The following is a 230,686-nucleotide window of genomic DNA, read 5'->3' as shown; positions in this document are numbered from 1 at the left end:
TTAGCATTAGCTACCGGACCAAATATAACCCTTTTATACATCCACAACGTGTATGAAGCTCCCAGAATCAGGGTTAACGCAGCAAAGAAGGCGTACCAGAAATTGACTTCAATGCTGCCCATGATAACCATAAATTCCCCAACAAAACCGCTCGTACCTGGCAAGCCAGCGTTGGCCATCGCGAATAACATAAAAAAAGCAGAAAAAATGGGCATCTTGTTGACGACACCGCCATAGTCAGCAATTTGACGGGAATGCAGGCGGTCATACAATACGCCCACACACAGAAACATCGCACCCGAAATAAAACCGTGTGAAATCATCTGTACCATGGCGCCTTCCAATCCGTAGCTATTGAAAAGAAAAAAACCCAGCGTTACAAAACCCATATGAGAAACCGAAGAGTAGGCAATCAATTTCTTCATATCCTGCTGCATTAATGCGACCAGGCCGATATACACAACTGCAATCAGGGACAAGATGATCATCAATGTGGCAAGCTCGTGACTGGCATCAGGAGCAATTGGCAAGGAAAAACGTAAAAATCCATACCCCCCGAGTTTCAGCAAAATAGCTGCCAAAATAACTGATCCTCCGGTTGGAGCTTCAACGTGTGCATCTGGCAACCAAGTATGCACCGGCCACATTGGTACTTTGACGGCAAAAGCAATCAGAAATGCCAGGAAAATTAAAATCTGAGCCGTCATTGGCAATGGTAAACGGTGGTAATCCTCGATTGAGAAACTTCCGCCAGATGTCTGAAAGAGGTAAATCAGGGCAACCAACATCAGCAGAGATCCCATCAGCGTATACAGGAAAAATTTTATCGCTGCATAGACACGATTAGGACCGCCCCAGACACCGATAATGATGAACATTGGAATCAGCGATGCTTCCCAGAAAGTATAGAATAGAACGGCATCCAGAGAGGCGAACACGCCATTGACAATACCAGACATAATCAAGAATGCCCCCATGTACTGGGAAACGCGCTGCTGTATCACTTGCCAGCCGGCAATGATAACCAATGGCGTCGTAAAGCAATTCAGAAGAATTAATGGCATTGAAATACCGTCGATACCAATATGGTAAAAAACATTGAGTCTTTCAAACCATGCGACATGTTCAACAAACTGCATCGAGCTTATAGTTGCATCAAATCCACTCAAAAGTGGTAATGCGACCAGAAAGCTGACAACTGCACCCATCAAAGCAAACCAGCGCGTTACTTTCAGATCACGATCACCCATAATCAGAACGACCAGACCAAAAATAATAGGTAACCAGATAATCAGACTTATTAGTGGAAATCCAAACAACATGATTATTTCTTCTCGAATTGCATATTAATGCGTATTAGTATTCCAAGGATGAAACTGAAGACATCGCGATATGCTTGTCCCGTCCCTGGTACTCAGTAATAAAAGAGCCAGAGGCTCATCAACATAAAAACACCCATAATCATGCTGAAAGCATAATGATAAATGTAGCCAGTTTGAAAACGACGAACAATAGTTGCAAACCAGGCAATCATTCGTGCTGTTCCATTGACAAAAAATCCATCGATAATTTTGATATCACCATATTTCCATAAGATGGTGCTCAACCCACGAGAACCACGTGCAAACAACCAGGAATACAATTCATCGATAAAGTATTTTCGATCCAACAAGGTATAGATTGGTCCAGATAGTAAACGAATTTTTTCAGGGAGATCAGTTTTGACTCGATATAAAAACCATGCAGTAAAAATCCCTGCCACTGAGAACCAGAATGGAAGCGTCGATAACGCATGTAACATCATGCCAAATATACCCACATAAGCCTCACCCATACGAGCGACCACATCATGCTGATCATGTACCTGGATAGAACTGGTCAGAAAATCACCAAATAATATTGGTCCAATCACCCAGCCAGCAATCACTGTAGGTATTGCCAGAATAATCAATGGCAAGGTCACCACCCACGGAGATTCATGTAAATGATCTCGAGTATGGGCATCCATTCGCGATTCACCGTAAAAAGTCATGAATATCAGCCTAAAAGTATAAAGTGCAGTAACAAACACTGTTGACAATACACAAAAATAAGCAAATCCGGCGCCGGGTATGTCGGAAAAATGAACCGCTTCGATGATAGCGTCTTTGGAAAAAAATCCAGAAAATCCTGGAACACCGGCACTTGCCAATGCAGCAATAAACATTGTTGCAAATGTGACAGGCATATACCGTTTAAGACCACCCATCTTCCTCATATCCTGCTCGTGGTGCATTGCAATGATCACCGATCCAGCCCCTAGAAACAACAATGCTTTAAAAAAAGCGTGGGTCATCAAATGGAAAATTGCCACTGAATATGCTGAAGCACCTAACGCAACCGTCATATAGCCCAATTGCGATAAAGTCGAAAAAGCAACGACTCGTTTAATATCATTTTGCACGACCGCCACCAATGCCATGAACAAAGTCGTAATACCACCAATAACCAGAATGGTTGATAGTGCTGTTTCTGAATACTCGAACAGAGGCGACATCCGTGCCACCATGAAAATACCCGCAGTTACCATGGTAGCCGCATGAATCAAGGCAGAAATTGGTGTTGGACCTTCCATTGAATCTGGTAACCAGACATGTAAGGGAAATTGCGCAGATTTACCCATCGCACCGACGAATAGCAGTAAGCTAATCACTGTCAACAGCATCCAGGATTGACCTGGAATGATCTCTATAGTTTTAGATGACATGTAGCCTGCGTGCGAAAACACATGTTCATAATCAAGGCTACCAAATGATGCTAATACCAATCCAATACCTAGCAGAAAGCCAAAATCACCTACCCGATTGACAAGAAACGCTTTCATATTGGCATAAATTGCTGTCGGGCGCGTATACCAGAAACCGATCAACAGGTACGAAACCAATCCAACCGCTTCCCAGCCAAAAAAAAGCTGTAGGAAATTGTTAGACATTACCAACATCAGCATCGAAAAAGTAAACAGCGATATATAACTAAAAAAACGTTGGTAACCAGGATCACTCTGCATATATCCAATCGTGTAGATGTGCACCATCAGCGACACGCCTGTTACAACCAGCATCATTAGAGCTGACAGGGTGTCAATCAGGAAGCCGACCTCAAACGAGGTTTCTCCCGAGATCATCCACGTATAGACCGTACCGTTGTAGGTATTACCTTCAAGAACATCCATGAAGATAATGAGCGATACAACAAACGATACGGCTACCAGTAAAATCGTTACACGGTGACTCCATTCCGGACCAATTTGCTTGCCAAATAGCCCAGCCATAATCGATCCCAACAATGGCGCCAAGGGCACCAATAAATAAAGGTTTTCCATCTAATTTGATAGGCAGTTAAAAGAACTGTGTTTTGATCCGGCCAACCGACGTCTAGCCCTTGAGTTCATCCAGATCATCCACATTGATCGATCGTAAATTTCTGAAAAGTGCAACCAGAATCGCCAGACCAATAGCTGCCTCGGCAGCAGCCACAGTCAAAATGAAGAAAACGAATATCTGTCCAGCGGTATCCTGCAAATAGTGCGAGAACGCTACAAAATTCATGTTGACTGCCAGTAGCATCAGTTCTATCGACATCAATAGAATAATAATATTTTTTCGATTCAAAAAAATACCTACCACACCTATGGCAAACAGGACAGCACCAAGTACAAGATAATGTGACAATGAAACCAAGATATACCTCTTAACTAGAGTGATCTGTTTGAGAAATACGCCAAAATCTATTCTTTCTTTTCAGAGGATACTGATATGATCTTAAGCCGATCATTACGTTTAACAGCAATCTGTCGACCAGCATCAGTCAGTTTCTTGTCTGTACGGTGTCTTAAGGTTAATGCGATAGCAGCAACCATAGCAACCAACAAAATCACAGCTGCCAGTTCAAAAGCATATACATACTCGGTATAGATTAATCGACCTAATTCTTTTGTATTGCTGAATTCGATACTTTTTGGAGTTGGTACGGGTAGCGACTCAAGATCGAATTGTCTACTCATTAACACCATACCCATTTCAACCGCCATAACCAACGCAATAATTGCACCAAACGGAAACCATTTCCAGAAACCCTCACGGAGGCGATCCAGGTTAATGTCCAACATCATTACCACAAACAAGAACAACACCATTACGGCACCAACATATACCAGAACCAAGGTAATAGCCAAGAATTCAGCCTCCAGCAATAACCACAAACCCGATGAAGTGACAAATGCGAGCACAAGCAACAGTGCGGCATATACCGGATTCCTGAAAGTTACTACGCCTAAGGCAGATATTACGAGTACGCTGGCAAAGGTAAAAAAAACTAAATCCTGAAAATTCATGAATAAATTATCTTGAGTTATCGATAAGGTGCATCAGCTGCTTTATCCTTGGCAATTTGCTCTTCATGGCGATCACCCACTGCAAGCAACATTTCCTTGGTATAGGTTAAATCGCCCCGAATCTCACCATGATATTCAAGCACCCGCGTTTCAATGATGGCATCAACTGGACAAGCCTCTTCACAAAAACCACAAAAGATGCACTTAATCATATCGATATCATAACGAGTTGTCCGACGCGTGCCATCTTCCCGTTGATCTGATTCAATTGTAATTGCCATTGCGGGACAAACTGCCTCACACAACTTACAAGCAATACACCGCTCCTCTCCATTCGGATAGCGTCGTAGTGCATGCAAACCCCTGAATCGAGGAGATTGCGGTGTTTTTTCTTCCGGGTAATGCACCGTAATCTTCGGTGAAAACAGATAGCGTCCAGTTACCTTCATCCCCTGCAATAGTTCAAACAGCAGGAAAGATTTAAAGAATTGTCTAATTCGATCCATTATTGCTTCTCACTTTTAACCAAACCAGAGATTAAGCGGAAAACTTTGCTGCACGGATTCCGGTAATTGCATGACGGCACCCAGCAAAACTATCCACACTAAGGTAATCGGGATAAAAATCTTCCAGCCAAGCCGCATGATCTGATCATAACGGTAACGTGGAAAAGTTGCACGAAACCACAAGAAGAAAAATAGCATCAAGACTATTTTGAGCAGTAGCCATACCAATCCCGGAACAAGATTAAATGGTGTTACATCTACCGGAGGCAACCAGCCACCAAGAAACATAATACTCGCCAAAGTTGCTACCAGAATCATATTGGCGTACTCCGCCAGAAAAAATACGGTAAAAGCCATACCAGAATAATCTACGTGGAATCCTGCCACGATCTCGGACTCACCTTCAGCTACGTCAAAAGGAGCGCGATTGGTCTCGGCAACTCCCGATATGAAATAAACCAAAAACATCGGAAATAGCGGTATCAGATACCAATTGAGAAAGCTGCCACCCTGCTGACCAGCAACAATATCACCCAGATTAAGGCTTGCTGACATCATTAGCACACAAACCAATGCGAATCCCATTGCCAGTTCATAAGAGACCACCTGGGCTGCCGAACGCATGGCTCCCAGAAATGCATACTTGGAATTGGATGCCCAGCCAGCAATAATCACTCCATAGACTCCAAGTGAAGTCATCGCCAGGATGTAAAGTAAGCCAGCGTTAATATCTGCCAGAACAAGTTCCGGCGAAAAAGGAACCACTGCCCAGGCTGCCAACGCTGGCGCCAACGAAAGTATAGGTGCGATGATGAACAGGAATTTGTTAGCTCCAGTCGGTACGATAATTTCCTTCATTATCGCTTTGACGGCATCAGCGATAGGTTGCGCCCACCCTTTCAACCAGGAGATGCCAAAAAAAGTTACCCGATTAGGGCCTACTCGAACCTGCATATAGGCAATAATCTTGCGCTCGGCAAATGTCAGATATGCCACACCCAATAACAGCGGGACAATAATTGCCAAAATAAGCAAGAGATTTTTTATCAACAGAAAAAGGGAAATACCCCAGTTATACCCAAAAGTCTGCTCAAATAGTTGTTGCAAGTCATCCATTATCTGATCCTGATTTTAGATCTTATAATTTTTCAAGGGTAATCTCGTCAAACATTCCACCTAGCGATGAGGTTGCTGAACATCCGCTAACCACACGCAGACAGTTTTCCGGCAAACTATCATCAACTGACATTTCTAGAATCACCGTACCATTACCTTGGATAATTTTAACGCTTTCACCAGCATTAATACTTACTTTATCCAGCAAAACAGACGAAGCAAATACCAATGGTCGTTTGGCATCCTGCGTCGCCTGTAAGGCGGGTGCCCGCCTTACAATTGGATCAGTTTGATAAATAGGTAATTCACCGATCCTTTCTATGCCATTAAAAGGCGATTGAACATTAATGGCATATGTATTTAATTTATTGATCAAGTCTTCAGAAACTTGCTCTTCGGATGGAATAGCCTCCCTCAATACTTCTTCAGAAGAATTAAACCCAAAACCATCAAGTTGAAGAAGATTTCCTAAAACTCGCAATATTTTCCAGGCAGGCCGAGTCTCTCCCAATGGAGAGACCACACCCTTGAAAGACTGTATCCGTCCCTCCGTATTAATAAAGGTACCTGAAGTTTCTGTAAATGGTGCAATCGGTAATACCACATCTGCATAATCTGTAACATTACCCTTGTAACTGCTCAGTGAAACCACGAACGCAGTCTTATCCAATGCTTTTCTAGCCTGATACCCGTTGTAGCAATCAAGTTCCGGCTCGATATTTAGTAGAAGCAATGCCGCACAGGCAGTGTCACTACTAGTTGAGTCTAAGCCCAGCATTTGTGCCGCATTCAAACCAATATTATCTGATTCTTTTGATGTCGCTGATCTGGTTTTTCTATCCCACGGTAACGCATTTGCTACATATCCACCAACGCTATTAGCTGCTTCGCCTAAAAAACCTAATCTGGCGCCCGTCACTTCGGCTATCGCTTGGGAAATACTGAACAGATCGGTATAAAGCGGATGATGCTGCGCCATGTTCCCTAGAAAAATTGCTGCTGGTGCTTTTTCAATAAGACTGACCGCGATAGCTCTGGCCATATCTGTTACCTTGACCTGCTCACATGCCTGTCTATGATTTTCACTGACTGATTCACCCTTGATTTCCGAAGCCACTCTCAGTATTTGTACGAGTATTTCCAACATTCTACTCGGCGCTACAACAGCACGATTCTCAGTTTTTGTTAATAAATCATCATCAACCGGATTCACAAGATTAAGCTGTGCGCCCTTATGCACTGCCTGACGCACGCGCTGAGCAAGCAATGGGTGATCTTTCCGAAGCGTACTACCGATAATCAAAATAGACTGTAAGTTGGATATTTCTGCTATAGACATTCCAAGCCAGGGAACACCTTGCAGTAGAGGATCCGCACGAAAATCTGATTGACGTATACGGTGATCAATATTTTGACTACCGAGTCCACGTAGTAATTTCTGCAGCAGATATAACTCCTCCAGAGTACTGTGCGGAGAAGCCAGCGCGCCAAGTTTTGACTTGCCATACCTGTCAATCGCACCTCGAAACCCCTCTGCCACCTGTGTCAAGGCATCCTCCCAGCTACAGTTTTGCCATTGACCGTTTTTCTTTACCATTGGTACTGTCATGCGGTCTTCGGAATTAAGTCCTTCATAAGAAAAACGATCTTTATCGGAAAGCCAACACTCATTGATCCCTTCATTTTCCCGTGGCAAGACCCGCATTACACGATCATTTTTAACCTGCACAACCAGATTGCTGCCCAATCCACAATGTGGACTGATAGATTTTCGACGCGACAACTCCCATGTGCGAGCTGAATAACGGAAAGGCTTGCTGACTAGCGCCCCAACTGGGCAAAGATCAATAACGTTACCAGATAATTCGGAATCGACAGTTTTACCGACAAACGCTAGAATTTCAGAGTGTTCTCCTCTTCCTGCCATACCAAGTTCCATGATGCCGGCAATCTCCTGACCAAAGCGTACGCAACGAGTGCAATGAATACAGCGTGTCATATCGGTAGCAATCAGGGGGCCAAGATTCTTATTAGCAACCGCACGTTTGGCTTCCTGATAACGGGATTCACTAGCGCCATATCCCACTGCCAGATCCTGAAGCTGGCATTCTCCTCCCTGATCACAAATTGGGCAGTCCAAGGGGTGATTAATCAACAAAAATTCCATCACCCCTTTTTGAGCCTTAATTGCCTGCTGCGAATGAGTTGAAACCTTCATACCTTCTATTGCTGGCGTAGCACAGGCAGGTAAAGGCTTCGGTGCCTTTTCTACTTCAACTAAACACATCCGGCAATTTGCGGCAATCGACAATTTTTTGTGGTAGCAAAAATGGGGAATATAGACCCCGATCTGCTTGGCGGCATCCATTACCGAACTACCTTTAGGTACCACAACTTCTTTCCCGTCTATTTCTATTTTAATCATCAACCGAATACTCTCGGATTAGTGAACATCGAGGCCAAATAAAAAATCAGACACCTACACCATGCATTTTTTATGCTCAATGTGGTAGATAAATTCTTCCCGAAAATGCTGCAACATCGCACGTACTGGCATAGCAGCAGCATCACCCAGCGCACAAATCGTGCGTCCTTGTATGTTATCTGCCAAATTATCCAGCAGGTCAATATCCTCACTACGGCCTTTGCCATGCTCAATACGATGAACAATTCGGTACAACCAACCTGTTCCTTCTCTGCATGGTGTGCACTGCCCGCAGGATTCCTCAAAATAAAAGTAGGAAAGCCGTTCCAGAGCACGTACCATGCAAGTGGTTTCATCCATGACGATAACCGCGCCAGAGCCAAGCATTGACCCGGCCTTCGCAATGGAGTCGTAATCCATATCAGTTTCCATCATGACATTCCCAGGCAAAATCGGCATGGACGATCCACCGGGAATGCATCCCTTTAGTTTCCTGCCGTCACGCATGCCACCCGCCATTTCCAGCAATTTTGCAAATGGCGTACCCATGGGAACTTCATAATTTCCGGGCTTATTAATATGCCCAGAAACAGAAAATAACTTGGTTCCACCATTATTGGGCTTACCTAATTGCAAATATTGTTCACCCCCATGGCGAATAATCCAGGGAACTGCTGCGAATGTTTCCGTATTGTTAATCGTCGTTGGCTTACCATATAACCCAAAATTTGCAGGAAATGGCGGTTTAAATCTGGGCTGTCCTTTTTTACCTTCGATTGACTCCAGCAATGCTGTTTCTTCTCCGCAAATATACGCGCCATAACCATGATGATTGTAAAGATAAAAGCTGAAGCCAGACCCCAGTATATTATCGCCCAGAAAACCAGCCTCATAGGCTTCACCGACAGCCTCCTCCATACGCTCATAGGTATCCCATATCTCACCATGAACATAGTTATATCCTCGACGAACCCCCATCGCATAAGCTGCAATTAACATGCCCTCGATTAGAACATGAGGATTGAATCGCATGATGTCACGATCCTTGAATGTCCCCGGCTCACCTTCATCAGAGTTACAAACCAGATATTTCTCGCCATCATAGTTACGTGGCATGAAACTCCATTTCAACCCTGTTGGAAAACCTGCACCTCCTCGTCCGCGTAAAGCAGATTTCTTAACTTCCTCGATCACCATCTCGGGTGATATCTTCTGGGAGAGAATTTTTTTTAATGCAACGTAGCCATCGCGACGAAGATAGTTCGCTAATTTCCAATTTTCAGGATCGTTAGTATCAACACCTGCCAAAATTACCTGAACAGATTCGCTCATTTGCTTAATTCCTCAATTAGCTGATCTATCTGCTCATTGGTCATAAAACTACACATACGTTTGTTATTAACCAGCAAAACCGGAGCATCTCCACAAGCACCCATGCACTCACCTTCTTTCAGGGTAAACAAACCATCAGCAGATGTTTCATTAAAATCAATTCCGAGTTTTTGTTTTAAGTATGCGGCAGCCTGATTGGCACCACTCAATGCACAGGGAAGATTGGTACAGACCGTCAGTTTATATTGCCCGGCAGGCTGCAAATTATACATATTATAGAACGTTGCCACCTCGTACACAGCAATAGGTGGCATACCCAGATAGTTAGCAACATAGTCCATAGTCTCTGTTGCCAACCATCCCTTTTCATCCTGTGCGATAGCCAATGCAGACATTACTGCCGATTGCTTTCGATCCTCAGGATATTTAGCAATTTCTCGGTCAATCTTTTTTAGTGATTCAATACTTAACATGAGCGAATTTCTTCTTATCTGTCAATTTCACCAAACACGATATCCTGCGTACCAATCACCGCCACAAGGTCGGCAATCATATGGCCTCGTGTCATTTCATCCATTGCCGCCAGATGCGCAAAACCAGGCGCTCGTATTTTTAGGCGATAGGGCTTATTGGCGCCATCTGAAATGATATAAATACCAAACTCACCCTTAGGGTGCTCCACTGCCGCGTAGATTTCTCCCCGCGGAACATGCATACCCTCGGTGAACAGCTTGAAATGATGAATCATTTCCTCCATATTCTGCTTCATATCAAGCCGTGATGGCGGAGCAACCTTATGATTATCAGTTATTACCGGTCCAGGGTGCTTTCTCAGCCAATCAACACACTGTTTGATGATGCGGTTAGATTGCCTGAATTCCTCGATTCTAACCAGATAACGGTCATAGCAATCACCATTGGTACCAACCGGGATATCAAAATCAACCTGATCATAAACTTCGTATGGCTGCTTCTTACGCAAATCCCACGCCACTCCAGACCCCCGCAACATCGGGCCACTGAACCCCAGCGCCTTGGCACGCTCTGGAGATACCACTCCAATATCAACCAAGCGCTGCTTCCAGATACGATTATCCGTCAACAAGGTCTCGTACTCATCAACATATCTGGGAAAGCGTTGGGTAAAATCCTCTATGAAGTCTAGCAATGAACCCTGACGATTTTCATTACGCGCAGCTGTTGTCTTTTCATCATGTATTTTAGAGGACTGATATCGTGGCATAGTATCTGGCAAATCACGATACACCCCCCCCGGCCGATAGTACGCCGCATGCAATCTGGCACCGGAAACTGCTTCATAACAATCCATCAAGTCTTCCCGCTCACGAAAAGCATAGAGAAAAACTGTCATTGCGCCCACATCCAGCGCATGCGCACCCAACCATAACAAATGGTTGAGAATGCGCGTAATTTCATCAAACATAACACGAATGTATTGTGCGCGAATCGGCACTTCAATTTGAAGCAGTCTTTCAATCGCCATTACATAGGCATGTTCGTTGACCATCATAGAAACATAATCAAGTCGATCCATGTAAGGAACTGACTGAATATAAGTTTTATTTTCAGCTAACTTCTCGGTTGCGCGATGCAATAAACCGATATGCGGATCCGCGCGACGAATTACTTCGCCGTCCAGCTCCATGACTAATCGCAACACGCCATGCGCGGCGGGATGTTGCGGCCCAAAATTCATGGTGTAATTACGAATTTCAGCCATTTAAGTTATTTCTCCCTCAGCCATATCAAAATCTGACCCAGTTTTTGAATCGATCATTCCTCGCTGCCGCCATATTGTTCCTCACGAATTATATAAGGTGTAATTTCACGAGGCTCGATAGAGACTGGCTGATAAATGACTCGCTTCTGCCCCTCGTCATAACGCATTTCAACATGACCAGATAATGGAAAATCTTTACGGAACGGGTTACCAATAAAACCATAGTCAGTCAGAATACGTCGCAAATCAGGATGATGATTGAAAACAATACCATAAAGATCAAATGCCTCGCGTTCAAACCAGTTGGCAACCGGCCAAACTGACATCACGGAATCGACTACCGGAAATTCATTGTCATCTGCAAATATTCGCAAACGTAATCTGTGATTATACTGAACTGACAGCAGATGATATACCACCGCAAAACGTCTACCCCTGCGGCCTCGACCAGCATGAGTATCAGTTGAATACTCGCTAAAATCTACCCCACAGATATCAACAAGGGTATCAAATCCAAATTCAGGATGGTTTTTTAATAACCCCGCAACTTCCAACAATTTTGCCGAGTCCACTACAGCAGTGGCTTCCCCCAAAGCCTGATTTATATCTACCAGTTGATCGCTCAGGATATTTTGGAGTGCCGCAGTCAGTTTCTCAAAACGTATATTTGTCATTTACCAGAAATTAGCGTGCAATTGTATTGGTGCGCAAAATTTTGTTCTGCAACTGAATGATTCCATAGAGCAATGCTTCGGCTGTAGGCGGGCACCCCGGAACATAGATATCCACAGGAACAATCCGATCACATCCTCGCACAACCGAATAAGAGTAATGATAATATCCGCCGCCATTGGCACAGGAACCCATCGAAATGACCCAACGCGGCTCGGCCATCTGGTCATAAACTTTGCGTAGCGCAGGTGCCATTTTATTACACAGCGTTCCCGCAACTATCATTACATCCGACTGACGCGGACTGGGCCGAAACACAATTCCAAATCGATCCAAATCATAGCGCGAAGCTCCTGTCTGCATCATCTCAACTGCGCAACAAGCCAGACCAAACGTCATTGGCCACATTGATCCGGTTCGCCCCCAATTAATCAAGGAATCCAGACTGGTTGTCACGAACCCTTTATCTAACGTTCCTTCAATACCCATGGCTTAATCCCACTCCAAAGCGCCCTTCTTCCACTCATAAATAAAACCGACCACAAGAATACCAAGAAAAACCAGCATAGCAACAAAACCAAACCAGCCTATTTCGTTCAATACTACTGCCCAAGGAAATAAAAAGGCAATCTCAAGGTCAAACAGAATAAACAAGATAGCTATTAAATAATAGCGCACGTCAAACTTTATACGCGCATCTTCGAACGCACCAAATCCACACTCGTACGAAGATAGTTTTGCTTCATCCGGCCTGTTAGGTGCAAGCAGCCAACCAGCAAGCATCGATAAAATCCCAACGAATAACCCCACGAGAATAAAGAGTAAAATTGGAAAGTAGCTACCAAGCATTGTGTCAATCATGATTAACTTTTACTTAAATAAAATATTTACAGAAATAAACAAATTTCTTATTAAGTTTCTTGTCGTTACAATACCCGCAGAACCAAGAAATAATTATATTTTATTATATTCCTTTAGAAGTTCTGCTTTATATGGTGTCAGAATTGTATCACTCCATATCCCTTTGAGGCCACCGGATTATCAGCACAGTCATTAACCAGCTACCACAATCGGAGATTGCAGGCGTAAATAGTGCCAATTAATCCTGTAAGAAATAAAAGCGGAAAGAGATTATAAAAAAACCATAAAATCTTGAATACTCAGATTTAACACCCGTATACAACCACACACACGACTTGCTAATTAACGACAAGATGCCTTATAATTCCGCCTTTAAGCAATCAAAAATTGAAAAGTATTTAAATTTTGGCTTGCTTGTGTCTGTCGTATCGTTAAGAAGGTCGATATGCAGCAATCTTTACGAGCAAAGAAAAAATCTCTCTTTTAAGAAATGTTCTCAAACCCAAACCAACAAGGAGCAATATGGTAGTAGTCAGGTTAGCGAGAGGTGGCGCTAAAAAACGCCCTTTTTATAATATGGTAGTGGCGGATTCTCGTTTTAGGCGAGACGGCAGGTTTATTGAGCGTGTTGGGTTTTATAACCCAAGGGCAACAGGAGGCGAGGAAAATTTAAGGATTAAGCTCGATCGGCTAACTTATTGGCAATCTCAGGGTGCACAGCTATCTGATACCGTTTCCAGACTTCTCAAACAATTTGGCAAACAGCAAAATATCCAATCCCAAAGTTGATCCAGGATCAATCTTAACCAAAAATCCCCATGAAGAAATGGTGGTAATGGGTTACGTAAGCGGGCCTCATGGAATTCGGGGACAAATTAAAGTAGTCAGCTGCACCGAAAAGAGCGATGGTTTGTTGGGCTATCCAGTTTGGTGGTTTGGCAAACAAAATGCGCACTGGGCTGCGCATCGTCCAGAAGATTGTCTTGTATCCGGCAAACACATCATTGTAAAACTAAAAGAATACAATGACCGTTTGAGCGTGATGGCATTAAGAGGACAACAAATAGCTGTACCACGTAGCCACTTACCGCCACTACCGGAAAATGGTGAGAATGGTTACTATTGGTCTGATTTAATTGGGTCTAATGTATTTGATCTCAATGGCGATCTTTTAGGTCGAGTCACCGGGTTACTTAAAACGGGGGCGAATGATGCACTACAGATACAAGGACCAGAAGGTAAGCAGGAATTATTGATTCCATTTATAGATTCGGTCATTACCAGGGTGAATTTGTCCTCCAAGGAAATCACTGTAGACTGGGGCATTGACTATTGAAGACAATGTACTTTGACTTTTGAATTTGATGTTATCACCTTGCTACCTGGCATGCTGGATGCTGTAACGCAATTTGGCATAACAGGCAAGGCGTATAAAAAAAACCTCTACCGATTGCGCACTTGGAATCCGCGCGATTACACCAACAATTGTTACCGAAAGGTAGATGATGCGCCCTATGGTGGGGGAGCAGGCATGGTTATGATGGCGGCGCCACTAGATCTGGCTATTTCCGGCGCACAGAAATGGCAAAAAGAAAATGTTGCCGATAAAACCTGGGTTATTTATTTATCACCACAGGGAAAACGTATTGATCACGCGAGGGTTTCACAGCTGACTTCCATGAATGGGGTTACTCTGATTTGCGGGCGCTACGAAGGCATAGACGAACGCCTCATAGCGCAACATGTTGATGAAGAACTCTCGATTGGTGATTACGTCATCTCTGGAGGTGAACTTGCTGCCATGGTACTAATAGATGCAATAGTCAGACAATTACCAGGGGCGCTAGGGGATGCAGAATCTGCTAATAATGATTCTCTAGTTGATGGCTTACTTAAGTATCCACAATACACGCGCCCCCAAATTTATCGAGAACAACCCGTTCCGGAGGCGTTGCTCACGGGTGATCACTCTAGAATTAATCGCTGGAGATTACAACAATCACTAGGCAGAACCTGGCTAAGACGACCTGATTTACTAATAAAAAAATACCCAAATGGATTGCCAGACCAAGAAAAATTATTATTGGAAGAATTTAAACTTACAGAGAAAAATACAAAATCCGGATAATATGGATTTATAGTAACCATCTGTTATAAAATCGGGCAGAAATTACTATCACACTTGAATCATGATTATAAACAGGAGTAGAACGACATGAATCTAATCGCACAACTAGAACTTGAAGAAATAGAAAGGCTAGGTAAGGTCATTCCAGATTTTTCCCCGGGCGATACAATCAACGTCAGTGTCAACGTAGTAGAAGGCGATCGTAAACGCATCCAGGCTTTTGAAGGGGTTGTAATTGCCAAGCGAAACCGGGGGCTGAATTCTTCCTTTATTGTTAGAAAAATTTCCAGCGGCGAAGCGGTAGAACGCACCTTTCAAACTTACTCACCGTTGATTGCCAGCATGGAAGTTAAACGGAGAGGTGCAGTAAGGCGCGCAAAACTTTACTACCTAAGAGACAGATCAGGAAGATCTGCCAGAATTAGAGAAAAACTACCCGCGCGCAGCACAAACAAAGTTTCTGCTGAGTAAATTCTATGACCTCGTCAGGTAACCGTGCTTCCGCTTTGCTACCTGACTTGTTCTAATCAAGCAACTGCTTGATATTCTCCGGCGGGCGTCCCAGTGCGCCCTGGGTGCCGCGCACGACAATTGGCCTCTGAATTAGATCGGGGTGACGCACCATTAATTGTAATAACACATCATCATCCATGGATTCGGTACCCCGAGCTAATGGCTCGTCCTGACGCAACAATCCCCTGACAGAAATTGCCAACTTTTGCGCCAACTCACGCAGCAGTGTTACTGTTAGTGGCGACTGATAATAGTCGACACGCTCAAACTCCAGACCACTTTCTTCTAGAATCTCTAGTGCAGCCCGACATTTACTACATGTCGGTTTGTAGTAAATCGTCAGCTTGTCGTCTGTCATATCTCACTCCAAAGACTACTTGATACCACATTCTTTGCTGATTGCTGCGTACGCGCCCGACGAGCCTTTCAACCCGAAGGTATCAGTCGTCTGCGTTCCTTTGGCTGATGTACCTTTAACGATCATGCTGCTGCCATTACGAATCGCCGTAGCCAGACGGTTATCCGTTGCTGCATCTGCAGCCCAAGCCGTTTCGTTCTGGGTAAACAGTTTGAAATTTTGCTGACCAATAATAATACTTGCTTCACTGTCTGTTTTATAAGGATAACCGGCGACAAAGCTAAATACATTACTGCTCTTCTCAGAAGGACGGTGCGTGATTAGCGCAAAAACATCACCTCGTTTTACGTAATCACCTTCCTGTTTTTTGGGCTTACTGACCATATAGCAGACCTTGTTACTACCTTCCATGAACAAATAGGCTGTCCAGTCATCAAATTCACCAATATTTTTAGGCTCATCCGCATAGACCAGTGCGGTGGGTATTGCAAAAGTAAAAAAGGTTAATGCACAAATTAGTTTTTTTCTCATAGTCTGACACCTCATAATTATTAGCGGCAACCTTCCATTTTATAAATGTAATAACCATTCTGCCTGATTGCCTCGGTTACCTCCTCAGGAGCAGCCTGGCTATGACAAAAGCGGCATTCCTCACTGGTAACGGTCGCGTCTTGCTCTCCGATTGAGGCAAGCCATTGCTTGGCGTACTCTACAGCTTTTTCTTCATCTTTTACATCAGTAAATACATCAAAATGCATAGTATGGCCATCACTGGCCTTGACATAGGTGTCATAAACATGAATTTGCATATTTCTTCCTTTTAAATGAAATTACTATTAGCAGGGTGTCATTATGCCATTTTTCTTCGTGCAACGATAACGCCGTCACGGATTGGATTAATAAAGGCATCAAATTCTGGATCATTGAAAATCAGGTGGTTATGCTCTCTAATCGCCTCAGTCCAGCCAGATTTGACATCGGTAAAACTACCAGGAGCAAGCACCACACGGCCATGCCACAATACATTGTCTGCAATATATAACCCACCTGGGCGTATCTGTTTTTTTGCCAGCGCCCAGATTTCGGGGTAACCTCCCTTATCAGCATCGTTATAACAAATATCAAAATCCCCCTGGGTTTTCATAAAAATATCCTGCGCGAATCCTATTTGAAAATCAATACGCTCCCATAAACCGAGATCCGTCAAATACTGCTTGGCTGGTTCAAGATTGCGTGGATTTCCATCCGTACAGATGACCTGTCCACCCTCACCGACTGCTCGCGCAAACCAGTAAGCCGAATAACCGTAGCCACTACCAAACTCAAAAATCCTCCTGGCATTGATCATTCTCGCTTGTATCTCCAGAAAAACACCTACCAATCTATTCACAATGGGAAACCCATTTTGTTTAGCATAAGACTCCATCTGCAACAACGTAGGATGATTGGTTCGTGTGATCAGATTTAGCAAATAAGTCTCTATTTCAGGATGAACCGGATCGATACTGTTCAGGTTTTCGGCTGTTGGAGACAACAAATCACGCATGCAACGTACCCTCTACGTTAAGGTTGTTTTCTTTCTGACAATAGACAACCGTTATTCCGGTTATGATTAGTAAAAGAACGGGAATACGATAAAAAATCATAAACACTTCAGTCAACCCTGATAACAATATAAAACAGACTACGCTTGTTCCCAGTAAAACCATTCCACATCGCTTGAAAGTTACGTACCACGCCCAAAACAAATACATTAAAGCAAAGATACCCAGCAACCCCACATGCATACCGATCTCGATCCAATCATTGTGATAATGCGCATAAGGATGGAAATCAAGCAAATCCTTATACACTCCACCCTTATAGTTCGTGATTGTCTGGTTAAAATAATGCTCCGGTGAACCCGTACCATGTCCCCAGAAAGGTTGCTGCAAAATACCATGCAACCCCACATCCCACATCGCTAGCCGATAGCCAATGCTACTACTGTAATCAGCCTGCTGCAGTTTCACAAAATCTTGCTGCGCCTGTACCCAACGATCCTGTATGACGGGACTCGTATAGGCAAAAACTCCAACAAATATGATTAACGCTAGCAGTAAAGCGGCAAAACGACGCATATTCGTCCAAAAATGATTCCATATCAGCACCAGTAGTGTAAGTAGAGTCGCCAATAGAAAGCCACGTGCATTTTGCTGAAATTGCAGAAAAAGCAATATCAAACCAAATACAAGTAAAGAGATTTGAACCACGCAATTACGACTATAGCAAACAAAATAAACTGAAAAAATTGCAGCGACACCCAGAATTGCAGAAAACCGTAAATAAGACATATCGAGAGCAGGTATTCCCTGTTCCCCATTAGCGATCCACTGGTACACTCCGACCGACAAAATTAATCCATATCCAGCAAGCAAACCGCCGATTGCATAGAGAAGCCGGTCTCGGTTTAGCAATGAGAGGAATGGTAAATAAAGTAGAAGTAAAAAATATTTTATCCATTTTTTGCGACCAGCCAGTGGCGCTTCACCCCATAGCGTCCCTATCAGCAAAACCGCACACAAAATCAATATGGCTTGAACCAGCGGCTCTTTAATTAAAGATTTAAATTTCACAACTCCGTCATCTATCAGCCATGCCAGTAGCAACAGCGGTACCGTATATTTATATAGCGAACCAAACCAAAAGGTAGCGCAAAACAAAACGAGAATGACTTTGACTATGAATTCACGCTGAAATGAGTTGATTGGGACGGGAATTGAAAAATTCATTTTTTTAATCCAGTCTGCAGATCATTCAAGAAAGACGCTTTAAACAGAGCAAAACAGGGATTTGAAGCTTGATTTTAATTTTGGTTTAACCCAATCAAAGGTAAGTCAACTGAACTGCTCCTTAGAAAATCTACCACCACCATTTATTTTCCATGCATGGTTTTTATAGTGATAAACATAGCATTTTGGAACAATGACAGCCCTATTATGGGCATCCAGTGAGCTCAACAGTTTCTTATTTTTTGTATTGTTCTTGGTTGGCTCAAGATTAAACAGCCTGAGCTGAAACTCGGTTTCATTTCCACCAAAAGGAAAGTCTGGATCAAAATAATGTTTCTCATCGTACATATGATTTGTAAATGTTCTTACCGTACATCCAAAGCAAAAACCATTGACAAATCCTACATGCGTGACATCCTCATTTCTACCTTTTCCGTTACCGGAATATTGCTTTTTCTTGTTATGACCAAACAAATGCTTAAACATCCAACGCTCATGCTGATCAACCCAGGCATGTCCGGGGTTATTAGTTACGGGGCCATACACGACGCCATCATCAGTTATGGATTGCACAAAAAAACGCCAGGTATCATTGATTAAAATATCGTCATTTATGATAAAAATCATTTCACATCCGTGCTGAATGCATAGGTCAACACCGGCATTCCAGGTAGCCGTCAGCCCACCATTCTTATTCTGATCTTCAATCCTGGTATAAAAAAAATCCTTGTTTGCATGGCAAAAATCTACGACTTTATAGTTATCCTCATGTTTGGACTCATTATCAAAAACACATACAAATTTTGAACAACCTATATTCCTGCTTAAAGAATCCAGACAAGGCAAGATAAATTTATTTACAAAATTATGATAAGTTACGACGATGCCAATCCTGATCATAGCCTGCTACCCGTTTTTTCAATTAACTCCACATAGCGCGGTAATACATCGACTCCACCCACATCCAGCATCTCAGTCAAGAATCGCTCCCGGTGTGCCGGCACGTAAAAATTCCGGCAGCCATGCGAGAGAAAATGGTTTATTTTTTCGTAAATATCATCACGACAGCGCAATTCGGTTTCCGGCATATAGACGGCTACCGCAGAACGCCCCGCGTGCAGGTAGTCCGCCGCCAGCACGGGTTTTTCGCGCCTGATTGCCTCGAATACCACTGAAGTTGCCAAGTCAATACAAACATCCGCCCAATTCATTAAATGGATAGAATGCATCTCATCATTTGCCACCCTGACATGGGTCAATTTTTTCAGTGAGCGACTGCGAGTGAGGGACTGCTTCCAGCCGCTGCGGGTATGGGGTTTAATGATAAGTTCAATTTCTGGAAATGCTGCCAGCAGATGCACCACTTCGCTGACTTCTTCCCAGAAAGTCGTAAAATTGGCTTTACGCAAAAATATGACGATCTTTAGTTTGTCCGGATTTGGCGTTAATGGTGAAGGCGGCAACAGTACCAATAGTTTTGCCAGCCACGCTTCGCAGTAGCGTGGCGAACCAAGAATCGCAATCGCACCAGGTTGCAGAAAAGGCAAAAAACGCTGTGCGCACAGTTGATTCGGGACTACCACATGATCGAAGATCTTTGCGGCGGCAAAAGTTGTATCCGGTCCGAGCTTCCACTCTCCGCGCCGAATCAGTTGATTGGCATGGGGGCTGTCTCCATGTGGTAAAGAAACACTGCCCACCCCTCGCGCACGCGCCATCACAATAACTGTTTCCACCCACTCCAGTGCAATCACGGAATTGCGTTCAATCCAGTCAAAAACTACCGTACCCCACTCTTCATTGGGAAAAGTACGATCCAGTAGAAATTGCACGGTCTTACACCACAAACGAGCTCGTCGTTTCTCGTCATGAATTTTTGCGAGATAGGCAATGATTGGTCCCACGAAGAGCTTTCGTAGATTGCCGGTTAATAGCAGCATCTGCAGCCGCCAGGCCAGGTAAAGCCATGCAGGAAAAAGTTCACGCATATGTGCAACCCGAACTCCCTGCAGCGACGCCAGATAATTTACGCGATAGTCATGCCGGAATCTGAATCCACCAATTAAAACCACGTCACAATGATGTCCAGCTGCAACCCATTGGGCAATTACCGGCGTGATATGGTCAATGTCGTTATAATGGCGCAGGAAAAAGAGGGCTTTCATCGGTGATAATAGGTCTGATCAAGGATAGGGGCATGAACCAACAATCCCATCGTTAAGAACTATGAATTGTATGATCCCTGCGGGAAAATCCGACATTATATACCGAGCAACCCTGCACCTGACTTCCAGGTGCATTTAACCGAACCGCCTCATCCACTACCCTAATTCATACACCTACTCAAGCATCATGCAAACTATTGCCATTATCCCTGCACGCATGGGTTCTACCCGATTCCCGGGCAAACCGCTTGCACCACTACTGTCCCGCACTATGCTGGAGCATGTCTACAAACGTGTCGCCATGAGCCACTCGCTGGCAGCCACCTACATCGCCACCTGCGATGAAGCCATTCAGCAGGCGGCAACAGCATTTGGTGCACGTGTCATCATGACATCGGATCGTCACGAACGTGCCAGCGACCGCGTGGCGGAAGCCGCAGCGCAGGTCGATGGTGATCTGATCGTCATGGTACAGGGTGATGAACCGATGGTGCATCCGGAAATGATCAATGCCGCCGTCGCACCCTTTCATCATGACCTTCAACTGGCCTGCGTCAATCTTGTGCGCCGTATCGACAACAAAGATGATTTCCACAGTCCCAACACTATCAAGGTCGTTATGGATCGCCAAGGTAATGCGCTCTACATGACTCGCCAACCCATTCCAACACTCTCTCAAGAAGGTTTTGCGGCAACCGCAACTTTTAAACAGGTCTGTATCATCCCATTTACCCGGGCCTGCCTGAAAACATACAGTCAACTATCGCCCACTCCGCTGGAACAGCTCGAATCCATCGACATGCTACGCTTGATGGAACACGGCTATCCGGTCAGGATGGTTGAAACCAGTCATGACACGCAAGCAGTCGATACCGAAGCGGATCTGGCGCGTGTCGCCACCTTGCTGGCAAATGACCCGCTTCTCAAACAATACTGAAAACACCATGTCGCTCAAAAAACGTCTTGCTCAATGTGAAGTAACTATTGGTTCATGGATTACCCTAGGGCACCCTTCCATTGCTGAAATTATGGCTTGTGCCGGCTTTGACTGGCTGGTACTCGATGCCGAACATAGCGTATTGGAGCTAAATGAAATTCAAACCCTGATTCAGGTGCTGGATGGACGGCAATGCCCGGCAATTGTGCGTCTCACCTCCAACCATCCTGACCAGATCAAGCGCGTCATGGATGCTGGCGCAACCGGCGTCATGGTGCCGATGATCAGGTCTGCCGCAGATGCCATTGCCGCAGTCAGTTCGGTTTACTATCCGCCCCTAGGCAATCGTGGTGTTGGCCTGGCGCGAGCCCAGGGTTATGGCGCAGGTTTTCCGGCCTACCAGCAATGGCTGAAGGACAACGCAATCGTCGTTGTCATGATCGAACATATCGAGGCAGTAAAAAATATCGATACCATTTTATCGGTAGAAAATGTCGATGCCTATATCATCGGTCCATATGACTTATCGGGTTCGATGGGTCGTCCCGGTGAGCTCAATCACCCGGATGTGCAAGCCGCAATCAAGCAAGTATTACAAGCAGGTCTGCGTCACCGCAAAGCAGGCGGCGTGCATGTAATTGAACCCGATCCCGCCATGCTGAAACAGCGTATCCAGGAGGGATTCACCTTTCTCGGCTACAGTCTGGATATCCGCATGCTTGATTCCCTTTGTCGCTCTCATATGCAAATTATCAAAGCCGCTCATGAATAAAATCGTTATTTCTACCTCCTCCTTTGACCTTGATGGCAATCCAATCATCAAGCGGCTGCTGTCACACGGCATCCACATCACCTCCAATCCTTACCAGCGCAAGTTGACGGAAGACGAAATCATGACACTGCTTGGAGTGGATACTGTCGGATTGATTGCGGGTATTGAGCCGCTTACCAATCGGGTTCTGTCCGCAGCAACCGGTTTGCGCGTCATCGCACGCTGTGGAACCGGACTGGATAATGTAGCTATGGAAACGGCCAGGCAGCGGGACATCAGCGTATTCAACACACCAGAAGCCCCAGCACAGGCGGTTGCTGAGTTGACATTGGGATTGATGCTCGCCTGCCTGCGCCAGATCACGCAAACTGATCGCCTGGTGCGCCAGGGCCAGTGGCCGCGAACCCAGGGACACCTGCTGGCGGCACAAACGGTAGGCATTATCGGAATGGGGCATATCGGCCGACGTGTTGCGCGGCTCTGCCAGGCATTTGGCGCCAATGTCATCGCCCACGATCCCCATCTGCAGCATCTTTCCGAAACGACCCTTAAAACCATTCCATTTATTCCGCTGGAAAACCTGCTGATGCAATCCAATGTGGTCACGCTTCATCTACCCTATTCCGATAAAACCCATCATTTGTTGAATGCAAACAATATCATCCAGATGAAACCTGGTGCCATTCTAATCAATGCCGCACGTGGTGGACTGGTGGATGAAACCGCACTGGATGCGGCACTTTCGTCTGGCCATCTCGGTGCTGCCGCTCTGGACAGCTTTGAGCAGGAACCTTACCACGGCGTACTGTGCAATCAGGACAAGATCCTGTTGACTTCCCATATGGGTTCTCTGGCCAAAGAATCCCGGCAACGCATGGAAATTGAAGCTGCGGAGAACTTATGGGCAGGGCTGATTCAGGCAGGGGTCATCGATGCAGCACTCTGATCAATCACAGGCGAAAATTGCGGTCGTGCTGGGTGCCGGTGGTTTTCTCGGTAGCCATGTAGCCGATGCTTTGTCTGCTGCAGGCTTTCAGGTACGCTTATTCGATCGGCAGCCTTCACCGCATCGACGTGCTGATCAGGAAATGATCGTTGGTGACTTGATGGATCTCGATCAGGTAATTCAAGCTACCCAAAATGCTTCAATCGTGTATAACTTTGCTGCTATTGCCGATATCGATGAAGCGCACAATCATCCACTTGCTACCGCCAATATCAATGTCATTGGTAACATGCACGCGCTGGAAGCTTCGCGCGTTACCGGGGTACAACGTTTTGTCTTTGCCAGCAGTGTTTATGTATTTTCTGAATCAGGCAGTTTCTACCGCGCCAGTAAGCAGGCAGCAGAACGTTTTACTGAAACCTACCACGAACGTTACGGACTGGATTACACCATCTTACGTTATGGTTCGCTGTATGGCCGTCGCGCAGACAGGCGCAATGGTATTTACCGCATGCTATACGAAGCTTTGCAGGAAAAGACTATCACGTATCACGGCAGTGGCGATGCCCTCCGGGAATATATCCATGTTGAGGATGCCGCACGCATGAGTGTACAGATTCTCGCTCCTGAATTTGCTAACCGCCATCTCGTGCTCACGGGGCAGGAAAAGCTGCGGATACGCGATGTCATGACCATGATTGCAGAAATTATGCCCGACCAGATTGAATTGCATTTTGATGAAGCCAATCCCGTGCATCATTACCAGGTTACACCCTACGCCTTCCAACCGCGTATTGGCCGCAAACTGGTATTGAATGAACATGTCGATCTCGGACAGGGGTTAATTGATTGCATCCGTGAAATTCATCAGCAACAGGAAACAAACGAAATATCATCGGCCACTCCCGATAATCGCGCATGAAGCTGACTGCCCGACCAATTGACTATTGGCAGGCCATCATTTTTGATTTCGATGGTGTCATCGTCGAATCCGGTGATATCAAAACTGCGGCCTTTGCGGAACTCTATCGCCAATATGGCGAGCGAATCATGCAGGCAGCGGTCGCTTATCATCGTGCCAATGGTGGCATGTCTCGTTACCTCAAGTTCCGATACTTCCAGCAATATTTGCTGAACAAACCTCCCTTGACTGAGGAGGAGGAATGCTTGCTCGACCAGCAATTTTCCAGACTGGTCATGCAGGCAGTCATTAAAAGCACGTCCGTGGCAGGTGCGGAAGCATTGATTCACACTGCATCACAATTTATACCGCTATTTATCGCATCTGGAACCCCAGAAAAAGAATTACGCAATATTGTCGAGCAACGCAACCTTGCTCCTTTTTTTGCTGCAGTAAGAGGAGCTCCCGACCTCAAACAGACTATCATTGCCGAGATACTGGCTGCGCATGGCTTTGATGAGCAGCGTGTGCTGATGATTGGTGATGCCTTGATCGATTATGAAAGCGCGCAACAAAACGGCATCGCCTTTCTTGGCCGTGTGCGCCCACAGGATGCGAATCCCTTTCCGACCAAAATTGAAATTGTTACGGATTTATGCTTTCTGACAAGCTGATCCATCGCTATTACTTTGATGATCTTGGCAAACTGGCCGATGGCGTAGCACAGTTTACCGCAACCTGTTTACTCGACACACTATCCAGAAGAAAATCCGTAAGTTTAGTGCTTCCCGGTGGAAAAACACCCTGCATTTTTTTACCGGCACTTGGCGCTTTGCACCTGCCCTGGCAGCAGATCTACCTCACACTGAGTGATGAGCGCTGGGTGGGTACTACTGATGCCAACTCGAATGAAAAACAGCTGCGTGAAATTTTCCTGAGGCACATGCCTATCGTGCCATGTTTCATCTCACTCAAAACGGATCACACCCATCCAGAAGAAGCCATGAACACTATTGAAGCGCACCTGGCAGCCATGCCATTACCATTTGATCTCGTTATTCTCGGGATGGGTAAGGATGGCCATATTGCATCCCTTTTCTCCGGCATGCGGCTTGATCCGCACGACACCCATCTCTGTCAGGTTGCCTCGCCACCCGCAGCACCTTCGCAGCGGATCAGTCTGAGTTTCCATGCCCTGATCAAGGCAAAGAAAATAGTATTTGTTATTCTCGGAGAGCACAAACGCCAACTACTCGACCATTTACTAACAGCGACGGATGAAACTGTACCCTTTGTCAAACTCCTGAAGCATCAATCCGTTACCGTATTCGAATCAGATGCAGAACCAATCAACTGATCAGGGATAAAATCATGAACCCTTCCCGCATCGATCACGACCGGCGCAAACTATGCAGGCTTGGCCTGCAGGGGTTGAGTACATTATTTATCGCGCCGCTTACTTTCACCTCACACAGCATTGCCGCCACCCCACTCCGGCTGGCAACTGCTGGCGCGCTGCAGGCACCGGATGAGAATGGAATACGCTTACCAAATGGCCTTGTTTCCCGCATCGTGGCACACTCCGGGCAAAACCTGTTCAGCTACCAATGGCACGCCGCACCAGATGGTGGCGCAACTTTCAGCACGCCCGATGGTGGCTGGATTTATGTTTCCAACAGTGAACGCAAAAATGGGAAAGGTGGTGTGGGTGCGCTACGTTTCAGCCGACAGGGGATGCTGGTTGATGCTTATTCAATATTGCAAGAGACCGACAACAATTGTGCCGGCGGCGCTACGCCCTGGCAGACCTGGCTATCCTGCGAGGAAACTGAGCGGGGAGCTGTCTGGGAGTGTGATCCTTTTGGTAAGCGAGAACCCATGGTACGCGAAGCGCTGGGCCGGTTCAAGCATGAAGCCGTTGCCGTTGATACGCGCACCATGCAGCTCTATCTGACTGAAGATGAACCAGACGGCTGTCTGTATCGCTATACCGCCCTCCAGCTTGACTCTACCGGATTCCCCAATCTTACGACCGGCCAACTGGAAGTCATGCAGATAATCAGGAACGAGAATAACCGAGTCATCTGGCATCCTGTGCGCAACCCCGCTGCCAATTTCCAGCCTACCCGCAAACAATCGTCACTTGCCACCCATTTTAATGGCGGTGAAGGTATCTGGTATCACCATGGTTTCATCTATTTCACGACCAAGGGCGATAACCGCGTCTGGGAACTGGATACATCCCGGCAAATATTAAAAATCATTTATGATGCATCACAGCATCCAGATCCTGTCCTAACAGGTGTGGACAACATCACCGCCAATGCTACGGGTGAATTGCTGATCGCGGAGGACGGCGGTAATATGGAAATTGTGATTCTAGCCGCCGGTATGATTAAACCATTACTACAGATCATCGGCCAGGATCACTCCGAAATTACCGGCCCCGCATTTAGTCCGGATGGCTCAAGACTCTATTTCAGCTCGCAGCGCGGTATAAGCAGGCGTGATCAGAATGGAATTACATATGAAATCAGCGGGTTCTGATAACATACCTAGCCTAACTTACTCCATATGACCATCTCGTATCAATTTCCTGGCTGTACAGATAAGAGATCTTCTGCCTTAAGACGCTTTTGCCAATCAACAAGCCACGCTTCAAATGCATCCGCAGGCATGGCGCGGGCAATAAAATTGCCCTGCGCCAGATTACAATCAGTTCGCCGTAGCAAATTCCAGTCCTGCCGGTCCTGAACGCCCTCCGCTACCGCTTCCATATTCAATTGCTTCGCCAGTGCAAGGCTTGTGTCATAAATGGCGCGTAACGTCCCATTTTCCCAGGCACGATGCACGAATCCCTGATCAATCTTGAGTTCATCGAAAGGAATATCGCGCAACTGTGAAAGAGAGGAATGCCCGGTACCGAAATCATCGATAGATAAATGGAAGCGCTTCAACCGCAGCCGGGTCAGTATTTCCAGCGAAACCCGCATGTCGCCCATTAACTGACTTTCGGTAATTTCCAGCACAATTTTATTAGGTGCAATGCCCGCTTTGGCCGCCAGCGCAACCACTACATCCTGAAAATCGAGTGAAGCCAGATTATCCATGGAAACATTGACCGCCACTTTTAACTCATGCCCGGCCTGTTGCCAGATTTTTGCCTGAACGCAAGCCTGTTCAAGCACTTTACTGGTAAGCGCATTAATCATGCCATACTTTTCAGCAAGTCCGATAAACTGATCGGGATAAACCAGGCCATCGACCGGATGCCGCCAGCGTACCAGCGTCTCCACTCCCGCTACTTTCCCGGTATTCACTCGTACTTTTGGCTGATAATAATTTACGATGGCGCCGGACTGAATGGCAGTGCCGATGGCTTGCGCATCATAAGTTTTATCTGAACCCGCAAGCTTGGCCGCCACTGTATTTGAGGGTGTCAAGTGCGACAGCAAAATTAGCAGAGCATCAGGTTGCACTGGTTTTTGCAGATAACCCAGAATCTGAATTTTATGCGCCTGCACCAGTTTTTCGGCAGTTCTGAGCATGCGTTCACCTTCACCACTCACCAGAATCAAACTACCCGTAAAATTTCGATCAACCAGATGACGGACGAATTCAATGCCATCCATACCCGGCATGTTTAAATCCAGCATGATTAGAGACGGCCGGGTAGTTACGTCATCTACCAACCGTAACGCATCTTCGCCTTTCTCACAACAGGTTACTAATGGAAAACCGTGATTCACCAGCATACGCGCCAGCAGCTTCAGCATAAAAGGTTCATCATCCAGGATCAGAATCCTGGGGTCAGCAGACGACTTTGACATAATTCTCTTTCATAAAAACTCCACACCTTTCAGTCAATTCTGAACACAATCTGAGTATAGTCGATACGATCCATAACAGGAAATGATGCAACCTGGCAAAACCGCAAGAAAACCCGGCTGCTACTGGATGTAGTCACGCCTGCTTAATCCGGCAGGCAGACAGAATAGATGGTTTGAGAGCATCTTCGGATACCTATTATTCTCAAACACTTTTAATAAGATTTCTCGCCAAGAGTAAAATCACTCTTTTATGAGAATTTATTGAAATTTAAAATTAATATGAATGATATGGAAAAAAAGTACGAGCAAAGTAACGCCAAGAGAATCTCTACCATGGCTAATTTTCTCTTTCTGACCCGCTGGTTACAATTACCTTTGTATTTGGGGCTAGTACTGGCGCAGTGCGTCTATGTGTTTCACTTCTGGGTTGAATTGTCAGATTTAATCGGTGCCGTTATGGGAAATCAGAATGCATTACAGCATATTCTTGATACAGTTACGATTAAAGGTGCGGAAAAACCCGTTAAACTCACTGAAACAGCTATCATGTTAGTCGTCTTGGGATTGATCGATGTGGTGATGATTTCAAATCTGCTGATTATGGTAATAATTGGCGGTTACGAAACCTTTGTTTCTCGTATGAATTTAGAAGGACATCCTGACCAACCCGAATGGTTATCGCATGTGAATGCTTCGGTCTTGAAGGTTAAACTGGCAACAGCTATCATTGGAATTTCTTCAATCCACTTGCTGAAAACCTTTATCAATGCAAGTGCCTACGACGAAAAGACGCTGCTTGCACAAACAGGTATTCACATGACTTTCCTGTTTTCAGCCATTGCGATTGCTTACTGTGATCGTATTATTACTCAAACCAGCCAGCAATCAGTCAATCACTAGCGCATCAAAGTAAAACCAATTGGAAATACCGGATGCTATTTAAAGGCACATTCCGGTATTTCCAAGTCAAGCAGTCAGGCTGTGTATCAGATAAAAATTATTTAACAATAGCCTTTAATTCGCCACGAAGATAGCGATTAGCCATTTCTTCCAGCATGATTGGTTTGATTTTACTGGCTTGCCCGGCACATCCAAATGCTTCAAAACGTGCTTTACATATATCCTTGGCAGCTACTGTTGCATCTTTAAGTAATTTACGCGGATCAAATTCGCTTTTATTTTTTGCCAGATGGCGGCGAATTGCCCCTGTCATTGCCAGGCGAATGTCAGTGTCGATATTCACCTTACGGACACCATACTTGATGCCTTCCTGGATTTCTTCGACGGGTACGCCATAAGTTTCTTTCATCTCTCCACCAAACTCACGGATAATATCCAGCCATTCCTGTGGAACTGAGCTTGAACCGTGCATTACCAGGTGTGTATTGGGAATACGCTGATGAATCTCTTTGATACGCTTTATTGCCAGAATATCTCCAGTAGGTTTGCGTGTAAATTTATACGCTCCGTGTGATGTGCCAATGGCGATTGCTAACGCATCCACTCCGGTTTTCTTGACAAAATCGGCAGCCTGTTCAGGATCGGTCAATAGTTGATCATGCGATAGTTTGCCTTCAGCGCCATGCCCATCTTCGGCTTCACCCATGCCGGATTCAAGCGAACCCAGACAACCCAATTCGCCTTCAACCGAAACACCGACTGCATGAGCCATATCCACCACGGTGGAAGTTACCTGTACGTTGTATTCGTAAGAAGAAGGTGTCTTGGCATCAGCTTCCAATGAACCATCCATCATCACACTGGAAAAGCCACTGCGAATAGCATTGATACAGACTGATGGAGATGCGCCATGATCCTGGTGCATAACAATTGGAATATGTGGGTAGGCCTCAACAGCGCCGGCAATCAAATGCCGCAGAAAAGCCTCTCCCGCGTATTTGCGGGCACCTGCCGATCCCTGCATGATGACTGGGCTGTTACACTCATCTGCAGCTTGCATGATCGCCTGAATTTGTTCAAGATTATTAACATTAAAAGCTGGAAGTCCATAACCATTTTCAGCAGCATGGTCCAGTAGTTGACGCAAGGATACGAGTGCCATTCAAATCTCCTTTAGTTTAGAATTAAATTTCGGTATTTCGATTATGTACTGATAGACGTACAAAAATTGTAACTATAAAATAATTCGATTAAGTATTATCTGTTTTTGTCTGAGCAGGAAGTTTACAATCGCCTACCTTAACTATTTTCATGGTATTAGTTCCGCCCGCTTTACCAACCGGCTCTCCAATTGTCATCACAATTAGATCACCAACTCGTACCGCTCCTCGTTTTAGTAATTCATCTTCTGCCTGATCCAAAATAAGTTCAGGATCAGTCAAGCCGTGACCGAACTCAATTGGATAAACTCCACGAAACAAAGTCATTTTACCTAATGTATCTTCTTGCGGACTCAGCGCAAAAATGGGTACCTTGGAACTCCTGCGAGACATAAACAGTGCTGTCACACCACTCTGAGTCAACGCAGCGATAGCACGAATCTTCAGGCTGGTTGCGGTATACATCGTTGCACGCGCAATCGCATCTTCTACACTAACTGCATCCGTTTCAGGTGATCGACGAAAATTCAGGTTAACGGTATATTCCTTTTCTGCTTCCAGGCAAACCCTGGCCATAGCTGCCACAGACTCAACCGGATATTGACCCGCAGCAGACTCAGCCGATAACATCACGGCATCTGTGCCATCGAGGACAGCATTGGCCACGTCAGAAACTTCGGCACGTGTTGGAATCGGACTGTAAATCATCGATTCCATCATTTGTGTTGCCGTCACCACCAATTTGTTTGCGGCACGTGCGGCACGTATCATTTTTTTCTGTAATGCAGGGACTGCGGCATCGCCCACTTCCACAGCCAGATCACCACGAGCAACCATAATGGCGTCAGATGCATCGAGAATATCGTCCAGCGCAAGAATAGCTTCCGACCGTTCTATTTTTGCCATCAGCAGGCTTGTGCAGTTAGCCTCCTGCATCAGGATACGTGCCTTCCTCATGTCATCACCGGAACGCGGGAAAGATACTGCCAAATAGTCCGCTTTCATTAAAGCAGCTGTTTTGATATCCTCAAGATCCTTCTGCGTTAATGCCGGAGCACTTAGTCCACCACCTTTGCGGTTGATGCCCTTGTTATTGGACAATATTCCACCCTGAAGCACTTCGCAGAACACTGCGCTACCCACGACCCTGATTACTTTGAGAACGATTCGCCCATCATCCAGCAGCAATGTCGCGCCCGCCTCAACATCACCTGGCAAGGCTTGATAGTCCAGCCCTACCTTTAACTGATCTCCCAATTCACACTGGGCGTCCAGGATAAATTCATCACCCGTTCTCAGTACAATCTGTCCCTGATGAAATTTTCCAATACGAATTTTTGGACCTTGCAGATCGGCCAGAACGCCTACCGTTCTACCAATTGAACGAGCAAGAGAACGAACTTGCTCAACATGGGCAATATGCTGGTCTCGTGTACCGTGCGAGAAATTGATACGAACTACATCCACCCCTGCTTCCAGCATATGCGCAAGTGTTGCTGGATTACTGGATGCCGGCCCTAAGGTTGCAACTATTTTGGTTCTGCGCATCACATCAAGAGTTTGATTTAATAGAAAAATACCACATCGACTAAAACCAGAGTAACGGGTAATACTGGTTAAATTTAATCGGTGTTCCTGTTGTTTTCAACGTGCTCGTGACTCAAGAATCTCTACTGCAGGCAACGTCTTACCTTCCAAGAATTCAAGAAAAGCCCCTCCAGCTGTCGATATATAGGATACCTTGTCATAGATACCGTATTTTTGTATGGCTGCGATCGTATCTCCACCACCTGCCAAGGTAAATGCCTTCGTTTCTGCAATAGCCATCGCGATTGCACGCGTGCCCTCGCCAAATTGATCAAATTCAAATACCCCTACCGGACCATTCCAGACAACCGTTCCCGCTTCTTTGATAATTTTAACCAGCATATCAGCACTTTTTGGACCAATATCGAAGATCATATCGTCATCAAGGACAGCATCCGCACTCTTCAAAACAGCGGGCTCATCTGCGGCAAATTTTTTCCCTACCACGACATCCACTGCAATTGGAATAGAAGCGTTACGCTCTGTCATTTTTGACATCAAGGCTTTGGCCACCGGTACCAAATCATTTTCACACAGCGATCCGCCTACATTATTCCCTGCAGCTTTCAGAAAGGTATTCGCGATACCGCCTCCGACCACTAACTGATCAACTTTCTCAGCAAGAGATTCCAGTACTGTCAGTTTGGTGGAAACTTTAGATCCACCAACAATAGCAACCATTGGCCTTGCAGGTTCATGCAGCGCTTTGGTCAATGCCTCCAGCTCTTCTGTGAGCAAAATTCCAGCACAAGCAATAGGTGCAAACTTGGCGATTCCATGAGTGGATGCCTCTGCACGATGCGCTGTGCCAAACGCATCCATCACGAAAACATCACACAAAGCGGCATATTTTTGTGCAGTTTCATCCTCATTGCTTTTTTCACCTACATTGACCCGGCAATTTTCCAGCACAACCAATTCACCAGGTGCAACATCAAATCCACCCGCCACCCAGTCACGAATCAGCCGTACCGGTTTACCCAGACGGTTACTGATATCATCCGCTACCGGACGCAGTGAATTTTCCGCTGACCAAACTCCCTCTTCAGGTCGGCCAAGATGCGACGTAACCATTACTCTTGCACCCTGCTTTAAACAATGATTAATCGTCGCCATGGAAGCAGCAATACGCGCGTCCGAAGTTACCTTACCATCCTTGATTGGTACATTGAGATCAGCCCGAACAAAAACACGTTTATTTTTCAGATCCAGATCGACAAGCTTGATAACAGACACATTTACTCCACAAATATAAAAATTGCAAGAAACAGTCGGCAAGTAAATGAAACTGGTGTTAACCCACCGCTGTTTTTCTAAGGCTACTCATGTAGTGCTTTATGTATGATACAGATCAATGATGGCCAGCGATCACCCTAACCATTTCCAGAACTTTGCAGGAATAACCCCACTCGTTATCGTACCAGGCAACCACCTTTACAAAACTTTTATCCAACTGTATTCCCGCTTCGGCATCAAAAACCGAAGTACAACTTTCCCCACGGAAGTCTGTAGAAACGACCTTTTGATCCGTATAGCCCAAAACACCTTTCATAGCGCCTGTTGAGGCAGATTTCATCGCTTTGCAAATATCTTCATAAGAGGCATCTTTATCCAGCTCAACCGTCAGATCTACTACGGAAACGTCCGAGGTTGGAACCCGGAAAGCCATACCAGTTAATTTTTTATTTAACTCTGGAATCACCACCCCTACCGCTTTAGCAGCACCAGTCGAAGACGGGATAATATTCTCCAATATACCGCGTCCACCGCGCCAATCCTTGTTAGAAGGACCATCAACCGTTTTCTGGGTAGCAGTAGCAGCATGGACAGTTGTCATCAATCCACGTTTGATTCCCCAAGTATCATTCAGTACCTTGGCAATTGGCGCAAGACAATTGGTCGTACACGATGCATTGGAAATAATGGCTTCACCATGGTAGGTTTTATCATTTACACCGTACACATACATCGGAGTATCGTCTTTCGAGGGGGCTGACATCACAACTTTTTTGGCGCCGGCCTGAAGGTGTTTCTCACACTCATCCTTAGTCAGAAAGAGTCCGGTTGACTCAACGACAACCTCCGCACCTACCTCTCCCCATTTTAGCTCAGTAGGATTTTTGATGGCAGTCAACCGAATCTTTTTGCCATTGACTACCAAATAGTTACCCTCGACTGACACCTCTCCACGAAAACGGCCATGCACAGAATCATGTGTCAACATATAAGCGAGATAATCTGGCTCTAACAAATCGTTAATCGCAACCACATCAATATCACTAAATTTTTCAACCGATGCTCTGAAAACCATGCGACCAATGCGACCAAAACCATTGATACCAACTTTAATTGTCATGCTACCGCCTCCTTAAGCAAACACCATTTGTATTTGTAATTGATAAAAATATTGCTGCCTGTTGTTACAAAATCTTTTTTACCGCATTGACGACGTTATTGATTGTGAATCCGAAGTGCTCGAACAGTTTATTCGCTGGCGCAGATTCACCAAATGTATTCATGCCGACAATTTCACCATCAGAGCCAACATATTTATACCAGCCATCTGTCACTCCCGCCTCAACTGCAACACACCGGATTCCTTTTGGCAGCACACTCTCTCGATAAGTGCGATCCTGCCGATCGAAAACATTGGTACAAGGCATGGAGACAACTCGAACCATAATATTTTCTTTTGTCAGCTCTTTTTGAGCAGCCCTGGCCAACCCGATTTCAGAACCCGTAGCAATAATAATGGCCTGCGGTTTACCGTTCGCAGCTTCTGACAGAATATATCCTCCCTTGGAAATCAGGCCGATCGTCATGGCATCGCGCTCCTGAAAAGCCAGATTCTGTCGACTGAAAATAAGGGAACTGGGCCCCTCACGCCGTTCTATGGCCCGTATCCACGCGACTGTTGATTCAACCGTGTCACAGGGACGCCATACGTCCATATTAGGAATCAGGCGCAAAGTTGCGGTTTGCTCTACGGGTTGATGTGTGGGTCCGTCTTCTCCCAGTCCAATAGAATCATGCGTATATACAAAAATATTACGAATCTTCATCAATGCGGCCATACGCAGGGCATTACGCGCATATTCGGAGAACATCAAAAATGTTCCACCATAAGGAATGACCCCGCCGTGCAGCGACAAACCATTCATGATGGCACTCATACCAAATTCACGAACCCCGTAATAAATATAGTTTCCGGCAGCAGAATCTCCGGCGATACCTTTTGAACCTGACCATTTGGTCAGATTCGAGCCTGCCAAATCGGCTGATCCACCAGCAAGTTCTGGCAAGATCGGTGCCAATGCCTCAATTGCATTTTGTGATGCTTTGCGTGTGGCGATCGTTTCTGCTTTGGCATTGATCTGACTAATAACGCTGTCCGCGTGATCTACCCATTCAGCAGGCAAATCTCCGCGCATACGGCGATTAAATTCAGCTGCTTCTTTAGGATATTTCTGAGTATATTCGGCAAAACGCTCATTCCAGGCGTTCTCCAGCACCTGACCCTTTTCACGTGCACTCCAAGCATCATAAACATCCTGTGGAATTTCAAAAGGCAGATGATGCCAACCAATGTGCGGACGCGCCGCAGCAATTTCGGCGTCGCCCAATGCTGCGCCATGCACATCATGTGTATTAGCCTTATTCGGAGAACCCAGACCAATGACTGTTTTACAACAAATCATAGTTGGTTTATCTTGCACTTTTTTGGCTGCTTCTATTGCCGCTTCAATTGCTACTGCATTATGCCCGTCTACATTTGGCACAACGTGCCAGCCATATGCTTCAAATCGCTTGGGAGTATCATCGGTAAACCATCCTTCGACGTGGCCGTCAATGGAAATACCATTATCATCATAGAAACAAATTAATTTACCCAGCTTTAACGTACCCGCCAAAGAACATGCTTCATGTGAAATACCCTCCATCAAGCATCCATCGCCCAAGAACACATAAGTGTGGTGATTAACGATTTCGAAACCCGGGCGATTAAACTCTGCGGCCAGTATTTTCTCAGCTAACGCCATGCCTACCGCATTGGTAATTCCCTGGCCGAGCGGCCCGGTAGTAGTTTCTACGCCTGGTGTGTAGCCATATTCAGGATGGCCAGGCGTTTTAGAATGCAGTTGACGAAAATTTTTAATATCTTCGATGGAAACATCATAACCCGTGAGGTGCAATAAAGCATATAGCAGCATCGAGCCGTGACCGTTGGATAAAACAAATCGATCACGATCGTACCAATCAGGATTGACAGGGTTATGCCGTAAGTGATGAATCCACAGCACTTCGGCAATCTCTGCCATGCCCATCGGCATACCGGGATGACCAGAATTGGCTTTTTGTACTGCATCCATAGCAAGCGCACGAATGGCGCTTGTTAAATTCTTGAATACTGGCGGATTAAAATCCCTAAATGCTTCACTCATTTACCCTCACCCCTCGTCCTTAAATTTTCCTGAAAACAGCCAGGCAACACAATCATCAAAAAGTCGGAAACCTATAAGCTCAAAAAAGTGATCATTATCGCTTAAGTCCCCTCACTTCACAACCACATGTATCAACCTCTGCAGGGAACAAAGAAAGGGTATGAGGACAATAGAAAAAAGAGGGTGCCGTGTTTTGGTGTAGCGCACCAGCGTATAAGGGAAATTAAGCAGTAGAAATTTTTACTAAGATGTATGGTGTGGTTGCTTACAATGGGCAAGGTAGTTTTCAGCTCAACATTACACATTTAGTAGCACGAGGTTACACTCTGCGTCCCAAGCTTGAATCTTTCCAATCCATTTTTGTAGCAGCAGATGGAAACTCGACCTTGCGTAGGGGTCCACCGATTTCTTCGGCCATACGGTGAAACTCAGCCACATGGGTCTCCTGAGGCACAATAAATACCTGGTTTGCTCCTGATTTATAATGAACCAATACCTTCATAGCGCCCGTCTCAGTTGGTTATTTTGGAATAAAAACACTTTGGATCCCGTTAGACTTATTCACGTCGCCTGATATTCACTTCACATTAACTAAAATAAAATACCAAGCAATGTAAAATTGTGTGCACGATTGTTATGCAACGATCATTACCAGCATTCTAGTGCGCCGAAACTAATTCAAATATTGGAGTAAACAAGTATTTATGGCTCAATACGTTCTCATCATGAATCGTGTCAGCAAAATGGTTCCGCCCAAACACACTATTCTCAAGGATATTTCCTTGAGTTTTTTTCCGGGCGCAAAAATAGGTTTACTCGGCTTGAATGGTTCAGGTAAATCCACTTTGCTAAAAATAATGGCTGGTGTGGATAAGGAAATTGATGGGGAATGCACACCGATGCCAGAGCTTAAAATAGGATACTTGCCACAAGAGCCAAAGCTTGATCCTGAGTTGACGGTACGAGAGGCGGTTCAAACTGGGCTTGGGGAGGCGTTTAATGCTCAGCAGCAGCTTGATGCTGTCTATGCTGCTTATGCTGAACCAGATGCCGATTTTGAATCACTGGCTGCCGAGCAATCACGGCTGGAAGCTATCTTGATCGCGCAGGAGGGGGGAGACAATCTGGCACAGCACATGGAAATTGCTGCAGATGCATTGCGCCTGCCACCCTGGGATGCAATCATCCAGACCCTATCGGGCGGTGAGAAACGACGAGTTGCGTTGTGCAGACTGTTGCTATCCAGACCGGATATGCTGCTTCTGGATGAACCCACCAATCACCTGGATGCGGAATCGGTCGAATGGTTGGAACAATTTTTGGCGCGTTTCCCTGGAACGGTAGTTGCTGTCACACATGACCGCTATTTTCTCGATAATGCCGCTGAATGGATTCTTGAGCTAGATCGTGGCCATGGAATTCCCTGGAAAGGCAACTACTCTACCTGGCTGGAGCAAAAACAGAATCGCCTGAAACAGGAAGAAAATACAGAATCCGCTCATCAGAAATCGCTCAAGAAAGAGCTTGAATGGATCAGGCAAAATCCAAAAGGAAGACAATCCAAATCTAAGGCACGGCTGGCACGATTTGAAGAACTCAATTCACAGGACTATCAAAAACGTAACGAGACACAGGAAATTTTTATTCCTGTAGCTGATAGACTAGGGAATGAAGTAATTGAATTTATAGATGTTTCCAAGGGATTTGGTGATCAGCTACTAATTGATAGTTTGAATTTTAAAATACCACCAGGTGCTATTATTGGCATTATTGGACCCAATGGGGCAGGTAAATCGACACTCTTTCGTATGATTATCGGCAAGGACCAGCCAGATACTGGAAAGATAAAAATAGGTGATACTGTCAAGTTTGCTTATGTGGATCAATCCCGTGACGCGCTAGCCGCCAATCAGACCGCATTTGAAATGATTTCAGATGGTCTCGATATATTAACGGTTGGCAAATACGAAATTCCCGCACGTGCCTATTACGCTTGACCGACTGTTTCGTGCTTAACAACCATGCGTGGGTTGTTGCTCAAAGCTTTATCAAACTCTTGTTGTGTGATTTGTTTCATTTTAATATCCTTATTTATTTATTTAAAAAATCTGAAATACCAGTGTACCAACTGTAAAGAATATATCCTACTCCCCAAACTAACACTCCTCCTAATACTACATTAAATGCTTCATTAGGTAAAATCATGTGTAACACTGTCAACAGTATCGCATATGGCAACAGTTTGATTCTATCGTAAATCATAATCTCTCCTAGTTTATAAGTTTGTTCCCTGTTTCTACTATTGTAACGGCTATCTCATGTGAAACTTTAGCAGTTGTTGAGAATATTATTATTGCTACCATCCAACCGAACACTGCACTGTTTAATATCTTAATAGGCAGATTCAACTTCAAGGGACCCGATCAGCAGAAACGGGTCGGCACACTCTCCGGTGGTGAACGAGGCAGGCTACATTTGGCCAAGACATTGATATCCGGCGGGAATGTATTGCTGCTTGACGAGCCTTCTAATGACCTGGATGTCGAGACACTGCGTGCACTTGAAAATGCGTTATTGGAATTTGCCGGTTGTGTACTGGTCATCTCCCATGATCGCTGGTTTCTCGACCGTATTGCAACGCATATCCTCGCTTTTGAAGGTAATTCACAAGTCACACTTTTTGCCGGAAACTATTCTGAATATGAAGCTGACAAACGCACACGACTTGGTGAAGAAGGCGCCAAACCCAAGCGTATCCGTTACAAACCGATTACTCGTTAAAAGAAGATAACGCTAGTAAATGGGCGCTGGCAAATGAATAGCGGCAATAAGTTTCAATGATGGTGTCCGTGTGGCCCATGTACATGACCATGCGTCAATTCTTCTGGGGTTGCAGAACGGACATCGACCACGGTACATTCAAACTGCAATGCCATACCAGCGAAAGGATGATTACCATCTACCACAACGATATCTTCAGTGACGTCTGTCACCGTATAGATTATCAAATCATCCGATCCTTCTTCACCACCTTCAAATTGCATACCAATTTTTACACCTTCTGGAAAAGCAGATTTGGGCTCAATTTGCATCAGTCCAGCATCATATTCACCAAAAGCATCTTCAGGTTCCATTAAAATGGAAAAACTGTGCCCAACTTCCTTTTCGTGGAGCGCCAATTCAACCGCTGGAAATATCCCGTCATAACCTCCGTGCAGATAACTAATGGGAGCCTCAGTTTCTTCCATAATCCGACCATCCCGATCAAGCATTTTGTAATTAATTGATACAACCGTATTTTTTTCTATTCTCACATTATCTCCATTTATCAAAAATGAGGGTCAGGTCAAAACATTTTTCTGTTTAAGATGCATTGAATTTTCAGATTACGCCTACAATCTGGCGCAAGGCGCAAAGCTGCGTCGATGCATACTACAAATACCATGCCGGTGGATTGCCGCCAAATGCATTTTGGTAGGGTAGCCTTTATGGCGATCAAAACCATACATCGGGTAACATGCATGCAAACGCAGCATTTCTGCATCCCGTGTCGTTTTAGCCAGAATGGATGCAGCAGAGATTTCCGCTATCCTCTCATCACCTCTAATGATAGTTTGCACTTCCACTTCATGGCTCAATTGAGGTTTATGTATTCCATCAATCAATACTAAGGCATTTTCAGATAGAGAAATCTTTTCGATGGCTCGTCTCATAGCGAGCAAACTGGCTTGCAGAATATTCAGCCGATCAATTTCTATTACTGAAGCACTGGCGACTGACCAGGCCATAGCATGTTGCTTAATTTCCCTGGTTAGGGTTTGACGTTTTTGTGCAGTCAGCTTCTTTGAATCAGCCAATCCTGCTATTACATAATCAGAATCCAGCACCACACAAGCCGCATACACCGCACCAGCCAATGGTCCCCTGCCAGCCTCGTCCACACCATAAATTGTTTTTTCCAAATACATGGCTAGTTGGTTAATCTGTATCTATCCATGCAGAAGGCGGTTTTAGAGAGTACGCGCCGTACACATCAACTGTGCTTCAGTCACAATTTGACCGTCGACTTCGGCGATAGCAGCATACTTCCATATCCCTCTGATCTGCCGGCTGATACTCACTTTTAGAACCAGCTGATCTCCTGCTATCACCGGTTTTTTAAAACGTACCGCATCGATTCCAACAAAATAATAAACTCTATTCGAGTCAAGGCTGCTGCCTGCACTTCGGATAGTTAAAATTGCCGCTGCCTGTGCCAGTGCCTCAACAATCAACACGCCCGGCATGACCGGATGATGGGGGAAATGCCCGCTAAAGTAAGGCTCATTGATCGATACATTCTTATAGGCATGAATATGTTTATCTATTTCGAGTTCGACCACCCTATCCACCAGGATAAAAGGGTAACGGTGTGGCAGATACTTGAGGATTTCATGGATATCCATAGTCATGGTTGTCATTGTTGTTCCCTTTCTTCATTTTTTGGGTATTTCGGCTGCTTAGTCATTTTTCCCTGTCCATCTAATAGGGACATTATCTGATCAGTAATATCAATACGTACACTGCGGTACACCGAATCCTGCAATTGAAGAATCAGATCATAACCTTGGTCTGAAGCTAGTTTATCAATTGTCTGATTTATCTGATCCAGAATCCGACCATACTCCTCGTTCTGGCGCAGACTCAAGTCTTCCCGCATTTGTTGCTGCTCACGCTGATGTTGTCGACTGAGACTAGCAAGCTCGCGCTCTTTCGCGCGTCGATCAGGTGAACCTGCTACCTGGTTATCCGACTGTTGCTCCAGCTGTTGCTGAAGTCGCTTAATCTGCGAGGAAAGTTCCTTGATCCGGCTATCGCGTAACTTAAATTCCTGCTCAATTTTTTTTTGGGCCTTGATGGCAAGTATGGACTCCCTAAGAATTTTTTCAGTATTGACGACGCCAATCCTGATCTCCGTGGCACGAATACTCACAGCTTGCAGTAGAAGTGGCAACGCCATAGCAAGAATCAGCATACTGACAATCTTTCTCGATAGCCACCTATTCAACACAAGCCTCATCTATGCCCCATTATCACTAATTAGAAAGTTTGTCCTAACTGAAACTGGAAGCGTTGTGTATTGTCCCCCGGCTGTTCATTAAAAGGCTGTGCAATACTGAATTTCAGAGGACCCATTGGCGATACCCAAGTCACAGCCAGGCCGGCAGCATAACGAAAATCTTTTGAATTAAGTCCGGAGAAAGAGTTGACAATTGTTCCACCATCAAGGAATGCACTCAACCGAACCTTTTTATCTTCCAGCATAAATGGCACAGGGAATAACACTTCAATATTACCAACAATCCGTTTACTGCCACCTATCACGCGACCATCTTCTCGTGGCCCCAGGGTATTAATATTGTAGCCGCGCACAGAGTTAAATCCACCCGCAAAAAAATTCTTGAAAAAGGGGAGCGGTTTGCCGGAATAACCATCACCAATACCGGCCTCCCCATTAAGCATCAACGTGAAGTGCTTTGTCAGGGGATAAAACCAGCGTTGCTCGAAGCTGACTTTGTAGTATCGGAGATCGGCAATGGGTGCACTGAATTCACCAAATACACGTTGCGTTAAGCCGGAGGTTGTCCAGATCGCACTATCCCGCCGGTCACGTGCCCAACTTAACGTCAACGGAAAGCTGGTAGAGCTCTTGCCAAATTGATCGACAAAATCGACAAAACGTTTCGGGCTATCATCGCGCAGTTTGATCTTGGTCTGCTCAAACCCGAATCCAAGTGAAATAGCATCATTTTCTGCGACAGGAATCCCAAAACGGATATTGGCTCCAGTAGTATCCGTATTGAAAACACCAACACTATTGAGAGAACGGGTATTGATCGCTCGTCTGAATGCTTCCAGTCCTAAACTCACGCCATTGATGGTGTAATAAGGATTGGTAAATGAGGCTGAAATTATCTTATTAACACTACCGGTATTGACCTGCAAACTAAGAAAATTACCCGTACCAAAAATATTATTCTGTGCAACAGATCCATTCAGGATAATCCCTTCCCGATCAGAAAAGCCGGCACCAAACATAATTGCCCCGGTTGGTTTTTCAACAACACTCACATTAATATCTACCTGATCCGGCACGTCCGCTACGGGCGGCGTCTCGACATTGACGCCAGTAAAAAAATCAAGTCGATCAATACGTCGTTTGGAGGTGTTGATCTGGCTGGTAGAATGCCACCCTCCCTCCATTTGGCGAAATTCACGCCGGATTACTTCATCACGGGTACGTTCATTGCCACTAATATTGATTCGTCTGACATAAACCCGGCGTCCCGGATCAATGAAAAAAGTGAACGCGGTCTGGCGTGTTTCTTTATCAAGTTCTGGCGCAGCATTGACATTGGCAAACGCATAACCATCATCCCCCAGTCTGTCACTGATCAGCTTGATAGACTCGGTTAATTTTTCACGAACAAACACGCCACCGACCTCAAGCTTGATCAGTTTGCGCAATTCTTCCTCAGGTACAATTAACTCACCGGCAAGCTTGATGTCAGAGACCGTATACTGCGGCCCCTCTGTCATATTGAGGGTGATATAGATATCTCTCATATCCGGCGTAATAGAAACTTGAGTGGAATCAATATTAAACTCAAGATAACCATGATCAAGATAATATGAACGCAAGGCCTCGATATCCGCTGATAATTTCTGTTTGGAATATTGGTCTTCCTTAGTAAACCAAGTCAATAGGCCAGGAGTTTGTAAACTGAATAGTTTTAATAATCTTTTTTCTTTATAGACCTGATTGCCAATAATATTAATTTGCTTGATTCGAGCGGTTCTACCCTCCTTGATATCAAAATTGATACCAATACGATTGCGCTCCATTGGGGTCGTGGTAGTAGTAATTTTTACGGCATACTTGCCACGACTGATATATTGGCGCTTTAGCTCCTGTTCCGCCTTCTCCAGCAGGGAACGATTAAAAATCCGTGATTCGGATAACCCTGCCTGCTTCAGCCCCTCTTTCAATTTATCCTTGTCAAATTCCTTGGCACCATTGATTGTAATTTGTGCAATTGCTGGCCGCTCCTCTACCTGCACAATCAATAGCGATCCTTCCGCCTTGAGCTTGACATCCCTAAAAAATCCGGTTGCGTATAAAGCCTTGATCGCCGCGCTCGCCCTGGCCTTATCGAGCACATCCCCCACTTTGACCGGCAAGTAACTGAATACAGTACCGGCTTCAGTACGTTGTATGCCTTCCACCCGAATATCCTGAATGACAAATGCCTCTTCTGCTGCGCATACGCTGGCGCAGCACAACGCCAACACCAATAGACAGTTTTGAAAGCTCATAGCTATCCTGAAATCAGGCGTAACAGATCATTGTGCAATGCAAACAACATCAACGTTATCAACAATCCCATTCCAATCTGATGTCCAATCTCCATCACTCTTTCAGAAAGAGGGGCGCCACGAATCATCTCAATGATGTAATACATCAAATGCCCTCCATCCAGCACGGGAATCGGCAGCAAATTCAATACCCCCAGGCTGATACTGACCAGCGCCAGAAAACCAAGATAAGCCACCATTCCCATCTGAGCAGATTGGCCAGCATAGTCCGCAATAGTAATCGGACCACTTACATTTTTTAAAGATACGTCCCCTGTCACCATCTTGCCGAGCATCCGTAAGGTAAAATAGGTCATATCCCACGTTTTGAGAACCGCTTTAACCAACGCGACAAAAGGTGAATAGCTGGTTGTAACCAGCAAATCTTCCAGCACGGCATGCTCAATCTTCGGGGCAATGCCTGCCTTGCCTATCTCAGATTGATTTTCGCGAGTTTTTTCGGGAACTAATACTAACTTGATGACAGATTTATCACGCAGGATTTCAATTTCAAGTTCTCGCTCAGGGTGGGTACGTACTTCACTTACTACCTCATCCCAGTAGAGAATTTCTTTACCATCAATCGCAAGTATCTCATCCTCCGCCTGTAATCCTGCTTTATCTGCTGCGCTGCCAGCAATTACCTGACCAATTACAGAATTTAATACGGGTTTATAAATGCTCAATCCAATCTTAGTTAGAAAATCTGCATTTAACTCATCAGGATGAAACGTACTGAAATCGAGCATTCGTTTATGTATGATGTTATCTTCTGCCATGACTTCCAGTTCAACTGTCGCATCACGATCGACAGCACGATCCAGCAAAGCCAGACGAACATCCTGCCAGGTCGCAACGACTTGGTTATCAACCTTGACAATAGTCTCACCAGCATGGAGCCCGGCCGAGGCAGCCAGTGTCATAGGTTCGATATCACCTAACACCGGTTTTATACCCGTTACACCGGCTACAAAAAGTAGCCAATAAAGCACGATTGCCAATAGAAAATTGGCTAACGGGCCTGCCGCAACGATGGCAAAGCGTTTTAAAACTGGCTGACGATTAAATGCGCGCGTCAGTTCATGTGCCGAAACTGATCCTTCGCGCTCATCCAGCATTTTCACGTAACCACCTAATGGAATAGCCGCCACAACCCACTCAGTTTGATCCTGCCCCATCACTTTTTTATACAAAGGACGACCGAAACCAATGGAAAAACGCAGTACTTTGACGCCACTCCAGCGCGCCACCAGATAATGACCAAATTCGTGAAAAGTAATCAATAAACCCAATGCAATTACAAAGGCCAGCAGAGTAGATAGGAGTGTCATAGTTGATTGGGGTTGCAGGCGAGATACGAGATGATTAAATAATTGTAATGAAACATTTTTCTATTAATTATTATGTACTAACCTACAAATGGCGCAAATTTGCACGGCTAACCGATTGCAACTGAACGTAAGCCATTTGCTCCATAATTACTTGCCAGCCATTCCCCGGCTGTCGCCCGCGCGAGCGCATCCGTTGTCAGAACTTCGTCCAGAGTCGTAATTTCCTTCCATGGCGATGATTGCATAACCTGTTCAATCATTTCAGGAATAGCCAGAAATGGCATTCTGCCATCCAGAAAAGACTCAACTGCAATTTCGTTGGCTGCATTCATAATGGTCGGCATGTTACCTTTTCTTGCCAAAGCTTCATAAGCCAATCCCAAACAAGGAAAACGTTCAAAATCAGGGGGTTCAAATTCAAGTCGAGCAATATCAAATAAATTTAGTGATGGCACGCCACTTTCCATTCTCTCTGGATAACAAAGTGCATGCGCAATCGGCGTACGCATATCAGGATTACCCAGCTGCGCAAGCACAGAACCATCTACATACTCAACCATGGAGTGGATAACGCTCTGGGGATGCACCACCACCTGGATTTTGCTGGGGTGGGCGTTAAACAGCCAATGTGCTTCAATTACCTCGAGTCCCTTATTCATCATAGTAGCGGAATCAACCGATATTTTTCTTCCCATTACCCAGTTGGGATGAGCACATGCCTGCTCAGGCGTTACACCAGCCAGCTCCACCAATTTGGCCTGGCGAAAAGGTCCGCCCGAAGCCGTGAGCAAAATACGACGAACACCAGATAAAGCGAGATCTGCGTTGAAGTGATGCGGCAGTGACTGGAATATGGCGTTGTGTTCGCTGTCGATCGGCAATAAGGTCGCATGATGCTCTTTTACGATATCCATGAAAATACTACCAGCCATCACCAATGTTTCTTTATTGGCCAACAGAATTTGCTTACCCGCACGGGCGGCAGCGAGTGTTGGCCGAATACCGGCTGCTCCGACAATTGCCGCCATCACCGTATCCACTTCCGGCAAGGAAGCAACATGCTCCAGTGACTCGATGCCTGCCAATACAATAGTATCAAGCCCAGCTGCATGAATTTTTTCATCCAGCTCACTTGCACAATTTGGATTGAGCATAACCGCATAACGGGGCAGGAACTGCAAACATTGTGTAAACAGTTTTTCGCTATTTTGATTGGCGGTCAGAGCGAAAACAGAGAATTTATCTGCATGTCTTGCTACCACATCCAGAGTGCTCTCCCCTATACTGCCAGTCGAGCCGAGTATGGTCAGATGACGTTTTGTAGTCATGTTACTTTTGAATAGAATAAAATCACCACCAAGGTTGCAATCGGTAATGTCGAGGTCAACGCATCAATCCGATCCAGTATACCACCGTGACCAGGCAATATTTTTCCACTATCCTTGACACCTGCCTGCCGCTTTAGTAGCGATTCAAACAAATCACCTACAATGCCCAGCACCGTTAGCATCAGTAAAAAAGGCACCAGCCATAAAATCGGCTTGTCTTCACCATCCGCCCAGCATAACCAGATAACGGCATAGATAAATACACCGCCCAGAGCAGCAAATACGCCTTCCCAGGTTTTTCCGGGACTGATCTGTGGTGCAAGTTTATGTTTGCCGAAAGCGCGGCCTGCAAAATAGGCAACGCTATCTGCTACCCAGATTACACCCATAAAACCCAGTAGTAATACAGGCCCGACTGCACGCAGCTGATATAAAGCCAGGCAGGTAGGCAGCAATATCAACCAACCCAGTATCATAACAATCCATCCAGTTTTAAATACCTGACCTGTTTTCAGCATGGCAGGAGCAATCAGCAGCCAGAATCCTGCTGAAGCGCCGTATAGCCAGATAAAAGATGTGCTCATGGTATCTACATTAACTGCCTCGCCAAGTAGAAACAAAAGCTCCCCTCCCAGTAAAGTAGTAGCAATCAAGTAGAAAATAGTCTGATTTACCGAGAAATTGCCAAGACGGCACCATTCCCTGGCAGCAGTTACTGTTAAACCGAGGAGCAGCATCGACCAGAAAATAGACGGCAAATAAAATAATGCCACCAAAAAGGTGGTTAATAAAACTAATGCAGTGAGAATTCGGGTGGCGGGCATAAAAGTAAACTGGTTCAGGCAGGCAGAATAACGAGGCTAGTCAGATCGGTCTTTGTTCATCCCCTGTATTTCCTGTTGTGACACAGAAGCAGCCAGTTGCTCGCTAGTTCGTCCAAAGCGACGCTCCCGCTGTTGATAAGAAATGATTGCCTGATCTAACGAAGCAGCATCAAAATCCGGCCATAATGTTTTAGTAAAATATAGTTCCGTATACGCCAATTGCCACAGTAAAAAATTACTGATGCGGCATTCTCCACCAGTGCGAATAAACATATCCGGCTCAGGTGCATCCGCCAAAGCTAAATGCCGGGATAAATCTATTTCAGTAAAGTTAGTCTGCAAGTGCGGGGTTTGGATCATCATCTTCCGAACCGCCTGCATAATATCCCAGCGTCCACCATAATTAGCTGCAACGGTAAAAAACAGGCGGTTATTATTTGCTGTCAACACCTCTCCTTGGCGAATGCAGTCAACAATCCGACCGTCTAACTTACTAATATCTCCTATCACTCTGAAGCAAATGCCATTTTCATGCAATTTACTCACTTCTCGCTCAAGTGCAATAAGAAAAAGCTGCATCAGGAATTTTATTTCATCTTCTGGCCTGCGCCAGTTTTCGCTGCTAAAAGCAAAAATTGTCAGATATTTTATTTCGCGATCAACACAAGCTTTGATTATTGTTCGCACAGATTCCAATCCCTGCTTGTGTCCAGCAACACGGGGAAGTCGCCGTTGCTTTGCCCAGCGACCATTTCCATCCATGATAATAGCAATATGTCTTGGGATATCGCTGGCATCAGGAAGCTGAACAGTCGAACTGATTAACTCATCCGGCATGTATTTTCTTAAACTGCCATGAGTTCAGATTCTTTGGATTGCAGTAGTTTATCCACTTCGGAAATATAATGATTGATCAATTTCTGGATGTCTTCCTGGCCACGTCGGTCGTCATCTTCCGCAATCAATTTATCTCTAAGCAATTCTTTTAGCTGCGCGTTGCTGTCCCTGCGTATGTTCCTCATGGCAACACGCGCATTTTCTGCCTCGGCTTTAACAATCTTGGTTAGATCACGACGTCTTTCCTCGGTAAGTGCTGGCATAGGTACCCGCACCATCTCACCAACGGATGAAGGATTTAAACCCAAATCAGAATCTCGTATGGCCTTTTCTATTACGGCCATCAGTTTTTTTTCCCAGGGTACGACACCAATTGTGCGAGCGTCAGCCAGAATTACATTGGCCAACTGTTTGATCGGAGTTGGCACACCGTAGTAATCCACTACAATGTGGTCAAGCAATCCCGTATGGGGGCGACCACTTCTGACTTTACTGAAATCAAGCTTGAGTGCTTCCAGGCTTTTCTGCATTTTTTGTTCCGCAGAATTTTTTATCTCGATAATCATGAGTTATTAGGAAGATTATTTTTATAAAAACAACCACTTGACATCATAAGCCATCTTATGGGTCTTACGAGAGATAGATATATTTAAACAATAAATCAAACGGTTACTAATGTACCTTCATTCTCACCCATAACAACTCGTTTTAATGCGCCAGCCTTGAAGATACTGAATACATTAATAGCAAGCTTTTGATCTCGACACAACGTCAGTGCAGTTGCATCCATTACCTGCAGATTCTGGTTAATTGCATCATCGAAACTCAATTGCTGGTATCGCTTGGCATCACGGTGAACAATAGGATCGCTGGTGTAGATACCATCAACTTTTGTTGCCTTTAGTACAATATTCGCATTCATTTCCATACCACGCAACGCAGCGGCAGTATCCGTCGTGAAAAATGGATTTCCGGTACCCGCAGCAAAGACAACCACCTTGCCCTCCTCCAGATAGCGCAATGCTTTGCCACGAATATAAGGCTCCACAACCTGATCTATCCGCAAAGCGGACTGCACGCGTGAAACCAGGCCACCATGCTTCATTGCATCGTGCAGTGCCAGTGCATTCATGGTGGTAGCCAGCATACCCATGTAATCAGCAGTTACACGATCCATTCCGTCACCAGACGACTTCATACCACGAAAAATATTTCCGCCACCAACCACAACTGCGACCTCTACACCCATTTGGAGGACACTGGCAATTTCTATTACTATTCGTTCAACAATCATCCGATCGATACCATACTGCGCATCACCCATCAGCGCCTCACCGGAAAGTTTCAATAGGATACGTTTATATATCAATGCCATGTCACCAAATTAAGCTTTATTTCGACTGACTCACCTGCGCCATCACCTCTGCGGCAAAATCCTCAGATTTTTTCTCAATACCTTCGCCAACCACAAACACAGAGAAACGTATCACTTTGGCTGATTTTGCAGCCAGTAACGCTTCTACTGTTTGATCGGGGTTCTTGACAAAGGGCTGGCCCAGTAAAGTTACCTCAGCCAGGTATTTAACAATCCGACCATCGACCATCTTCTCTACAATATTGGCAGGTTTGCCACTTTCAGCAGCCTGTGCTTCAAATATCTGGCGTTCTCGTGCCAGCAATTCCGCAGGCACCTGGTCACTGGATACGCAAACTGGTTTGCTTGCAGCGATATGCATAGCAATATCCTTACCCAGTGCATCATCACCCCCTGCAAAATCCAGCATCACCCCAATCCTGCTACCATGCAGATACATCGCCAGTCGATCGCGAGTTTCGTAGCTGATGATACGCCGCACACTGATATTCTCACCCAATTTCATCACCAGTTCCTGTCGTCGTGCTTCTACGGTGCCGCCATGAGAAAGAGTTAATTCGGACAATACCGCCACATCGACAACTTGTTGCTCTGCAGCCAACTGCGACAGTTGGCTGGCAAACTCGACAAAATCTTCATTTTTGGCAACAAAATCAGTTTCACAATTAATTTCTGCCAGTGCTCCCCGCTGACCATCGGTAGAAATAAACCCGCTGACCACGCCTTCTGCAGCAATGCGTCCAGCCGTCTTGCTTGCTTTCGCACCACTACGAATCCTCAGAAGATCTTCTGCCGCTTTCAGATCGCCATCGGTCTCGGTCAATGCTTTTTTACACTCCATCATCCCAAGACCCGTGCGTTCACGTAATTCTTTGACAATACTCGCGGTAATTTCCGCCATGTTTACTCCAAGTACAAGGTGTTTAGTTTATCGAAATACCTGGTCATGCTTTGGCCAGGTATTCGTAGAAAGAAATTATCAACGTATGAACCCATGCCCATTTTTGAATCAGACTTCAGTAGATTTAATCGGCCTCCGGAGAAGATGCCAGCAACTCCTCATCTGATTTTTGGAGATCAATAATTTCCTGAATAGATTGGTTGCGACCTTCCAGGATGGCATCTGCCATTGCGCGAGCATACAGCCGAATCGCCTGACTGGAATCGTCATTGCCGGGAATCACATATTTAGCACCTGCTGGATTATGATTGGTATCAACAATACCAATCACAGGGATTCCCAATTTCTCAGCCTCGATAATTGCGCCTTTCTGATAACCAACATCTATTACGAACATGGCGTCTGGCAAACCGTTCAAGTCTTTTATCCCACCCAGGCTACTGTTCAGTTTTTCTATCTCACGCTGAAAATCCAATGCTTCTTTCTTAATCAGCTTAGCCATGGTTCCGTCTTGCTCCATCTTTTCCATCTCATGCAACCGTTTAATCGATTGCTGGATAGTTTTAAAGTTGGTCAGCATTCCACCCAACCAGCGCTGAGCAACATAGGGCGCCCCACAACGAACAGCTTCTTCTTTTACGATATCCCTGGCTTGGCGTTTTGTACCCACAAACAAAATTTTGCCTTTATTTGCAGCAGTTCTACGCGTAAATTTTAGCGCGTCATTAAACATAACCAGCGTTTTTTCAAGATTGATTATATGGATTTTGTTACGTTGCCCATAAATAAACGGCGCCATTTTGGGATTCCAAAAACGAGTCTGATGTCCAAAATGCACTCCCGCTTCAATCATTTGCCGCATTGTAACTGTCATGAAATTTCCTTAGGGTTAACCGCTACCTGCCAACATGCTTCCTTGATGAACAAGGCACCCTTTACCAGCAGGCGCGCGCAATGTAAAGTAAAAATTATTGAAAAAATACAGCGGCACAATTCAGCCATACCACTGTATCCGTCAGGCAAAACTCAAACTAAGATTCGCTTGGCGCCGGATTATAACACGCAAGCTCTTTGACTCAATACCAGACAATTTAGAGTAAATCATGTATCGAGCAGTTAAACTCAATCACCAGTCTTGCGATACAACTCCGCAACATTTAGCAACTTCACCCGCTTGTTGCTAATCTGAATTAGCCCTTCTTCCTGTAATTTCGAGAAAGATCGGCTGACTGTCTCCAGCTTAAGCCCCAGATAACTGCCAATTTCGCTCCGGGTCATTTTAAGATTGAATTCACTGGATGAGTAACCCCGCCGGCTCAGGCGAGTCGACAAATTAAGCAAAAATGTGATCAAGCGCTCCTCAGCCTTCATGCTACCTAACAGCATCATGACATCATGGTCGTGCAGAATTTCACGACTCATAATCTTATGAAACTGGTTAATCAGGGGCGGAATGGTTCGCCCAATTTCTTCAAGCCTGGCAAAAGGCACCTCACAAACTTCGCTATCTTCCAGTGCCACTGTGTCACAACTGTATTTTTCAAGACTGATCGCATCTAAACCGAGCAGTTCACCAGTCATATAAAAGCCCGTCACCTGCGTACGGCCATCAATTTTTAATATGGCGGTTTTGAAAAAACCATTTTTTACAGCATATAACGATTTGAAATCAGCACCTGCATGAAACAAATATTCACCACGCCGCACCCTGAATTTATGCTTGATCAGATTGCTCAAATGTTGTATCTCAGTATCATCAAGTCCAACTGGCAGGCAAATCTCACGCAAACTGCACGTGGTACAGCTGGATTTTTGCTGCACTGCAGTCACAGAATGCTCTGCCACAAGTTTATTCAACAAGGTATCCACCCAATTCCGATTGAAAATTCCCGAGAGAAATCACGAATGAATCGTCAAGCTTCACAGCTACTCGACCTTATCAGGTAACGTGCCCGCATTTTCAAGCAGATAATCAGCCAGCATCTGCACAGAATCCCCCGTCAGGTTAGGGAAAGCAGGCATACCGAACCCCTTTCCATTTTTGATTCTCTCTATAAGTGCTTCCGAGTTAGCCATTTCAGGGCGCAGCAACATCACTCTGCCATTAACAGGCGAATGGCAGTTGACACAAGCCTCTTTGAATATACTTTCACCGGTTGCACCGGCAGAAGGCATGTAGTCACTATTTTTGGAACAACCACTTAATACAATCAGCACACAACCTGTTAAAGCCAAAGATAACGCAGCTATTTTTTTCATTTTAGATTTTCTCTTGATAATTAGATTTCTCCGCCCGGCATGTTGCGCGCTCAAGAACGCTCCACAACTTATCTTTCACAAATGGGAAAGTTTAGCATACAAGCCACTCTGGAAGAATGACTGTCAAAGTGGTCATCAGGGCAATCGATTGCCCTGCATGCTGAGTGGCTTCCTATCGACAATACTGCCGCAACGTTCCGGGAACTATTCAGTCCTGCTCCAAGATTGTCAATAATCTCAAGAGCCAGCTCATCCGGTTCGGGTAAATTGTCCAGATCGGCCAGACTCTTATCCTTCAACCAAGAAATATCCAGACTGGTTTTGTCGCGTACCATGATTTGATCAAAGCTGTATTTACGCCAGCGGCCCTCAAGATTGCTCTGTTCGTTCCAGGTTTCCTTACGCTGATGACGATTGAACGAGTTATGGCAGGTAATGAATTCCTGCAAATTCGGCAAAGTGGGCGACTTCTGAGACCACCGTGAGAAACTTCTCTGAGGTGACGCCAGCACCCAATGAGGAATAAAAATTCCTTTATTGACCGCTTCTTTGATGCTGAATGTCTAAAACTGGGCAGGTTGTTACACAACCACACCAAATAAATTTCCCGCTACTGCAGTCAGGCTCATTGCAAGGGTTCCCCAGAATGTGACCCTGATGACGCCAGTCGATATCGCTGCTCCTCCTGCGTGTGCGGCCAGACCTCCCAGAGTCGCCAGAAATATCAGTGATGAAGCCGCAACGATAGGAATGAGTTGGGTGACGGGCACATTCCATGCGATCAATAAGGGCAATGCGGCACCAATAGTAAATGCGCCCGCAGAAAAAAATGCTGCCTGAATAGGACGAGCTCTAATACTTTCTGTCAAACCCAGTTCATCCCTGGCATGCGCTCCCAGTGCATCATGCGCCATAAGCTGTTCTGCTACTTGTTTTGCCAAATTGGTATCGAGTCCTCTTCCTTTATAGATATCCGTAAGCTCCTGCAATTCAAATTCATAATTGTCGCTTAATGATTTTCTCTCAAGTTCGAGATCGGCCTTTTCCGTATCCGATTGCGAGCTTACTGATACATATTCGCCTGCAGCCATAGACATAGCACCAGCAACCAAGCCAGCCACTCCAGCAAGAAGAATGTCCGTGTGTGCGGCATGAGCTGCTGCAACACCGATGACGAGGCTTGCTGTTGAAACAATACCATCGTTCGCCCCAAGAACGGCAGCACGCAACCATCCTATACGATGTGATCTATGCATTTCGTGTTGACTCATATTTTCCTCCGCAACGGTCTTCAGCACACTCTTGAATAAAGTATTTCTTATCTTAACTCTGGCTCTGGCATGTGTAATTCAATAGTAATCGACGACCTTTTTAGACACTCGCGCCAAGTTGCGCCATCCCCACACAGCTTTCCATCAATCCGCTGCAACCGGGGTATGAGCGCCATCATGCCAAAAGCGATGTCGAAGCTTCCTTGCGGTGTCAATGGCCATGCCATGACGGGTCAAACGTAGCATGATGGCGCCATCGTGGTCACTGCGCAGGAGGCGGGTGCCGTGTTTACGGTAACGGTCGACAATTTCCGGATGAGGATGATTGAAGGAATTACGGTAGCCAACCGTGAAAATGACATATTTCGGGTTGACTTGCCGTATAAATGCCGCAGAGGAAGATGATTTGCTGCCATGATGTGGCGCGATCAGCACGGTAGCGGGTAAAGCATCTCGCGCACGGTGCAACAATTCCTGCTCGGAAGTCTGGCCAATATCCGCTGGCAAGAGTACGCTGCCGTGGCGAGTTGTGATTTTTAACACACAACTGGATTCATTGCGATTACGTTTATTGTTTGAAGTTTTGTTCTGGTCTGGATGCAGAATGGCAAAGTGAATGCCATCCCACCACCAGTCATCACCCGCACGACAGTGTTGATGATCAGCGATCGCCTGTTTAACAGGATGACTGGCTTCCAGTGACCCAAGCAGTGATTGAGTGGGCAGGCTGGTTAATACTGACAGTGCCCCGCCACTATGATCGCTGTCTGCATGTGAGACGATTATGCGGTCAAGTGCCGTTATTCCCTCAGCACGTAAATAGGGCACGATAATCTGCTTGCCGCTATCGGTTTCACCATAACCTGGCCCAGCATCAAACAGCAGGTTGTGCTGCCGAGTACGCGCCATCACCGCCAAGCCCTGGCCGACATCGAGGACAGTCAGCCAGATTTCTCCTTCCGCAGGTCGATCTATTGAATTCAGGAACAATGGCAAAACAGCCAAGATTCCCAACCAGCGCGCCGGAAATCCTGAGATTACACCCAATCCCGGCCCGCCTGGCAGCAACAACCAGATCATCCCGATAATGGCCGTAACCACGGCCCAGAAGTCGGGTGCAGGCTGCTGCCACACTGCCAGCGGCATTTCCGCCAACCATTGCAGGACGATCATCAAGACCTGCATGGCAGCGTGTGCAACCGACAGCAGGAATTCCAGTCCGGGAATGAGTGCGAGCAAGGCAAAGGGCACGATAGCAAACGTCATCCAGGGGATGGCGAGTGCATTGGCAATTGGTGAAACCAGTGAAACCTGGCCAAATAGAAACAGCAGTAACGGCAGCAGTCCAAGCGTGATTGCCCACTGAATACGAATCCAGCTGACCACGACACCGGATTGACCAATACGGCCGGAGACCGTCAGACCAATCAGTCCCACGGCAGCGAATGATAACCAGAACCCCGGTGTAATCACCGCCCAGGGATCCCATATCGTTACCACCAGCAATACCCAGCCGAGCACCGTTAGCATCGAAACGCGTCTGTCTTGCCACAAAGCAACTGACATAATAACCAGCATCAAAAAAGCGCGCCTGGCTGGTATAGCAAATCCTGATAACAGCGCATAGACCAAAGCAGCAGCAAGACCAGCCAGGATTGCGATTTTACTGGCTGGCAACCACAAGGCCAAACTGGAATAGCGTCGCCATAACCAGTAAACCAGGCTGAATATCAACCCGGAGACCAGGGTAATATGCAGCCCCGAGATTGCCATCAGATGATTGGTACCGGTGCGGGTAAACGTATCCCATTGTACTGATGGGATGGCGCGTTGATCACCCACTGCCAGTGCAATAAGCGGCCCGGTATAGGCGTGTTCCTTCAGGAAGACCTGCATACTGTCACGAATCTCGGCACGCTTGCGTTCAAAAAAGTAACGCGGATCATTCACCAATACTTCAATGCGCTGGTTAGCATCCGCAACCCGCACATAGCCAGTCGCACGAATATTGCGCTCGAATAGTTTTGCTGAATAATCGGCAACATGTGGATTGAGATTGCCATGTGGACGCTTGAGTCTGACAACCAGTTGCCAACGCTCCCCTGCGGCTATATCGGGTGGCGCCAGGGCAGTCTGTTGATCATTTTTATACCAGGAGAGCAATAAATGATCGGGCACGATTGCTGCGGGTGTCAGGATCTGCTCGACACGAAACCGGAAACGTATGCTTCGTGAACCAGGCTGCGGCATCTCTGTTATCACACCGATAACCTTAATATCTTGACCTTCCCAGGTGGGTGGCAAGCTATCCGCCAGCCTGATACTCGCCCAAAGCGCAGCCCAAAAAAATCCTGCCCCGAATATAATCACCAGTATCAGCAACCTGCCGGCCCACTGCATTCTTCCGGATATCCTCAGCGTAAGCATTCCCGCTGGCAGTCCAAGCAAAAGTAATCCAGCACTCCAGTACATTTCTGGCAACAGCGGTTGCTGCAGCAGCAAGGCAACGCCTAGAACAAAAGCAACGCTGTAGATTCCGATCGGCACGACTTGGGAGTAATAGTTGAAGCATCAATGAAAGAAAGGCTCTAACGGTTATAGAGCGCCTCTAAAAATACCCTCTACACAGTTTTCTATAGCGGGCGGACAATATGTTAAACCATACCCCTCGCAACCTCGATGTCAAACGCGCACGCCAGGAAAATACACGAAATTCAAGATACCGGCGAACGGTCTGAAACTTTTCTCGGGCCGACCCTGATTAACAACGATTACACACCACTACCATCGTCGTTGCTAAAGCCTGTTTGTCTCCAGGCTTCATACACGACGATGGCAGCCGCATTGGAAAGATTCAGACTGCGGCTTGCAGGTAACATCGGGATGCGGATTTTTCGGGTAGCAGCAAAACTTTGCAAAATTTCAACCGTCAAGCCCCGACTCTCCGAGCCAAACAAAAATACATCTTCCCTGTTATAAGCCACTTCGCTGTAGGACTGGCTGGCTTTGGTGGTTACTGCAAAAATACGCCGATTCCCCATTTTATCCAGACAAGCAGCAAGATTGTCATGAACCACCATACAGGTCTGTTCATGGTAATCCAGGCCAGCACGCTTTAATTGCTTGTCTTCCAGCGTAAAGCCCAGCGGCTTGATCAAGTGCAGGCGCGTACCACTATTGGCACACAGACGAATGATATTGCCGGTATTGGGCGGGATTTCGGGATGGTACAGAATGATTTCAATCATGGCAGCATCAAAAATTTCAGATCAATCGCCGTGGAATGGCTCTGGCAATCAACCAGATACTGATCGTAGCCGCTCCCTGCCGCCGTAATACTTTCGACAATTCATTCAAGGTCGCACCGCTGGTCATCACATCATCCACGATCGCGACATGCTTGCCAGCCAGATCCTGGCGACAGGCAAACGCACCGCGCACATTTTTCTGTCTTTCTTTCCACGGTAACTCGGTTTGCGATACCGTGTCGCGACTGCGTGAACACGCCTCCATCAGCAGCCTGATACCCGTTTGATTGCACAGGTAACGACTAATCTCAAGCGCCTGATTGAATCCTCTTTGGCGTAATCTGGTTCCATGTATAGGAACCGGGATAACACAATCCGGCAAATCGGCCAGAGGAGAAAGAGCGGAAAGCAGACAATCAGCCAGGATGGGTGTCAAAGTCAGATCGGGACGGTATTTCAATGCTTGAATCATGGCATCAACTGGAAAAGTGTAGCGAAGCGCGGCAGTGGCATTTGTCCAGGCGGGTGGATTGGCCAAGCAACTACCACAAACACGTGCCGGAGTGATCGGCAACAAACACGAGGGGCAATGTTGCGCAGGCAGCTTCGGCAAACTCACTTTACAAGTCTCGCATAGTCCACTACGACCAGGGGCAAGACATAGCACACATTGCCTGAACCGGAAATTGCGCTTAAACTCAAGGCACTTGTTTATTATTTTATAGAAATTATTTGACAACCTGGGTGCTATCCATGATGATCCTCGGGTTAACAAATTATAACCCGTCAATTTAAATAACATGCTTATGGAAACCGGCGCAAATTCAACCATTACAAACCTATCCGAACAATCCGGCCATCATCAATCAAACGCCATGCCATCTTCCCCTGCTGTTCAATGGCAGGTTGAGGATATTCGGAATTTACTGGATCTTCCCTTTGCAGACCTACTCTTTCAGGCGCAGACCGTGCATCGCACGTATCACGATGCCAACGCGGTGCAGCGCTCGACCCTGATATCAGTCAAAACCGGCGGATGCCCGGAAGATTGCGCCTACTGTCCACAAGCGGCACGTTACCATACTGGCGTAGAAAATCAGGCAATGCTATCGTGCGATGAAGTCGTCGCAGCCGCAACAGCAGCCAAGGCAAGCGGTGCCACGCGCTTTTGCATGGGCGCAGCCTGGCGGGGACCCAAACAACGCGATATCGAACAGGTAACCGCCATGATCGCGGCTGTCAAAGCCCTGAATATGGAAACCTGCGCCACCCTGGGTATTCTCAAACCCGGTCAGGCGGAGCAGCTCAAACAGGCCGGTCTCGATTACTACAATCACAATCTCGACACTTCACCTGAATTTTATACAGAAATTATTTCCACGCGTGATTATCAGGACCGTCTCAATACTCTGGCGGCAGTTCGCCAGGCAGATATTCATGTTTGCTGTGGCGGAATCGTCGGCATGGGCGAGTCCCGTACCGCTCGTGCGGGATTGATCGCGCAGCTGGCCAATCTTGATCCTTACCCGGAATCCGTGCCCATCAACAATCTGGTTCAAGTGGAAGGTACACCATTACATGGAACGGCAGAACTTGATCCACTGGAATTTGTGCGAACCGTTGCGGCAGCTCGCATCACCATGCCCAAAGCAATGGTCCGGCTCTCCGCTGGTCGACAGCAGATGTCAGAAGCCGTGCAGGCGCTCTGTTTTCTCGCCGGAGCAAACTCGATTTTTTATGGTGAAAAACTACTGACAACCCATAATCCGGATACCACAAAAGATCAGGCCCTATTTGATAAATTGGGACTTCGCGCATTGTAGCCACAGTAATATCCTCATGCTGGTTGATCTGAATGAATCGCTGCTGCAGCGCCGTGCGGCAGGATTGTATCGTACCCGTGCCATATCGGACGGTCCCCACCAATCCACGCGGATGAGAATCGACGGGAAAACCTTTCTTGCATTCTGTAGCAATGATTACCTGGCGCTGGCAAATGATTCAGAATTGCTCACAGCGGCATCCCAGGGACTAAACCGCTATGGCATCGGTGCTGGTGCCTCACATCTGATCAATGGACACAACCAGGCGCATCATGAACTCGAAAAAGCGCTGGCAGATTTCACCGGATTCCCGCGTTCGCTGCTTTTTTCCACTGGGTACATGGCAAACATAGCGGTTGCTACCGCGTTGCTCGGGCGGCATGACGCCATTTTTGCCGATCGATTCAACCATGCCTCCCTCAACGATGCCGCATTACTCTCGCAGGCAAAATTGAGACGTTATGCCCATCTCGATCTGGATCATCTCGAAAGCCAGCTGGCGCAAACGCCGGCTAAACGCAAGCTGATCATGACTGATGCCGTATTCAGCATGGATGGGGATTGTGCCCCCATCGAGGATCTACTCGTCTTGTGTCAACGTTTTGATGCCTGGCTACTGGTTGATGATGCGCATGGGTTTGGGGTGCTGGGTGAACAAGGGCGTGGCAGTCTTTTTCAGGCGCATTCTCCAGAAAACCATGTGCCACACCTAATCTACATGGCGACACTCGGCAAGGCTGCGGGTGTCGCCGGTGCGTTTGTCGCCGCACAGACAGAAGTAATTGAAACCTTGATTCAGCAGGGTCGCACATACGGCTACACCACGGCTTCGCCACCTTTGCTGGCCCATACCTTGCTCACCAGTTTGCAGATCATCGCGCAGCAATCGTGGCGTCGAGAACAGCTTGTTCGGTTAATTGAACGGCTACAACAAGGATTAACATCACTGCCATGGCAATTACTGCCATCAACAACGGCGATTCAGCCATTACTGGTTGGTGATAACGAACAAGCGGTGCAATTGAGCGTGGCATTGCGCGAACGAGGCATCTGGGTGCCGGCGATCCGGCCACCGACTGTTCCCAAGGGTACTGCGCGACTGCGGATTACTTTGTCCGCCGCGCACACTTTAGCGGAAGTCGACCAGCTGACGCTTACGCTGCGTGAATTGGCGAGCACGCTATGAGCACGCAATTTCAACCGGCAGACGAGCAAAGATTGTTCGTTCAGAGTGAAGGTAATGGCCCGGATCTGGTCTTGCTGCATGGCTGGGGCATGCATGGCGGAATCTGGGATGGCGTTGCACCACAATTGGCGCAGCGTTTCCGTCTCCATCGTATCGATCTGCCTGGCCACGGTTTTAGTTCAGCACTGCCACTGCATTCGCTGGAAAAACTGACCGCCAGTATTGCTTCTTATGTACCTGCCAACTCGATTGTCTGCGGTTGGTCACTGGGTGGACAAATTGCACTTACGCTGGCACGACGCTGGCCCGAGCGTGTCAGCCAATTAGTACTGGTTGCAACCACGCCTTGTTTTACCCGGAAAACAGATTGGTCCTGGGGAATGGAGGCCACCACTTTGCGGCTTTTCAAGGAAAACCTCGACCGCCAGTATCTGTTAACACTACATCGCTTTCTCACCTTGCAAGTCCGTGGGGGAGTGGACCAGGCTACGGTTCTGACACAGCTGCATGAACGCCTCTTGCAGCGTGGACAGCCCGCACCACAAGCCCTGCAGGCTGGACTGCACATTCTGCTGACAAGTGATTTAAGAGCAGCATTACCATATATTACCCAGCCCACCACATTGATTCATGGCGAAAATGATGCGATTACGCCCGTGAATGCAGCGCACTGGATGCAACAGCATTTACCCCTCGCCCAATTCCAGCCATGGGCACATTGTGGTCATGCTCCGTTTCTCTCCCACCCGGAAACTTTTGTGGAATGCTTCAATGATTTATGATCACGCACTTGACAAACGCTTGCTTCGCCATGCGTTTGAGCGAGCCGCAACCAGCTATGATAGCTGCGCCGTTCTGCAGCGAGAAGTATGCGAGCGCATGCTGTCACGCCTGATTTATATTAAACATAATCCTGCCCTCATACTCGATGCAGGAAGCGGCACCGGCTTGGGTACCCGCAAATTACAGACACATTATCCGCAGGCTACTCTGGTTCCGCTTGACATCGCTTTGCCGATGCATAGTCAGGCACGCACCCATCAACCTGAATCCGCAGGGTTATCTGGGTGGCTCCGTTGGTTACCTTTCAGCAAACATCCACAAAACTTTTTTGTTTGCGGGGATATGGAACACATCCCGTTTCGCGATGCTTGCGTAGATATGATCTGGTCAAACCTGGCGTTGCAGTGGTGCAATGACCCCAAACAGACCTTTTCGCAAGCATATCGCATACTCAATCCAGGTGGACTGCTGATGTTCAGCACCTTTGGTCCGGATACGCTCAAGGAAATGCGCCAGGCATTCAAGGCTGCTGACCGATACAATCATGTCAACCGTTTTATCGATATGCATGATATAGGCGATCTGTTGGTACATTGCGGTTTCTCGCTGCCGGTCATGGATATGGAATACATTACCCTAACCTACGATGATATCAAAAGTATCATGCATGATCTCAAAGCAATCGGCGCACATAACGTCACCCATGGCCGACCCCGTGGATTGACGGGAAAAGGGGTCTGGCAACGAGTAACCACCCATTACGATACTCTGCGCCGACAAGGAAAACTACCTGCCACTTATGAAATCATCTATGGGCACGCGTGGAAACCAGATTCTCGCCCACTCGCACTGAAAGCCGCTACCCGGAAAAAACTGGGTCTACCGTAACGTGCCGTGCGTGCTGTGACAACGAGCCAGATAACCGGATATTTTGTGACCGGCACAGATACGAATGTAGGCAAGACCACGGTAAGCTGCGCATTACTGCACGAATTTGCCAGACGGGGCCATACCACAGTTGGCATGAAACCGGTTGCCGCAGGAAGGGAAAATGGCGTCTGGCAAGATGTAATCAATCTGCAGCAGGCCAGTAACATTACCCCCCCCCAGGCACTCGTCAATCCTTATGCACTGACAGCACCCATAGCACCGCACCTATCAGCCAGCCAGGATGGTGTCCATATAGAATTGGCCGTGATTCGCCAAGCATATGATGGACTGCGGGCACAGGCGCAAATCGTCATTGTAGAGGGCGCGGGAGGTTTTCTGGTGCCGTTAAATGATGAACACGATACCGGTGATCTTGCAAAGCTGCTGGAGCTACCGGTTATTTTGGTGATAGGTATGCGACTCGGTTGTCTCAACCATGCATTACTGAGCACACACGCCATTCGCGCCAAAGGTCTGGTTCTGGCAGGTTGGGTAGCAAACCAGCTTGAACCGGACATGCTCTGTCTGGCAGAAAATATCGACACCCTGCGTATGCGCATACCCGCTCCGCTGCTTGGCGTACTGCCCTTTCTGCCATCGGCCGGAGTCGAAAAATTTGCCGGCTTGCTCAGACTTCCCTGAATTTGATTTTGAATGCCTCCGTCGCCTCAATCAGCGCAGCCCGAATACCGGGTTCCCAGGCAGAATGCCCCGCATCGGCAATAATTCTAAATTCTGCCTGGGGCCAGGCTTCATGCAGATCATACGCACTGAGAATCGGACAAACGGCATCGTAGCGACCCTGCACGATCACTGCTGGCAGATCATGCAGCTTATAAATATTCTCCAACAGGCTGTCTTTTGGCAGGAAGATATTATTCTTGAAGTAATGGGCTTCCATTCTGGCAAGCCCTAAGGCAACCGTATCATTGGTGAAATATTCCACGGTTTCCGCGCTGGGCAACAAAGTGGAGCAGCTACCCTCATATCGCCCCCATGATCGGGCCGCAGGCATATGGATAGCGGGATCCGGATGCAGCAGCCGCCGGTAATAAATGGACAGGATATCCGCACGTTCTATTGGTGAGAGTGCATCGACAAACTCATGCCAGGCTTCTGGAAAGAAATTGCGTAGACCATACAGAAACCAGTTGATTTCGCTTTGTCGGCAAAGGAAAATACCGCGTAGTATAAAACCCAAACAACGATCCGGATGTGCTTCGCCATATGCCAGTGCAAGGGTACTGCCCCACGAGCCACCAAAGATCAGCCATTTGTCTATGCCCAGATGCTCACGCAAGGTTTCAATATCTTCGATCAACAGTGGTGTCGTATTCTCGCGAATTTCCCCCAGCGGTACAGATCGCCCTGCGCCACGCTGATCAAAAATGACGATACGATAATGTGCCGGATCAAAGAAACGACGATGCGCTGGTGACGATCCCGAACCCGGTCCACCGTGAAGAAACAGAACTGGCAAGCCATCAGGCCGACCGGATTGCTCCCAGTACATGGTGTGGAGGTAATCGAGTGGCAGCATGCCTTGAGCAAAGGGTTCAATAGGCGGGAAAAGCTCGTTTTTTGTCATCATCTTGAGTTTGATTCGGTGTAACGAAATAGGGGTACCAGCGAATACCCTGAAAATAGAATGGCAATTATACGCTGTCGGATCGGATACTTTTTGCCGGATCATATCCGGGCGGTCTTCTGAAATGCAGCACAAATGGCGGTGAGTTTTATTGTATGCCGCTCGGTGAATATTGCTATAGTCCCTATGCACATAACGGATACGGCGAGATTAGCGTTTTCTCGAGGTGCCCGCACTAACTTCAGACATAGAGGAGAAATCATGCCGCATACAGCAATGGGAAAACAGGAAATTTCAATGCTACGCACAGAAGTTGAAATATTGATGAGAGAACGCCACCATCTTCTAAAGACCGTAGGGGCAACGGCATCTTTTGTATCCAGCCTGAATTTTGGCAATCTTCCTGGTCATATTCGCGAGACCGCCAGCCAACTATCAGCCTGCCTGAATGCACTTCCTGAAGAAACGTTACGCGATGCCCTGGAAAGTCAGAGAAAAAAAATCCATTTGTGAGCGAACTGATTCATAAGTATTCACAAAAACCCAGACTGGGTCTGGTGTTAACGGGCGGAGGAGCTCGTGCGGCTTACCAGGTAGGGACATTACGCGCCATAGCAGAAATGTTGCCGACACATGCTTACAGCCCCTTTCCAGTTATCTGCGGGACTTCTGCCGGCGCAATTAATGCTGCGGGTATCGCCATGTCCGCAACCCATTTTTCAGAGGGGATCAGACAGCTCGAAACCGTGTGGGGGAACCTGCATACTGACCAGGTCTATCGTTCCGATCTGTTGGGCGTACTCCAGAATACCCTGCGCAGCTTAGGTTCACTGACCTTCAAGCACATGGCAGGCAAACCGGTATCACTTCTGGATAACCTGCCACTCAAGCGGCTGCTGGGATGCCGCCTTCCATTCCGTGGCATTCGTAGAAGTATTCATGCCGGTGCACTACATGCACTGGGTATTACTGCCTGGGGATACGCCTCTGGTCAATCCGTTACGTTTTATCAGGGTTGCCCGGAAGTCACTCCCTGGAAGCGCGCACAACGAGTTGGTGTGCCGGTTCGAATCGGGCTGCAGCATCTGGTAGCTTCCGCATCCATCCCTTTCGTTTTTCCGGCTATTCGCGTCAATCGTGAATATTTTGGGGATGGCTCGATGCGGCAGCTCGCACCGCTGAGTCCAGCGTTACACCTGGGTGCGGAACGGGTGCTGGTCATCGGAGTAAATGGAAAAGAAGATCAACCATGCGATCGTCAAAAAGTAACCAGCTATCCGCCATTAGCGCAGATAGCCGGGCATGTGCTGAACAGCATTTTCGTGGATAGCCTTGATGTGGATATGGAACGTTTGCAGCGCATCAATCAGACCATTAATCTGATTCCCCCTGCCCACAAGGAGAGCGTACCCTCGCTGCGCGAGGTACATTCCATGATCGTTCGCCCCAGCCAGGATGTTGCCGAGTTTGCGCAACTTCATGCCAGCAGCCTGCCGCGCACCATACGTTACCTTTATCATGCCGTTGGCGCAATGGGGCCCAATGGGGCTGCCATGCTGAGTTACCTCTTGTTTGAAGCACCCTACTGCCAGGCCCTGATTGATATGGGATACCAGGACACACTGCGCCAGCGCGATGAAATACGGGCATTCCTGTTTAACGAATAACCGTGCGACGTATCTATCGCTGACTGTCTCTTTTTAGAGATCCCCTGAAAAGAATTGTGGTCAGAATGTCCTGTGCGCTGTGAGTAAACTCACTTTAAAAGTAAGTATTTCATGTTAAAAGTATCGTGTCGGTTGATGGTGCCGACACCAGCAGGAAGATACTGATTCAAATGCACTCGGTTTATCAATACCACGTTACCACAGAGTATCTGGTCGGCATAATTGAGCCGCACATTGCAACAAATGCTGCTCGGTTTCATTGTCTATCAACTGTTGCAACAGAACATCTTACCGGTGCCGTTATCTGAATGGCAGAAAACACCCCGAAATCCCTCGCTGTTTCAGCTCAAACACGCTGGTTATTCAGGTTAAATTGACCTAACAAGGAGGCAGAATCTTGAAATTAAGAGTGCTCGGATGTAATGGCGGAATAGGAGGAGGTGCCCACACTACGGCTATGTTGCTGGATGAAGACATTCTGATTGATGCGGGTACAGGCGTAGGCAATCTGTCGCTGGAAGCGTTGCTGAAAATAGACCACGTATTTGTGACACATGCCCATCTGGATCACATCGCCTTCATCCCGTTTCTGGTGGATACCGTTGGTTGCCAGCGTGAGCAGCCACTGGTTGTGCATGCCCTGCCAGCCACGCTGGATAGCCTGCAGCAACATATCTTCAACTGGCATATCTGGCCGGATTTCACAAAAATACCCGATACCACCCGTCCTTATATGCGTCTGGAACCTTTCAGTGTGGGTAAGGCCATCGTTCTGAACGGTCGCCGCATTACCCCCCTGCCGGCCAATCACACTGTACCATCGGTTGGTTTCTGGCTCGATTCCGGTCAGGCCAGCCTGGCTTTCACGGGCGACACGACGTCACACGATCCTTTTTGGGAAACGATTAATCAGATCGATAACCTTCATTACCTGATTATCGAATCCGCTTTTAGCAATGCCAAGCAGGATATAGCGATACGCTCTAAGCATTTTTGCCCGGCCTTACTGATCGAAGAATTTAAAAAATTGCAGCGGGATGTCGATATTTATATTACCCATCTGCGACAGGAAGACGCCGAGCAGACTATGCGAGAAATTACAGCCGGTGTCAGTGGGTTACACCCGAAAAGACTGCTCTGTCAGCAGCTATTTGAATTTTAGTTTCAGGACAGTCCAAAATGAATACACCCCTGGCTTTAGAGCCACGCGAGAAAGAGCCAATACGTGATGATAGTTCCCTTGGTTTCGCCGGTAATTTGCGAGCAGTTATTAATAAAATTCATGCGGCAGTCCATATTGATGAAATTCTTCCCGATATCAGCCGAGATATCTGCACGCTGTTTAATGCCGATCGCCTGACCATTTATACCACCAGCGAAGATAAATCAGCGATCACTGCGCGGATCAAAACGGGACTGGATACTTTCCAGGACCTACGATTGCCAATCAATGAACACAGCGTCGCCGGTTATGTCAGCTTACATAAAAAAACAGTCAATTTACACGATGTTTATGACCGGAGCGAACTGAACGTACTCGGTGAACATTTGCGTTTTCTGCAGGAAGTGGATAAACGAACCGGTTACCGCACCAAGCAGATGATGGTAGCGCCCATCCTGCACGCAGGTGAACATGAATTATTTGGGGTTGTGCAGGTAATCAATAGCAAGGATGATCAACCCTTTTCGCTCACAGTTGTGGAGAGCCTGGAAGAAATCTGCCAGACACTGGCTGTGGCTTTTAAACAGCGCCAGAAACAGCAGTTACTCGGCAAAACCCGTTACGACCACCTGATTATCGAAGATGCCATCAATGCCGCAGAATTTGCGCTGGCAACACGGCAGGCACGGGAAACCGGTCGCAATCTCGAAGACGTGCTGATCGATCCATTTGGTATTAAGCCCACGCAGATTGGAAACGCACTGGCGAAATTTTTTGGAGTTCATTACGAACCCTTTCGCGCCGACCGGGTCAAGCCTCTTGATTTATTGAAAAATATTAAACGAGAATTTGCAGAAAGCAATAACTGGCTGCCAATCGACGATGGTGCAGAAGGACTGACTGTGCTGACACTTGATCCCGACAGAATCAAGGCGTTACGTATCGTCAACCAGATTTTTCCCAAACGAAATATTATCTATAGCGTTTGCACACAGCGTGAATTCTACGCCACTCTTGATTTATTTTATGGCAGCAGCGATGCGCCTGTTGAGGGTGACTGTATCAATACCATGCTTTCTGGCTTATCCGATGAAGCTGAAGATACGGTCGAGAAAGAAGCCGATGAAGTTTCCGCTGCCGCAGATAACGAGCTGGTCAAACTGGTGAACCGAATCATCATGGATGCGCATAAGCGCGGAGTGTCGGACATTCACATTGAGCCCATGCCAGGCAAGGAAAAAACCGGCATTCGTTTTCGCAAGGATGGTTCCCTGATGCCCTATATTGAAGTTCCTGCCAGCTACCGCAATCCACTGGTCACCCGGATCAAGATCATGTGTGACCTCGATATTTCCGAAAAACGCAAACCGCAGGATGGCAAAATCAAGTTTCGCAAATTTGCGCCACTTGATATCGAATTACGGGTAGCGACTATCCCCTCGGCTGGTGGCGTGGAAGATGTTGTAATGCGGATTCTCGCCGCAGGTGAGCCCATCCCGCTCGACAAAATGGGGTTCACTGCTCACAACCTGAACACACTCAAATCTATTGTGGCGAAACCGTATGGCCTGTTTTTTGTATGTGGCCCGACCGGTTCCGGTAAAACCACTACGCTGCATTCCATTCTTAAATATTTGAACACGCCGGAAACCAAAATCTGGACGGCGGAAGATCCGGTCGAGATCACGCAAAAGGGACTGCGGCAGGTTCAGATCAACGCCAAGGCAGGGCTGACATTTGCCTCCATCATGAAATCCTTTCTGCGCGCGGATCCAGACATTATCATGGTGGGGGAAATGCGTGACAAGGAAACCACCAGCATTGGCATCGAAGCGTCACTCACCGGCCATCTGGTCTTTGCGACGCTGCACACCAACAGTGCGCCCGAATCCATCATTCGCCTGCTGGACATGGGCATGGACCCGTTCAATTTTGCCGATGCCCTGCTGGGTATTCTCGCGCAGCGTCTGGCAAAACGCCTGTGTAAATGCAAACAAGGGCACATCGCCAGCGACGAAGAAATTCAAACATTACTGACTGAATATTGCGAAGAACTGAGAAATACCGATCACTTCAAAACCAACCCCGAAGCAGCCACGCATGAAATCAGATCGCGCTGGGTTGAACAATATGGCGATGAGAATGGAAAAATTACCCTGTTTGAAGCCGTCGGCTGTGACCATTGCACTGGCACCGGCTACGCTGGCCGCGTTGGCCTGCATGAGCTGCTGACCGCAACGGATGCCCTGAAAAAAAATATCCAGGAACATGCCAGGGTGGCGGAAATGCTGGCCACCGCATTGCAGGAAGGCATGCGCACCCTGAAGCAGGATGGTATCGAGAAAGTCCTGCAGGGCATCACCGATATTCATCAGGTCCGTGCCGTCTGTGTAAAATAATTTCTGAATACCGTCTTCAAATTGACCGGGCTACAATCCAGGCCGCCAGCAAATCTTTTACTGGCGGCCTGTGAATCTAGTCAGGTAAATTATTGTCGCTCTTTAGTTCAAAACTACCCGTCACTTTTTCATTGACCGTATATTCATAATTCCCAGCAGATAAACCATATACAGGCAAAGGAATAATTTTTTCAAAAGGCACCAGTGCAGTCGTACAGACTTGTGGAGGATCATTGTCTGAAACCAGATTTGCGGTACTGATTACAATTTCAAAACGATTATCCTTCAAACGATGATCAACTCTTCCAGGCGCGTGACAGCCATTGGAAAAATTCCCTTTTACTTTCAAGAATACCTGTACCGGAAAAGTTTCCGTAACGATTAACTCCACCCCGTCACTTTCTATCAGAAAAATATCAACTACAGGCGCCACCCGGTGACTCTGCAACCGCCAGGCATTGGTTGACGAATCATACTGAAAAACGCCCCCTTGAAATATTCCTGCCTGTTGATCAGTATCAACCCGTGGGATGGTCAGCGTATTATCACGATATACCGGATAGTCGTCTGGATCATTTCCAGTTTCTGGCCATGCGCCTTCCATTGAAGGCTCAACACTTATAACACGTCCATCATCACGCCATTTTTGAGCTTCCTGTTCATTCATTTTCACAACGATGCCATTGCTGGTTTCAAGAATCGCAACAATTTCACCATTCAATTCCAGTGTGGCAGCAAGCGCTTCTTTATTTTGACCGGAAGTTGGCTGACCCACCGGAACCTTACCTGCATTATCGGGGTTAGGCGGATCAATCAACCCTGCATCCTTTTGAAAAAGGATAATATAACTATCCTTAATAACTTCTTGTGCGAACACGAAATTTCCATATAAGCATGCAGCCAGAAAACCAACACACAAAGTTTTTGATATCGACATTTTATTATCTCCAGTAAAAATTATATTCGGAGAATTTATCTTCTACCATTGCTGACGAATGAAACGTGAAGTTGCCCCAATCAATCTACATCAAAAACCGATCCTGTCAATGTGACAAATTGTCGCACGTGCGTTACGGTGGCGTTACGGTGACAGCGCGTAGGTAGGGGTGAGGTACGAACCCCAACACGACAACCATTCAGCCCCCAGTAAGCCACAAAAGCAAGGTAATGGGCCAGCAAAACAGTTAATGATCGACAACGACAAAGGCCAATTCGGTTAAAAATGCTGGAGGGCGTGATTCTCCATGTTGGGGTTCCTGTCGTCACCCCAACCTACGGTCTGTTAAGGAGCCTCTGATCAATAACCGATCACCGATATAATTCTGCATCAAATTGGCCCGGAGGATTAGGTCGAAAAATTAACGGCAATGACTGGTCGTGAACTTAAGACGAAGAAACGCGGCCCCCAAAAAAAGTAAAGGGTGGGAGTTAAGTATATTTAGTAAACTGTTACCGGAATCAAGGAATCCAAGAGAGTCAGTCGATGCGGTTTGGCTCAAGGCAAATAGTCTCCGGAAAAACCGGGGCGATTCAGATATCGACACCCGCCGCTATCGTTTTTTGTACCACCTCAGACCAATTAACACTGCAAATGACGGCTTCCGGCAAAACCGCTTCCACTTGATTATTTCCCGGTTCATTTTGCAAAAAACTCAGCAAAGCCGATGCATCAAGAATAACCGTCATTCCTTAATTTCCCGTTTTGCTTCCTCCCGCCGCTCTGCAATCAATTCTTCAGCCAGGCTGGCGCCTGGCGGCAACTGGGCGAAACGATTCTTGAGACGCCGCTTGATTGTCTCCGCTTTTTCCAAAATCAAGCGGCCATCTTCCATACGAGCAATCAGACTATCCCCGGATTCAAATCCGAGCGAATGCCTGAGCGGCGCAGGAATGACCAACCGGCCCTGAGGATCAAGTCGCACTTCGGTTTGTGTTATCAATTTTGGCATAATTGAAAACATTGTGGCACGATTCCAATTGACGTGCCAAGGAGAATCACCACACCTGCAAACCGGTGTCAGAATTGTACTCTGGCGGCGCTTCGTGCCCTGATCGACTTTTCGTACATAAGCGCTTGCACCAGTCCCAATACGGGACTATCATTGGCGCTATGAGAGTCATCGCGCTGTCCACGTTAAAGGCATTCTGGGAAAGCAATCCCGCTTATAGCGATGCCATGCAACCGGTTCTTGCCTGGTATCGGCATACGCTGAAGGCCGATTGGGCATCCCCGTCTGCGGTCAAACAGGATTTTAAGAACGCCAGCATTATCAAAGACGGTAGAGTCATATTCAACATCGCTGGCAATAAGTATCGGCTGGTAGTCTGGATTAACTATGCCTATCGCGTGGTGTACATTCGTTTTATTGGCACACACGCGCAATACGACCTGATTGATGCGCAGCTTGTCTAATAAGAGTTAGGAATTAAGGAAATCAAAGTCAATGGATATTAAACCTGTTAGAACCGATACCGATTACCGAGCGGCGCTGAAAGAGATTGAAGCGCTGATGAAAGCCGCTCCCGATACGCCGGAGGGTGAAAAGCTGGATGTGCTGGTCACTCTGGTGGAGGCCTATGAGGCCAGGCACTATCCGTTGGATTTACCCGATCCAGTCGAAGCGATCAAGTTTGAGATGGAGCAAAAAGGGCTTACCGTGAAGGATCTTGAACCCATGATCGGCAAAAGCAATCGGGTTTACGAAATACTGAACTACAAACGCGCGCTGACTTTGAAAATGATCTGGAAACTGAACCGGGAACTGGGTATCCCCGCCGAGTCGCTGATCAAGCCGTCACGGATTCATGCTTGAACCTAGAAACCTCAGTTGACCGTTATCCGCGATAACTAACGGCATGAATAAATGGAACAACCTGAACAATATCAGTTTACCCAAATGGTGAATTACACGATGGTATTTATAGCACGCTGCTTTTTAATTCCGAGTTACGGTGGTTACGGTGGTTACGGTGACAGTTTACTAAATACACTAACTATGCCATGCTAGCAATGTTGCATAATCGGTATATTTAGTAAACTGTCACCGTAACCCTTTAATTCCGGCCACGTTGCAATTCAATTACGGTGACAGTTTACCAAATATACTAATTATTCAATGCTGTCAGCATGGCTCGCTTACCTCGTATTGCAATACCCGACCATTTGGCCCGGAGGATTAGGTCGAAAAATTAACAGCAATGACTGGTCGTGAACTTAAGACGAAGAAACGCGGCCCTCCAAAAAAAGTAAAGGGTGAGAGTTAAATGTATTTAGCAAACTGTCACTGCAATTCAGCATGTTCAGCCTGTTGGTGCTCATACTCGTCCGTATCATAGGACTCATCTTTCTCTAAGAAGAAGCTCGAACCAGATTTTTAATCTCATATAACACCTTGAAAATTAGATTAAATTAGTTAATAATTAAAACATGGGTGAATCTAATTTCACAAAAGTTTATTTTAAATACAAATTATTCTGACAATTTATATGGTGTGATGATAGTTTAGTCGCATGACCAGCAGCCCAGATAAGCGAAACGCAACCCAGTATCAAGGCGGAATACAAAAGACTGATTAAGCGTGAAAATTCTTGCTAGACTGAACCGTTAGGTTTAGTATTTTCCCGGGTGCCATAGAGTAGTGGCCTCAAAAAAATGATCGCTGATCCGTAAGTCCGGGTTACGCGGGAACTGTTAATCAGAGGAATAACATGCCACAAAAAATAGCGCACATTGATGATGATCCTGATATTCGTGATACCGTCAGGCGGATTCTGACGATGAGTGGGTATGAAGTCGATAGTTATCACACATCAGCCAGTTTCATTGATGCATTGAATAATAAGGAGTCTGTTCCTGATTTGGCGATTCTGGATGTTATGGTCGAGTCTATGGATGCCGGTCTGAAAACCTACATGGAATTGCATGAACGGTTCCCCGGTATGCAGGCTATTTTCATGACTTCACTGGGCGATATGATCCTGCCCTACTTTGCAGATAAATCACAGGAATGGGTTTGTATCATCGAAAAACCGGTAGAACCTGCTGTATTGCTATCGATTATTCGTGACCGGCTCGATCGCGACCCCAGCAAACTGCCTGGCTCTGCCTAGCGTGACTGGCGATGGCTGAAATCAATTTTTCCTGGGGCGATCGTAATCATCAGTTCGATATTACTGCCGCCAGGGAAAAAGGTCACAAACTCAGTAATGAGATACTGGTCGAAAACATTCGGTGGTTTATCATTTTCAGGTGGGCGGTGGTTGCCGGGCTTATTCTGCTGCAGATATTCTTTCTGACCGCATCAGAAACGCTTGCCTGGCTGGGAGTAAAGGAAAATCAGACCTGGCCACTCGCTATCAGCATTATTTTGAGTGGTGCAAATTTTGTCTATATTTATGCACTTGACTTCGGCGAACCTTCCCGTTACAACTCTCCATCAGTCAATCTGTGGGCGCAGATTATTGTTGACCTGATTTGTCTGTCGATTGTCGTGCACTATGTTGGCAGTACGGCCACTCCAGCACCATTTTTCTATATCCTGCATATTGCACTGGCATGTATCTTTTTTTCCGCGATCGAGAGTCTGATTGTTCTGGTGATTGTCGTGATGATGTACACCACCCTGCTCATCTCGGAAAGCGGCATGTTTATTTATGTTTATCAGTCCATCATGGTCGGTGCACAGGCAGTTCCGGATGAAAGCCTGAATAAGGGAAGAGTTCTACTATGGATGGCATCGCTGAATTCACTGTTTCTGATTGTCTGGTATGTGGTGTCACGTTTGTCGATTGTGGTACGTGCGCATGAACAGCATCTCAAGGAAGCGATGGAACAGGTGAAACAAGCGCAATTTAACAAGGACCAGTACGGCATGCTGGTAACGCATCAGCTCAAGGCGCCATTGGATGCCATCCGCAGCAAGATTAATCTGATCAATGGCGGCTACTGCGGAGAGGTGTCTGCAGATATTAAGGAAGTGCTGGCAAGAATCGATAAACGTGGGGCCAGCATGTCAAGACTGATCCTGGATATGCTCCGGTTAGAGCGATTAAAAGCATCTGTGCATACTCAGGAAAGGATGGAACAGATCAGCATGGCAGCAGTAATCACAAAAGCTATCGACAAGCTAGAACCAGTTGCAAGTACCAGAAATATCAAACTTAATCACGTCACTCAGGATTTTCTGGTAGCCGGCATCCCGGATCAGATCGAAATTATTCTGGAAAATATTATTTCAAATGCGGTTACCTATTCTCTTGACCATTCTTCTGTGGAAGTCATTTCGACAGTCAATTTTGAGGATAACGAGGGGAGTATCGCCATCACAGATCATGGTATTGGTATTGAAGAGAAAGACCTTCCCAATATTTTTAATGAATATTTTTATTCATCCAGAGCAGTGGTGCATAACAGTTCATCCAGCGGTATCGGACTGTCTCTGGTCAAGATAGCCGCCAGAAACAACAATATCAAGATACGAGCACTCAGTGTGCCCAATACAGGCACGACTTTCACCATTGTATTCCACAACATACTGCCTTGCAGTGGGCAGGCAGATTAACAGTCAGGACAGATTTTGCAGAACGTCAGGATGCTTCATCCGGTTCCGGATCTTCGGTCAGGATGGGTTGCTGATGGTCTCTGGCGACTGGATGGTGGTCGGCGATACTCGCCGGCACACGCGGGGTTTGACAAACAACATCCCTATTCTGTGCGCGATGTCGTAATGCATGATCCATCAATACCAGCGCGAGCATGGCTTCCACGATTGGTGTAGCACGAATACCAACACAGGGATCGTGACGGCCATGGGTCTGCACAATGGCAGGATGTCCATTCTTGTCGATGGAGCGTCGTTCCAGGCGAATGCTGGAAGTAGGTTTAACGGCGACATTGACGATGATTGATTGCCCGGTAGAAATACCGCCTAAAATACCGCCTGCATGATTGCTCACAAATCCGTCCGGGGTGATTTCATCGGAATGCTCAGTACCTTTCTGCGTAACGCACTCAAATCCTGCCCCAATTTCAACACCCTTGACAGCATTGATGCTCATCATGGCATGAGCAATTTCGGCGTCAAGTCGGTCGTATACCGGCTCACCCCAACCAACGGGTACCCCTTCAGCTACAGCCGTAATTCTGGCGCCAATCGAATCTCCCGATTTGCGCAGATCATCCATGAATACTTCCAGCTCTGCTACGCGCGAATTATCTGCTGCAAAAAAAGGATTCTGACTCACATCTTCCCAATCTTTAAAAGGTAAGCAAATGGGACCAAGTTGTGCCATGTAACCACGAATATTTACGCCATGGTGCTGGTTCAGCCATTTTTTTGCTATGGCCCCGGCGGCGACACGTACGGCAGTTTCACGCGCTGAAGCGCGACCACCGCCACGGTAATCGCGAATACCATACTTTTGCCAGTAGGTGTAGTCCGCATGACCAGGGCGGAAAACATCCATGATTTTGCTGTAATCCTTGCTGCGTTGATCAATGTTGCGAATCAGCAGGGCGATAGGCGTGCCCGTGGTGTGTCCTTCAAATACTCCAGAGAGAATCTCCACCTGATCGGTTTCATGGCGCTGTGTCACATGACGCGATGTGCCGGGTTTGCGCCGATCAAGCTCCAGTTGTATATCTTGCTCTGACAAGGCAAGCCCTGGCGGACATCCATCGACGACACAGCCAATTGCCGGTCCGTGGGATTCACCAAAAGATGTGACGCTGAAAAGTTTTCCAATCGAATTGCCTGACATTGTTTTTTCCTCAAAAGGTAACTTCAGAGTTTATCATGGGTATGAAAATCGCAGGTTGCGCCAATCGTGCGTAGAGTAGGACAAGATCATTCAGAATAACAAGGCTCGCAGGTAAAATGGCGAAGAATTTCATCAAGGAGAGAATATGAACAGCGGGGAAGTAAAAGCATATTTACTGGATTTGCAAAACCGGATCGTATCCGGACTGGAGGAAATGGATGGCAAAAAATTCCGGCGCGATAGCTGGGAGCGACCACAGGGTGGCGGCGGTACCAGTTGCGTAATCGAAGAAGGCAACATACTGGAACGTGGCGGTGTAAATTTTTCGCATGTTTATGGAAGCGGTCTTCCCGCTTCTGCAACGGCTGCGCGTCCGGAGCTGGCTGGCAGGGCATTTGAGGCTACAGGTGTTTCGCTTGTACTGCATCCACGCAATCCTTATGCACCTACCGTGCACATGAATGTACGCTTTTTCGAAGCAATTAAGGAAGGTGCTGAGCCGGTGTGGTGGTTCGGTGGGGGCATGGATTTGACCCCTTATTATGGTTTTGAGGAAGATGCCATACATTTTCATCAGACCTGCCAGCGTGCGCTCGATCCTACGGGTAGCGATTATTACCCGCGCTTCAAAAAATGGTGCGATGACTATTTTTACTTAAAACATCGCCAGGAGCCGCGTGGGATCGGTGGAATCTTTTTTGATGATTTTAACCAGCCGGATTTTACAACTTGCTTTCATCTCACCCAGAACGTCGGTGATCATTTTTTGGCCGCTTATGTGCCCATTGTACAGAAGCGTTGTGATATTACTTATGGCGAGCGCGAACGGGATTTCCAGGCATATCGTCGTGGACGCTACGTTGAATTTAACCTGGTATGGGATCGTGGTACGTTGTTCGGATTGCAGACCGGAGGGCGCACTGAATCCATCCTGATGTCACTGCCACCAATTGTCAAATGGCGCTACAACTGGTCACCCGAAGCAGGTACTCCCGAAGCCAGATTGTACAGCGACTTTCTAATTGGCAAGGATTGGCTGCAGACAACCTGATACCCCTCTAAAGAAACGATTTTTTGCGCCTACTTGAAAATAGCCTGGCCAGCCTTATATTCTTACTGAAGTTGATAGAACATCCTGATTGAAATACTGACTGTCCTGTAGAGATCAAGGAATTCGTTCCGTCAATATTCAGGTTCAGGTTGGCTGGGTATGTGGTTTCGCGGCAACCTGTTAGTGGATATTTTTTTCGATATGGAGGCTAACATGGCAATGACAAAATACGAACCCTGGGGTTTGTTGACACAGTTACAACGTGAATTGGAGCGGGTGCGCGATGATGCTGGCGGAGATGGTTCCTCGGCAACCGCAGAATGGGCGCCAGCTGTAGATATCAAGGAAGAAGCAGGCAAATTTGTACTGCATGCTGATTTACCGGGCGTTAAACCGGAGGAAATAGATGTCAGCATGGAAAACGGCGTATTGACTATTAAAGGTGAAAAACAAACAGAAGCAAAAACAGAGAAGGAAGGTTATAAACGCGTAGAACGAACTTATGGCTCATTCTATCGCCGCTTCAGCCTACCGGATACCGCCAACCCTGACGCTATCTCGGCAGCATCCAAACACGGTGTGCTGGAGATTACTATCCCCAAACGGGAATCCGTGCAACCTAAAAAGATTAGCGTGACTGCTTCTGAATAAACCAACGAAATCGGCATAGGGAGCCTCCATTCTTAGGAGGCACCCCTGCCACACCACCCGGTATGCGGGTCCGCACCGGGCGATCTCTGACGCACCCAGCACTTTCAATTCCCGATACATCGTCGCCTTGATCACGAGAGCTTCGTGGTCTCTTACTCGGTCGCCCTCACGCAGTTGCGCTTCACTTCGTTCGTTGTGATCAACTTACGGCGGGACTTACACCCGCAGAAGCGCGCCCATGCTGGGCACACAATAAAAACAGCCTGTTACTTTATTCAAATAACAGGCTGTGTACAAATAACAGCGATCTGATCGATGACCCGGTCGCCAACAACGCCAGAGAATATATCAGCGACTGAGCATCATTAAATTACACCATCCAGAGATGCGTGTTAACTACTTCCGCCTGCACAGTATCACCCAAAAGATCAAGCATGCTTGATGTCTGAACACCGGCATCAGTCGCATCTTCCAGAGACACATTGAAGTAAACATCTGTCATATCTACTGACTGGCCGTTTTGCAAGATAGCCTCGCTTCTCTCCAGATGAAGATTACCTTGTGCATCGACAAACGGCAATTCACTGAAGCTGGTGCTGAGGCTGGCGATGCCAGCGTTATTTAAACTGATCAATTCACCTTGATCGGTTTGATGGTCGCCATTCTTATCTTGCCAGACAAGCAGCCTGGCAAAGTCGGCATCGTTTGTATCTACCCAGCCATCGCCATTGGTATCGAATTCAGCCAGCCTGGCAAAGCCTTCACCCTGAGTCGTGCCACCAAACAACTCGGAAATATCATCGATTACACCATTGCCATTTCTGTCGATCGCAAGCAAACCATCCTCACCGGACACCCAACCGGAGTGAACACTTTTACCGTTACCAAACAAATCGAATACACCCTGTGAATCCGCACGCGCAATAGTTTTGATGCCATCACCGTTCAAATCGATCACGATTGGTGTGATAGCGGCATCCCAACGCATGTCATTCTCGCCAGATTCCAGGAATGTTTTCGCGGTGTAGGCGTAACGTGTGTAACTACCTGAATTATTGACATCCGAGTCTTTATTGTCGTCACTGCCGACATCTTTGGCACCCCATTTCCAGTTGTTCATATTGGCCCAACTGTTCCAGTAGCTATAATGCTTCACATCCGCTTTATCAAATCTCAGACTATAGGTACCTGGATCCAGATTACTGAACAAATAATTACCGGATGAATTGGTGGTGGTATTCGCAATAATGTTGCCATTGGCATCGAGGAGCGAAACTCTTATCCCCTTGATGTTGAATTCACCTTTGTCCTGAATACCATTGTGGTTGGAATCTTCCCATACTCGATCACCAATACTGGCCTTGCGATAAAGCCCTGCATCGACCGTCAGATTTTCCTGTCCGGCGGCAAGTGTATAAACACCCGTCATTCCACCGCTATTGACGTCAGAATCAAGCGCATCATTGCCGCCCTTATCCTGCTTGGTATAGTAGTACCCGGAAGGCGCGACTACCTGAACCTTATAGTCTCCCGCATCCAGACCATCAAAACGATACTGACCATCGTTACCGGTAGTGGTGGTAGCAATGACATTTCCCGCAGTATTCAGCAACTTGACCGCAACATTCTTGATCCCGCTTTCACCGGCATCCTGAATACCATTGAAGTTTTTGTCTTCCCAGACTCGATCACCAATACTCGCTTTTTCTGCGGGCGGATGACCACCTTCCGTACATACCACGAGCTGTTGAATCTTGAAGTAATCTTCAGGAGATGTATCCGTGGTGTCAGCCGCGATCACCAACACATTACCGGATAAATTTCCGGCATTAATATCGGCCCAACGTGCCGATGAAGATGTCGTGGTATTAACCTCTGTAAATCCAAGATTACTCAATACGGCATTACTCATATTGGTAAGTGGTGTTGCAGAAGATCCAATCCAGACCTGGATGTCGCTATCCCCGCTAACATAGCCCAGAAAAGCTTTATCAACGACGACATTCTCTGAAAACTGGTACACAACGAAGTTGTCACGGCCACCGACATTATCAACCGTATGTTTATTGCCGGACCCATCTCCTTCACTATTATCGGTCACACCATGACCACCATTGTATGCACCCAGATAGGCTTTACTCCAGGCGTCATTAGCTTTATCACGACTCCATGCAGTCGCCGTCACAGTCACGCCTTCCACGGTATAACTGCGACTGTTACCGTCAGACCCATCTGTCGGTGAACTGCCATTGAAGTTTTAGGTAAGACAGACTGAATGAGGAACCGCCTTGAGTCCCGCGTCAACGGTGCGGTTGTCATCGCCGGATTGCAGGGTGTAGGTGCCCGTTTTACCCGTGGCCGGATCAGCATCGCTGTCGCTGGCGTCCGCGCCACTGTCCTTGACGGTGAATTCAAAGCCCGATGGCGCAACAAATTCTACCGAATAGGTGCCCGGTATCAGATCGGTAAACAGGTAGTTGCCGTTGCTGTCCGTCGTTTGGGTGGCAACAATTGCGCCCGCATTGTTCAGCAGGTTAACGGTGACGCCGGATTTACCCGCTTCGCCGCCATCCTGCTGACCATTGCCGTTTTCATCCAGCCAGACACGGTCGCCCAGTTGAGCCAGGCGATACAGTCCCGCATCCAGCGTGTTGTTGGTCTCGCCTGCCGCTACCGTGACATTCGCGCTCATGTTCGTCGCAGGATCAATGTCGCTGTCAGCCGCATCATTACTGCCCTGGTCAAGCGGGGAAACAACATAGCCTGCAGGTGGTGTGATACCAATCGAGTAGGTGCCCGCCGTCACTTCAAAACTGTAGTTGCCGCTGCTGTCCGTGGTGGTGGTGCCGATGACGTTGCCTCCTGCATCTTTCAGCTGGATTGTGACGCCACTTATGCCGTCTTCTCCACTGTCCTGAATGCCATTGGCGTTCTTGTCTTCCCATACCCGGTCACCAATAAAAGCAGGTTGCGGAATCAGTTTGAGTCCCGCGTCAACGGTGCGGTTGTCATCGCCGGATTGCAGGGTGTAGGTGCCCGTTTTACCCGTGGCCGGATCAGCATCGCTGTCGCTGGCGTCCGCGCCACTGTCCTTGACGGTGAATTCAAAGCCCGATGGCGCAACAAATTCTACCGAATAGGTGCCCGGCACCAGATCGGTAAACAGGTAGTTGCCGTTGCTGTCCGTCGTTTGGGTGGCAACAATTGCGCCCGCATTGTTCAGCAGGTTAACGGTGACGCCGGATTTACCCGCTTCGCCGCCATCCTGCTGACCATTGCCGTTTTCATCCAGCCAGACACGGTCGCCCAGTTGAGCCAGGCGATACAGTCCCGCATCCAGCGTGTTGTTGGTCTCGCCTGCCGCTACCGTGACATTCGCGCTCATGTTCGTCGCAGGATCAATGTCGCTGTCAGCCGCATCATTACTGCCCTGGTCAAGCGGGGAAACAACATAGCCTGCAGGTGGTGTGATACCAATCGAGTAGGTGCCCGCCGTCACTTCAAAACTGTAGTTGCCGCTGCTGTCCGTGGTGGTGGTGCCGATGACGTTGCCTCCTGCATCTTTCAGCTGGATTGTGACGCCACTTATGCCGTCTTCCCCACTGTCCTGAATACCATTGGCGTTCTTGTCTTCCCATACCCGGTCACCAATAAAAGCAGGTTGCGGAATCAGTTTGAGTCCCGCGTCAACGGTGCGGTTGTCATCGCCGGATTGCAGGGTGTAGGTGCCCGTTTTACCCGTGGCCGGATCAGCATCGCTGTCGCTGGCGTCCGCGCCACTGTCCTTGACGGTGAATTCAAAGCCCGATGGCGCAACAAATTCTACCGAATAGGTGCCCGGCACCAGATCGGTAAACAGGTAGTTGCCGTTGCTGTCCGTCGTTTGGGTGGCAACAATTGCGCCCGCATTGTTCAGCAGGTTAACGGTGACGCCGGATTTACCCGCTTCGCCGCCATCCTGCTGACCATTGCCGTTTTCATCCAGCCAGACACGGTCGCCCAGTTGAGCCAGGCGATACAGTCCCGCATCCAGCGTGTTGTTGGTCTCGCCTGCCGCTACCGTGACATTCGCGCTCATGTTCGTCGCAGGATCAATGTCGCTGTCAGCCGCATCATTACTGCCCTGGTCAAGCGGGGAAACAACATAGCCTGCAGGTGGTGTGATACCAATCGAGTAGGTGCCCGCCGTCACTTCAAAACTGTAGTTGCCGCTGCTGTCCGTGGTGGTGGTGCCGATGACGTTGCCTCCTGCATCTTTCAGCTGGATTGTGACGCCACTTATGCCGTCTTCCCCACTGTCCTGAATACCATTGGCGTTCTTGTCTTCCCATACCCGGTCACCAATAAAAGCAGGTTGCGGAATCAGTTTGAGTCCCGCGTCAACGGTGCGGTTGTCATCGCCGGATTGCAGGGTGTAGGTGCCCGTTTTACCCGTGGCCGGATCAGCATCGCTGTCGCTGGCGTCCGCGCCACTGTCCTTGACGGTGAATTCAAAGCCCGATGGCGCAACAAATTCTACCGAATAGGTGCCCGGTATCAGATCGGTAAACAGGTAGTTGCCGTTGCTGTCCGTCGTTTGGGTGGCAACAATTGCGCCCGCATTGTTCAGCAGGTTAACGGTGACGCCGGATTTACCCGCTTCGCCGCCATCCTGCTGACCATTGCCGTTTTCATCCAGCCAGACACGGTCGCCCAGTTGAGCCAGGCGATACAGTCCCGCATCCAGCGTGTTGTTGGTCTCGCCTGCCGCTACCGTGACATTCGCGCTCATGTTCGTCGCAGGATCAATGTCGCTGTCAGCCGCATCATTACTGCCCTGGTCAAGCGGGGAAACAACATAGCCTGCAGGTGGTGTGATACCAATCGAGTAGGTGCCCGCCGTCACTTCAAAACTGTAGTTGCCGCTGCTGTCCGTGGTGGTGGTGCCGATGACGTTGCCTCCTGCATCTTTCAGCTGGATTGTGACGCCACTTATGCCGTCTTCCCCACTGTCCTGAATACCATTGGCGTTCTTGTCTTCCCATACCCGGTCACCAATAAAAGCAGGTTGCGGAATCAGTTTGAGTCCCGCGTCAACGGTGCGGTTGTCATCGCCGGATTGCAGGGTGTAGGTGCCCGTTTTACCCGTGGCCGGATCAGCATCGCTGTCGCTGGCGTCCGCGCCACTGTCCTTGACGGTGAATTCAAAGCCCGATGGCGCAACAAATTCTACCGAATAGGTGCCCGGTATCAGATCGGTAAACAGGTAGTTGCCGTTGCTGTCCGTCGTTTGGGTGGCAACAATTGCGCCCGCATTGTTCAGCAGGTTAACGGTGACGCCGGATTTACCCGCTTCGCCGCCATCCTGCTGACCATTGCCGTTTTCATCCAGCCAGACACGGTCGCCCAGTTGAGCCAGGCGATACAGTCCCGCATCCAGCGTGTTGTTGGTCTCGCCTGCCGCTACCGTGACATTCGCGCTCATGTTCGTCGCAGGATCAATGTCGCTGTCAGCCGCATCATTACTGCCCTGGTCAAGCGGGGAAACAACATAGCCTGCAGGTGGTGTGATACCAATCGAGTAGGTGCCCGCCGTCACTTCAAAACTGTAGTTGCCGCTGCTGTCCGTGGTGGTGGTGCCGATGACGTTGCCTCCTGCATCTTTCAGCTGGATTGTGACGCCACTTATGCCGTCTTCCCCACTGTCCTGAATACCATTGGCGTTCTTGTCTTCCCATACCCGGTCACCAATAAAAGCAGGTTGCGGAATCAGTTTGAGTCCCGCGTCAACGGTGCGGTTGTCATCGCCGGATTGCAGGGTGTAGGTGCCCGTTTTACCCGTGGCCGGATCAGCATCGCTGTCGCTGGCGTCCGCGCCACTGTCCTTGACGGTGAATTCAAAGCCCGATGGCGCAACAAATTCTACCGAATAGGTGCCCGGCACCAGATTGGTAAACAGGTAGTTGCCGTTGCTGTCCGTCGTTTGGGTGGCAACAATTGCGCCCGCATTGTTCAGCAGGTTAACGGTGACGCCGGATTTACCCGCTTCGCCGCCATCCTGCTGACCATTGCCGTTTTCATCCAGCCAGACACGGTCGCCCAGTTGAGCCAGGCGATACAGTCCCGCATCCAGCGTGTTGTTGGTCTCGCCTGCCGCTACCGTGACATTCGCGCTCATGTTCGTCGCAGGATCAATGTCGCTGTCAGCCGCATCATTACTGCCCTGGTCAAGCGGGAAACAACATAGCCTGCAGGTGGTGTGATACCAATCGAGTAGGTGCCCGCCGTCACTTCAAAACTGTAGTTGCCACTGCTGTCCGTGGTGGTGGTGCCGATGACGTTGCCTCCTGCATCTTTCAGCTGGATTGTGACGCCACTTATGCCGTCTTCCCCACTGTCCTGAATGCCATTGGCGTTCTTGTCTTCCCATACCCGGTCACCAATAATCGCTTTGTCATTGGGTGGTACGGCAGGATCATAAAATCCATAGTCTACCGTCAGATTCGAGTCACCAGAATTTAAACTAATTGCCTGGGTTGGATCATTACTATCCAGCGTAATATCATTGCCCTGGTTTACTCCTGTTGCAACGAATCCTTCCAGCGCCCCATCTGCTGCAAAGTTGCTTGCATCCACGCTAACCTGGTAGGAACCAGGAGCTAATCCGGAAAACAGATAACTGCCATCTGAATTGGTTGTGGTTGTCAGCGTCACCGCCTGACCACCGTTAGTTGTCCCCGTCAATGTTAATTTAACGCCACCGATACCCACTTCATTATTATTCTGGATGCCATCCTGGTTACCGTCAAACCAGATGAAATTACCTAACGATGCCTGTTTATAAAATCCGGAGTCAATCGATTTATTCCACTCTCCAGCAGACAGAACGACGATATCAGACAAAGCACCATCACTATCCAGGCTGGTATCTGCACCCTGTTGACGAGGGCTTGCAGCGTCAAAACCGGCAGGCGTAAAAAACTGCACCTGATAGTTCAGGCCCGGAGTCAAGCCAGTGAATTTATATTGCCCATTCGAGTCTGTTGTCGTGGTTTGCAATACCTCATCATCCGTGATAGTGCCGTCATTATTATGATCACGCGCCAATCGAACGATCGCACCGGCTATACCCACTTCATTTGTATCCTGGATACCATCGCCATCCGTGTCGTGCCACACATAATCACCGAGTGCAGCAGATTTAACCTGAACAACAGTAGGCTGCTGCGGTGTCCCGTCGGCTTTAAATGGCGCAATCATTAACAACGTAAAATCGTTGGTATTGTCGTTATCGGTAATATCCGGTTTGAATCCGCTGCCATTGGTGTTAGCCAGATTGATCAGTTCCTGTATCTTGACAGGATCAACCGTTCCGATAGACGTACTGCCCACATAGGAATCGCCCACCAGCTCCCATATTGCCGCCTGAACTTCACCAAAGGTATAGCCTTGCGTGCTGAAATGCTGATTCAACAGCCAGTTGACCTTATCAAGGTTTTGTGGAATCTCAAGAGTAGGAAAAGCCGATATACCGGAACCAAGCTCGTAAATAGAATACACGCTGGCCTTAAGCGTAGCAGTGCCTCCCTGTGTATCCAGACTGATGTCACGATCAATACACCAGCCATCATATGAACTGGCGCCAAAAACATCTTGAAAAAAAGTATCCAGAAAATTGATATCGAAGTAACTCGGAATATTGGCAGGACCCGTGTATTGAAACTTGATGTCGGCTATCGGTGCGGGATTAGTAGTCATGATTGATCTCCAGAAAATGAAAGTTTTGTTTGACGTTACAGGCGGCTAAATTCTGTAATACGGGTGGCATACTAATTTTTCTCCCGCACTCATATTTTTTATTAGTTCTATCCTCGATACCTATACAGATACCAAAGTATCCAGTTTCAGGAGCAGTATCCAAATACCACCCTGAAAACGATCACAGCGTAAGTTTTCAGACAAAAACACGCAAGAAGACCGCAAAACCAGAAATCGAGTACATTGGGGATAGGCCGGTGCGCGGAAGCGCACCGGTAGCAGATTATTATTTTCTACGTTTAGCCATGACCAGACCAGCAACACCAGCAGCCAACAACGCCATGATTCCTGGTTCTGGAATTTCATTAACTTCGGCAAAGGCAGGAGCAGCAGCTAAAGCAAGGATCAGAAAAGAAAGCAATTTACGCATATTTTTACCCTATTAGGATTATTTTTGTTGATAAAAAAACCGAATACAAATTTTGATATTGCAATCTGCCCAGGAAAGAAACTGGTCAAGCAGCTACTTTAACCATTTTCCATGCCAGCAACCCATCATTGGCGAATAATAAAACCACCGCTAATTTTAGAGTTTTCTGAACAGAATATGGACAAAAGCGGAATACCCTCATCCACGGGGAAGAAATGTACTAGAAGCGGAAATAACTGTCAAACACCCCGATACTCAACTCATCACCTTACTCATATCGGGTGTAATGATATTTTGTAATCCGGCAAATCTGACTATCAAATTACGTAAGGAATGGCGCGAGAAGCAGCAATTGCTGATATAAAATTTATGCTATCGGAGAGCTGTGATTTATTGCCAGTAAAAACTGGCAATAATCAAACCAAAGAAGGGAGAAAGAGAATTTTGAGAGACTTGGCAACTTTTGACCGGGAAAATTTTTTGTCAGCGTTGCCAACAATCCGCAACCGTACCCCCTGCGCTTTTCACTCCAGTGTGGGTCAATGTCAGAGTGCCGCACGCATCACCTGTCATCGTACCAGCTGGCACCGCGCCCAGGGTGTAAGTGGTTTGCGTGGGACCCGCTGAAAACTGAATCGTATATTTAGCCGCGCCCGTTCTGGGAGATTGCGCCACGGGCAATGTAAACGCATTACCTGCACTATTCTGGTCATAGCGGTTGGCTTCGGTAAAATTACGCTCTAGCGATTGCGCTATTTCCAGCAGGATGCCACGTGCTTCCGCCCGGTTACCGCGCTGCACGCTATCAACATAGGACGGATAAGCAACCGAAGCCAGAATGCCGGCAATCGCCACGACAATCATCAGTTCAACCAGCGTAAAACCACGAGTATTGATTAGTAATTGCTTCATTTTAAATCCTCTTTTTCGAATAAACAGGTCGATACTTTACTGAATCTGTTTCCACGAACGGCGTGGTGGTGGCGCATCATTTTTGATAGTAATATTTTCCACTGCACCAGTGGTCGTAGCTGCAATCAAATGAATCAGGCTGCCGGCACTGATCGCCACCGATTCACTGCGAATCCCGTCTGAATTGATGCCAGCGATGATACGATCCTGGCTATTGATTTTGCCATCGCCGTTGGTATCAAACTCCGCGCCCGTCATCATGCCACCTGTCTGCGCATCCAACAGCATCAGCCAGTTGCGTCCACCCGCCTCACAGGGATCATTCGAAGGAATCAGCGTGGTGAAGATAATCCGTCCGAAACTGAGCATCGGCGTAACTACCGAACGCTCTCCTTGTGCGACTCCTGGTGTGGGCGGCTGCAGCAGGTCGATATACCAGCCACGTTTGCTTGCCCAGTTGATCGAATTAGTGCTGACCGTGCGTTCAAACGGCGGCAATAGCGTTTCGCTCACAATGGTTTGTTGCTGCAGCACGCTGCGATCCGTGGCGGTAATGTGACTACTGCCGTTATCCCAGATACCATAGAAACTCTGTACCCTGGTATCGGTATTGTCGCCCGAGGCGATGAATTGGCCCGTACCGAAGAAAATCACATGACCCCCGTTTTTATGAAAACCGATTTCCAATGGAGAGGTGATCGGTTGCACCTGGTTACTGGCATTTCTGGCGGTAAACAGGGGCATGTTATTACTGCCGGTTTTATAGGCCACTCCCCATTGGGAGGTATTCGAGTGGGAGAGGTCAAACTTCCAGACATTACCCTGTAAATCACCGGCATAAACCGTATCGATCATTTTATCGTTGTCGGTATCGACCAGCGCAGGGCTGGATAACCCGTTACTGGTGCTGTTATTGGTCGCAATTTTCTTGATGAGTGCACCAGTCTGCAAATTGACGATAAACAGATACGCCTTGTCGCTGCCGCTGTTATAACCATTACTGATGATGGCCGCCCAATCACCACTTTTCAGACGCGCAATTTTGGCCTGTCCATGTACAAATCCGAGATCAGGATCGGTAAATTCCCACAAGATATCCGGGGCCGAGAAGTTGACTGGATCGGTAATATCGAGTGCAAAAATACTTTTTCCACCCCCGCCAAGCGCGCCCAGCAAAACTGTCTTCCACGAGGAATCAATATAAGCATCGCCCGCATAAGTATTCCCATCGACAAAATAACGATGCGCATAATCGGCTGCCGTCAGCTTGCTCAGATTGGGATAAACCGCAGCAGGAACATAGGCAAACAACTCCTGACCGGTATCTGCATTCAGCGCATGCAGCATACCGTCGTTGGCGCCGGTGTAGACAACCGGCAAGCGATTTTTGTTGGCGAGCACATAGGCTTGGTAACTCTCCTGGCCTGGTGTACCCACAGGCATGGAATTATAATTAAAATTCAATGCCTTGACGTACAACAAATCTGAATTAATGATATCGCCGAGCAATCCGCTGTTGCGGTTGCGGAAGGTGCCGCCCATTGCCATTTCGCTGCTTCTGTCCCCACGCAGCCAGTTGAGCCGCAACATCCCCTTGCCGTCATCGACACCGAGGATATTCCTGTTTAACGCCGTTTGCTGCGCCGTGGACAATGATGAAAAACTGGCAGCAGTAAGCGCCAGCCCGGTTGAGCCGTTATGCGTAAAAATCTTGCGACTGGCGTGCCCCGGCAACTGGCTGGAAGCTTCCCATTGCACTGCGCCGAGTGATCCGTCCGGTTGCAGATTAAATGCAAACAATTGTCCGCTCCAGTCGGCGCTGTTAAATTTGGCCTGATAAATCTGCGCGCCGGTGTTCAGCCGGCTGGTATTGGTCGTGACTGCCGCCGCCGAGCTGGTTCTTGAAGTAATGTTTACCAGTACATTGCTCAATCCGCTGGCAAAAGCAGCGGGCTCCTGCGCGCTGAAGAATTCTCCCCGGCTGTTGACCGCCGCATGCCATAAGTCATCAATTTTATGAAGGGAACTCACTGCGGGGTCTGGCCAGCCACTTGCGCTGGCAGGCAGTTCGCTTAACGAGCCGCTCACGCCCAATCCAACGGTAAAATTCACCATGTGTTGCCAGAAAGCAGGGTCTTTAGCATTGGTCGGCACTTTGTTGTTCAAATCGGGCCGCAGATCATTTTTCCAGTAATGCATTGCCACATCCGCCAGGGTGTTGCTGTGGTTATCCGCATAAGGTGGCGCCGGTGAATATTGGTAGCTGGCCGGAGAGGCATTCGGAAAATGGTTAACGTGCGTGCTGCCCGCAGTATTATCCGAATTATCTATGCCGGAAGGATCCGATCCGCTCCAGGTGCCATCGGTCATTAGAATATGGTAGTTTTGCCGACAAACCGGCTGGGTGCCGCCATTTTCTCCGGGAGTCGTGCTCCACGGCCCCTTCTCATCGGTACGTTTCAGATAGTCACCGATACTTTGCGTGGCCTTGCGCAATGGCGTACCCGCTGCTGGAATGGTATGTCCGTAGAGCTTTGCGAAAAAATCATCCCGGTTCGCACCCGCAAACTGCCTGACTCCGGTAATCAGGGTGGGGGTCGAGATGCCATCTATGGTGCTGCTGTTTTTGTTGATCGCGCCAAACCCCACCCGCATATTGTTGCCCTGCAGGGTAAAGGCGCGCCCCACTCCCGCACGTGAAAGCAATATCCGGGAACGGTAGTAACTATACCAGTTGGCGAAATTCTGGATTTCTTCCGCGTAAGTACAAATTGGCGCGGCAGTGCAATCGGTACGCTCCGCGCTGCCATCATAACTGCTGACGCTGGATTTGATTTCGATCCGGGTATAACTGCTGGTGGAGTTGACTGCGCCGCTGTTGTAGCGGAAATAGACGGCGGGATAAAATGTTCTGTCCTCAAAATCAGTTACTACTCCCTCCTTCTGTAACCAGCGTGCATTCTGGGTATTGTTCAGCGTCAGATCACGACAACCTTTGGCAGTGTTGAACGGATTATGGGGCGCGCAAGTCGGCGAAACATTCGCCATCAAGGTGCCATCCGCATTGCTCCACGGCAGATAACGCACCGCCGGGTTGTAATAAATTTTGTTGACATCGCTGGAGCGTAATGATGCGCTGCGCCAGTTATCGGCATCAAATCCCACTACCCGATTCTGATAGTCAGTGCTGCCGTAAATACCATCAGCACGGGGAAAAACATATCTTGTATCACTGATTATCAGCTCATCCGGCATGATTTCGAACTGCATCGAGCCGGAATCGTCCAGCGTGAAAATCACGTTGGGATCAACCGCCGTCGTTAGAAAAAGGGGCACATCCGACAAAGCCAGGGCTGCCTGCGCCCGTATCGGCGCCCAAACCAGCGCCAGCAGACATAACAAAACACTGATTCCTGGCAGGGAGTAAATCGTTCTCATCTTGCGCTCCTTGTTGTTCATTAACGGCGATACGTGCTTTGCAGGATCACGACTGCGCTTGCCGTCCCTCCCACGCCGCGTGCAATAATGCGAAACATCTCGTCATCGGGGGATGTTCCGGATTGCTGCGCGCTTCCTTTGTTGCCTTGCTGCGGAACATTCGCCAGTTGCTCAATAATGTAGCGTGGCTGGCTGGCAACGCCATCCATGCTGCTGCCCGCCGCAAGCCCAATGGATTCCCAGCTACTCCAGTTTTTGGGATCTGGCGCAGCCGTGGCGTCACTGGCATAGTGATAAAGCCCATCTGAACCTGCAAATACTGGAAGCGTGACCTGCTCCAGAAAAATTTCGCCTGAACGTAACGCCGCTTCCGCTGCCTGCAGGGCGAGCGTCTCGTCGCGCAGATTGCCGGCCATTTTCTCTTCCAGCACGGTGCCCTGCAGCGCAGTCGTCCCCAATAACGTCAGAATGACGAGAAAAATCAGCCCGGTGACGAGTACCACGCCACGCTGCTGTTTTGTTGATGTCGGCATTTTTTGGTCTCCAGTGATCAAGAAGTACGATTACGCAATGCAATAACCGTCGAATAGGTTTTTCGCAGGCGGCGATCAGCCGGTGTGGTCACGGTGCCATTAAAGGTATACGTCTGGGGCTGGCTGGTAATGTTGTCTTCCGTTGATTGCATCAGCAGATTGATGCGGACACTGACAACATTTTCCCAGTCAACCACCAGGTCAGCGGTTTGGTAGACATCAGCCGCCCGGTTACCATCCGTATCCACGCCATAATCAATCTGCATCTCTTCGACACCTTCCACCAACTCTTCGGCGGCGGTATTTCCCTGCCTCCAGTAAAGCGCAGCATTGCCGTTGGGATTGGTGCGCACGTAGTAGCTGCGCGTGGATATTCTGACGACCTCCCCGCCCTCAAAGGATTGCCCCAGATTTTTGGTTGCATTCCCTGGCACGCCAGTACCGGTGTCATGCACGATGTTATCCTGCACGGCGGACGTGCTGATATTCGTAATCTGGAAAACGGCCGCTGCCAGGCAATCCGTTACCAGCACGATGTCATTATCTTGCAGGCCACTGCCAGCCGTTACCTTGAGATTAGCCGAGCCCGGCCCGTCAACACCGCCTCCTGGATGCGAAATGACACGGGTATCCGACCCATCCACCCCGCGCAGTATCAGAATATCGCGCCCACTCAGCGGGCTGGTAATTTCTGTTGGCAGTGCGGGCATCCAGCTACTGTCAGTGGCTTCATATCCCTGGATCGGCTGACCGAAATTCCATAAATAATCGGTTGAATTGTTCAGAGTGTTAACCGGCACGGTACCCTCGCCCACGCACCCCATGTAGCCCGCCATTCGGATATCCCGGCTCAGCAACTGAAAAGCAAAGCGTGAGTTTTCCTGGATGCGCGCCAGCGCTTCGTTGACCCGGTAGGTTTGCTGGCTGGATACCAGAATGGTGATGACACCACCCAGCAAGACCATACCGATTGTCAGCGCCACCATAATTTCCACCAGCGTCAGGCCCTGCTGCTGGCGGGGATAAGCCATTTTTGCCGATAGGGTTATCATGATGCTTACAGTTGGGTAGTCATGACAAACTGTTGCGCGGGCAAGACGCCCCGGCTGTCATCCCACTGAATGGTGATAGTTACTTTGCCGCTGGCATCGGTGACGATCGCCCCGGTTCCATCGGGCAAGGCCATTGCCAGTTCATTCAGCCAGTTGTTTACGTCCTGACTGGTGTCCTGACTGGTCATGGTGCTTCCTCCAGCCGGCGTGACGCCCAGCCCAATATCGTAGGCACCCCCTTCAGCGACCACCTTGTTTGCCCGCATACTGTCCAGCAGGCCATAAGCAAGCATTGAAGCAGAGGAACGGGAGTTAGCACTCTGATTGTGCGTGAGTCCGGCTGATTGCAGCCCGGCCAGCCCCAGTAGACCAACTGACAAAATCATGATCGCAACCAGTACTTCAATCATGCTGACACCGGTTTGTTGATGGCAGTGACTGCTTTTTTTCGTGATTAACATGTAGACACCTTTTGTACGCTTGGACGGCCCGCATTATTCAGCGTGATCGTGCGGCCCTGGTTATGATTACAAAGACTGAAGGTTCCATTGGACAGACCGCCGCTTCCCTGGCTGCGTCCATTTGATTGATAAGAAAGCCAGTTACTATAGTTTCCCCCGCCTCCCAGCGTACTGCCAGCCAGCGCAGGGAAAACCCGTAATATTTCATCCGTTCCGTCGATGGATCCGGCCACGCCGCCATCGCTGAAGATCAGCCAGCCATTCTGCCATCCGCTGCCATTGGTGCAATTCGTCCCGCTACTGCTGGTGCAGATGGTGACGCGCGCTCCACGTTTTACTGCTTCGGAGCGGGCATAATAAAGTGACGTGACCAATTCATTTGCCTGCGCGGTCAAGCGGGATTGCGCCATTGTTGACTGATAGCTGGGCACCGCCACGGATGCCAGAATGGCGGCAATGCTGAGTGTGATCATCAGCTCCAGCAGGGTAAACCCTTTGTGAGTCGCTATTTTCTTCACTCTCTCCATTCCTGTGATTAACGGACTATTCAAGCTCGTCTGTACGAATGCGCTAACGGCTGATATGTCCACAAACTTTAGAGGTGCCCTTTAGTTTTTTGAAGGGAGTGAAAAACAGATGTGAGTGAGTGAGCCAGTCAATCCTGACTCACAGGAGATGATACGAAGCGGTAATACTGCACTACATGGGGGATTGACATCAACGACGCATGGCGCGCCGCTTTTCCAGTTGCTCAAAAATGGCCATGCCAGCCAGCATGGCCATCACAAAAATGATTCCTTCCGTATATCCTGACCCAGCAAGCACCAGCGCAGGCCCAGGGCAGATGCCAGCGACCCCCCAACCCACGCCAAACAGTACGCTGCCCAAGATCAAACGTACATCGATCGCGTTGTTGTCCGGCAGATAAAGGGGCGTTGCCAGCCATGTTTTTCCACGTTTTTTTGCCATCCTGAATGCGAAAAATCCGATACTGATCGCACCTGCCATCACAAAAATCAGCGAGGGATCCCATTGCCCGGCAATATCCAGAAACCCCAGTACCTTGGCCGGGTTGAACATACCGGATACGATCAGTCCGATACCAAAAATGATGCCCGAGATGAGTGCGGTTGCGAGCTGAATAATCATGATTTTTGCTTTCTCAAAATGTGACATGACGGATAACGTAGGTCGTTGCCATCGCAGTAGTAATAAAAATAATGGTGGCCACGATTGAACGCGGCGACAGACGCGAAAGTCCACACACGCCATGTCCGCTGGTACACCCCGAACCATAACGGGTACCTATTCCCACGATCAAACCTGCCAGCACAAGCAGACCATAGCTGGTACGGATTTCAACGGGTGGCAGCACCGCTATCCAACGATAAATCCATGGGGCCATTAATAACCCGGCAATAAAAGCAATGCGCCAACCCCTGTCTCCTTGCGACAATCTGAACAACCCGCCAACTATCCCGGAAATACCGGCAACACGGCCCGTTACGATCAGCAGCGCAGTGGTCGCCAGACCAATGATCACCCCGCCAAGCATGGCGCTAAGTGGTGTAAAAGCTGGCCAGTCAATTATCAGCATATTGGTCATAACAATTTAACAGAAAATGAAATATTAAATTATATATTATTGTGATTTGATATTTCAATGTATAAAGTTAGATCGCGCGAGGAACGAGTGGCGATTGAATTGTTCGTTGGACGAGCCCGGTAGTTCATCTGACCCTGGTTTTCCCCTTGTAGAAGGGTTGGGGCAAATTCAGGTGATCCTGGCATTGTTATGTTTTTCACATTTGTGCCACTGGCGGGCTATATCTTTTGGTGTAAGCATGTGTTTAATTTTGCGCCGGACATGTTGGCAGCAGGTACGGCAGAAAGGAAGTCATCAACAATTTCACCATCCCATCAAATCAGGTATGGTCACAGTTGCTGGAAAGCCCAGCGCGGATGTCCCGCCTGGAACGCTTATCAATGTTTTAAAACAAGCGGAGTTTAAGCAGTAGAGGTTTATATGCGTTATATGGTTATTATCGAAGAAGGCCCCACAGGTTTCGGTGCCTATGTACCTGACCTTCCGGGCTGCATAGCTGTGGGCGAATCATCACAAGAAGCCCTGCAACTTATTCAGGAAGCTATCGAGTTCCACATTGAAGGGCTTAAAGAAGAAGGTCAACATATCCCGATGCCCCATTCCTCAACCTCGTTTGTTGAGGTTAATACCTGAAACAAATCCGATTAGATCGCGCGAGGAGAGAGCCGCGATCCAATCGTTTGCCGGATGAATCCAGCCACTGAAATCAAGGCATATTCAGCGCGGACCGCAACAGGCCGGCTGCCGCTGAGCCTCCGGTAGATTCAAGGGAACGAGTGATGATCGGAATGAATTGTCCAATCATATCCGGCGACAGGTTTAACTGTTGAAAAGCAGACGCCAGCCCCGCCACACTTCCTAATTGACTGTTACTCCCCAGTATCGAGGAGACGCCTCCCGGAAGACCCGTAGCAGGCAACGCTGGAGCCGCTGCCAATAAATCATCCATACCGGGAATCGATTGCGCCACCGTTTCAAATGCTTGTGGTGTCATATTCTCACGGGCCGTTCGGAATATCGAACCCGCACCACCGGCTGCCTGATTTGGCGAGATGCCTAACTGGTTTGCCAAAAGCTGGACGATTCCACCTTGTCCACCAGTAATCGTATTCACGGCTCCCATTCCGCCACCAAGCGATTGACCGGCACCCTGAATTACCTGATTGGTCTGATTTGCGGATGCGATACTTTCGTTCAGCGGATTATGAATGATTCCACCACCTCCGTTAGACGCACAGCCTGCAATCATCAATGTACACAACATAACCGGTATGTTCATTTTTTGAAAATTTTTCATAGAATCTCCTTTGTTTGCAGAATATTGCTGTTGCATGATAAACCAGAACGACTCCACTGATTACAAGTAAAATGAGCACCCTCTCGACAAATCATTACCTGTAGACAAAGGTATCATCAGTCAGGCCTTGCCGATAGGTTGGACGCTATTTAATGAAAAGACTGCTAAAAACAATTAATTTCATTCCGACTCCGGCAACCGGAATTCGCTACCATCTGCTCTGACTTTGCCAAAATCAACTCAACCAGGACCTTCATGCCAAAACAAATCCACTTGATTGCCGGGGCACGCCCCAATTTCATGAAAATTGCGCCGATCGTGCGTGCTTTGCAGCATCAAGACAAACTATCCTACAAAATTGTGCATACCGGTCAGCACTATGACAAGGAAATGAATGATGTTTTTTTTGATGAGCTGGGTATTCCCACGCCCGACATTTTTATGGCGGCCGGTGGCGGCAGTCATTCGCAACAAACAGCCAAAATCATGCTGGCATTTGAGGAGTACTGCCTGGATAGCCGCCCGGATGCTGTGCTGGTCGTGGGTGACGTTAATTCAACTCTGGCATGTTCGATCGTTGCCCAGAAACTGCACATTCCAGTTGCGCATGTTGAAGCGGGATTACGAAGCGGCGATATGCGCATGCCGGAAGAAATTAACCGTTTAGTCACCGATAGCATCACCAACTGGTTTTTTGTAACGGAGCCCAGCGGGCTGGAAAATCTTTTGCGGGAAGGCAAGCCAGCCTCCGCGATTCATCATGTCGGACACGTCATGGTCGATAATCTGCTTTACCAGGCCGACAAGCTCGCCCGTGCCGATACCAGCCACTTTGAAACGCATGGCATCAAACATGCGTTATCAGGGCAGGCTTATGGTGTCATCACGCTGCATCGACCCAGTAACGTGGATGATGCGGAGATTTTTATCCGTCTTGGCAAGGCGCTCAAAGAAATTGCCGAAAGCCTGCCACTGGTTTTTCCGGTCCATCCGCGCACCCGCGCCAATCTACAGAAATTTGCGATTGATTTGGGTCCGAACATTACGCTCATTGGCCCACAGGCCTATATGTCTTTTCTCCATCTGTGGAAAGATGCGGCGGTCGTCCTCACCGACAGTGGCGGGCTTCAGGAGGAAACGACTGCGCTGGGCATTCCGTGCATCACCCTCCGCGAAAATACTGAACGCCCTGTCACGGTGGAGGAAGGCACCAACACTCTGGTGGGTACTGACCCCGCGCAAATCGTGGCGGAAGTCAATAAAATCCGGCAAGGTCAGGGCAAAACCGGACGCAGACCGCATCTATGGGATGGCAGAGCGGCCGAACGCATTGTCGATATTCTGACTGACGAGCTGAAAGATATTTAAATTTTAAGTAAACACCGCTTCCTTTATCAGTAAATAAGATTAGACATGAAACCATCACTCGTTCCCGTCATTCTCTCCGGTGGCTCCGGTACTCGTCTGTGGCCGTTATCACGCGAACAATATCCCAAACAGCTGCTGCCGCTGACTAATGAGGAATCATTGCTGCAGGCGACCTCGCGTCGTCTGGATGGGCTGGAAAATATTGCGGTGCAATCACCTATCATCATCAGCAACGAAGAATACCGATTTGTCATCGCAGAACAATTGCGCGTTATCCATAAAAAAAGCACCATCATCCTGGAACCATGCGGACGAAATACGGCCCCGGCTTTAACCATCGCAGCGCTGGCCGCCAGCAGCGACGAACGTGATCCGATTTTGCTGGTCATGCCTTCCGATCACACAATTACCGATATCACAGCCTTCCAATCCGCTGTCAGCAAGGGCATATCATTAGCTGACAGCAATATGCTGGTTACCTTTGGCGTTCACCCAGACACCCCTGAAACCGGTTTTGGCTATATTCAAACAGGTGCGGCACTCGCGGAATTGAATGCTTTACAACTGATTCGCTTCGTGGAGAAACCAGATCAGGCAACTGCGCAGACTTATCTGCAGGCAGGGAATTATTTATGGAATAGCGGCATGTTCATGATGCGTGCTTCTGTCTGGTTATCCGCTATCGGCCAATGTCATCCTGACATGCTTGAAGCCTGCCGTGCCGCCTGGGAGCATGCCACCATTGACGGGGATTTTCATCGGCTGGACGCATCCGATTTCGCCGCCTGCCCGAGTGATTCCATAGATTATGCGGTGATGGAGCGGTTTGCAGCCGATAATCCTGCTCTGCCTTCTGGTGCAATCGTTCCGCTGTCTGCCGGCTGGTCGGACATTGGCGCATGGGATGCATTGTGGCGCACGCTTCCCAAAAATGAATCCGGTAATGTCGTGCGTGGTGATGCGCTGTTGCATTCCTGCCGCAATACGCTGGCATTTTCCGAACACCGGCTGGTTGCCTGCGTGGGAATTGATGATATGGTGATCGTTGAGACATCGGATGCCATTCTGGTAGTGCATCAGAAAAATACTCAGGACGTCAAGAAAATTGTCGATCTGCTCAAACTCCGGTCACGCCCTGAGATTCGGTCGCATCGCAAAATCTATCGCCCCTGGGGCTGGTACGATGCCATTGACGCAGGCGAGCGTTTCCAGGTCAAACGTATTGTGGTCAATCCCGGAGCGGCATTGTCGCTGCAAATGCACCACCATCGGGCGGAACACTGGATCGTGGTGCGTGGTACCGCTCAGGTTACACGTGCTGATAAAACCTACCTGGTCAGTGAGAACGAATCCACCTACATTCCATTGGGTACATCACATCGCCTGGAAAACCCGGGCCGGGTACCGCTGGAAATCATCGAGGTGCAGTCTGGCACTTATCTTGGCGAAGATGATATTGTTCGTTTTGAAGACAGATATGGCAGAAAGCAGGATGCCGCATCGGTTGCCAAAGATTCGTGAACTCACTCACCCAACCCTGTTTTCCGGGTAGTTTTAATTTGTGGCAACCGCGTATAGCCACCATTACTATCATCGTGCGCACAAGCAGGTACGCTGATGGTTCAGTATAATGCCTGTTTGTTTCTGTGAATTTAATTACTGGAGTAAGAATGCCAATTTACGAATATGTTTGCCATGCTTGCGGATTCGCAAAAGAGCATTTCCAAAAAATGAGTGATGCGCCGGTGCCGTATTGCCCGGCGTGTAACAGTAGCGAGTACATCAAAAAAGTCTCTGCAGCAGGGTTCAGGCTAAAAGGAAGTGGCTGGTATGCCACTGATTTTAAAGATAAAAAAGTAAACAAACCGGATTCAGCCAGCCAGAATGAAAAAAAAGCTGAAACAGTTCAAACAGATGCGGGAACAAAGGTAAGCAGCGCTGAATCAACACCTGCGTCAACCGCCACTACCGCCACTCCTGCTGAAAGCTGACGCTTGACCCTGACATTGTCAAGAAATACACCATTTTTCTATTCCTAAAAATTACTTCTTATGCGTACTGATTATTGCGGCGCCATCAACAAAAGTTTTCTGGATAAAACCGTAACCTTATACGGATGGGTGCATCGTCGGCGTGATCATGGTGGAGTCATTTTTATCGACCTGCGTGATCGTGCTGGTATCGTGCAGATCGTATTTGATCCTGATAATAAAACTGCTTTCCATATTGCCGAAATTATTCGCAGCGAATTTGTTATTAAAGTAAACGGCCGCGTACGTCATCGTCCAGAAGGCACTATCAATACGGGAATTTTTTCTGGTGATATAGAAGTGCTGGCGGATCAGGTAGAGATTCTCAATGCCTCTCTCACGCCCCCTTTCCAGATCGATGATGAACATCTGAGTGAAGCGATACGGCTTGAATACCGCTATCTTGATCTGCGTCGTCCGGCAATGCAGCGTAATCTGCTGCTACGACACAAAGTCAGTATGGCGGCACGAGTTTTTCTGGACCAGCACGGTTTTATCGATATCGAAACACCGATGTTGACCAAATCCACTCCAGAGGGTGCACGCGATTATCTCGTTCCTTCACGCGTCAATGCCTGCCATTTCTTTGCGCTGCCACAATCCCCCCAGTTGTTCAAGCAACTGCTGATGGTGTCCGGGTTTGATCGCTACTATCAGATCACGCGATGTTTCCGTGACGAAGACTTACGCGCGGATCGCCAGCCGGAATTTACGCAGATCGATATTGAGACGTCCTTTCTGTCGGAAGATGAAATCACGGAGCTGATGGAACACATGATGCGGCAATTGTTTGCTGACGTCATGGCTGTGACGCTGGCAGACCCCTTCCCCAGAATCACTTACGCTGATGCCATGTTCTATTACGGCTCGGACAAGCCGGATTTACGTATCCCGCTGGTGTTGACCGAATTGACCGATCTGATGCAGACCGTTACCTTCAAGGTTTTTCTTGACGCCGCACAAACTCCCGGTGGCCGGGTAGCTGCATTATGTATTCCTAATGGCGCGGAATTATCCCGCAAGGAAATTGAAGATTACACTCGATTTGTCGCAATTTATGGTGCGGGAGGGCTGGCCTATATCAAGGTCAATGATTTAGAAAAAGGGCTGGAAGGACTGCAATCGCCCATTCTGAAATTTCTGCCTGAGCAGATCATTCAGGAAATTCTCAAACGTACCAGTGCAAAATCGGGAGATCTGATCTTCTTTGGCGCGGACAAAGCCAAAATTGTCAATGATGCGCTAGGCGCACTACGTATCAAAATCGGCCATGAACGCGGTTTTGCGGAAAATACCTGGAAACCATTATGGGTAGTGGATTTCCCGATGTTTGAGTGGAACGAGGAAGAAAACCGCTGGCAGGCATTGCACCACCCCTTCACTTCTCCCAAACCAGGCCATGAAGATCTTCTGACTTCCGATCCGGGCAAGGCGTTGTCGCGCGCCTATGATATGGTGCTAAATGGCGTAGAAATCGGAGGAGGCTCTGTGCGGATTCATCAACAAACCGTGCAAAGCAAAGTATTTCAAGCATTGAATATCTCAGATGAAGAAGCGCAGGAAAAGTTTGGTTTTCTGCTTGACGCTCTTCAGTACGGCGCGCCGCCGCATGGTGGCATTGCCTTTGGTCTGGATCGTATCGTGGCAATGATGACGGGTACGGACTCGATACGCGATGTTATCGCCTTCCCCAAAACGCAGCGCGCCCAGTGCATGCTGACTCACGCACCCAGCACTGTTGCAGAAAAACAGCTACAGGAATTACACATAAGACTGCGGAAAAGCGATCAAACTACCAGCTAGCTACTTTCGATGATGATCCAGTTGCCCATCTGTACGCGATATGCCTCCATCGTCGACTGAAGGGTCACATTTCAAGCACCCTGTATCCGTACTGGTGGTCATTCACACGCTTGATTTGCAAATACTGCTCCTGGAACGCGCAGACCACCCCGGCTACTGGCAATCCGTTACCGGCAGCCAGGAACCGGGTGAAACCTTATTAGAAACAGCCGCCCGGGAAATCAAGGAAGAAACAGGGCTGAACAGTAATGACTACCCGCTAACTGATTGGCAAACGAGCAATCGGTATGCAATTTATCCCGAGTGGCGATGGCGCTACGCCCCGGGCATCACCCACAACACCGAACATGTTTTTAGCCTGATTTTGCCGGGAATCTGTCCAATCGATATTTCCACACGGGAACATCTGGGTTATTGCTGGCTTCCCTGGCAAGAAGCAGAATCCAAGGTATTTTCACCGAGTAATGCACAAGCAATACGATTGACTGCTTGCCAGGAAACGTCGTGAAACAAGAATTAAAGTAGTCAATGGGACGTTATCGCATGCGAAACAACATGCTGAAATTCCGTAGCGTGCGGTTTGACCGTGCAAGACGGTCACCATGACTCTTTTAGCGTAACGACGTACCCTCAATATTTAAAAAACCTGATATATTTTTGGTTTGGGTAAGTCTGTTTTATCCTTACCTGCTGGCTTACCGGGCGCATAAAAAAGCCATATCATGATGGGGTTATCATAACAGCCCATTAACATCAACGCAGTGAATCCAGATAAAATTTCGGTAGAGGTGAAACGGTTGTTTACAGGCAGGCTTTGATCATCCTGGCGCTAAATGCAAATTGCCTTCTACAAGACAGAGGATCATGAGTAGTCAAGTTTCAACCAGGTTTTTGCCGGTTCAAGATTACCCTGTCAAACCGGAAAACTCTGGTAGGCGCGATTGGACTCGAACCAACGACCCCCACCATGTCAAGGTGGTGCTCTAACCAGCTGAGCTACGCGCCTATTACTACGACTACAACAGAGCCGAGATTCTAACTGAAATATAACACTGCTTCAAATTAATCTTGACTATTACCGGGCAACTCAATGTTCACTTCCCCTACCCTGGTCAATTTCATCGGGGCTGACCAGGCTGCCAAAATTTCCCCAAGCGTTACGAATATAGGAAATTACCTGTGAAATCTCGATGTCACGAATGATGTGCTGGTAGGGTGGCATGCCATACGGTCTTGGATTTCCAGCGGTAACGGGTGCGTATCCGCCATATAACACACTGCGTATCACATTTCGTGGAGAGCTCATCATGACAGCACGATTTCCCGCAAGTGGTGGATAAATACCTGGCGCACCTTGCCCAAATTTTCCATGACAATCCTGGCAATGTTTCTCATAAATACTCTCGCCCCGCGCCAGATATTGGCGGACAACCTCGGGCATCGGTGGAATTTTGTGTTTGGGCTGTGGATTCTTATCCTGCTCTCCAAGCGACTTAAGATAAACTGCCATAGCACGCTGATCCTCAGCTGTCAGGTATTGCAGGCTCTGCCGGACGATAGTCGCCATAGGGCCAGATGTGACTGCGTGCTGATTGATGCCAGTGGATAACAACTCGACGATGTCCTCTATTGACCAGTGGCCCACACCGGCTTGCTGTATTGAAATCAGAGAAGGCGCATACCAGCGTGAACCAATGATTTCACCACCAAGTGGTTGATTATCCTTGCTGGCACCCCAGACATTGCGTGCGGTATGACAGGCATTGCAGTGCCCCAGTCCTTCAACCAGATAAGCACCACGATTCCATTCCTGGCTTTTAGTGCTATCCGGCTGATAGACACCCTCCTTGAAATACCAGGCACGCCACAAAAATAACAAAAACTGCTTATCGTAAGGTGCGTGGATATTGTGCTCAGGATTTATCTGCCTGACTGGCGCCACTGATTGCAAATAGCTGAAAATGGCATCTGCATCCTGCCGCGAAATCCTGGTGTACTCGGTATAGGGAAAAGCAGGATATAAATAACGCCCATCCTTCGATTTACCATGATGCAGTGCCTGCCAGAAATCTTCCTCACTCCATCGCCCTAATCCAGTTTCGGCATCCGGTGTAATATTTGACGTTACAAACTCCCCAAAGGGGGTGTTCAGTATGCGCCCACCTGCGTAGGCCGCTCCGCCCCGGGCAGTATGACAACCCGCACAATTAGCCACTCGCGTCAAATAAGCACCTCGCTGCTGTTTTGTTTCCATCACATTTGCAGTCGCCCCAACCGTAGCAAAGAACAGAATACCGAACAGCCAGCCAGAGAATAACCACACAAGCTGCAATCGGTTAACGCATCGAACAGAGGTAAGTTCAATCATGGTGTAATTATTCTTCCCATTGAAAAAATCGATTTGCAACGTTCAGCTGCTCCCTCTACAAGCGCATCCTGTTCAGCCGGTTCTCCACTTACTGCCTGCGCCGGTAGCCACAAAGTCAATGCATTTACCTCCTCCTGCGATAATTTTTTAGCAATTTCTGACATGCAATCTGGAGTCTGACCACGCATGATACCGCCATTGCGCCAGCCGCCGAACTGCGCCGCCAGATAAGCAGAAGGCAATCCCAGCAATCCGGGAATAAAAGGCTTGATTCCCATCAAATCAGCTCCATGGCATGCACTGCATGCTGGAAGATCACGTGTAGCATCACCAGAATCAATGAGTACCTGTATTTCCTGTACGGTTGTCGGCAGCAAGGCATGTGACCGGGGTAACGGATAATCGTATGGCTGAGCAGCAAAATATTCTGCCATCTCCTGCAAGTATTCATCCGTCAGATTTTCCAGCAATATGGCCATGGGTTGATAGTAACGTTTACCATCACGAAAATTAACCAGTTGATTAAGAAGATAACCTGCTGGTTTACCGGTGATACGTGGGTAATAGGCGTCCAGGCCGGTTTTGTCCTGATCACCATGACACAGCATGCAGGATTTAACCCGTTCTGCCATCGTGTCAGCCACCTCTACAGGCGCATCGGCAGCCACTACCGATGTAAAAAACAGCATTCCAGAAACTATCAGTAATCGCATAGGGTTATGTATGTAAAAGAGTAGCGCTCAAGCCTCATCCGCAACAATTATCTTTTTCAGTTTCAATAATTCCGGCTGGTTCAGCGTTTCGGTTTTCAGTAATTTTTCCGCAGCCTGTTCAAGCTGTGCTCGGTTTCTGTTCAATATGTTGATTGCGCGTTCAAGGGCACCATCAACCAGGGCACGCACTGCGTGATCCACCTTGTTGGCGGTATCTTCGCTGTATTCACGACTCTGCGGCATGGGGATCCCAGGTTCCAGAAATGCGGAACGCTCACGATCATAGGTAACATTCCCCAAGGCATCGCTCATACCGTAACGCAAAACCATCGCGCGCGCCATATCGGTTGCGCGAGCCAGATCATCCGATGCACCAGTCGAAACCTCCCCAAAAATAACCTGCTCGGCTGCACGTCCGCCCAATAATACCGCCATTTTATTTTCCAGCTCCTTACGCGTCATCAGAAACCGATCTTCCGTTGGACGCTGGATGGTATAACCCAACGCTCCTACCCCTCGTGGAATAATCGAAACCTTGTGCACTTCATCACTCCCCGGCAACGATAACGCAACGATTGCATGCCCCAGTTCATGATAAGCCACCGTTTTTCTCTCCACCGGGTTCAGCAAACGATTACGCTTCTCCAATCCAGCGACAATACGCTCGACAGCATTATTGAAATCATCCATCGATACCGCAGTCGCTTTGCGGCGTGTAGCCAGCAGCGCGGCTTCATTGATCAGATTCGCCAAATCAGCTCCCGTGAAACCAGGCGTCAAGGCCGCGATTTTTTCAACTTCTACATCTTGATCCAGCTTGATCTTGGGAATATGCACCGCAAGAATTTGCTCACGACCTTTTTTATCCGGACGATCCACCAAAACCTGCCGATCAAAACGTCCGGCGCGTAGCAGCGCCGCATCAAGAATCTCCGGCCGGTTTGTTGCCGCCAGCAACACAATCCCGCCGGAAGGATCAAAACCATCGAGTTCCGCCAGCAATTGATTCAGCGTTTGCTCTTTTTCATCATGACCACCCAACCCGGTTGCACCACGTGCGCGCCCAAGCGAATCCAGTTCATCAATAAAAATAATGGCTGGCGCCATCTGCCGTGCCTGCTCAAACAAATCCCGCACCCGTGCTGCCCCCACACCGACAAACATTTCCACAAATTCAGAACCGGAAATTGAGAAAAATGGGACACCCGCTTCTCCGGCAACCGCTCTTGCCAGCAATGTTTTACCTGTTCCCGGCGGCCCCACCAGCAAAATCCCTTTGGGCGCGCGTCCGCCCAGTCGGCTGTAATCTACCGGATTTTTCAGAAAATTGACAATCTCGATCAACTCATCCTTCGCTTCATCCACACCGGCCACATCAGCAAAGGTCACCTTGGTTTCTTTTTCCACATAAACCTTGGCGCGGCTTTTGCCAATCGACATCATGCCACCGCCACCCATCATGCTTTGACTCATGCGCCGGATAATAAACAACCAGATGCCAATAAAAATCGCCACCGGTAAAATCCATGAAAGAATGTCACGAAACCAGGTGCTGCGAATAATGCCCGTATAAACCACGCCATGCCTGTCCAGCATCTCAGCCAGATCAGGCTCCACCCGGGTAGTGACAAACTCCGCGAAGCCCTCACTGGCAGTTGACCGCAGTTTGCCATAAATATGGTTCTCGCTGATCGCCACCTCCTCAATCTGTCCCTTGTCCAGCAATATCTGGAAACGGCTATAAGGAATGGGCTCAACGCGTGTATATTCGTTATAGAGATTCTGAATAAACAGGATCGCCAGTATTGCGGTCAGGATATACCAGAAATTAATCTGGGCTTTTTTGTCTATGGGTGGATTGCTCATATTGATTGATTCCAGCTATATTCACATCGGCATGCATTATGGTACGACAAAACCATCAGACAAAAATGATAAAAATTTGGTAAAAAATTCGCTAAGAACCCATATACATCCCTCCTGATTTGCATCAGCACATCCCTGAATACAAGCTTGACGAACCCGTCATATTCCTAATTACCATTAAAAATATAATTAATTATCAATTAGCTACAACAATTTTACTAAAAAATAGCAATAAATAGATACCAACCGGAACAGGATTAACAGACAGGCAATCCAACCTTCTTTACAGACTATAAAAAATGCCATTTTTCATAATAATGATACCGATGCAGTTCAGGCTAAACCCAACGATCCGCCCGCCGTTATCACACCATGCAATCAAGGAAAGTGATATGAGTGCCGATCAAAAATATGGCTTAAAATCATTAGCTCGCTGGTTACTGACTACTTTGGTGACAATCTCCTCACCTATGGTTACAGCGCAGTCAGCAGTGGTGACCAGATCAGATCATCTTGGCGAGCAGAACAAGTCTTACCGCAATATTGGTAATGCCGGATTATCAGATCCCCTTTCCAGGTTTATGACGCTGCCAGTTGATACCTGCGCGATTGTTGACCACATTGAGCGAATTAGCATAACCAATGAAGTTAACAGCAATCCGGATGCTCGCATCATGGGAACGATTGTTCAGCCGACGGGACGCCATGCCAATAAGGCGTTTTATACCAGTGTCGATATTCCGGCAAATCAGGGATATTACCCACCGCAGCGCAACATTGCCAAAACCGACCATTTCCGCATTTCCCTCACCACGCTCGACGGCGATTTACATATCGTTACCCAGCCGACCTCGCCTCGGTTCATGCCCGGAGATACTGTTTTGTTCCGAAATTCAGGGACACTCGAAACAGCAGATTGCGCGCGCCAACCCTCATCAAAATAAATCTTTCTAAATCAGCTAATTACATTGTTTGTAGGAATTCTTCCTACAGCAATTCCCGTCTTATACTTACGCCGCCTATGGCAAGCCAGCTCTTTACTCTTCAGCTACTAAAGTTAAAAATGCACCTATCTTGTTAATCAACAAGCGGGACTCAACTTTGAATAGGGAGTATCAGCATGGAAAAAAATCAAATTCTGGATGAAATTAGAGAACTTAATTTGAGTTATCTGTTACTGGCGCAACAAATGTTGCGTGAAGATAAAATTGCTGCAATGTACCGCCTGGGTATTGATGAAGATATTGCTAATATTCTGGAAAAACTATCAAATAGCCAATTACTGAAAATGGCCGGCTCCAACATGCTGCTTTGCCGTTTCCGCTTTGATGACAGTCTGATCGCAGAAATTCTTACCAGCCATAAACAGGATCGCTCACTGACACAATCGCATGCAGCCATTTTGATGGCTGGACAACCTGCAGAATCCATATCCTGATCTTAAAATTTATTTCCAAAGGGGAACATCATGAAAATTAAAAGCATTTTATCTGAAGGAAAACAGATTCAACTGGCAACCGAGCTAGTGGGTCTGGGTGCCAGATTACAGGTTCTAGAAGCCTCAACCACACTTAGTCGCGAGCGGCTCGTAAAATTATATAAAGAAGTGAAAGGCGTTTCCCCTCCCAAAGGGATGTTGCCTTACTCAGAGGACTGGTTTATGGGATGGCAACCCAATATGCACGCATCACTTTTTATCAATATATTTAAATATCTTACTGAATACACGAGTATTCGCGGCATAGATGCGACTATTAAAAGTTATCAGCTCTATCTTGAGCATGTCGAAGCCAATAATCTACAGCGTATTTTAAGCTTCACACGTGCATGGACATTGAATCGCTTTATCGACAGCAAGGTATTAACCATGACTTCCTGCGTGGAATGCAAGGGGAATTACATTGCACATAGCCTTGATATCCAGTCCAACCATGTTTGTGGACTTTGTCACGTTCCTTCACGCGCAGGCAAAACCAAGCAGGCTGCAATCGAGGCCAAAGCCAGAGTACAATGCGCAGCATAAAATACAGGAACACATTCAAAACTTGGGCCAGCAAAGATATTGGCGATTATTTTGCCACGGCAGAAACAGACACCCCGCTTACCCAAGTTTGAATTTACAAAAACCCGGCTACATTACCCGCGAGAATACCAGACAGCTCTTCAGCAGCAGCATCAAGTCGGTCGTTTCCCTATCCTTACCTTGATTTTCTGCTCCATACCATTACGCAGAATGGTGAGTCTCGCGACTTCTCCGGGCGGCAATCCTGCAACAAGATTCAACATTTCGGATGAGTTCGTTACTTTTCCATCATTCACCGCAAGCAGAACATCCCCTGGTTTAATGCCAGCCTCATCAGCAGGTCCATTTTTCAGCACTCCTGCAATCAAAGCACCTGACAGATTTTTTAATCCAAAGGACTCGGCCAGTTCGGGTGTCATATCCTGCATACTGACACCTAACCATCCACGTGTAACCGAACCTGTTTCAATTATTTGCTGCATGATCTGCTTCGCTACACTGATCGGAATAGCAAAACCAATTCCGAGCGAACCCCCTGTGCGTGAATAGATTGCCGTATTGATACCAATTATATTGCCTGCAGTATCGGTCAAGGCACCACCTGAGTTTCCCGGGTTAATAGCGGCATCAGTCTGAATAAAATTTTCGAAAGTATTAATCCCCACTTGCGAACGTCCCAATGCACCAATAATTCCCATAGTGACAGTTTGTCCTACGCCAAAGGGATTACCGATAGCCAGTACAATATCGCCTACCTGCGCCTTATCAGATTCTCCAAATCTGATGCTGGGCAGTTGATCCATATCGATCTTAAGCACCGCGATATCGCTCTCGGGATCAGAGCCGATGATTCGCGCACGCGCATTCCTTCCATCTATCAACGCCACCTGGATTTCGCTGGCAGCTTCCACCACATGGTGGTTTGTGAGAATATAGCCTTCCGGGCTGACGATGACCCCGGAACCCAGGCTGGAAGTCCGCTGTGTTCTGGGATTAAACCGTTCACCAAAAAATTTCTGAAAAAAAGGATCATCCATCAAAGGGTGTGATGGCACGTTAACTTCTTTGCTGGTAAATATATTGACCACGGAAGGCATGGCCTGTTTCGCAGCTCCATGAAAACTACCCATATTCAGCCCAGTCTGCGCACCACTCGCGTCTGGACTGACCACTTCCTTGATTGTTGCCACCTTGCCGCGCGGGGTCCATGGCAACAGCTCCGGGCGTAATGTAGAAACAACAAAAAAAATAGCAAGCAATATAGTTGCGGTTTGTGCAAAAATTAACCAGAGTCTGTACATGGTAAGAGTCAATTTAATGTGTTTCAAAGAATTATCGTAAGTACTGATAGCAGTTGATATCCAACATTTCATGCAATCCCGGACAATTATGCATCAAAAAACCCTGGAAGATTATCTGAATACCATGCTCGAGATTGCTCGCTTCCGAGACTATTGCCCCAACGGATTGCAGGTTGAAGGACGCGCGCAAATCCAAACTATCGTAACCGGTGTGACAGCTTCCCAGGCATTGATATCACGCGCCATCGAGCTCCAGGCAGATGCCATTATCGTGCATCATGGCTATTTCTGGCGAGGGGAAAATGCCTGTCTGCGCGGAATAAAACGTCAGCGAATTGCCGCGCTGATCAAGCATGATATCAATCTGTTTGCTTATCACTTACCGCTCGATGCTCACATCGAGTTAGGCAATAATGCGCAATTAGCCAAGAAACTGAATATTGCTGTCGAAGGTAGTTTTGGCGAGCAGGCGCTCGCCCTGCAAGGGTCTTTTGAAACACCCCTTACTTTGGGCGAGTTAAACACCGAGCTGACTCAGTTGCTTGCTCGTCAGCCACTCATTATTGGCGATTTATCCAAATCGATTCGCCGAATTGCCTGGTGTAGCGGCGCCGCTCAGGATATGTTTGAGGCAGCCACTAATCTGGAAATTGATGCCTATCTTACTGGAGAAATTTCGGAGCAAAACGTTCACACTGCCCGAGAAACAGGTATTGCCTTCATCTCTGCCGGTCATCATGCCACCGAACGCTACGGAATTCAGGCGCTCGGCAAGCATATTGCAGAGCAGTTTAACCTCTGTCACTATTTTGTTGATGTGGAAAATCCGGTTTAGAGCGCTACCTATTTACATTAACAGCTTACTCAGACTCCCTGTCCTTATTAATTTCTTCAACTGAATGATCATTTTTTTTCTTTTTTGGCAGCGTCCACCAAATAATGAACAGAAGTAATCCCAACGCCAGTCCTGCTTCCAGAGCCAATACCCACATAGTAGTTTGTATTCAGAATTAATAACCAAGAATGCCTCACTTTAACTGAATTTTTATGAAAACCCAATCGATATTGTTGCTGACCGTCTTGATTACTGGACTCATCAGTTGCAAATCAGACGCGCCCAATCGTAAGGAAACCCATGACAAAGAACAACAGGCAGAAGCAGCACAAATACAGGTTCTTCCTGAAAAACCCTTGTCATCCTCCCAGGAATCAATGCCCGTCATATCCACAACCCCGGATAAGGAGCAATCAGCATCTGTCTGGACTAATTTACCTGAATGGCAGCATCAGCCACTATTACCTGCCTGGCATGCATTTCTCAAAAGCTGCAAACCTCTGCAACAAAAACCCGACTGGCAAATCATCTGTGATCGCGCCTTACGTTTGATGCACCCTGATGAAACCATCATTAGAGAATTCCTCGAAATTCACTTCACCCCACAGCAGGTAACTACCAGGGACGGCAACGACATTGGCCTGATTACGGGATACTACGAACCTTTACTCAAAGGCAGCCGTCAACCTTCTGAACGTTTTCGTTACCCTATTTATGCACAACCCGATAATTTATTGAAAATTGATCTGGGTATTTTGCCATCGGAGAACAAATTTCCACCAGATCGTGGCCGACTGGAAGGAAGAAAAGTCGTCCCCTACTATACCCGTGCAGAAATTGAAAACAATCAACATCTGCTTCGGAACCATGCGTTTCTATGGGTGGAAGACAAGGTTGAATTATTCTTTCTGCAAATCCAGGGATCGGGCAGAATTATGCTGGACAACGGTGAGATAGTAAAAATCGGGTTTGCTGATCATAACGGCTATCCCTATCATTCAATTGGAAAACTTTTAATCGAACAACGTGAGCTCAATCCCCAGCAGGCTTCCATGCAACACATCAAGCAATGGGGCAAAAAAAATCCTCATAAGCTGGATAACCTGCTGCAGCAAAATACGCGTTTTATTTTTTTTCGTGAACTGCCCGCAAACATATCCGGACCCATTGGCGCCATGGGTATACCTCTGACAGCAGGAATAAGTATTGCCATTGATCCAGAAAGTATCCCGCTAGGAGCGCCGGTTTATTTATCCACCACCTGGCCAAATACCGAAAAACCGCTAAACCGACTCATGGTGGCGCAAGACACAGGCAACGCCATCAAAGGTAAAATTCGAGCTGATTTTTTTTGGGGCTATGGTGAAGAAGCCACGCTACAGGCTGGAAAAATGAAACAGCCCGTCAGAATGTGGGTATTGTTACCCAAAAAGGATTAGATGAATCTGCCTGAGCCGTGGGTGTTACACAAGGCAAAGCAAGAACAAAAAATATTGACGCAGCATGGGATCGTTCTGTCAGCGCATAGTAGAGCTATAATCTGTCACGGCATGCCACTGTGATGCTGAAAAAATGATGAATAGTTAATAATGTATTACTACAAGGAGTAGCTTAGTAATGAAAAAAAATAACACACTCAATCTGTCGTGCCTGATAGCGATTTTGGTTTTGCTGTTATCAGCCTGCTCAACCACACAAAAAGTCACCCATTCCGCCAGAACGGCAACGGAACAATTGCTAATCAGTGAAGCAGTGGCGCGCAGTCTTCCCAAGCAGATTGATCTGCCTTTTCCAATCCCGCGAGGTGCCGTCGTTCAACTCGATGTCACTGGATTAACTGCGGATAAGGATATGGCCAAAGGCGTGATTGCAGGCTGGCTAGGCATGCTCGGATACACGACCCAGGATGGACCGGAAAATGCCACTCACCGCATTAATATCGTATTAGATTCTCTGGGAACAGAAGCGGGCGGAACTTTCTTTGGCATTCCTCCCGTCCAGGCTTCTCTGATACCGATTTCCTTACCTGAGTTAGCATTTTTCAAAGCGGAGTATCAAAGTGGTTATGCGAGATTCCATCTGGATGTATTTGAAATGCCATCCGGTCGATTTGTAGGATCATCCTCACCATTTATTGCCGATACTTTTTATAATGGCTATACCGTGCTGTTTTTATTTAATTTCAACAGAACTGATTTGACTTCCCCGCCACAGATAGGGACATTTCGCAAACCGTTGATGTAAGCATATCCATTTAGCGCCTGAAGCTATACGGGTTACGCAAGTACACCCAAATATCCTGGCATGACTCCAGTCGCATCAAGCGTCTTCTTGCGGCTGGATCACCTTTATTTCAGAAAACGCTTACTTCCCCCACACAAGTTCTATGCGCGAATGCCGCGCAAATTAGACGGTAACTGTTTGCTATCCGTCACCAGCAGATCCCACTCAAAATGAAAAACGCAGCTCAGTATATACGCGATCGTTATTCGCAAAACGTCCAAACAAGCCAGTAGCCGGTCCCTCAAATATATCAGCACCCATTGCCAGTCTCCAGTCTCGCGTAAAATTCCAGGTAATACGGGGGCGCAGCATCCACTCACTTCGGTTAAGACTGTGGATGAGCAGCACCTGCGCTTCAATATTCCGCCAGAGACCACTCTGTAAAAAAATACTGCCACCACTTTCGCGTCGGTCTGCAAAAATATCCCGATCATAATTCAGAAATACTCGCTGAAAGAATTGCAAATTAAGGCGAATATCGCGTGGCAGGGTAAAATCCAGCCCTAGTGCGTAGTCAATGACATCCTGTCTCGTCAGACCGTTTGGTGCCGTTGGGCGAGTTACATTGAAGCGCCGGCCATCGGTATAAACCAGCTCACCTTTGAGTACGGCATACCCCAGGTCTTTGGTAAGCGTGCTGCCGACCTGGTCAATGATTTCGTGACGCGCCTGAAAGGTTAGCGGCTCACTCTGCTGACTAACAAGATGAAAGGTTGGTGCGGCGTCACGACTATGGTAATAGAACGCGGCCAAGTCCCACCCGCCAATCAATTGGGATAAACGTAAGCCATAATTGCTGTTATGTGGATTCAAGCCAGATCGATCCTCGCGCAAAAAATTTACGGGTTGATTGCCTGGTAGTGCAAATGGATAGAATTCCGCACCGGGACGACCGCTCTTGTCCAGACTGGCAAAGGGAATCCAGATAAAATCTGCGTGAAAGTCATTTTTCGAGTATTCAGTGCGAATGGCCCATTGCGGAATACGCAGCAAGTCAAAATCCTGTAACACGAATTCACGCATATCCTTTGCAGAAACCACATCCGCAAAAAACAGGCCGACCATTTCCCCCCAGATAATGTGTTGACGGCCAATACGCACATCAAAATCTCCGGCTGATACATCCAGGTAGTTCTCCCGCAAAAGAAACTCGAAACGCTGATCCCGGCGCACATCACGTGGATAGAAATTTGAAATATCATGGATAGCATCATAGTCAAGGCGCGCACTCAACTTCCATTTTATGTTAGGACTTAACTGGCCAAGGTTAGCCAGTTCAGAGCGTAACCGTAATTTTGAAGCATGTTCAGGGTTAGCATAAGTGTGGGCAAACTCCAGCTGGGAAAATCCACGCCAGGTAGCAGTGGGCCGAAACATACGGTCAGACGGGTTTGCAACCGCTGGAGCGCTGTCATTAAATAAACCCTCCAGCGTAGGATTTTGTGCTAATCGAACCGGGCTATCTTTTTTCTGGCTCAGGCCGTCAGGCTGAGCATGCAATCCTTCCCAACTGGATAACCATAATGACAACAACAGAATCAGATAGCCGAATAAACTATAGGAAAATCTCATACCTTCTTTAAAAGCAGATTGATCAATCATCAAGCATGCACAGCGGCATTTTCATGGATAAGTTGACCATCTTCGATTCGTATCAATCGTTCAGCCATGGCCATCACCTTGGCATCATGCGTTGAAAAGACGAAAGTAGTACCGTTATCCTCGTTGATCTCTTTCATCAACTGCAATATACCTTCTCCGGTTTTATGATCAAGATTGGCGGTCGGTTCATCTGCCAGTATTACGCTTGGGTGTGTGGCCAGTGCGCGGGCAATCGCCACACGCTGGCGTTGACCACCGCTGAGCTGATTGGGGCGATGACGCGCAAATTTGGATAAACCAACGATCTCCAGAAACCTGGAGACTCGCTCACCACGCTGGGCAGCAGTGAGTTCCTTGAACTGCAGCAGCGGGTATTCCACATTTTCTTCTGCTGACAATACGGAGAAAAGATTAAATGTCTGAAAGATAAAGCCGATAGTTCTAGCTCTAAGCGCCGATAACTGATTGGGTGTTTGCCCGCTGGTATCCATATTATTAATATAGATTTTGCCGGAAGAAGGAATGTCGATACAACCAATCAAATTCAACAGTGTGGATTTTCCACTGCCAGAGGGTCCGGCAATTGCCAGAAATTCGCCCTCTTTGATTTGCAAATCAATATCCTTAAGTGCCTGGATATGATCCGCACCCAGCATATATTCTTTGCAGACTTTTTCAAAACGGACAATATACATTTGTTTTATCCTGTACAACTGTTTCAGGGATTAATGAGCCAGACAGGCTAAACTCAGGAGATTAAACATGATATTACGAATAGGCTTACTGCCAATCATAGCGGTATTATTGTTGTTATTTCAGACACAGGCACGATCAACAGCGTCAACAGAACCTGCCAGCCAGGAAGCAACGGCAAAAAGTATACTGGAAAAAGCAGATGAAATTCGCTTCCCGCGTGAGAGTTTTCAGGTAGAAGTCGCTATCCGTACTACTTCACCCGGCCAGACTGACGAGGTGCGTCAATACCGGGTGCTCTCCAAAGGCAATGAAAATAGCATCGTTCTCACTACTGAACCAGCTGCTGAACGCGGACAGGCTATTTTGATGAAAGGACGTGATCTTTGGGTCTTCATGCCAAGCGTTTCGCAGCCGATCCGGCTGTCACTCTCACAACGGTTGACTGGTCAGGTTGCCAATGGCGATATTGCCCGCGCTAATTTCTCCGGTGATTATTATCCAAAGCTGTTGCGCAGCGAAACAATAGATGGTGAAAATTATCATGTGCTTGAACTGACCGGTGTTGATCGTTCGGTGACGTATCAGCGGGTATTGTTGTGGGTCAATCAGGCAAATGACCAGCCGTACCAGGCTGAGTTTTATTCGCTTTCCGGTCGCCTGCTCAAAACCAGCCATTATGCAAACTTTGAGATGATTCTTGGCAAATTACGCCCAACCCAAATGATCATGGAAGATGCGCTCAAACAGGGTGAGATTTCGGTATTGGACTATTCCGGAATGCAGCTGCGCGACTTGCCTGACAAGCTGTTTACCAAAAATTACTTGAAAAGACTTGAATAATTGATTTGTCACTGGACCAGGACTAATCCAGACAGACATGCTCGACCCAGATGAGGTAACACTATGTTTTCGAAGGAACAGAATCTAGGCACATCTTTCAAACAATACTTTGAGATTGTACCGGCACTCAACGAATTACTTAAAGCGGAAGCATACCGTGTACGTCATGCTGTTTATTGTGAGGATCTGGGATTCGAACCGGCGCGAACCGATAAACTGGAAACCGACCAATATGATCACAGTGCGATCCATTTGCTGATCCGTGATGTTCGAAAACATACGTTTATCGGCTGCACTCGCATCATTCGTCCCACTCTGGATACCGATCATGGTTTGTTGCCATTTGAACGCACTTGCGCCAACACGCTGGATCGCGCCATTATCGATCCAGCAAAACTACCGCGTGACAAAATTGGCGAAGTTTCCCGCCTGGCTGTGGTGGCCTCTTTTCGACGACGCAAGGGAGAAGCTACACAACCGATCAATCTTTCGGAAGACGATTATCGTGAAGCCCCCCTGCCGCGCTTTCCCTATATTCCCCTGGGACTATATATTGGCACCGTCGAATTGGCCCGGTTGAATGGTATTAGAATATTGTTCATGCTAACGGAGGAACGACTGGCAAATCATTTCGGCAGACTGGGCGCCCAGCCCGAATTCATCGGGGAATCAATCGAGCATCGAGGCGCACGCTTTCCATCAATGGTAGATATTGACAGAATTGTCAGTAATATGCGGCCAATCTTTCGCCCTCTTTATCGTTGTATTGCCGAAGATATCCGAGCAGGACTGGTACATGACCAACAAAACCGCAGACAAGCAGCTAATACAGGTTCAAGATGAATAGAGAGGGCTATCGGGCAAATTCAGTTTGAGTACCAGCCGCTGGCCCACTGATAAGCGGGTACTGCCATTGTTCCAGGATAGGATAGCTTTGACATTGATTCCATAACGCTTCGCAATGCCGTGGAGCGTCTCCCCTTTTCTGACAATATGAATTAACTGTCCACTTCCGGCATTACCGGAAACAGTACTATCCGACCCGTATGCCAGATAAGTTCTCTCCCGCGTGCCGCGACCGTCACGCGGCACCAGCAAAAGTTGCCCATCTTTTAATACCGACTGTAAACGCAGGCCATTTATTCCCGCTAATTTTGATACGTCGATGCGATAACGTTGCGCCAGTTCCGGCAGGGATTCTTTCTCTTTCACCTCATGGATTCGCCATGAAACGAGTTCCTTGTCATAGTTCTCTATATTTTTGACAAAGTTCATCACATTGGAAACCGGCAGCAGCAGTCGACGTGGCGCATTACTGATACGAATAACTGGCCGGTTATAAGCTGGATTCAGCGCGTTGAATTCTTTTTCGGAAATCCCCGCCAGTCTCGCTACCAGATGCACATCAATCTGTTCTGTCAATTCAATCTGCTCGAAATAGGGACGGTTGAAAATGGGGCTCAGTCTGACTCCATAGCGCCTGGGATGCGAAATGATATTGCGGATAGCAAGTAATTTTGCAACATACTGGCGTGTTTCTGTTGGCATACGAATAGCAGCAAAATTGACTGATTTCTCACCACCATGATCATCAGCAATGACTTTTAATAATGCACCCTGCCCCCAGTTGTAAGCGGCCAATGCCAGCTGCCAATTACCAAACATGCGATGCAGCATTTGCAGATAATCCAGCGCAGCATCGGTTGCTGCTACGATATCGCGACGCTCATCATGCCACCAGTTTTGTTCCAGACCGAACGCTTTCCCGGTTGCGGGAACAAACTGCCATAATCCGGCGGCATGTTTGTGTGAATAGGCATCCGGATCGAATGCACTTTCGACAATCGGTAGAAGCGCAATTTCTGCTGGCATACCGCGACGCTCGACTTCACCCAAAATGTAGTAAAGGTAGCGCTGGCTGCGCTCGACTATCTGATTGATAAACCGCTGGTTGCTAAATCTTTTTTCGTATCCTTCTATTTCCAGGCCCGGAGGATTACCGAGGGAAAACCCGGTACGCATGCGCACCCATAAGTCATCCTGCTGTTCATACGCTTCCGCTCGAACTGCTTCACGAACGACGATATTCCGGTGATTGCTCGCCAGAGTCTCGGCCATCAAAGCTGTCACCGATATCACGATCAGAGCAAAAGTACTCGCTGCCAGGATCATCCATCGCATCATGTTCTGGTTGCTATTTTTCATACTCTTATAAATTCCAAATGGTCAGGTGGGCGCTACACGCTGATGATCCGGCATTCAGCACCAGATCATCTCCGTACCAACTTATTAATTTATATAGAAATTATTTTCGCAAACTAGTCATGCAAAAACCCCTATCAGTCCCAGTGTAACACACCTCCGGTTTGATACTCGGTCACGCGGGTTTCAAAAAAGTTCTTCTCTTTTTTCAAATCGATCATTTCCGACATCCAGGGGAAAGGATTGCTCACCTCGGAGAAAATAGGATCCAGACCAATCTGGTGACAACGGCGATTGGCGATAAAACGCAGATATTCCTTGAACATGGCTGCATTCAACCCCAGCACACCGCGTGGCATCGTATCTTCGGCGTAACGGTATTCCAGCATCACTGCCTGTTGCATGAGCGCCACGATTTCCTCACGAAATTCCCTGGTCCACAGCTGCGGATTTTCCAGTTTAATCTGGTTGATGACATCGATACCAAAGTTGCAATGCATCGATTCATCACGCAGGATGTATTGGTACTGTTCAGCGGCACCCGTCATCTTGTTTTGTCTGCCCAGCGCCAGAATCTGCACAAAACCCACATAGAAAAACAGTCCCTCCATAATGCAGGCAAACACGATCAGGCTTTTAAGCAACTGCTGATCGGTTTCCAGCGTACCCGTCTGAAATGACTGATCAGTCAGCGTGTCGATAAAAGGAATCAGGAATTCATCCTTCTCACGAATCGAATCGACTTCATGATAAGCATTGAAAATCTCGCCCTCATCCAGCCCGAGTGATTCGACAATATATTGGTAGGCATGGGTATGAATCGCTTCTTCAAATGCCTGGCGCAACAAATATTGACGGCATTCTGGATTAGTAATATGCCGATAAGTGCCCAGCACGATATTATTGGCCGCCAGCGAATCAGCCGTCACGAAAAACCCCAAATTACGCTTGACGACACGCCGCTCATCCTCGCTCAACCCATTACTGTCTTTCCATAACGCAATATCACGGCTCATATTGATTTCCTGTGGCATCCAATGATTCGCGCAAGCCGACAGGTATTTCTCCCATGCCCACTTATATTTGAATGGCACCAGCTGATTGACATCCGCATGGCAGTTGATGATACGTTTATCTTCTACCGACACACGGCGATGATTGGTGGGCAGGTCAGCCTGATCTTTACTCTCAACACTCGTTTCATCATTCAGGTTGTTGCGTGCATGGGCATGTAAAACCGTATCGCATGACAGAACACCATTATTACCTGCAGAATTTTCTTCATCTTCAAACGTCAACATAGTCTGATTCTCCAATTTTGATTTTTTTCATTCGGGTTTACTGGCACGCTTCACAATCCGGATCATCGATCACACATTGTTTGGCAACTGTCTCGGCTGGCTCATGGTACGCCGCAACCGCATTCAACACGCCCGTATGCACGGTAGATTTTTCGGCTGCTGTTGCTCCCAGCGTGCGTAAATAATAGGTTGTCTTGAGGCCGCGCAACCACGCAAGCTTATAGAGTGCATCGATTTTCTTGCCGGATGCGTTGGCCAGATACAGATTGAGCGATTGCGCCTGATCGATCCACTTCTGCCGTCTGGCTGCCGCCTCCACCAGCCAGGCAGGATCAATTTCAAATGCCGTAGCATACAATGCGCGCAGCTCCTGGGGAATCCGGTCTATTTTGCTGACCGCACCATCATAGTGCTTGAGATCAGCAATCATCACTTCATCCCACAGCTTTCTCTGTTTGAGATCATTGACCAACCATTGATTCGCAATCGTAAATTCACCAGAAAGATTCGACTTGACGTATAAATTCTGGTAAGTCGGTTCGATACTGGCAGATACGCCAACGATATTGGAGATCGTGGCCGTGGGTGCAATCGCCAGACAATTGGAATTACGCATACCCCATTGTCTGATTCTGGTGCGCAGAGCTTCCCAGTCAAGTGTGACCGTGGTATCGACTTCCACCTGTCCGCCGCGTTCCTCGCTCAGCAATGCCAGCGTATCCTGCGGCAGAATGCCGCGATCCCACAGGCTGCCCGCATAAGTCGCGTAAACTCCACGCTCCTCCGCAAGCCTGGTAGAGGCCCAGTAAGCATGATAGGCAACGGCTTCCATCGAACGATCGGCAAATTCGACCGCTTCCTGCGAAGCATAGGCTATCCCCAGCTTGTGCAGGCAATCCTGAAATCCCATAATGCCCAGCCCCACCGGGCGGTGGCGCAAATTAGCGTTACGCGCTTTGGCAACGGCATAAAAATTGATGTCGATCACATTGTCCAGCATCCGCATGGCGGTACTGACCGTTTGCTTCAATTTATCGTGATCCAGCTTGCCATCCACGATATGCGCCGCCAGATTAACAGAGCCAAGATTGCATACCGCGATTTCCTTGTCATTGGTATTGAGCGTGATCTCGGTGCAGAGATTCGAGCTATGCACCACGCCCACATGGTTTTGCGGTGAACGCACATTGCACGGATCCTTGAATGTGATCCACGGATGGCCGGTTTCAAACAACATGGTCAGCATCTTGCGCCACAATTGCCGGGCAGGAATGCGCTTGTACAAACCCAGCTCATTACGTGTTGCCCGGTCTTCATAGCCCAGATAAGCCGCCTCAAAGGATTTCCCGTATTTTTCGTGCAGATCCGGCACATCGGAGGATGAAAACAGCGTCCAGCTTCCATCTTCCATCACCCGTTTCATGAACAGATCCGGCACCCAGACTGCGGTATTCATATCGTGGGTACGACGGCGATCATCGCCCGTATTTTTGCGCAGCTCGACAAATTCCTCGATATCGAGATGCCAGCATTCCAGATAGGCACACACCGCCCCCTTGCGCTTGCCGCCCTGATTGACCGCGACTGCCGTATCAGAGACGACCTTGAGGAAAGGCACCACCCCCTGAGACTTGCCGTTGGTACCCTTGATGCGTGCACCCATTGCCCGTACCGCTGTCCAGTCATTACCCAGCCCACCGGCAAATTTGGATAGCAATGCATTTTCCTTGATGGCCTCATAAATACCATCGAGACTGTCTGGCACCGTGGTCAGATAGCAGGAAGACAACTGGGGTCGCTTGCCACCGGAATTGAACAACGTGGGCGTCGAACTCATGAAATCGAATGTTGACAGCAAATGATAAAACTCGATGGCGCGCGCTTCACGATCAATCTCATTTAATGCCAGCCCCATTGCCACCCGCATGAAAAATGCCTGCGGCAGCTCGATGCGCCGTTCCTGGATGTGTAGAAAATAGCGGTCGTACAACGTTTGCAAGCCCAGATAACCAAACTGCAGGTCACGCTCCGCCACCAGCGCTTTAGCCAGCGATGGCAGGTCAAAGTGGGCCAGGCGCTCATCCAGCAAATCCGCCTCGATTCCCTGCTGGATGAAGTCGCTAAAATAATCAGCATAGCGCAATTGCATCGCCTCATGCGTCACCTCTTCCCCGAGCACCTCGTAGCGAATATTGTCCAGCAGCAATCTTGCGGTGACAAAATTATAGGCGGGGTCTTTCTCAATCAGCGCGCGCGCCGATAACACCGCAGATTTCCGGATTTCATCCGCCTGAACCCCATCGTACAAATCCCGCAGCATGGCTTTGAGAATGACGGCAGGATCAACTGCCGCGCCGATATCCCGGCAGGCCGACGCAATCCGCGCGGTTAACCGATCCCTGTCAAGCGGCACACGCTGTCCATTTTCCACCATATGCAGCACAACAGCCTGGTCGGTCTGTTTCCTGGCTGCCCGCTCACGCGCACGGGCTTCCCGGTACAGCACGTAAGCGCGCGCCACATCATGTTCTCCAGCGCGCATTAACCCCAGCTCAACCTGATCCTGAATATCCTCGATATGAAACGTACCCCCGTCCGGCCGGCGGCGCGTCAATGCACCAACTACTTCTTCCGTCATGTGTGACACAATCTCACGCACACGGGATGACACAGCACTTTGCCCACCTTCCACTGCAATGAATGCCTTGGTCATCGCGACCGAAATCTTGCCCGGTTCAAAGGCCACAACCGCGCCATTACGGCGTATCACCTTGTACTGCAAATAATTTTGTTTCTCGACCGACGGGTTATGTTCTGAAAAACTGTCGCGGTAAACCGCACCAGTAACAGGGTTGTCCGTAGTAGGTTGCATAGCTGTTTTCTCCTGTGGGATGCCAGTGATTGCCAGGTGGCGCATGTCAAAAGAATGTTGATGCGTTAACTGCTTGAAACACAATATATTGTGCTGTGAAGCTATATATAACCATACCTATAGCGTATTGGCATTCTAATCGATCCAATAAAAATGGCAAGTTTTTTAAATTGCCGGGCGATACCTACCCTCCCATTTTTCCGGCATACGCTTATAATTTCAGCATCTATCCCCAACAAGGCACACCATCATGCACCCCAGCCAATGGAACTTGCTCACCAGCAGACGTTTTCTACCTTTTTTCGTCACCCAGTTTCTGGGTGCCTTCAATGACAACGTATTCAAAAACGCGCTGGTTATTCTGATCACTTACGCCGCCATGGGCAGCAGCGGCCTGAGTCCGCAGATCATGGTGACACTGGCAGCCGGTATTTTTATCCTGCCTTTTTTCCTTTTTTCCGCCACGGCTGGTCAATTCGCGGATAAATGGGACAAGGCACAGCTCATCAAACGCATCAAGTTCGTCGAAATTGTGTTGATGATTGGCGCAGCGGCAGGTTTTTATCTGGACAGCATGCTGCTTCTGCTGTGCATTCTGTTCCTGATGGGCGCACAGTCCGCTTTTTTTGGCCCGCTGAAATACGGCATCCTGCCTGATCAGCTGGAAGCGCATGAACTGATCGGCGGCAATGCACTCGTCAGCGCGGGTACATTCATCGCAATTCTGCTGGGAACAATCGCCGGAGGCTTGCTGATTCTGACCGAACAAGGCAGCAACGTCGTATCTGGCATGGTCATCAGCGCCGCACTGGCCGGCTGGCTGTTCAGCCTGTTTATTCCGGCGACACGACCTGCCTCACCGGATATCACCATCCGTTACGCGCTGCTACAGGAAACGCGCGCGATCATTCACCAGATTCGCGAACACCGCCCTATCTTTCGCGCCATCCTCGGCATTTCCTGGTTCTGGCTATTTGGCGCAACTTTCCTGTCGCAATTTCCGACGTTTGCCAAAACCGTGATTGGCGGCAACGAAGAAGTGGTTACTCTATTTCTCACCGTGTTCTCAGTGGGGGTCGGCCTGGGTGCGCTGCTGTGTAACCGCTTTCTCAAGGGAGAGATTGCTGCAACCTATGTGCCACTGGGCATTCTCGGCATGACCGCATTTACCATCGACCTCTATTTTGCCAGCACCGCCCTCCCACCGCTTGCACAGGAAGAACTGATCGGCGCAGCGGCTTTCCTCTCCTCCCTGACACACTGGCGCATTCTGTTCGACATGCTGGCGATTTCCGTCAGCGGCGGTTTGTACATCGTGCCGCTTTATGCCCTTGTCCAGAGTCAGGCTGAGGATTCCCATCGCGCACGCACCATCGCCGGCAACAACATCATGAACGCGCTGTTCATGGTAATTTCCGCACTCGGCATCAGCCTGATGCTTGCACTCGACTTCACCGTGCCCGAAGTGTTCCTGACCATCGCACTGATCAATGGCGTGGTCGCCATCTATATTTCAAGCCTGCTGCCCTACGCCCTGGTCAAATCCATTCTGCAATGGCTGTTTCATACGGTCTACCGGCTGGAAATCAACGGCGCGGAACATTATCGGCAGGCTGGCAGCCGCGTGCTCATCATCGCCAATCATCTATCATTTCTGGATGCCGCGCTGATCAGCGTCAGCCTGCCGGAGCGGCTATGCTTTGCCATCCATTCCAGGGTTGCCCGGCAATGGTGGGTGCGACCGTTTCTGTTTCTCGCCGATACGGTTGCCATCGACCCCACCAATCCGATGTCCACCCGCCTGCTGATCGAGCGCATCCGAAAGGGCGATAAGGTCGTGATTTTTCCGGAAGGTCGGCTGACGCTCACCGGCTCCCTGATGAAAATCTATGACGGACCCGCCATGATTGCAGACAAATCCGGCGCCATGCTGCTGCCCATCAGTCTCAAGGGGCCACAGTACACGCCTTTTTCCAGGCTGAAAGGGAAAGTCCGCCTGCGCTGGTTTCCTAAAATCAGCGTTGAAATCATGCCGCCGACCACACTCGATCTGCCCAACACGCTACGCGGCAAACAACGGCGGCAAATGGCGAGCCTCAAACTTTACGACCTCATGACCGAGACCCTGTTTCACAGTCAGATTCTGCGCGAAACCCTGTTTCAGTCACTGCTCGATGCCAGCGCCACGCACGGCAAGCAACACATTATTGCCGAAGACGTTGAGCGCAAGCCGCTTTCCTATTTTCAACTGATCATGCGCAGCTTCATCCTTGGCCGGGTACTCCGCCGGATGATTCCCCATTTCAGCAGCCGGCCCCATATCGGCATCCTGCTGCCCAACATGGTCAGCAGCCTGATCTGTTTCTTCGCCTTGCAGGCATTCGGGCGCGTCCCCGCCATGCTTAATTTTTCCAGCAGCAGCAAAAACCTGCTGCTCACCTGCGAAAGCGCGCAGATTCAAACCATCATCACCGCGCGTGGATTTATCGACAAGGCCAAACTGAGTAACCTGATCACCGACTTGCAGCAACAGGGCATCCTGCTGTGCTATCTGGAAGATATCCCCGAAAAGATTCACTGGTGGGACAAACTGATGGGCTGGCTGTCGGCATCCCTCCCCCGGCTGGCGTACCGTTTCACGGATTCACGGCAAAATCCGGATGAAGCAGCCGTGATTCTATTCACCTCCGGCTCAGAAGGCGCGCCCAAGGGAGTGGTGCTCAGCCACTCGAACCTGCAGGCCAACCGTTATCAGGTAACTTCCCGCATCGATTTTGGCCCAGGCGATATTGTTTTCAATGTCCTGCCGATTTTTCATGCATTTGGACTGACGGGCGGCACCTTGCTGCCGGTATTAAGTGGTATTCGCACCTTTCTCTACCCTTCCCCCCTGCACTACCGCATCATTCCCGAGCTGGTCTACGACACCAATGCCACCCTGCTGTTCGGCACCGATACCTTCCTGACCGGGTACGCCCGCTACGCCAACGCCTATGATTTTTACAGCGTGCGCTACGTCTTTGCCGGGGCGGAAAAACTACGTGAAACCACACGCCAACGCTGGTCGGAAAAATTTGGCGTGCGTATTTTTGAAGGCTATGGCGCGACCGAAACCTCCCCCATCCTCAGCCTCAACACCCCGATGCACAATCGCGCCGGATCCGTGGGGCGCCTGCTGCCAGCCATCCGGCACCAGCTGGAACCGGTGCCAGGCGTTGAACAAGGCGGTAAACTGCGGGTAAATGGCCCCAACATTATGCAGGGCTATTATCTGGCGAATACGCCCGGCAAAATCGTGCCGCCAGCGGATAACGGGTACGATACCGGCGACATCGTCACCATCGACGACGAAGGTTATGTGTTCATCAAGGGTCGCGTCAAACGCTTTGCCAAAATAGGAGGCGAAATGGTTTCACTGACCGCCATCGAAGAAGCCGTCAACCCGCTCTGGCCGGATCACGCGCATGCCGCCCTGCAATCATCCGACGAAAAAAAAGGTGAAAAAATCATCCTCATCACCACGTACCCGCATGCCAGCCAGACCGACCTCATCGCTCATTTCCGCAAAAACAACCTGGGGGAACTGGGTATTCCCAAAACCATCCTCACCCTCGACCACCTGCCCATTCTGGCGAGTGGCAAAACGGACTACGTCACCCTGCGGGAATGGATGGAACAACAGCTCGCGTCATGACACGAAAACCTTCCGGGTGATAAAGTGGCCCCCGCCAACCCTTTTTATTTCATCAAAAAAAGACTAAAGTTTGTCCACACCCTGACGTAATCACCCCTGCAACAGGTAATATTGCAAATTAATTCACACCAATTCATTTTTTACACCCAGAAAGGAGAAACAACCCATGCAAGTTAATCAAAAAGGTTTTACCTTAATCGAGTTGATGATCGTCGTCGCCATTATTGGTATTTTGGCGGCAGTGGCTATTCCGGCTTATCAAAACTATACGGCAAAGGCCAGATTCACTGAAGTTGTTAATGCAACCTCGCCAATTAAGACAGCTGTCGAATTATGCGTTCAATCCGGGAATTGCCTGACTGCTGCCGGAGCTATTGCTGTTCCTGCGACAGGTGCAGCACGTGCCAACATAGAAGTTCCCAATGACATTGGTGCGCAAGGAATTGTAACATCAGTAACAATAGGTGCAAATGGCGCAATAACGGCTATACCTGTTGCCGGTCAGGGTTTGGCTGCTGCTGATACTTATATACTAACCCCTACTCGAACAGCCGGCACAGGCGGAGTAACATGGGCAGTAGGTGGCGGATGTCTGGCCGCTGCAAGTGGCGCGGGCAAAATCTGCTAATGTAATCACCGCGTACCCGCGATAAACTCGCGTAGCCCGCGTAGCCCGCGTAGCCCGCGTAGCCCGCGTAGCCCGCGTAGGCCCGATTAGCGTAGCGTAATCGGGCTTATTGCATAATCGGGTCCATCCCCATCGGGCCTATTTGCACAAGGCTTATTTACATTCCGGCAACACCCCGTTTATTTGCATTTCGGCAATACCCCGCCCGATTACGCTACGCTAATCGGGCCTACCCATTCTTGCCATCCCTGCCGGTTCTGGCCATTACATCACGACCCTTCACCGCTTCCTCATCACACACCACCGCCAACTGTCTCGCGTCAACTATCTTGACCGCTTTGGCGACAACTATGATGGCCGGTTGACTGCGTACCCGCGATAAACTCGCATAATCGGGCCTATTCGCACAAGGCTTATTTACATTCCGGCAACACCCCGTTTATTTGCATTCCGGCAATACCCCGCCCGATTACGCTACGCTAATCGGGCCTACCCATTCTTGCCATCCCTGCCGGTTCTGGCCATTACATCACGACCCTTCACCGCTTCCTCATCACACACCACCGCCAACTGTCTCGCGTCAATTATCTTGACCGCTTTGGCGACAACTATGATGGCCGGTTGACTGCGTACCCGCGATAAACTCGCATAATCGGGCCTATTCGCACAAGGCTTATTTACATTCCGGCAACACCCCGTTTATTTGCATTCCGGCAATACCCCGCCCGATTACGCTACGCTAATCGGGCCTACCCATTCTTGCCATCCCTGCCGGTTCTGGCCATTACATCACGACCCTTTACCGCTTCCTCATCACACACCACCGCCAACTGTCTCGCGTCAATTATCTTGACCGCTTTGGCGACAATTATGATGGCCGGTTGACTGCGTACCCGCGATAAACTCGCATAATCGGGCCTATTCGCACAAGGCTTATTTACATTCCGGCAACACCCCGTTTATTTGCATTTCGGCGATACCCCGCCCGATTACGCTACGCTAATCGGGCCTACCCATTCTTGCCATCCCTGCCGGTTCTGGCCATTACATCACGACCCTTCACCGCTTCCTCATCACACACCACCGCCAACTGTCTCGCGTCAATTATCTTGACCGCTTTGGCGACAATTATGATGGCCGGTTGACTGCGTACCCGCGATAAACTCGCATAATCGGGCCTATTCGCACAAGGCTTATTTACATTCCGGCAACACCCCGTTTATTTGCATTTCGGCAATACCCCGCCCGATTACGCTACGCTAATCGGGCCTACCCATTCTTGCCATCCCCTGCCGGTTCTGGCCATTACATCACGACCCTTCACCGCTTCCTCATCACACACCACCGCCAACTGTCTCGCGTCAACTATCTTGACCGCTTTGGCGACAATTATGATGGCCGGTTGACTGCGTACCCGCGATAAACTCGCATAATCGGGCCTATTCGCACAAGGCTTATTTACATTCTGGCAACACCCCGTTTATTTGCATTTCGGCGATACCCCGCCCGATTACGCGATGCTAATCGGGCCTACCCATTCTTGCCATCCCTGCCGGTTCTGGCCATTACATCACGACCCTTCACCGCTTCCTCATCACACACCACCGCCAACTGTCTCGCGTCAATTATCTTGACCGCTTTGGCGACAATTATGATGGCCGGTTGACTGCGTACCCGCGATAAACTCGCATAATCGGGCCTATTCGCACAAGGCTTATTTACATTCCGGCGATACCCCGTTTGTTTGCATTTATTCCGGTGATACCCCCGCCCGATTACGCTACGCTAATCGGGCCTACCCATTTTCGCCATTCCCGGTCATTGCATCGCCCCCCCATCATGCACCGCCGCCAACCGTGGCGCTGGCGTCGCCGCACCAATCCACTGGATAAATGCCTCTCGCAACATATCGATGGAATGTGGAATATGGCCAATCGGCCACGCGCCTGACATGCCCATGCTTCAAAGGATTCACATGCACATAATCCACATGGCGTTGATAATCGGTATCGTCACGGATGACGTGCTCCCAATAACGCCGTTGCCATATGCCGCGCTCCCCGGCCGCCTTGCGAACATTCGACCGGTATTCGGTCCTGGGTAATGCGCGCGAAAACGCGCTTTTGATCAAACGCCACCGCGTACTGAAATCGGCATCACCCGGCGGCAACGTCCACACGCAATGCAAATGCTCCGGCAAAACCACCCAGGCATCGATTTGAAAAGGGTAGCGTTTACGCACCCGTTGTACCGTTTCGCGCAGCAAGTCAATTTCACGAACGAGCAAGTCGTTGTGATGCCGCTGCAGCAGATTCACCGTGAAAAACCAGGTACCTCCCGGTATGAATGCGCGCCGGTAGTGGGACATATTTTCCCCTGCTTTGGAAAATATCAATGTTAATTGACATTCGATTAAAACAACATGCGTCCTACATGGATTGTTTGTCGTTTTAAGTTTGTAAGTGCTAAACTTTTACGTAAATTATTCCAGAGAGAAACGAACATGAGTGAAAGCAGTGAAAATCTTGTTTTGGAACACCTTCGACCTATCCGGGGGCGTGTCGATCTCATAGCCGATGACATGAAGGAGGTAAAGCTCAGGCTTTCATCATTGGAGAGCAGTCTGTCGCTGGTGCGCCGGGAAATTATTGCCGGTGATGAAACCGGTGCTCGCCAACAAGCTTCCATCGACCGGATCATGGAACGTCTGGAAAGAATCGAGCATCGCCTCGACTTGCGAAATGAAACATAAACCTGCGTAAGGCACAATAACCAACGGGCATTGCGCCCTACCTGCACTCACCCCCCCGCTTAACCATCCGGTGCAGCCCGCGTAGGCCCGATTAGCGTAGCGTAATCGGGCTTATTGCATAACCGGGCCTATTCGCACAAGGCTTATTTACATTCCGGCAACACCCCGTTTATTTGCATTTCGGTGATACCCCGCCCGATTACGCGATGCTAATCGGGCCTACCCATTTTCGCCATTCCCGGTCATTGCATCGACTCCCATCATGCACCACCGTCAACCGTGGCGCTGGCGTCGCCGCATCAATCCACTGGATAAATGCCGCTCGCAACCTATCGATGGAATGTGGAATACGGCCATGAAATCGGCATCACCCGGCGGCAACGTCCACACGCAATACAAATGCTCCGGCAAAACCACCCAGGCATCGATTCGAAAAGGATTATTAGACGGGGTTGAAGCCATTACTCAATAGAGGATTTCCACATTATTCACCCCCAAAGTTTCCGCCAGCGTTTCAATCAAAGTTTCCTGTAGACGAACACGCCATTGATCTCCAAGATTGATTTCACAGCTTGCCTGAGCATTTCTGAATTGAATCGTAACCGGACACGCCGGCACAGCAACCGTACCGGGCAAAGCTGCTGGTGGGCGGTGAACGATAAGTATTTCCTGTAATTTTGTACAATCCGGTAACTCTGATCCATGGATGGTCAGTTTTAACTTTTTTGCGTAACTCGAACGAATATCAACAAAATCTGTAATTTCTTTTACTACGATACGTGGTTCACCTCCATCGTGCCCATTCTTGCTGACCACTACTCTGGCTATCAATAGTTCATCCGTTTTCAGGCGAGCAGCGTGTTCACTCAGTAGATCGTTGTAAACGACGACTTCCACACGTGCTGAACCATCATCAAGCAGCACAATTGCGATTTTTCCGCGTCGTGTCATTTGCGTGCGGATGGCAAAAATGATGCCGGTAATGAGTTGGAGATCACGTCCCGGGCTGAGCTGATTGAGCCGAGTTGAAATAAATCGTTTCAGTTCTGCAGCATAACTGTTGAACGGATGACCGCTCAAATAGAATCCCAGCGCAATTTTCTCTTGCTGCAGACGCATTCTTTCCGGCCAGACAGGTACAGCAGCCAGAGCAGGCGGCTGGTTGACAATCTCATCATCACCAAACAAACTCAACTGTCTGGCTGTCTGGCTACGTTGATCGGCATATTCGATTGCAATGCCGACAGAAGCCATTAACGCTGCCCGGTTGGTGTCGAGACAATCGAGTGCACCCGCACGTATCAGCGCTTCTACAACGCGACGATTGATGATGCGCCGGTCAGCACGCTGACATAAATCAAACAAATTGGTGAACGCTCCTTTGCTTTGCCGTGCCTGCACAATTGCATTGATCGCCGCTTCTCCCGTTCCTTTGATTGCACCCAAACCATAGCGTATTGTTCGAGCATCGATTGGTACAAAACGGTAAACAGACTGGTTGATGTCCGGTGGTAACAGCGTAATGCCATTAAGTCTGCAATCCTCATAAAATACATTGACTTTATCCGTATCGTCCATGTCCCCTGAAAGGCAGGCGGCCAGCAATTCAGCAGGGTAATGTGTCTTGAGATAGGCCGTCTGGTAGGCAATCAGCGCGTAGGCAGCGGCATGGGATTTGTTGAATCCATATCCGGCAAATTTTTCCATCAGATTAAACAGCAGGATAGCATTCTGTTCACTGACGCCGTTCTTGATGGCGCCCTTGACGAAAATAGCCCGTTGTTGCGCCATTTCTTCAACTTTCTTTTTGCCCATGGCGCGTCGAAGCAGATCGGCGCTGCCCAGGCTGTAACCCCCCATTACCTGGGCGATCTGCATGACTTGTTCCTGGTAGATCATAATGCCGTAGGTTGCACCCAGTATAGGCTCCAGCCTTGGGTCAGGATAATCTACCCGTTTGCCATGTTTGCGTTCAATAAAATCAGGAATCAGGTCCATCGGGCCAGGCCGGTAGAGTGCCACCAGGGCAATCAGATCTTCAAACCGGTCGGGTTTGGCTTTCTGTAACAGATCTTTCATCCCGCGTGATTCAAACTGAAAGATACCGACAGTATTGCCTTTGGCCATCAGATTAAATGTGGCGTTATCCTGCAAGGAAATGGCGTCCAGCGAAAAAGAGGAGGAAGTCAACTCTCCTGCCACAGCCTTGCTAATGTGACGGATATCATCAACTGCCCGGTCCAGAATCGTCAGTGTGCGCAGCCCCAGAAAGTCAAATTTAACGAGTCCAATTTTTTCGACATCGTCCTTATCGAATTGGCTGACCACTGCGTCACCAGAATTTGCGCAATAAATCGGGCAAAAATCGGAGATCTCTCCAGGTGCAATCAGGACGCCTCCGGCATGCATGCCAACATTGCGCGTTAAACCTTCAAGACGTTCCGCGAGTTCAAGCAGATTTCGCACGTCTTCCTCAGCAGCGGCACGCTGATTCAGCACAGGCTCAAGCTCGCGGGCTTTGCGTAAGGTCATGCCCAGCTCAAATGGGATCAGTTTCGCCAGTTGATCAACAAAGTTATACGGCAGATCCAGTACCCGGCCTACATCACGCACGACTGCCTTGGCTGCCATCGTGCCAAAGGTGATGATTTGCGCTACGCTGTCCGCACCGTAGCGATTACGCACATATTCAATTACCCGTTCACGCCGATCCTGACAGAAATCAATATCGAAATCAGGCATGGATACACGTTCCGGATTGAGAAAGCGCTCAAACAGTAAATCGTAACGTAGTGGATCCAGATCGGTAATCCCTAGTGAATAAGCGACCAGGGAACCCGCTCCGGAACCTCGTCCCGGGCCAACCGGCACATCGTGACGCTTTGCCCAGTTGATGAAATCAGCCACAATCAGGAAATAGCCCGGAAACCCCATCTGTATGATCGTATCCACCTCAAAATTCAAGCGTGACTGATACGGCGGTTTTTTACTGTCACGAATTTCCGGCTGCGGGAAAAGTTGTTTAAGACGAATCTCAAGACCAGTCTGCGCCTGCTCTCTTAAATATTGTTCAATGCTCACACCTGCTGGCGTGGGAAAAGTGGGTAGCCGGGTAACATTCAAATCCAGCAGCAGCGAGCAACGTCGTGCAATCTCTACACTATTGGTCAGGGCAGTCGGAATGTCATTGAACAATTCAGCCATTTGTGACTGAGTTTTAAAATATTGTTCTCCGGTGAATTCCTTTGGGCGACGCTGATCACCAAGAACATGTCCCTGCGTAATACAAACGCGGGCATCATGCGCCTTGTAATCATCAGGCTGCATAAATTGCACCGGGTGCGTTGCTACTACCGGCAATTCCAATCTGGCAGCAAGATGCAAGGTTGCCCGTACCCAGGATTCCTCATTGGATTGGCCACAGCGCTGAACTTCCAGATAAAATCTGTCTGGAAAAAGACGCGCCCAGTCGCGGGCAGCTGCTTCTGCTGCCGGGGTATCAGCCAGTAAAAGCTTCCGGGTAACTTCCCCCGATATTCCTCCGGATAAAGCGATCAGACCTTCGTTGCCGATAGCTTCCGTCTCAAACCAGCATTTTTTGAGCTCTGCACGACCATGCTGATTATTCAGGCGATAAGCTTGTGACAACAACTGGCACAGGCGAAGATAGCCAGATAACGACTGACACAGCAGCAAGGTGCGATAAGGTTTGTCCGGCTCGTGATCATTACTGATCCAAACATCACAGCCAGCAATTGGTTTGATACCTGCCCGGCAAGCTGACTGGTAAAATTTGACCAACCCGAACACATTGGACAAATCAGTCAATGCCAGTGCAGGCATGGCGTCTTCGTGCGCCGCAGCCACGGCTTCATCAATACGCACGATACCATCAACGATGGAATATTCGCTATGCAGGCGCAAGTGAACAAAAGCTGGGTTTACTGCCATGATGATACAATTCCGGGAATTTGACAGATAAGGATAATACGTCGAGCAAACCGGAGCAGGAAGTCTGACGGATTCGAGGATGATCTCTGATTCTAAACTACCCCACGGTTAACCTCGGCATTTTACACTATGATGAAAACCCCTGAATTGCTCTTACCTGCTGGTTCTCTGGAAAAGATGCGCGCCGCTTTTGCGTTTGGTGCAGATGCGGTCTACGCAGGGCAGCCACGCTATTCCCTGCGCGCACGCAACAATGAATTCTCATTACCGCAGATTCATGCCGGCATCACTGAAGCTCATCAGCTGGGGAAAAAGTTCTTTGTCACCAGCAACCTGATGCCACATAATGCCAAGGTCAAGACTTATCTGGCTGATATGGAAACGGTGATTGCCTTGCAGCCTGATGCGCTGATCATGGCAGACCCCGGTTTGATCATGCTGGTTAGGGAAAAGTGGCCGGAAATACCCGTTCATCTCTCGGTTCAGGCCAACACGGTTAATTATGCAGCAGTAAGATTCTGGCAATCCCTGGGGTTGACGCGCGTGATTCTGTCACGTGAATTATCTCTTGAAGAGATTCGTGAAATTCGTGAACTTTGCCCGGATATGGAACTGGAAGTTTTCGTGCATGGTGCCTTGTGCATCGCCTATTCCGGACGCTGCCTGCTTTCTGGTTATTTCAATCATCGTGACCCCAATCAGGGCACCTGTACCAATTCGTGTCGCTGGGATTATAAAGTTAAGGATGCCGTCGAAAGTGCCAGTGGCGACGTTGAACCGGTTGAACAGATTGATTTTGATTTCAATCAGGCGCTGTCAACTGCAAACTCAGCATTAATGGATGGCAACCTTTCCATTCCCCGGCATCCTGCTGCGGACAAAGTCTATCTAATCGAGGAAACGCAACGGCCAGGCCAGTTGATGCCAATCATGGAAGATGAACATGGTACCTACATCATGAATTCCAAGGATCTGCGCGCAGTAGAGCATGTTGCTCAGCTGACTGAAATCGGTATTGATTCGCTCAAAGTGGAGGGACGCACCAAATCGGCTTATTACGTTGCACGCACTGCACAGGTCTATCGCCAGGCAATCAATGATGCCGTCCAGCAACGTCCATTTGATCCCTCACTGCTGGCACAACTGGAAGGGCTCGCCAATCGAGGCTATACAGATGGTTTTTACCAGCGGCATCATAGCCAGGAAACACAGAACTATCTGCGCGGGCATTCCGAATCCGCCCGCAGTCAGTATGTGGGTGATATAGAACAAGTTGATACGGTTAATGGCATGGTTGAAGTAGCGGTCAAGAACCGCTTTGTGGTTGGTGATCGCCTTGAAATTGTGCATCCGGAGGGTAATCGCGTCATCCAGCTGGAAACTATGGAAGATTTACGCGGCAATCCAATCACGGCTGCTCCCGGAAGTGGACACCGGGTCAGAATTCCGTTGACGGGTAACGTTGAAAAAGCTTTTGTCGCTCGCTTTCTTTAAGCATTTCTGAAAGTGCGTTTTATTCTCCTACTGCCGCTGTTCTTTATTTTGGCTGCCTGTGCCAGCGTGAAGGAGCAGGAGATTCCGGTTCCTGGTTCTACGGACTGGATGGAACAAGTTGATATCGCTGCTAAATCACAAGGGAGCCAGGTTATTGATGCCGAAATCGGTAGTCATGAATGGCTGCAGGCAATCAGTCATCAGTATGCGATTAACGACAGGGATGGACATGGACCCGACCCTGGATCAGATGAATGGATCAACGCACTGCACTATAAAATTTTCAGCGAGCAATTATTCGCCATAGCGGATAAAGTCTATATTTCTATTGATGGCGAGCGTCTGGCAGTTTTCTTTGATGAGACTGCCGAAACCGCTACCATTCTTTTCTCTGGCCGCAAAGTCTTGTTACCTCAATCAGTTGCCGCATCAGGCGTGCGATTCAACCGGGATGAGAATGAAGTTTTCTGGATAAAAGGTAGCGCTGCCACTTATTGGCAACAAGGTAAAAAGGTTTTTGAAGGTGCTGAGGAATGTCGCTAAGCGCCTGCCAGGTTCGCATAATTGCTGTAAATTTATGGGATAGGATATTGTTATCCGCCCCCTTCTTTGAAGATTAAAACATGCAACGCGGCAATTCCTCTACTAGCGCCAGGCATGACAACAGACTGCCCATTGGCAACATTATTCTCATTGGCCTGATGGGCGCAGGTAAGACGACGATCGGTAAATTACTGGCAAGCAGTATGGGTAGAACCTTTATTGATTCGGATCACGAAATTCAGCAGCGTACCGGTGTGAATATTCCGGTAATTTTCGAGTTTGAAGGAGAAGCAGGATTCCGTAAACGGGAAACGGAAGTACTGCAGGCAGTGGTGCTGCTACCCGATATCGTATTGGCAACAGGTGGGGGTGCGGTGTTACGCGAAGAAAATCGTGAACTGTTACGAAAAAATGGAACCGTTATTTATTTACGTGTACCGGTCAATGAACTGAAACGGCGTACCCGTTTCGATAAAAACCGTCCCTTGCTGCAAACCGATAATCCACAGGCGAGATTGATTGAATTATTCAACCAGCGTGATCCACTCTACCGAGAAACCGCCCATATCATCCTTGATAGTGGTCGACAAAGTGCACGTGCACTGGTGCAGACTCTAATAAAAAAGCTGGAGGAGTTCCGCTTATCACAACCGATCATGCCATCGAATGATTAAGAACAATTTCTGCATTATGGGATAGTTACAACGCCTGTTTCTTTGCAGTCGATCTTCCTGACCCTGACTGATTTACCCGCGACGCTACTGCCGGGAAAAATCCTGCAGGCGAAATCCCAATAACCACAGGCAGGTCCCATAAATCCCGCCACCCAACAAAACAACCCAACTGAGTTTGATCGCACGTTCGGCTGCTGTAGCGGCAAGCCATCCGGCACCATCACCAGCGGCAATTGCTATCCCGATCCCCATCAACACAACGGCCAGCATAATCTTGAACAAAAAAACCATCCATCCAGGCTGAGGCTGATAGATACGATGGGCGTGCAATTTGTAATACAAAAGACCCGCATTCAGGCAGGCGCCCAGACCAATGGCAAGCGCCAGCCCGGTATGCTGCAATGGCAGGATAAATACTAGATTCATCAGCTGTGTGGCAGTAAACGTAATGACAGCAATTTTTACCGGCGTTTTGATATTCTGGCGTGCGTAAAAGCCCGGCGCCAGCACCTTAACCAGAATCAGGCCAAGTAATCCAAAACTATAGGCGATCAGCGCTTCGCGCGTCATCCAGACATCCTGTGCGGTAAAAGCACCGTAATAAAAAAGCGTTGTAATCAGTGGCGTGGATAAAATTGCCAACGCAACCGCTGCAGGTAGCGTTAACAAAAAGGTTAACCTAAGTCCCCAATCAAGTAAGCGCGAGAACTCCTCCGTTCCATTTTGGGCATAGTGACGGGAAAGGGACGGCAAAATCACGGTTCCTAATGCCACACCCAGCAATCCTGCCGGAAACTCCATCAAACGGTCTGCGTAATAAAGCCACGAGACACTGCCTGTCACAAGTAGAGAAGCAAAAATAGTATTAAGCAACATGCTGACTTGCCCGACAGATACTCCGAATACCGCCGGTCCCATCAGCATCAACACACGCCATGCACCACTTTGACGAAATCTGAAACGGCGCAGTCGCGGCATTTTCTTGAGACGCAACAGAAAAGGAATCTGGAATGCCAGCTGCAACCCACCGCCGATAAATACCGCCCAGGCAAGTGCCATTACCGGGGGATTCATCAATGGCGCCAGCCACAGGGCACAGGCGATGAAGGATAAATTAAGCAATACCGGCGTGAATGCCGGAACTGAAAAATAACTGTAGGTGTTAAGAATCCCGCCTGCCAATGCCACCAGTGAAATAAACAGAATATAAGGAAAAGTAATCCGGAGTAATTCTACTGTCAGCAGAAATTTATCAGCATCCTCCGCAAATCCCGGTGCACTGATATAAATAATGAAGGGTGCGGCCAGTATCCCCAGTAACGTAACAACAAATAAAGAAATCACCAGCAGGGTCGCCACCTGGTCGATCAGTTCCCGGGTAGCTTCGCTGGATTGTGTATTTTTGTATTCTGACAGAATAGGAACAAATGCTTGGGAAAATGCACCTTCCGCAAACAGGCGTCGCAACAGATTCGGAATACGAAAAGCCACAAAAAATGCATCTGCCGCCATACCGGCGCCAAACAGCCTGGCAATGAGCAAATCACGGACAAATCCAAGAATGCGCGACAGCAGCGTCATACTGCTGACCGTGGCAAGCGCCTTAAGCAGATTCAATTGATAACACTCCCGGAGTTCTAATATGGATCAGATTTAAAATGAGGAAGAATGAATCGCCCCGGTTTTTCCGGAGACTATTTACCTTGAGTCAAGCTGCAAGGGCTGACTCTCTTGGTTGGCGATAATAGGCCATTTCAAATTCTGCCGGCGGAATATTTCCAATCGGCTCCAACAATCGGCGATTATTGAACCAATCTACCCATTCCAAGGTTGCAAACTCAACATCGTCGATATTGCGCCAGGGCCGCGGTGCCGTATGACCTCGGTCTTGTATAATCCGTTAATTGTTTCGGCGAGTGCATTGTCATAAGAATCACCAACACTGCCAACAGAAGCATCAATATTGGCTTGTATCAAGCGTTCCGTATAGCGGATCGACAAGTATTGGCTACCGTGGTCGCTATGATGGACTAATCCCTTAATTTCGCGCCGTGCACACAATGCCTGTTCCCATGCGTCAAGCACCAGATCGGTATGTAATGACCGGCTGACTCGCCAACCAACAATATACCGGGCAAAAACATCGGTAATAAAAGCTACATAAACAAATCCCATCCACGTTGCAACAAAGGTAATTCCGCTACCCACAATTGATTGGGCCGGGTCGCCACAAATTGTCGGTTAACCTTATCTGTTGGGCAGGCAAGTAGCTAATAAACTCAACCGGCCATCATAATTTTGCTTATCATCCTGTAATGCCATGGCTTATCCTCCTGTAAGGTAATGCAGAGGAGAATAATCCAGAAAATTGTGATTGCGTAGATGGGAGCGTTGGACGGTTACGCCAGACGCGCCCAATCGTCGCACTTATTTCTTCACGGCATTCAGCCCAGCGCAACACGGTAATTGATTTGCCCCAGGGATTGCTCCACTTGGTCAACCAGAATAAGGCACAATTCGCCGTCTTCCAGGTTTGATAGCGCGATATCGATTGCTATTGCCTCACCAACAATTTCGCTGACTTTCTGAGTGCGCCTGGCATTTCCCAAACCTTCCCGCAACAACATCAATACTTCCCCGTCTGCACGTCCCCGTTGACATTGATCTTGGTATAACAAGACTTCATCAAAGGCATCACCAAGAATTCTGGTTTGCTGACGAATATCCTCATCACGACGATCGCCAGCAGCACTGATCACAACCGAACGTTTTTTTGAGGGCATATTATCAATCGCGCTGACAAGCGCCTGGATGGCATCCGGGTTATGACCATAGTCAGCTATCAAGGTCGCATTGCGATAATTGAATAAATTAAAACGGCCGGGCGCTGTCTGCACGTTGTTAACAAAAGTTGCCAAGCCTGCGCGAATAACCGACCAATCCAGCCCCAACGCCCAACCTGCTCCAACAGCAGCCATCACATTGTCAATTTGGAAAGAAATGCTACCATTTTTCGTGAGTGGAATTTCACTCAAGGGGATCCGGTGCTCACCATTTTCATCCACAGCAACAATGCTATGATTTTCGACGTAAATAACAGATTTATGCTGAGCGCGATGCATGACCAGAATAGGATGGTGAGCGTCCTGCGCAAAGAAAATAACTGATCCAGGGCAATGATCGGCCATGCTTACAACAAGCGCATCTGCTGCATTCAGTACGGCACAACCGCTGGAGGCGACGTTCTGTACAACGATTTGTTTAACGACGGACAATTCTTCTACGGTATTCACATACGCCATACCCAAATGATCACCCATGCCGATATTGGTAACGACAGCCACATCACAGCGATCAAAACCCAAACCTTCACGTAGTAATCCACCTCGTGCTGTTTCAAGAACCGCTACATCGACATCCGGATGAAACAGAATATTTCTTGCACTTTTAGGCCCGCTACAATCGCCAGTATCCACACATTGGTCATTTACATACACCCCTTCCGTACAGGCAAGCCCTACGCGTTTCTTGTCTTTCTCGAAAATATTAGCAATCAAACGGGTGGTGGTCGTTTTACCGTTTGTACCAGTCACCGCAATGATGGGAATACGCGCATCATCTCCCCCGGGAAACATATTATCGATAACCGCTTCACCTACAGCGCGACTTTTGCCAAAAGAGGGTTGCAAATGCATGCGCAAGCCGGGAGCAGCATTGATTTCGATAATGCCTCCCGCCTGTTCCTCTAACGAAAGCGCCACATTCCTGCAAACTACGTCAATGCCACAGATATCCAGACCCACCACTTTGGCTGCAGCAATTACGCGCTCTGCCAACTCAGGATGAACGTCATCGGTAACATCAGTCGCCGTTCCTCCAGTCGATAAATTGGCGTTACTGCGTAATACCACGCGCACACCTTTTTCTGGAATGGATTCAGCCGATAATCCTTGCGAGGCCAGATGTGATAAGGAAATCTCATCCAGAGGAATTTTAGTCAATGAAGCAACATGACCTTCGCCACGCTTGGGGTCCAGGTTGACCTGGCCGACCAATTGACGAATGCTGTGTATGCCATCACCCGTAATTTGCGGTGGGTCGCGCCGCGCAGCGGCAACCAATTGATTACCAACCACGAGCATACGAAAATCATACCCGGGGACATACCGCTCAACCAGAACATCGTCACTAAACCCGGCTGCCATGATGTAAGCCGCTTTTATCTGCCTGGCGTCCACAAGATTAACCGTAACACCTTTTCCCTGATTGCTATCGAGGGGCTTGACGACCACGGGTGTGCCTATTTCACACGCCGCCACCCATGCGTCTTCGGCACTGTCTACATTTCTACCCTGAGGAACCGGGATGCCTGCCGCATGAAGCAGAGTTTTAGTCAGTTCTTTGTCTTGCGCAATGGATTCTGCGACAGCACTGGTTAGATCACTTTCAGATGCCTGAATACGCCGTTGCTTACTTCCCCAGCCAAACTGCACCAAACTCCCTTCGGTTAGGCGACGAAACGGGATGCCGCGAGCAACGGCAGCCTGAACAATCGAATCTGTACTCGGTCCCAGACGTATCTCTTCATTGAGTTCACGTAATTGAAGCAACGCGCCATTCAAATCAAAAGAAGTATTTTCTGCAACGGCTATACATAATGATCGCGCCAATTCAAACGCAAGCCTACCAACTTTTTCTTCACTGTACCCGGCAACCACACAGTAGGTATTTGCTTCGGATGTCTTGACGGTACGGCTAAAAGTAACCGGGCAGCCCGCCTGGACCTGCAGCTCCAACGCAGCGAATCCAAGCACATGAGCGATGGTAACCGTCTCGTGATGACTCGTGGAGCGAAACAAAGGAATTTCCGGGAAATACTCACGTACTCTCGCGTCAAAACCGGATATATCATTGATATTGGTTTCAAATTCACTACAAAGAACAGCAGCTTCAATGGAAGTATGCTGACTCCATAAATTTGGTCCACGTAATGCTCGAATACGTAATATTTTCATAATTTAATCCCTTGAGTTTGTAAAACCGAGTGGGAAATCCTGATTTCCCGGTTTGTAGTTTTCTTGAGCAAATCCAAAAGACTCGATACCTGTCCGTATGATGTTGGACTCAATGCCTAGCGCCCATGCAGCGCCAACAGCAGCCAGAATATTTTCTTCCATTTGCCGCGAACCAGGGTCGGCGGTATCAGAAGTGATCCCGGCTAATTTCATTAGCGATAATTCATCAGAACCAGTGACTAGCGTAATCACGCCATTACGCACAATTACCGCACGCTTACCCTGAGTGGAGCCTGTTCCTTGAGCACAATGCCGGGTAATAATCGGTGAATCCGGATCCATGCTAAAGAAAATGACTTCGCCATGGCACAGCTCGGATATCTCGACCAGCATTTCATCATTAGCGTTGAGAACTGCGGCGCCAATAGGCAACTGGATATCTTTTTCGACATCGTCAATCGCTGCAGCTGTCGGAGTGACGACATCAACCTGGGTACGCAGTACGTTAAAAACCTGCTTGAGGGTTTCAATTCCCTGTTGACCCAAATGATGATTAGGATCGATATTTGTAATCACACCTACATAGCAACTATCGTAAGCCAGCCCCTGATTCAAGAGTGTGTCAAAGCCATTCTCAAATACCGCAGCTTCCACAGTTGGATTCGTCAAGATGCGGTTTGCCGCTGCCCAGTTTGCGCTGTTGTTTTTATCTATTTTCCGATAATCCAGATAAAGTCCGTCACTACAGGCCAACCCTGTTTGCTTGCCGGAGAGAATCAGCAACCTTGCAATCAGATATGCGACAGCTGTTTTGCCATAACTCCCTGTGATGCCAACAATGGGAATACGACCATTGTTTTGATCGGGGAATAGATGATTGATGATGGCTTTGCCTACGGGCCGGGGAGTGCCCACCGCCGGTTTGATATGCATCAGCAAACTTGGGCCAGCATTCACCTCAACGATCGCCCCTCCTTGCTCGTTCAGTGGCCGAGAAATATCGCTCGTCACTAAATCGATACCTGCAATATCCAGTCCGACAACACGGGCGGCGAGTGACGCAAGCACCGCGGTACTGGAATGAATTTGATCCGTTACATCGAATGCATGATTACCGTTACGCTGAACCAGAACCTTGGCACCACTTGGCACAACGGAGCTACTGCAGTAGCCTTGGCGAGCAATTTCAATTCTCGCTGCGCTATCAAGGCGAATCATATTCAACGGATGATCTTCGGTTGTTCCCCGGCGCGGATCGGAGTTGATTTGAGATTCAATTAATTCGGTGATCGTTGAAAAACCATCTCCAGTAACCGATACCGAGTCTCCCAATGTCGCCGCTACAAGCTGCCCACCCACAATCAATAATCGGTGTTCGGTGCCCGCAATATATTGCTCAACCAGTACACCTGTACCTTCTTTGTGCGCCACCTGGTAAGCCGATTCAATTTCTTCGCGGTAGCTTAGCTCAATAAAAACGCCCCGACCATGATTACCATCGCAGGGTTTTATGACGACTGGCAGACCAATTTTATTGGCAGCTTCCCAAGCTTCTTCCTCACTTTCGACCATGCATCCTTCAGGAACAGGAATGCCACAGGATCGCAATAACGCTTTTGTCAGATCTTTGTCGCGGGAAATACTTTCCGCAATGGCGGGAGTGCGATCTGTTTCTGCTGTCCAGATATGACGGCAACGTGCACCATAACCAAGCTGTACGAGGTTTCCCTTGGCAACGAGCCGGGTGGCCGGAATATTCCGTGCTATGGCAGCATCCACGATACAGGCTGTGGAAGGTCCAAGCCAGAGGGAATCCACCAATTCACGAAGATTCTCAATCGCGCTATCGACGTCATACGAAGGGCTCGGCAACTGCTCAAAGTTCATAGCAGCCAGCACCAATTCGCGCGCCGAGTGCAGCGCAGCCCGAGTAATCTCCTCGTGCCATGCGCTTAATGCAACTTTATATACGCCACGTACCGATGTTTCGCGCGCCCTACCAAAACCACCACGCATCCCAGCGAGATTCTGCAACTCCAATGTCACATGTTCCAGAATATGACACGGCCACGTACCTTCCTTAACCCGGCGCAAAAAACCACCTCGTTCTTCATAGCTACAACGATGCTCAATGAGCGAAGGCAACCATTCAGATAAACGGTCATAAAATCCGGGAATCGCATCAGAAGGAAAATCTTCAAGAGCGCCAATGTCGACAGTTGCTTCCAGTGCCGGATAATAAGTCCACAGATTGGGGCCGTTCAAGTACTTGATTTCAAGAAATATGATGTCCTTTACAGGATTACTATTTGATATAGGCATGCATCCGAGTAGAGTAGAAGTCATGAAACCATTAACGCAGACTTAACCAATCGGTTTACAGGATAAGAAAAATAATTCTCAACTACATTATAGAAAATGATCCAACAAGCTACGGCTATGACGATCAAGAGACAAACGATCACGAATAAGAAAATGGATACCATGACTATCCACAATCATCAGTGAAGAAGCGGTTAAGCGACGAATATCTTCTTCACCTTTGAGAACAAAGAAAGTGTCTCCACGATCCGTCTCGACGTTCCAGGTACTCGGTGTGATAAAACTGGATACATTGCACAGACGCTTTATTTCCGGCATAAATTCTCGACTCGATAACTCCTCTTCAATGAGACTTCGATAGTCTTGGGGTAAATCGGACAGGCTTGCTATCCACACTAACTCATGACCCTGGGAATCGACTATTGCAATGCCTTGATTCGGATCGGCAATCGGAAAAGATCTCACCGGAATGACGTTTTCTTGTGCCATACCCGACTGATCCCTATAAACCAGCCGCCCAAAAGCATTGCGGGTTAACTGGGAAGCTAATGTACGACTCATTTATGCTCCCCTGCAGCGCTATGTTCGACAACAGGAACAAATCCCCGCTCTTCAGTATCAACATTGCGCGCCTGAGCCTGGTACAGGCGGTAATAATGCTCTTCTCGCGACATTAATTCCGCATGATTGCCGATTTCAACAATTTTGCCTCGATCCAGAACAATCAGGCGATTGGCTTCACGCAAGGTCGATAAACGATGCGCGATCGCAATGGTAGTTCGGCCACGCACCAGATTATCCAACGCCTTCTGGATATCTTTCTCGGTAGTCGTATCCACCGATGAAGTAGCCTCATCCAATATCAAAATTCGTGGATTAATTAGTAGCGCGCGGGCAATCGAAATACGCTGACGCTCACCACCAGAGAGCGCCTGCCCACGTTCCCCGACCAGCGAATCGTACCCATACGGCAGGCGCAATATAAACTCATGAGCATGGGCAGCGCGAGCGGCCGATATGATATCGGAATGCGTTGCATCCGGTCTACCATATGCGATATTTTCTGCAATGGTGCCATAAAACAGAAAAGGTTCTTGAAGTACCAAACCGATATGCTTACGATACTCAGCAATCGGTAGCGAGCGGATATCATGCCCGTCCACTAAAATCGCCCCTTCCGTGACATCATAGAAACGGCAAATCAGATTCACCAGAGTACTTTTACCTGAGCCACTATGCCCAACCAAACCGATCATTTCACCGGGCTGGATAACAAGATCAATGTTGCGCGTAATACTGCGAGTTCCATAGCGAAAGCCCACATTGCGAAGCTCGATCTGGCCGTGTACGGTGGACAAATGAACAGGATTGGGAGATTCCGGAACGCTGGAGACATGATCCAGAATATCAAAAATCCGCTTCGTTCCAGCGGCAGCTTTCTGTGTGAGGGAGACAATACGGCTCATCGAATCCAGTCTGATATAAAACCGGCCAATATAAGCAAGGAAAGCCGTAAGAACTCCGACTGTAATTTCATCCTTCGATATTTGCCAAATGCCAAATACCCATACCACCAGCAGCCCTACCTCAGTTAACAATGTGACAGTTGGTGTAAATAATGACCAAACCCTGTTGACTCGATCATTGATTTGCAGATTGCGCTGATTGGCCGCATGAAAACGCGCTGCCTCTCTCTTTTCCTGCGCAAAAGCCTTGACCACTCGAATACCTGGGATAGTATCGGCAAGCACATTATTCACTTCCGCCCAGATGCGGTCTACTTTCTCAAACCCAATCCGCAGCCGGTCGCGAACCAGATGGATCAACCAGGCAATAATGGGTAGAGGAACCAGTGTGACCAATGCCAACCAGGGATTAATTGATATCAGGATTAATGCTGTCATAAAAATCATGATGACATCCGTCGCAAAATCGAGTAAATGCAATGAAATGAAGATATTAATCCGGTCAGTTTCAGCACCAATACGTGCCATTAAATCACCGGTACGCTTACCCCCAAAATATTCCTGTGAAAGATGCAGCAAATGCTCATATGTCGTTGTGCGCAGGTCTACGCCAATACGTTCTGAAACCAATGCCAACAGGTAAGTACGCCCCCAACCCAGTATCCAGGCAAGAATTGCAGCAACCAATAATCCGGAAAGATAGAGCGTTACCAGATCGGTATTGATCGGTTGACCATTCTGATAAGGAATCAACACATTATCCATTAACGGCATAATCAAATAAGGTGGAACCAGTGTTGCGGCCGTACTGCATAGCGTCAACAAAAAACCAAATAACAAACGCCCTTTATAGGGTTTTGCAAAACGCCATAAACGTAATAGGGTCCATGTGGAAGGGGGGATATGAATTTGTTTCTCACACGCCGGACATTCTTCCTGATCGACGGGAAAAACGATGCCACAGCTCAGACATTGGACGTGTGCCTGAGCAGGCATAGCAATATTACCGGTTACTTGATAATCGAGCTGCCGCATAAAACACTCAATCAATCGATTAACTGTTAACTCATTGCCTAATCGATAACGCCAATACGCCAAGCGTGAGTGGGAATCAAATAATTCGAGACACCCCACACCCGCATGGTCTCGCTGCATCATTGACAGGCCTGGCTGGTACATCCATTCCCGCCACGCTTCATTGCTTGACATTTTGGCCAGCAAGCGCTGATCGGTCACCACAAGGATACTAGCAGCAAAATGAAGCCGGGTATCAAGATCAATTTCGAGCCAGCCAAGCACATTCTCACCAGCACGTAATTGTGCGGAAAGTGCTTCGCCCCACATGGACGGGAGATTATTAAGGAGTAAAGGATGGATTTGCTGCATTTGCCAAGCTGCAAAAATTGACCAATAAAAATAATTAAGAAGACGTAAAGAGGAGTTTTGCTGGTTGATTTCGTACTCTTCCAATCTTTCCAGCAAACGTTTTTCAGGCGATCAATACAAAATACAAAATAAAGCAGGCAGAGAAACACAGTTTATGCAAGATTCAGGACACTTAATGCCTGTTTTTTAACACCGCAATAACAACGCAGGTAACTTTTATGTGGTTTGCCGGATCCTGTCAGAATCACTCACACCCATATTCCTAGAAATCCACGAATTCCAGTACGTCACCTGTGATAAAAATTATTTGTTAGGATCCAACCATTCATCAAACTCATTACCAATACGAGTATCAGTCGGTAGTTCATCAACCCGTTCAGGTTCATCATTACTAGCAGCATCTGTCGCCGTAATATCATTCGCCAGCTCAGACTCACTATCAATACGCTTATCCACCGATACATCATCAATTAGTTGGAGCACATCGTCGATATAAGTATCCATTGATAAATCGCCATCCAACTCAGGCTCATTATTAATATAAGTATCTGATGGCAAATCATCAACCAGTATCGTGGTATCGGTATTTATAGCTGACTTATTTTTCTTCAGGAATTGCCAATGTGTTGTGGAAACCAGCGTAAAAACAAATAATGCTATCACCAGTAATAGCAGTTTCCCGGTTTTGGAATATCCATCATGCCCACCGTAAACCGAAGTTCCATTACCAGAATTAATAACCTCTGTTGTAGGTTGGCAATTTTCCAGGGCTTTTCGGCGAGCAGATTGCAACCGATACAACGTACTCTGCTTAATAGTCTCATTGGCACCGATATCCAGACATCTGGCAATCTCTTCACCCAACTTCTGCTCGTTCATAATTTCACCCCTTTCTCTCTGAGAATTGCCGCCAACGCATGGACCGCCCGCGAGCAATGGGTTTTTACACTCCCTTCCGAACATCTCATAATTTCAGCCGTCTCCGCCAAACTCATCTCTTCCCAATAACGCAGCAAGAAGGCTTCGCGTTGACGTGGCGGAAGAGTTTCCATCGCTTTCTCTATTAAACCAATCAGTTGCACTCTCTCCAGCTGAGCGTCAGGTTCTTTTGTAAAATCGGATTCCTGCTTTACCTGCAAAGATTCTAGAATATCGAAGTCTTCCTGGTTCTTTTCCTGATCATTGGACGTCATACCTGAAAACAGGGTAGTCCATAATGAACGAATCTTTTGTCGTCGATAATAATCTCGGATAGTATTCTGCAGGATACGCTGAAACAAAAGTGGCAGCTCTTCTGTCGGCTTAGAAGCGTATTTCAGTGCAAGCTTCATCATAGAATCTTGAACGATATCTAATGCCACATGATCATCACGAACCGCAAATATTGCTTGTTTATATGCACGCTTCTCGGATTTAGCCAGAAAATCTGAGAGTTCTTGTCGAGTAGCCAGAATTACCAACCCTAAAATATTTATTTAATTAAACGTCATTGGAAAAATCAAAGCTAACTTATGTAAAGTTTTTTATAACACGCTGAAAAACACCACCACAGCTGAAACAATATTAAATTCTTGGTAACTACCTGCCCTACACGTTATGCACTCCTCCTGCAAAAGTGGTTTAAATAGCGACAAACGGATTGTATCTTCTATTGGCCATATTGTTTGGCCTTGGATAGTCTCAAGTCTCACTCTACTCAATTACTGGTGAACGAAACTTATCATTCCGAAGGCAAGTAGTTACCTAATTTCAAGCATGGCCAACAAACCGCAGGCTACGATGCCTGCAGGCAACAGGATATGCACTTGCTTGGTTACGGGGCGTGCCTCAAGCCAGTTACAAAGTAAAATTCCCGCACCAATACTGGCACACATCGTCAATAGTAAACCGCATAATTGAATTTCAGGCTGATGTGGCATAAATCTGAAAAATACAGCATTGATGATCAGCAATACCGGGAAATGAATGAGAAAAATGGAATAGGAAGCGCGTCCAAGATAGATCAAACAACCGGGAATATATCTATTTTGTAACGCATTAAAATACTGTGCCAAACCCAATAGCAGCATAACAACAGCTGCGACTGCGATGCGCAAACGAAAATCTATTAACAGTGCAGCAGAAACCAGCGCAATCAGCACGATGAGCCAAAATACCTGGCGTTCACTAACCGATGTCCAATAAACCAGAATACCAATACCATAAGATCCAAAAAAATATAAAGCCGTTTCATCCCAGTAATGATCCCTGTTAAAAAAGAATAAAGACGCGATAGTTAAGCTGAGGATTAAAATCGCGCCAAGCCTTTTCAGTGGCACATATCGATTCTGAATGTGATGAGCAGTCCACAATACCAAAATTGTGAACGTATATAATTGAAAATCAATGGCGACGTACCAGATACCCGCCGACAAAACCTCCTGATTCAGCAGATCATGCAATAACAAGATATGCGCAAGCAGTTGAAATAAATTGGGTGCGCCGGGTGTCGATTCGTCCTGCATCCAGATTCTGGCCAACGCAGCCGCACCAATCGCAAGAATTAATGCCGCGAAATAAGGTGTAACCAATCGCACATAGCGCTGCCGGATAAGCTTGATTGGATTGGAGACAAATGACAAACCCTGTGGCGCAAGTTTTGCAGCAGCAAGAAAACCGGCGACGACAAAAAATACTTGTACCGCAAGTCTTCCGTGCTCACGTAACCAATTGAGCAGTTTTGGCAATAACGGATAAGCAATTTCCGGCATAGGACCGTAAATAGCCAAATGATGCGCAACAATCAACAAACAGCAGACTGCTTTTAAAGCATCAATAAAAGACATCCTTGCACGAAGACCAGCCTGCATCGCCAATTAAAATATTAAGAAACGCAAAAAAGCTACCCCCATGATGGCGTAAACGGCGTACCGATAAAGCCGAACGAGATATACCTGACTTCGCAATAACCGTTGGGGGATATCTTCTCCGGTGAGACAGGATACCACCCATAGCCAATAGAGGATACAACCCGCTAATCGCCATTTGAATGACTTTGGTGGGAAAAATTCATAAGGCATAGGGGGGCAGTCGCGTGCAAACAAAAACCAAATGACTGCAGCGAGTTAATCAAAAAAAACGACGTACCAGAACCGCGTACGCCGTCTCTCAAAATACTGCCTGATTAGCTACAATATTCGAACGTCCGGTAACGGAAAGCCATTGAAGGTGGTGGCATAAGAAGTCGTATAGGCGCCGGTATTCGGAATAAAGATAAAATCATTTTCCTGGAGATCATCCGGCAGCATTTCTTCATGCATCAGCACATCGACAGAATCACAGGTCGGGCCAGCGACCGACCAGGGTACGGGCGAGCCTTTCCGCTCCGTATGGATTTCGTAGCGAAGCCCTTCGCTGACTTCGATCAATCCGCCAAAAATTCCGGCATCCCAGTACATCCAACGGTTGCCGTTACGAGTGGCCGTACCGACTACCCTACATACGAAACAGGCGGAATCCGATACCAGGTAGCGTCCCGGTTCGGCAATCACCCGGATATCTGCCGGCAGGTCTGCGATGGCTTCATTGATCACTTCCGCAATCACCTCTATAGAAGGAATGGGCTTGATATGCCGAACAGGATAGCCACCGCCAATATTCAGTAACCGTGGATTAAGCCCTGCTTTGCGCATCTCGGCAAACACCTGTTTGGCACGTTCAATACCAACCCGCCAGTTTTGAGGATTACGGCACTGTGAGCCCACATGAAAAGTCACTCCGGCAAGATCTGCCCTCAGTCGCACGGCTTCACCGATAATTTCAGCAACATCACCCATGTGCGTACCAAATTTTCCGGCCAGCGGCCAGTCACTGCCAATATTGGGCGTGTCAATACGCAGATATAGCTTGGCATCCGGCTTAACGGAAACAATCTTGCGCAACTCCTCAACGCTATCCAGCACGTACCATTCCACCCCTTTCGAAGCGGCATATTCCAGATAGGTACGCGCTTTCATCGGATTGCTATAAAAGATCTCTGCGGCGGGCACACCCAACTGCATCAGCATATCCAGCTCGGCAATAGAAGCAATCTCGAATCCCACTTGTTCTTCTATCATGGTTTTCAGTACACGTGGATCAGGATTGGCTTTGGCGGCATAGTGAGGATGAACGCGCGGGAGGGCAGCCTTGAAACGCCTGGCTTTGTTACGGATGATGGCAGTATCAATCAGCAGAAAGGGTTTTTGGTAGCCCTCTTTGAGTACGGCTTTGACTCGATCAAGACCCAGAGAGATTTCTGGATGCGTATCGAAGATGGCTTCGGGTTCAGTTTGGGTTCGTCGCAAGGATGCGGCGGTGGCTTGTCTTTTCATGTCAGGCTCCTTTGGGGCAATCGCTACGTTTCGGGAATATGAATGTGAGTCCAGTCTGCTGAAATAAATAAATTTATTTTGCTTTTCATGATGACCTCCTTATTAACTGTATCGGTGTACTAAAGGGTACGCATTATAGTCCGCATTTTTTGAGAATCAAGTATTTTATAAATTTAATCATATCAATATTATTTCTTTATTATCAATGTGTTATGCATTATCTCACAACACAATTTTTTCAGCGCCATGAAATGGCCACAGATTAGGCGATTATTTGTAAATTAGAAGCCGCGAGGCGCGCAGCATAATGCCGCTCTATCGTTAACACGTGAGGAGTGAGCATGAGTGAAGCAGCAATCGCAGCACCCAACGCAGAGGGAAAAAAGAAACCATTTCTCATCATATTGATTGCATTACTTGCTGTCGGCGCCGGAGTGGGTGGCACCTGGTTCTATATGAATAGCCAGCAGACTGGCGAGGAAGGGGCTGCACCCGTCAAGAAACTCCCTACCAAATTTATTAAGCTCGAAACCTTCACAGTCAACCTCCAGTCCGAGGATGACGATCCCCGCTATCTTCAGGTGGAACTGGTGATCAAAGTGAATGAAACCGGGGTTGTCGACGTGATCACCAACAAGACGCCGGAAATCCGCAACCAGATTTTGCTACTGCTCTCCAGCAAAAAAGCAACTGAAATTTCCTCACTGGAAGGCAAACAGCAGCTCAGTCAGGATATCTCAGAGGCTATCAAGCAAAAAATTGAACCTGAGGCACTACAGGCGGATGTTCTGGATTTGCTATTTACCTCATTCATCATTCAGTAACCGCACATATCATGGCAGAGAATTTTCTCACCCAGGATGAAGTCGATGCTTTGTTGAATCACGACAGCATCAACCAAAATGGGCATAACGCCAACGCAAGCGACAACCCAAGGGATGCCGCAGGTGTCCGTCCCTACAACATGGCAACGCAGGAACGCATCGTGCGCGGCCGCATGCCCACGTTTGAAATCATTAACGCGCGCTTTAGCAGGTTTCTGCAAATGGGACTTTATAACCTGCTGCGCCGACCCGTTGATATTTCTACGGGACCGGTCAAAACTGTTAAATATGCCGAGTTTATTCGCTCCCTGGTTGTTCCCACCAATCTCAACATGATCACCATGAAACCATTACGTGGCAATGCCCTGATGGTGTTCGACCCTGATCTGATTTTTCTGATCGTTGACAATCTGTTTGGTGGTGATGGCCGCTTCCATACCCGGGTCGAGGGGCGGGAGTTTACCCTGACCGAGCAACGTATCATTCAGCGGCTGCTGGAAGTGGTTTTTGAAGAATACGAAAAAGCCTGGAAAATGGTTCATCCGGTCAAATTTGAATTCGTGCGCTCGGAGATGAATCCACAGTTTGCCAGTGTTGCCACGCCTACTGAAATAGTGGTTACCACCACTTTTGAGTTGGATATCGGCGGTAATCGTGGTGAATTCCATATCTGTATTCCCTACACCACGCTGGAGCCAATTCGCGAACAGCTCAACAGCAGCCTGCAAGGTGACCACCTTGAAGTAGATAAAAACTGGATCAAATCCTTGACCAAACGCGTTCAAGGCGCTGAAGTGGAATTGATTGCCCACCTGGGAAAAACCAATGTCACCTTTCACCAGATTCTAAATATGCAGAAGGGCGATGTCGTATCACTCGACATTCCCAATACGGTTAGCGCAATGGTCGATGGCGTGCCGGTAATGGAATGCCATTACGGCATTCTCAATGGGCACTATGCTCTCAAGGTAAAAACTATTCGCACCCAGGCTGACAATGACTGAATCACACCCAGGAGAACTAAATGAATGAAGCCATCCTAACTGAACCACAAGTTGCAGATGATGAGTGGGCGCAAGCCATGGAAGAACAAAATGCAGGCACCATGGAATCATCGGATACAACGCACCAATTATCCGGCGAATCCGAAACAAACACTTCGACCGTTACCGATGCCGGACAGTCAAGATCAGCGAGCAACGAAGAGTTAACCCGTTCTTCGGCCGTTTTTGAGCAATTTTCCAGTCACGGTGTTCTCAACGACACTCGCAACGATATCGATATGATTCTGGATATCCCGGTTCAACTGACCGTCGAACTGGGGCGAACCAAAATCGCGATAAAGAATTTGCTGCAACTGGCGCAGGGTTCCGTGGTGGAGCTGGATGGCATGGCTGGAGAGCCGATGGATGTGCTGGTAAATGGCTGCCTCATAGCACAGGGTGAAGTTGTCGTCGTCAACGAAAAATTCGGTATCCGCCTGACCGATATCATCACGCCCAGCGAGCGTATCCGTAAACTCAACCGCTAACATCCCATGTTTTATATCCGCTTGTTACCCATGGTGATAGTGCTGTTCTCGCCACTATCACGAGCCGAATCCTCACCAGCCCAGGGCTTTACACCGCCACCGCCCGTCATCTCGACGGAAAGCATGCTACAGCTGTTTATGGGTTTGCTGATCGTACTCGCACTGATTGGACTGCTCGCATGGTTATTTAAAAAATTTGGCGTTTATTCAACCAATCAATCTGGTTTGATCAAAATTATCGCATCAGCAAATGTGGGTCAAAAGGAGCGCATTGTGCTGACAGAAATTAACGATACCTGGCTAATACTGGGCGTTGCGCCAGGTCAGGTCAATCTGCTGCATTGCATCAATAAATCAGAAATCATCACTCCACCCTCGCTCGATGATGAGACAAAAGAAAGTTTCCCGGAAAAATTACGCGCGAATCTGCGACAACAACATGCCCAATAACCCCTCCGTTTCAAAACGAACAGGCAAGCCTGCTGGCATACTTCATATGCACTGGCATAACATTATAAGAGTCTTTATTCTGCTGGGAGCCGGGTTGGCATTGCCGTCGTGGGCGCAACAAGTCGGCCTGCCTGCCATTGCCAGCACACCCGGACCAGATGGCGCCACCACTTATACCCTCAGCCTGCAAACACTGCTGCTGCTGACTTCATTGACATTTTTACCTGCGATGGTATTGATGATGTCCAGTTTTACCCGGATCATTATTGTCCTGTCACTGCTGCGGCAGGCGCTCGGCACACAGGGCTCCCCACCCAATCAGGTTCTGATCGGACTGGCTTTATTCCTTTCATTTTTTGTGATGTCTCCGGTCATCGATCGCATTTATGCCGAGGCCTATCTGCCTTTTTCCGAGGACAAAATCAATATTATGGAAGCGGTTGATCAGGCAAGCGACCCTCTCAGGACTTTTATGCTGCGTCAGACGCGGGAAACTGATCTTGCCTTATTCGCCAGAATTTCGGGCCATGAAGACATTGAAACGCCTGAACAGGTGCCAATGAAAATCCTGGTACCAGCCTATGTCACCAGTGAACTGAAAACGGCCTTCCAGATCGGATTTGTCGTGTTTATTCCTTTCTTGATTATAGACATGGTAGTTGCCAGCATTCTGATGGCCATGGGGATGATGATGCTCTCGCCGATGATCATCTCGTTACCGTTCAAACTGATGTTATTTGTACTCGCGGATGGCTGGCATCTGCTGATCGGCTCCTTAACACAAAGTTTTTATGTTTAATAAGGTGATTCAATGAGTCCCGAACATGCAATGAACATTGGCCGCCAGGCTCTGGAAATCACTTTGCTGGTTTCCGCCCCCACTCTGCTAGTCGCGCTGGCTACGGGTCTGATCGTCAGTATTTTTCAGGCGGCCACACAAATTAATGAAATGACGTTATCTTTCATTCCAAAATTACTCGCCATGTTTGCTGCTCTGATATTTGCCGGACCATGGATGCTACAGTTAATGTTGGATTACATCGGCAGGCTTTACGCTACTATCCCGTGGATTGCCGCCGGTTAAGCCGGATCACGACTGATCATGCTCAGCATCACCACGGCAGAGCTGAATGGCTGGATAGCAAGCCTGCTATGGCCATTAACTCGAATACTGGCCTTGATCGCCAGTGCACCGCTACTGGGTAGCAAGAGTATCCCCATCCAGGTCAAACTGGGATTGGCCATCCTACTGGCCATACTAATCGCCCCCACGCTCCCCCCCTTTCCCCAGATTGATCCTGGCTCAGGTGCCGGATTCATCATCATCCTGCAGCAAATCGTCATTGGATTAGCCATGGGGCTGACCATGCGCATCGTTTTCAGTGCGGTTGATGCAGCGGGTGAAATTATCGGCTTGCAAATGGGGTTAGGATTTGCAACCTTTTTTGATCCACAACAATCCGGTCAAATGCAATTAATCAGTCGTTTCTTCGGCCTGTTCGCCACGCTTGTCTTTCTAGCTATTGATGGGCATTTGCAGTTAATTGCCTTACTTGCACAAAGTTTTATCATCCTGCCGATTGGCATAACGGGTATTCCTTCCCCGACATTTGTCACGTTCGCCAACTGGGGGGGGGAGATTTTCATGATGGGATTACGTCTGGCATTACCCGTTCTGACTGCGTTGCTAACAACCAATTTAGCGTTGGGCGTCCTCACACGCGCCGCGCCACAGCTAAATATATTTGCAGTTGGTTTTCCTTTGACGCTTTCCATCGGCCTATTGATGACGTCATTGGTCCTGCCCTATTTCACCCCCGTTCTCAATCAGATGTTCTCGGATGGATTTGCCATGATTGGCACATTAATTGGCGCAGATACGCCTGCAGAATCCCCCTGACATTATTATCCTTAGGAACCTCTGATTAATTCCCCGCAAGTAATATAATTCTGCATCAAACTTTTTCGAGAAGCTCTTCATGAAACCTTACCAACAGATGAGTTTTGCTGATGCCGAATACGCCAATAAGGGCAAAGTCACGCGCCGCGAGAAGTTTCTCGATCAACTTGATGGATTATTGCCTTGGCAGGCTATGATTGATGTTATTGAACCACACTATGCGCCAGGCAATGGGCGTGGCCGCAAACCATTTGCCTTGGAATTGATGCTGCGCGCGCATGTTGCGCAAATTATCTACAACTATTCCGATCCGGGCATGGAAGATGCGCTGTATGAGATTGAATCACTGCGCCGTTTTTGCGGCATTCGTCTGGAAGCCGTGCCGGATGAAAGCACCATTTTGCAATTTCGGCATTTACTGGAAAAACACGGGTTAATGGATCAGATCTTCCAGGTCATCAACCAAACGCTGGGTGAGCGTGGGTTGTTCTTGAAAGCCGGCACCATCGTCGATGCCAGCCTGATTGCCGCGCCGACTTCAACCAAAAATAAGAGCCGGTCGCGTGATCCAGAAATGCATTCCAGCAAAAAGGGCAATCAATGGTTTTTCGGCAGCAAGTTTCATATCGGCGTCGATCATGAAACCGGGTTGGTGCATACGCTCAAAGTAACCTCGGGGCATGTCAGCGACGTTGCCGAAGCCGCCGCCCTGCTGCATGGCGAGGAACAGTTTGTTCATGGCGATGCCGGATATCAGGGGCTGGATAAACGCCCGGAGATGCCGGCGGAAAGCCCTCCAGCCTGCGTGATCGCGATGCGTCCGGGCAAACTGGCCAGGCTCACGAAAGACGATTCCGGGGCGGCTCAACTACTGCGCGGTGCCGCCCGTGAGCTGGCGAAACGCCGCGCCAAAGTCGAACACGTGTTTCGGGATATCAAAATCCGCTTTGGGTATGCTAAAAATCGCTATCGCGGCCTGGCCAAAAATGCGGCCCGTTTGACCTTCCTGACAGCCATTGCCAACGTCATCCGTGGTGATGCTTATGAACGTCGATGTCTTGTTGCGTCTGAAATTTGAAAACAAGCCAGTAAATGAGCTTGTTTCCAGAGAGGAACGGCTGTTTTCATAAAAATCAGCGTCACTATTTGAAGTAGTGGTCAGTTTTTGAGTGACTGCCGTTCAGAATGTTTGTTTTTCAGAGGTTCCCTTAGTGAAAATTGGGCGGATTTAACCCGTTTCTTCATTCGATTATCACGAATACTTTCACGGTACATTAGCCATCATTCGAGCAATCAACTACCAGAATTCCATACATTCATCCATCGGAGCAATGTAAATACCATGACATTCAAATCCCGTTTCAAATCAATATTGAACATCTCGCCTTCGGCGGAGGAAGAAAACCAGCAATCCAACGTCATTGCTTTCAATACCGGCAAAACCGTATCTTCTCCGGAGCAATTGCTCGAACCGGATTCAACCATGAATACCGAATATGATTTTCTGGAGCATGATCTCGATGACCAGCGCTTTGGTGAAGATCTGGCCATTCAAGAAGCCAAGCATCGTATTGAAACAGAAGCGAGGGCACGCGTCACTGCTGAGGCGCGTGCCAGGGTTGAGGCAAGCGCCCGGCTGGCTGCAGAAGCGCGAATCAAAGCTGAAACAGCGGCAACTGACGAAGCCAGGGCGCGGGCACGTGCTGAAGCCCTAGCTGCCAGAGATGCTCAGGCACGCCAGCTGCTGGAAGCGAAGTTGCGCCAGACAATCGAAAATGGCATGCAGGCTGAAAAGGAAATTGTTGCCAACTTGCGTGCTAAGGTTGAAGCCGAAACGTTGACAGCTGAGAAAGCAATTCAGCGTGCGCAGGAAGAAGCCAAAGCGCTGGAACAGGCGCGTGCCAGAGAACTTGCTGAAGAACAGGCAGTGGAAGCCGCCATCACCAGAAGAAAACTTGACGAAGAAGCCCATGCCGCTGCACTGTGCGCAAATGAAGCAGAAGCCCGGGCCAACGCTCTGGCGCACGCAAAAATTGAAGCATCGGAAAAATTGATCGCATTGGCGGCTTCCCGATCTGCCGCCGAGCAACAGGCGTTGACAGAAATCCAGCAGCGAGAAGCAGCTGAAACCATACTGGAAGCTCATGCACGCGAACGCCTGAATACTGAAATACTCGCCAGGGAGGCCGAAGAGCAAAAACTGGCTGCAGAGATGCGAGCTACCGAAGAGGCAAAAATTCGTCAGAATCTTGATGTAGCCGCAAAACAAGCCGCTGAACAAAGAATACTGGCGGAATCCGAATCAGCCGCAGCTACCAGGGAAAGAATCAGCGCCGAGAATGAAGCCAGAGCCGTTGCAGAAAAATTAATCCAAACTGAAAAAATAGCGGCACAAACGATTGCCGAGCGTACTCTCGCAGACAAACAGTTATTATTAGCAACCGAATCACGTCTGGCAGCAGAAGAATCCGCCAAAGCAGCGGCTGAAGCACAAATAGAGGCAGAGCAACAAGAGATCGCGATACAGAATGCCAAAACCATTGCAGCCAAAGCCGCAACAGATGCCGTTCGAGAAAGAATCAAGGTACAACAGGATGCCATCAAACAGGCACGCGCCAGAGCAATCATTGAAGCAACGGTCAAACAAACTGCCGAAAATAAGATCGCCGCTGAAAAACAGGCCATGGCTCTGGCTGAAGAACGCACACACATTGACAAACTGGTTGAAAAAGCAGCTCAGGATCTGGCTGAAACCGAAGGTAGAAAACTGGAAAATGCCAGAAAAAAACTGGCTGCTATCCAGCAAGCCAGGATTGCACGAGCCGCCCGCCAGGAAATGGAGCGAAAAATGGCTGATCTGTCCGCATCCATTACCCAGAATCAGATTACCGCAACCACTAAGGCTGAGGCCAAACTGAGCGCTTTAGAAAAAATTGCCCATGCCGCTTCCCACCGGGCAAAAGCCGAAGCATCCGCCCTGGCAGCAATACAGGCCAGGATAGAAAGAGATGCCCTGGCTGTTGAGCGTGCCATTGAACGTGAAACCATCGAGACCATGTCGATGCAAACCACTTTGGCACGCATTCAAGCGGATGATGCGGCTATCACACTTGCCAGCAAAAGAATTCAAGCTGAAATTTCTGAAACGACAGCCATTCATAGTCGCCTTGAGGACTCATCAAACGAACCGGATAATGATCAGAACTGGGGTGACACTACACCTGGCAAGACAAAGGTCGCCGAATCCGTGGATGACCTCCAGGAACACAGCATGCCAACTGTTCGGAATGAACCAGCAGAAGAAAACCTGCCTGCCTATGCCTAAAACAGGCTCCTGGATTTTCAATGGCCAATCAGTAAGAGAATCCAGGACACACCTGACGGCATAACCAATTGCCACCTACCGAACCTGGTCAGTTTCTTGTCGATGCACCGCCTGACCTGGAACCGGTACGGATCTGTTATTACCGTGGCGGATAAGTTGGCTGCAGCAGCCAGTCCGCATTCTGAAACTGCAACGCGGCAAGCCGGGCATATAATTCACTGGAAGCAAGCAGTTCCTGATGCGTGCCCAGCGCCAACAGGCGGCCCTGGTTGATAAGCGCTATTCGATCAGCAGAGATAACGGTACTCAGGCGATGGGCAATCACAATCGAAGTACGATCAACGCGCAGTCTCGTCAGCGCTTGTTGGACGGCGTACTCGCTTTCGGCATCGAGCGCGCTGGTGGCCTCATCGAGCAGTAAAATCGGCGCATCCGCCAGAATAGCGCGGGCAATCGCAAGACGCTGTTTCTGACCACCCGACAAGCCCAGTCCGGCATCTCCCAGAGCAGTTTGATATCCTTGCGGAAGTGTCAGGATAAAATCGTGGGCAAATGCAGCCTTTGCAGCCCTTTCAATTTCGTTATCAGTCGCATCAAAACGTGCATAACGCAGATTTTCCACTACCGTGCCGTGGAACAGCGCGGGATGTTGCGAAACCAACGCAAAACTGCGACGTAATTGACCGGGTTCCAGCTGGCGGATGTCGATTCCTTCGAGCAAGATGTGACCTGATTGAATATCATAGAAACGCAACAGCAGATCGAACAGCGTCGATTTTCCCGCACCCGAAGGCCCAACCAGCGCGAGCGTTTCTCCTGGCCGCACCACTAGCGACAGGTGGTCAATAGCAAGCGTCTCCGGCCGCGAGGAATAAGCAAAGCAGACCTGTTCAAACTGAATATTGCCCTGAACCGGTGGCAGAGCAACGGGCTGTGATGGCGTTTGAATGTCATTGGGAGCATGCAACAGCTCGATGGTACGCTCGGCAGCGCCCGCCGCACGCTGCAGTTCACCCAGCACTTCCGAAATCGAGCCAACCGCAGAACCGGCAATGATGCTGTAGAACACAAAGGCTGCAAGCTCGCCACCCGTGATTCTACCGGCAATGATATCCATGCCGCCCACCCACAGCATCATGCCAATTGCACCAAATACCAGCACGATCACCATGGCGATCAACCAGGCGCGCTGTTTAGTACGCTGCCGCGCAAGCATGAAAGCCTCTTCGACATAACCATCGAAATAAGACCGATCCACATTCTGGTGGTTATAGGCCTGCACGGTTTTGATCTGCCCGAGCACTTCACCGACATAAGCACCGACTGCGGCTACCTTGTCCTGGCTTTGCCGCGACAATGCGCGCACCCGCCGCCCAAAAATCAGAATGGGTACGATTGCCATGGGTATCCCAAGCATCGCGATCAGCGTCAGTTTAACGTTGGTAATAAACAGCCAGATAAAGCTACCAATCAACATAATCAAACTGCGCAACGCCACCGAAATTGAAGAACCCACTACCGACTGTAACAGCGTCATATCTGCCGTCAGGCGCGACTGAATTTCCAGGCTACGGTTGGCTTCAAAGAATCCTGGATGTAAATCGATCAGATGAAAAAATACCTTGCGGCGGATGTCGGCAACTACGCGCTCTCCAAGCCAGGTCACCCAGTAATAACGGGTAAAGGTGCCGGCTGCCAGCAAAACTACCAATAGCAGAAACAGCAATACATATTGCGACAGCAGTTCCGGTGATTGTGCGGCAAACCCCTGATCGATCAGCAACCGTATCCCCTGCCCGATCGAAAGGGTAATACCAGCAGTCAGCATCAGCGCCAGCAAGCCAATGAACAAGGCTGCCCTGTAGGGCGCAACAAAGGAAGCAATTACGCGAATAGCGTGCCAGCGATTTTTGACATTCAGCAAATTCATGGCATCGGCGCTATAATCACGCGCTGATCAGTAACGAACCACGCAACATACTGCATACCCAAATGGATCATCATAACGAACCCGAAATCAATGTATTGTTTGTGTGCATGGGCAATATCTGCCGCTCTCCAACAGCAGATGCCGTTTTTAGACATCATGTCCGCGCCGCTGGCCTGAGCCACCTTATCCAGGTTGATTCAGCGGGTACGCATGCTTACCACAATGGTGAACCACCTGACCGGCGGGCGCAACAGGCGGCACTGAAGCGCGGCTACAGTATGCAGGGTTTGCGAGCCAGATGTGTCGAGATTTCAGACTTTTCCCGGTTCGATTATATTCTGGCCATGGATCGTAATAATCTAAGCGACATGCAGCGCGACTGCCCGCCGGATCACCTGAACAAACTCAGTCTGCTGCTGCAATACAGCACACACTGGGAAACCTGCCAGGAAGTGCCCGACCCTTATTATGGCGGCAAACAGGGGTTCGAGATTGTGCTGGATCTGGTGGAAAATGCAAGCGAGATGCTGTTGAAGCATATTGTTGACAGAACCAGGAAATAATCCACCCGGATTCAACCGATATCCATGCTTCTCTGCATAGATATTCCTTTCAAAATCAGCCACCATATAAAATAGACTCCATCGCTGCAATAGCTTATAAAACGGAAATCGAGTGGAATTATCCGCCGTGCGTTATGCTGCTCTACAAATGAATCCCTTCATTTCTTCCAAAATCCATGCAAACCACCATCAGCGATCACCCACAACGCTTGCAAGCGCTTGATCCACTGCATTCTTTCATCGTACAGGCACCAGCAGGCTCTGGGAAGACCGGTTTACTAACGCAACGTTTTCTGGTGCTGCTTGCCCGGGTCGATGAACCAGAAGAAATCATTGCCATCACCTTCACACGCAAGGCGGCAGCTGAAATGCGGCATCGTATTCTGCAAGCGCTGCACGATGCGACTGAAGAATTACCGGCAGAAGGCGATTTTGCGCAACAAACCCGTCAGCTCGCTCGTGATGCACTGGTGCGCGACCAAGTACGTGGCTGGAAATTGCTTGATAACCCTGCCCGACTGCGTATTCAAACGATCGATTCACTGTGTGCGTGGCTGATCGGGCAAATGCCGGTAATTTCAGGGAAAGGCGTACTGTCAGCTGTCACCAAAAATGCGGATAAATTGTATCTTGAAGCCGCACACCTGACCCTGGTATCTCTGGAAGAAGACAGTGAATGGTCGCCAGCCGTTGCCCACCTCATCCAGCATCTGGATAATCGTCTGGATCGCCTGCAGCGTCTGATCGCTGATATGCTGGCACATCGCGACCAGTGGTTGCGCCATGTCGTGGGAAGTGCCGATGCAAACAAAATCCGCAATCATCTGGAACAGGCACTGGCAAGACGGATAACCCGTGTGCTGCATACGTTAATCCATGCGGCTCCGATTGATCAACAGCTTGAGATCGTCGAACTGGCATGCTTTGCTGCAGCTCAGCTGCAGGATGAATCAGACAAAAGCAGCATCAGTCGCTGCGCTATGCTCTCCCAATGGCCAGGTAGCAAATTATGTGACCGGCCGGTGTGGGAAAGCATTGCGGAGCTGTTATTGACACAAAATAACGAGTGGCGCAAAAAAGTTGATATCAGACAAGGTTTTCCCTCTCCAGGGTCAACAAAAAATCAAGAGCTGAAGGAACGATACACACAGACCAAGCAGCGCATGCAGGCATTACTGGCCGATCTGCAGCAAAATGAATTATTTCGTCAATCTCTCACGCAGCTGAGATCTTTACCACCGGCACAATATGAGGAAGAAGCGTGGGAAACCCTCCAGGCTTTATTCACTTTGCTGAAGCTGACAACCGCCAATCTGGCGCTGGTATTTCAACAGACTGGTGCGGTCGATTTCTGTGAAATCACATTGGCGGCGATTCATGCGCTGGGAACAGCAGAAGAACCGACCGATCTGGCGCTGGCACTTGATTACCGCATCAGCCATTTGCTTGTGGATGAATTTCAGGATACCTCGTTCAACCAGGCGCAACTGCTGCACGGATTAACTGCGGGCTGGCAGGCAGGAGATGGCAGAACACTTTTTCTGGTAGGTGACCCGATGCAATCCATTTACCGTTTTCGACAGGCGGAAGTAGGATTGTTTCTCGATATCTGCAAACGTGGTTACTTCGATCAGATCCCGATGCACTTTTTGCGTCTGACTGTCAATTTCCGTTCACAAGCAGGCGTTGTGAACTGGATTAACCAGCATTTCTTGAGTATATTTCCAGCGAAAAATGAAATTACAACCGGTGCGGTCACTTATGCCGCTGCAACGGCCTTTCATCCAGAAGCAGCTAGAGAAGCAGTCAACGTATTTGCCGGCCTGCAAAAAAATGATCAGGCAGAAGCAGCAGACATCGTCAGCATCATTCAACAGATCCGGCAAGAATCTCCTCAGGACAAAATCGCAATACTGGTACGTAATCGCTCGCATCTACCTGTGATCATCGTCAGCCTGCACCAGGCCAAGCTACGCTTTCAGGCAGTTGAAATCGAAAAGCTTGCGCGTCGCCCAATTATTCAGGATTTAACCGTACTAACCCGTGCACTGCTACATGCCGCCGATCGAATTGCCTGGCTTGCGCTGCTGCGTGCGCCCTTTTGCGGTTTTTCACTTGGCGATCTGCACTCGCTGGCGCATACCGACCAGGCCATGACCATCGTGGATTGCCTGTCTACATCAGTGGCAATGGCTCATTTGAGTGAAGATGGGCAGCAACGATACAAAAGAGTGCAGCCGGTGCTGGTAGAGGCTTTATCTCTGAGTGGCCGGGTTTCACTGCGAACGATCGTTGAAAGCGTGTGGCTGCAACTGGGCGGACCAGCATGCGTTACTGACAACACCGATCTGGCAAATGCCGAAGCCTACTTTGAATTGCTGCAGAAACTGGAAGAAACCGGGATGTATCCGGACGAACAAACCCTGGATGATGCACTTGCGCAATTGTTTGCATCTCCCGACACCACGGCAGATGACAGCCTGCAGATTATGACCATACACAAAGCCAAGGGACTTGAATTCGATACAGTCATCCTGCCGGGGCTGGGCAAATCTGCACGGTCCAATCGGGAAAAGCTGCTCAACTGGATGGAATTTCCAGACGAATCAGGAACAGCGGATCTGGTATGTGCACCAATCAGCCCGCCGGGTAATGAAAAAAACCCTATCTCTGCGTATCTGATGGCGATCGAACAGGAAAAATCGTCACTGGAGAGCGCACGATTGCTATATGTTGCGGCAACGCGTGCCAAGAAACATTTGTATTTACTTGGACAAATTGCATTGAATACCGGCCAATCAAAAGAAAGCGCTCCCTCACCACCCGCCAATACGCTACTGGCAAAATTATGGCCGGCAGTAGAAAAATATTTTTTGATGCAATCAGGTGATAACAGTAATGACGTATCTCAACCCAATCAGTTTGCTATCTCATCGCAATCATCTGAACCAGCCAGCCGTATCCGTTTAGTCGCCGACTGGCAAACGCCGCCACCCGAAGCGCCACCCCTCCCCACCCCCAGAATACAGAAACTGCCAGTATTTGAGCCCATCGATTTCAGTTGGGCAGGCGAAACCGTCCGGCTGATTGGCGTGACCCTGCATCGTCTGCTGCAACATATAGGGCAGATTGGGATAGAAAGATTTGATCAGCATAATCTGGAGACACTAGCGCAACGAGCACCCAGTATGCTGCGACAATTGGGCATCGCCCCACAGCAGCTCGAAACCGCCTCCCGACAAATCAAAACTGCACTTGAAAATATGTGCGCGGATGCGCGCGGTCGCTGGATCCTGAGTAAACAGCATACACAAGCTCACTGTGAGTGGGCGTTATCGGCAGCAACTCATGACAAGAATACGAAAACCACGCTTATCATTCTGGATCGCACTTTTATTGATGCAACCGGAATACGCTGGATCATCGACTACAAAACTGGTGCCCATACTGGAGGCAATATAGACAAGTTTCTCGATCAGGAACAGCAACGTTATGCACCTCAACTCACGCGTTACGCCGCCATATTACAAACAATGGAAAACCGGCCCATTCACCTTGGCCTCTATTTCCCGCTACTCGGCGCATGGCGTGAGTGGAAGTATTAGTCGCCACTCCATTCCCTGCCCCCACCTTGTGCGCTTCCCCATTCGTGATGGCGTATGCGCAGTCCATTCCAGTTTTACCCATTTGATTCCCGGATAACCCTGTTTATTTCATCCAGCATGGTTTGGGAATTGACATAATCTGCTTTAATCGGAAATATGCTCCCATTATGCAGGAGTCGTAAAGCTGGAAAAGAATGGGCGCCAAGTCTTCGCGCCAATTGAATTTCATGCTGCAGGGCCTGCATGATTCCCGAGCTATTTAAATCCTCATTAAAAACCTTCCCATCCAGCCCAATTTTACCGGCACATTGTTCCAGGATAGTGGGTAGTGAAGGATTCTGAGCATCCCGGTAATACGCCTGCTGTATGGCGTGTAACATGGATAACATAGCCTCCTTTCGTTGCTTTCTTGCTGCGAGGATGGCGCGACAGGCCGGGTAGGTTGAGCGGATCGGTTGATTTTGTGACCAGAAACTCCAGTTGAACTGAATACCTGAAACAGTCTGTTCAATTTGGCGCCATGCTTGCTGAATATGTTTTTGGATATCCAGCGACATCGGCTCAGACGTATCCGGCGCCAATCCTCCGAGCACATAAATAACCTCAATATTTTCTGGCAATGCCAGATTTAACGCAGCCCAGCTACAACTGAATGCATAGCACCAGCTACACATCGGGTCATAAATGTAATACAACGTGGTAACTGGCTGAATATGCGTACTCACGAGAAAAATATATGCGGATGCCCCGCTATCTGATCAGCAATAAATCGACATGTATGCCGTATAGTTACTTCCCATCACTGCTTTCCAGCAGCTTTTCCCGCTCAGCCTTATATTTCTGATACGACATCGATTTCTCAGCCGGTTTTTGCTCTAATGAGGGATGAACAATCGCTTCTCTTGCCTTCAATCCTTCATAGACGTTGCCCAAGTAACGATCCATATGAACGCACCCGGCAAAAAATCCCAGACTGGAACATAAAACAGTGATTATTACCCTACGCATAACACCAACCCGATTCAGAGAAAAATAAGCTATCCGGAATTGAGAACAGTTACTTGAAATCAACAGAAGCAGATAAGAATATTTCACTGCATATTCTATTGCTTGATTTACCTGATCTATACCTTGCAAATACTTGTACTAAGCGATTGTGCAACAGAATTATTATTGCGACAGAGAATGAGAGGAAATATTGCGTTTTGTTGGTTGCGGGGGCAGGATTTGAACCTGCGACCTTCGGGTTATGAGCCCGACGAGCTGCCAGACTGCTCCACCCCGCGTCTGAGCCTGACAGTATACAGAACTTAATATACTTCAGTCAATTATTAGCCTCTTCCAGTCAGAAAAATCAGGTTTAAGAAGGCTTAAAAAGACTGAAAAACAGAAACAAAATGAGGTATTAGCTTTATTATTTTTATTGCAAATGACAGAGAAACCGATAGCGTCAACTGTTATGCAGGATTTGCTATCAAGTCTTTCCGGAAATAGCGGCAGAGGTTATCCAACGATACGTTATTGCCGATTTCGTAACCTTGATCATGTCTTGACCGATAAAAAAGCCACCTCAGCCGCGCCACTTTTTGACATCGGCTGGAGCGCTTTGTTGAACGAAGCCACTATCGCAGAGAAACACCCCCTCAGCAGCCAGTTTTAATAAGATAAGTGTATTTAGCAAACTATCACCGTAATTTTAATTTACAGGCTCTAGTATTGAAGCTGATTTTTAGGCAGGACGATCTGTTCAAAATTCTTAACCAACAATTCTAGCCATCATCCACTCATTAACCGCCCGCCCATCCACCCGATAAGCATCCAGCTTAACTCCTTCCCGGATAAAACCAAATTGCTGATATAGCCCAATTGCAGCGAGATTAGCCTCGGCAACTGTCAGTTCGATGCGCTCAATGTCGCGACTGCTGGCCCATTCCAGCGCAGCCTGCATTAATCTCCGGCCTATGCCACGGCGTTGATGGCTGGCACTGACACCGATCATGAGACTACCGCAATGGGCATTGCGCTGGTAGATACCCTGGCTGATTGCCACAAAGCCCACCAGTTGCTCAAGGTTGCATGAGACAAAAATTTGCTGCGAAGGAGATTGAATGATCTGGGCAGTGCGAGATGCCTGGGTTGCAGCACCAGCACGATATTCGCTGGCGGTTAGCAGGGTGTAGTCTGATTCCTCTGCCAGCTGTGCCAGCAGCGCGGAAAACTGCTCGGAATCCTGCTGGCGTATTTCACGGATTTGTATATTTCTGGGCGTACGCCTTACTCCTTGCATCGGTGTAACAGTTTGATCATCAATTAAACGGAGAATCATCCGGAATTCACAAAATTTGCGTCAGATTAGCAGCAAAAAGATTGGCTTTGGATTTTTCTTTACTATTTACTTACGTGAGAAAAATTCAAGCGGAATGGTCAGTTTAATCGGAAGCGCGCAATTACGGTGCAATTACGCAATTACGGTGACAGTTTACTAAATACACTAACTATGCTATGTTGGCAATGTTGCATAATCGGTATATTTAGTAAACTGTCACCGTAACCGCGATATGCCAAAACTTAGGAGCACAGATCTGTTTGCTTTTTTGCCAAGTAAACCAACTTTGAATACATTGTTAGCTAAATGCACCATAGCGGTGATCGCGATTGCTATTTCGATAGGCAAGAAAATTGCAACAACGGGCATAAGCAATGTACCAAGACCAAACCCAGAGAATAAAGTCAAGCCCGAGGTAAACAACGCGGCAATTGAAACAACCAAAATTTCCACAATTCCACCAAGAGTGTTTGACTGTTCGATACAAAGGCCTAACAATTACCAATTACGCCAATTACGGTGACACAATTACGGTGACAGTTTACTAAACATGCTGATTATGCAACATTGCTGGCATGGCATAGTTAGTGTATTCGGTAAACTGTCACCGTAATTCCTAGATTTCACGCCGGCCTCGCTATGAACTCAGACGGTTCAAGTATGCACCGATCCTCTACATGCCCATGCAAGGCGAATAGGCGCGGGGATTCTCGAAACTTGAACAAGCGGTACAAGTAGTACCTTGATGCGTTGTTTCTGGAGAACCGGAGTTCATTCGGCTTAACGAAGAATGGCGTGTTCTTTCCGTACTTTGTGGTCTTGGCCTCGATGAACCGATCGGTGCCGTTTTCCTCGAAGGATTTAATGTCGAAGCCTGCGGCTGGACCTACTGTTGCCGATACTTGCTCGATGCGCTCGGCAAGTGAGTCCTTCCCTGCACGAATGAGGCGAGCACGCTCAAAATTGATGACGAACTGCTCACCGGCTTCGCCGAGGGATTGGTTCCGAGCTTCGCGCTCTAGGTAGTTGACCCCGCCAGGATTGTAGATGGCTCGGGGCTCGGCAACGACTGGAGTTTTTCGATCTTCTGGTGCAGGTGGCTCATCCCAAGCCGACAGAAAATCTTCCACGCTTGGAATTGCTGGGGTTGCCTCCGAGTCCGCGGCAAATAGTTGCTGTAACTCAGGATTGCTCTTGAGGTAATCAGTGACCGCTGCAGGAAGAAGTGACCGTTGGTAGTTGAACCGTGGCTTGTAACCGTCGATGTACGGTATGCCCATCTCGATCAGCACGGCACTGATGTTCTGGTGCTTCAGCTCCACAGAACCATTGGAGCGATTATTCAATTGCTCCATCAGGGCGCGGCGGTGCTCGGTCTTGTTGTATTTCTGGGCCGTCAGTTCAAGACGAAGCATGCGGAAATAGTCCGCAACTGCTGCTTCGACTTCGGAATCTGACCAGTGGTTCGCCATGGCACCCGTGAAATCTAACGTTTGAGTTAAGGGGCTGGCGTTAGCCAGTCCCGCTTGAATGATGGGTTAGGGAACTTTTTCAAGACGCTCAGCAAGCCACACCTTAATGACGGATTGCCTGGTAACACCAAGCTTTCCAGCTTCTCGGTCCAAGGACTCAACCATCCAAGTTGGAAAGTCAACATTCACGCGTTTTTGCGCTTGCAAAACGCGCTTCGCTTTTGAAATGTCTAATGAAGACGTAATATCAATATCCTCGTCAAATTGCTTTTCAAAATTTTTAGCCTTCATATAATGCCACCTCCTCGGTGCGTGAGCGACGAACAGAAATAAGTCGAATATTTTTACCTCTGTAAGTGATAACCGCCGACCAATGTCTTGTGTTGATCAGTCCTATAATCAGAAATCTCGGCTCATCTTCAGTTTTAGCGGGAATTTCCAGTAACATTGGATCATTCCAAAGTTGCTGTGCATCAACAAAGTTGATGTCATGCTTCAAAAGATTAGCCTGACTTTTAGTTTCGTCAAATTCAAATGCAATCATGGTATACAAAATATACCTTTATTACACTAAAATCAAGAGTTAAATGAGGAGCCCTAACGCCGCCCATCAGCCACGCCGCTTTTTGGCGTCGGTTGGATGGGCTTGTTATGTGCTGGCTTCCAATCGTTCCGCGATATTCTCAAGCAGTCTTTTCCCATGTATCACTGCCACAATCAGAATTCTCACGGATTCAACCCGATACACTAATCGATAGCTGTAAATGAATCGCTCTCGAACGCGCTCATCACCGATCTCTGGAACTATGCGGCCTATCAAAGGGAACTCGCCGATGCTCCGAGAAACCGATAATATTTCTGTGACAACTGCCCGAGCGTAAAACTCAGAATCCCGCGCTATATATTCGGCAATGGCTTCCAGATCCTCGATTGCCTCTGGCGACCACCTTATTTCGAGGTCCATTTACCGAGTTTCCTTTCGACCTCATTCTGGCTAAGCGCCCCTTCCTTCTTGGCACGTTCGATCCCCCTGTGGATTTTCTTCACCACGTATAGGTGATACTGGACATCTTCCAATGAACAATCGTCAGGGAGTTTATCCAGAAGCACTTTTACCTCTTCTTTAGCAGTACTCATAATTCATCACCTCCATTGTTGAGCACATAACGCCGGAGTTAAGCCGCAGACCGTAGCGGAGCAATTGGTTGTGCAATAATGCGCAAAGCGCATGCACAGCCAATTGTGTAGCATAGGGCTGTCGGCTTGAACGACTTGTTATGTTGATTTTGAAATTACCAGTTTTATGGTTTTTTTCACAAATTCATAAATAGCAGGACAACCGCTTTGCCGTGGACCTGCCGCATTGAGAACTTTTATTGTGTGATCATTTACAAATAGCAGCGTTCTATTTGCTGCAATATCGACGTTTACAATATCAATATCAATAAGTTTGTAAGGCTTACCTGCCTTGATACAGAAAGCTACCGTTTGTTCAGTACCGCCCCGAAGATAGCAGTCATAAAAAATTACCGTACCATCGGAATCCTCTACATTTTTCTTGGTACGTGCCCTATATCCGCCACCAATTTCAGTGAGCGAATAACAGGGATCAATTGGGCCGTCCTCGGCCATACGGCCAACTGGACAGCTACCACCAATTGGAAACACACTTTCAAGGGCAGCATCAAGAGCGGCCCTATCCGCTCCCGTCTGACCGCCACTAATTATCTTTTCGAGCATATTTCGATCAAATCAACATAACGTAATATAGAAAACATTCTCATAGCCCAGCAATGCCGCCTATATCCACAAGCATTGAATTACGGTGACAGAATTACGGTGACGGTTTACCAAATACACTAACTATGCCATGCTGGCAATGTTGCATAATCGGTATATTTAGTAAACTGTCACCGTAACTCCAATCAAAATCGCTTCCTGTATGGCCTGGATATGTACGTGCACCATCACGAAAAATGTGGTCAATTATGCCGTGATTTGATTTTGGGTCAGGAGTGTCACTCAGCGCATCTCTAATAGTTCTCCAAGGTAATAAGTCAGGCTCAAACATGCCATATTTATCTCTAAGGAACCTCTGAAAAACAAACATTCTGAACGGCAGTCACTCAAAAACTGACCACTACTTCAAATAGTGACGCTGATTTTTATGAAAACAGCCGTTTCTCTCTGGAAACAAGCCCATTTACTGGCTTGTTTTCAAATTTCAGACGCAACAAGGCGTCGACGTTCATAAGCGTCACCACGGATGACGTTGGCAATGGAATTACGGTGAGAATTACGGTGACAGTTTACCAAATACACTAACTATGCCATGCTGGCAATGTTGCATAATCGGTATATTTAGTAAACTGTCACCGTAACCCATGTTAGGCGATTTTCTGCTTTGTGCTCTCATATTGCTCCACTCGCCTTCGATACGTTGCCATTGCCATTAGCAACATACAAGCCGCCGCAATAACCGCAGGAAACAAAACTGTTGTTACCGAGTGAGTCTCAAGCGCCCCAATGACGATGAGATTGCGGGCGGCGAACAGAGCGAAGAACAGCAAAGACTCGGAATGCGGGAAACTATAGACCTTCCTGGCCGTTGGCCCAAACCCAAGGACATCGACGGTGGTAAGAATGACAATAGCCCACAATGGGTCAGACGTGAGGTACCAAAGCGGCAAAGAAGACAGTGCCGAGGCGAAAAACAACCAATCTGTTTTTGTGATTGTAATGTCAGCACGCTTTACGTAAGCCAAAAATGCAACAAACAGCGTGATGACACCCGAAACCCCGATGGGCCAAGCACCTACCCCGCCTTTACCTTCGAGCTGTGCAAGAAAAACCACGAAGGTTGTTGTGCCCCAAATGAACCAGGAAAAAACGTGGGGCTTGGTTGTACCGTGAATTATTGTACGGATATAGGGTACGAATGCTGCAAATGTGAGAGCAATAGCAAAGGCGCTCAAGATTTCTTTGTACGGCATGGTTCCCATGATTTTATTCGCCTAACGTAATATAGAAAACATTCTCATAGGCCAGCAATGCTGCCTATATCCACAAGTATTGTCAAGCAACATAAACTCATTACTATTTTCATGAGACTACGGTGACAGTTTACTAAATTATTTATACCCCCCAAGATTGGTGATCTAGCTCGGCTTGCAGCATACGCTCTGCCAGTGCTCTTTTGAGTTGCCCAAACAATCCTGCGTCGCAGGACATGGATTGTGGATCTGATGGATTTACCCCTTCAAACAGTTTAGACGGCTTATTCGCCGCTGACCCACGGATCGGCCTTGGTAAGACATGGCTATTTTGAGACGGCGGGTATCGTATGTATTCTGGCTTTTTTCAAATGCTTTTTTACAATATCGCTGAGATGCTCATCTTTCCGCCCCCTAAGCGAAGGAACCCGTTAGTGGAAACCACTTTAAGCAGAGCCAATATTACATTTAATAAAACTGTAACATTTGGACGGTATAAGAAGCCTATTCTTTTAATCAAAGGAACAAAAGAGATTATGCGAATTTTTATACGTGTCTTGGCAATTACTTTTCTAGCCTTTACGGGTGTGGTCTTCAATACTTATGCGCTTGATTTATACGTGGATACGGAAACCAAGCAAATATTCTCAGAACCCGGCCCTGGTCGGGTTCATATGGGTACATTTGAAAAATCCGGGAAAGCAACGGTTAACACGGCAGAACCTTCCTCACAAACCGAATCATCAGAGCTAGCCAGCCAGGTTTCGGTACTCGAAGAACGAGTCAATGAAGTTGAAAAAATACATGGTCATTTTGATGAACGTGGCCTGCACTGGGCGACCAAAGATGGAAATTTCTCAATGTCGATCAATGGACGCATTCAGCCAGCTTCTCAATACAATTTCATCAATGACGTCAGTCCGGCTTTCGGAAACAATCTGCCGAATGAATTGAATAGCGGCATGAATATCCGTCGCGCTCGTCTTGGTGCAGAAGGAACCTTTTTTAAAATATGGGACTATAAATTCGAGTTCGATTTTAGCCGGGGCAATGGTACGGTCGGATCTGGCATTACTGATGCCTTTGTTCGGTTAAATCATACTGATGCGCTATCTTATAAAATTGGTTCATTCAAAGAACCATTCAGCCTGGAAGAAGCAGCCAGTAATCGCTTCATTACCTTCATTGAACGCCATATGTCGGTCAATTCGTTTGTTGATAACCCGAATACATATAGAACAGGTATCGGCATCAACTATGCAGTTCAGCGGTGGCAAACAGGATTGGCCTTTCAAACAGAGCCTATTGGTGGCTGGTCAGCTGCTTCCACCTCGGTGAACGCCAATGGTAACCAGAGTCGTAATAACGGTTCAGGCGATAGCGGATGGGAAGGTATCGGCCGTATCAGTGGCAGACCCTGGATGATCGATGATACAAAATTCATGCATATCGGCGTCTCCGCAGGTCACACTAACGTCAATACCCAATACCGGGCTGACGGCACAATGGTGGGCGAAGGTTCAAATGGCGGGGGGGGCGGAATGACATTTACTGCTTTTCCGGGAACCAACGTAGATCGAACCAACATACTGAATACCGGGAATTTAAGTACCGGCGCACGAGGTGATCCCAATCGCCGCCAAATTACCAGCTATGATCGCTTTGGTGCTGAAGGTTGGTTTGTTTATGGTCCATTCTCTGCGCAGGCTGAATACTTACGCACAAACATAAATGGCGTCGGCTACAGCGGAGAACATTTAACTGGCTTCTACGGTTTTGTGAGTTACTTTCTCACTGGCGAATCCAAAACCTACCATGTCAAGAACGGCGCAGCAAACCGGATCAAACCCAGTCGCCCTTTTCAATGGAATGGTGGAGGATTGGGTGCATGGGAAGTTGCCTTTGGCTATGACTATATCGATTTAAATTCGGGGGTAATCAAGGGTGGCAAAGCCGATATGGTCAGATTTGGCTTAAACTGGTATCCGCATTCAAACATAAAAATTCAGAGCAACATTGTTCATGTGTTAAACATCAACACTGCAGCAACCCCGACTGCAAACGGCAATGGCTTTGCAGGTGGTGCTGGTGCGCGTACCAACGGCTTTAATGACGCCAACATCACTTCGTTCCTGACTCAGGTTACAGTTGATTTTTAAAGCTGAGCTGGATTTACGGTGATTTACGGTGACAGTTTACTAAACACACTTGTTTCACGACCAGCCCGTAAGGCGGAACGCAATCCGGTTCCGCTGATTAACTCGTAGGCCGGATTGGAGCAACAGCGGAAACTCGGCAATCTCCGCAAATGCGCAGTTTATCAAACCAGCCTACAATTCCAAATAAACCTAACGAGTAAGATCGGGTCATACTAGCCACGACCCCGAGGCGGCCATGCCACCATCGATAACTGCTGGTGGCACTGGTTCTGCCCTTCTTGAGTTCCAGCGCATAAACCGTCTGCTGTGTTTGCTGGGTCAGATCAAGCTGAAATGCCTGAATCGCCGTTTACACAAAATCCAGGACACCCTCAGTTAATGTTTCTTCAGCAGCACTTCCAGTGCGCCGCTTCCACCATTTTCCAGTCTCGCCTGGCAAAAGGCGAGCACTGACTCATGTTGCGTAAGCCAGTTACCAGTCAGTTTTTTTAGTACGGGTTCTTTGTCCGTGGAACTGAGCCCCTTTCCATGAATAACACGTACACAACGACAACCTTGTTGAACGCTGTCCATCAGAAAAACAGCCAGGGTGCGACGAGCTGCTTCGCGCGTCAACCCATGCAAATCCAGTTGAGCCTGAACAGGCCAGTCACCGCGACGCAGCTTGCGTAACGTCTGCCGCTGCAAACCAGGCCGGATGAATGATCCATCATCCTTTTCTGCTGTTTCTACTGTTAGATGATCGGAAAAAATATCCGGTATAGCAACCATACCAACCGCCCTGCTCCTGCGTTTTTTAATTACTGAATGCAGAGTAGCGGGTGTTATCCGGTCAATTTTTTCCTTTTTCCTTAACGGCTTGACATCGTGCATGGCCTCACGAAAAAGGGTTTGCTCTATCTGAGCATCGTCTTTTTTCTTATTTTCCAGAGATGGTTCGTCATCATCCACGTTTCTCAGAACCAGACAGTAAAATCAAGGCAGGTCTCAAACCAATCCCTCCAGATATTTTTCCGCATCCAGCGCCGCCATACAACCACTTCCGGCACTGGTTACCGCCTGACGGTAGATATGGTCCTGCACGTCTCCGGCGGCAAATACTCCGGGGATGCTGGTTGCAGTCAGGTTACCCTCTCTTCCGCCAAAGGTAACAACATAACCACTTTCCATTTCCAGCTGCCCCTGGAAAATATCGGTATTGGGATGATGCCCAATCGCGATGAACACGCCCTGCAAAGCAAGTTCCCGTTCAGAATTCGTCTGTGTATGCTGCAGCCGGACACCGGTGACGCCGCTGTCATCCCCTAAAATTTCTGCCAGCACGTGATTGAGCGCCAGCTCGATCTTGCCGCTATCGACTTTTTCCATCAATTTGTCGATCATGATCTTTTCCGAACGGAATTTATCGCGTCGATGTACCAGCGTTACCTTACGTGCGATATTGGAAAGATACAACGCTTCTTCCACGGCGGTATTGCCACCGCCAATAACCGCTACATCCTGCCCCTTATAAAAAAAACCATCACAGGTAGCACAGGCAGAAACTCCTCTGCCCATGAATGTTTCTTCTGAAGGCAAACCCAGATACTTCGCAGAAGCGCCTGTTGCAATGATCAAAGCGTCACAGGTGTATACTGCCTGATCGCCAATCAGGCGAATCGGTTTCTCCTGTAAGTGCGCAGTATGGATATGATCAAACACAATTTCAGACTGAAAACGCTCGGCGTGCTTCTGAAAACGCTCCATCAGCTCCGGCCCCTGCACACCCATCACATCAGCTGGCCAGTTATCGACATCAGTTGTTGTCATCAACTGCCCTCCTTGCGCCAGGCCAGTAATTATCACCGGCTTGAGATTGGCACGCGCAGCATAAATTGCCGCCGTATAGCCTGCTGGACCTGAACCTAAAATAAGTAATTTAATATGTTTTGTTGTTGTCATGATCCTCAGTTTCGTCATTAAAATTGGAAGTCACTCTCTATTTTCAAGCACGATAGTGTGTTCGTATTTTGTGGGCGCACCCGATAAAACCGTTTTGTGAGCAGTCATCAATGCCTGCTCTCCGGGACTCTTTACCCTCAATAATAGATCATCCGTATTGAGAGGATGATCTGGGAAATACATCTGCGTAATCAAGGTAGCGTGGCGCTTGTGAGTAATCTTGAAATGAATATGAGGTGGCCGCACCCACGATGACGACGCTGGATAAGCACCGGGAAGAACCGTTTTGAACACAAATGTGCCCAAGGTATCCGTTGATACCGCAGCAAAACCTTGAAAATCCAAATCAATCTTTGCTGGATTGGAATCTTTCGGATGCAGGTAACGCCCTGCCGCATTCGCCTGCCAGATTTCAACTCTTGCTCCTTCTATTGGCTGCCCTGCCACATCTAACACCCGCCCGGCGATCAAAATGTGATCCCCTTGCGCGACACCTGCACGCCCGGCTATATGGGTCAGATCGTAATCCTGATCACGCGGCAGCCTGACTGGATAAAACGGCCCCTCTACTTCTGCAGGTGTTACCTTAAAAGTTGAGTTCGCTACAGCCAGCCGCTTGAATGTCATGCCAATAAAACCGCCAAGCCCAACTAGTAATCCATTCTTGAGCAATCCTCTACGAGCATCATTCTTCATAGGAAATATCCTGAAATTGTTACCACCAGAAAACATTTCAATTGACCACCCAACTCAAACAGCAAATGGAAGCGATTTAATAATCACGGACGATCTTTGCACATTCCATCTCAAACGTAGTAAATGAAATTTACGATCATGTCATCCAGCAAATAATTAGACTATTTTTTTAAAATCCTCAGTTGGCAAACATACCGCTGTGCCAATCAGGCAAACTCACACGATTTTAAATTTATTGGCATGCTGCACATATTGCCGTGAAGCAATGTTTTCTGAGCTCTGACCCTGCAGGACGGCCACGATATCCTTGGCGACCTTGCTGTCATCCACATAGTAGGAGTGCTCGCTGACGCCTGTTACCACCCCACTCGTATCAACCAACACTATCTTGGCAGGTATCTCATGCGGTTTGCGTGGACCATCGTGCCCAAGGCGATCGGGATTGCCCTTGGTGTAGTCGCTCACCTTGAGCGCCATGTCTCCTTTGTTGAAATAAACGGTAATGCGTTGCGCAAGCTCGGGTAACTGCGCCAGTTTATGATCGAACTCAAACGTGTCATTATCTTCATCAGCGGCTGCAAGCACAATGTTGTCGAAAATACGTGACAAAGACTCGCCATTGGTAATTTTTTTTGCTTGCTGCAAGGCATGCCGCAACACATAGTTGCCCATGCTGTGAGCGATAAGATTAATTTTTTGCTGGCAGGCCTCTTTCTTTGGCGCATCCTGCAAAAATTGCGAGAGTTTCATCAAGCCACGGGCAAAGGCATAACCGGTAGCTTCGGCATCATGGCGATCATTCTTATAACTGGTAATTTTCCCATCTGAAGGCCAGGAAAATACAAAAATTTTGGGCTGATAATGGTTACCTGAAATCTTGAGATAACGATCACCCATTCTGGCACCAGCTTCAACAGCTTCTTTAAACGAAACATTGAAGCCATGAATATATACCAGCGTCTCCGTGCACTCTACTTTCATGTTTTTACGCAACTGGCCGAACAAAGCTTCCGATCCCTCTTTAGGATTATCCGGCAATACCTGGATCGATTTGGCATCCAGTTTGCCTTTCTTGATCTCGGCCTGCCCAAATCTCAGATCACCCAGCCCAGAGTCTGAAAAACCCGCACCAAAACCAGTTGGTGCCTGTACCACGTCAGGATTACGGTTAGTTGCAAAATAAATTGTTGACATAACTTTTTCTCCCCACTGAGAATCATCCCTTGAATATTCCTCGCTGAAGCGGGTCAGAATATTTGCAAAAGGTAGATTCTGGAAAAATCTGAAGGTTACAACCTAAAAAACGATTTTCATACCGCTGTGTTGCAGTTTCCCTAAAATCACATGATTCGTCAACAAAATGCATATCAAGTAAAATAGCCTTATGAAATTTACTCTCCGGCTCAATATTGCTTCATCCGTTCCAGGTTGCTCATGACTTCAGCTGAGCTCGCTTGCTATGCCGTATCCGATCGCAATTCGCGCGGGCGGCAGATTTTGGAATCTCCTCCTCTCGGACGCAGCGAATTTCAGCGCGACCGGGACAGAATCATTCACTCCAAAGCATTCAGACGACTCGAGTATAAAACCCAGGTTTTTGTCAATCATGAAGGAGACCTGTTTCGCACACGACTTACTCATAGCCTGGAAGTTGCTCAGATCGGCCGATCAATTGCACGCAATTTATCGCTCAATGAAGATCTGATAGAAGCGATTTCGCTTGCACATGATCTGGGGCATACACCTTTTGGCCATGCAGGTCAGGACGCGCTAAATGAATGCATGCTTGATCATGGTGGGTTTGAGCATAATCTGCAGTCATTACGAATAGTTGACGTACTTGAAGAGCGTTACGCTCAATTCGATGGACTGAATCTCTGTTATGAAACCCGTGAGGGAATATTGAAGAAAGTACCCCAATCCAAAGTACTGGCATTGGGTGAACTGGGTGATCGTTTTGTAAATAGCTGCAGCCCCTCTCTGGAAGCGCAGCTGGCGAATCTGACCGATGAAATTGCTTATAATAACCACGATATTGATGATGGCCTGCGGTCAGGACTCATCAGTTTGAAACAGCTTGCAGAAGTAGATATTTTTGCCGAGCATTTACGTACCGTGCAAAAACGATACCCCAATCTCAATGAACGGCGTCTGATCCATGAGACAATTCGCGGCATGATTAACACACTGGCTTCCGATCTGACTGCGCAAAGCAAAACCAATATTGAACTTGCAAAACCAGAGAATCCTGATCAGGTTCGCAGGTTACCCACCCTGATTGGCCACAGCGACAACATCAGGCGTCAGCAACGTGACTTGAAACGTTTTTTACACAAAAATCTTTATAAACATTATCAAGTGATGCGCATGAGTAATAAAGCACGGCATACCATTAAAAAACTATTTTCGGCTTTTTCCGCAGAACCTGCTCTCATGCCAGAAAAATATCAACAGAAATTCGAGCAACATGGCCACCAGGTAATTGCTGATTATATTGCAGGCATGACAGATCGCTACGCAATCAAGGAATATCAACGCCTGTTTTCTATTATTGAACATTAACCAGCCATTCAATCTGACCATGCCTATAAAGTTAACCACCAGACAACGGCTTCGGGTTTATTTTCTTGGTTTCATCCTATTATTGCTGCCAGTCACTACCTTGGCCGATCAAGTAACTAACTCTGCCGAAAATGAACTGATCGATGCGGCAAGCCGCGGACAACTATCCCGCATGCGATCTTTGTTAACAGAATCACACTCCTTTCTTCAGCCCACTCTAAACCAGGCACTCATCCAGGCCACTCTGCATGGACAAGATAAAGTCGTTGAATTCCTGTTAAATAATAATGCCAATATCAATGCTCAGGATGAGGAGAACCGCCCTCTTTTACATCTGGCAGCGCGTGATGACAGGATTGCTGCGCTACGTGTACTGTTAGCGAAAGGAGCAAACAAAGATGCGGTCACTGTCGATGGAACAACCGCCCTGATGATCGCTGCACAGTATCATCGGATAGAAATTCTACGTCTGCTGATTCAGGCTGGCGCCGACATCAACGTCGGAACCCAGGAGGGAATCACCGCACTCATGTACGCAGCACAATTAAATTTTCAGAATGGGGTGCAGGATTTGCTCCGGGCTGGTGCCAACGTCAACCAATCAGCCGGTAATGGGGCAACTGCCTTGATGCTGGCGGCGCAGAACGGATACCAGAACGTTACCCGAACCCTGCTTGCTGCGGGAGCCGATCCTAATGTTAAAGCCAGTAATGATGCAACCGCGCTATTTCTGGCCCAGAGGTACAATCATCGCGATGTCATTAAAATTCTGCACGATGCTGGCGCCAGGCAATAATCTATCTTTTACCGCAACTGACTGGTTAATATTTCAATAAACTGAACCCTTCTCTCACCCCGAAAGGAGCCAACAACATGCAATACCTCATACCATCCCTATCCATCATCATCGTACTAATACTGACTGCTTGTGAAAATTCGGAGAATGCGAGTACTCCTGATGCATCAAAGAAGGTACCGCAGTCGATGCTCAATGAAGTCACTCCACTTGGTGAACTACCTTCCTTTTTAAAACAGGGATTGTCTGTCGAAGAGCAGGAAACGTTGAAGAAACAAATCATGCCAACGCTGGATGATGGCATGACACCAGAAGAACGCTTCAAAAAATTGCGCATGGATGCAGAAGCGGGCGACCCAGATGCCCAGAATGGGCTGGGTACAATGTTCTATCTGGGTGAAGCGGTCTCGCGTGACGCTACGGGGAAAATTATGGAGTCTGACCCTGTAGCGGCTGCAGGATGGTTTCTCCGTGCGGCCGAGCAAGGGCATGCCGATGCACAATTTAACCTTGGTCTACTCCTGCTTAATGGCGAAGGCGTCACTCAGAGTACGGCAACGGCAGTAGAATGGTTCATCCGTTCTGCCGAACAAGGAAATGTCGATGCCCAGAATAATCTGGGGGTCATTTATCTCACTGGCGAAGGCGGGCTACCCCAAGATAAAGATCTGGCCATAGAGTGGTTCAAAAAAGCGGCAAAGCAAGGCAATGAAGAAGCCAAACAAAATCTTGAAGCAATCCGGGCACAATAACAAGTGCAACCCCTGGTTATCCGTGCAACTATCAAATCAATCCTGGTTAATTGCGCATGAATACTGATTGGCTTGATTTCCTGACGAAAGACAACGCCCAGATCGATTCAAATCAGGTCAGCCATTTTGGCGACCCCACTGCAGAATTGCAGCAAGCGCAGATTTCATCTGTGCTGATTGATCTCTCTCATCTTGGGCTGATTCGTATTTCAGGAGAGGATGCTCAAAGCTTTTTGCAGGGACAGTTAAGTTGCGACATCAGTATGCTGAATTCGCATACTGCTACTTATGGAGGTTATTGCACCCCAAAAGGACGATTATTAAGTAATTTTCTGATTTGGAGAAAGGAGGAAAGCGCTGATTACTGGCTGCAACTGCCAGCCGGCCTGGTGCAATCCATGATTAAACGCCTTGGCATGTTTATATTGCGCGCAAAGGTAACTTTGCATGACGAAACCGATAATCAGATACGCATCGGCATCATGGGCAAAAACACCTCAACATCGCTTGATCATTGTTTGACAACGGCTCCACCCAGATTGGAACCGTTATCCGTCTTTCATACAAAGGAAGGACAGATAATCTGCCATAGTAAACACCGTATTGAAATCATCACCACGCCGACACAAGCCAACAAAACCTGGGGGAAGTTAAGGCACAAAATAAAACCTGCTGGAATGCACTGTTGGCAGTGGCAAGAGATCTGCGAAGGTATTCCCACCATTCAGGCAGAAACACAAGAAGAGTTTATTCCCCAGATGATCAATCTTGACAAGATTGGTGGTGTCAGTTTCAAGAAAGGTTGTTATCCCGGGCAGGAAATTGTTGCGCGAACTCAATATCTGGGCAAACTTAAACGACGTATGTATCGAGCGCATATAGCCTGTTCTGATATTGCCAAAGCAGGTGATCCGTTATTTATTCAGGGTACGGAAGAACAGGCAAGCGGTATGATCATCAACACCGCCCCTTCACCCACAGGCGGCTGCGATGTATTGGCCGTGGTTCAGATCAGCAGTGTAGAAAATAACGAAATTCACTGGAAATCACCAACAGGACCACTTCTGAAGTTCATATCCCTTCCCTACGTGGTTTAACAAACCAAATTGCCCGGAAAACTATTTGCCTTGAATCAAACCGTATTGGCTGGCTCTCTTGGTTAACGGTAATATGCCATTTCAAACTTTGTCGACGAAATATTTCCAATCGGCTCCGACAACCGGTGATTATTGAACCAATTTATCCATTCCAAAGTTGCAAACTCAGCATCGTCGATATGCCAGAGGCCGCAATATCGAATAACCTCAGTCTTGTATAACCCGTTAATTGTTTAAACCAGGGTATTACCATAAGAATCTCCAACACCCCCACGGCTACAATAATCTCAGGGAAGGAATAAATTCATCGTGAGATACACTCGTTAAGCATCCATTCAGGATTCATTCCATAAAATGCTTGCATGTGAAAATTATTGATAATTTTTCATTGATTATCGCCATGCTGGATGATTAATACTAATATCAATACAAATCAATAATATATAAGAAATCACGCTCGATATTAATAGAGGATTTTATGAAAAATCTCAAATTTGCTTGTGTGGCTATCGCCCTGTGTGGGTTGTTTTCTATAAATTCAGTTGCAGCTGAAAGAAATGAGGATGGACCCGATATAGGTGAATTTGACGAGGGCGGGTTGGAGGAAGGTGGATTTGAGGAAAGCGAATTCGATGGAAGCAATGGCTTAGAAAATGATTATGCCCCAGATAATTCTTATGACCAAGGCAGCAATGATGAGAATGATTTTGATCAGGATGAGCTCAATCAAAGTGATGACTTTAGTCAACAAGAAAACTTCGAATCGTTTGACCAGCTAGATCAGGCAGAAGAGTTTAATCAAACTAATGAGTTTGATCAGCAAAGCGATTTCACTACAGATCATGATTTTGATCAAATACCCGAAACAGCACAAGAAGAAGAGTTTGAGTCAGATGAAGAAATTTCTGCTCTACATACCAGCACTCAGAACGACATCGATTCCAGCCCCAACGCCGAAGAAAATAAAAACTCTGAATCTGGACTGGAAGCGCAGGATAATTTGGCAAATGCGGAAAATGAATCTGGCGAAACATCACCCTTTAACCAAGAAAATACTAAAATTCAAAATGATCCTGCCGTTCAGAATATCCACATCCAAAATGATATTCATACAGATCGAAATGTTATAAATCACCATAATTCCAATCATGGTCACCATAACTGGGATCACCGTCATCACGGACATCATCACAATCAACTTGGCTTAGGGTTGGGCCTGGGGTTAGGATTTGCCTCTATCGGAGGTTTCGGCAATTACGGCTTTAGTTTTCCATTAACAAATACCGGAATTGGCTTCTATAACAGCTACACAACCTTTGGTCCCTATCGTCATTTTGGTGGCCACTACTCCCCAGGTAATTTTTCAACAGCAACAGTGATTACTACCCCAGCATTAGTATCACCATTAGTGGTTACTCCGGTTAGTAGACCAGTTTACGTGCAACAAAGACAAAGCAATTCTTCACGACCAGCGGCGCCGATACAAAAGAATAATTACTGGCACTATTGTCGAAATCCAGAAGGTTATTTCCCCTACGTTAAAGAATGCCGAGAAAAATGGATTAAAGTTCCACCGCAACCGTCTTAATAGGTTGCCAACTCAATATTCGCTCAATGATTATGCATTTCCCTGAGCCAGACGAATATAGAAAAGCAGAGAGACTACCCTACTAATCGCTCGACAACGTACTCGATTTCTGTATAATCCACCTGTTGTTGCACTGTGTAACAATGTTTTTTAGCTTCATCGTTCCTGACCTTCCCTGGATTTCTTCTTTCTTCTGGAAATTTCGCAGTACCCCGGTTAGCAGCGATGTTTATTGACCTGCGCCAGCGGTACTTGCCGGATGCCTTATTTAAGGCGTTTTTTCATTTCTGCTCGCGCGTTTCTTAATTAGGACAAGTAACGTGTCTTTTGAAAATTTAAATCTACACCCTGATATACTCAAAGCAATTCTGGAAGCTGGTTACACCACACCAACCCCTATCCAGCAACAAGCCATTCCGGAATTGATTGCAGGCCATGATGTGATGGCCAGCGCACAGACAGGAACGGGCAAAACTGCCGCATTCATGTTGCCAGCATTACATCGTTTAGCCTCCCCCGCAACGGTACGTAGCCGTGGTCCGCGTGTGCTGGTTTTGACACCAACGCGTGAACTGGCTTTGCAAATTTCGGAGGCTGCCAGCAAATATGGCAAGTTCCTACCACGCGTCAAGGTAGTCAGTATTCTTGGTGGTATGCCATACCCGCTGCAAAACAAGCTACTTTCGCAGCCCGTCGATATTCTGGTTGCAACGCCAGGTCGTCTTATCGATCATATCCAGCGCGGTCGAATTGATTTCTCGCGCATGGAAATGCTCGTACTGGACGAAGCAGACCGTATGCTGGATATGGGTTTTATTCAAGATGTCGAGTTAATTGCTTCGGCCACACCGGCTGAACGTCAAACCATGCTTTTCTCGGCAACACTGGACAGCGCCATCGATAAGATTGCCGCACGTTTGTTAAAAACACCCAAACGCATTCAAATTGCCTCACAACGCGCCAAGCTCGATAATATCGAGCAGCGACTCCATTATGTAGATAACCTCTCGCATAAAAATAAATTGCTGGATCATCTGTTGCGGGATATTTCAATCAAGCAAGCAATTATTTTTACCGCGACCAAAAGAGATGCAGATTCCCTTGCAGATAATCTGGCTGCACAGGGTCACAAAGCGGCCGCGATGCATGGCGACATGACCCAGCGTGAACGTACTCGCACCCTGACTGGCTTGCGCCAGGGGCATCTTAAAATTCTGGTTGCCACTGATGTCGCCGCACGCGGTATCAATGTGACCGATATCACACATGTAATCAACTTCGACTTACCCAAATTTGCTGAAGATTATGTGCACCGTATCGGACGCACGGGTCGCGCGGGCGCATCAGGAATCGCAGTTTCTTTTGCTTCTGACAAAGATACCGTCAATCTGAAGAAAATTGAGCGATTTACTGGAAATGTCATCGCTTCGCATGTCATCCCCGGTATGGAGCCGCGCTTCAAGCCAAGAACCGCTCGCACTGACGGAAACTCCAGAAAGATTCCTTCTAATGGCGATCATAAAGGCAGAAGAGTTTGGTCAAACAGTAGCGATACTCGTAACGGTAACGCTACCAGTTACGACAGAAACAAACCAACTGGATATAGCAGCGGTCAGCCGTCGACGCGCGACAGCCAGAGACGCACTTTCAGAAGTGACAGCTTAGTTAGTGCAAGCCATCAATCGCGCACAAAATAAAGCGACTCAACCCTGTACTTCATAACTGAGAAGCAAAGAGACCACTAACGAATCATTTCGATCAGAGAAAATACAATGAGTCTTATTTTTCTGGTCGAAATGATCCGGTTTGTTGCTTGATCAATTACATATTGGCTTATTCTCTGGCTAATTGTAAAACCTGGCGAAGAACATACATTTTTTTAAAATTTGTCATGCTCGCCCACTGCCCCCCCCCAATTTCCCGATTATGCTCAACTGCTCAACATGAGAATTACTGAAAAATCGCACAATCGAGTAAAATAACAAACGGTGTGAGCGACAAGTTGCCGGAATCATGCTGACAAGATTTCATGATAGCCCACCATCACCAAAATTAAACCCCGGGATTATTAGATATTTCATTTCGCCATCATTACTAAGCATGCGCTACACCTATATTTTGCGGCCAATAATATGGCTAGCCGTTTTAGTGCTGCTAACGATGTTACTGGAAGGTTTTTTTCAGAAACAGGGGCAACGAGATGCCTCTACTACGCGAAGTAGCATAGATTATGTCATTGAACATCTTGAGGGCACTCAGACCAATCACCATGCCATCGCACTCCGTCGCTTTATGGCGACCCGAATGACACATTACCCGCAGGAAGATAGCGCGTTGCTGGAGCAGATACAATTTTCCAGTACTGAACCCGACAAACCGTTACTAAGAGTCGCTGCAGATCAAGCAAAGCTACTTATGGGTGGTGACGATATTTTTCTTAGCGGAAATGTTCTTATTCTCAGGGGAGAAGATACCGATAAAGATAAAATCCGTATGGAAACCGACTTTTTACATATTATCCCCGATGAAGATATAGCAAAAACTGATCATGCCGTTACTGTTTCTCGAATGAACAGTCTGGTGAATTCAGTAGGAATGACACTTAACAATCAAACTGGCGAAATTCAATTGCAAGCTCGAGTCGTTGCTAACGATCAACAGGATGAACACTAATTATCATTGTCAGTCACTGCGGTTAATATGCTACTCCGCCAGATTTAACAAGATACACCTCATGCCAGAAAGTTGATAATAATGAAACGACTTTTTACTTTATTACTCTGTTTATACTATTTTTTTCCGGCCTCATCCCTCGCGGAGCGCGCTGATCGAGATAAACCTATCCATCTGGAGGCCGATCGTGCCACCGTAGAAGATTACAAACGCAAAGGTGAGTTTCGCACCAGTACGTTTAGCGGCAATGTACTGCTGACTCAGGGTACGCTCAGAATACAAGCAGATAAAATTATTATGAAAGAGAATAGCACAGGCTACCGTTATGCAACTGCTTATGGCAATTTGGCAAGTTTTAGAGAAAAGCGCGATGGCGTTGATGAATATGTCGAAGCATGGGGTAAGCGAGTCGAATACGACGACAGGACCGACAAGATAGAGCTCTTTGGTAATGCCAGACTGAAGCGTGGCGGGGATGAAGTAGCGGGAGACTATATTGCGTATGATATCAAACGTGATTTTTTTCAGGTAAATAGCTTGGTGGAACAAAAAAATGACAAGCAGCCGGATAGTCGTGTACGCGCCATTATTCAGCCAAAAACCAAACAGCCTGCTACGAATCCAGTCGAGGAAACGGATAAGTAACCCGAATTAACCATTATAAATACCCAGAACAGATTGACACATGAGCGAACTACGGGCACAACATCTCCAGAAGCATTACAAATCACGTAAAGTCGTGCTGGATGTGTCGTTTTCTGTTGATAGCGGTGAAGTTGTTGGCTTACTAGGGCCAAATGGTGCTGGGAAGACCACCTGTTTTTATATGGTCGTGGGCTTAGTTCCATTAAATGGAGGGGAAATTTTTCTGGATGGACACAATCTTGGTCAGCTGCCAATTCACAAGCGTGCGCGCCTGGGTTTAAGCTATTTACCGCAAGATGCCTCCATTTTTCGACGCCTAACCGTCGAGGAAAATATCCTTGCAGTACTCGAGCTGCAAGAACTGTCTGAAGATGAAATCATGCAACAACTGGATTCGCTGCTACATGATTTTCATATTGGGCATTTACGTGAAAGTCCGGCTATTAGTCTTTCGGGCGGAGAACGGCGGCGAGTTGAAATTGCGCGAGCACTGGCATCTCGCCCACGCTTTATTCTGCTGGATGAGCCATTTGCCGGTGTAGACCCTATCTCGGTTCTGGATATCCAGAAAGTTATCGGTTTTTTGAAAATGCGTGGGATTGGTGTGCTGATTACAGATCATAATGTGCGAGAAACACTGGGGATATGCGATCGTGCCTATATTATCAGTGAAGGCGCTGTACTCGCGAGTGGCAAATCCGAAGATATTGTCAGCGATAGTCGCGTCAGGGAAGTTTATTTAGGCGAAAATTTCCGGCTTTGATATGCTGATATTCAAGTGTTCAGCCTGATTTTAATTGGAAACATGAAACCAACGCTTACACTCAAGCAGACGACCAGTCTGACACTGACGCCACAGCTGCAACATGCCCTTAAACTGTTAACCTTGTCAACACTTGAGCTGAACAGGGAAATCGAGCGGATGATTCAGGAAAATCCGATGTTGGAGCTGGACGATCATTCTGATAATGCCCAGTCTGACTTTCAGCAAACGATTGATTCAAGCATGCCCGATGTGGCTGACGAACCTGCAAATATTAATTCGCCTGATTCAATAGAAATGACGGAGAACGATCAGTCATTGGATTCATTTACTGATTTCCACGAGGACGACAATAACATCTACCAGCAGCAATCGAATTCGCATGAGACCGACAGCAGTGATCTGGAATTTTCTCGTTTTGCGATTCAGCCCATCAGTTTGTGTGAGCATTTACTGACGCAACTTAGCATGAGCCAGCTATCCGAGCGACAACGGCAAATCGTCAGCCTGCTGATTCACAGTTTGGATGAGGATGGTTACCTTACCCAGGATATTGATGAGCTATTGCAGCAATTGTCATCCGAGCTCGTTGCAGACCGTACCGAATTACAGGCAGCGCTTGAATACCTTCAGCAGCTGGATCCACCCGGCGTGGGCGCAAGTACCCTGCGGGAATGTCTATCACTGCAGATCAGGGCACTGCCCGCAGACACCCCCTGCCAACAGCAAGCACTGGAATTAGTAGAAAATCACCTGGAAATTTTTGCAGCCAAAAACTTCCGACTGCTACAGAGGATACTGGGGTGCAACGAGGCCTGTCTGCAGGGCATCCAGCAGCTGATTACTCAGCTGAACCCCAAACCCGGTGGCAACTTTAATTCAACGCTTGCACGTTACGTTGTGCCCGACATTATAGTGGTCAGATCTGGCAAAAGCTGGCTGGTTCAGCTTAACCAGGAAGCGACTCTATCTATTCATATCAACCAGCTCTATGCAGACATTTTAAAAAATAATCGTAACGAAGCGGCTCGTCCACTCAGAGGACAGCTACAGGAAGCGCGTTGGTTGATTCGCAACATTCGTCAGCGTGTCCAAACCATTTTACGTGTAGGCCAGGCGATTGTTGATCGCCAGCAGGCATTTCTGGAACAGGGGGAAACTGCTGTGCGTCCGCTGGCGATGCGTGAAATTGCCGAGACTTTAGAATTGCATGAGTCCACCATTTCACGCGTAACCTCTCATAAGTACATGAGAACGCCACATGGTATCTTTGAGTTCAAATATTTCTTTGGCAGCCATGTTTCGACAGCGCAAGGTGATGCTTGCTCATCCATTGCTATTCGCGGAATTCTCAAGCAACTGATTCAAAATGAAAATCCAAAAAAACCACTCAGTGACAACTGCCTATCACAGTTGATGGAACAGCAGGGCGTCATTGTCGCACGACGAACAATTGCAAAATATCGGGAGTTAATGCATATTCCTCCGACAAATTTACGTAAAATGCTCTAAGTTTTTTTTATCGCTTTATTGTTACAACTGCTCAAACAAGGAGAAATAATGAATTTGAATCTCACTGGTAGTCATGTGGAAATAACCCCTGCACTGCGTGAATATGTTCTATCAAAATTTGAAAAAATTACACGCCATTTTGACCATGTGATCGATATCAGGGTGATACTGTCGGTGGACAAACTCAAACAAAAGGCCGAAGCAACAATCCATATACGGGGGAAGGATATCTTTGTTGAAACAGACAGTCCTGATATGTATGCTTCCATTGATGCTTTGGTAGACAAACTGGATCGCCAGATTCTGAAACACAAGGAAAAAGGGTTAGATCAGCGAAATCATGGCGGACTGAAAGATCAGCCACTTGAGCAACCCGAGTAAATAGTCTTTACCCTGGAGGCCAACAGTCACAGAATGGATTGTCACTGCTATCCGAACAGGGTAATCGCTCGCTTAAATTTCCCGGCTTTTATTGTTTCGTGTTTCTGAAGCCAACTAAATCTTTATGAATCTTATATCTGAATTATTGCCGGAATCAAACGTGATGGTCGATCTGGAAGCCACCAGCAAAAAACGTATCTTTGAACAGGCAGGTCTGCTGTTTGAGAATACACTCCAGGTAGCTCGCAGCCAGGTTTTTGACAGCTTATTTACACGCGAAAAATTAGGATCAACCGGTCTTGGACAAGGCGTCGCCATCCCCCATGGCCGAATCAAAGGTCTTCGTGAAGCCGCTTTAATGTTGGTCAGACTAAAGGAAGCAATTCCATTCGATGCACCAGATGGACAGCCGGTGAATATCGCATGTATTTTACTCGTTCCCGAAAAGGCAACTGATCGACACTTATTGATTTTGAGCGAGCTTGCGCAAATGTTCAGCAACAGAATCTTCCGTGAAAAATTGCTATATAGTAAGGATGCCAAGGAAATTCACCAGCTGATATCGGACTGGACGCCTGAGCCAGAGTATGTCACAAATTGACATTGCTCAATTATTCAGGGATAACGAAGAAAAACTGACCCTGCAGTGGAATACCCCATCGAGTGCAATAAAGAAGCAACTTGAGAATACTCAAGTTTTAGACCGCGCACAAAATCTTGTTGGTTATCTTAACTTTGTCAATCCCAACTGGATTCAAGTACTGAATCAGTCGTCGATTACCTTCCTGCTGGAAATGGATACGCCGTCTCTACAAAGAAAACTGTCTATACTGGAAGCGAGCGACCCTTTCTGTCTGATCGTTGCTGAGGGTCTGGCGGTACCCGCAAGCATAGAAAAATTCTCCCACCGAACGCACACACCGTTATTACGTTCCAGTAGCACGGGTTCACAAGTTATCTGGATGCTGCACTCCTATCTGGTCAGAAATCTGGCACCTACCATTTCCCGCCATGGCGTCTTGCTGGACGTACTTGGTATGGGCGTCATGATCACGGGTGATAGCGGTGTCGGCAAGAGCGAACTCGCGTTGGAACTGATCAGCCGTGGGCACGGCCTGGTTGCGGATGATGTGATCGAATTATCCCGTATTGGCCCGGAAACCCTGGAAGGTTGTTGTCCACCCTTACTGCGCGATTTTATTGAAGTACGCGGATTGGGTATGTTGAATATTCGTACTATTTTTGGTGAAACAGCTGTTCGTCGTCACAAAAACATGAAACTGATTGTCCATCTGGAGAAATCCACCAGTAGTGAAATCGGTGCCTACGAACGCTTGCCACTGAGCAATCTCGATGAAGAAATTCTGAATGTCAGGATACGCAAAGTAACTATTCCTGTTGCTGCTGGACGTAATCTGGCTGTGCTGGTTGAGGCTGCGGTCCGTAACTATATTTTACAATTACGCGGAATTGATAGTACACAAGACTTTGTGCGTCGCCATGAGCTGGAGATGGGTGGCAATACAACAGACCATGATGAAGAATAATTGTAATGACCAAGGCGCGAGGTATCCGGCTATCTGCTGCCAGCAGGGCAATGATGCCAGTTATCTCCATCAACCATGAGTGAAGTCAGCACTTCTCGAAAAACCATTACCATCGCTTTGACAGGCGCCTCGGGCATGCCTTACGGCATCCGTCTGCTCGAAATATTGTTACAGCAGCACTACCGGGTATATCTGCTTTATTCACAAGCCGCACAAATTGTAGCGCAGCAGGAAATGGGGCTGATTTTATCCTCACGTCCCAAAGAAGTCGAAGCGGCTCTTAACGAGTATTTTAAAGTTGCACCAGGACTGCTAAGTGTGTTTGGTCGTGAAGAGTGGTTTGCTCCCGTCGCATCAGGCTCCAATCCTGCTGATGCTATGGTAATTTGCCCGTGCACCATGGGAACACTGTCAGCGGTCGCAGTTGGAATGAGCCAGCGATTAATAGAACGTGCAGCCGATGTCATGCTGAAAGAAAAGCGCACTCTGATTATCGTTCCTCGTGAAATGCCATTTTCAATCATCCACCTGGAGAATATGTTGAAGCTTGCTCAAGCAGGCGCCACCATACTGCCAGCCAATCCCGGCTTTTACCACCAGCCCGAGACTATTCAGGATATTATCGACTTTGTTGTTGCGCGCATACTAGATCATCTGGGTGTAGCACATGAGCTGATGCCCCGCTGGGGCAAGTAAATCGGACACAGCGTTCAATAACAAGATCACTCATCAAGATATGTGTCGCGTCATATTTGTACACTCTTCAGCAGACAGCGTCACCAGCTTGTCCTGCTGACGATAATAAATGGCCTGTTCGGTAACAACATAATCCATGGCAATATCGTGTAGTTGCGGAAAAATGGTTGGTATTCTCAGCACTTCAAAGGCAATACCAATGGTTAGTGGGCGCGGATCCAGGCTGCCCAGTGTTCGGTCAAAATAACCGCTGCCATAACCAAGCCGAAAACCACCTGCATCAAAACCCAACATTGGAATGAGAACCACATCGACTATTACAGCTTGGCTATTGTCCGGGACTGGAATGCCATAAGCATCATTTTTCATCGGCACACCAGGCCACCACGCAACAAACTCAAGTGGCTCGGATGATGCGAGCACTTTAGGTAATGCGAGCGTTGCACCCTGTTTGTTCAGCCATTGCATCAAAGCAAGCGGATCATACTCACCCGCATGTGGCCAATAACTACCAACACAGCTGCTTTGTAACTGAGGAAAACCTTGCTTCAAGTTATCGCTGATCGCATGACTCCAATGTAATCTTTGTGCCGGCATAATTTGACCACGTAACTGACGTAAGTCCTGACGCAGTTGTTTTTTCTTCATTTTTTTGTCTATGTCTACCATATTGACAGGTGATTCCAAAATATCGGATACCATTAATAATACTTTCTTGATTGGTGCCGGGATAGCCAGTTTTATTGCCGATTTAACAGTCACCCAGCACTCATTATCTTTTTCTTCAAACGCACTATCATGTCCGATGTGTATCAGTTGCGGATAAATCTTGAGTTTGAAGTGCGTGAAGGTATGAATTATGCAGGGAAGTTCAAAAGATGGGGCATTGTAATTCAGCAGACTGGCAGAATCACTATAGCTATTGCCGGGTTCAAATGGAATTTCTGGAAAGCACCACAACCCCCCCCATATTCCAGTGGATGGACGCTTTCTCAAAAGAATTTCACCATCTTTAACTAATAGCAAGTGGATGACACTTTTCTTCGGGTGCGTTTTTTGAGGTCTGGATATAGGTAATTGATCAGTTAACCGATGGGCGAAAGCAATGCATTCCGACTGAAGTGGGCAACACTCGCATTTTGGCCGACGACGAGTACAAACCAGCGCACCCAGATCCATGAATGCTTGTGTATAAATTGCCATGGATTTTTTAGAATCATCTATCGGCAGTAATTTTTCTGCCAACTGCCATAGCCTGGCCTCAACTGTTTTGACTGCGGGATGACCACGAATTCCAAAATAACGCACCAGGATACGTTTAACGTTGCCATCCAGAATCGCGCAGCGCTCACCAAAAGCAAACGCAGCAATAGCGGCTGCTGTTGAACGCCCGATACCTGGAAGCTGTTCGATTACAGAAGCACTGGCCGGAAAGACTCCACCATACTTCGATATAAGCAATCGAGCAGCTTGATGAAGGTTACGGCCCCGTGCGTAATAACCAAGACCACTCCACAACGCCAAAACATCATCAGGCGCAGCATGTGCAAGCGTCGCAATATCCGGAAAAGCGCGCATGAATTGCTGATAATAGGGAATGACAGTCACTACTTGAGTCTGCTGCAGCATAATTTCAGCAACCCAGATTGCGTAGGGATCCTGATTACCTTGCCAAGGCAAATGATGGCGACCTGCTGCCAGTTGCCAGCGAATCAACCTGTCTGCAAAAGTCGGCAATATGGACTAAATCTTGGAAGAGAAATATAAAAATGAAAGGTGCTGCGAATTTTTGTTCTGAAATCTAGCCAAACCGACCCGTAATGTAATCCTCAGTCTGTTTATGTTTAGGTTTGATAAAGATAGTATCAGTAACACCAAACTCGATCAGCTCGCCAACGTACATATAGGCGGTAAAATCAGAAACTCTTGCCGCCTGCTGCATGTTATGGGTAACGATCAGAATCGTCACCTTGCTTTTAAGATCAGTAATCAATTCTTCAATACTGGCAGTTGCGGCTGGATCGAGCGCAGAAGTAGGCTCATCGAACAACAGTAACTCCGGATCAGTAGCCAGTGCACGTGCAATACATAGTCGCTGCTGTTGTCCACCGGACAGATTAAAGGCAAGATCATTCAGCCGATCTTTCACTTCCTCCCACAACGCAGCATTGCGCAGCGCGGTCTCGACTCTTTCTTCCAGAATCGCACGGTTACTGACACCACGGATACGAAGACCATAAGCTACATTTTCAAAAATAGATTTTGGAAATGGATTGGGCTTTTGAAAAACCATGCCGATGCGCATTCTGACCTCAATCGGATCTACTGCAGGGGAAAGAATATTTTCGTTGTCCGGATGCAGGATAATTTCTCCATCATAGCGATTGCCGGGATAAAGATCATGCATCCGGTTAAAACACCGCAAAAAGGTAGATTTGCCACAGCCAGATGGGCCAATGAGTGCGGTTACCTGCTTTTCGTAGACTGTCATACTGATCGATTTCAGCGCCTGCAGCTCACCATAAAAAAAATTAAGATTTTTTACGACACACTTGTCAGTAACTGGCTTGTTAGCTGGCGCAATGGAGCTACCCAATCTAGTGGCCTGCGTGAGGTTTACCATTTGATTTTTTTTCGAAGGTTGTAACGTAAATAAATGGCCAGCCCATTCATGGCCAGCGTCATGACGACAAGTACTAAACCAGCTGCAGCCGCATTAAGTTGAAAAGCTTCTTCAGGTCTCGAAACCCAGTTGAACATCTGAATCGGCATAACAGTAAAAGGTGCCATCAACCACTCGAAAGACAGAAAAGGAAATTCGCTCTGTATCGGTGACTCAGGTAAAAAAGCGATGAATGTCAACGCACCAATCGTAATAATAGGAGCGGTTTCTCCGATCGCGCGCGCAAGTCCGATAATAATACCGGTCAATATGCCAGCTGAAGAATAGGGCAATATATGATCAGAGACGGTTTGCCATTTAGTTGCACCCATCGCATAAGCCCCCTCTCGGATAGAAACTGGAATGGACCGGATAGCCTCTCGCGTGGCAACAATTACAACCGGCAGAATCAGCAACGCAAGCGTTAGACCAGCGGCGAGAATACTCTGTCCCAAACCAAGTTGATACACAAACAACCCAAGTGCAAGCAAACCGTAAATGATCGATGGCACACCTGCGAGGTTGGTGACGTTGATCTCAATAATTTCGGTCAGTAAATTTTTTGGTGCATATTCTTCAAGATAAACACCAGCCGAAATACCCAGTGGCACAGCAGCAACTGCCGTGACCAGCATGACCAGTGTGGTACCGACCCACGCAGACAAAATACCGGCAGCTTCAGGCCGACGCGATGGAAACGAAGTGAAGAAATCCATTGCTAGACGCGGCGCACCATCGATTACCATGCCAATAATAAGCGCAAGAAAAACCAGCATCGCAATCATTAACGCGACAATACCCGTTATCAGAAATAACCTGTCCCAGCGCCGGTGCCGGGCAATCATTGTCCGGATTTCAGCCAAATTTTTATCGTAATTCATACCAGGGTTAACTTGAAATTTTCATCGTTATTCGGAGAAAACCATTCCTCACGACTCGTATTGATTAATACACTTCCCGATAATATTTACGCAGCAAATGCCCAAGGATATTGAATATCAAGGTTATCAATAACAACGTCAAACCAGCAGCAAAAATGGTTTGATAGCCAATACTACCATGTGGCAAATCACCCAGGCTTACCTGAACAATGTATGTAGTAATGGTGGCAGCAGGTTCCGCAGGATTCCAAGTCAAATTGGGTTGCATCCCCGCCGCTATGGCAACTACCATGGTTTCACCCACCGCACGCGAGATCCCAAGTATGTAAGCCGCAGCAATACCGGATAACGAAGCGGGTACAACAACCTTGATCGCTGTTTGAAATCGTGTTGCTCCGGTAGCATAAGACCCCTCCCGCAAATGCATGGGTACTGAGCGCATAGCATCCTCAGTCATTGAACTTACATACGGAATAATCATGACACCCATCACCAGTCCGGCAGAAAGCAAGCTGAAGCCCGGCAAACCAGGAAAAAAGAACTGCAGCATCGGTGTAACAAACAGTAAGGCGAAATAACCGTAGACAACTGTCGGAATGCCGCCAAGCAACTCAAGAAACGGTTTTGCAATCTCCCGTACAGTAAATGGAGCAAATTCAGAAAGATAAATTGCAATAATGGTACCAAAAGGAAGTGCCACAGCCAAAGCAACAACCGAACTGACGATTGTTCCAGAAACAAGCGGGAGAATACCGTAATGTGCATCATCAAAAAGTGGTGTCCACTGAGTATCCGTCAAGAATTCACGTAGTGAAACGTGTTCGAAGAAAACCATGGATTCGCTGACCAGCATGTACACGATCGCAAATGTAATAAAAACTGAAAACAACGCCGCTAGAAACAAGATGGATTCAATAATCCGTTCCTTAAAATGACGCCTGAAGTTATGCCGCAATCTTCTAGATCCAGGAATAACATTATTCCCGTTACTTATATTCTGTGCAGAAATCTTCATGTTTTCAGATTTTGAACCGCTGCGTCTGGAAAATTTCATTGTAGGTATGGATTATTACAATTTAATGAAATTAAATTGGCTGGCAAACGACTCTCGGCTGCTCTCGCTACCTCGCTTGGCCCTCCCTGCTGAACCTGCGCATTTTAGCATACCGACTTTACCCACAATCTGCTACTACAGCACTCTCATACTAGAAATTCCCTTGTTTATTTTATGCATTCAAATAGTTAGCGCATAATATTTACAGGGTAAGTTACTACTACAGATGAAGCTTAAGTAGCATATACGAAAAATGAGGCTTGAAAATGTGGTTACATATAGATTGACTAAATTACTAAACTCATCCGAATGAAAGCTATATTGGTACTGGTATGCAAGCGCCCACGGCCAGGTGAGGGTAAACAACGATTAGCGGCAAAGCTCGGAATAACAGCAACTTGCCTGGTTGCGCAAGCGTTATTGGACTGCGCTCTGGAAGATGCACTCTCTTGGCGAGGTCCGGTTGTTATCGCCCCAGCCACCAAAAATGATGCAACCTGGGCTGCAGGATTGCTTGCAACAGCCTCACATGTAACCGTCTGCCCACAAACACAAGGCAATCTTGGACAACGATTGAATGTACTGGATGAGACGCTGCGGCAGAGAGGAATGAGTCCATTGATTTTTATCGGAAGTGATGCTCCATTGTTGAGTAGTGCAGATTATGCCGAGTGCCTGGCATCCTTGCTGGATTACCAAACCGCCCTGAAACCAGCTACTGATGGAGGTGTCGTCATGATGGCGAGCCATCTGCCCTGGCCGCCACTCGACAAATTACCCTGGAGTACGGATCAGCTGGGTAAGGCCTTGCTGAATTGCTGCCGCCAGTTTGGACAAACCGTCAGTACGCTGTCAACCGGCATGGATGTCGATCAACCACAAGACATCGCAAGGCTATGCACACAACTAAAAAATGATCCACGACCTGCACGCCAACGACTGCTTGCACTGGTTAGCACGCTGACCACAAATGATGATCCAGGTGTTTGCTATTAGCATCATTATTCCTGATTTACGGTCATTTACGACGGCGACAGTTTACTGAATACACTTAACTTGCACCCTTTATTCTTTTGGGGCCACGTTTTTTCGCTTTAAGTTCACGGCCAGTCATTGCCGCTAACTTTTCGATCCAATCCTCCGAACCCAAAGGTCGTCCCGTTGTTTCTGACTGACGAAGCCTTTTGTATACCTCGGTAATATTTTCCTGAGCAAGAAAGGTAGCGAAATCACCATAACGATCCAGCACAGGCGCAACCTTGACTAACTCGTTGTCCTGCGCTGACAGATGACTGGCAACACTTGACCAGCGCCATGCTTCTGCCCGTCCAACCAACCCGGCACGAACCGGGTTCATCGAGACGTATCGCACGGCATGCATCAGGCATTCCTCATCCATCACAACCGAGCCAAATCGCCCTTGCCATAAATGCCCTGTCACTCGCAGGCGGGCATTTATATATCCAGTATAACGCCGGTGTGCATCGGCAAAAGTGCGGCGCAATCCATCTTCATCTGAAGGAACGATAATGATATGCACATGATTGGGCATCAGGCAGTAACACCAAATCTCTGTTCCGGCCTTTCGGGCTGCCTCCCCCAGCAATGCCACATAAAGCTCGTAGTCGCCATCCTCAAAGAATGTTTGAGCACGGCGATTGCCACGTTGTGTCACGTGATGCGGATAGCCGGGAATGACAATACGAGGTAAACGAGCCATGTTGGCAGCATAGCATAATTAGTATAATTTGGTAAACTGTCACCGTAACTGAACTGGTAACTGGTAACTGGTAACTGCACCGTAACTGCCTTTTTTTAATACGGTTATGAAAGCTTCTTTCTTTTCATAATCTTCCAGTAATCTTTTTGTTAGCGACATGCCAATCCTTTGCTATTGCTTTGACTTAAAACAATAACATATTGCTTTTTGGAATTAGCTTTGAAATGTGGTGTCTTAATGGGTTTATCTTTTTGTTTAGATCGTTACTAGAATATTAAGATTTGTAATGGTCATTATTTGAAGCAGGCATTTTCAAAACATAACTTTGTGGTGTTTGCAAAGCAGGTATAAAACCAGCGGGTAGAGAATCAAAGCATGATTGAATACCTAACCATTTAAAAGTTTGGCTTATGAGAGATGAGGCGGGGAATAGTAGTTAATTAGTATTACATCGAAACTTCCTTGCTTCCGTAAAAAAAGAAACACTAATGAGATTTGGGCTTACTTGCGAATTATTTCAATCACGGAGAAATAAAATGGGAGCGTTGCATAACTTCACAAAGGGCGGAGGGTTTGATTTTAGCCACCCCGCTACAATCACAGGGCTGACAATAGCAGGAATAGGTGTAGTTTTGATCATATTATTGATTATTTATATAGTAAAAAAAGAAAGAGATTAGTTTGTTAATTCAATTCTTGAGTAGTTTTATAAATTGTTAATCTATTTGTATTAAAACGATTCAATTTATCTTGAATTGATAGCTGGGGGAGGGAGGCATATCCCCTACCCTTACCTATATTGCAATTGGTGAAGAATTTTGCTCCAAGAAAATCAGAAGGTTAGAAATCTTCTAGCTAAACCCAAAAAGTCTAGTTCACTGAATTAACCCAGAAAATTAAAGTTACAAAGCAATCATATCGCTATTAGCAATAAGATCATCAATATTGCAATCAACAACGGGGTTTAATGAATCTATTATTATTCAAACAGTTAAATCATTTTTATTTCGATTGCAAGAATTTTAGATCTATACTAGATAACGAGAAAATTGATTGTGATAAATCGCTTGTTTAATAAGCTGATGTTTACTCTCTTTGCTGTTTTCATAAGCAATAGTGCAGTAGCTGAATGGAATTACGAATTACGAATTACGAATTACGAATTACGAATTACGAATTACGAATTAGAATTATAGAATTATAAATTACGGTGACAGTTTACTAAATATACTAATTATACCATGCTATCAGCATAGCATAATTAGTATATTTAGTAAACTGTCACCGTAACCTGTTAACCGAACAATTAACGGGGACATAGCCTTGTTTTTTAGTTAAGGTCACAGAATTTCGTGTACGATACACCTTTTAATGTGTATTTAAAGTTACCATGCGAACCAATATTGTTCTTGATGAAACTCTCGTAAAAGAGGCTATTACGTTGACAGGTATACGTACTAAACGTGAATTGATTGACGTGGCTTTACGTGAATTGATTCGATCCCGCCGTAAGAAAAACATGCTCGATCTTGCGGGTAAAATTCAGTTTGCTGATGATTATGATCACAAGCAACTGCGTGAGCTGCGGCATGATTCTGATTGATACGTCAATCTGGATTCATGTCTTTCGAGATAAAACCTGGCAGTATTCCCAACGTTTTTATGACACGATTGGTGAACAGGATATTGTTTTTACAAGGTTTCAGCAGCTGGAATTGCTGCAGGGTTGCCGGGATAAGCGCGAATGGGGTCTGCTCAGTGAATATCTTGAAGGACAGGATTATATTGAAATGCAACCGCATACCTGGCAGGCGGCGGCGAGAATCTATTACGATTTGCGTAAACAAGGCCTGACTGTTCGCAGTCCAATTGATTGCTGTATCGCCCAGGTCGCCATGGAGAATCATTTATTGCTGATACATAATGATCGAGACTTTATAACTATTAATCAACTCGTACCACTAAAACAAAAACAGTGGGTTTAATTGCGGTTACATTACAACGGCCAGAAAAACGGTATCAGCGCCGCCGCGCCAATGCCCAGCAGCAGATTGAGCGGCAACCCCAGCCGGGCAAAGTCGCTGAATTTGTAATTGCCCGCGCTGTAGACCAGTGTATTGGTTTGATAGCCGATCGGAGTGGCGAAACTCATGCTGGCGGCGAACATCACTCCGACCACGAATGGACGCGGGTCCACCCCCATGTGCTGCGCGAGACCAATGACAACGGGTGTCATCAGCACCGCCACCGCGTTGTTGCTCAGCATTTCGGTCAGTATCGACGTCAGCATGATCACGACCAGCAACATCCACCACGGGCTTAATCCTTCGCCGAGATGCAGCAAACTGCGCGCCATCATATCGGCCAGCCCTGATTCACGCATGGCAATACTGATGGCCAGCATGCCAAAAATAAGAATGATCAGCGGCCATTCGATCGCTTTATAGGCTTCATCCGAGCGCACGCAACCTGTCACCAGAACCACCGCCACGCCGATGATGGCCAGCGCTTCGATTGGCATCACCTTGAAAGCCGCCAGCAACATCACGCCCGCAATCGTCGCCAGCGCAATCGGCGCCTTGCGCTGGCGTGGCGCGGCTGTTTTGCCATCGGTCAATGCAAACAGGTCACCATTTTCACAGAATCGTTTGATTTGCACGGCAGTGCCTTCCACCAGCAGCACGTCACCGAATTGCAACTGAAAATCGTCCATGATGTCGCCGATACTGGCATCCTTGCGATGCACGGCGATCAGATGAATGCCATAGCGCGCCAATAAATCCAGATCGCGAATCGGGCGCTGCACATAACGCGAACCGGGACCGACGATGGCTTCGATCACGATCGCACCCTTGCGGCGCAGGGTTTCCAGATCATGACCTGAATTTCCCTGCAGGCCAACCAGATCGGATGAATACAGATCCATCATTACGCTGCCCTTGCTGTGTACCACCAGCCGATCACCGCCTTCCAGTCGGGTATCCATGGAAATATCGGAAATAATATCGTCTCCCCGGAATATCTTGAGGACAGACACGCCGCTCTGATTCAGCTTTGCTTCAGTCAGCGTTTTGCCCGCAAGCCTCGAATCTTCTGGAACGAATAATTCCGTCATAAAGGCGCGATCACTCGCGCCAACAAACTGTTGCGCCAGGGTTTCGCGAACCGGCAATACTCTGGGCGCCAGAAAGTAGATGAATAGACAGCCAATCAATCCCAGTACGACTGCTGGCATCGTGATTTCAAAAATGCCAAAAGCAGCCAGTCCCATGTCGCGCGCCACCCCATCTACCAGGATATTGGTGGATGTCCCCACCATGGTCATCATGCCACCCATGATCGTGGCATACGATAGCGGAATCAGGAAACGCGAAGGAGAGGCTTGCAGCCGGATAGCCATCGTAATCACTGCAGGCATCATCACCATCACCACGGGCGTATTGTTGATGAATGGGGAGATCAACACCGCCGCCGCCATGATAATGGCCAGAAGCTTGCGCTCATTCTGCCCGGCGGCCTTGCCAATCCATTGCGCCAGTCTCGCGACGCATCCGGTTTTTTCCAGTGCAGCGCTGATGATAAACAGGGCAGAAATGGTAATCGGCGCACTGTTACTGAATACGCTCAGAATTTGTTTGCTGTCCAGCTGACCCATCGCCAGCAGTACCGATACCGCCACGATGACGGCAATATCCGGCTTGGTCCACTCGCGTAAAAAAGCAATCAGCAGAAACAGGATAACCAGTCCCACCAGCAATGGATTCAATAATTCAGGTGACAAATCCGACCCCTGATTTTATAAGCTTCAGTAAACGCATGAATCGAGATATTTCAGGCTTCATACGCCAAAGCAGGCGCCAGCCAGTGCTCGGCTTCATCCAATGACCAACCCTTGCGACTGGCATAATTTTCCACCTGATCCTTGCTGATTTTGCCCACGGCAAAATAAGTGGATTCGGGATGAGAAAAATAAAAACCGGATACCGCAGCGGTTGGCACCATCGCAAATGATTCCGTCACAATAATACCGGTACGTTTCGTGGCTTCCAGCAGGTCAAACAGCGGCCCTTTCTCGGTATGGTCCGGACAGGCCGGATAGCCTGGCGCGGGACGAATACCACGATATTGTTCGTCGATCAATTGCTGATTATCCAGTGTCTCATCCCTGACATAACCCCAGAATTCGCGCCGCACCCGCGCATGCATGTGTTCAGCGAAGGCTTCCGCCAGTCGATCTGCCAATGCCTTGAGAATAATGGCGCTGTAGTCATCATTAGCCGCTTCAAACGCCTGTACGCGCTCATCGATGCCAAAACCGGCGCTCACCGCAAACATGCCAATCGCGTCAGCAACACCACTTTCACGCGGCGCGATAAAATCCGCCAGCGCCAGGTTAGGACGCCCGCCCGGTTTTTCAGTCTGTTGCCGCAGAGTGTGATAGGTCATCAGCACTTTTTCACGACTACGATCCGCATAAATCTCGATATCATCGTGATTAACGGTATTGGCTGGAAACAGCCCGATAATGGCATTGGCACCCAGCCATTTCTGCTCGACGATTTTCTTGAGCATGGCTTGTGCATCCCGGAACAGAGCGCTGGCCGCCTCCCCTACAACCTCGTCCTGCAAGATCGTCGGATAACGCCCGGCCAATTCCCATGCCTGAAAGAAGGGTGTCCAGTCGATATGCGGCACCAGTTTTTCCAGTGGGTAGTTATTGAGTGTGCGCAACCCGAGAAAACCCGGTTCCGGTGGCGTGTAATGCTTCCAGTCAGTTTTGAAGGCATTGGCGCGCGCGGCTTCCAGTGTCAATAATCTGGAAGGCCCTTTTTTATCCTTGTGCTGCGCCCGGTTTTTTTCCTGTTCGGCCTGAAGCTTTTTCACATAGTCGTCACGCAGGTCGTTCGACATCAGATTACTGCACACCCCCACTGCCCGGCTGGCATCCGGCACCCAGACCGTCACGCCGTGGTAGTGTGGCGCAATCTTGACGGCGGTATGCATGCGTGACGTGGTCGCACCTCCGATCAACAGGGGAATGGTAAACCCTTCGCGCTGCATTTCCTTTGCCACATGCGCCATTTCCTCAAGTGACGGCGTAATCAGGCCAGATAGTCCGATCATATCCACCTTTTCACGGCGCGCCATTTCCAGAATCTGCGCGCACGGTACCATCACGCCCATGTTGATCACTTCAAAGTTATTGCATTGCAGCACCACCGTCACGATATTCTTGCCGATATCGTGCACATCGCCCTTAACCGTGGCAATGACGACTTTGCCTTTGGGCTTGTTGTCACCGGACAGTTTTTTCTCTGCCTCAATATATGGCAGCAAGTAAGCAACCGCCTGCTTCATCACGCGCGCGGATTTCACTACCTGTGGCAAAAACATTTTGCCCGCGCCAAACAGATCACCGACCACATTCATGCCATTCATCAGTGGGCCTTCAATCACCTCAATTGGCTTGCCGCCACGATCAGCGATCTCCTGACGGACGATTTCGGTGTCCTCGACCACATAGGCATCAATCCCCCTGACCAGCGCATGCGTCAGCCGCTGCTGTACCGGCTCATCGCGCCAGGCGAGGTCTTCAACAAGCGTTTTTTTCTGCCCCTTGAAGTTTTCAGCAAACTCAACCAGCCGCTCGGTGGCATCATCCCGCCGGTTCAGCAAAACATCCTCGACACGTTCCAGCAAATCCGGGGAATATCGGAATAAACACCGAGCTGACCAGCGTTGACGATCCCCATGGTCATCCCGGCCTTGACCGCGTGATACAGGAAGGCGGTGTGTATGGCCTCACGAATCGGCTCGTTACCGCGAAATGAAAAAGACACATTGGAAACGCCACCACTCACTTTGGCGTAAGGCAGAATTTGACGAATGACCTGGGTAGCTTCGATAAAATCAACCGCATAATTATTGTGCTCCTCAATACCCGTAGCAACTGCAAAAATATTCGGGTCAAAGATGATATCTTCCGGCGGGAAATTGACCTGTTCCGTCAGAAACTGGTAGCAGCGCTGGCAAATTTCCACCTTACGCTGTCTGGTATCTGCCTGACCCGTTTCATCAAAAGCCATGACAATCACCGCCGCACCATAGCGACGCGCCAGCCTGGCGTGATGCAAAAATTCCGCCTCACCTTCCTTAAGGCTGATGGAGTTGATAATTGCCTTGCCCTGCATACATTTCAATCCAGCTTCGATCACCGACCATTTACTGGAATCGAGCATGATCGGCACGCGGCTGATATCCGGCTCGGATGCGACCAGATTCAGAAAGGTTACCATCGCCTTTTGTGAATCCAGCATGGCTTCATCCATATTGATATCGATGATCTGCGCACCATTTTCAACCTGATTGCGCGCAACCGCCAACGCTTCAGCATAATCATTATTGAGAATCAGACGGGCAAAAGCTTTGGAACCCGTGACATTGGTCCGCTCACCCACGTTGATGAATAATGATTGCTCATCAATGTTGAGCGCTTCCAGTCCCGACAGCCGTAATTTTTCAGGAAGTTTCGGCAGTTTACGTGGCGCTATTTTCTTGACTGCCTCGGCCATCGCGGCAATATGCGCCGGCGTCGTACCGCAACACCCACCAACAATATTCACAAACCCGGATTCGGCAAATTCTTTAATCAACCGCGCGGTATATTCTGGCGTTTCATCGTAACCGGTTTCCGATAACGGATTGGGCAGCCCGGCATTGGGATGGGTGCTGGTATACACCTCGGCAACACTTGACAGCTCCTCAACATAGGGACGCATCAATTCCGCGCCCAATGCACAGTTAATGCCTACTGATAAAGGTTGCGCGTGTCGTACCGAGTTCCAGAAGGCCTCCGGCGTTTGCCCGGAAAGGTTGCGGCCGGATGCATCGGTGATGGTCACCGAAATCATGACCGGCAAACGGATACCAGCCGTTTCAAAATACTGGTCGATCGCAAACAACGCAGCCTTGGCATTGAGGGTATCGAAAATAGTTTCCACCATCAGAATATCCACGCCACCATCGATCAGCCCTCGTACTGATTCGGTATAACTTTCCACCAGCTGATCAAAATTAATGGCGCGAAAGCCGGGATCGTTGACATCCGGCGAAATGGACGCGGTTTTGGTGGTCGGCCCGATAATGCCCGCGACAAAGCGTGGTTTGTCCGGTGTACGCGATGCTACTGCCTGTGCTTCCTCCACCGCCAGTTTTGCGCTGGCGACATTCAATTCGTAGACCAGATCCTGCATGTGGTAATCCGCCATCGACGGGCCGTTGGAATTGAAGGTATTGGTCTCGATGATATCCGCGCCAGCTTCAAGGTAGCCGCGATGAATCGAACGGATGACCTCCGGTTTAGTCAAGGACAGCAGGTCGTTGTTTCCTTTGAGATCATGCGGAAAATCAGCAAACCGCGCTCCCCGGTAATCGGCTTCCTCCAGTTTGTAACTCTGAATCATCGTGCCCATAGCGCCATCCAGCAACAAAATGCGCTCTGCCAGCAGTTGTTTCAATAATTCGGCACGTGAATGAGTATTCATGAGAAATATCCTTGGCTATTTACTATCTGTATCTAGGTTCGTGAAGGGAATAGGTTACCCGCGATCAACAACCAGTTTTACGATTACGCTGCTGGAAAGCTTTCCAATTGCTGACGCATGCGGCGCAAGGTTTCTGTCTGACCAATCAACGCCAGGACGGCATCGATCGCTGGTGTTTTGACTTCACCGGTCACCATCAGACGCAATGGCATCGCTACGGCTGGAAATTTCAGCCCGTGATGAACGACCGCCTGCTTGATTTCGGCATGAATCGATTCAAGCTGCCAATCGATGGCACTGAGGCGATCACACAGATCCGCCATCACAGGTCGAATTTCCGGTTTGAAGTATTCTATTTTTAACGTTTGCGGAGGCTCAACCACACGGAAAAAATAAATTGCCGCATCCGCCATTTCTGCCAGCGTGCTTACCCGCCCTTTGAGCAAATTGACAATGCCTGGTAAAACGTCTGCGTTGGATATTTCACAGACCCTCTCCCGCAAAAAAGGCAGGAGCAGCTGTACGAGCCGATCATCGTCCGCAATCTTTAGATAATGCGCATTCAACCACGCCAGTTTTTCTTCGTTGAATCTCGCCGGTGAATGACTAATCGCAGACAGATCAAACCACTCGATCAATTGCTCACGACTAAAAATTTCCTCGTCACCATGCGACCAGCCGAGTCTGGCCAGATAATTAAACAGCGCTTCCGGCAGATAACCCTGATCGCGGTAATGCAGCACCGATACCGCACCATGCCTTTTGGATAAACGTTCGCCATCGGCGCCGAGAATCATCGGCACGTGCACGTACTGCGGAATGGGTGCGCCCAGCGCCTTGAGAATATTGATCTGACGCGGCGTGTTGTTAACGTGGTCATCGCCACGAATGACATGAGTAATGCCCATATCGAGATCATCGATCACCACACCGAAATTATAGGTGGGCGTACCGTCGCTGCGCATCAGCACCAGATCATCAAGCTCCTGGTTGGCAACGGCAATTTTTCCCTTGACCAGATCATTGAAGGTGACATGCCCCTCCAGCGGGGTTTTCAAACGCACCACCGGCGCAACAGTGGCAGGCGGTGTTTGCTGGCTATCCCGCCAGCGGCCATCGTAACGCGGTTTCAACCCGGCTGCGCGTTGCTGTTCGCGTAACGTATCCAGTTCTTCCCGGCTGGCATAACAGTGATAGGCCAGTCCTTGTTTCAATAACTGTTCAGCCACTTCCTGATAGCGATCGAGGCGCGCCATCTGGTAATACGGGCCTTCGTCATAATCCAGCCCCAGCCAGGCCAGACCATCGAGAATCGCCTGTACGGAGGGTTGAGTTGAACGCTCACGATCCGTATCTTCGATTCTCAGAACAAATTTCCCTCCTTGCCTGCGGGCAAATGCCCAGGAAAAAAGTGCGGTGCGTGCGCCGCCAATATGCAGATAACCTGTAGGACTGGGAGCAAAACGTGTTTTAACCATTAGAAAGAACCAGGATATTCAGTGGAATGCAACAAAACTAGAGAATGTGAAATTTTAGGACCTAACGGCAGTATGTTAACATGAACCACTCTATTTCCTGACTGCTCCAAACCCGCAAACTGTATGCCTATCGATTTATTTTATGGATTCCTTCAGTGAACGTATTTTATGAAGAAGCCGGTGTTTTCAAGGTTGGCAGCATCCTGGCCGACAACACTACCTCGCTGCAGATTGAGGCCACACACGGAAAACGCCTAAAAATAAAAGCAGCATCTATTTTTCTTCGATTTGAAGCACCGCCGCTTGTCGAATTCATGCAGCAGGCACAAACGATTGTGGATGAATTGGATGTTGTGTTCCTGTGGGAATATTGCGCAGAAAAAAATGAGTTTTCTGCATCAGAACTGGCAGCAGATTATTTTGGCCATGCTCCACAACCCGTTGAAACTGCTGCCACGCTCATTCTGCTCAACAGCAATCCGATACATTTTCATAAAAGGGGACATGGTCGATACCTGGCTGCTCCACCTGAAATTTTGCAGGCTGCCTTGGCAGGTCGTGAAAAAAAACGACTGGCACTTGAAAAGCAGGCAAATTACATCAAACAGCTGATCGCATTTGAATTACCCGATACTTTCAAGCCGCATCTGAACAGTCTTTTATTCAGCCCGGACAAAAATACCATCGAATGGAAAGCCCTTGAGGCTGCCTGTCAGGAAACCAGGCTGACCGTACCGAAACTGCTGGAACAATGTGGCGCCATTCCATCCTCACATGATTATCATTTCAATCAGTTTTTACATGAATATTTTCCGGAAGGCACCTCGTTCGACCTCACAGCGATTGAGTTTCTCCCCAATATTCCAACTACACTTCCCACTGCTGATGTCACGGCATTCAGTATCGATGACGCCACCACGACCGAATACGACGATGCTTTTTCCTTGAAACCACTGGCTTTGGGTGGTTTTCGGGTTGGCATTCATATTGCCATGCCGACTTTGGGAGTTGAAGCCGATTCCCCACTGGATAAAATTGCAGCCAGGCGACTCTCAACCGTCTATCTGCCTGGTCACAAGATCACAATGCTTCCGGACAGCATCATTCAGCAATACACGTTGGGCGCAGCGCAACACAGCCCGGTACTCTCGCTTTATCTGAATGTCGCTGATGATTTTACCGTCACGGATACCTTCAACCGCATCGAAACAATCATGATCGCTGACAATCTACGGCATGATCAGCTGGAACCGTTATTCAACGAAGAGACGCTCAGAGCCGGTCAGCTAGATTATCCCTATGCTCACGAACTAAAACTGCTGTGGCAATTTGCCTGCAAACAGGAAAAACTGCGTGGCAAGGAGCAGGATAATCAGATCAATCAAATCGATTATAACTTTGCAGTCGAAAATGATCGCGTCACGATTACTGAACGTCGCCGTGGCTCTCCCATCGACAAGGTTGTCTCGGAACTGATGATTTTTGCCAATGCCGAATGGGGTCGTCAGCTTGCTGAGGCAGGTATCGCCGGTATTTATCGCAGCAAAGGCAATGGCAAAGTCAGAATGGGCCTCTCACCCGCGCCTCATCAGGGACTGGGTGTAGCGCAATATGCCTGGAGCAGCTCGCCTATGCGGCGTTATGTCGATCTGATCAATCAGCGCCAACTGATTGCAATGGTTTCTGGCACCTCCTCCTGTCTACAACAAAGAAAGTGATGCGATTCTGATCGCCCTGCGTGATTTTGAGATCACTTACGCAGCCTATGCCGAGTTTCAGCGCGGCATGGAGCGTTACTGGTGTCTGCGCTGGTTGCAACAGGAGTCGCTCACTGAAGTGGACGGAGTCGTCCTTAAAGAGAATCTGGTAAAATTTGACCACTTGCCACTGACTGTGCGCGTATCTTCCTTGCCGGATTTATCCAGCGGTACACCGGTCAGACTGGCAATCTCCCAGGTTGATCTGATTGAGCGCCTGCTGATTACTAATTTTATTGGCAAGGGCGAAAGCTGACGCTGACGTTTACGTTTATGTTGCACACGACCATTTTACCCCCCACTCTGGCACACCAGAACCGAACGCTACACCTGGCGTTGCTCATTTCCTTGATGCTGCATGTTGCCATTCCGTTTAGCATCTCTTTCAAATCCAGCGAACCGGCCATGCGAAAAATTACCCGATCCATGGACGTAGTATTGGTGAATAGCCGTTCCGCTTTCAAACCTCAGGATACGGATTTACTGGCACAGACTAATCTGGATGGGGGAGGAAATACTGATGAAGACCGCCGTGCCAAAACGCCTTTCCCGGTTATTCCAAAAATCAAGCCACAACAAATACTCACCGAAGCTGAGCAAAAGGCTGCCCGCCTGGAAGCCGAAACACGCAGATTGCTGACCGCAGCCAGCAGTCTGCCTCAGGTACCGCAACCGGCGCCTGACAGCAAACCAAGCGAAAATCTACCACCCAACCCGCTGGATAAAGCTGATCTTCTGCAACGCAGCCGCGAAATTGCGCAATTGGAAGCAGAAATTGCCAGAGAGCATCAGGCTTACCAGAAGCGCCCCAAACGAAGATTTATCGGGGCGCGTACACAAGAATACCGTTTTGCACGTTACCTCGAAGACTGGCGTCTCAAGGTCGAACGCATCGGCAACCTGAATTATCCGGAAGCAGCCAGAAGGGAAAAGCTCTATGGCAGCCTGCAATTAACGGTCGGCATTCGCTCCGATGGCAGTCTGGAATCCATTGGTATCGACCGCTCATCTAACCTGCCGGTACTGGATGAAGCCGCTATTCATATAGTCAGGCTAGCCGCCCGCAACGGTTTCTCACCCTTTCCCGAAGATATTCGCCGCGATACCGATATTCTGCACATTACCCGCACCTGGGTATTTGCCCGATCAGACAAGCTGTTCAGCGAATGACCACCATTGCACCAGCGGATCGCTATGCTGTCGTCGGTCATCCCATCGGACACAGCAGATCCCCCATCATTCATACGCAGTTTGCCCGACAAACCGGGCAGAATCTCTGCTATGAGACTATCCTTGCTCCACTTGATGCATTCAAGATAACCGTTGACGCATTTCGTCAATCTGGCGGTAAGGGTATGAATATCACGGTTCCCTTCAAGCTTGAAGCTTACTCATTGGCCTCCAGCCTAACCGAGCGCGCAGCTAGTGCACAAGCTGTCAACACTTTCAGATTCGAGAAGGATGGCACCATTCTTGGTGACAATACGGATGGTGCCGGACTGGTACGTGATATCGAAATCAATCTGGGCATCCCTCTCCAGAACCAGCGTTTGCTGCTGCTGGGTGCAGGGGGCGCTGCGCATGGCGTAATTCTGCCATTACTACAGAAAAAACTGGCCCGGCTGGCCATCGCCAATCGCACCCCGGATAAGGCAAAGCAGCTTGCGCAGCAATTTACCGGTTATGGCAGGATTGATTTCGGTGATTTCCTGGATTTCCGTGGCGAGCACTTTGATATCGTGATCCATGCCACCTCCGCCGGATTACTGAACGAGCTGCCCTCCTTACCTGCCGGAATATTTTCCGATGTGCGGCTTGCCTACGACATGCTATATCGCCCACAATTAACACCTTTTCTCCGGTCTGCACAAAATGGGGGAGCACAACAAGTTGCGGACGGCACGGGCATGCTGGTAGAGCAGGCAGCGGAATCCTTCCTGTTATGGCGGGGTATTCGGCCCGAGACGCAAGAGATCATCCGGCAGATCAGGCACATGCAGTCGCATGTCTCGTGAACACAAAAAAACCGCTGACAAAAACACAAAAAACCGCCAGTACATTTAGTCTATGGCTATTGCGGGTAATGAGTCTATTGCTGGCTGGCGCATTGGTTTACCAGAGCTGGTTTTTGCTCCATGTCGTTTACTGGCGTAGTCATAACCCCGCAACCAGCGCTTTCATGCAGCAACGGCTGACGCAACTGCGCGAACATCATCCCAAGGCCGAGCTGCAATATCGCTGGATTTCCTACGAACGCATCTCCCCTCACCTGAAACAGGCAGTTGTTGCCGCAGAAGACGCCCGCTTCGTGTGGCACACAGGTTTTGATTTCAATGCCATAGAAATCGCCTGGAAAAAAAATCTCGAACAGCGTAAATGGGCAGCCGGTGGTTCGACCATCAGCCAGCAGCTAGCCAAAAATCTGCTTTTATCGAGTGACAAAACACTTGGACGTAAACTTCAGGAAGTATTGATTACACTCATGCTCGAACAGTTTTTATCGAAAGAGCGCATTCTCGAACTGTATCTGAACGTAATTGAATGGGGCGAGGGTGTATTTGGTGCCGAAGCCGCCGCACGTCACTATTTTAACGTGCCTGCCTCCGCGTTGTCCGCAAGGCAAGCGGCATTACTCGCCTCCATGATCCCCAACCCACGCTATTACGATAAAAACCGGAATACACCCAGGTTGCTTAACAAGAGCCGCATCATTGAGTCGCGCATGCGAGTGGCAAAGGTTCCATGATAAGATCAGGATCAAACGCCGCACAGCTGTACATATCGCCCTGCTGCGCAAGGCAATCGAGCAACACACCCCTAACTCGAAACATCATCCTATTGCGCCAGCCATGACCGAAGAAAATCAGGAAAACCCGCACACCAATCTGGAAGATAATCTGCAGAAAGTCATTTACCTGCTGCATAAATATAAACTGGTAGAGGGTCTGGTGCGTTTGCAGGAAGATCAGCAGCACCATCTTGCCAATTCGATTGTGCAGAAGCAGAATCTTGCCAGTCTGCAAAATATGCTGGACAAACTGCACTCAGCAGATATTGCTCATATTCTCGAAGCCCTGCCGCTGGAAGACCGGTTGACTTTATGGAGCATGGTCAGCAGCGAACGTGACGGGGAAGTGTTAATCGAGGTTTCGGATGCCGTCCGGCAAACGTTGATTGAAGACATGGAAAGCCATGAGCTGGTTGCTGCTGCCGAGCAACTCGATGCCGATGAAATTGCTGATCTGGCGCCCGATCTTCCCAGCGATGTTATCGAAGGCGTATTCCGTGCACTGCCACTGGAAGAGCGTGATCAGCTGCGAGCAGCCATGTCATACCCCGAGGAATCGGTCGGCGCATTGATGGATTTTGATGTCATCACGGTGCGCGAGGATGTCCGTATCGAAGTCGTATTGCGTTATCTGCGTCGCCTGGGCGAATTGCCGGATCATACCGACCAGCTGTTTGTTGTTGATCGTGATGAGCATCTGCAAGGGGTGCTGTTATTGAATCAGTTACTGGTCAATGATCCCGAAAAAATCGTTACTGAAGTCATGTTACGCGACACCGTCAAGTTCCACCCCGATAATAAGGCGGAAGAAGCCACTCAGGCATTCGAGCGCTATGACCTGATTTCTGCTCCCGTTGTTTCTGCCGACCAGAAGTTGATAGCCAGACTGACCGTCAATGATGTAATTGATTTCATGCGCGAAAAAGCTGATCTGGAAGTGCGCAACCAGGCCGGTCTAAGCGAAGAAGAAGACTTGTTCGCACCAGTATGGAAAAGCGTACATAACCGTTGGGCATGGCTTGCCATCAATCTCGTTACCGCCTTTATTGCCTCACGAGTCATTGGCCTGTTCGAAGATTCGATCGAAAAGCTAGTGGCACTGGCCGCTTTGATGCCAATTGTTGCCGGTGTAGGCGGCAATTCCGGCAACCAGACTATCACCATGATCGTGCGGGCCATTGCCCTGGGGCAAGTCAACTCGGAAAGTACCTTCAAACTGGTTGCCAAGGAAATTGGTGTCAGCATCATCAATGGCATCGTATGGGGAAGTGTTGTCGGCTTCTTCACCTACATTATCTATCAGAGCTACCAACTGGGTCTGGTCATTGCGTTGGCAATGCTGCTCAATCTATTGCTGGCCGCACTGGTTGGCGTGTTGATTCCTCTCACCCGCAAAAAACTGGGACGCGATCCGGCGCTTGGTTCCAGCGTGTTGATCACGGCAGTTACCGATAGTGGCGGATTTTTCATCTTTTTGGGACTGGCTACTTTGTTTTTACTGTGATTCCATCTGAGGAAGTGTTTGCCGCTTTGTGCGGAAATACCGACAGGTAAAACTTGTAAGTCAGATGCGGCAGCAATATATGCAATGGCATACGCAGCCAGTGGCTGCGCCAGTACAACCACCAGCGTGCAAGTTTTGTGCTTCTACAGGAAAAATCAGGGTGCAGCGGTAATAGCGCCAGCGGCACGCACAGCTGCATCACTTTTAGTGCCAGCCAACCCGGACGCCGTTCTATTCTGATCATGACCGCTTCTGGAACAGACGTCTGCAATAGCAGTTTACTGAAATACAGGCCGTAAAAAAGAGGTCTGCCCACACCCAGATGGTTGGCGCGCGTGATCAAGCTGTCCAAAAAAAGCGGCTGATCGGCACTGAAAAATTGCAACATGCCATGCAGGTCGAGCAAATGCCGTATATCGTCCGCCAATTCGTTGTTCTGAAACAGATTGACTGCGCAATGCAGCGCCATGTCTGCTGGACTCGGTACGCTGACTTCCAACCCAGGCAGCCTGACTGCAGTTTCCCAGAATGGCGCGGTTTCCAGTTTCAGTGTACCAATAGGAGAAGTCAGGGAGTGATGGATATCCACTTCGGTTTCGCGTTCACAATGGATCAATGCCGGAATTTCATGCGTCCAGGTGCGGTAGTAGTGCTCATCATAGGCCGAGAGTTCATGGTGCTGCCAGCCTTTTGCCAGCAGGGTGGATTCGATTGCCTGCAGATTTTCTGCAGGTACCAGCAGATCAAGATCAGCAAATACCCGGCCAGCGGCATGGGGTAATCCTGCCAGCAGATAAGCCATGCCTTTAAGCACGATGATGGGAGCGCGATCTTTCCCCAGCGCCCACAGGATTCTGTCCAGTTCCCAGCGCGCCAGTTGTTGAAATTTCCTCGCCTGGATCAGGCCGGAACGCAGGTGGTTAGCAACCCGCAGCGGGATTTTATCCAGCAATCCGACTTTCTCCAGCTCAACGGCCAGAAAACCCAGCAGCCTGGCGCGTCTGGCCAGCCGTAACAGCAATTCCCAATCCTGATTACCAATATCGTGAATGCTGCGCGGATCACGCAAAGCCTGCAACAGCAGCTGGTGATGCGCGCTCAGATCAGGGTCAACCATCGGTGAGTTCATTCAATGCTGCCAGCACACTCCCGAAATCGGAGTACACCAGTTTGCGGCATTCACAACGCTGAATCAGACTGGTCACGGCGTCAAACGCGGATTGACCCAGCACTTCGTAATTAAAGGCGTTGCTTGCCAGCAGCAAAAATGCCTCGGAACGTGGCATTTCCTCAAGCTGCAATGGCTGATTGGCAATCCATTTTGGAAAAACAATCCAGCGCGGGGCGGCCGGTTCATCTTCACGATCGATGCTGGCTTCAGGTGGACGAACATGCGCGACGGTTCCCTTCAAGGTGCCATGAATCTCGGGACCCAATGTTGCTTCAGGAAGAAAATGACGAATCGCATCAATCGCCTGGTTTTTGAGCGGCATCAGGCGCGGCAATGGAAATAAATGACCCGATTGCAGCTCCAGCAAGCCGAATTCATCCGAAAAAAGTCGGTAACCATGATGGATAAGCGCGGCACACAAAGTCGTCTTGCCGCTACCCGGCCACGCAGGCAGCAACAGGACATGGCCATTGCGCTCGACCGCCGCGCAATGGAACAGCAAAAAATGATTCACTCGAACCGCGATAGCCAGATTGATACCCCATTCGAGCATCGTCAGCGCCTGGTGAACCGGCGCGGCGGGAAAAGGTGCCTGCCCATCCACCAGAAACTGCAGCAAAGGCGTGAACGGACGCCTTAGTGAATGTTTGGGAACAATCTGCACATGAAACTCGGCAATATCGTCGTCCGCCAAAGTGTAAAACGCATACAACCGGTGTAACGGATCAACAAGTGATGGCAGGTGGCTCTGAATACGAACAATAAAAGGGCCGAATTTGACACGCAGCCCCTTTTCACTGCTCAATCGACCCCGTAATTCCTCCCGTGAGAGCTGTCCGACCTTCACCGGTGAGAATGGATGGATGCGATCAGGCCAAGCGCTTCAAAGCGATGCAGTGTTTTCTGAATCTGTTGCATGAATGGTTCATCCGGCAGCAATGAGAAATGCTCCGACAGAAGCTGGCACAGGTATTCCAGCGTTAGAGGTGACTGGTCAAGCAGCCCTAAGATGCGCAACCCCATCTCGTTCAGAAAATGGGTTTTACCGGCAGCAGGCTGAAAAACGGTAAACTCCCCATCCCAGTCAACCACCCGCAACGAGGCAAAATCCACTGCGCACCATTGCGACAGAAAACTCAATTTAAAGAATTTGTAATCCTTTGGCCTGCAGTGACGTAAACGCAGTTGCCGAAATCAGAATTCCATTTTGAGGGGGACTCTGACAAAAAGCAGCCTGGCCTGCGGGCGAGAGTTCTGCCGGAGCCAGCGTGGCTTGTGGCGAAGTACCCAGATCATAAGGCGGCGCACCCGATTGATCTTGAAGAGGATCCGGTATTGCACAGACAATTTGCGGTTGATTCTGTGCATTCGTTACCGTGGCGGCATTTCCAATATCGACACTCCCCACCAGATTGCTGGTACGAGCCAGCGCCGCACCACTGGAAAGCGTCATAATTACCGGAATGGCGACTGTACTTTTGAGCAGCCGTCTGCGCTTGGGCTGAGGAGCAACGGCCAATCCATCATTTCTCAAGTCACTCGCTACCGATTGTGGCATTTTTTTCTCAGACATAATTTTTACCTCTTGTAACAAATCATTAAGCCAATCAACTTCGCTAGTATAACAACCCCACGTACAAGAAAAATAAATTTCTGAACGTCTATTTAAGTAGAAGCATATCCTGTGCCATTTTTAAGAAAGGCGAATTAAAATATTACAATCAATATATTACAACCGTGCTACATTTGCCAGATAATAGACATCACGCAAAGTGTAAAAAAATCCGACAACCTGCCCATAACCCGAATATAACGCTCAACTCCATCAAGACCTATCCGGTTTATCTGACCGATGTGACAATCTGTATAGTACCGGCAACACCAGCAGAGTCAGCAGGGTCGAGGAGAGAATACCGCCAATGACAACGGTTGCCAGCGGACGCTGTACTTCCGCTCCAATATCTGTCGCCAGCGCCATGGGTGCGAAACCGATGGCATCGGTCAATGCCGTCATCAGTACCGGGCGCAGTCGCGCCAATGCGCCGGTGTGCACGGCATCATCCAGTGTATGGCCTTCGCTGCGCAATTCCCGAATGAATGACAGCATCACCAGTCCGTTCAGCACCGCGATACCGGACAGGGCAATAAAGCCAACACCGGCAGAAATGGATAGCGGAATATCCCGCAGCCACAGCGCCAGTACCCCGCCAGTCAACGCAAACGGCACGCCCGTGAACACCAGCAGCCCATCACGAAAGTTGCCAAACATGCTGTAGAGCAAGACATAAATCAATACCAGCGAAACAGGCACGACAATCTGCAACCGTTCAGCAGCCGAGATCATTTGCTCAAACTGCCCGCCCCATGTCAGCCAGTATCCCACAGGAATGTCCACCCGCTCATTGACCAGGGCCTGTGTTTCGTTCACAAACGAACCCAGATCCCGCCCACGCACGTTAGCTGTCACTACCACGCGCCGCTTGCCATTCTCGCGGCTGATCTGGTTGGGTTCTTCAATAATACGTAATGTTGCCACTTCGCCCAGCGTGACGAAGTTCACCAGACCAGTTGCCGCCATTCCTGGCGACGGCATCACAGGCAAGGATGGTGCCATTGCCGCTGCGCCCGGCTGACCTGTAGCAACGGGCAGGCCGATAGGCAAATAGCGCAACGCTTCGATATCTGCCCGCAGCCCTTCCGGCAGACGTACCTGCAGTTCGAAGCGCCGATCCCCCTCATAGATCAGACCAACCTGTTTACCGGCAACCGCGATGGCCACCGCATCCTGCACATCAGCAACATCAAGTCCATAGCGCGCGATGCTGGCGCGGTCGATCTCGATTGACAATACCGGCAAACCGGTCACCTGCTCCACCTTGACATCCGCCGCACCCGGCACCGTCGTCATCAATGCCTCGACCTGCTCACCCAGAGCAAGCAGGGTCGCCATGTCGTCTCCGAATACCTTGACCGCGACATCGGCACGCACGCCGGCGATCAGTTCATTGAAGCGCATCTCGATCGGCTGCGTGAATTCATAGTTATTGCCTGGCACCTGCAGCACCTTTTGTTCCATGGCTGCAATCAGCTCATCCTTGGTGCGATAAGGCCCGGACCATTCCACCTGCGGTTTGAGCATGATAAAAATGTCCGCCACGCTGGGTGGCATGGGGTCGGTGGCAATTTCCGCCGTACCGATCTTGGCAAATACGCGCTCCACTTCTGGAAACGTGCGGATTGTTTTTTCAAGCTCGGTCTGCATGTCGATTGCCGTGGAGAGACTGGTGCCGGGAATACGCAGCGCATGCAGCGCAATATCGCCTTCATTCAAACTGGGAACGAATTCACTGCCCAGACGGGTAGCCAGCAATGCTGACAACACAATCGCCATCAGCGCAACCGTTACAGTCAATGCCTGATTGCGCATGACGCCCGTGAGCATCGGCTCATACAGACGTTTGCTGCGCGTCACGATCCAGCTTTCCTTGTCTGACACGGCGCCGCCCAGAAAAAGTGCAATTGCAGCCGGCACAAAAGTCACCGACAGAATCATCGCGCCGATCAATGCCACCACCACGGTGAATGCCATGGGATGGAACATCTTGCCCTCGACACCCGTCAGCGCAAAAATCGGGATATACACCACCATAATGATGATCTGCCCGTAAATCAGCGCCCGCCGGGTTTGCTGGGTCGCGGAAAACACTATTGCCAGCCGTTCTGCCTTACTCAATATTCGCCCCAGCTTTTGCTGCTCCTGTGCCAGACGCCGAATACTGTTCTCCACAATCACAATGGCGCCATCGACGATAATTCCGAAATCCAGCGCCCCCAGACTCATCAGATTGGCGCTGATCTGGTTGGCCACCATGCCACTCAAGGTGAACAGCATCGATAATGGGATAACCAGCGCGGTAATCACCGCCGCGCGGATATTGCCGAGAAAAATGAACAGCACCGCGATGACCAGCGCCGCGCCTTCGATCAGATTGGACGCAACCGTGCGAATGGTGCCGTCCACCAGTCTGGTACGATCGTACACAGGAGTAGCAACAATGCCTGATGGCAGACTGCGATTGACCTCTACCAGTTTGTCGGCAACCGCGCGCGCCACTGTGCGGCTATTCTCACCAATCAGCATGTGCGCTGTGCCCAGTACCACCTCCTCGCCGTTCTGCGTGGCCGCACCGGTTCGCAACTCCTTGCCGATCAGGATATCTGCGACATCCTTGATGCGCAGCGGCGTCCCTTGCCTGCTACCAAGCGTGATTTCACCGATCTCGTCGATATTGGTGACCTGCCCAGGCAACCGCACCAGGTACTGGCTACCACTTTTTTCGATGTACCCCGCGCCCAGGTTGAGATTATTGCGTTCCAGCGCGGTCACGATGTCCTGCAGCGTCAGTCCGTAAGCAACCAGTTTTTCGGGAAAGGGCGTGACGTGATACTGTTTGACGAACCCGCCAACGGTATTGATTTCGGTTACACCTTTGACGACGCGTAGCAGCGGCCGCACGATCCAGTCCTGGATCTCGCGCAGATCAGTTGGCGTATAAGCCGTACCATCCGGTTTACGCGCGCCGGCTTCGGCTCCAACCGTCCACATGAAAATTTCACCCAGACCGGTCGATGTTGGCCCCATTGACGGCTCAATTCCGGCGGGCAATCTGCCTTTTGCTTCCTGGATACGCTGGCTGACCAGCTGGCGGGCAAAATAGATATCGACGCCTTCCTCGAAAATAACCGTCACTTGCGACAGGCCATAACGCGACAGCGAGCGGGTGTAATCCAGTCCGGGAATACCCGCCATGATGGTTTCAACCGGAAACGTGATGCGCTGCTCGACTTCCATTGGCGAATAGCCAGGCGCAGCCGTATTGATCTGCACCTGAACATTGGTAATATCGGGTACCGCGTCGATTGGCAGTTTCTGATAACTGTACACGCCCAGCAATGCCATCGCCAGCACGGCCAGCAGTACGAGTCCGCGATGATGAATGACCGCTCGCAGCAGGTGCTCAAACATGTGACGCCTTTCTGGAAAAACGCATTCGCGCGTCAATGATCATGCGATGCCCCCGCCTTACCCAGCTCCGCCTTAATGGCATAACTGTTACCCACCGCATACTGCTCGCCGACCGACAGGCCTTCAACCACTTCAACCAGTTTGTCATCACTCGCGCCCAGCTTGAGTGGACGCATCTCCAGATAATCGCCATAGCGGCCAAATACTACCGGGCTATCGCGCAGTGTCTGCACGGCATCCAGCGATACCGCGACCGGAACCTCGATCATTCCGGTCAACAAATCCGCCTTGACAAACATCCCCGGGCGCCATTTCTCCGTATGATTATCGAGTTCAACACGGGCGATCGCGGTGCGGGTAACGTTATCGAGCAATGTCGTTACATAGATCACTGTCCCCTGTTGCTGCAGATCCTGTGCGTCGGCTCGGATAATTGCCTTTTGGCCAACATGAACAAGATGCAGATCGGATGGAAACACCTTGACCGCAGCCCAGATGGAGGACATGTCCGCTACGATAAAAACAGTCTTGTTCTCAGTAACCGCCTCGCCCATAACCACTGCCTTATCGATGATGATTCCACTGATTGGCGAACGCAATTCATAACGGGCAAGATTTTTTTCCGTCATTCCTGATTCCGGGGATACACCCAGCGCATGCAGACGTTCAGCCGCCAGTTTCAGTACAATTCTGGCTTCCTGCCACTGCTGTTTAGCCACCAGATAATCCTGCTTGGCGGTGATTTTTTCCTGCCATAAGGTCTCTTCTCGCTTGAAGACTGCTTCCGCCAATTGCAGACGACTGTGCGCGGACAAATACTGACTGCGCAACTCAGCCAGCACCGGACTCTCGATCACCATCAGCACATCACCCTTGCTCATCTTCTGACCATGATGCGCCTGGACTGCCACCACCATTCCTGGTAACCGGGGGACAACATGCACAATCTTGTGTTCATTGAAAATGATTTCGCCCGGCAAGGTGATTTTGGGTTGAATCGCTGCCGGGCCGGCAGTCGCGATTTTGATTCCACTACTGGCAAGGGTCGCATCATCCATCTCCACCCGCCCCTCAATCTGGCTGTGCCCCCAGCGATAGGTTTTACCTTGATGGTCAGCCGCAATCACCATTTCAAACGAGTGCGGCTCCTCCACTTCCTGATCACTGGTCAAATAATTGCCCGCTGGTTTTAGCTGATAAACCTGCGCCGCCTTACCAAGCCGTGATAACGCAATGGTCACATTTACAGTCGCGGGCGCGACGGGTTTGCCATTCTCATAGAGATAAACCCTGAAATGGGGCGGCACTCCTTTTTCATAAATGGTCAATTCCAGCGAAAATTTATCTTTGACAAATAATAGCCCACCCTTTGGACCTTTCTCCAGTTCGGCATCAGGTGCCGCATCGACAGCAGTCAGCGATGGCTGTGCGTCAGAAACAGGGGATTCCGGCTCGTCCAGCAAAAGAATTCCGGCAGCAAGCGCCATGCCAATCAGGATGACCACAACAAAAGGTAAGTACCGCGCAGTATTCATGAATTATTCCCGTTTTTGTGGGTGGAGCCCCGATGACGATGCGAAATGTTCGAGTGGCGCGGCTACCAGCCGCTCAAGCGCGTTGACCAGCCGCTGGTAGTTGGCGAGCGCACGCACATAAAGCGTTCTGTTCTGAAAATAGGTCCGTTGCGCATCCAGCATTTCCAGAAAACTGAACTTGCCGAGCTGATAGCCACGGTTGGTTAATTCAAACGCCTTTTGCGCCCCGGGCAGCACTTCATCGCGCAACGTCTGTGTTTCTCCCTGCGCCGCACGCAAACTTTCATAAACACGTGTTAATTCGGATCTCAACAGCAGTTCAGCAGCCATGCGTTGATCACGCGCCTGATAGATCCTCTGCTGCGCTTCCAGTCGATTACCCTGATTACGGTCAAAAATCGGGATGGGAATCGACATATCAAGCAAGGCCGTGTTCTGATCCAGTTCCAGATAGCGTCGGATAGCAGCACCCAGCCGGATATCGGGAATGCGGCGCGCATTTTCGAGTTCAAACATCGCTTCACGTTGTGTAATTTGCTTGCTGCTTTGCAGCAGCACCGGATTTGTTTCGATATGTTCAAGCAGGCGGTCAAGTTCGGGAATGGTCACAAATGATTCCAGCTCCCCCTGAACCAGACTGAATGGTGGCGTAGACTCTCCCCACAGCAGGGTCAGTCTGCCTTTCGCTGCTGCCAGGCTGCGCTTCGCCTGCTCAAGTTCGACACTGACGGTGGATAAATTCACCTTGGAACGAATCGCCTCCATGGGGGGCGCCTTATCTGTTGCAACACGTTTATTAGCGGTATTCAGCGCAAGTTCAGTCAATTGCAGAGTATCTTCGAGCACACCGACCAGCGCCTGCCCTTCCAGCACATCGATAAAAGCATCTGCTGTACGCGCCATAATTTCGACACGTTTGACTTCATATGCCTGCTGCGCCACTTCCTGAGCCAACCCTGCCACATTCATCCGAGCATGCCGTTTGCCGCCCAACTCGAATAACTGACTGATGCGCAACGTCACAAACGGCTGGATGTTACGATTGTGAGAATTGATTTCCTCAGTTTCAGTAATAAAATCAGGATTCCTGAAAATACTGGCTTGCAGTTTTGTGCCTTCAAACGCACTGATTTCTCTGGCAGCAGCAGCCAATTCAGGATTATTTTGCAGAACCCGCTCCAACGCTTGTGCCAAAGTCAGGTTTTGATCACTTGCCGTAACCGACAGATTCACCGCTCGATCAATGTGGCGATCGACCGCAGGAGAACTTATCTGGGCAACAGCGACGCCACCCGCCACCATCAGCGCGCCGGCCATCATCAGACTGACCATAGCACGTCTCGCATGTGCTCTGAACCAGTCCCGCTCATTAAATCTGGCTACATCGGTAAATGAGAAAATTATCGCCATTGATTACAATACCTCCACGCCTTCATTGCCCAGCATCTCCACCAGTGCGATCAGCGGCAGACCAATTAATGCATTGGGATCATCACCCGCAATACGTTCAATCAGCGCAATCCCCAATCCCTCCGATTTAGCACTGCCCGCACAGTGATATGGCTGCTCCCTGGACAGGTAGCGTTCAATCTGGCGATCACTTATCTGCCGGAACTGTACTGCACATGGCACAACCCGGGATTGAATACGCTTAGAACGGCTGTTAAATAAACACAATGCTGTGTGAAAAACCACCTCCCTGCCGCGCATCTGACATAACTGCCTGGTTGCATTGGCATGATTATAGGGTTTCCCCAAGTGATTGCCATCCAGCACCGCTACTTGATCCGCCGCAATAATCAGGGCATCGGAAAACTGTCTCGCCACCGCATATGCTTTTTCAGTCGCCAATCGCAATGCGGTCGTCGATGGCAATTCATCAGGCAATGCAGATTCATCGATTGCCGGATTTGCAGTTTCAAATGGAATTTCTAATCGCGCAAGCAGCTCGCGCCGATATAAAGAACTGGAACCCAAAACAAGTCGCGGGAAAGTCATTATTCAGACAGGAGTTAAAATGGAAATGGAGGCACACCGAGGCGATCGGGGCAGCTGATCGACATTTTTTGACACGTTAGCGTAAAAAATATAACATGCGCGCCTTATGCTCAAGCAACTGGTTATCGACGCGTTTAAATTTTCTCATACTGCCGACTCACTGAGTGGCAGCATATTACCTGAAAATTTGATTCGTTTACGCGATTTTCTGGCGAATGACACCGGCAGGATTGACTATACACTCAAGGGTGCTATCGATAGACATGGCAGGCTCATACTTCGTGTATCGGTTAAAGGCATGATTGATCTTCATTGCCAACGATGCCTGGATAAAATGTCGCACCCACTCGATCTCAAGTCCGAATTGATACTGGCAAAAAACGAAGAGGAACTCGCTCTATACGACGAAGACAGCCTTGCTGATGCCATACTGGCCTCAGAAGAACTGGATGCTTTTGCATTGATTGAGGACGAGATTATCCTAGGACTCCCCTCATCACCACGTCATCCAGATATGGATTGTCCTCAGGCTGAGAAACTGAAAGATATTAAAAATCAGTCTGATAGAGCTAACCCTTTTGCAGCGCTGAAATCATTGAAGCAATCTCACTAGATCGAATTATTGATAACCAATACCAATGCTGCCTTATACGTCTGTATAATGGATGCCGATGATTACCGCACTCATTCTTGAGTTTTTTACTGATTATTTTTGGAGCTAACTATCATGGCCGTCCAGCAAAACAAAAAATCCCCATCAAAACGAGGGATGCATCGCTCTCACGATGCGCTGATCGCACCCCCGCTGGCAATTGAGCCAACAACTGGCGAAACCCATTTGCGCCACCATATCAGCCCAAATGGGTTTTATCGTGGCCGCAAGGTGCTCAAAACCAAGAACGACGAATAATTTTGCCTTTTTTTTTCGTCATGCCAGACGGGTTGCCTGATAGTCGTCACCAGTGAATACCACAGTTGCAATCGACTGCATGGGTGGTGATCATGGTCCGCATGTTACCGTGCCCTCCGTCATTGAATACCTGCGCCAGGATCAGGAAACCGATATCGTGCTGGTTGGCATTCAAACCGCAATCGAAGCAGAACTCAGGGCACTCAACGTTGCACTCAGTCCGAGACTTAGAATACAACCTGCCAGCGAGGTGGTAGGCATGGACGAATCACCGGCACTGGCACTGCGTAACAAAAAAGATTCCTCGATGCGGGTCAGTATCAATCTGGTCAAAAGCGGTGAGGCTCACGCCTGCGTCAGCGCTGGAAATACTGGTGCATTATTGGCCACTTCCCGTTTTGTGCTCAAGACGATACCCGGTATTGACCGGCCGGCGCTGGCCGTAATCCTCCCTACCATTACCGGACATACCTACGTGCTCGACCTTGGAGCAAATATTAACTGCACGGCAGAACACCTGCTGCAGTTTGGCGTGATGGGCGCAACACTGGTTTCGTCTGTCGAGAATATTCCTGCTCCTACTGTCGGATTATTGAATATCGGCGAAGAAGACATCAAGGGCAATGACGTAGTTAAGCACGCTGCCGAGCTGTTTCGCGCCAGTGATCTGAATTTCTATGGCAATGTTGAAGGCAATGATATTTATAAAGGCACGACTAACGTTGTGGTATGCGATGGTTTTGTCGGCAATGTCGCATTAAAAACATCGGAAGGACTGGCACAAATGCTGGCCAGTTACTTGCGTGAGGAATTCAAGCGCAATTTGTTGACCAAACTGGCCGGAATCGTCGCCATGCCAGTTATCAACGCTTTCAAGCGAAGAGTCGATCATCGTCAGTATAATGGCGCTAGCCTGCTGGGTCTGCGCGGAATCGTCATTAAAAGTCACGGCTCAGCAGACAAGGTAGCATTTTGTAGCGCGATTAAACGAGCAGTGGATGAAGTTCGGGGCGGCATGATTCGTCATCTGGGTGAGCATGCCGAACTGCTTGAGCGCAATACGCATCATCTTGCTGAAAATTCATCGTCAGTCAACTAAATTATCAATATGTTCTCTCGCATCATTGGAACCGGTGGCTATCTGCCAGAAAAAATTCTGACCAATCAGGATCTGGAATCGATGGTGGATACCAGTGACGAATGGATTCGCACCCGAACCGGTATCACCCAGCGACATATCGCTGCAGATGACGAAATGGCAAGTGATCTCGCACTGCAGGCTAGTCAACGGGCGCTGGCAGCCGCACAAATTCCGGCTCAGGCTATTGATCTGGTGATTGTCGCCACCACGACACCCGATATGATTTTTCCCAGCACGGCCTGTATTCTGCAACAGAAACTGGGGATAGAAGACGGGCCGGCATTCGACGTACAGGCAGTCTGCAGTGGTTTCATCTATGCGCTAACCATGGCCGACATGTTTATTCGTAGCGGGAAATCTCGAAATGCTCTGGTTGTCGGCACCGAAGTTTATTCGCGAATCATCGACTGGCAGGATCGCACCACGTGCGTTCTGTTTGGCGATGGAGCAGGAGCTGCCGTATTAACAGAAAGTGAGCAGCCCGGCATCCTTTCCACACATCTCCACGCCAACGGACGTTATAGTGATGTGCTGGCCGCACCCGGATATATTTGTGCCGGCAGGGTTAAGGGTACTCCGTATATTGCCATGGAGGGCAACACCGTTTTTAAGTTTGCCGTAAAAGTACTGGAAGAAGCTGCGCGGGAAGCACTGGCAGCGAATAATCTGCAAACGTCTGATATAGACTGGTTGATTCCGCATCAGGCTAATATCCGCATCATCAATTCAACTGCCAAAAAACTGGGTATTCCTGAAAATAAAGTGGTGACGACCGTTGCGCAGCATGGCAATACCTCTGCAGCATCAATACCGCTTGCACTTGATCTCGCAGTCAGGGACGGACGTATTCAAAAAAATCAACAAATTTTACTTGAAGGGGTTGGTGGTGGATTCACCTGGGGTTCGGTTCTGTTACGCTGGTAAAAGATGAAAACTGCTTTCGTTTTTCCAGGACAGGGTTCTCAATCGATCGGCATGATGCAGGGTTACGTCGGCGATACGGTCGTCCGGGCAACCTTTGAAGAAGCCAGCGAAATTCTGCAACAGGATATATGGACACTGGTTACTGATGGCCCGGAGTCTACACTCAATCTCACCATCAATACGCAACCTGTCATGCTGGTGGCAGATATTGCCATTTACCGCGCGTGGAGAAAAGCAAATGGAACCAGCCCCGCCATGCTGGCAGGACATAGTCTTGGCGAATTTGCTGCATTGGTGGCAGCGGAAACACTTGACTTTGCCGATGCGCTGCAATTAGTAAGATACCGCGCACAAGTCATGCAGGAGAGTGTTCCCGACGGTATCGGAGGAATGGCAGCGATAGTGGGGCTGGATGACGACACCGTCGCCGCACTCTGCCAGGAAGTAATCCATGATTTACCAGAGCTATCATTGACGCCCGCCAATTTTAATGCTCCTGGACAAGTCGTTATTGCCGGCCACAAAACAGCTGTTCTTCAGGGTATTACACTTGCCAAGCAGAATGGTGCGAAGCTCGCGGTTTTACTACCTGTCAGCATCCCTTCACACTGCTCGCTCATGCGTGAAGCTGCAGATAAATTTTCTGTGATGCTACAAAAGACAGCAATCAAACCAGCACTTATTCCGGTTTTACACAATGTTGACTATGCCCTGCACACCGCAATTGATGACATGCGACACGTACTGGAACAACAACTTTACTGTCCAGTACGCTGGACACAAACCATTCAAACTATGGCCTCACACGGCATTACTCATATCGTGGAATGTGGCCCCGGCAAGGTTTTATCCGGATTGGTGCGCCGTATTGATAAGAACCTGACTAGCATTACCCTGTCAGATATCGCCAACCTGCAGCAGGCCATCACCACCACGGGGCCAGTTCAAACAAAACATTCTGCCGGATAATACCTATCAGTCATGCCAAATAATTCTAAAAGCCCATTTACAGATAAGGTTGCACTAATAACAGGCGCCAGCCGGGGAATTGGTAAGGCGATCGCGCTTGAGCTTGGTGCGCACGGTGCTATGGTTGTCGGCACAGCAACTACACAAACCGGTGCCGAACAGATTGGACACTATTTGAGTACTGCCGGTATTCAGGGTATGGGAATCACCATGGATGTCACTGACCCCACACAAATCATCAAAGGAATTGAAGCAGCGCAACAATCTCTTGGTAGCATTGCTATACTCGTCAACAATGCTGGCATTACTCGCGACAATCTGCTGGTACGCATGAAAGAGGAAGAATGGGATACAATCATGCATACCAATTTGAAGGCGATTTATTTACTCAGTCGCGCGGTACTGCGCGACATGATGAAATCAAGAAATGGTCGTATCATCAATATCGCCTCAATTGTGGGTGTAACCGGCAATGCAGGACAGACAAATTACTCTGCTGCCAAAGCTGGTATGATTGGCTTCAGCAAATCATTGGCCAAGGAGATTGGTTCTCGGAATATCACGGTAAACTGTATTGCCCCTGGCTTTATTGATACCGATATGACTCGGGCGCTTTCAACCGACCAGCAACAGGCACTCACTCAGCAAATTCCGCTGGGAAGACTAGGCACGCCGCAAGATATTGCAGCAGCCGTGGCGTTTCTGGCATCACCGGCGGCAGATTATATTACCGGAACAACGTTGCACGTTAATGGCGGCCTCTATATGGGGTAAGGCGGCATATAACATTTGACATTCTAATTAAAAATTTTTAGTAGTTGCTGCGATGTACTTAATTTGCCCATTTCGGGAAGTTAAGCTGGTGTTTTAAATTTGATAAACCTGTAGTAATTTTTGACCCGAAAGGATGGACAGCCACATGGAAATCACAGAGATAGAACAACGTATCAAAAAGATCGTAGCCGAGCAATTGGGAGTAAAGGAAGAGGAAATCAAGAATGAATCCTCCTTCGTTAATGACCTGGGTGCAGATTCGCTTGATACAGTTGAACTGGTTATGGCTCTGGAAGAAGAGTTTGAATGCGAAATTCCCGATGAGCAGGCCGAAAAAATCAATACGGTACAGGAAGCCATTGATTACGTCTCAACCAACGCATCGTAACAGACTATATTTTCTCTCTTCCGTTATTTTTATTGACTTACTGGAGCAATTTTGTCCAAACGTAGAGTAGTCATCACTGGACTGGGTATTGTTTCACCCGTTGGCAACACCGTTACAGAGGCTTGGGCAAATATTATTGCCGGAAAATCCGGCATCACCCCAATTACACGTTTTGATGCATCGAATTTTGCATCACGCATTGCCGGTGAGGTCAAGGAATTTGACATCACCCATTACCTTTCCGCCAAAGATGCCCGGCGTATGGATGTATTCATCCACTACGGCATGGCCGCTTCCGTTCAGGCCATAACCGATGCAGGCATTGAAAATGTAGCAAAACTTGATGCTGAACGTATCGGCGTGAATATAGGCTCCGGTATCGGTGGATTACCGATGATTGAGCATACCGATGAAGCTTATCATACTGGCGGACCACGCAAGATTTCTCCCTTTTTCATTCCGAGTACCATCATTAACATGGTTGCAGGTAATCTGTCTATCATGTACGGCTATAAAGGGCCAAATCTTGCGATCGTAACGGCCTGTACTACTGCAACACACAGTATTGGCTGCTCTGCCCGCATGATTGAATATGGTGATGCAGATATCATGGTCTGTGGTGGAGCTGAATCCTGTGTGACTCCTCTGACCGTTGGGGGATTTGCGTCAGCCCGCGCGCTTTCAACCAGTAATGACGATCCCGCTACCGCAAGTCGTCCCTGGGATATCAAGCGTGACGGGTTCGTACTTGGCGAAGGCGCCGGTATTCTGGTACTGGAAGAACTGGAACATGCCCGTAAACGTGGGGCAAAAATCTATGCAGAGCTGGCCGGGTTTGGCATGAGTGCGGACGCACACCACATGACAGCTCCCTGTGACGATGGAGAGGGTGCGGCGCGCTGCATGAGAAATGCGCTCGCCAACGCACAGATTCATCTTGATGAGGTGGATTACATCAATGCGCATGGCACATCGACTCCTTTGGGAGATCTGGCTGAAACTATTGCGGTCAAACAATGTTTTGGTGATAAGGCAAAAAAAATTGCAGTTAGCTCCACCAAGTCGATGACTGGTCACTTACTCGGCGCTGCCGGGGGAGTAGAAGCAGTTTTTTCGGCATTGGCGATCGATCAGCAAATCGCGCCACCTACCATTAACATCCATGACCCCGATCCCGCCTGTGACTTGGATTATGTTCCCAATCATGCCAGGGAGATGAAAATAAACATCGTTCTATCGAACTCGTTTGGTTTTGGCGGAACAAACGGAACACTGGTATTACGTAAAATTTGATCAGCATTTATTTGCCACATCGGCAATCAAATACAGGTGTTGGTCAAAATACCTTTGATATTTTTCTTTTTCTGTCACCAATAAAAGTTAACCAGTCTTAATTGAATGTTTCTGGTGAGAAATCATGTCAAACCCTGGCCGCCTGAGGCAATCACTGAAACTTGTCACACTGGCGATTCTGACCGGAAGCTTGTTGTTGTCCGCCTGGACTTACTCTCTACTCATCACGCCCACAAAAGACTTTCCTGTTCCACATGAATTCTCTATTTCTCCCGGTAGCAGTTTACGCCAAATAGCCAGTGAATTATCCTCGGCCGACATGCTGCCGAATGACTGGTCATTTCTGTTACTGGCTTATCTCACTAAACAACATACTGCGATTAAGGCAGGTAATTTTGAGCTGACAGAAGCCCTTTCACCAATCGAACTCTTGAATTTTCTGATTCAGGGAAAAATCAAACAACATCAGATTACCTTCATTGAGGGCTGGACATTTACTCAATGGAGACAGGCCCTGAATGAACATCCTGCTATTCAGCATGATTCACTGCAACTTGATGAGCAAGAAATATTGCGTCTAATTGAGGCAAAAACTCCCGGAGCGGAAGGCTTATTTTTCCCAGATACCTATTTTTTTAAGAAAAATGATAGTGATCTAGCTATATTGAAGCGCGCTTATCACACTATGCAAATTCATCTTGAAACAGCATGGCAGTTACGGCAACCATCCCTGCCGTTATCCAGCTCTTATGAAGGGCTGATTCTGGCTTCCATTATCGAGAAAGAAACGGGCGTTGCGCATGAACGCAATCTGATCGCGGGTGTATTCATTAATCGTTTGCGGCTAGGCATGAGGCTACAGACTGACCCGACAGTCATCTATGGGCTCGGGGATAAATTTGATGGTAACTTGCGCAAAATTGACCTGCAAACCGATCACCCCTATAACACCTATACACGCACCGGTTTACCACCCACCCCAATCGCCATGCCTAGTTTGGCTTCTATTCAGGCAGCGCTCAACCCTGCAGATACCCAGGCAATCTATTTTGTCGCCAGAGGCGATGGCACTTCTTATTTCTCGACAACGCTGGCTGAACATAATCGTGCCGTTACCCAATACCAGAAAACGCGCAGTAATCGATTGAGCAGTCAACGCCCTACAATAAACTGAAAACTTACATGCAATTTTCTCTGATCATTCCCACGCTCAATGAAGCGGCTAATATTGATCTCCTCCTTACCCGTCTGTTTTCATTAGATTTAGCAGGAACAGATTTTGAAGTCATTGTTGTCGATGATGGTTCGACTGATCATACCCAGGAAAAAGTCGCTCAATGGGTAACCACGCATAACGTAAAACTAATCAAGCGGAATAGTTCTCCTGACCTGACCGCCTCTATTCTGGAAGGTGCACACGCTGCCAGTCATGAAGTTATTGCGGTTATGGATGCCGACTTGAGCCATCCTCCAGAGCGGTTGATCGATCTGGTACGACCAGTAATGAATGGCAGCCATGATATCGTGATTGGTAGCCGCTACGTAACTGGCGGCAGCACCGAAAACTGGCCTTTCTATCGCCGCTGGCTGTCACGTGCTGGTGGTTGGCTCGCACGGGTTATCTGCGACGTGAATGATGCTACTTCCGGGTTTTTCGCCTTCCGCAAAGAACTGGTACAAAACATACCGGAAAAAGCGCAAGGCTACAAAATTTTGCTGGAACTGCTGATGTCGGGCCAAGGGAAATTCCGCGTCAAGGAGATCCCTATCTGTTTTCGTGATCGTACACGTGGAAGCTCGAAATTATCTTTCGGACATAATCTGATCTACTTACAGCGTCTGATCACTCTGGCAGGTGGCACAGCTTCATTGCATACCGCCAGCCGTTTTGCCTTTGTCGGGTTTCTGGGTGTATTTGTTGATGTATTGATTTTTCAGATTTTGACTTCCCAAGGCATCGGACTGGCTTTGGCACACATGAGTAGTTTCGTTGCAGCCGCTACTTTTAATTACATACTAAATTCCAAGTGGTCTTTTCGCTTACATCATAGTGGTCAATTGCGCTGGAAAACATTTCTGCGATTCCTGACAATCGGTCTATTTGCTCTGCTACTTCGCGGTGGCGTGCTCGCCTGGCTAATTTATACCTGGGAAATACCCGGCGGGTGGGCTATATTTCCAGCGATTTTTGTTGCAGCACTGGTCAATTACCTAGGGTCAGCATTTTACGTCTTTCCACGTACAGACCCACCTGCACCACCCGATATACGCTGGCGAACAGCAGCTGTGGGAATTATCGGTTTTGTCATTCTGTTGCGATTTGTCTATCTAGGCGTCGCTCAGCTTATTCCTGATGAAGCCTACTATTGGCAATATGCGCAACACATGGATTTGAGTTTCTATGACCATCCTCCCATGGTGGCCTGGTTAATCTGGCTCGGGACAGCACTCTTTGGTCAGAATGAGTTTGGTGTGCGAATAGGCGCTTTTATCTGTGGACTGATAGCCATTGCTTATCTGTACGGATTTGCACGCAACCTCTATGACAAGCCCACTGCCATGAGCGCTACCATGCTGTTTGTGATTGTTCCTTTCGGATTTGCAAGTGGACTCGCCATGCTTCCGGATGCACCATTGATCGCCGCCTGGATAGCCACTCTCTACTATCTGGAACGTGCGCTGCTAGCCAATAAAAATCTGGCCTGGGTTGGTGCAGGCATCGCCTTTGGATTGGGGATACTATCGAAATACACACTTGGACTGTTGGGTTTTGCCGCACTGGCATTTATTTTGCTTGACCCCACCGCGCGCCGATGGCTGGGCAGACCCCACCCCTATATTGCTACAGCAATAGCGCTACTGATGTTCTCTCCAGTCATTATCTGGAATATGGAACATGAGTGGGTATCTTTTCTGTTCCAAACAGGCAGAATCGGCGGTGAGCAGGTTGATTTTGCCACACACAAGCTAATTGCCTATATTGCCATTGTATTGACACCAGTAGGGCTCTTAGCCGCCATGCTGGCACTCTATACAGTTTTATCAAAATCGGTGAAGCAAGTGGAACTCCCCCGGAAAAACCTGTTTATCGGTATTTTTACCGGTATCCCACTGCTGATTTTCCTGGTTTTGAGCACTTACGATACGCCACGCTTTCATTGGAACAGCCCGCTCTGGCTTGCGCTGCTACCAACTATGGCCTGGATGATGGGGCAGCGTGATGTTTTCCAGAAAACCTCCAACCGTCTGCGCGCCGCCTGGCAACCAACTATCGTTATCTCATTGATGGCCTACGCTTTTGTCTTGCACTATGCGACACTCGGCATACCAGGCATCCCTTATCAGTTTCTGACTGAGCATTATTTCTGGAAGGAAACCACCGCTGAAGTTGAA

General features: G+C 48.2%; 208 protein-coding genes, 2 tRNA genes and 7 pseudogenes (2 of these 217 running past the window's edge). 95 read left to right on the top strand and 122 right to left on the bottom strand.

Annotated elements, in window-relative coordinates; all coding sequences use genetic code 11:
* From IPG31_03245 to IPG31_03185, 13 genes are all read right to left on the bottom strand, one after another.
* On the bottom strand, window positions 1-1,322 hold the 5' portion of the coding sequence (locus IPG31_03245; protein ID MBK6617406.1) for an NADH-quinone oxidoreductase subunit M. 160 nt of this gene lie to the left of the window's left edge; the window shows 1,322 of its 1,482 coding nt (coding positions 1-1,322); its start codon is at window positions 1,320-1,322; its stop codon lies off the left edge, out of view.
* Window positions 1,323-1,414: 92 nt separating this feature from the next.
* Window positions 1,415-3,361 (bottom strand): NADH-quinone oxidoreductase subunit L, encoded by a 1,947-nt coding sequence (gene nuoL, locus IPG31_03240; protein ID MBK6617405.1) that lies wholly within the window; start codon window positions 3,359-3,361, stop codon window positions 1,415-1,417.
* A 52-nt stretch (window positions 3,362-3,413) separates the two neighbouring features.
* A complete protein-coding gene (gene nuoK, locus IPG31_03235) occupies window positions 3,414-3,719 on the bottom strand; it encodes an NADH-quinone oxidoreductase subunit NuoK (GenBank protein ID MBK6617404.1) in 306 nt (101 codons plus the stop codon).
* Between the two features lie 47 nt (window positions 3,720-3,766).
* Window positions 3,767-4,372, bottom strand: a complete 606-nt coding sequence (locus IPG31_03230) for an NADH-quinone oxidoreductase subunit J (protein ID MBK6617403.1) — start codon at window positions 4,370-4,372, stop codon at window positions 3,767-3,769.
* A 17-nt stretch (window positions 4,373-4,389) separates the two neighbouring features.
* Window positions 4,390-4,878: an NADH-quinone oxidoreductase subunit NuoI gene (nuoI, locus tag IPG31_03225; GenBank protein ID MBK6617402.1), complete on the bottom strand. Its 489-nt coding sequence runs from the start codon at window positions 4,876-4,878 to the stop codon at window positions 4,390-4,392.
* 15 nt (window positions 4,879-4,893) lie between these two features.
* Window positions 4,894-5,994, bottom strand: coding sequence for an NADH-quinone oxidoreductase subunit NuoH (gene nuoH / locus IPG31_03220; protein ID MBK6617401.1), 1,101 nt, complete (start codon window positions 5,992-5,994; stop codon window positions 4,894-4,896).
* A 22-nt stretch (window positions 5,995-6,016) separates the two neighbouring features.
* Window positions 6,017-8,419 (bottom strand): NADH-quinone oxidoreductase subunit G, encoded by a 2,403-nt coding sequence (locus IPG31_03215; GenBank protein ID MBK6617400.1) that lies wholly within the window; start codon window positions 8,417-8,419, stop codon window positions 6,017-6,019.
* A gap of 54 nt (window positions 8,420-8,473) precedes the next feature.
* Window positions 8,474-9,751, bottom strand: a complete 1,278-nt coding sequence (gene nuoF / locus IPG31_03210; protein MBK6617399.1) for an NADH-quinone oxidoreductase subunit NuoF — start codon at window positions 9,749-9,751, stop codon at window positions 8,474-8,476.
* A complete protein-coding gene (gene nuoE / locus IPG31_03205) occupies window positions 9,748-10,224 on the bottom strand; it encodes an NADH-quinone oxidoreductase subunit NuoE (GenBank protein MBK6617398.1) in 477 nt (158 codons plus the stop codon). Before nuoE ends, nuoF begins: the two co-directional genes overlap by 4 nt.
* A gap of 14 nt (window positions 10,225-10,238) precedes the next feature.
* Entirely contained in the window at window positions 10,239-11,492 is a 1,254-nt protein-coding gene (locus IPG31_03200) for an NADH-quinone oxidoreductase subunit D (protein ID MBK6617397.1), read from the bottom strand.
* A 53-nt stretch (window positions 11,493-11,545) separates the two neighbouring features.
* Window positions 11,546-12,166 (bottom strand): NADH-quinone oxidoreductase subunit C, encoded by a 621-nt coding sequence (locus IPG31_03195; protein ID MBK6617396.1) that lies wholly within the window; start codon window positions 12,164-12,166, stop codon window positions 11,546-11,548.
* Window positions 12,167-12,176: 10 nt separating this feature from the next.
* Entirely contained in the window at window positions 12,177-12,653 is a 477-nt protein-coding gene (locus tag IPG31_03190) for an NADH-quinone oxidoreductase subunit B (protein ID MBK6617395.1), read from the bottom strand.
* Window positions 12,654-12,656: 3 nt separating this feature from the next.
* Window positions 12,657-13,013 (bottom strand): NADH-quinone oxidoreductase subunit A, encoded by a 357-nt coding sequence (locus IPG31_03185; protein ID MBK6617394.1) that lies wholly within the window; start codon window positions 13,011-13,013, stop codon window positions 12,657-12,659.
* Window positions 13,014-13,547: 534 nt separating this feature from the next.
* Between IPG31_03185 and rpsP the strand changes: the two genes are divergently transcribed.
* The 4 genes from rpsP to rplS all read left to right on the top strand — a co-directional run bounded on the left by rpsP (window position 13,548) and on the right by rplS (window position 15,624).
* Window positions 13,548-13,814, top strand: a complete 267-nt coding sequence (gene rpsP / locus IPG31_03180) for a 30S ribosomal protein S16 (GenBank protein ID MBK6617393.1) — start codon at window positions 13,548-13,550, stop codon at window positions 13,812-13,814.
* A 37-nt stretch (window positions 13,815-13,851) separates the two neighbouring features.
* Window positions 13,852-14,361: a ribosome maturation factor RimM gene (gene rimM / locus IPG31_03175; GenBank protein MBK6617392.1), complete on the top strand. Its 510-nt coding sequence runs from the start codon at window positions 13,852-13,854 to the stop codon at window positions 14,359-14,361.
* 12 nt (window positions 14,362-14,373) lie between these two features.
* Complete coding sequence (trmD, locus tag IPG31_03170) at window positions 14,374-15,153, top strand: tRNA (guanosine(37)-N1)-methyltransferase TrmD (GenBank protein ID MBK6617391.1); 780 nt, start codon at window positions 14,374-14,376, stop codon at window positions 15,151-15,153.
* A gap of 87 nt (window positions 15,154-15,240) precedes the next feature.
* Entirely contained in the window at window positions 15,241-15,624 is a 384-nt protein-coding gene (rplS, locus tag IPG31_03165) for a 50S ribosomal protein L19 (GenBank protein MBK6617390.1), read from the top strand.
* Window positions 15,625-15,676: 52 nt separating this feature from the next.
* Here the strand turns inward: rplS and IPG31_03160 are convergent, their stop codons facing one another.
* The 7 genes from IPG31_03160 to IPG31_03130 form a co-directional block, all read right to left on the bottom strand.
* Complete coding sequence (locus IPG31_03160; protein MBK6617389.1) at window positions 15,677-16,024, bottom strand: arsenate reductase; 348 nt, start codon at window positions 16,022-16,024, stop codon at window positions 15,677-15,679.
* Between the two features lie 15 nt (window positions 16,025-16,039).
* Window positions 16,040-16,555, bottom strand: coding sequence for a hypothetical protein (locus tag IPG31_03155; GenBank protein MBK6617388.1), 516 nt, complete (start codon window positions 16,553-16,555; stop codon window positions 16,040-16,042).
* 20 nt (window positions 16,556-16,575) lie between these two features.
* Window positions 16,576-16,833 carry a DUF2024 family protein gene (locus tag IPG31_03150; protein ID MBK6617387.1) on the bottom strand — a complete coding sequence of 86 codons (258 nt, stop codon included), beginning with the start codon at window positions 16,831-16,833 and terminating at the stop codon, window positions 16,576-16,578.
* 41 nt (window positions 16,834-16,874) lie between these two features.
* On the bottom strand, window positions 16,875-17,570 hold the full coding sequence (locus tag IPG31_03145; GenBank protein ID MBK6617386.1) for an O-methyltransferase: 696 nt from the start codon (window positions 17,568-17,570) through the stop codon (window positions 16,875-16,877).
* Window positions 17,563-18,795, bottom strand: a complete 1,233-nt coding sequence (locus IPG31_03140; GenBank protein MBK6617385.1) for an O-antigen ligase family protein — start codon at window positions 18,793-18,795, stop codon at window positions 17,563-17,565. The genes IPG31_03145 and IPG31_03140 overlap by 8 nt, the downstream gene beginning before the upstream one ends.
* Window positions 18,796-18,900: 105 nt before the next feature.
* Complete coding sequence (locus IPG31_03135) at window positions 18,901-19,695, bottom strand: hypothetical protein (protein MBK6617384.1); 795 nt, start codon at window positions 19,693-19,695, stop codon at window positions 18,901-18,903.
* The gene (locus IPG31_03130; protein ID MBK6617383.1) at window positions 19,692-20,960 is read right to left on the bottom strand and encodes a hypothetical protein; all 1,269 of its coding nucleotides are present in this window, start codon (window positions 20,958-20,960) and stop codon (window positions 19,692-19,694) included. Before IPG31_03130 ends, IPG31_03135 begins: the two co-directional genes overlap by 4 nt.
* A gap of 187 nt (window positions 20,961-21,147) precedes the next feature.
* Here IPG31_03130 and IPG31_03125 point away from each other — a divergent pair, with 187 nt between their 5' ends.
* From IPG31_03125 to IPG31_03095, 7 genes are read left to right on the top strand one after another with little or no spacing between them, the layout of a single operon-like run.
* Window positions 21,148-21,897, top strand: a complete 750-nt coding sequence (locus tag IPG31_03125) for a 3-deoxy-manno-octulosonate cytidylyltransferase (GenBank protein ID MBK6617382.1) — start codon at window positions 21,148-21,150, stop codon at window positions 21,895-21,897.
* 7 nt (window positions 21,898-21,904) lie between these two features.
* Entirely contained in the window at window positions 21,905-22,669 is a 765-nt protein-coding gene (locus IPG31_03120; protein MBK6617381.1) for a 2,4-dihydroxyhept-2-ene-1,7-dioic acid aldolase, read from the top strand.
* Complete coding sequence (locus tag IPG31_03115) at window positions 22,662-23,615, top strand: phosphoglycerate dehydrogenase (protein ID MBK6617380.1); 954 nt, start codon at window positions 22,662-22,664, stop codon at window positions 23,613-23,615. Before IPG31_03120 ends, IPG31_03115 begins: the two co-directional genes overlap by 8 nt.
* On the top strand, window positions 23,602-24,537 hold the full coding sequence (locus tag IPG31_03110; protein ID MBK6617379.1) for an NAD-dependent epimerase/dehydratase family protein: 936 nt from the start codon (window positions 23,602-23,604) through the stop codon (window positions 24,535-24,537). Before IPG31_03115 ends, IPG31_03110 begins: the two co-directional genes overlap by 14 nt.
* Complete coding sequence (locus IPG31_03105) at window positions 24,534-25,190, top strand: HAD family hydrolase (protein MBK6617378.1); 657 nt, start codon at window positions 24,534-24,536, stop codon at window positions 25,188-25,190. The genes IPG31_03110 and IPG31_03105 overlap by 4 nt, the downstream gene beginning before the upstream one ends.
* Window positions 25,172-25,873, top strand: a complete 702-nt coding sequence (gene pgl / locus IPG31_03100) for a 6-phosphogluconolactonase (protein ID MBK6617377.1) — start codon at window positions 25,172-25,174, stop codon at window positions 25,871-25,873. Before IPG31_03105 ends, pgl begins: the two co-directional genes overlap by 19 nt.
* Window positions 25,874-25,887: 14 nt before the next feature.
* Complete coding sequence (locus IPG31_03095; protein MBK6617376.1) at window positions 25,888-27,063, top strand: DUF839 domain-containing protein; 1,176 nt, start codon at window positions 25,888-25,890, stop codon at window positions 27,061-27,063.
* Window positions 27,064-27,104: 41 nt separating this feature from the next.
* Here IPG31_03095 and IPG31_03090 read toward each other — a convergent pair whose 3' ends face one another.
* Window positions 27,105-28,346, bottom strand: coding sequence for an EAL domain-containing response regulator (locus IPG31_03090; protein MBK6617375.1), 1,242 nt, complete (start codon window positions 28,344-28,346; stop codon window positions 27,105-27,107).
* Window positions 28,347-28,634: 288 nt separating this feature from the next.
* Here IPG31_03090 and IPG31_03085 point away from each other — a divergent pair, with 288 nt between their 5' ends.
* Window positions 28,635-29,246, top strand: coding sequence for a YqhA family protein (locus tag IPG31_03085; GenBank protein ID MBK6617374.1), 612 nt, complete (start codon window positions 28,635-28,637; stop codon window positions 29,244-29,246).
* Window positions 29,247-29,343: 97 nt separating this feature from the next.
* Here IPG31_03085 and IPG31_03080 read toward each other — a convergent pair whose 3' ends face one another.
* From IPG31_03080 to IPG31_03055, 6 genes are all read right to left on the bottom strand, one after another.
* Window positions 29,344-30,408 (bottom strand): fructose-bisphosphate aldolase class II, encoded by a 1,065-nt coding sequence (locus IPG31_03080; GenBank protein MBK6617373.1) that lies wholly within the window; start codon window positions 30,406-30,408, stop codon window positions 29,344-29,346.
* Between the two features lie 88 nt (window positions 30,409-30,496).
* Entirely contained in the window at window positions 30,497-31,957 is a 1,461-nt protein-coding gene (pyk, locus tag IPG31_03075) for a pyruvate kinase (protein ID MBK6617372.1), read from the bottom strand.
* Between the two features lie 93 nt (window positions 31,958-32,050).
* Complete coding sequence (locus IPG31_03070; GenBank protein MBK6617371.1) at window positions 32,051-33,229, bottom strand: phosphoglycerate kinase; 1,179 nt, start codon at window positions 33,227-33,229, stop codon at window positions 32,051-32,053.
* Window positions 33,230-33,344: 115 nt separating this feature from the next.
* Window positions 33,345-34,349: a type I glyceraldehyde-3-phosphate dehydrogenase gene (gene gap, locus IPG31_03065; protein MBK6617370.1), complete on the bottom strand. Its 1,005-nt coding sequence runs from the start codon at window positions 34,347-34,349 to the stop codon at window positions 33,345-33,347.
* Window positions 34,350-34,413: 64 nt separating this feature from the next.
* Window positions 34,414-36,435: a transketolase gene (gene tkt, locus IPG31_03060; GenBank protein MBK6617369.1), complete on the bottom strand. Its 2,022-nt coding sequence runs from the start codon at window positions 36,433-36,435 to the stop codon at window positions 34,414-34,416.
* Between the two features lie 319 nt (window positions 36,436-36,754).
* Complete coding sequence (locus IPG31_03055) at window positions 36,755-36,937, bottom strand: hypothetical protein (protein ID MBK6617368.1); 183 nt, start codon at window positions 36,935-36,937, stop codon at window positions 36,755-36,757.
* Window positions 36,938-37,139: 202 nt separating this feature from the next.
* Between IPG31_03055 and ettA the strand changes: the two are divergent.
* Window positions 37,140-38,423 (top strand): annotated as a pseudogene (ettA, locus tag IPG31_03050) (energy-dependent translational throttle protein EttA).
* Between the two features lie 406 nt (window positions 38,424-38,829).
* Window positions 38,830-39,216, top strand: a pseudogene (locus tag IPG31_03045) (ATP-binding cassette domain-containing protein).
* A 53-nt stretch (window positions 39,217-39,269) separates the two neighbouring features.
* Here the strand turns inward: IPG31_03045 and IPG31_03040 are convergent.
* From IPG31_03040 to IPG31_02945, 20 genes are all read right to left on the bottom strand, one after another.
* Window positions 39,270-39,749, bottom strand: a complete 480-nt coding sequence (locus IPG31_03040; GenBank protein ID MBK6617367.1) for a peptidylprolyl isomerase — start codon at window positions 39,747-39,749, stop codon at window positions 39,270-39,272.
* A 78-nt stretch (window positions 39,750-39,827) separates the two neighbouring features.
* Entirely contained in the window at window positions 39,828-40,403 is a 576-nt protein-coding gene (gene rnhB, locus IPG31_03035) for a ribonuclease HII (GenBank protein MBK6617366.1), read from the bottom strand.
* 42 nt (window positions 40,404-40,445) lie between these two features.
* Window positions 40,446-40,880 carry a 3-hydroxyacyl-ACP dehydratase FabZ gene (gene fabZ / locus IPG31_03030; protein MBK6617365.1) on the bottom strand — a complete coding sequence of 145 codons (435 nt, stop codon included), beginning with the start codon at window positions 40,878-40,880 and terminating at the stop codon, window positions 40,446-40,448.
* An 11-nt stretch (window positions 40,881-40,891) separates the two neighbouring features.
* Window positions 40,892-41,494 carry an OmpH family outer membrane protein gene (locus IPG31_03025; GenBank protein MBK6617364.1) on the bottom strand — a complete coding sequence of 201 codons (603 nt, stop codon included), beginning with the start codon at window positions 41,492-41,494 and terminating at the stop codon, window positions 40,892-40,894.
* Window positions 41,495-41,514: 20 nt separating this feature from the next.
* Entirely contained in the window at window positions 41,515-43,791 is a 2,277-nt protein-coding gene (gene bamA / locus IPG31_03020) for an outer membrane protein assembly factor BamA (protein MBK6617363.1), read from the bottom strand.
* A gap of 2 nt (window positions 43,792-43,793) precedes the next feature.
* Window positions 43,794-45,161: an RIP metalloprotease RseP gene (gene rseP / locus IPG31_03015; GenBank protein ID MBK6617362.1), complete on the bottom strand. Its 1,368-nt coding sequence runs from the start codon at window positions 45,159-45,161 to the stop codon at window positions 43,794-43,796.
* Window positions 45,162-45,268: 107 nt separating this feature from the next.
* Window positions 45,269-46,489: a 1-deoxy-D-xylulose-5-phosphate reductoisomerase gene (locus IPG31_03010; GenBank protein MBK6617361.1), complete on the bottom strand. Its 1,221-nt coding sequence runs from the start codon at window positions 46,487-46,489 to the stop codon at window positions 45,269-45,271.
* Window positions 46,486-47,313: a phosphatidate cytidylyltransferase gene (locus IPG31_03005; protein ID MBK6617360.1), complete on the bottom strand. Its 828-nt coding sequence runs from the start codon at window positions 47,311-47,313 to the stop codon at window positions 46,486-46,488. Before IPG31_03005 ends, IPG31_03010 begins: the two co-directional genes overlap by 4 nt.
* 36 nt (window positions 47,314-47,349) lie before the next feature.
* Window positions 47,350-48,150 (bottom strand): di-trans,poly-cis-decaprenylcistransferase, encoded by an 801-nt coding sequence (gene uppS / locus IPG31_03000; GenBank protein ID MBK6617359.1) that lies wholly within the window; start codon window positions 48,148-48,150, stop codon window positions 47,350-47,352.
* A gap of 8 nt (window positions 48,151-48,158) precedes the next feature.
* A complete protein-coding gene (gene frr, locus IPG31_02995) occupies window positions 48,159-48,716 on the bottom strand; it encodes a ribosome recycling factor (protein ID MBK6617358.1) in 558 nt (185 codons plus the stop codon).
* 95 nt (window positions 48,717-48,811) lie between these two features.
* Window positions 48,812-49,525, bottom strand: coding sequence for a UMP kinase (locus IPG31_02990; GenBank protein MBK6617357.1), 714 nt, complete (start codon window positions 49,523-49,525; stop codon window positions 48,812-48,814).
* 16 nt (window positions 49,526-49,541) lie between these two features.
* Entirely contained in the window at window positions 49,542-50,426 is an 885-nt protein-coding gene (locus tag IPG31_02985) for an elongation factor Ts (protein ID MBK6617356.1), read from the bottom strand.
* 124 nt (window positions 50,427-50,550) lie between these two features.
* Window positions 50,551-51,300 (bottom strand): 30S ribosomal protein S2, encoded by a 750-nt coding sequence (rpsB, locus tag IPG31_02980; GenBank protein MBK6617355.1) that lies wholly within the window; start codon window positions 51,298-51,300, stop codon window positions 50,551-50,553.
* Between the two features lie 248 nt (window positions 51,301-51,548).
* Window positions 51,549-52,286 (bottom strand): helix-turn-helix domain-containing protein, encoded by a 738-nt coding sequence (locus IPG31_02975; GenBank protein MBK6617354.1) that lies wholly within the window; start codon window positions 52,284-52,286, stop codon window positions 51,549-51,551.
* Between the two features lie 66 nt (window positions 52,287-52,352).
* Window positions 52,353-52,685 (bottom strand): cytochrome c, encoded by a 333-nt coding sequence (locus tag IPG31_02970; protein MBK6617353.1) that lies wholly within the window; start codon window positions 52,683-52,685, stop codon window positions 52,353-52,355.
* A 68-nt stretch (window positions 52,686-52,753) separates the two neighbouring features.
* On the bottom strand, window positions 52,754-53,143 hold the full coding sequence (locus IPG31_02965) for a hypothetical protein (protein ID MBK6617352.1): 390 nt from the start codon (window positions 53,141-53,143) through the stop codon (window positions 52,754-52,756).
* A 123-nt stretch (window positions 53,144-53,266) separates the two neighbouring features.
* Window positions 53,267-53,956 carry a VIT family protein gene (locus IPG31_02960; GenBank protein MBK6617351.1) on the bottom strand — a complete coding sequence of 230 codons (690 nt, stop codon included), beginning with the start codon at window positions 53,954-53,956 and terminating at the stop codon, window positions 53,267-53,269.
* Window positions 53,957-54,100: 144 nt separating this feature from the next.
* On the bottom strand, window positions 54,101-56,428 hold the full coding sequence (locus IPG31_02955) for a DNA internalization-related competence protein ComEC/Rec2 (protein MBK6617350.1): 2,328 nt from the start codon (window positions 56,426-56,428) through the stop codon (window positions 54,101-54,103).
* A gap of 299 nt (window positions 56,429-56,727) precedes the next feature.
* Window positions 56,728-57,204 (bottom strand): tRNA (uridine(34)/cytosine(34)/5-carboxymethylaminomethyluridine(34)-2'-O)-methyltransferase TrmL, encoded by a 477-nt coding sequence (gene trmL, locus IPG31_02950; GenBank protein MBK6617349.1) that lies wholly within the window; start codon window positions 57,202-57,204, stop codon window positions 56,728-56,730.
* A gap of 16 nt (window positions 57,205-57,220) precedes the next feature.
* On the bottom strand, window positions 57,221-58,006 hold the full coding sequence (locus IPG31_02945; protein MBK6617348.1) for a ComF family protein: 786 nt from the start codon (window positions 58,004-58,006) through the stop codon (window positions 57,221-57,223).
* On the opposite strand from IPG31_02945, the gene bioB reads away from it, so the two are divergent.
* Genes bioB through bioD form a run of 5 tightly spaced genes read left to right on the top strand, consistent with a single transcriptional unit; the run spans window position 58,005 to window position 62,568 of the window.
* Entirely contained in the window at window positions 58,005-59,027 is a 1,023-nt protein-coding gene (gene bioB / locus IPG31_02940; protein ID MBK6617347.1) for a biotin synthase BioB, read from the top strand. The two genes, IPG31_02945 and bioB, sit on opposite strands and share 2 nt — an antisense overlap.
* 16 nt (window positions 59,028-59,043) lie before the next feature.
* Window positions 59,044-60,213: an 8-amino-7-oxononanoate synthase gene (gene bioF / locus IPG31_02935; GenBank protein ID MBK6617346.1), complete on the top strand. Its 1,170-nt coding sequence runs from the start codon at window positions 59,044-59,046 to the stop codon at window positions 60,211-60,213.
* The gene (gene bioH / locus IPG31_02930) at window positions 60,210-60,995 is read left to right on the top strand and encodes a pimeloyl-ACP methyl ester esterase BioH (GenBank protein ID MBK6617345.1); all 786 of its coding nucleotides are present in this window, start codon (window positions 60,210-60,212) and stop codon (window positions 60,993-60,995) included. The genes bioF and bioH overlap by 4 nt, the downstream gene beginning before the upstream one ends.
* Entirely contained in the window at window positions 60,985-61,884 is a 900-nt protein-coding gene (gene bioC, locus IPG31_02925) for a malonyl-ACP O-methyltransferase BioC (protein MBK6617344.1), read from the top strand. The genes bioH and bioC overlap by 11 nt, the downstream gene beginning before the upstream one ends.
* Before the next feature lie 30 nt (window positions 61,885-61,914).
* Window positions 61,915-62,568, top strand: coding sequence for a dethiobiotin synthase (gene bioD / locus IPG31_02920; protein MBK6617343.1), 654 nt, complete (start codon window positions 61,915-61,917; stop codon window positions 62,566-62,568).
* Here bioD and pip read toward each other — a convergent pair.
* On the bottom strand, window positions 62,555-63,514 hold the full coding sequence (pip, locus tag IPG31_02915; GenBank protein ID MBK6617342.1) for a prolyl aminopeptidase: 960 nt from the start codon (window positions 63,512-63,514) through the stop codon (window positions 62,555-62,557). The genes bioD and pip overlap by 14 nt on opposite strands.
* A gap of 261 nt (window positions 63,515-63,775) precedes the next feature.
* On the opposite strand from pip, the gene IPG31_02910 reads away from it, so the two are divergent.
* The 4 genes from IPG31_02910 (at window position 63,776) to IPG31_02895 (ending at window position 68,742) form a co-directional block, all read left to right on the top strand.
* Window positions 63,776-64,027, top strand: coding sequence for a hypothetical protein (locus tag IPG31_02910; protein ID MBK6617341.1), 252 nt, complete (start codon window positions 63,776-63,778; stop codon window positions 64,025-64,027).
* Entirely contained in the window at window positions 64,024-65,181 is a 1,158-nt protein-coding gene (locus tag IPG31_02905; protein ID MBK6617340.1) for a patatin-like phospholipase family protein, read from the top strand. The genes IPG31_02910 and IPG31_02905 overlap by 4 nt, the downstream gene beginning before the upstream one ends.
* 397 nt (window positions 65,182-65,578) lie before the next feature.
* Window positions 65,579-66,343 carry a 3',5'-cyclic-nucleotide phosphodiesterase gene (locus IPG31_02900; GenBank protein MBK6617339.1) on the top strand — a complete coding sequence of 255 codons (765 nt, stop codon included), beginning with the start codon at window positions 65,579-65,581 and terminating at the stop codon, window positions 66,341-66,343.
* A 17-nt stretch (window positions 66,344-66,360) separates the two neighbouring features.
* Window positions 66,361-68,742, top strand: a complete 2,382-nt coding sequence (locus IPG31_02895) for a GspE/PulE family protein (GenBank protein MBK6617338.1) — start codon at window positions 66,361-66,363, stop codon at window positions 68,740-68,742.
* A 76-nt stretch (window positions 68,743-68,818) separates the two neighbouring features.
* Here IPG31_02895 and IPG31_02890 read toward each other — a convergent pair whose 3' ends face one another.
* The 3 genes and pseudogenes from IPG31_02890 to IPG31_02880 form a co-directional block, all read right to left on the bottom strand.
* Window positions 68,819-69,679 carry a hypothetical protein gene (locus IPG31_02890; GenBank protein MBK6617337.1) on the bottom strand — a complete coding sequence of 287 codons (861 nt, stop codon included), beginning with the start codon at window positions 69,677-69,679 and terminating at the stop codon, window positions 68,819-68,821.
* Between the two features lie 596 nt (window positions 69,680-70,275).
* A pseudogene (locus tag IPG31_02885) lies at window positions 70,276-70,428 on the bottom strand (PIN domain nuclease).
* Window positions 70,425-70,691, bottom strand: a complete 267-nt coding sequence (locus IPG31_02880) for an AbrB/MazE/SpoVT family DNA-binding domain-containing protein (GenBank protein ID MBK6617336.1) — start codon at window positions 70,689-70,691, stop codon at window positions 70,425-70,427. Before IPG31_02880 ends, IPG31_02885 begins: the two are co-directional and overlap by 4 nt.
* 161 nt (window positions 70,692-70,852) lie before the next feature.
* On the opposite strand from IPG31_02880, the gene IPG31_02875 reads away from it, so the two are divergent.
* The 4 genes from IPG31_02875 to IPG31_02860 all read left to right on the top strand — a co-directional run bounded on the left by IPG31_02875 (window position 70,853) and on the right by IPG31_02860 (window position 74,303).
* On the top strand, window positions 70,853-71,155 hold the full coding sequence (locus tag IPG31_02875; protein MBK6617335.1) for a type II toxin-antitoxin system HigB family toxin: 303 nt from the start codon (window positions 70,853-70,855) through the stop codon (window positions 71,153-71,155).
* A gap of 31 nt (window positions 71,156-71,186) precedes the next feature.
* The gene (locus IPG31_02870; GenBank protein MBK6617334.1) at window positions 71,187-71,555 is read left to right on the top strand and encodes a transcriptional regulator; all 369 of its coding nucleotides are present in this window, start codon (window positions 71,187-71,189) and stop codon (window positions 71,553-71,555) included.
* A gap of 895 nt (window positions 71,556-72,450) precedes the next feature.
* Window positions 72,451-72,852, top strand: a complete 402-nt coding sequence (locus tag IPG31_02865; GenBank protein ID MBK6617333.1) for a response regulator — start codon at window positions 72,451-72,453, stop codon at window positions 72,850-72,852.
* 11 nt (window positions 72,853-72,863) lie between these two features.
* Window positions 72,864-74,303, top strand: coding sequence for a HAMP domain-containing histidine kinase (locus tag IPG31_02860; protein MBK6617332.1), 1,440 nt, complete (start codon window positions 72,864-72,866; stop codon window positions 74,301-74,303).
* Between the two features lie 25 nt (window positions 74,304-74,328).
* On the opposite strand, the gene aroC is transcribed toward IPG31_02860, so the two are convergent.
* Entirely contained in the window at window positions 74,329-75,501 is a 1,173-nt protein-coding gene (gene aroC, locus IPG31_02855; protein MBK6617331.1) for a chorismate synthase, read from the bottom strand.
* Window positions 75,502-75,646: 145 nt separating this feature from the next.
* Between aroC and hemF the strand changes: the two genes are divergently transcribed.
* Together hemF and IPG31_02845 are read left to right on the top strand one after the other, a co-directional pair.
* Window positions 75,647-76,552, top strand: coding sequence for an oxygen-dependent coproporphyrinogen oxidase (gene hemF / locus IPG31_02850; GenBank protein MBK6617330.1), 906 nt, complete (start codon window positions 75,647-75,649; stop codon window positions 76,550-76,552).
* A gap of 213 nt (window positions 76,553-76,765) precedes the next feature.
* The gene (locus tag IPG31_02845) at window positions 76,766-77,203 is read left to right on the top strand and encodes an Hsp20/alpha crystallin family protein (GenBank protein MBK6617329.1); all 438 of its coding nucleotides are present in this window, start codon (window positions 76,766-76,768) and stop codon (window positions 77,201-77,203) included.
* Between the two features lie 370 nt (window positions 77,204-77,573).
* Here IPG31_02845 and IPG31_02840 read toward each other — a convergent pair whose 3' ends face one another.
* The 12 genes from IPG31_02840 to IPG31_02785 form a co-directional block, all read right to left on the bottom strand.
* On the bottom strand, window positions 77,574-79,403 hold the full coding sequence (locus IPG31_02840; protein MBK6617328.1) for a carboxypeptidase regulatory-like domain-containing protein: 1,830 nt from the start codon (window positions 79,401-79,403) through the stop codon (window positions 77,574-77,576).
* A 57-nt stretch (window positions 79,404-79,460) separates the two neighbouring features.
* The gene (locus IPG31_02835; protein MBK6617327.1) at window positions 79,461-83,360 is read right to left on the bottom strand and encodes a hypothetical protein; all 3,900 of its coding nucleotides are present in this window, start codon (window positions 83,358-83,360) and stop codon (window positions 79,461-79,463) included.
* Entirely contained in the window at window positions 83,357-84,940 is a 1,584-nt protein-coding gene (locus IPG31_02830) for a carboxypeptidase regulatory-like domain-containing protein (protein ID MBK6617326.1), read from the bottom strand. Before IPG31_02830 ends, IPG31_02835 begins: the two co-directional genes overlap by 4 nt.
* A 286-nt stretch (window positions 84,941-85,226) precedes the next feature.
* Window positions 85,227-85,370, bottom strand: a complete 144-nt coding sequence (locus IPG31_02825; protein MBK6617325.1) for a PEP-CTERM sorting domain-containing protein — start codon at window positions 85,368-85,370, stop codon at window positions 85,227-85,229.
* A gap of 483 nt (window positions 85,371-85,853) precedes the next feature.
* Window positions 85,854-86,267 (bottom strand): type IV pilin protein, encoded by a 414-nt coding sequence (locus IPG31_02820; protein ID MBK6617324.1) that lies wholly within the window; start codon window positions 86,265-86,267, stop codon window positions 85,854-85,856.
* A gap of 51 nt (window positions 86,268-86,318) precedes the next feature.
* Window positions 86,319-89,720 carry a pilus assembly protein PilY gene (locus IPG31_02815; GenBank protein ID MBK6617323.1) on the bottom strand — a complete coding sequence of 1,134 codons (3,402 nt, stop codon included), beginning with the start codon at window positions 89,718-89,720 and terminating at the stop codon, window positions 86,319-86,321.
* A gap of 20 nt (window positions 89,721-89,740) precedes the next feature.
* A complete protein-coding gene (locus tag IPG31_02810) occupies window positions 89,741-90,253 on the bottom strand; it encodes a pilus assembly protein PilX (protein MBK6617322.1) in 513 nt (170 codons plus the stop codon).
* 17 nt (window positions 90,254-90,270) lie between these two features.
* Window positions 90,271-91,305: a PilW family protein gene (locus IPG31_02805; GenBank protein MBK6617321.1), complete on the bottom strand. Its 1,035-nt coding sequence runs from the start codon at window positions 91,303-91,305 to the stop codon at window positions 90,271-90,273.
* A 5-nt stretch (window positions 91,306-91,310) separates the two neighbouring features.
* Window positions 91,311-91,766 (bottom strand): type IV pilus modification protein PilV, encoded by a 456-nt coding sequence (pilV, locus tag IPG31_02800; protein ID MBK6617320.1) that lies wholly within the window; start codon window positions 91,764-91,766, stop codon window positions 91,311-91,313.
* A complete protein-coding gene (locus IPG31_02795; protein MBK6617319.1) occupies window positions 91,760-92,293 on the bottom strand; it encodes a GspH/FimT family pseudopilin in 534 nt (177 codons plus the stop codon). Before IPG31_02795 ends, pilV begins: the two co-directional genes overlap by 7 nt.
* Before the next feature lie 190 nt (window positions 92,294-92,483).
* Entirely contained in the window at window positions 92,484-92,915 is a 432-nt protein-coding gene (locus IPG31_02790) for a YeeE/YedE family protein (protein MBK6617318.1), read from the bottom strand.
* Window positions 92,916-92,928: 13 nt separating this feature from the next.
* On the bottom strand, window positions 92,929-93,363 hold the full coding sequence (locus tag IPG31_02785; GenBank protein MBK6617317.1) for a YeeE/YedE family protein: 435 nt from the start codon (window positions 93,361-93,363) through the stop codon (window positions 92,929-92,931).
* Between the two features lie 247 nt (window positions 93,364-93,610).
* Between IPG31_02785 and IPG31_02780 the strand changes: the two genes are divergently transcribed.
* Window positions 93,611-93,784, top strand: a complete 174-nt coding sequence (locus IPG31_02780) for a type II toxin-antitoxin system HicA family toxin (GenBank protein ID MBK6617316.1) — start codon at window positions 93,611-93,613, stop codon at window positions 93,782-93,784.
* Between the two features lie 8 nt (window positions 93,785-93,792).
* A complete protein-coding gene (locus tag IPG31_02775; protein MBK6617315.1) occupies window positions 93,793-94,005 on the top strand; it encodes a type II toxin-antitoxin system HicB family antitoxin in 213 nt (70 codons plus the stop codon).
* A 73-nt stretch (window positions 94,006-94,078) separates the two neighbouring features.
* On the opposite strand, the gene IPG31_02770 is transcribed toward IPG31_02775, so the two are convergent.
* Entirely contained in the window at window positions 94,079-94,669 is a 591-nt protein-coding gene (locus tag IPG31_02770; protein MBK6617314.1) for a DUF2780 domain-containing protein, read from the bottom strand.
* Between the two features lie 255 nt (window positions 94,670-94,924).
* Here IPG31_02770 and wecB point away from each other — a divergent pair, with 255 nt between their 5' ends.
* The 5 genes from wecB to nudB all read left to right on the top strand — a co-directional run bounded on the left by wecB (window position 94,925) and on the right by nudB (window position 100,378).
* The gene (wecB, locus tag IPG31_02765) at window positions 94,925-96,037 is read left to right on the top strand and encodes a UDP-N-acetylglucosamine 2-epimerase (non-hydrolyzing) (GenBank protein MBK6617313.1); all 1,113 of its coding nucleotides are present in this window, start codon (window positions 94,925-94,927) and stop codon (window positions 96,035-96,037) included.
* Window positions 96,038-96,082: 45 nt separating this feature from the next.
* The gene (locus IPG31_02760) at window positions 96,083-97,558 is read left to right on the top strand and encodes a mannose-1-phosphate guanylyltransferase/mannose-6-phosphate isomerase (protein MBK6617312.1); all 1,476 of its coding nucleotides are present in this window, start codon (window positions 96,083-96,085) and stop codon (window positions 97,556-97,558) included.
* A gap of 149 nt (window positions 97,559-97,707) precedes the next feature.
* Window positions 97,708-98,028: a zinc ribbon domain-containing protein gene (locus IPG31_02755; protein ID MBK6617311.1), complete on the top strand. Its 321-nt coding sequence runs from the start codon at window positions 97,708-97,710 to the stop codon at window positions 98,026-98,028.
* Window positions 98,029-98,088: 60 nt separating this feature from the next.
* Window positions 98,089-99,870, top strand: a complete 1,782-nt coding sequence (gene aspS / locus IPG31_02750; protein MBK6617310.1) for an aspartate--tRNA ligase — start codon at window positions 98,089-98,091, stop codon at window positions 99,868-99,870.
* Window positions 99,871-99,910: 40 nt separating this feature from the next.
* Window positions 99,911-100,378, top strand: coding sequence for a dihydroneopterin triphosphate diphosphatase (nudB, locus tag IPG31_02745; protein MBK6617309.1), 468 nt, complete (start codon window positions 99,911-99,913; stop codon window positions 100,376-100,378).
* Between the two features lie 421 nt (window positions 100,379-100,799).
* Here nudB and IPG31_02740 read toward each other — a convergent pair.
* The 4 genes from IPG31_02740 to ftsH form a co-directional block, all read right to left on the bottom strand.
* Window positions 100,800-100,876, bottom strand: a tRNA-Val gene (locus IPG31_02740).
* Between the two features lie 81 nt (window positions 100,877-100,957).
* Window positions 100,958-102,238, bottom strand: coding sequence for a cytochrome c (locus IPG31_02735; GenBank protein MBK6617308.1), 1,281 nt, complete (start codon window positions 102,236-102,238; stop codon window positions 100,958-100,960).
* Window positions 102,235-102,951, bottom strand: coding sequence for a cytochrome c4 (locus IPG31_02730; protein MBK6617307.1), 717 nt, complete (start codon window positions 102,949-102,951; stop codon window positions 102,235-102,237). Before IPG31_02730 ends, IPG31_02735 begins: the two co-directional genes overlap by 4 nt.
* 27 nt (window positions 102,952-102,978) lie before the next feature.
* Window positions 102,979-104,817 (bottom strand): ATP-dependent zinc metalloprotease FtsH, encoded by a 1,839-nt coding sequence (gene ftsH, locus IPG31_02725; protein MBK6617306.1) that lies wholly within the window; start codon window positions 104,815-104,817, stop codon window positions 102,979-102,981.
* Window positions 104,818-105,209: 392 nt separating this feature from the next.
* Between ftsH and IPG31_02720 the strand changes: the two genes are divergently transcribed.
* From IPG31_02720 to flhC, 3 genes are all read left to right on the top strand, one after another.
* Window positions 105,210-105,761, top strand: coding sequence for a hypothetical protein (locus IPG31_02720; GenBank protein ID MBK6617305.1), 552 nt, complete (start codon window positions 105,210-105,212; stop codon window positions 105,759-105,761).
* 176 nt (window positions 105,762-105,937) lie between these two features.
* Window positions 105,938-106,255 carry a flagellar transcriptional regulator FlhD gene (gene flhD, locus IPG31_02715; GenBank protein MBK6617304.1) on the top strand — a complete coding sequence of 106 codons (318 nt, stop codon included), beginning with the start codon at window positions 105,938-105,940 and terminating at the stop codon, window positions 106,253-106,255.
* A gap of 30 nt (window positions 106,256-106,285) precedes the next feature.
* Window positions 106,286-106,840: a flagellar transcriptional regulator FlhC gene (gene flhC, locus IPG31_02710; protein ID MBK6617303.1), complete on the top strand. Its 555-nt coding sequence runs from the start codon at window positions 106,286-106,288 to the stop codon at window positions 106,838-106,840.
* A 152-nt stretch (window positions 106,841-106,992) separates the two neighbouring features.
* On the opposite strand, the gene IPG31_02705 is transcribed toward flhC, so the two are convergent.
* The gene (locus tag IPG31_02705) at window positions 106,993-108,141 is read right to left on the bottom strand and encodes a Do family serine endopeptidase (protein ID MBK6617302.1); all 1,149 of its coding nucleotides are present in this window, start codon (window positions 108,139-108,141) and stop codon (window positions 106,993-106,995) included.
* A gap of 88 nt (window positions 108,142-108,229) precedes the next feature.
* Between IPG31_02705 and IPG31_02700 the strand changes: the two genes are divergently transcribed.
* The 3 genes from IPG31_02700 to IPG31_02690 all read left to right on the top strand — a co-directional run bounded on the left by IPG31_02700 (window position 108,230) and on the right by IPG31_02690 (window position 111,220).
* Complete coding sequence (locus tag IPG31_02700) at window positions 108,230-108,976, top strand: Nif3-like dinuclear metal center hexameric protein (protein ID MBK6617301.1); 747 nt, start codon at window positions 108,230-108,232, stop codon at window positions 108,974-108,976.
* A 212-nt stretch (window positions 108,977-109,188) separates the two neighbouring features.
* A complete protein-coding gene (locus tag IPG31_02695) occupies window positions 109,189-110,415 on the top strand; it encodes a murein transglycosylase A (protein MBK6617300.1) in 1,227 nt (408 codons plus the stop codon).
* A gap of 178 nt (window positions 110,416-110,593) precedes the next feature.
* On the top strand, window positions 110,594-111,220 hold the full coding sequence (locus IPG31_02690; protein ID MBK6617299.1) for a hypothetical protein: 627 nt from the start codon (window positions 110,594-110,596) through the stop codon (window positions 111,218-111,220).
* Window positions 111,221-111,424: 204 nt separating this feature from the next.
* Here IPG31_02690 and IPG31_02685 read toward each other — a convergent pair.
* Window positions 111,425-112,639, bottom strand: a pseudogene (locus IPG31_02685) (hypothetical protein).
* Window positions 112,640-112,860: 221 nt separating this feature from the next.
* Window positions 112,861-113,556 carry an ABC transporter ATP-binding protein gene (locus IPG31_02680; GenBank protein MBK6617298.1) on the bottom strand — a complete coding sequence of 232 codons (696 nt, stop codon included), beginning with the start codon at window positions 113,554-113,556 and terminating at the stop codon, window positions 112,861-112,863.
* Between the two features lie 67 nt (window positions 113,557-113,623).
* Here IPG31_02680 and IPG31_02675 point away from each other — a divergent pair, with 67 nt between their 5' ends.
* Together IPG31_02675 and IPG31_02670 are read left to right on the top strand one after the other, a co-directional pair.
* On the top strand, window positions 113,624-114,397 hold the full coding sequence (locus IPG31_02675; GenBank protein ID MBK6617297.1) for an outer membrane lipoprotein-sorting protein: 774 nt from the start codon (window positions 113,624-113,626) through the stop codon (window positions 114,395-114,397).
* A 63-nt stretch (window positions 114,398-114,460) separates the two neighbouring features.
* Complete coding sequence (locus IPG31_02670) at window positions 114,461-115,240, top strand: PEP-CTERM/exosortase system-associated acyltransferase (protein ID MBK6617296.1); 780 nt, start codon at window positions 114,461-114,463, stop codon at window positions 115,238-115,240.
* Here the strand turns inward: IPG31_02670 and IPG31_02665 are convergent.
* The 3 genes from IPG31_02665 to IPG31_02655 all read right to left on the bottom strand — a co-directional run bounded on the left by IPG31_02665 (window position 115,232) and on the right by IPG31_02655 (window position 120,772).
* A complete protein-coding gene (locus tag IPG31_02665; GenBank protein ID MBK6617295.1) occupies window positions 115,232-116,581 on the bottom strand; it encodes a transglycosylase SLT domain-containing protein in 1,350 nt (449 codons plus the stop codon). The genes IPG31_02670 and IPG31_02665 overlap by 9 nt on opposite strands.
* A 155-nt stretch (window positions 116,582-116,736) precedes the next feature.
* Complete coding sequence (locus IPG31_02660) at window positions 116,737-117,900, bottom strand: ribonucleotide-diphosphate reductase subunit beta (protein ID MBK6617294.1); 1,164 nt, start codon at window positions 117,898-117,900, stop codon at window positions 116,737-116,739.
* A gap of 37 nt (window positions 117,901-117,937) precedes the next feature.
* Entirely contained in the window at window positions 117,938-120,772 is a 2,835-nt protein-coding gene (locus IPG31_02655) for a ribonucleoside-diphosphate reductase subunit alpha (GenBank protein ID MBK6617293.1), read from the bottom strand.
* A 250-nt stretch (window positions 120,773-121,022) separates the two neighbouring features.
* Between IPG31_02655 and IPG31_02650 the strand changes: the two genes are divergently transcribed.
* Window positions 121,023-124,466, top strand: coding sequence for an acyl-[ACP]--phospholipid O-acyltransferase (locus IPG31_02650; GenBank protein ID MBK6617292.1), 3,444 nt, complete (start codon window positions 121,023-121,025; stop codon window positions 124,464-124,466).
* A 166-nt stretch (window positions 124,467-124,632) separates the two neighbouring features.
* A complete protein-coding gene (locus IPG31_02645) occupies window positions 124,633-125,094 on the top strand; it encodes a prepilin-type N-terminal cleavage/methylation domain-containing protein (protein ID MBK6617291.1) in 462 nt (153 codons plus the stop codon).
* Window positions 125,095-126,931: 1,837 nt separating this feature from the next.
* Here the strand turns inward: IPG31_02645 and IPG31_02640 are convergent.
* On the bottom strand, window positions 126,932-127,462 hold the full coding sequence (locus IPG31_02640; GenBank protein ID MBK6617290.1) for a transposase: 531 nt from the start codon (window positions 127,460-127,462) through the stop codon (window positions 126,932-126,934).
* A gap of 135 nt (window positions 127,463-127,597) precedes the next feature.
* Here IPG31_02640 and IPG31_02635 point away from each other — a divergent pair, with 135 nt between their 5' ends.
* Complete coding sequence (locus IPG31_02635; protein ID MBK6617289.1) at window positions 127,598-127,846, top strand: hypothetical protein; 249 nt, start codon at window positions 127,598-127,600, stop codon at window positions 127,844-127,846.
* 273 nt (window positions 127,847-128,119) lie between these two features.
* On the opposite strand, the gene IPG31_02630 is transcribed toward IPG31_02635, so the two are convergent.
* Together IPG31_02630 and dnaE are read right to left on the bottom strand one after the other, a co-directional pair.
* On the bottom strand, window positions 128,120-128,308 hold the full coding sequence (locus IPG31_02630; GenBank protein MBK6617288.1) for a hypothetical protein: 189 nt from the start codon (window positions 128,306-128,308) through the stop codon (window positions 128,120-128,122).
* A gap of 3 nt (window positions 128,309-128,311) precedes the next feature.
* Window positions 128,312-131,797, bottom strand: coding sequence for a DNA polymerase III subunit alpha (gene dnaE, locus IPG31_02625; protein ID MBK6617287.1), 3,486 nt, complete (start codon window positions 131,795-131,797; stop codon window positions 128,312-128,314).
* A 129-nt stretch (window positions 131,798-131,926) separates the two neighbouring features.
* Here dnaE and IPG31_02620 point away from each other — a divergent pair, with 129 nt between their 5' ends.
* The 3 genes from IPG31_02620 (at window position 131,927) to IPG31_02610 (ending at window position 134,508) form a co-directional block, all read left to right on the top strand.
* Entirely contained in the window at window positions 131,927-133,291 is a 1,365-nt protein-coding gene (locus IPG31_02620; GenBank protein MBK6617286.1) for a tRNA 5-hydroxyuridine modification protein YegQ, read from the top strand.
* Between the two features lie 12 nt (window positions 133,292-133,303).
* Window positions 133,304-133,834, top strand: a complete 531-nt coding sequence (locus IPG31_02615; GenBank protein MBK6617285.1) for an MliC family protein — start codon at window positions 133,304-133,306, stop codon at window positions 133,832-133,834.
* 80 nt (window positions 133,835-133,914) lie between these two features.
* Window positions 133,915-134,508 carry a shikimate kinase gene (locus IPG31_02610; protein ID MBK6617284.1) on the top strand — a complete coding sequence of 198 codons (594 nt, stop codon included), beginning with the start codon at window positions 133,915-133,917 and terminating at the stop codon, window positions 134,506-134,508.
* An 84-nt stretch (window positions 134,509-134,592) separates the two neighbouring features.
* Here IPG31_02610 and murJ read toward each other — a convergent pair whose 3' ends face one another.
* From murJ to IPG31_02560, 10 genes and pseudogenes are all read right to left on the bottom strand, one after another.
* On the bottom strand, window positions 134,593-136,125 hold the full coding sequence (gene murJ, locus IPG31_02605; protein MBK6617283.1) for a murein biosynthesis integral membrane protein MurJ: 1,533 nt from the start codon (window positions 136,123-136,125) through the stop codon (window positions 134,593-134,595).
* A gap of 91 nt (window positions 136,126-136,216) precedes the next feature.
* Window positions 136,217-136,769 (bottom strand): annotated as a pseudogene (locus IPG31_02600) (IS3 family transposase).
* A 183-nt stretch (window positions 136,770-136,952) separates the two neighbouring features.
* Entirely contained in the window at window positions 136,953-139,523 is a 2,571-nt protein-coding gene (gene cphA, locus IPG31_02595) for a cyanophycin synthetase (GenBank protein MBK6617282.1), read from the bottom strand.
* A 3-nt stretch (window positions 139,524-139,526) separates the two neighbouring features.
* Entirely contained in the window at window positions 139,527-141,845 is a 2,319-nt protein-coding gene (cphA, locus tag IPG31_02590; protein MBK6617281.1) for a cyanophycin synthetase, read from the bottom strand.
* A gap of 87 nt (window positions 141,846-141,932) precedes the next feature.
* The gene (locus IPG31_02585; protein MBK6617280.1) at window positions 141,933-142,406 is read right to left on the bottom strand and encodes a DUF1854 domain-containing protein; all 474 of its coding nucleotides are present in this window, start codon (window positions 142,404-142,406) and stop codon (window positions 141,933-141,935) included.
* Window positions 142,403-144,697 (bottom strand): ABC transporter ATP-binding protein, encoded by a 2,295-nt coding sequence (locus IPG31_02580; GenBank protein ID MBK6617279.1) that lies wholly within the window; start codon window positions 144,695-144,697, stop codon window positions 142,403-142,405. The genes IPG31_02585 and IPG31_02580 overlap by 4 nt, the downstream gene beginning before the upstream one ends.
* Window positions 144,698-145,000: 303 nt before the next feature.
* Complete coding sequence (locus tag IPG31_02575) at window positions 145,001-145,576, bottom strand: DUF3619 family protein (protein ID MBK6617278.1); 576 nt, start codon at window positions 145,574-145,576, stop codon at window positions 145,001-145,003.
* Entirely contained in the window at window positions 145,573-146,157 is a 585-nt protein-coding gene (locus tag IPG31_02570) for an RNA polymerase sigma factor (GenBank protein MBK6617277.1), read from the bottom strand. The genes IPG31_02575 and IPG31_02570 overlap by 4 nt, the downstream gene beginning before the upstream one ends.
* Window positions 146,158-146,436: 279 nt before the next feature.
* The gene (locus IPG31_02565) at window positions 146,437-147,546 is read right to left on the bottom strand and encodes an acyltransferase (GenBank protein MBK6617276.1); all 1,110 of its coding nucleotides are present in this window, start codon (window positions 147,544-147,546) and stop codon (window positions 146,437-146,439) included.
* A 318-nt stretch (window positions 147,547-147,864) separates the two neighbouring features.
* The gene (locus tag IPG31_02560) at window positions 147,865-149,049 is read right to left on the bottom strand and encodes a type III PLP-dependent enzyme (protein ID MBK6617275.1); all 1,185 of its coding nucleotides are present in this window, start codon (window positions 149,047-149,049) and stop codon (window positions 147,865-147,867) included.
* A 341-nt stretch (window positions 149,050-149,390) separates the two neighbouring features.
* Between IPG31_02560 and fliL the strand changes: the two genes are divergently transcribed.
* The 9 genes from fliL (at window position 149,391) to IPG31_02515 (ending at window position 157,079) form a co-directional block, all read left to right on the top strand.
* Window positions 149,391-149,873: a flagellar basal body-associated protein FliL gene (fliL, locus tag IPG31_02555; protein MBK6617274.1), complete on the top strand. Its 483-nt coding sequence runs from the start codon at window positions 149,391-149,393 to the stop codon at window positions 149,871-149,873.
* A gap of 11 nt (window positions 149,874-149,884) precedes the next feature.
* Window positions 149,885-150,877 carry a flagellar motor switch protein FliM gene (gene fliM, locus IPG31_02550; protein MBK6617273.1) on the top strand — a complete coding sequence of 331 codons (993 nt, stop codon included), beginning with the start codon at window positions 149,885-149,887 and terminating at the stop codon, window positions 150,875-150,877.
* Between the two features lie 20 nt (window positions 150,878-150,897).
* A complete protein-coding gene (gene fliN / locus IPG31_02545; protein MBK6617272.1) occupies window positions 150,898-151,404 on the top strand; it encodes a flagellar motor switch protein FliN in 507 nt (168 codons plus the stop codon).
* Window positions 151,405-151,410: 6 nt separating this feature from the next.
* Window positions 151,411-151,854 (top strand): flagellar biosynthetic protein FliO, encoded by a 444-nt coding sequence (gene fliO, locus IPG31_02540; GenBank protein MBK6617271.1) that lies wholly within the window; start codon window positions 151,411-151,413, stop codon window positions 151,852-151,854.
* A gap of 46 nt (window positions 151,855-151,900) precedes the next feature.
* Entirely contained in the window at window positions 151,901-152,653 is a 753-nt protein-coding gene (fliP, locus tag IPG31_02535; protein ID MBK6617270.1) for a flagellar type III secretion system pore protein FliP, read from the top strand.
* 12 nt (window positions 152,654-152,665) lie between these two features.
* A complete protein-coding gene (gene fliQ, locus IPG31_02530) occupies window positions 152,666-152,938 on the top strand; it encodes a flagellar biosynthesis protein FliQ (GenBank protein MBK6617269.1) in 273 nt (90 codons plus the stop codon).
* Window positions 152,939-152,956: 18 nt separating this feature from the next.
* Window positions 152,957-153,754: a flagellar biosynthetic protein FliR gene (gene fliR, locus IPG31_02525; protein MBK6617268.1), complete on the top strand. Its 798-nt coding sequence runs from the start codon at window positions 152,957-152,959 to the stop codon at window positions 153,752-153,754.
* A 97-nt stretch (window positions 153,755-153,851) separates the two neighbouring features.
* A complete protein-coding gene (locus tag IPG31_02520) occupies window positions 153,852-154,832 on the top strand; it encodes an IS5 family transposase (GenBank protein MBK6617267.1) in 981 nt (326 codons plus the stop codon).
* A 264-nt stretch (window positions 154,833-155,096) separates the two neighbouring features.
* Window positions 155,097-157,079, top strand: a complete 1,983-nt coding sequence (locus tag IPG31_02515) for a hypothetical protein (GenBank protein MBK6617266.1) — start codon at window positions 155,097-155,099, stop codon at window positions 157,077-157,079.
* Window positions 157,080-157,218: 139 nt separating this feature from the next.
* Here the strand turns inward: IPG31_02515 and IPG31_02510 are convergent, their stop codons facing one another.
* On the bottom strand, window positions 157,219-159,009 hold the full coding sequence (locus tag IPG31_02510; protein ID MBK6617265.1) for an ATP-binding cassette domain-containing protein: 1,791 nt from the start codon (window positions 159,007-159,009) through the stop codon (window positions 157,219-157,221).
* A 62-nt stretch (window positions 159,010-159,071) separates the two neighbouring features.
* Between IPG31_02510 and IPG31_02505 the strand changes: the two genes are divergently transcribed.
* Both IPG31_02505 and IPG31_02500 read left to right on the top strand, forming a co-directional pair.
* The gene (locus IPG31_02505; protein MBK6617264.1) at window positions 159,072-159,572 is read left to right on the top strand and encodes a low molecular weight phosphotyrosine protein phosphatase; all 501 of its coding nucleotides are present in this window, start codon (window positions 159,072-159,074) and stop codon (window positions 159,570-159,572) included.
* Window positions 159,573-159,748: 176 nt separating this feature from the next.
* Entirely contained in the window at window positions 159,749-163,177 is a 3,429-nt protein-coding gene (locus tag IPG31_02500) for a UvrD-helicase domain-containing protein (protein ID MBK6617263.1), read from the top strand.
* Between the two features lie 74 nt (window positions 163,178-163,251).
* Here the strand turns inward: IPG31_02500 and IPG31_02495 are convergent, their stop codons facing one another.
* The 3 genes from IPG31_02495 to IPG31_02485 form a co-directional block, all read right to left on the bottom strand.
* Window positions 163,252-163,890, bottom strand: a complete 639-nt coding sequence (locus IPG31_02495) for a DsbA family protein (GenBank protein MBK6617262.1) — start codon at window positions 163,888-163,890, stop codon at window positions 163,252-163,254.
* Between the two features lie 76 nt (window positions 163,891-163,966).
* Window positions 163,967-164,122, bottom strand: coding sequence for a hypothetical protein (locus IPG31_02490; protein ID MBK6617261.1), 156 nt, complete (start codon window positions 164,120-164,122; stop codon window positions 163,967-163,969).
* Between the two features lie 264 nt (window positions 164,123-164,386).
* A tRNA-Met gene (locus tag IPG31_02485) sits at window positions 164,387-164,463 on the bottom strand.
* A 143-nt stretch (window positions 164,464-164,606) separates the two neighbouring features.
* On the opposite strand from IPG31_02485, the gene IPG31_02480 reads away from it, so the two are divergent.
* Window positions 164,607-164,837, top strand: a complete 231-nt coding sequence (locus IPG31_02480) for a hypothetical protein (GenBank protein MBK6617260.1) — start codon at window positions 164,607-164,609, stop codon at window positions 164,835-164,837.
* 96 nt (window positions 164,838-164,933) lie between these two features.
* Here the strand turns inward: IPG31_02480 and IPG31_02475 are convergent, their stop codons facing one another.
* The 9 genes from IPG31_02475 to IPG31_02435 form a co-directional block, all read right to left on the bottom strand.
* Window positions 164,934-165,503: a GNAT family N-acetyltransferase gene (locus tag IPG31_02475; GenBank protein MBK6617259.1), complete on the bottom strand. Its 570-nt coding sequence runs from the start codon at window positions 165,501-165,503 to the stop codon at window positions 164,934-164,936.
* 216 nt (window positions 165,504-165,719) lie between these two features.
* The gene (locus tag IPG31_02470; GenBank protein ID MBK6617258.1) at window positions 165,720-165,956 is read right to left on the bottom strand and encodes a hypothetical protein; all 237 of its coding nucleotides are present in this window, start codon (window positions 165,954-165,956) and stop codon (window positions 165,720-165,722) included.
* 170 nt (window positions 165,957-166,126) lie between these two features.
* Complete coding sequence (locus IPG31_02465) at window positions 166,127-166,975, bottom strand: DUF3883 domain-containing protein (GenBank protein ID MBK6617257.1); 849 nt, start codon at window positions 166,973-166,975, stop codon at window positions 166,127-166,129.
* A gap of 66 nt (window positions 166,976-167,041) precedes the next feature.
* Window positions 167,042-167,266 (bottom strand): CopG family transcriptional regulator, encoded by a 225-nt coding sequence (locus tag IPG31_02460; protein MBK6617256.1) that lies wholly within the window; start codon window positions 167,264-167,266, stop codon window positions 167,042-167,044.
* Complete coding sequence (locus IPG31_02455) at window positions 167,256-167,519, bottom strand: BrnT family toxin (protein MBK6617255.1); 264 nt, start codon at window positions 167,517-167,519, stop codon at window positions 167,256-167,258. Before IPG31_02455 ends, IPG31_02460 begins: the two co-directional genes overlap by 11 nt.
* Before the next feature lie 105 nt (window positions 167,520-167,624).
* Window positions 167,625-167,939: a type II toxin-antitoxin system RelE/ParE family toxin gene (locus IPG31_02450; protein ID MBK6617254.1), complete on the bottom strand. Its 315-nt coding sequence runs from the start codon at window positions 167,937-167,939 to the stop codon at window positions 167,625-167,627.
* Window positions 167,924-168,112 (bottom strand): hypothetical protein, encoded by a 189-nt coding sequence (locus IPG31_02445; GenBank protein ID MBK6617253.1) that lies wholly within the window; start codon window positions 168,110-168,112, stop codon window positions 167,924-167,926. Before IPG31_02445 ends, IPG31_02450 begins: the two co-directional genes overlap by 16 nt.
* A 138-nt stretch (window positions 168,113-168,250) precedes the next feature.
* Complete coding sequence (locus IPG31_02440) at window positions 168,251-168,715, bottom strand: putative molybdenum carrier protein (GenBank protein MBK6617252.1); 465 nt, start codon at window positions 168,713-168,715, stop codon at window positions 168,251-168,253.
* Between the two features lie 647 nt (window positions 168,716-169,362).
* Complete coding sequence (locus IPG31_02435; protein ID MBK6617251.1) at window positions 169,363-169,977, bottom strand: hypothetical protein; 615 nt, start codon at window positions 169,975-169,977, stop codon at window positions 169,363-169,365.
* A gap of 527 nt (window positions 169,978-170,504) precedes the next feature.
* On the opposite strand from IPG31_02435, the gene IPG31_02430 reads away from it, so the two are divergent.
* Window positions 170,505-172,127 carry a porin gene (locus IPG31_02430; protein ID MBK6617250.1) on the top strand — a complete coding sequence of 541 codons (1,623 nt, stop codon included), beginning with the start codon at window positions 170,505-170,507 and terminating at the stop codon, window positions 172,125-172,127.
* A gap of 375 nt (window positions 172,128-172,502) precedes the next feature.
* On the opposite strand, the gene IPG31_02425 is transcribed toward IPG31_02430, so the two are convergent.
* The 4 genes from IPG31_02425 to IPG31_02410 form a co-directional block, all read right to left on the bottom strand.
* Entirely contained in the window at window positions 172,503-173,000 is a 498-nt protein-coding gene (locus IPG31_02425; GenBank protein MBK6617249.1) for a Smr/MutS family protein, read from the bottom strand.
* A 114-nt stretch (window positions 173,001-173,114) separates the two neighbouring features.
* Window positions 173,115-174,068, bottom strand: a complete 954-nt coding sequence (gene trxB / locus IPG31_02420; GenBank protein ID MBK6617248.1) for a thioredoxin-disulfide reductase — start codon at window positions 174,066-174,068, stop codon at window positions 173,115-173,117.
* Window positions 174,069-174,098: 30 nt separating this feature from the next.
* Window positions 174,099-174,764, bottom strand: a complete 666-nt coding sequence (locus IPG31_02415) for a protocatechuate 3,4-dioxygenase (protein ID MBK6617247.1) — start codon at window positions 174,762-174,764, stop codon at window positions 174,099-174,101.
* A gap of 216 nt (window positions 174,765-174,980) precedes the next feature.
* Window positions 174,981-175,958, bottom strand: a complete 978-nt coding sequence (locus IPG31_02410) for an alpha/beta hydrolase (protein ID MBK6617246.1) — start codon at window positions 175,956-175,958, stop codon at window positions 174,981-174,983.
* 240 nt (window positions 175,959-176,198) lie between these two features.
* Between IPG31_02410 and IPG31_02405 the strand changes: the two genes are divergently transcribed.
* The 4 genes from IPG31_02405 to IPG31_02390 all read left to right on the top strand — a co-directional run bounded on the left by IPG31_02405 (window position 176,199) and on the right by IPG31_02390 (window position 179,971).
* Window positions 176,199-177,326 carry a deoxyguanosinetriphosphate triphosphohydrolase gene (locus tag IPG31_02405; GenBank protein ID MBK6617245.1) on the top strand — a complete coding sequence of 376 codons (1,128 nt, stop codon included), beginning with the start codon at window positions 176,199-176,201 and terminating at the stop codon, window positions 177,324-177,326.
* Window positions 177,327-177,345: 19 nt separating this feature from the next.
* Window positions 177,346-178,122, top strand: coding sequence for an ankyrin repeat domain-containing protein (locus IPG31_02400; protein MBK6617244.1), 777 nt, complete (start codon window positions 177,346-177,348; stop codon window positions 178,120-178,122).
* A 77-nt stretch (window positions 178,123-178,199) separates the two neighbouring features.
* On the top strand, window positions 178,200-178,874 hold the full coding sequence (locus tag IPG31_02395; protein MBK6617243.1) for a sel1 repeat family protein: 675 nt from the start codon (window positions 178,200-178,202) through the stop codon (window positions 178,872-178,874).
* 56 nt (window positions 178,875-178,930) lie between these two features.
* On the top strand, window positions 178,931-179,971 hold the full coding sequence (locus tag IPG31_02390) for a folate-binding protein YgfZ (protein MBK6617242.1): 1,041 nt from the start codon (window positions 178,931-178,933) through the stop codon (window positions 179,969-179,971).
* A 62-nt stretch (window positions 179,972-180,033) separates the two neighbouring features.
* Here the strand turns inward: IPG31_02390 and IPG31_02385 are convergent, their stop codons facing one another.
* Window positions 180,034-180,201, bottom strand: coding sequence for an IS3 family transposase (locus IPG31_02385; GenBank protein ID MBK6617241.1), 168 nt, complete (start codon window positions 180,199-180,201; stop codon window positions 180,034-180,036).
* 248 nt (window positions 180,202-180,449) lie between these two features.
* Between IPG31_02385 and IPG31_02380 the strand changes: the two genes are divergently transcribed.
* From IPG31_02380 to IPG31_02335, 10 genes are all read left to right on the top strand, one after another.
* Window positions 180,450-181,559: a hypothetical protein gene (locus tag IPG31_02380; GenBank protein ID MBK6617240.1), complete on the top strand. Its 1,110-nt coding sequence runs from the start codon at window positions 180,450-180,452 to the stop codon at window positions 181,557-181,559.
* A gap of 320 nt (window positions 181,560-181,879) precedes the next feature.
* On the top strand, window positions 181,880-183,256 hold the full coding sequence (locus tag IPG31_02375) for a DEAD/DEAH box helicase (protein MBK6617239.1): 1,377 nt from the start codon (window positions 181,880-181,882) through the stop codon (window positions 183,254-183,256).
* 403 nt (window positions 183,257-183,659) lie between these two features.
* The gene (gene lptC / locus IPG31_02370) at window positions 183,660-184,232 is read left to right on the top strand and encodes an LPS export ABC transporter periplasmic protein LptC (protein ID MBK6617238.1); all 573 of its coding nucleotides are present in this window, start codon (window positions 183,660-183,662) and stop codon (window positions 184,230-184,232) included.
* Window positions 184,233-184,313: 81 nt separating this feature from the next.
* Window positions 184,314-184,877, top strand: coding sequence for a lipopolysaccharide transport periplasmic protein LptA (lptA, locus tag IPG31_02365; protein MBK6617237.1), 564 nt, complete (start codon window positions 184,314-184,316; stop codon window positions 184,875-184,877).
* A 40-nt stretch (window positions 184,878-184,917) separates the two neighbouring features.
* Complete coding sequence (lptB, locus tag IPG31_02360) at window positions 184,918-185,640, top strand: LPS export ABC transporter ATP-binding protein (protein MBK6617236.1); 723 nt, start codon at window positions 184,918-184,920, stop codon at window positions 185,638-185,640.
* A gap of 42 nt (window positions 185,641-185,682) precedes the next feature.
* Window positions 185,683-187,152: an RNA polymerase factor sigma-54 gene (locus tag IPG31_02355; protein MBK6617235.1), complete on the top strand. Its 1,470-nt coding sequence runs from the start codon at window positions 185,683-185,685 to the stop codon at window positions 187,150-187,152.
* A gap of 48 nt (window positions 187,153-187,200) precedes the next feature.
* Entirely contained in the window at window positions 187,201-187,533 is a 333-nt protein-coding gene (gene raiA / locus IPG31_02350) for a ribosome-associated translation inhibitor RaiA (protein ID MBK6617234.1), read from the top strand.
* A gap of 124 nt (window positions 187,534-187,657) precedes the next feature.
* Complete coding sequence (locus IPG31_02345) at window positions 187,658-188,134, top strand: PTS sugar transporter subunit IIA (protein MBK6617233.1); 477 nt, start codon at window positions 187,658-187,660, stop codon at window positions 188,132-188,134.
* Window positions 188,121-189,080, top strand: coding sequence for an HPr kinase/phosphorylase (locus tag IPG31_02340; protein MBK6617232.1), 960 nt, complete (start codon window positions 188,121-188,123; stop codon window positions 189,078-189,080). The genes IPG31_02345 and IPG31_02340 overlap by 14 nt, the downstream gene beginning before the upstream one ends.
* Before the next feature lie 75 nt (window positions 189,081-189,155).
* Complete coding sequence (locus tag IPG31_02335) at window positions 189,156-189,776, top strand: UbiX family flavin prenyltransferase (protein MBK6617231.1); 621 nt, start codon at window positions 189,156-189,158, stop codon at window positions 189,774-189,776.
* Window positions 189,777-189,809: 33 nt separating this feature from the next.
* Here IPG31_02335 and mutY read toward each other — a convergent pair whose 3' ends face one another.
* The 4 genes from mutY to pstC form a co-directional block, all read right to left on the bottom strand.
* Window positions 189,810-191,513 carry an A/G-specific adenine glycosylase gene (mutY, locus tag IPG31_02330; GenBank protein ID MBK6617230.1) on the bottom strand — a complete coding sequence of 568 codons (1,704 nt, stop codon included), beginning with the start codon at window positions 191,511-191,513 and terminating at the stop codon, window positions 189,810-189,812.
* Window positions 191,514-191,577: 64 nt separating this feature from the next.
* Entirely contained in the window at window positions 191,578-192,399 is an 822-nt protein-coding gene (pstB, locus tag IPG31_02325) for a phosphate ABC transporter ATP-binding protein (protein ID MBK6617229.1), read from the bottom strand.
* Window positions 192,393-193,319, bottom strand: coding sequence for a phosphate ABC transporter permease PstA (gene pstA, locus IPG31_02320; GenBank protein ID MBK6617228.1), 927 nt, complete (start codon window positions 193,317-193,319; stop codon window positions 192,393-192,395). The genes pstB and pstA overlap by 7 nt, the downstream gene beginning before the upstream one ends.
* A 64-nt stretch (window positions 193,320-193,383) precedes the next feature.
* Window positions 193,384-194,334, bottom strand: coding sequence for a phosphate ABC transporter permease subunit PstC (gene pstC / locus IPG31_02315; GenBank protein MBK6617227.1), 951 nt, complete (start codon window positions 194,332-194,334; stop codon window positions 193,384-193,386).
* 348 nt (window positions 194,335-194,682) lie between these two features.
* Here pstC and IPG31_02310 point away from each other — a divergent pair, with 348 nt between their 5' ends.
* Window positions 194,683-195,369, top strand: coding sequence for a DUF2064 domain-containing protein (locus IPG31_02310; GenBank protein MBK6617226.1), 687 nt, complete (start codon window positions 194,683-194,685; stop codon window positions 195,367-195,369).
* Window positions 195,370-195,424: 55 nt separating this feature from the next.
* Here IPG31_02310 and IPG31_02305 read toward each other — a convergent pair whose 3' ends face one another.
* On the bottom strand, window positions 195,425-196,093 hold the full coding sequence (locus IPG31_02305; protein MBK6617225.1) for a transposase: 669 nt from the start codon (window positions 196,091-196,093) through the stop codon (window positions 195,425-195,427).
* 1,390 nt (window positions 196,094-197,483) lie between these two features.
* On the opposite strand from IPG31_02305, the gene IPG31_02300 reads away from it, so the two are divergent.
* Together IPG31_02300 and IPG31_02295 are read left to right on the top strand one after the other, a co-directional pair.
* Window positions 197,484-197,696 (top strand): type II toxin-antitoxin system VapB family antitoxin, encoded by a 213-nt coding sequence (locus IPG31_02300; GenBank protein MBK6617224.1) that lies wholly within the window; start codon window positions 197,484-197,486, stop codon window positions 197,694-197,696.
* Window positions 197,683-198,078, top strand: coding sequence for a PIN domain nuclease (locus IPG31_02295; GenBank protein ID MBK6617223.1), 396 nt, complete (start codon window positions 197,683-197,685; stop codon window positions 198,076-198,078). The genes IPG31_02300 and IPG31_02295 overlap by 14 nt, the downstream gene beginning before the upstream one ends.
* Window positions 198,079-198,089: 11 nt before the next feature.
* Here the strand turns inward: IPG31_02295 and IPG31_02290 are convergent, their stop codons facing one another.
* The 3 genes and pseudogenes from IPG31_02290 to gltX all read right to left on the bottom strand — a co-directional run bounded on the left by IPG31_02290 (window position 198,090) and on the right by gltX (window position 205,115).
* On the bottom strand, window positions 198,090-199,874 hold the full coding sequence (locus tag IPG31_02290; GenBank protein MBK6617222.1) for an SLC13 family permease: 1,785 nt from the start codon (window positions 199,872-199,874) through the stop codon (window positions 198,090-198,092).
* Between the two features lie 50 nt (window positions 199,875-199,924).
* A pseudogene (gene metH, locus IPG31_02285) lies at window positions 199,925-203,637 on the bottom strand (methionine synthase).
* Window positions 203,638-203,720: 83 nt separating this feature from the next.
* Window positions 203,721-205,115, bottom strand: coding sequence for a glutamate--tRNA ligase (gltX, locus tag IPG31_02280; protein MBK6617221.1), 1,395 nt, complete (start codon window positions 205,113-205,115; stop codon window positions 203,721-203,723).
* Between the two features lie 155 nt (window positions 205,116-205,270).
* Between gltX and IPG31_02275 the strand changes: the two are divergent.
* From IPG31_02275 to mgtE, 5 genes and pseudogenes are all read left to right on the top strand, one after another.
* A pseudogene (locus tag IPG31_02275) lies at window positions 205,271-207,128 on the top strand (RNB domain-containing ribonuclease).
* A 17-nt stretch (window positions 207,129-207,145) separates the two neighbouring features.
* Window positions 207,146-208,042 carry a TonB family protein gene (locus IPG31_02270; GenBank protein ID MBK6617220.1) on the top strand — a complete coding sequence of 299 codons (897 nt, stop codon included), beginning with the start codon at window positions 207,146-207,148 and terminating at the stop codon, window positions 208,040-208,042.
* Window positions 208,039-208,887 (top strand): shikimate dehydrogenase, encoded by an 849-nt coding sequence (gene aroE, locus IPG31_02265; GenBank protein ID MBK6617219.1) that lies wholly within the window; start codon window positions 208,039-208,041, stop codon window positions 208,885-208,887. The genes IPG31_02270 and aroE overlap by 4 nt, the downstream gene beginning before the upstream one ends.
* Complete coding sequence (mtgA, locus tag IPG31_02260; GenBank protein MBK6617218.1) at window positions 208,815-209,618, top strand: monofunctional biosynthetic peptidoglycan transglycosylase; 804 nt, start codon at window positions 208,815-208,817, stop codon at window positions 209,616-209,618. Before aroE ends, mtgA begins: the two co-directional genes overlap by 73 nt.
* Before the next feature lie 103 nt (window positions 209,619-209,721).
* The gene (mgtE, locus tag IPG31_02255) at window positions 209,722-211,164 is read left to right on the top strand and encodes a magnesium transporter (protein MBK6617217.1); all 1,443 of its coding nucleotides are present in this window, start codon (window positions 209,722-209,724) and stop codon (window positions 211,162-211,164) included.
* Here mgtE and IPG31_02250 read toward each other — a convergent pair.
* The 8 genes from IPG31_02250 to maf all read right to left on the bottom strand — a co-directional run bounded on the left by IPG31_02250 (window position 211,145) and on the right by maf (window position 220,894).
* On the bottom strand, window positions 211,145-212,281 hold the full coding sequence (locus tag IPG31_02250) for a nucleotidyltransferase family protein (GenBank protein MBK6617216.1): 1,137 nt from the start codon (window positions 212,279-212,281) through the stop codon (window positions 211,145-211,147). The genes mgtE and IPG31_02250 overlap by 20 nt on opposite strands.
* A complete protein-coding gene (locus tag IPG31_02245; protein MBK6617215.1) occupies window positions 212,274-213,182 on the bottom strand; it encodes an HprK-related kinase A in 909 nt (302 codons plus the stop codon). The genes IPG31_02250 and IPG31_02245 overlap by 8 nt, the downstream gene beginning before the upstream one ends.
* A complete protein-coding gene (locus IPG31_02240; protein ID MBK6617214.1) occupies window positions 213,179-213,466 on the bottom strand; it encodes an HPr-rel-A system PqqD family peptide chaperone in 288 nt (95 codons plus the stop codon). Before IPG31_02240 ends, IPG31_02245 begins: the two co-directional genes overlap by 4 nt.
* Before the next feature lie 10 nt (window positions 213,467-213,476).
* Window positions 213,477-213,908 carry a hypothetical protein gene (locus IPG31_02235; protein ID MBK6617213.1) on the bottom strand — a complete coding sequence of 144 codons (432 nt, stop codon included), beginning with the start codon at window positions 213,906-213,908 and terminating at the stop codon, window positions 213,477-213,479.
* A gap of 252 nt (window positions 213,909-214,160) precedes the next feature.
* A complete protein-coding gene (locus IPG31_02230) occupies window positions 214,161-217,361 on the bottom strand; it encodes a CusA/CzcA family heavy metal efflux RND transporter (GenBank protein ID MBK6617212.1) in 3,201 nt (1,066 codons plus the stop codon).
* 32 nt (window positions 217,362-217,393) lie between these two features.
* Window positions 217,394-218,896 (bottom strand): efflux RND transporter periplasmic adaptor subunit, encoded by a 1,503-nt coding sequence (locus IPG31_02225; protein ID MBK6617211.1) that lies wholly within the window; start codon window positions 218,894-218,896, stop codon window positions 217,394-217,396.
* A 3-nt stretch (window positions 218,897-218,899) separates the two neighbouring features.
* A complete protein-coding gene (locus tag IPG31_02220; GenBank protein ID MBK6617210.1) occupies window positions 218,900-220,228 on the bottom strand; it encodes a TolC family protein in 1,329 nt (442 codons plus the stop codon).
* A gap of 81 nt (window positions 220,229-220,309) precedes the next feature.
* Entirely contained in the window at window positions 220,310-220,894 is a 585-nt protein-coding gene (maf, locus tag IPG31_02215) for a septum formation inhibitor Maf (GenBank protein ID MBK6617209.1), read from the bottom strand.
* 106 nt (window positions 220,895-221,000) lie between these two features.
* Between maf and IPG31_02210 the strand changes: the two genes are divergently transcribed.
* From IPG31_02210 to IPG31_02165, 10 genes are all read left to right on the top strand, one after another.
* Entirely contained in the window at window positions 221,001-221,507 is a 507-nt protein-coding gene (locus IPG31_02210; GenBank protein MBK6617208.1) for a DUF177 domain-containing protein, read from the top strand.
* Between the two features lie 114 nt (window positions 221,508-221,621).
* Window positions 221,622-221,804 (top strand): 50S ribosomal protein L32, encoded by a 183-nt coding sequence (gene rpmF, locus IPG31_02205; GenBank protein ID MBK6617207.1) that lies wholly within the window; start codon window positions 221,622-221,624, stop codon window positions 221,802-221,804.
* Window positions 221,805-221,856: 52 nt separating this feature from the next.
* A complete protein-coding gene (gene plsX / locus IPG31_02200) occupies window positions 221,857-222,903 on the top strand; it encodes a phosphate acyltransferase PlsX (GenBank protein ID MBK6617206.1) in 1,047 nt (348 codons plus the stop codon).
* Between the two features lie 9 nt (window positions 222,904-222,912).
* Window positions 222,913-223,869 (top strand): ketoacyl-ACP synthase III, encoded by a 957-nt coding sequence (locus tag IPG31_02195; protein ID MBK6617205.1) that lies wholly within the window; start codon window positions 222,913-222,915, stop codon window positions 223,867-223,869.
* Window positions 223,870-223,872: 3 nt separating this feature from the next.
* Window positions 223,873-224,838: an ACP S-malonyltransferase gene (fabD, locus tag IPG31_02190; GenBank protein MBK6617204.1), complete on the top strand. Its 966-nt coding sequence runs from the start codon at window positions 223,873-223,875 to the stop codon at window positions 224,836-224,838.
* A 12-nt stretch (window positions 224,839-224,850) separates the two neighbouring features.
* Window positions 224,851-225,612, top strand: a complete 762-nt coding sequence (gene fabG, locus IPG31_02185; protein ID MBK6617203.1) for a 3-oxoacyl-ACP reductase FabG — start codon at window positions 224,851-224,853, stop codon at window positions 225,610-225,612.
* A gap of 151 nt (window positions 225,613-225,763) precedes the next feature.
* Window positions 225,764-226,000, top strand: coding sequence for an acyl carrier protein (gene acpP / locus IPG31_02180; protein ID MBK6617202.1), 237 nt, complete (start codon window positions 225,764-225,766; stop codon window positions 225,998-226,000).
* Between the two features lie 51 nt (window positions 226,001-226,051).
* Window positions 226,052-227,293: a beta-ketoacyl-ACP synthase II gene (gene fabF, locus IPG31_02175; GenBank protein MBK6617201.1), complete on the top strand. Its 1,242-nt coding sequence runs from the start codon at window positions 226,052-226,054 to the stop codon at window positions 227,291-227,293.
* Window positions 227,294-227,417: 124 nt separating this feature from the next.
* Window positions 227,418-228,467: an endolytic transglycosylase MltG gene (gene mltG, locus IPG31_02170; protein ID MBK6617200.1), complete on the top strand. Its 1,050-nt coding sequence runs from the start codon at window positions 227,418-227,420 to the stop codon at window positions 228,465-228,467.
* A gap of 8 nt (window positions 228,468-228,475) precedes the next feature.
* Window positions 228,476-230,686 carry the 5' portion of a glycosyltransferase family 39 protein gene (locus tag IPG31_02165; GenBank protein MBK6617199.1) on the top strand. The gene runs 384 nt beyond the window's last position, so the window shows 2,211 of its 2,595 coding nt (coding positions 1-2,211); the start codon lies at window positions 228,476-228,478; its stop codon lies beyond the right edge, outside the window.

The sequence above is a fragment of the Nitrosomonas sp. genome, assembly GCA_016703745.1.
Lineage (GTDB): Bacteria > Pseudomonadota > Gammaproteobacteria > Burkholderiales > Nitrosomonadaceae > Nitrosomonas.
Note: the sequence above shows the minus strand (reverse complement) of the source record. Positions and strands in the feature narration are given on the sequence as shown.

What these genes read in the sequence shown, in the direction of transcription:
- IPG31_02490 (MBK6617261.1), bottom strand. Translation starts at nt 164,122, where the DNA reads ATGGATCGTTACTTGGGCAACGTCTATGAAGGATTGAAGGCAAGAGAA.
- IPG31_02990 (MBK6617357.1), bottom strand. Translation starts at nt 49,525, where the DNA reads ATGGCATTGATATATAAACGTATCCTATTGAAACTTTCCGGTGAGGCG.
- IPG31_02295 (MBK6617223.1), top strand. Translation starts at nt 197,683, where the DNA reads ATGATTCTGATTGATACGTCAATCTGGATTCATGTCTTTCGAGATAAA.
- cphA (MBK6617281.1), bottom strand. Translation starts at nt 141,845, where the DNA reads ATGCCTATATCAAATAGTAATCCTGTAAAGGACATCATATTTCTTGAA.
- IPG31_02230 (MBK6617212.1), bottom strand. Translation starts at nt 217,361, where the DNA reads ATGTTTGAGCACCTGCTGCGAGCGGTCATTCATCATCGCGGACTCGTA.
- rpsB (MBK6617355.1), bottom strand. Translation starts at nt 51,300, where the DNA reads ATGACAGTTACAATGCGGCAAATGATTGAAGCGGGAGTGCATTTTGGA.
- IPG31_03160 (MBK6617389.1), bottom strand. Translation starts at nt 16,024, where the DNA reads ATGACAGACGACAAGCTGACGATTTACTACAAACCGACATGTAGTAAA.
- maf (MBK6617209.1), bottom strand. Translation starts at nt 220,894, where the DNA reads ATGACTTTCCCGCGACTTGTTTTGGGTTCCAGTTCTTTATATCGGCGC.
- wecB (MBK6617313.1), top strand. Translation starts at nt 94,925, where the DNA reads ATGCCAAAACAAATCCACTTGATTGCCGGGGCACGCCCCAATTTCATG.
- lptA (MBK6617237.1), top strand. Translation starts at nt 184,314, where the DNA reads ATGAAACGACTTTTTACTTTATTACTCTGTTTATACTATTTTTTTCCG.
- IPG31_02705 (MBK6617302.1), bottom strand. Translation starts at nt 108,141, where the DNA reads ATGTACAGACTCTGGTTAATTTTTGCACAAACCGCAACTATATTGCTT.
- gltX (MBK6617221.1), bottom strand. Translation starts at nt 205,115, where the DNA reads ATGGTTAAAACACGTTTTGCTCCCAGTCCTACAGGTTATCTGCATATT.
- fabD (MBK6617204.1), top strand. Translation starts at nt 223,873, where the DNA reads ATGAAAACTGCTTTCGTTTTTCCAGGACAGGGTTCTCAATCGATCGGC.
- IPG31_03090 (MBK6617375.1), bottom strand. Translation starts at nt 28,346, where the DNA reads ATGTCAAAGTCGTCTGCTGACCCCAGGATTCTGATCCTGGATGATGAA.
- aroE (MBK6617219.1), top strand. Translation starts at nt 208,039, where the DNA reads ATGACCACCATTGCACCAGCGGATCGCTATGCTGTCGTCGGTCATCCC.
- IPG31_03110 (MBK6617379.1), top strand. Translation starts at nt 23,602, where the DNA reads ATGCAGCACTCTGATCAATCACAGGCGAAAATTGCGGTCGTGCTGGGT.
- fliR (MBK6617268.1), top strand. Translation starts at nt 152,957, where the DNA reads ATGCTCAGCATCACCACGGCAGAGCTGAATGGCTGGATAGCAAGCCTG.
- IPG31_02985 (MBK6617356.1), bottom strand. Translation starts at nt 50,426, where the DNA reads ATGGCGGAAATTACCGCGAGTATTGTCAAAGAATTACGTGAACGCACG.
- nuoF (MBK6617399.1), bottom strand. Translation starts at nt 9,751, where the DNA reads ATGAGCGAATCTGTTCAGGTAATTTTGGCAGGTGTTGATACTAACGAT.
- bioC (MBK6617344.1), top strand. Translation starts at nt 60,985, where the DNA reads ATGATTTATGATCACGCACTTGACAAACGCTTGCTTCGCCATGCGTTT.
- IPG31_02480 (MBK6617260.1), top strand. Translation starts at nt 164,607, where the DNA reads ATGACAGAGAAACCGATAGCGTCAACTGTTATGCAGGATTTGCTATCA.
- rseP (MBK6617362.1), bottom strand. Translation starts at nt 45,161, where the DNA reads ATGACACTCCTATCTACTCTGCTGGCCTTTGTAATTGCATTGGGTTTA.
- IPG31_02815 (MBK6617323.1), bottom strand. Translation starts at nt 89,720, where the DNA reads ATGAGAACGATTTACTCCCTGCCAGGAATCAGTGTTTTGTTATGTCTG.
- bamA (MBK6617363.1), bottom strand. Translation starts at nt 43,791, where the DNA reads ATGAGCTTTCAAAACTGTCTATTGGTGTTGGCGTTGTGCTGCGCCAGC.
- IPG31_02575 (MBK6617278.1), bottom strand. Translation starts at nt 145,576, where the DNA reads ATGAACGAGCAGAAGTTGGGTGAAGAGATTGCCAGATGTCTGGATATC.
- IPG31_02830 (MBK6617326.1), bottom strand. Translation starts at nt 84,940, where the DNA reads ATGACTACTAATCCCGCACCGATAGCCGACATCAAGTTTCAATACACG.
- IPG31_02345 (MBK6617233.1), top strand. Translation starts at nt 187,658, where the DNA reads ATGAATCTTATATCTGAATTATTGCCGGAATCAAACGTGATGGTCGAT.
- IPG31_02520 (MBK6617267.1), top strand. Translation starts at nt 153,852, where the DNA reads ATGAGTTTTGCTGATGCCGAATACGCCAATAAGGGCAAAGTCACGCGC.
- IPG31_02630 (MBK6617288.1), bottom strand. Translation starts at nt 128,308, where the DNA reads ATGGCTTCAACCCCGTCTAATAATCCTTTTCGAATCGATGCCTGGGTG.
- fabZ (MBK6617365.1), bottom strand. Translation starts at nt 40,880, where the DNA reads ATGGATATCCATGAAATCCTCAAGTATCTGCCACACCGTTACCCTTTT.
- IPG31_03150 (MBK6617387.1), bottom strand. Translation starts at nt 16,833, where the DNA reads ATGCAAATTCATGTTTATGACACCTATGTCAAGGCCAGTGATGGCCAT.
- IPG31_02835 (MBK6617327.1), bottom strand. Translation starts at nt 83,360, where the DNA reads ATGAGCGCGAATGTCACGGTAGCGGCAGGCGAGACCAACAACACGCTG.
- IPG31_02415 (MBK6617247.1), bottom strand. Translation starts at nt 174,764, where the DNA reads ATGAAGAATGATGCTCGTAGAGGATTGCTCAAGAATGGATTACTAGTT.
- IPG31_02435 (MBK6617251.1), bottom strand. Translation starts at nt 169,977, where the DNA reads ATGGGAACCATGCCGTACAAAGAAATCTTGAGCGCCTTTGCTATTGCT.
- mgtE (MBK6617217.1), top strand. Translation starts at nt 209,722, where the DNA reads ATGACCGAAGAAAATCAGGAAAACCCGCACACCAATCTGGAAGATAAT.
- IPG31_03230 (MBK6617403.1), bottom strand. Translation starts at nt 4,372, where the DNA reads ATGAATTTTCAGGATTTAGTTTTTTTTACCTTTGCCAGCGTACTCGTA.
- IPG31_02845 (MBK6617329.1), top strand. Translation starts at nt 76,766, where the DNA reads ATGGCAATGACAAAATACGAACCCTGGGGTTTGTTGACACAGTTACAA.
- IPG31_02760 (MBK6617312.1), top strand. Translation starts at nt 96,083, where the DNA reads ATGAAACCATCACTCGTTCCCGTCATTCTCTCCGGTGGCTCCGGTACT.
- bioB (MBK6617347.1), top strand. Translation starts at nt 58,005, where the DNA reads ATGCTTATGGAAACCGGCGCAAATTCAACCATTACAAACCTATCCGAA.
- IPG31_02400 (MBK6617244.1), top strand. Translation starts at nt 177,346, where the DNA reads ATGCCTATAAAGTTAACCACCAGACAACGGCTTCGGGTTTATTTTCTT.
- IPG31_02810 (MBK6617322.1), bottom strand. Translation starts at nt 90,253, where the DNA reads ATGCCGACATCAACAAAACAGCAGCGTGGCGTGGTACTCGTCACCGGG.
- nuoE (MBK6617398.1), bottom strand. Translation starts at nt 10,224, where the DNA reads ATGTTAAGTATTGAATCACTAAAAAAGATTGACCGAGAAATTGCTAAA.
- IPG31_02895 (MBK6617338.1), top strand. Translation starts at nt 66,361, where the DNA reads ATGAATACACCCCTGGCTTTAGAGCCACGCGAGAAAGAGCCAATACGT.
- nuoL (MBK6617405.1), bottom strand. Translation starts at nt 3,361, where the DNA reads ATGGAAAACCTTTATTTATTGGTGCCCTTGGCGCCATTGTTGGGATCG.
- fabG (MBK6617203.1), top strand. Translation starts at nt 224,851, where the DNA reads ATGCCAAATAATTCTAAAAGCCCATTTACAGATAAGGTTGCACTAATA.
- frr (MBK6617358.1), bottom strand. Translation starts at nt 48,716, where the DNA reads ATGATTATCGAGATAAAAAATTCTGCGGAACAAAAAATGCAGAAAAGC.
- nudB (MBK6617309.1), top strand. Translation starts at nt 99,911, where the DNA reads ATGCCTCCATCGTCGACTGAAGGGTCACATTTCAAGCACCCTGTATCC.
- flhD (MBK6617304.1), top strand. Translation starts at nt 105,938, where the DNA reads ATGGAAAAAAATCAAATTCTGGATGAAATTAGAGAACTTAATTTGAGT.
- IPG31_03115 (MBK6617380.1), top strand. Translation starts at nt 22,662, where the DNA reads ATGAATAAAATCGTTATTTCTACCTCCTCCTTTGACCTTGATGGCAAT.
- IPG31_03190 (MBK6617395.1), bottom strand. Translation starts at nt 12,653, where the DNA reads ATGGGTATTGAAGGAACGTTAGATAAAGGGTTCGTGACAACCAGTCTG.
- rpmF (MBK6617207.1), top strand. Translation starts at nt 221,622, where the DNA reads ATGGCCGTCCAGCAAAACAAAAAATCCCCATCAAAACGAGGGATGCAT.
- IPG31_02755 (MBK6617311.1), top strand. Translation starts at nt 97,708, where the DNA reads ATGCCAATTTACGAATATGTTTGCCATGCTTGCGGATTCGCAAAAGAG.
- fliO (MBK6617271.1), top strand. Translation starts at nt 151,411, where the DNA reads ATGTTTTATATCCGCTTGTTACCCATGGTGATAGTGCTGTTCTCGCCA.
- IPG31_02635 (MBK6617289.1), top strand. Translation starts at nt 127,598, where the DNA reads ATGAGTGAAAGCAGTGAAAATCTTGTTTTGGAACACCTTCGACCTATC.
- IPG31_02610 (MBK6617284.1), top strand. Translation starts at nt 133,915, where the DNA reads ATGCAACGCGGCAATTCCTCTACTAGCGCCAGGCATGACAACAGACTG.
- IPG31_02865 (MBK6617333.1), top strand. Translation starts at nt 72,451, where the DNA reads ATGCCACAAAAAATAGCGCACATTGATGATGATCCTGATATTCGTGAT.
- IPG31_02775 (MBK6617315.1), top strand. Translation starts at nt 93,793, where the DNA reads ATGCGTTATATGGTTATTATCGAAGAAGGCCCCACAGGTTTCGGTGCC.
- mltG (MBK6617200.1), top strand. Translation starts at nt 227,418, where the DNA reads ATGTCAAACCCTGGCCGCCTGAGGCAATCACTGAAACTTGTCACACTG.
- IPG31_02655 (MBK6617293.1), bottom strand. Translation starts at nt 120,772, where the DNA reads ATGCAACCTACTACGGACAACCCTGTTACTGGTGCGGTTTACCGCGAC.
- IPG31_03010 (MBK6617361.1), bottom strand. Translation starts at nt 46,489, where the DNA reads ATGACTACAAAACGTCATCTGACCATACTCGGCTCGACTGGCAGTATA.
- IPG31_02695 (MBK6617300.1), top strand. Translation starts at nt 109,189, where the DNA reads ATGAAAACCCAATCGATATTGTTGCTGACCGTCTTGATTACTGGACTC.
- IPG31_02405 (MBK6617245.1), top strand. Translation starts at nt 176,199, where the DNA reads ATGACTTCAGCTGAGCTCGCTTGCTATGCCGTATCCGATCGCAATTCG.
- IPG31_03145 (MBK6617386.1), bottom strand. Translation starts at nt 17,570, where the DNA reads ATGCGTGATTTGTTGTCTCCAACAGCCGAAAACCTGAACAGTATCGAT.
- IPG31_03215 (MBK6617400.1), bottom strand. Translation starts at nt 8,419, where the DNA reads ATGATTAAAATAGAAATAGACGGGAAAGAAGTTGTGGTACCTAAAGGT.
- pstA (MBK6617228.1), bottom strand. Translation starts at nt 193,319, where the DNA reads ATGAATTACGATAAAAATTTGGCTGAAATCCGGACAATGATTGCCCGG.
- IPG31_02515 (MBK6617266.1), top strand. Translation starts at nt 155,097, where the DNA reads ATGACATTCAAATCCCGTTTCAAATCAATATTGAACATCTCGCCTTCG.
- IPG31_03095 (MBK6617376.1), top strand. Translation starts at nt 25,888, where the DNA reads ATGAACCCTTCCCGCATCGATCACGACCGGCGCAAACTATGCAGGCTT.
- IPG31_02340 (MBK6617232.1), top strand. Translation starts at nt 188,121, where the DNA reads ATGTCACAAATTGACATTGCTCAATTATTCAGGGATAACGAAGAAAAA.
- IPG31_02730 (MBK6617307.1), bottom strand. Translation starts at nt 102,951, where the DNA reads ATGCGATTACTGATAGTTTCTGGAATGCTGTTTTTTACATCGGTAGTG.
- hemF (MBK6617330.1), top strand. Translation starts at nt 75,647, where the DNA reads ATGAACAGCGGGGAAGTAAAAGCATATTTACTGGATTTGCAAAACCGG.
- IPG31_03140 (MBK6617385.1), bottom strand. Translation starts at nt 18,795, where the DNA reads ATGAATTTTTCAATTCCCGTCCCAATCAACTCATTTCAGCGTGAATTC.
- IPG31_02235 (MBK6617213.1), bottom strand. Translation starts at nt 213,908, where the DNA reads ATGTCTGAGAAAAAAATGCCACAATCGGTAGCGAGTGACTTGAGAAAT.
- IPG31_02410 (MBK6617246.1), bottom strand. Translation starts at nt 175,958, where the DNA reads ATGTCAACAATTTATTTTGCAACTAACCGTAATCCTGACGTGGTACAG.
- IPG31_02960 (MBK6617351.1), bottom strand. Translation starts at nt 53,956, where the DNA reads ATGAGTCAACACGAAATGCATAGATCACATCGTATAGGATGGTTGCGT.
- IPG31_03125 (MBK6617382.1), top strand. Translation starts at nt 21,148, where the DNA reads ATGCAAACTATTGCCATTATCCCTGCACGCATGGGTTCTACCCGATTC.
- IPG31_02780 (MBK6617316.1), top strand. Translation starts at nt 93,611, where the DNA reads ATGTGTTTAATTTTGCGCCGGACATGTTGGCAGCAGGTACGGCAGAAA.
- rpsP (MBK6617393.1), top strand. Translation starts at nt 13,548, where the DNA reads ATGGTAGTAGTCAGGTTAGCGAGAGGTGGCGCTAAAAAACGCCCTTTT.
- fliN (MBK6617272.1), top strand. Translation starts at nt 150,898, where the DNA reads ATGAATGAAGCCATCCTAACTGAACCACAAGTTGCAGATGATGAGTGG.
- IPG31_02460 (MBK6617256.1), bottom strand. Translation starts at nt 167,266, where the DNA reads ATGAAGGCTAAAAATTTTGAAAAGCAATTTGACGAGGATATTGATATT.
- IPG31_02450 (MBK6617254.1), bottom strand. Translation starts at nt 167,939, where the DNA reads ATGGACCTCGAAATAAGGTGGTCGCCAGAGGCAATCGAGGATCTGGAA.
- IPG31_02380 (MBK6617240.1), top strand. Translation starts at nt 180,450, where the DNA reads ATGAAAAATCTCAAATTTGCTTGTGTGGCTATCGCCCTGTGTGGGTTG.
- IPG31_02560 (MBK6617275.1), bottom strand. Translation starts at nt 149,049, where the DNA reads ATGAAAAGACAAGCCACCGCCGCATCCTTGCGACGAACCCAAACTGAA.
- IPG31_02770 (MBK6617314.1), bottom strand. Translation starts at nt 94,669, where the DNA reads ATGAAAAATTTTCAAAAAATGAACATACCGGTTATGTTGTGTACATTG.
- IPG31_02395 (MBK6617243.1), top strand. Translation starts at nt 178,200, where the DNA reads ATGCAATACCTCATACCATCCCTATCCATCATCATCGTACTAATACTG.
- gap (MBK6617370.1), bottom strand. Translation starts at nt 34,349, where the DNA reads ATGACAATTAAAGTTGGTATCAATGGTTTTGGTCGCATTGGTCGCATG.
- IPG31_02665 (MBK6617295.1), bottom strand. Translation starts at nt 116,581, where the DNA reads ATGATGCGATGGATGATCCTGGCAGCGAGTACTTTTGCTCTGATCGTG.
- IPG31_02805 (MBK6617321.1), bottom strand. Translation starts at nt 91,305, where the DNA reads ATGATAACCCTATCGGCAAAAATGGCTTATCCCCGCCAGCAGCAGGGC.
- IPG31_02645 (MBK6617291.1), top strand. Translation starts at nt 124,633, where the DNA reads ATGCAAGTTAATCAAAAAGGTTTTACCTTAATCGAGTTGATGATCGTC.
- pstB (MBK6617229.1), bottom strand. Translation starts at nt 192,399, where the DNA reads ATGGTAAACCTCACGCAGGCCACTAGATTGGGTAGCTCCATTGCGCCA.
- IPG31_02955 (MBK6617350.1), bottom strand. Translation starts at nt 56,428, where the DNA reads ATGTACTGGAGTGCTGGATTACTTTTGCTTGGACTGCCAGCGGGAATG.
- IPG31_02335 (MBK6617231.1), top strand. Translation starts at nt 189,156, where the DNA reads ATGAGTGAAGTCAGCACTTCTCGAAAAACCATTACCATCGCTTTGACA.
- IPG31_03085 (MBK6617374.1), top strand. Translation starts at nt 28,635, where the DNA reads ATGGAAAAAAAGTACGAGCAAAGTAACGCCAAGAGAATCTCTACCATG.
- flhC (MBK6617303.1), top strand. Translation starts at nt 106,286, where the DNA reads ATGAAAATTAAAAGCATTTTATCTGAAGGAAAACAGATTCAACTGGCA.
- rimM (MBK6617392.1), top strand. Translation starts at nt 13,852, where the DNA reads ATGGTGGTAATGGGTTACGTAAGCGGGCCTCATGGAATTCGGGGACAA.
- ftsH (MBK6617306.1), bottom strand. Translation starts at nt 104,817, where the DNA reads ATGAGCAATCCACCCATAGACAAAAAAGCCCAGATTAATTTCTGGTAT.
- IPG31_02875 (MBK6617335.1), top strand. Translation starts at nt 70,853, where the DNA reads ATGAGAGTCATCGCGCTGTCCACGTTAAAGGCATTCTGGGAAAGCAAT.
- nuoH (MBK6617401.1), bottom strand. Translation starts at nt 5,994, where the DNA reads ATGGATGACTTGCAACAACTATTTGAGCAGACTTTTGGGTATAACTGG.
- IPG31_03080 (MBK6617373.1), bottom strand. Translation starts at nt 30,408, where the DNA reads ATGGCACTCGTATCCTTGCGTCAACTACTGGACCATGCTGCTGAAAAT.
- IPG31_02660 (MBK6617294.1), bottom strand. Translation starts at nt 117,900, where the DNA reads ATGTTGACGTTTGAAGATGAAGAAAATTCTGCAGGTAATAATGGTGTT.
- IPG31_02210 (MBK6617208.1), top strand. Translation starts at nt 221,001, where the DNA reads ATGCTCAAGCAACTGGTTATCGACGCGTTTAAATTTTCTCATACTGCC.
- IPG31_02860 (MBK6617332.1), top strand. Translation starts at nt 72,864, where the DNA reads ATGGCTGAAATCAATTTTTCCTGGGGCGATCGTAATCATCAGTTCGAT.
- IPG31_03005 (MBK6617360.1), bottom strand. Translation starts at nt 47,313, where the DNA reads ATGCCCGCCACCCGAATTCTCACTGCATTAGTTTTATTAACCACCTTT.
- IPG31_02890 (MBK6617337.1), bottom strand. Translation starts at nt 69,679, where the DNA reads ATGTCGATATCAAAAACTTTGTGTGTTGGTTTTCTGGCTGCATGCTTA.
- IPG31_02870 (MBK6617334.1), top strand. Translation starts at nt 71,187, where the DNA reads ATGGATATTAAACCTGTTAGAACCGATACCGATTACCGAGCGGCGCTG.
- IPG31_02270 (MBK6617220.1), top strand. Translation starts at nt 207,146, where the DNA reads ATGTTGCACACGACCATTTTACCCCCCACTCTGGCACACCAGAACCGA.
- IPG31_02580 (MBK6617279.1), bottom strand. Translation starts at nt 144,697, where the DNA reads ATGCAGCAAATCCATCCTTTACTCCTTAATAATCTCCCGTCCATGTGG.
- IPG31_02825 (MBK6617325.1), bottom strand. Translation starts at nt 85,370, where the DNA reads ATGCGTAAATTGCTTTCTTTTCTGATCCTTGCTTTAGCTGCTGCTCCT.
- dnaE (MBK6617287.1), bottom strand. Translation starts at nt 131,797, where the DNA reads ATGGCAGTAAACCCAGCTTTTGTTCACTTGCGCCTGCATAGCGAATAT.
- lptB (MBK6617236.1), top strand. Translation starts at nt 184,918, where the DNA reads ATGAGCGAACTACGGGCACAACATCTCCAGAAGCATTACAAATCACGT.
- IPG31_02565 (MBK6617276.1), bottom strand. Translation starts at nt 147,546, where the DNA reads ATGCAGGCTGGTCTTCGTGCAAGGATGTCTTTTATTGATGCTTTAAAA.
- nuoI (MBK6617402.1), bottom strand. Translation starts at nt 4,878, where the DNA reads ATGGATCGAATTAGACAATTCTTTAAATCTTTCCTGCTGTTTGAACTA.
- IPG31_03025 (MBK6617364.1), bottom strand. Translation starts at nt 41,494, where the DNA reads ATGAGGCTTGTGTTGAATAGGTGGCTATCGAGAAAGATTGTCAGTATG.
- trmL (MBK6617349.1), bottom strand. Translation starts at nt 57,204, where the DNA reads ATGATTGAAATCATTCTGTACCATCCCGAAATCCCGCCCAATACCGGC.
- IPG31_02195 (MBK6617205.1), top strand. Translation starts at nt 222,913, where the DNA reads ATGTTCTCTCGCATCATTGGAACCGGTGGCTATCTGCCAGAAAAAATT.
- IPG31_02445 (MBK6617253.1), bottom strand. Translation starts at nt 168,112, where the DNA reads ATGAGTACTGCTAAAGAAGAGGTAAAAGTGCTTCTGGATAAACTCCCT.
- IPG31_03195 (MBK6617396.1), bottom strand. Translation starts at nt 12,166, where the DNA reads ATGACAAATATACGTTTTGAGAAACTGACTGCGGCACTCCAAAATATC.
- IPG31_02640 (MBK6617290.1), bottom strand. Translation starts at nt 127,462, where the DNA reads ATGTCCCACTACCGGCGCGCATTCATACCGGGAGGTACCTGGTTTTTC.
- IPG31_02680 (MBK6617298.1), bottom strand. Translation starts at nt 113,556, where the DNA reads ATGTATATTGTCCGTTTTGAAAAAGTCTGCAAAGAATATATGCTGGGT.
- IPG31_02785 (MBK6617317.1), bottom strand. Translation starts at nt 93,363, where the DNA reads ATGCTGATAATTGACTGGCCAGCTTTTACACCACTTAGCGCCATGCTT.
- IPG31_03135 (MBK6617384.1), bottom strand. Translation starts at nt 19,695, where the DNA reads ATGATCAGGATTGGCATCGTCGTAACTTATCATAATTTTGTAAATAAA.
- cphA (MBK6617282.1), bottom strand. Translation starts at nt 139,523, where the DNA reads ATGAAAATATTACGTATTCGAGCATTACGTGGACCAAATTTATGGAGT.
- IPG31_02970 (MBK6617353.1), bottom strand. Translation starts at nt 52,685, where the DNA reads ATGAAAAAAATAGCTGCGTTATCTTTGGCTTTAACAGGTTGTGTGCTG.
- IPG31_02585 (MBK6617280.1), bottom strand. Translation starts at nt 142,406, where the DNA reads ATGAGTCGTACATTAGCTTCCCAGTTAACCCGCAATGCTTTTGGGCGG.
- tkt (MBK6617369.1), bottom strand. Translation starts at nt 36,435, where the DNA reads ATGAGTGAAGCATTTAGGGATTTTAATCCGCCAGTATTCAAGAATTTA.
- fliL (MBK6617274.1), top strand. Translation starts at nt 149,391, where the DNA reads ATGAGTGAAGCAGCAATCGCAGCACCCAACGCAGAGGGAAAAAAGAAA.
- mtgA (MBK6617218.1), top strand. Translation starts at nt 208,815, where the DNA reads ATGGCGGGGTATTCGGCCCGAGACGCAAGAGATCATCCGGCAGATCAG.
- IPG31_02300 (MBK6617224.1), top strand. Translation starts at nt 197,484, where the DNA reads ATGCGAACCAATATTGTTCTTGATGAAACTCTCGTAAAAGAGGCTATT.
- IPG31_03130 (MBK6617383.1), bottom strand. Translation starts at nt 20,960, where the DNA reads ATGAAAGCCCTCTTTTTCCTGCGCCATTATAACGACATTGACCATATC.
- IPG31_02310 (MBK6617226.1), top strand. Translation starts at nt 194,683, where the DNA reads ATGAAAGCTATATTGGTACTGGTATGCAAGCGCCCACGGCCAGGTGAG.
- IPG31_02305 (MBK6617225.1), bottom strand. Translation starts at nt 196,093, where the DNA reads ATGGCTCGTTTACCTCGTATTGTCATTCCCGGCTATCCGCATCACGTG.
- IPG31_02675 (MBK6617297.1), top strand. Translation starts at nt 113,624, where the DNA reads ATGATATTACGAATAGGCTTACTGCCAATCATAGCGGTATTATTGTTG.
- IPG31_02475 (MBK6617259.1), bottom strand. Translation starts at nt 165,503, where the DNA reads ATGATTCTCCGTTTAATTGATGATCAAACTGTTACACCGATGCAAGGA.
- rplS (MBK6617390.1), top strand. Translation starts at nt 15,241, where the DNA reads ATGAATCTAATCGCACAACTAGAACTTGAAGAAATAGAAAGGCTAGGT.
- IPG31_02720 (MBK6617305.1), top strand. Translation starts at nt 105,210, where the DNA reads ATGAGTGCCGATCAAAAATATGGCTTAAAATCATTAGCTCGCTGGTTA.
- IPG31_03120 (MBK6617381.1), top strand. Translation starts at nt 21,905, where the DNA reads ATGTCGCTCAAAAAACGTCTTGCTCAATGTGAAGTAACTATTGGTTCA.
- IPG31_02910 (MBK6617341.1), top strand. Translation starts at nt 63,776, where the DNA reads ATGCCGCATACAGCAATGGGAAAACAGGAAATTTCAATGCTACGCACA.
- bioF (MBK6617346.1), top strand. Translation starts at nt 59,044, where the DNA reads ATGCTGGTTGATCTGAATGAATCGCTGCTGCAGCGCCGTGCGGCAGGA.
- aspS (MBK6617310.1), top strand. Translation starts at nt 98,089, where the DNA reads ATGCGTACTGATTATTGCGGCGCCATCAACAAAAGTTTTCTGGATAAA.
- IPG31_02440 (MBK6617252.1), bottom strand. Translation starts at nt 168,715, where the DNA reads ATGCTCGAAAAGATAATTAGTGGCGGTCAGACGGGAGCGGATAGGGCC.
- bioH (MBK6617345.1), top strand. Translation starts at nt 60,210, where the DNA reads ATGAGCACGCAATTTCAACCGGCAGACGAGCAAAGATTGTTCGTTCAG.
- IPG31_02795 (MBK6617319.1), bottom strand. Translation starts at nt 92,293, where the DNA reads ATGGAGAGAGTGAAGAAAATAGCGACTCACAAAGGGTTTACCCTGCTG.
- lptC (MBK6617238.1), top strand. Translation starts at nt 183,660, where the DNA reads ATGCGCTACACCTATATTTTGCGGCCAATAATATGGCTAGCCGTTTTA.
- IPG31_02505 (MBK6617264.1), top strand. Translation starts at nt 159,072, where the DNA reads ATGGATCATCATAACGAACCCGAAATCAATGTATTGTTTGTGTGCATG.
- IPG31_02880 (MBK6617336.1), bottom strand. Translation starts at nt 70,691, where the DNA reads ATGCCAAAATTGATAACACAAACCGAAGTGCGACTTGATCCTCAGGGC.
- IPG31_03185 (MBK6617394.1), bottom strand. Translation starts at nt 13,013, where the DNA reads ATGCTTGGTAGCTACTTTCCAATTTTACTCTTTATTCTCGTGGGGTTA.
- IPG31_02220 (MBK6617210.1), bottom strand. Translation starts at nt 220,228, where the DNA reads ATGGTCAGTCTGATGATGGCCGGCGCGCTGATGGTGGCGGGTGGCGTC.
- trxB (MBK6617248.1), bottom strand. Translation starts at nt 174,068, where the DNA reads ATGACAACAACAAAACATATTAAATTACTTATTTTAGGTTCAGGTCCA.
- pgl (MBK6617377.1), top strand. Translation starts at nt 25,172, where the DNA reads ATGCTTTCTGACAAGCTGATCCATCGCTATTACTTTGATGATCTTGGC.
- IPG31_02690 (MBK6617299.1), top strand. Translation starts at nt 110,594, where the DNA reads ATGAAAAAAAATAACACACTCAATCTGTCGTGCCTGATAGCGATTTTG.
- IPG31_02670 (MBK6617296.1), top strand. Translation starts at nt 114,461, where the DNA reads ATGTTTTCGAAGGAACAGAATCTAGGCACATCTTTCAAACAATACTTT.
- IPG31_02425 (MBK6617249.1), bottom strand. Translation starts at nt 173,000, where the DNA reads ATGCACGATGTCAAGCCGTTAAGGAAAAAGGAAAAAATTGACCGGATA.
- uppS (MBK6617359.1), bottom strand. Translation starts at nt 48,150, where the DNA reads ATGCCGGATGAGTTAATCAGTTCGACTGTTCAGCTTCCTGATGCCAGC.
- raiA (MBK6617234.1), top strand. Translation starts at nt 187,201, where the DNA reads ATGAATTTGAATCTCACTGGTAGTCATGTGGAAATAACCCCTGCACTG.
- pilV (MBK6617320.1), bottom strand. Translation starts at nt 91,766, where the DNA reads ATGTTAATCACGAAAAAAAGCAGTCACTGCCATCAACAAACCGGTGTC.
- fliQ (MBK6617269.1), top strand. Translation starts at nt 152,666, where the DNA reads ATGAGTCCCGAACATGCAATGAACATTGGCCGCCAGGCTCTGGAAATC.
- IPG31_02250 (MBK6617216.1), bottom strand. Translation starts at nt 212,281, where the DNA reads ATGGTTGACCCTGATCTGAGCGCGCATCACCAGCTGCTGTTGCAGGCT.
- IPG31_03105 (MBK6617378.1), top strand. Translation starts at nt 24,534, where the DNA reads ATGAAGCTGACTGCCCGACCAATTGACTATTGGCAGGCCATCATTTTT.
- IPG31_02945 (MBK6617348.1), bottom strand. Translation starts at nt 58,006, where the DNA reads ATGTTATTTAAATTGACGGGTTATAATTTGTTAACCCGAGGATCATCA.
- pstC (MBK6617227.1), bottom strand. Translation starts at nt 194,334, where the DNA reads ATGAAGATTTCTGCACAGAATATAAGTAACGGGAATAATGTTATTCCT.
- pip (MBK6617342.1), bottom strand. Translation starts at nt 63,514, where the DNA reads ATGACAAAAAACGAGCTTTTCCCGCCTATTGAACCCTTTGCTCAAGGC.
- fliP (MBK6617270.1), top strand. Translation starts at nt 151,901, where the DNA reads ATGCACTGGCATAACATTATAAGAGTCTTTATTCTGCTGGGAGCCGGG.
- IPG31_02355 (MBK6617235.1), top strand. Translation starts at nt 185,683, where the DNA reads ATGAAACCAACGCTTACACTCAAGCAGACGACCAGTCTGACACTGACG.
- IPG31_02455 (MBK6617255.1), bottom strand. Translation starts at nt 167,519, where the DNA reads ATGATTGCATTTGAATTTGACGAAACTAAAAGTCAGGCTAATCTTTTG.
- IPG31_02735 (MBK6617308.1), bottom strand. Translation starts at nt 102,238, where the DNA reads ATGATTGAACTTACCTCTGTTCGATGCGTTAACCGATTGCAGCTTGTG.
- fliM (MBK6617273.1), top strand. Translation starts at nt 149,885, where the DNA reads ATGGCAGAGAATTTTCTCACCCAGGATGAAGTCGATGCTTTGTTGAAT.
- IPG31_03200 (MBK6617397.1), bottom strand. Translation starts at nt 11,492, where the DNA reads ATGGCTGAAATTCGTAATTACACCATGAATTTTGGGCCGCAACATCCC.
- IPG31_02510 (MBK6617265.1), bottom strand. Translation starts at nt 159,009, where the DNA reads ATGAATTTGCTGAATGTCAAAAATCGCTGGCACGCTATTCGCGTAATT.
- IPG31_02790 (MBK6617318.1), bottom strand. Translation starts at nt 92,915, where the DNA reads ATGATTATTCAGCTCGCAACCGCACTCATCTCGGGCATCATTTTTGGT.
- IPG31_02430 (MBK6617250.1), top strand. Translation starts at nt 170,505, where the DNA reads ATGCGAATTTTTATACGTGTCTTGGCAATTACTTTTCTAGCCTTTACG.
- aroC (MBK6617331.1), bottom strand. Translation starts at nt 75,501, where the DNA reads ATGTCAGGCAATTCGATTGGAAAACTTTTCAGCGTCACATCTTTTGGT.
- IPG31_02620 (MBK6617286.1), top strand. Translation starts at nt 131,927, where the DNA reads ATGATGAAAACCCCTGAATTGCTCTTACCTGCTGGTTCTCTGGAAAAG.
- IPG31_02465 (MBK6617257.1), bottom strand. Translation starts at nt 166,975, where the DNA reads ATGGCGAACCACTGGTCAGATTCCGAAGTCGAAGCAGCAGTTGCGGAC.
- IPG31_02390 (MBK6617242.1), top strand. Translation starts at nt 178,931, where the DNA reads ATGAATACTGATTGGCTTGATTTCCTGACGAAAGACAACGCCCAGATC.
- IPG31_02500 (MBK6617263.1), top strand. Translation starts at nt 159,749, where the DNA reads ATGCAAACCACCATCAGCGATCACCCACAACGCTTGCAAGCGCTTGAT.
- IPG31_02650 (MBK6617292.1), top strand. Translation starts at nt 121,023, where the DNA reads ATGCACCCCAGCCAATGGAACTTGCTCACCAGCAGACGTTTTCTACCT.
- IPG31_02225 (MBK6617211.1), bottom strand. Translation starts at nt 218,896, where the DNA reads ATGAATACTGCGCGGTACTTACCTTTTGTTGTGGTCATCCTGATTGGC.
- IPG31_02700 (MBK6617301.1), top strand. Translation starts at nt 108,230, where the DNA reads ATGCATCAAAAAACCCTGGAAGATTATCTGAATACCATGCTCGAGATT.
- IPG31_03055 (MBK6617368.1), bottom strand. Translation starts at nt 36,937, where the DNA reads ATGAAGGTATTGGTTCATTATAAATCAGGAGCAAACCAGGTATTTATT.
- rnhB (MBK6617366.1), bottom strand. Translation starts at nt 40,403, where the DNA reads ATGTATTTGGAAAAAACAATTTATGGTGTGGACGAGGCTGGCAGGGGA.
- IPG31_03155 (MBK6617388.1), bottom strand. Translation starts at nt 16,555, where the DNA reads ATGAGAAAAAAACTAATTTGTGCATTAACCTTTTTTACTTTTGCAATA.